A 230,686-nucleotide genomic window follows, 5' to 3' on the forward strand; every position below is an offset into this window, starting at 1 on the left:
GGGATCATTCGTGATCTGCTGGCAGGAAGAAAGCCGTTAGTACTGCGCGATGAAATTTATGCTGTTTGGGCTATAACAGCTGGTTTCGCCATAGGTATGGGATGGTTTACAACGAACGCTGGACTGTTAATATGCTTCGCCGCAGTTGTGTTCTTCCGGATGTGCTCTGTTCATTATAAATGGAAGCTGCCACGTCGTTCACTGGTACAAACGGAGAGTGTAAAACCTCAGACAGCACCAGCGCCACTTAACCGCACCTTGAGTAAGGGGGAATAACATGATTAACGTTTTGTTTGTATGTTTGGGCAATATATGCCGCTCGCCGATGGCTGAGGCTGTCCTCCGTCATAAAGTGAGTGAAAGAGGACTTGATCAGCAAATTTCAGTGGACTCCGCAGGTACAGGTGACTGGCATGTTGGCAAACCTCCGCATGAGGGGACTAGAACATTGCTGGATTCCTATAAAATTTCTTATGCCAATATGGCGGCAAGACAATTTGCGAGTGCGGACTTCACACATTTTGATTACATTATATGCATGGATGATTCCAACGCAGCTAACGTAAGAAGTGTAACAGGTGGTGCCGATGCGGAAATTATCAAGATGATGGATCTGCTGCCGGACGAGACGCTCCGTGAAGTACCTGATCCGTATTATACGGGGAATTTTGAAGAAGTGTACAGGCTGGTTGATGCAGGTTGTGACGTGTTGCTGGATCGGATTGAAAAGGAACATTCTTTGATATAACATCGGTTACATTTGCTTGGAATGACAAGTGAGATACAACAGAAGAAGCCGGGCGGACAAGCAGGAGAACCTGCTTCTTTTTTGAGTGTTGATGTAAGCGGTATCATGCGATTGCAAAACAAAAGCGGCATTTCAGCCGCCCTGTTCAATGATCGAATTAATTTTCCTGAAAAAAGTAAAGCAATGCTTCCGGCAGCTCGTTCTGCCAGAATCCCCATTGGTGATGCCCGTCTTTCTCCTGATAGGAGACAAGCGCACCTCGTTTTTCAAGCAAATCACGGGTATCCCGGTTCAATTGAACAAAGTCATACGTGCCGGTGTCTGCTTCAAAGGCAGTCTCCTGCAAACCAACAATCATCCAGATCGACAACCAGGACAAGTCTTCAGCTGCAGCGTAGATTTCCTGGGAAGCGGAGTAGAACGCTCCGGACATGCTGATGACACGTGTGAACAGGTCAGGATAGAGTAGAGCAAGATGAAGCGAAACGCTGCCACCCAATGAGTCGCCGGCAAGAACACGTTCCTGCGGAGAGCGGCGCACAGGATATTTCTCTTCTACATAGGGAATAATCTCTTCAGCGAAGCATGAGGTATACGCCTTGAACCGATCGCCGAAAGGGGCGTATTCCTGAGTTCTTACTGACACGTCAACCTGAACTCCTACTATAATGAAAGGTTCGGCTCCCTCGTCCAGAATGATACGGTTGGCAGTGGTGGCGATACGTCCAAAGTTGAAAAATTCTTCACCGTCCTGACAATAAACGACAGGGTAGGATAACAATTCGTTATAACCTGGGGGAAGATAAATTCGTAGTGTTCGCTTCTCTCCGAGATAGCGGCTCTCAATCTCTTCCTTCACAATCGTGCGTTTCAAATAGCGGGAATCCGTCATAAAACGTCACCTTTCTCGGTTAATTTTTGCATTCGACCGCGCAATACGGTAAGATTAACCTTGTGCGGGGATAGGTCAAATACGCAAACATGTATTATGCTGTTATACCAATATTAAGCCCCTGTTATACATACAATCCGGAAGGAAACATAAAAAAGTTACGGATATCTTTGACGTATGCAGTGAAACAGGTGTATAATAATATTATAACAGCGGAACTTGATATTCAAATTTTTTGTTGAGGTGAAGAAAAAAATGAGCAAGGTTCCTTATGAAGTATATACGGAGGATGTAGAAGCTCTGTCCGTGCTGTCTCCTGACGGCGAAATCGTTAACAAAGACATGATGCCTAAACTTTCCGACGATCAATTAAAAGAAATTATGTACCGCATGGTATTTACCCGTACTTGGGATGACCGTGCAGTAAACCTGGGCCGTCAAGGTCGTCTTGGTTTCTATGCTCCAGTATCTGGTCAAGAAGCTACAATGGTTGGTAGTGAATTTGCAATTGAAAAAGAAGACTTTGTATGTCCTGGCTATCGCGACATTCCGCAACTCGTGTGGCATGGACTTCCTCTTTATCAAGCGTTCCTGTACTCCCGTGGACACCAACATGGTGGACAAATCCCGGATGGCGTTAATGTGTTGATGCCGCAAATCATCATTGGTGCACAAATCCTGCACGCAATGGGTATTGCTATGGGTTACAAATTGAAGAAACAAAAACAAGTTGTAATTACGTACACAGGTGATGGTGGTTCTTCAGAAGGTGACTTCTACGAAGGTCTGAACTACGCTGGTGTTTACAAATTGCCTGTTATTTTCTTCGTACAAAACAATGGTTATGCCATCACAACTCCTTTTGCAAAACAAACGGCAGCTCTGTCCATCGCTCACAAAGCGGTAGCAGCGGGTATCAAAGGTGTTAAAGTTGACGGTATGGACATCTTCGCAGTTATCAAAGCGGTTCAGGAAGCTGCTGAACGTGGTCGTAACGGCGAAGGCGCAACTCTGATCGAAGCAGTAACTTACCGTTTCCGTCCTCACTCCCTTTCTGACGATGCTTCCAAGTATCGTACGAAAGAAGAAGAGGCTGAGTGGAGCGTAAAAGATCCAATCGCGCGTTTTGCTAAATATCTGGAGAAAAAAGGTCTGTGGACTGAAGAAGATACAGCACGTGTGAAAGAAGAAGCAAAAGCAAAAGTGAACGAAGAGATCAAAAAAGCGGAAAAAACCGAGAAAATGACGATTTCAGGCTTGATCGACAGCATGTTCGAACAAACGCCTAAGCACTTGGAAGAGCAAAAAGCTGATTTCCAATAAGTTTTTTCCGATAAAGCATAAACATCCGGGACGGGTTCCGGTGTCCCGGTATACATGTATGAATTCAAATGTGAACTGTCAATGTTTAAGGAGGAAATGAAGCAAATGGCACAAATGAACATGAAAGAAGCAATCCGTGATGCGCTTCGCGTTGAGTTGAAACGTGATCCTAACGTTCTGCTTTTCGGTGAAGACGTAGGTAATGTAGGCGGCGTTTTCCGTGTAACGGAAGGTCTGCAAAAAGAGTTTGGCGAAGAGCGTGTATTTGATACTCCACTCGCTGAGTCCGCTATTGGCGGTCTGGCTGTAGGTTTGGGTGTTCAAGGCTTCCGTCCGGTTGCCGAGATCCAATTCGTTGGTTTTATCTTCGAAGCCCTTGACCAAATGGTAGTTCAAGCAGCTCGTATGCGTTTCCGCTCCGGCGGTAAATACAATTCTCCAATCGTATTCCGTACACCATTCGGTGGCGGTGTAAAAGCGGCAGAATTGCATACAGATTCCCTTGAAGGTTTGCTTACACAAACTCCGGGGATCAAAGTGGTAGTTCCTTCTAACCCTTACGATGCAAAAGGTCTGATGATCGCTTCTATTCGCGACAACGACCCTGTATTCTTCATGGAGCACTTGAACTTGTACCATGCATTCCGTGCAGAAGTACCTGAAGAAGATTACACTGTTGAGCTGGGCAAAGCGAACGTTGTTCGTGAAGGTTCTGATGTAACGATCATTACTTACGGTATGATGGTTCACACTTCTGTGAAAGCAGCAGAAGAGCTCGAAAAACAAGGAATCAAAGTTGAAGTTATCGACCTTCGTACGGTTAGCCCGATCGACATCGATACGATCGTTGCTTCCATTAAGAAAACAAATCGTGCAATTGTTGTACAGGAAGCTCAAAAGAGCGCAGGTGTTGCAGCTGAAGTCATTGCCCAAATCAATGAAAAAGCAATCCTGCACTTGGAAGCACCGGTTCTGCGTGTAGCTGGTCCGGATACTGTATATCCATTTGCACAAATTGAAGATACATGGCTTCCTAACCCAGCGCGTATCGTTGCTGCGGTTAACAAAGTCGTAAATTTCTAATTTAATCATCTGACATGCCGCAAGGCGCAGTATGGTGATCCACACCGCAGCGCAAGCTGCACTGTAAACAGCCATTAGCCCCTTGAGTAACAGTTTATTGCACTAGCAGTAACGGTTGTTTCTTGGAGTTAAGGGTTTTTTTCAGGATTGAGACATAATCAAGGAGGTTTTTCAGTTGGCTAAATTTGAATACAAATTCCCTGAACTGGGCGAAGGCCTTCACGAAGGCGAAATCATCAAGATGCACATCAAAGTCGGTGATAAAGTAACTGACGACGATATCATCATGGAAGTACAGAATGACAAAGCGGTCGTTGAAGTACCTTGTCCGGTTAACGGCACAGTAACAGAAGTATTCGCAAAAGATGGCCAAGTTTGCCACGTTGGCGAAGTTGTTGCAATCATCGACGCTGAAGGCGAGCTTCCTGAGCAAGACGACGCTCCTGCAGGCGAGCAAGAAAAAGATGCAGCTCAAGGTGGAGCTGACACAAGCGGTTCTTCCGCAGCAGCTTCCAGCTCGGATGCAGCAAAAGAAGGCGGAAACAACAGCGTTCCGGCAGTACCTGCCAAAGACGTTCTGGCAACACCAAGCGTGCGCAAATTTGCCCGCGAACAAGGCGTAGACATCGCTCAGGTTAACGGTACTGGCAACAACGGTAAAGTTACCAAAGAAGATGTTGAATCCTTCAAAAACGGTGGCGGTTCTTCCGCAGCGGCATCTTCCGCAGCTCCGGCTCAAGAAGAGAAAAAATCCGCAGCACCAGCAGCAGCTGCAGCTGATCAACGTGTGGAAGAAGAGCGCGTACCATTCAAAGGTATCCGTAAAGCAATTGCCAATGCGATGGTTAAATCGGCTTACACAGCACCTCACGTTACAATCATGGACGAAGTGGACGTAACTGAGCTGGTTGCTTTCCGTACTCGCATGAAACCTATTGCTGAGAAAAAAGGTACAAAAGTTACTTATCTGCCATTCATCGTTAAAGCTCTGGTTGCAGCTTCCCGTGAGTTCCCAGCATTGAACGCTATGATTGATGAAGAAGCTAATGAAATTGTATACAAAAAATACTACAACATCGGTATCGCTACAGATACAGACAACGGCCTGATCGTTCCTGTTATCAAAGATGCTGATCGTAAATCCATCTGGATGATCGCTGATTCCATTCGTGATCTGGCAGCTCGTGGCCGCGATGGCAAATTGAGCGCGAACGAAATGAGAGGAAGCACAATCTCCATCAGTAACATCGGTTCTGCTGGCGGTATGTTCTTCACTCCGATCATCAACTTCCCTGAAGTTGCAATTCTCGGAACTGGACGCATCAGCGAAAAAGCCGTTATCAAAAATGGCGAAGTTGTTGCAGCACCTGTAATGGCTCTTTCCCTGAGCTTCGACCACCGTATCATCGATGGCGCAACAGCACAAAACTTTATGAATTACATTAAACAGCTGCTCGCTAACCCTGAGCTGCTTGTTATGGAGGTGTAAGATATGGTAGTAGGCGACGCTTCTCTCAATATCGACACATTAGTAATTGGTGCGGGTCCTGGTGGCTATGTAGCTGCCATCCGTGCTGCTCAACTGGGCCAAAGCGTATTGATCGTAGACAAATCCGAACTGGGTGGCGTTTGTTTGAACCGTGGATGTATTCCATCCAAAGCCCTGATCTCGGCTGCACACCAATATGAGTCTGCATTGCACGGCGAAGCTTTTGGTATCTCTGCTGAGAACGTAAAAGTGGACTTCAGCAAAACTCAAGAATTCAAAAACGGCGTTGTTAAGAAAATGACTGGCGGCGTAGCTGGTTTGCTCAAAGGCAACAAAGTTGAAGTTTTCAACGGTGAGTGCATGTTCATCAACGAAAACGAAGCCCGTGTATTCAATGATCACGAGTCTCCGCGTTACAAATTCAAAAATGCAATCATTGCAACAGGTTCCCGTCCAATCGAGCTGAAACCTTTCCCGTTTGGCGGACGCATTCTGTCTTCGACAGAAGCTCTGAACTTGCCTGAAGTTCCAAAAAGCATGATCGTTATCGGTGGCGGTTATATCGGTGCTGAGCTTGGTCAAATGTACTCCAAATTCGGTGCAAAAGTAACAATCATCGAAGGTTTGGATACGGTACTGCCAGGTTTCGATAAAGACATGACTAGCCTCGTAGCTAAAAACATGAAGAAAACAGGCATCGAAATCGTAACGGGTGCAAAAGCTGAAAGTGCTGAGCAAACGGATAAAGATGTAACTGTTAAATATTCTGTAAACGGTGAATCCAAAGAAGTAACTGCAGATTACCTGCTCGTTACTGTTGGACGTCGTCCTAACACAGACGGAGAGCTTGGTCTGGACCTGATTGGCGTAGACGTTGACGAGCGTGGATTCGTTAAAGTTGATCACCAAGGCCGCACTAGCATTCCTCACATCTTTGCAATCGGTGATATCGTATCCGGTCTGGCACTTGCCCACAAAGCTTCTTATGAAGGTAAAGTGGCTGCTGAAGCGATCGCAGGACAACCATCTGTAGTTGACTACAAATGTATGCCGGCAGTTGTGTTCACAGATCCTGAGTGCTCCAGCGTAGGTTACACTGAGAAAGAAGCTAAAGAAAAAGGCTACAAAGTAAAAGCTGGCAAATTCCCTTATGCGGGTAATGGCCGTGCTGTATCTTTGAACCACGCTGAAGGCTTCGTGAAAATCGTTGCTGACGAAGAAAGCGGCCTCGTGTTGGGTTGCCAAATCGTAGGTCTGGAAGCTTCCAACCTGATTGCTGAGCTTGGTCTCGCAATCGAAATGGGTGCTACTCTGGAAGATTTGGCGCTGACTATTCACGCTCACCCAACTTTGGGCGAAATCGTGATGGAAGCTGCGGAACTGGTTATGGGTCACCCGATCCACATCATTTCCCGCTAATATCGTCTAAGCTTCGGATTCGTCCGGCATTATACGTAAATCAGAAGAGACGAATGACGTTAACGCGTTGTTCGTCTCTTTTTTCTGAGCAAAAGCCGAGAAATTCAAGATACCAGTGTATATGATATGATGAAAAGTTACACACTCAAAAGGTTTAGTGAATTGATTTTATCCAACAACTCAATTGTGGTACACTGTAGTAATGATCAGTTATGATGTGGCTCCAAGCCAATCACGGTCTATATATTTAGTATTTAAGTTAGTTAAACTAACCTTTTACACGAGAACGTAGAGGACAGAAAAAACCTGAAGAAGCGGAGCTAAAAGCTTTCTGAAGGAAAGCTGCATCGGAAGCATACGCTTCGCCTTTATCCCCGGATTTTATACTTTTGGAAAAGGAAATCAAAAAAATCTGGTGATAACAGCGATCGGAAGGTTGTTCTGTCATCGGAGTGGTAAGTGTAAATATTCTTTAGTTTAGTATGAAAAAAAAGTGCGAGGGGAATATAATTTGAAAAACTATCTCGATTTATTACAGGATATCTTGGATACAGGTGTGCATAAAGGAGATCGCACCGGAACTGGAACACAGTCGGTATTTGGCAGACAGCTCCGTTATGATTTGTCCGAAGGGTTCCCGCTGGTAACAACCAAACGAATCCATCTGAAATCAGTCATTCATGAGTTGTTGTGGTTTTTGAGTGGGGATACGAACATAGCCTATCTGAAGGAAAACGGTGTGAAGATCTGGGACGATTGGGCCGACGAGAATGGCGACCTGGGTCCGGTATATGGATCACAATGGCGTACTTGGGAAGCACCTAACGGAGAGAAGATCGATCAGATTGCTGCTGTTATTGATTCGATCAAAAATAATCCGGATTCACGGCGTCACCTCGTTAGCGCCTGGAATGTGGCGGAGATTAACCACATGAAACTGCCTCCTTGTCATTTCGCGTTTCAGTTCTACGTGGCTGAGGGTAAACTATCATGTATGCTTACCATGCGTTCTGTAGATACGTTCCTCGGACTGCCATTTAACATTGCCAGCTATGCGCTGCTGACACATATGATTGCACAGCAGTGTGATCTTGAAGTGGGAGAGTTCATCTGGTCCGGTGGGGACGTTCATATCTACTCAAACCATGTGGAACAAGTGAAAACTCAGCTGGAGCGTGAGCCATTTGCGCTGCCTAAGTTGGTAATCAAGCGCAAGCCGGATTCCATTTTCGATTATACGTTTGATGATTTTGAGTTTGAGAACTATCAGCATCATCCGGGTATTAAAGCTCCGATTGCAGTATAAGTGCGTGATTTGGAGCAATCTCTAAACAGACACGGATTGAAGGAGTGTGTAATCTTTGAGCATTGAACTTGTATGGGCGATGGGCGAGAATGGTGTCATTGGTTTGAATAATTCCATTCCGTGGCGTTTGCCTAAAGATATGGCCTTTTTCAAGCAACGTACGTTAAACAAAACAATTATTATGGGACGCAATACATGGGAGTCCTTTGGGGGAAAACCGCTTCCGCAACGCCGGAATATTGTCGTAACCAGAGATCTGAACTACAAAGCAAATCAGGCTGAAGTGGTGCATTCGATTGAAGAGGGTCTGGAAGTTACAAAAGGCGAAGAGCTTTGCGTTATTGGCGGCTCCCAGGTCTATCGTGAGTTTTTGCCGCTCGCAGATCGTCTGGTGGTGACCAAAATTCATGAGGATTTTGAGGGGGATACCTTTTTCCCGGAAGTGGATTGGTCGGAGTGGGAGCTAACAGAACAGATCGAAGGCGAGCAAGATGAAAAAAATGTTTATGCGTATACGTTTGAGTTCTATGAACGAAAACAGTAAAAGGGACATAAAATGAAGTAGAAGAGCCCCAACATGCGCTATTTACGAAATAGAAGGGCGCTGATTTGCGAAACATTCGTGAACAGCGTTTTTTCTTTTAAAAATTAAATGAAATAATTATGAAATGACATATAAATAACATAAAGGTGACGCTGTATTAACAGAAGTATGAATATAATACATAGCCTCTAAAACACTCTGTGGTAAAAAAGTATAAAAAATGTAGGATTTCACCGTTGTAAAGTCCTAAAATGAGATATTATTCGGATTTTCTGGCGTAAAATAGCATAAACTGTTGTTTTTAATGACAAATTACCTCACATTCAAATGACGTTTCGATCGTTTTTCCTTTAAATAAACGCCTAATTTCAAATAGCCATACCTTAGAAATAACCATTTTAAGGGTATTGACCATGGGTAGACTTGGACGATATGATGTATAAAATACAAATAATTATTCGGATAATCCATTTAATATTCAGCATGCAAAGTGCTACTATAATTGAAATATCTTCGAGAAGATTTTGTGATACAATATACAAAAACTCAAACATGAGTAATCCATTTCATATAGAACCATGCAGATGAAGGGATTAAGACAAGAACGGATGGGGGAAAACGTAAGATGTCTACACCTACTGGATTTATGGAATACAAACGGCAGCTGCCTGCGGACCGCCAACCAGCGGAGCGGGTTAAGGATTGGGAAGAGTTTCATAAACATATGGCTGAAGAAGAGCTCAGAACACAAGGTGCACGATGCATGGATTGTGGTACCCCGTATTGCCATACAGGTATAGATATGACTGGCGGAACGTCGGGCTGCCCTGTGCATAACCTGATTCCAGAATGGAATAATCTGGTGTATCGTGGTTTGTGGAGAGAAGCGCTTGACCGTCTGCACAAAACGAATAATTTCCCTGAGTTTACAGGTCGTGTCTGTCCTGCTCCTTGTGAAGGGTCATGTACAGTGGGACTGATCGGTGAACCTGTAACCATCAAAACGATTGAAGAAGCGATTATTGAAAAGGGTTTTGAAGAAGGATGGGTGGTTCCCCAGCCTCCGGAGAAACGTACGGGTAAACGTGTAGCAGTTGTAGGTTCAGGTCCTGCGGGACTGGCTACTGCAGCTCAGTTGAACAAAGCGGGTCACTCAGTGACGGTATACGAGCGCTCTGACCGTGTCGGCGGTTTGCTGATGTATGGTATCCCTACCATGAAATTGGACAAAAACGTCGTTCAGCGTCGTGTTGATTTATTGGAAGCAGAAGGCATTCAATTTGTAACTAACACGGAGATCGGTAAAGATATTGCTGCGCAGCAACTGGTGGATGATTATGATGCGGTTGTTCTGTGTGGCGGTGCAACCAAACCACGTGAGTTCAACATTGAAGGCAGTGACTTGAAAGGCGTACACTACGCGATGGATTTCCTGAATGGCAGTATCAAAAGTTACCTGGACTCCAATCTGGAGGATGGAAACTATCTGTCCGCACAGGACAAGGATGTTATCGTCATCGGTGGCGGGGATACTGGTTCCGACTGTGTAGCTACATCGCTTCGCCATGGTTGTCGAAGCATTACACAATTTGGTACACATACTCAGGCTCCTATGGAACGTGATCGCATTAATAACCCTTGGCCGCAATTCCCGAACGTATATACTCTTGATTATGCACAGGAAGAAGCGAAAGCATTGTTCGGTGACGATCCGCGTGAGTTCTCCATCATGACAACCAAATTTGTGGGTGACGATGAGGGTAACCTCAAAGAACTTCACACCGTTCAAATTGAACGTATTGTAGATGAGACAGGACGTAAAATCTATCAGCCTATTCCGGGTACAGAGCGCGTCTTCCCAGCTCAAATGGCCATGATTGCTATCGGTTTTGACGGACCGGAACAGACTTTGGTGGAACAACTTGGACTTGCAACAGACCGTCGTACCAACGTTAAGGCACGTTACGGCAAATACAATACCAATGTGGATAAAGTATTTGCAGCAGGTGACATGCGTCGTGGTCAAAGTCTGGTTGTATGGGCAATTAATGAAGGTCGTGAAGCTGCCCGTGAAGTGGACAAATACTTGATGGGTTCTACAGTTCTCGTATAATGAGTTAATGAGCGACAAGTGGATATGTATTTGCAATTATGAATAGAATATATAACTGATACAACAAAACTCTCGCAATTAGCGGGGGTTTTTTGTTGTTTTATGAGATCCAGAGACGTTCAGCAACAATTATTTTAGACAACTGTGAGGTATAGCATTGCTTTTTATCTCATAAAGATTTATTATTACATTATAATTATTATAAATAAGAAATGTAATGACACTTCATTGAAAACTACACGAATTGTGAAATTATAATATCCGGAGGTGCAATCTTTATGGCAAGTAACCGGGACAAATCCATTTCAGAACAGATTAATGACATTAAAAAACAGTTGGTTGCAAAAGGTTATAAGCTGACGCAGCAACGAGAAGTTACGGTACGTGTGCTACTTGAGCATGAGAAGGATCATTTTAGCGCAGAGGAAGTATTTCTGCTGGTCAAGGAACAATTCCCCGAGATTGGCTTGGCTACAGTATATCGTACGCTTGAACTGCTTAGTGATCTTCAGGTCGTAGAAAAGATAAACTTTGGGGACGGTGCTGCGCGCTTCGACTTGCGAAGTACGGATGGCTCACACCACCATCATCACTTGATTTGCACAGAGTGTGGCACTGTAGAAGAGATTATGGAGGATGGCTTGCTTCGTTTGGAACAACAAATTGAGCGGCAGTACGGATTTGCGGTTACAGACCATCGGCTTGATTTTCAGGGCGTATGCAAAGAGTGCAGAGCAAAGCAGGCTTTGAATGAACAGGCAGCAGGGTAAATCCAATTGGGGAGGATGCTCCCGCAACCAAAATCTGATATAATAAGTTTCAGAAGCAAGGGGCTTCCGTGGGCGGAAGGCCCCTTTTTGCCGTCATGTGGACGGTGAAGGAGGAGAGATGGACGGATGAAGACACTGGTTATTGCGGAAAAGCCCGACATGGGCCGAACCATTGCCGCCGTCATAGAACCAAGAGCCAAGAACAATCGCAATTATTTGGAAGGTGAGCATTACATTATCACCTGGGCGATTGGCCATCTATTGGGACTTGCTGAACCGGATGCCTATGATTCAAAGTACAAGCGCTGGAATATCGGCGATCTGCCGATCATTCCGGATCAGTTCAAGATTGTACCCAACCCCAGAACGAAAGATCAACTGAAAATGATCGGAGAACTTGCGAAAAGAGCCTCGGCCATCGTTAATGCTTGTGATGCAGGGCGAGAGGGACAGTATATTTTTGCCTTAATTCAACAGCAGTTGAAGCTGCCTCAGCCTGTCAAACGTCTCTGGATATCGGATCTGACCGCAGAGAGTATTAAACGTGGTTTTGACGGTTTGAAAGACGCCTCGGAATTTGAGAATTTGACCCATGCTGCCCGGGCTCGTAGTGAAGCGGATTGGTTGATTGGCATGAATGCGTCCCGGGCTTTCACTACACGACATAATGCCTTGCTCTCTGTAGGCCGGGTGCAGACCCCGGTACTGGCCTTGATCTATGATCGGGAAATGGAGATTGAAGCGTTCCAGTCCCAGACCTTTTATGAAGTAGCCGCATGGTTTCGTCAGGAAGGAGTGGAGTACAGGGGATTACGTCAAGGAGACAAGCTGACCGACCCCGCCGTGGCTGAATCGATTGCGACCAGTGTGAAGGGGAAGAAGGGACAGATTACCAAGTACGAAGCAAAACAGACCAAGGAGTATCCATACCGGTTGTATGATCTGACCCTTTTGCAGCGTGAAGCAAATGCCAAGTATGGATATGGGGCGAAGAAAACGTTGGATATTGCACAGGCGCTTTATGAGAAACATAAGGTGATCTCTTATCCACGGACAAATTCAAACTACGTTACGGAACAGAATATTGAAGGGATGCACAAAACGCTGAATTTGCTTAAAAACGGACCTTATAGTGAGCTGGCGCAAGGAGCGAAACCTGAACTTGTTCATAAAGGAAACAAAGGTGTATGTAACCCGTCCAGAGTTGAGGATCACCATGCGATCCTGCCTACATTGAAACGACCGGGTACGTTATCCAAGGATGAGCAGAATATCTATGATCTGATCGTAAGACGTTTCTTATCCCATTTCTATCCGCCAGCAGAGTACAAGCAGCATACCGTGCTCACTGACGTTGAGAAGCACCAGTTCAAGACCTCTGTGAAAGAACTGCTGTCACTGGGGTGGAAGGTGGTACTGGGATCTTCAGATCAGGAGCAGACAGGCAAGAAAAAAACAAAGAAAAATAGCAACGAAGAAGAGGAAGCAGAGGAATGGACGGATAAGGCTTTTGCCGTTCAACCTGAGTTGCCTGTTCAATGTACCAAAAGTGAATTCAAGGAGAAGGCGACCCAGCCTCCCAAAAGTTACACTGAGGGAACGTTGCTGAAAGCAATGGAGAGTGCAGGGAAACAGATCGAGAATGAAGAGCTGCGTGATGCGATGAAAGACAGTGGACTGGGTACACCTGCGACACGTGCGGCAACGATAGAACGACTTAAAAACGTGGGTTACATTACGATGCAGGGTAAAAAGATGCAACTGACGTTGAAGGGCCGGACAGCCATTGAATTGATCCGCAAGGCAGGCGTAGATCTGTTAACCTCGCCTGAAATGACAGGTCAGTGGGAAAGAAGATTGTATCAAATTTCCAAAGGTGAAGCGGGCCAGGACAAGTTTATGGAGAACGTCAAGAAATTTACGATGTCCATTATTGATAAAGTACGTGTGCAGGCACCGGCACCAGCGGATGCTTTTGGTGAAGATACACGTGGAGGACGGGGGAAAGGCAAGGGAGCCAAAACCCAGAAAACCAGCAACAGAACAACTTCCACCAAGACATCAGGTACTGGCTCAAGTACCCGTGCAGGTTCGAAGACTTCACGTCAAACGTCGGAAACGTCATCCAGAACTGGCAGTGTCGCGAACGCGACGGCACAAACTCGATCTTCGACTTCCAGTCAACCGGGCGTTCGTGAAACGCTGGCATCTTGTCCATCACCGGGTTGCACCGGTCAGATTATTGAAGGCAAGAAAGGTTATGGCTGTACACGCTTTAAGGAAGGCTGCGGGTTTGTCATTTGGAAAGAGTACGTCGGCAAAAAAATCACCAGTACGATGTTGAAAGCGTTGATTGAAAAGGGGAGTACTCAGGTACTGGCTTTTAAACGAAAAGACGGAAGTACGGTGAAGGCTCGTATTATTTTGCAGGATAAGGCAACAGGCAAACTATCTGCGGAAAAGCAGGATGCATAAGGCTTTGGATGTAAAAGCAGAAAGAAAAACGTGCAGCCTGATATACCAGTGCAAATTCAAATATTATTAAACCAATAAGAAAAGGACCCTTACCCAAGGGTCCTTTTCTGTTGCTGCTGTTGTATATTTTCATGGATGACCTTCGGTACCTCTTCCAGGGCCGTGATGGTATACATCGATGTCTCGGGATTAGGTTGAAGCTCCACCATATTGTATTGCCATTCGTTAGGCTGCTTGATATATATGCTATGGATACCAGCCGTCACTGCTGGCATGATATCTGTGCGCAGTGAGTTACCAATCATCCACGTTGCACGACGATCAAACGGGCCATTTGAGAGAATCCCTTCCAGCGCTTCAATGTTCTTATGCTGCCGAATGTAGATCCGGTCATCGAAATAAGCCGAGAGCTTCATCTGGTCAATCTTCCGCTGCTGAATTACGGTTTCTCCTCCTGTGTACAGATACAGGGCATGTCCAGCTGACTTAAGATTCTCCAGCGTTTCGACCATATGCGGATAAGGCTCAACCTCTTGGTCATATACACTCATTCCTAATTTGGTGAGGTAAGACTCTTCTTGATGAGAGGTTGGCTTTGAGAACTTCTGGGAGAAGTAACGGTAAGTATCAATAAGGGATTGCGGGAAATGGTGACTTGCAAATCCCAGTTTGTTAACCCCGGTTACATCGATCTCCAGCTGCTTTTCCCTAATTTGTTGAACCGTTAGGGCATGTCCGTCAAACCACTCCTGCATGTTCTCGAAGAATTCACCAAGCACCAGGTTGAAATATTTATTGCAGTACACGAGTGTATCATCGAGATCAAACAAAATATGTTGTTTTATTATTTTCATATCCAATTCACTCCTTGCAGCAGCAGCACAGTTGTTCATATTTTTATATGCGAATATAGGATTCCAGGAACATGTTCAATTCAGATACGCCATCCGGTCGAATACTGTATTTCTCTTTCCGATTACTGCCGAGCAGATGGGTTCGCAGCAGTCCAGCGATGCGCAGTGCCATAACCTGATCTTTAACCATATCCTCGTCTTTGCCCAACTCTTCACACATTTCGGCGAGCGACTTCGGTTCACCTGACACGTAGCGGAGCAGACGGAGTCTTTCCGGATCAGCCAGGGCATGTGTGAAACGAAGCAGACAGGTCGGTGGTTGGTCTTCATCCTCTTCCGGTGCGTCTACAGGATACTGCATGATCATCATGCCCTCATAGAAGCAGTACATATTAATAGGACGGTTGTGGACGGTTGGAAACAGGATAACTTCATCCAGTCCAGGCATCGGTTCAACCAGAACACCCGCAGTAGCGTATTCAATAAGGAGTTCAGGCCCCATTTTATCAAGCAGTACGCGTTTCTCTTCAGCGTCTTCCTCGAGCCAGGTACGATAATCCTCACTCATATTCTGGCAGTAATGCTGATCCCAGAGTCGTAAAAGTGGCACATAGCTATCCCGAATACGTGTAGATTCTTCTATTGTAAGATGGGGAAGCAGAACAGATACGCGTGCGAACAGCTCTTCGGCTGTCAGTCCAGCAAGCATATCCAGAAAATCAATATTCTCATTAGAAGTGTTCCGATAGGCCGCCCATGCAAATAATACATCAAAGTCATCAAAAGGCCAGGTGGCAGCAGGTGCGAGCGCTGCTCGAACATTGGAACTTAGTTTGCCTTCCACCTCAATGATCCATTCGGGGCCAACATCCAGATGTTGAATCCATTTCTTCGTTACATAGACCAAAAAGCTGTTGAGCATTTCATATATCGGTGAAACATCGATTTTAACGTGATAAGCCATATGATGCAGAATCCTCCCGTCACATCTAAATGTACGCAGCGACTTAAGTACTATTATGGCTTGTTTTGCAGGGCGTTGTCCACTATAATGTTCAAGTCCGGGGCAAAACCCCAGGCTTAACCATGCATGATCAATAGAATAGATATAACATCTGAAAGGTCGTCAGTGATGGCGATTTTTCTTTGTATGCTTGCAGGAGGAATGATTTTTGTGTCATCTATAACCACCCCCAAATTATCACATTCTACATCAAACTATCTCATTCTGATTACCGTTATTGTTGTGGCGGGGATCAGTCAGGGCCTTTTATTACCGGTGCTCTCGATTTTTTTGGAGCAAAAGGGAGTCTCACCGGGTTTAAACGGATTGAATGCAGCCGCACTGTACGTTGGCTCTTTTGCCATGACCTTGGTGGCCGAACGATTGCTGGGAGCTATTGGTTTCAAAAAGCTGATTATCGGCGGACTGTTATTTGTCATGATTCCCCTGATTCTGTTTCCTTATTTTCCGGATATCAAAATTTGGTTCATATTGCGTCTCGTCGTCGGAATCGGGGATAGTGCACTCCATTATTCTGCCCAATTATGGGTACTACTGGTGACCGCACCCGAAAAACGCGGACGTTACATCTCTTTATATGGAATGTCTTATGGTTTAGGATTCAGTATTGGCCCATTGGGAATCAAACTGCTTGGGTTTGGAGATGCCGTTCCATTCTGGGTATTATTCGTGTGTATGGCTGCTGTGCTTATCCTTGTATTAATGAAGCTTCCCGATACGAAGCCGGAAAAGGCTGAACATGGACAACTGCCTGAACGCCGTTTCCGTCGGAGCCTGGGTTGGGCGTGGTATGCGCTGTTGCCTGCGTTATTGTACGGGTACATGGAAGCCGGGATGAACAGCAATTTTCCGGTATACGGACTGCGTATTGGTCTGGATGCCAATCAGATATCGTCCTTGCTGCCTTTTGTCGGAATTGGTGGTCTGTTCCTGCAATTACCGCTAGGCATGTTGAGTGACCGTTATGGACGTAAGCAAACATTAATGTTTGCTGGTATTACTGGGGGGATCATCTTCATGCTGGTTCCTGTTGCGGGCACACATTTCTGGTGGACACTTGTGCTGTTGACCATAGCAGGAGGTCTGGTAGGTTCATTTTTCTCGCTTGGCCTGGCTTATGCCGCAGATATTTTGCCAAAAGCGCTGCTGCCTGCAGCGAACGTGGTGGCCTCATTTCATTTTACAATTGGAAGCATCATTGGACCGAATCTGGGTGGGCAAGTGATCAACTGGATTTCACCAGGAAGCATGTTTATTTTGCTTGGATTCATGTATCTTCTTTTTGGTGCAGCAGGTGTATTATTTCGTCGTAAACCTATGCTCGAATCTGTGGTAAAATAGAAGCTGGTGTTCGCATGGAAATTGATGTCCATTTCCGAGTACACTAGTAGTAGGGAAAAACATGGACAAGAGGAGACATCGCGATGATCAGAGTTGAGGGTTTAAGCAAATCCGTTGGAGCGGACCGGGTTCCGGTTCTGCGGGATATACGGTTCGATATGCAACAGGGAGAAATGATCGGTGTAGTAGGCTCGAGTGGCAGCGGGAAAAGCATGCTGCTTAAATGCCTTGCTATGATGGAAAAATGGGATAGTGGTCAATTTACGGTGGACGGCGCCGAGATTATAAAAGAAGGTTGGTCCGGAAAACGGAAAATTAAACGGGAATGGGCATACTTGGAACAGAATCCGCAATTGTATCCGAGACGTACAGCTTTGAAAAATGTATTGATCGGTCGGTCTGGTCAAACCCCTTTGTGGAGAATGGTAACAGGTATGGTTCGTTCGGATGATTATATGGGTGCGATGGATTATCTGGAAGGGCTCGGATTGCTGGATAAAGCACACCAGACGGCAGAGAAGCTCAGTGGTGGCGAGAAGCAGCGTGTTGCAATTGCCAGAGCGCTCGCGCATGGTGCCAAAGTTGTTTTGGCAGATGAGCCTGTCATCGGACTTGATCCTCATACCGCAGATACGGTGCTGGAAACGCTGCGCAAATTGTGCGAAGAGGAACGAGCTACCGTGATAGCAGTATTGCCGATTGAAATGGCAGAGAAACATGCGACCCGCATCTGGGGTCTTGCGGAAGGCAAAATTGCTTTTGATATACGTGGACGTCGCTTGACACAACAAGAAAAAAATATGATTTAAACTATTGAAAAGAGTGATGAATTTGCTTAATTCACGGTGGGGGCGCCTGTTAGCGGGGGGAGCAGCTATAATTGTACTCGGCTCCGTTCTTAGCGGATGCACTGTCCTGAGTGATCCCAAGCTTTTAATGAAACAACCGATGATGTCGATGGACAAGGAGAGACTTCTTACTATTGTACAGAAAGAACAACCCCCTGAAAGCCAATTAATTCGGCCCAAAGACTTGAACAACACAAGCATGATACGGGTGGCAGATTTGGATGGGGATGGAACCCGAGAAGCCATTGTTTTCTACGAAACTCCGAGCGAAAATGTGCGGATTCACGGCATGCTTCTCGAAGAACAGGGTGATACCTGGGTGAAAAAACTTACTTTTGATGTTCCAGGAAATACCTTGCAATCGTTTAAACTGCTGGACATCACAAACGATGGCAATCCTGATATTGTTCTTGGAGTGAGCCTTGAAGCGCAGAAAGCCTTAATGGCCTATTCCTATAAAGGAGGGGCCCTTGAACAGGTGATGGGCGGTGTACCTTATAATGAATTAATTATTGATGATTTGCAAGGGAATCCTTTGGATCTGAACGGGGACAAAAAAAATGATTTTGCAATCGTTTCGCTCAATACTAGCGGATTTGCCTCCATTGCTCTATATCAATATGATGATGGCAGCTTCAAGGAAGTAGACCGAATACAAACAGACTATACAGTAAAAGAATTTTATAATGCACTTGGTGGTCAAATTGCCAAAGATAAAGTGGGCTTTCTATTGGATGCTGAATTGGACGACCGAAGTACGTTTACACAGATTGTGTATGTAAAAGACAACAAACTGGTGTATGCATTCAATTCCCCTGATCAAACTTATAGAGATGACAAAATTTTAAGCGGTGATTTTAATAATGATGGTATTATTGAATTTGGATTGAAGGAAACACCCAGAGGCTGGGAACATTACGTATTTGATGCTCGGATGTGGTTCTATACTTTCTATCAATGGAATGGTAAGGATGGTAAAGATTTCGTATCCTTCCAGTATCGTGATGATGCGAATGCATTCCATCTTAACCTGAAAACGGATTGGTACGGAAAAGTTACGATAGATACCAAATCAGAAAAGGGGAAATATATTCGTTTCAAAATGATTGATACGGATGAAACGGTGGGTGAAATTAAATATTTCACACTTACGCAGTGGGAACAAGACAAGGGTAAAGGGTGGAAAGAAATTACCAAATCAAATGATCGAGTGATTGCCTATCGTAGCGCACAATCTGCGAATAACGATGGTGGATTACTGGACAATATGTCGCATCTGAACAGAAAGGACGAACTTAATGAGTAAAGTACTTATTCTTGAGGATGAAGAATCCATCCGCAGTTTTATTGTTATCAATTTGAAGAGAAACGGGTTCGAAGTGCTTGAAGCGGGGGACGGACATGAAGCGCTTCGTATTTTACAATCCGTACCAGATATTGACTTGGCTTTGCTGGATGTCATGGTTCCTGGAATTGACGGTTTTGAAGTGTGTCGACGAATCCGTGAAACGAATGAACGTCTAGGAATTATTTTCCTGACAGCCAAAGTGCAAGAGCAGGACAAGGTATATGCGCTATCCGTTGGGGCAGATGATCACGTAAGTAAGCCGTTTAGTCCAACCGAGCTTATTGCACGTATACAATCTTTGCTTCGCCGGGTCAATGTTCACCGGGAGACAGCTGCAAAGGTAACGTTCCAATCAGGGCCGTTCTCGCTCGATCTGATCTCCAAGCAATTCAAGAAACAAAATGAATTAATTGAGTTAACACCAACTGAATTTTCCTTGATTCAATTTTTCCTAGAAAAAGAAAACACACCACTCAGTCGTGATGTGCTGCTGGATCATGTGTGGGGCAAAGAGTATATGGGTGATCCCAAAATCGTGGACGTAAACATTCGCCGCTTGCGTCAGAAAATTGAAAACAATCCTTCCGAACCTGAGTACCTGCAGACTGTATGGGGACACGGGTACAAATGGAAGGGCCGGGATCAATGATCAAAAAAGGCATCACACGGCAGATCGTACTACATTACTTTATTGTAGTTTTTCTGGCTCTGCTGTTGGTCGAATTCGTATTTTTGATTGCAGTGCAAAGGTATTATTACGAGAGTATTTATAATACGATTAATCAGCAGATTACTTCGACGAATGATTTTAAAGAGACGTTATCTCGTACGGACGAGGCTAATAATTTATCGTATTTGCTCGCCAATTTACAATTGGGTAGTACCGAGCTGCAAATCCTTGATATGGATGGCCGAGTCTTAGCTAGTTCAACTGCTTTTGAGTCCGAGCATGCCGTTCTTCAAACGAGTGATATATCACAGGCCATGAACGGAAGCATAGGCCGTTGGGTGGGTAGACAACCCCTTACGGGTGAGCAAGTCATGGCTGTATCCCACAAGCTAGATTTGGGTGGCGAAAATACGTATATTGTGAGGTATCTCACCTCGCTGGATATGGTTAATTCCAAGCTTCTGGTTATGGGACTGCTTGCCGTTGCTGTAGGCGTGGCTGTACTAGTCATTGTTTTAATTATCAGTATCGGAATGGCGAATTCAATTGTGCGACCCCTCAATAACATTACAGCCGTTTCGGCTCAAATGGCCCGGGGACGTCTGGATGTCAGAGTTAAAGGGAATTACAAGCACGAGCTTGGTGAACTTGCATCTACATTGAATTTCATGGCACATGAGATTGTACGCAGTAACCAGATTAAAGACGATTTTATTTCATCTATTTCGCATGAATTGCGGACACCTCTGACCAGTATCAAAGGGTGGAGCGAAACCCTGGATTCAGGCGGGTATGATCCCGATGAAACGAGAATTGGAATGAGTATTATATCCAAAGAAACCGAGCGATTGATCGGTCTTGTTGAAGAAATGCTCGATTTCTCCAAATTGCAGCAAAATCAGATGAAGCTTGTAAAAGGCTCGGTCAGCATTCGAGAAATTGTTCAGGAAACGATGTTGAACGTCTGGGCCAAAGCGGAGCAAAAGCAAGTACATCTCAAGCTGGACACAGATGAGACGCGTGCGTTTAACGTATTTGGGGATGGCAATAGGCTGAAACAGGTCTTTCTTAATCTGGTTGACAACGCGATTAAATTTTCTCATGAGAATTCGTGGATTTTCCTTTCTGTCAAAGAAGAGAAGGGTCAGATCATAGCTGCTGTTCAGGATACGGGTATTGGTATCAGTGAAGAACATTTAATCAAGGTACGTGACCGGTTCTTCCAGGTAAATCACCAAAACGGGGGGACTGGGCTGGGGCTTGCCATTACGCAGGAACTTGTGGAACTGCATGACGGCACAATCACGATTCAGAGTGAGCTTGGGTCGGGAACTACAGTTACCGTTTCTTTACCAGCATTACCTGAAGAAGAGGCTGTGGTGAGTGAAGCTCATAAGCATAACAATGACTCTGAAGAAGTTCAGGAGACACAGGCCCAGCAGACAGAGTCCGATAAGGAAGAAACATAATCTTTTGTTGGCAACATTAAGGCTGCGTATTATTGCTTGAAATAATGTTGGGATTTACCGTACCAAAAAGGCGAGCCATATGGCTCGCCTTTTCTTTATGCTTTATGAAGAAAGTTCACCAGCGCGCAAACGCCCGCTTTTTTCATAAACATCTTTCAGTATACGCACAGGTTGCGTGCGCACAGCCGGTTTGGCGGAAACAATCTCATTCGGTCCAACAACCACGATTTCATCCGCCGTGCCTTTGACAATGGCGCCGTCTTTGATGATGGCACCTTCACCAATGATGGCGCGTTCGATGTGAACACCGCGACCTACCCGTGCATTTGGCATAATCACGCTATCTTTAACCTCAGAACCTTTACCAACCTCGGCTCCGCAGAAAATAACAGAACGTTCCGCACGGCCATCAATAGCGCAGGATTCATGGATCATGGAGTGCAGGAGCTCAGCGCGTGTATGACGTGCTTTGAATGCACTCGGTTTAGTTCTCCAGTCACGAGTAAACATCGGCCAATCTTCTTTTTGCAGGCTCCAGTCTTCATCGTTATGAAGCAGATCCATGTGCGCATCCCATAAACTCTTCACGGTACCCACGTCTTTCCAATAACCATTGAAGTTATATACGAAGAGAGGGGTATTTTCATTCAACATTTGAGGAATCACATCTTTACCGAAGTCATGGCTGGATTCCGGATTTGCGGCATCTTCGATTAAGTGGCGCTTCAGGTATTCCCATTTGAACATGTAAATGCCCATGGAAGCCAGATTGCTTTTTGGTTCGGCCGGTTTCTCGGCAAACTCAGTCACTCTCAGATTCTCATCCGCGGCCATAATGCCGAAGCGATGGGCTTCCTCCCAAGGAACCTCCATAACGGAAATGGTCGCTACCGCTTCATTGGCTGTATGAGCTTCCAGCATTTCACGATAATTCATATGATAAATATGGTCGCCCGACAAAATTAGAACATTTTCGGGGTTTTGTTGGTCAATATAGTCCATATTTTTATAAATAGCATCCGCGGTTCCCAAGTATTCGTCATTTCCTGTATGATAAGATGGAAGTAAGGAAATTCCTGCCTCACTTGAAGTACCATGTCCCCAAGGTTCTCCTCCACCAATGTGATCATGTAATGAATCAGCTTGATACTGCGTCAGAACACCTACGGTGTCGATTCCTGAGTTTACGCAGTTGCTGAGAGGAAAATCGATAATCCGGTAGTGCCCGCCAAACGGTACAGCGGGTTTTGCGATACTTGAGGTTAAAGGGGCTAATCGCTTCCCTTCTCCTCCCGCCAACAGCATAGCGATGCAATCTTTATTAAACATAATCGTTTCCCTCCCAAGATATTTGTCCAGTGTAGTACATACATAAACGCAATGCGGAGCTATTGAAACGATGTATACTGTAAAAATCCTGAAAAATTACAACATTTTTTTACACACCGCATTTTTCTTTTCAACTTGGCTAGAATGGGGTAATGGTTAATGTTATATCTATTTTCTGGAGAAGAAGGTGATCTCTTGGCCATTCAACCGTTAACAAACCCGGAAATTTCGCCGGAGCACATTTATTTGTTTCATGAAGGAAACCTTCATCACAGTTATCGAATAATGGGCGCACAGCCTGCGATCGAAGATCATCGTCAGGGGTACCGTTTTACTGTGTGGGCTCCGAATGCCACAGAAGTAGGACTGGCTTTAGATCGTAATGGATGGAAAGGTGAACAGGAACCTTTATATAAGATACCCGATTCTGGATTTTGGAGTCGTTTTATTCCGGAAATCAGTGAAGGAACTTTATACAAATTCCGTATATTAACGGAAGATGGTACCGAATTGCTGAAAGCTGACCCTTATGCTTTCCAGGCGGAAGTACGTCCGCGTACGGCATCCGTCACCAGCTCCATTGAAGGTTACAAATGGAATGATGGCGCGTGGAGACGCAAACAACGAGGCGTGTATAACAAACCTCTACATATTTATGAAATGCATGCTGGAACCTGGAAACGGAAAGAAGACGGAACTCTGTACAGTTATCGTGAACTTGCAGACTTGCTTGTTCCTTATTTATTGGAGATGAAATATACCCATGTTGAGATGATGCCCCTGAGTGAACATCCTTACGATCTTTCGTGGGGGTATCAAAATACAGGATTTTATGCGCCAACCAGCCGTTATGGGCAACCTAAAGATCTGATGTATCTGATTGATACGCTACATCAGGCAGGAATAGGCGTATTGCTCGATTGGGTCCCTGCACATTTTGCCAAGGATGCTCATGGCTTGCGTTTGTTTGATGGAACGCCTTTGTATGAATATGCAGACCCACTGTTAGCAGAGAGACCAGGCTGGGGCACCCTCAGCTTTGACTACTCTAAACCAGAGATTCGTTCGTTCTTGATCTCTAATGCGTTGTACTGGATGGAGATGTACCATTTCGACGGACTGCGGGTTGACGCCGTAACCAGCATGCTTAAGTTGGATTTCGAAAAGCGGCCAGGACAATACCGAACGAATAACGAAGGTGGCCTGGAGAACAAGGAAGCTGTTGCTTTTTTGCAGCAGTTGAATGAAACGGTCTTCAAGTACTTTCCCTATGCACTGATGATGGCAGAAGAATCCAGTGCATGGCCGATGGTTACTTCGCCAGTAGATCAGGGTGGGTTAGGGTTTAACTACAAATGGAACATGGGTTGGATGAACGATACCCTTGACTACATGGAATCGGATTTTCACGAGCGTCCTTCCAAACATCATTTGCTGACATTCCCGGTCGTATACTCCTTTGCAGAAAATTACGTGCTTCCTCTGTCGCATGACGAGGTCGTTCATGGCAAAAAGTCGCTCCTAGACAAGATGCCAGGAACATACGAGCAGAAGTTTGCCGGCATGCGTGCCTTTATGGGGTACTTTATGACCTTCCCAGGCAAAAAACTGCTGTTTATGGGTGGAGAATTCGGCCAGTTTATCGAATGGAAAGACGAGGATCAACTGGACTGGTTTTTGCTGAACTACGACAGTCACCGTAAACTCCACAAGTTTGAACGGGATCTGTCCGAGCTATACTTGGGCGAAAAAGCTTTGTGGGAGCTTGATCATTCCTTTGACGGTTATGAATGGATCACTCCGGATGATCAGGACCAAAGTGTCATTTCATATGTGCGCAAAGGAAAAAAACCTGCGGATACACTCCTTGTGCTCATTAACTTTCAGCCAGTCAAGCGGGAGCGTTACCGGATTGGTGTCATGCGTCCCGGTATGTATACCGAAGTTCTGAACAGTGATCATTCCGATTACGGCGGATCAGGCATTATCAATGATATGCAGCTTACTACTGAAAAGATTCCTTTTCATGGGCAACCACATAGTCTGGAAGTTGTTTTGCCACCGCTAAGCGTAGTTATTTTAAAAAAGAACACACGTCGGAAAACGGATGCATTGCCCCTTGAAGTTCAATCCGTCAGAGAAAAAGCCAGTACCACTAAAACCAGTAAAACAAAAGATAGCACTACAGTTAAACCCAAAAGGAGGACGAAGGCATGAATATTCTATTTGCTGCTGCTGAAGTACATCCATTTATCAAAACAGGAGGCCTTGCTGACGTCATCGGCGCATTACCACAGGCATTAAAGAAAAGTGGGGCAGATGTTCGTGTTATTTTACCCAAATACAAGGGCATTGCGGGTGAGTATAAAGAAGCGATGGAGCCTGTCATCACAACAGATGTTCCTCTGGGTTGGCGCAGACCTTATTGTGGAATCGAGATGCTGGTTCATGACGGAATTCCTGTCTACTTTGTAGACAATGAATACTATTTTGGACGAGATGGCGTGTATGGGTATATGGATGACGGGGAGCGTTTTGCCTTCTTCAATCGTGCTGTTCTCGAGGTGCTGCCGCAAATTGAATTCAAGCCGGATGTGCTGCACAGTCACGATTGGCATGCAGGCATGATTCCTTTATTACTGGAGGCTCATTATGCGCATGATTCCTTCTACAGTGACATGAAAACCGTTTTTACGATACATAACCTGTTATATCAAGGTGTGTTTCCACATGATTTATTCAGTGATCTGCTTGAGCTGGATGATCGGTATTTCACGGTGGATGGGGCAGAATATTATGGCAATGTCAATTTTCTCAAAGCAGGAATCGTTTTTGCGGATCATGTAACAACTGTCAGCCCTACCTACGCCAAGGAAGTGCAAACTTCCTATTATGGCTATGGTCTGGATGGGTTGCTCAGCTCATTGGGCGATCGTTTCAGTGGGATTGTGAACGGTATTGATACCAAGAGTTACAACCCCGCAACGGATCATAAAATTGCGGTTAAATACAGAACCAGCCTGTCCAAGAAAATCGAGAACAAGATCGAGCTGCAAAAGGAATTAGGATTGCCTGTACGTCCGGATGCTCCACTAATGGTGATGGTTACAAGGCTTGTGGATTCCAAAGGGTTGGATCTGGTGTGTCGTGTATTGGATGAATTATTGTATTATGACGACATTCAGTTCGCAGTATTGGGTACTGGGGATCCGGCTTATGAGCACTGGTTCCGTGAGGCAGCTAATCGTTATCCGCTAAAAATGTCTGCTCAGATTACGTTTAATGATGGGTTATCCCGCCGTTTTTATGCAGGCAGTGATCTGTTCCTGATGCCATCGAGGTTCGAGCCATGTGGCATTAGCCAGCTGCTTGCACTCCGTTATGGCAGTGTACCGCTTGTCCGGGAAACAGGGGGTCTGAACGATACGGTGCAGGCATACAATGAATTCAGCGGAGAGGGGAATGGATTCTCCTTCACCAGCTTTAACGCACATGATATGATGAACACCATTCGCCGTGCTGAAGAATTTTACCGTCAGCCCGAGCACTGGAAAAAAATCGTGAAAAATGCAATGAGCGGAGATTATAGCTGGAACGTCTCAGCAGAAGAGTATATGGATATTTATCGCCGCATAATGCTTGAATCTGTGAAATAGATTTGCACAAATCAGCCGCAGTATATTCGTACTGTGGCTTTTTTGTACGATCATAAGGAGGAGGCGAATTTAAAATGAACAACTACATTAATTTTACCTCTACTTACAATCCTAATTTGCAGGCTTTAAGCAGTGCCGACGGGTATGATTCCGTCAAAATGAATGAAATGTTTGGCCAGATCATGGGTAATATCGCCTCTGTACAATCCACGCTGACAGGTAGCCATATTGATGTAAGGAATTTTGCTCCCGGAGATGGAAGCGATCAGACAGCTCAGATCAAAGCTTTTTTTGACTCGGCACAGGAAGGTGACGTTTTATTATTTACATCAGGGCACTATAAAGTTGTTAAGACGGGCTGGTTTTATACGTTTAGCGGCAGATCCGTCATCATCAAGGCACTGCCAGGTGCAATATTGGAGGTCTCGGATCAAGGACTCCGAATTGAAGGAAGCAATCATGTAGAAATTAGTGGTTTAACCTTGGTTCGCACGACTCAAGCAGGTTGGAGTAAAAACAAGACAGGGCTTAACATCGAGAATTCGAGCAATGTACTATTGCAGCATAATGATATTAGTAAATTTACCGATGGCATTGGAGTGAATGGTTCCAGCAGTCAAGACAATCCCGCCCGAAATGTCGTCATAAGAAACAATAAGCTTCATCACTTGGGAGAAGAGCCGATTGCAGTTCGGAGTCATTTGGTTTTTGTGGTGATTCGTGAGAATGACTGTTACCGCTATCTGGGGGATGGCATCCTGGTCAAGGGAACATGGCATGTTTCGATCACCGACAACTTTCTGCACACTCCTGTATTATCCAGTGATTCAGATTTTGCTTCTTTTTCAGGCGGACAACAGGTAAATAATATGCCTACAGTCGGTGGTGGGATTACCTGTAACAATGAGGGAGGAGAGACTGGAGCCAAAAACCTGCACATACATGGCAATAGCCTGATTGGAACAGCATTTGGTGTGGGGCTTATCGGTTTTGAAGGCGCATTTGTAACCTCCAATGTCTTTAAGGATATCAAAATCACGTCTGTTATTTCAGTATCTTTCCTTCCCTCCCAATATAATCCTAATGACTTAAGCAACCATCTGTTTGTAATCCAGGGTAACCTGATCGACACCATCTCCAGGTCAAGTGCTACTGCTGCCATAGAAGCGAAAACCAGTACGGGTCCAGAAGGCATGGACATCGGAGTTATATCAGACAACATTATTATTCCTAGAGGTAAACACTGGGGAATTGTGGCGGATGGTCATATTATCGTAAAAGGCAATTATATTGCCCAAGCGGGCATTGCCATGGATATCGCTAATGGAGTGATTGCATCAAGCAACATCATTGAGCCTGGCTTTGAAACGACCAATCCTGACCGGATGGTCAGTCTGCATAATGATTGTACCTTTTCTCATAATTCAGTTGCAGGAAAAGGTACATGTATTCAATTACGTGGCTCCAACAATATCATTACTGGAAATCGCTTAAAATATGAGGGAACATGGTGGGCAGTGCATCTGGACATGGTTAATAACACGGTGGAGGGCAATATCATAACAGATAACATGCTGATGGTTGCGGCAAGTGCGGCGGGACGTTATCTCTTTGGCGCAAGTCCCTTCACAAACGGGAAAAACATAGTTGTAGATCTAGTTAAGGATAATAATGGAACGTTATATCAATTCGTAAATGAAATGGTCATGCAGGGTCCGAATTCTACGCGGTGGAGAATCACCATAGATGCGAAAGGGGATTTGAAAACGACGAAGTTATAGCTTCAGTAAAGTCTTCGTCAGAAAACTCCTGAAGCATCTAATGATCCATTAAAGGGTCGTTCCATATTTCAGGAGTTTTCTGGCAAGTATTAGCTCGGTTCCAATTGTCTATACAAAATGCGGTATCCATAAGGATCAAGTTTAATATTCATCATGCCATTGGTGGGAACAACAGCATCTTCGGTTAAGGCATCTTTCCAGTCCATGGTTTCCATTGGATGTGACAGGGTACGTTCTTGCGGAGTATTGTTCATCCACACCGTAAAGTGGAGAGTGTCATCCATACGTTCATATATGATGCATGGATCGTTGTGATCGGCCTTCAGAAAACGGAAGCGGCCTTTGCGCAGAGACTCATTACTTTTCCGCAAATCAATCATCAGACGGTAGAAGTCATAAAGCTCCTGATCTTGCTTGGCAGGATCCCATTGCATGCATTTACGACAATCCGGATCACCTTCTCCACGTATACCCACCTCATCCCCATAGAATATACAGGGCGTACCAATATAAGTGAAAAGAAACACAACCGACAATTTTAATCTGCGTTTGTCTTCTCCAGCTCGGGTAAGCAGACGTGGGGTGTCATGACTGCACAGCATGTTGAAGATGACTTCATTCGTCTGTTGCGGGTAACGCATAATGAGTGATCCCATCTCGTTAGCGAAGTTATACCCATCCATCGAACCACAGAAGAACTCAAGCACCTTGTCAGCAAAAGGGTAGTTCATTACGGAATCAAATTGATCTCCCATGAGCCAGGTGAGGGAATCACTCCATACTTCGCCTACAATATAGGCTTCCGGATTGGCGGTTTTGACCACTTTGCGGAAATCGCGCCAGAAATGGTTATCCACTTCATTCGCAACATCGAGTCGCCAACCGTCGAGTTTAATCTCCTTGATCCAGTATTCAGCCACATCAAGCAAATAGTCTTTTACTTCGGGATTAGCAGTGTTGAACTTGGGCATATTGCCATAAAATCCAAATGTATCGTAGGTTGGGATACCATCCTTGATCTGCACCGGATATTCATTGATATGGAACCAGTCTGCATATTTGGAATTTTTGCCGTTCTTCAGTACATCCTGAAAAGGAGGGAAGTCTTCGCTGCAATGGTTAAAAACCGCGTCAAGCATGACCCGGATTCCACGGCGATGACATTGTTCCGCCACTTCTTTGAGTAGCTCATTATCCCCGAAATGAGGATCTACTTTTTTATAATCAACGGTATCGTATTTATGGTAGGAGTTTGCTTGAAACAGCGGGGTAAAGTAAATGGCATTAACACCGAGCTTAGTCAGATCATCCAGGTGATTGAGCACCCCCTGCAGGTCTCCGCCAAAGTAGTTATCCAGTTCAGGTCGGCCACCCCATTCCTGGGTTCCTTCAGGGTTCAGGTCGGGATTGCCATTGGCAAACCTTTCGGTCATGATTTGGTAGAACACGGCTTCTTTGGCCCATTCGGGAACCTTAAACACATCGATTTCATGAATATAGGAAAATTCATAATATCCTCCGGTAGGATATGGCTGAGCATAATGAATTCCGTTATCAGCCAGATAAATATTTTCGGTACCAGCGGTAATGCGGAAGATGTATGTCAGGCGCTTGAATTTGGGCTTAACTGCAGTTTCCCAGTAATCAAACATACTGTCGGAAGCCGCTTTCTCCAGTTGAATTTCTTTATAGGTTCCATTCCAATCATATTTATCACCAGTCAGTGCAGTCACATATTGCACATCGTTTCTCTTCGTTCGTACACGCAGGTGAATCGTCGAGGGATTATAAGCATAGGCCCATTTATCGCGGGGAACGTGATACATCGCTTCGAGCAGCATGACAACACCTCCTGAACTCAAGATACAGTTATAGCTATAAATAACCAAGTTAGAGAGCATATGAACCATAAGTGCGGTCGCTAAATGTAAGAATTTCAACATTTTTCAATGTTTTCTTTTCACAGCATCTCCACCTTGTGTCCGTATATACGTACTTTTCAAAACAAAAAAAGGTGCCCCTTAAGACCTGAAATGCAGGTCATGGGGAACACCCTAGGTTAATATACAACAGTTCACGAAAAACTTAGCGACTCGCTTGCTTAAACTCTGTTTGAATGGTTTGCAGCAGCTCAGGCTGTGTAAGAACATCATAAGCAGTTGCAGCAATTGCCTTGGCTCCAAGGATCATACCATCCAGGGCCCGTTCCTGAAGCGCCAGATCACGGAATTCAATGGAATGAAGCGTATGAACTTCGTCCACAACACGGATATACGGATGGATTGCAGGACAACGCAAGGATACGTTACCGATATCCATGGAACCATGGTCGTTGCCACTGACGATCTCTTCTTGAGAAATGCCGAGTTCAAGCAGATTAGCACTGAATGCAGCAGATAACGATTCATTCGTGACCATCTCATCATAGGATGTCTCGTAATTGGATGTCACAAGCCGGCATCCGGTTTGCAGAGCAGAACCTTCCGCAATCTGAATTACACGTTGAGTGAGAATATTCAACTCTTTTCTCGTTGAGGCACGTACATAGAATTGAGCAGAAGCGTAGTCAGGAATGATGTTGGCTGCCTGTCCTCCGCTGTTGATAACCCCGTGGATACGAACCGTACTTTTCACTTGTTGACGGAACGCATTAATGCCATTAAACGTCTGGATAACCGCATCCAGGGCATTGATGCCTTCATGTGGACTTGCAGCAGCATGCGAAGATTTCCCATGGAATTCAAATTGTACGGCATCAATAGCCAGGGAGCTGCCAGATTTCTCATACGCGTAATAAGGATGCGCCATCAGTGCGATATCACAGTCATCGAATAAACCCGCTTCAGCCATAGGCACTTTGGCCCCACGTGTTTCTTCCGCTGGTGTACCGAACACTTTCAATGTTCCGCCCACTTCATCCAGTATGGACTTCAGACCTACCGCAGCTCCGAGGCTCATCATGCAGATCAGATGGTGCCCACAAGCATGACCGATTTCCGGTAGTGCGTCGTATTCACATAACAGGGCAATGGTCGGACCTGGCTTGGATGCAGCATACGTACCGATGAATGCGGTGTCCAAGCCCAGGACAGGAGCTTCTACGGAAAAACCATGGTATGCAAGCTCTTCTTTTAACCGGGCAGAGGCGAGGTATTCTTCATTCCCAAGTTCGGGATTCGCACCAATGTATGATGAAATCTCTTTAAAACGGGAAGCATATTGATCAATTACAGTGAAAATTTGTGTTTTGGTATGTGTCATGCTGGACTCCTTAAGCAAAAATGAAAATAATTCAATAATTATATCATAGTTGCGGTTATTTTTCAGAAACTAGTCAGGATTTGTAATGTCGAAATGCATTGCATAATCATGCATTCTACTTTATAATGACTCAGGCATCAACAACAGAAAGCATACAAAGTATTATAAGGGGAGAACAGGGTTGAAATTGATTAGTCGTTACACCATGATGCTGCTAGCTCTTGTGGTCTTGTTAACTACGGTTGCACCTGTTGCGTCGGCAACGGGAACTACAGGCAATTCAGGCAGTAAAAAGCTGGTGCTCGGTACAAGTGCCGATTTTGCACCATATGAATTCCATAAAGTGATTGATGGTAAAGACCAAATCGTCGGATTTGATATTTCGATTGCTAAAGAAATTGCTGCGGATCTAGGCGCAGAGCTTGTAATAGAGGATATGGGTTTTGACGGACTTCTTCCTGCGTTACAGAGTGGTCGTGTGGATATGGTCATCTCTGGAATGACGCCAACGGATGAGCGTAGACAAAGCATTGACTTCTCCGATACCTATTATAAATCCAAGCAAGTCATCATGATTCGCAATGCGGATAAAGATAAATATCCAACCATGGCTGATCTGGAAAATGAAAAAATTGGTGTCCAAAAGGGCTCCATTCAGGAAACGATTGGCCAGGGAATCCCCGGCGCAAAACTGACAGCACTTGATAAAATATCTGATATCGTACTGCAATTGCAGACCAATCGTGTAAATGCTGCAATCGTTGAGGATACGGTAGCTGCCGGTTACCTGGATGATGTGATTGGACTAGCTCCGGCTATTCCGGATGAAGAGCAGGCCGAAGCGGCAATCGGGATTCGTAAGGGCAATACGGAATTGCTGAATGCAGTGAACGGAACGCTCGAACGTCTGAAAAGCGAAAATAAAATCGATCAGATGGTCACTGAAGCAAGCCAGTTGATGGCAGACAAGGTGAAAAAAGATCAAAACATTTTTCAAGTGTTCTGGCAATACAAAAGCTTTTATGCAACAGGTGTGGGTTACACCCTATTACTGTCTGCACTCGGTGTAATATTCGGGGTAATTATCGGTTTGATCATCTGTCTGTTACGTCTGCATGACGTCTCAATTCTGCGTTGGATTGGAACAGCTTACGTTGAAGTTATTCGTGGTACACCAATGCTGGTTCAATTGATGATTATCTATTACGGGCTTGCCTTGACGTTCGGTATTACATTTTCGCCGCTTCAGGCGGGGATTATCACACTATCCATTAATAGTGGTGCCTATCTTGCGGAGATTTTCCGTGCTGGTATACAGGGTGTGGATCGCGGCCAACTGGAAGCAGCTCGTTCCCTAGGAATGGGCAGAGGTGCGGCCATGCGCTTCATCGTGCTCCCACAAGCGTTCAAAGCGGTGTTGCCGGCGATCGGTAATGAGTTCGTGACCATTATCAAGGAATCCTCCATTATCTCGGTTATCGGTATGGTGGACATTATGTACCAGGCAAGTGTGGTCAAAAATATTACGTATCAAGGGATGAATCCATTCCTGATTGCGGCAGCCATCTACTTTGTGCTGACGTTCATTTTGTCCAAACTGCTGGGTCGACTGGAAAGGAAGTTGGGTGCAAGTGATAGACGTTAGACAATTATATAAATCCTATGATAAGAACGAAGTGCTTAAAGGCATTAACGTAACGATTGGCAAAGGCGAGGTTGTCGTGGTCATCGGTCCGTCCGGATCGGGGAAAAGTACCTTTTTGCGTTGTCTGAACTTACTGGAGAAACCTACTTCCGGTGAGATTAACTTTGAGGGAGTTTCGATCACTGACCCGAAACACAACATTAATGCAACTCGTGAAAAAATGGGGATGGTATTCCAGCATTTCAATCTGTTTCCGCACAAAACGGTGCAGCAGAACATTACGATTGCTCCCATTAAAGTGAAGAAACAGCCTGCACATGAAGCGGAACAAATCTGTGCAGATTTGCTCAAGACGGTGGGCCTCTCTGACAAAAAAGACGCCTATCCAAATCAGCTGTCCGGTGGACAGAAACAACGGATAGCTATTGCAAGAGCGCTCGCGATGCAGCCGCATGTCATGCTCTTTGACGAGCCAACGTCTGCACTGGACCCTGAAATGGTGGGTGAAGTCCTGGATGTTATGAAGCGGCTTGCAGAGGGCGGCATGACCATGGTTATTGTGACGCATGAGATGGGCTTCGCACGCGAAGTGGGTGACCGCATCCTGTTTATGGATGGCGGGGTAATTGTAGAAGAAGGAACGCCTGCTGAAGTGTTCGGTGAGCCCAAGCATGCACGTACACGTGACTTCCTTGCTAAAGTGCTCTAATACATCCAAGTTATTCAGGATGAAGATCAGGATGAAATTGCAAAATCTATACTTTGGATGAGAATTTCATCCCCTCATACATCCCTGTCGACGACCCGTCGGCAGGGATTGTTTTGTTATGTAAGGAAACGCACGGATTAACATAAAAAGTAACGTTTCTGTCATCAGCGATATAAGCTCAAATAGACATTTTTTTGAAAAAAACCGCTTAGATTCAGCCATGATGTTGAAGTGAATTAGACAGATGGTAACATTTACTACGACTCTTGGTTACAAAATTGTGATATATTTGTTCCTGCCGAAACTTCCGGAGTTGGGAGTGCGGGGGATGTAACGATGCAGAGTGTGCTTGGGGAAGAATCATTTGCACACGGCTTGGGGTGAATTAGGGCTACATATATTTGAATGTAATTGAACCTATAGGGTGGTTTCCTCCATCCGAATCCGACAACTAACTTCGCAGGCATAATGAGGGAGGAAGACCATGATTAACAAGAAACGTATAGCCAAAACAGCAACAGCTTTGCTGACAGCAGCAATGCTCATTCAGGCCGTTCCGGCTCATGCTGATTCAGTTCATGTGGCCAAAGAAGGGGATACCTTCTACACCTTATCCAAACAATATGGAGTTGGACTTAACGCTCTGATCAAAGCGAACAATGACATTTCAGCTTACAACATTTATGGTGGTTTGAAAATTACGATTCCTGGTAAAACAGTGAACACAGCTTCGGCTGCAGCAGCTAAAACAATCACTACTGCAAGTCTTGACGTTAACGCGGATAGTAAAGTTGTACAAGCCTGGGGAAAAACGTTTGATTACAGCAAAGCGGTCGACGTAAAAGCAACAGCATACTCCTCGGATGCTTCCGAAAATGGAGGATGGGGTGCTGTGGACTACTTCGGTAACCCGCTCGAATTGGGCACTATTGCAGTAGACCCAAGCATTATTCCATTGGGAACTAAGGTACTGGTGACAGGTCATACACACCCAGGACTGCCCAAACAGGCATTTGTTGCTACCGCTCGTGATGTGGGCAGCGCCATTAAAGGCCATAAGATCGATATCTTTATTCCTGGCAGCAAACAATCCGTGAGCACATTTGGTATTCAGGATGTTGAACTTTACATTTTGAAATAAAAATCAAAGCGTAGCTGCACATCATCATATGTGATTCCAACTAAATCTAAATTAAACAGTAAAGGGTGTCCCTTAATCACGAGAATGTGATTGAAGGGCACCCTTTTGAATATCCGACTTCTGGATTCTTTGACCTATTTGCCCTTTGGCAGTTCCAGCATTTCGTCCAAAGTCACCAGCTCGTACCCGCGGTTACGCAATTCCTCGATAACTTCAGGCAACGCCTCGATGGAACCACTCAGCTTCGATCCGACACCGCCTCCTGCATGCTGAAGAACAATGGAACCCGGTTTGACGGCGGACAGGATGTTTTTTTTGACTTCCTCTTTGGAGAGGCCCTTCCAGTCCAGGGAATCGACATTCCAGTTCACAATGCTGTAATGCTGTTTGGCTGCCCATTGCAGCTGCTGTTCGTTAATGTCGCCATAAGGTGGACGTATCATTTTGGGTGTGTACCCCACCAGATCCCGAATAATATCCCCGGTATGTAAGATTTGTTTGCGAAATGCATTCATGGTCAGCTTACTGAACTCCGGGTGATTGTAGCTGTGATTGCCAACAATATGCCCTTCCTTCACCATGCGTTTCACTAAATCCGGATGTTTCTCGGCGCGATGTCCCACAATGAAAAACGTAGCCCGCACCTTGTATTTCTTTAGAATATCCAACACCTTCGGGGTGAACCGTGGATCAGGTACGTCATCGAAAGTCAGCGCGACCTTTTTTGTCGAAGGGCCATTCGTTTTGAATGTATCCGCATATTTCTGTCTGAGCTGTCCCAGCGTCAGCTGCTCCTCTTCGGAAGAATTAGACTTCGAAGCAGGTTCGGTTTGCGGGCTTGAAGAAGCCCATAACTGAGCAGGAGCGTAACTTCCTCCCAGAAGAATGACCATGATGGATAACATGATGAGGCGTATACGCATGTTAGTGCCTCCTTTTCCCAAATTGCGCTCTCTTTGGTATGCCCGGGGCCATCCGTATTTATGCATGTTGTGAGATGTTTCATTGCTGATTCAGAAAATCAAAGCCATAATTCCACCATATATATAGAAAAGGACAGGTGGAGCAGGATGAATACATACGACTTAAATTCCGTTCGGTTACAGGTGATCGAAGCAGGAGAAGATAAGGTTTTTATAGTAACAGGAGGCAGATCACACATTGGAGCAGTAGCGACTTTTTATCCAGATCGTGAACGGGTGAGTGGAGCTACGGTGCATATTCCAGGACATAAAGAACAAGAACTGTGTGAAAGACTGGCACGTAAGGCTGCCCTGCATTTAAAGGTAACCGTCACTGTGATTATGGGGATTCACTTTGACGCCATTACGCGGATGCAGATTGATGAGATTGTGCAGACTGCAGAGAAGCTGCTTGATGAGGAGCTGTGCCAAACGGGTCGACTAATTCAATAGTTCGATGTAAGCAAAATAGGCTAAAATCGTTTTTTATGATTTTTTTTGTTAAAATTGAAACGAGTAGAACATTGCCACGTATGTATGATTATATACAAGGATGAACTATCGACTAGGAGGAATACCATAATGTCCATTTTCAAACGATTACGCGATTTAACCATGTCTAACATTAACTCTATTATTGACAAGGCAGAAGATCCGATCAAGATGACGGATCAATATATCCGGGATATGCAGGAAGATCTTGAAGATGCGGAGAAAGCTGTTGCTGCACAGATTGCCATTGAGAAGAAATTCAAGCAGCTGTTCGAAGAACAAGAAGCTCTCGTGAAGAAACGTGAGGAACAAGCACATACAGCAGCACGTGCACAGAATATGGATTTGGCCCGTCGGGCACTGGAAGAGAAAAAAGTCGCTGAAGAGAAGATGGCCGAATACAAAACAAGCTATGATCAAAACAAGGCTTCTGCCGATAACCTTCGTGGCAAGCTGGACGAAATGCGCAAACAATTGACTCAAATGAAAAATAAACGCGAAACATTGGTTGCACGCTACAACGCGGCAAAAGCTCAAACCGAAATCAACAAGGCGCTGAACGGATTTAGCTCCGATACTGCAAGTGCCGGCATGAAGCGTATGGAAGAAAAAATGATGCAGATGGAAGCTCAGGCTGAAGCCAGCAATGAGATGTCGTCCAAAGGTAAATCGCTGGACGATGAGTTCGAGAAGCTGGGTAAGGATCAGGCTGTTGAGGATGAACTGGCAGCATTGATGAAGCAATACGAAAATAAGAACTAAACCTTGTAAGCAAGCAGGGGCACCAGCGGAGGAGAGACCAGCGTTTCTCCTTCGCTTTTAATTGCGGTTCATGTTGAAATGTGGGGGCTATGTAAATGGATTTGAACATTTTGGCAATGCTGGTCTGGACGTTATCGGGTTCGGTTTTGCTGTTTGTCTTGATGTATGTGGATTCTTTGTTCACGAAGTATAAGGATTTTGCCGAAGTGAAGGCCGGCAATATGGCCGTTACGACACGTATGGTTATGAAGCTGTTTGCTCAGGGATACGTACTCGCCACCTCCATTTCGACAGCGGGTCATCTTGGAGAAGCGTTGCTTGTATCCGTTGTTTCCTTTGTCATTTTGCTGATTCTGGAGAGTGTGGTTCACTTTATGATTCGGAGATGGGCCAACCTGGATCTGGATACGGGAATACAGCAGGGCAAGACAGGTTACGGTTTGTTCTCGGGTGCCCTACATATCGTGGGCGCATTAATTATTGCAGCTTGTTTATAAGATAAAGAACAGGAGTAATGGGCATGAGTGTGTGGAAACGGATTAAAGGGATAATAGCCAAACCTGAACCGCCTAAGGCAGAGAAAACTATGCTTCAGCTGGCACCTGGTGATATCTGTGAGGTTTCGCTGGTCACCTATGAAGTTGTTGGGCGGGTACATCATCGAGCACGGAATGCGGCTGTCCTCACGTTGCAGGATGGTACGGCAATCCGACATTTGCATATTGAAGAACGGGAAATGACCCGGTATGCCCTCTATACACCCATTGATGGACGTCTCGATGCACCGGATGAGGTGCCTACATTGCTGGATCTGGATGGACGTGCGTATCATCTGGAGGAAGAATACGGAGGAATGGTAACCACTGCAGGCAGGACACCCTATGGTCAGGCGGGGGAACAATTAGTATGGCAATATCAGTCTGATGATAACATGCTTTTGCGTGTGGAGTGGCAAGACAGAAGATTTACACTGTATGAGGGTGAGTCCATTCTTCCTGCGGATATCAAAGTGATTCGTTCGAGCTAGGAGAGGTTCCAATGAAAAAGCGCTTGGCACATGGATTAAAATTAATGCTGGTCCTCAGCCTTGTGATGTCGCTGCTGTCCGCGTGCGGAGCACCTTCCGTTCAGGACACATATCCGCTTGAATCGGTCAGCGGCAGTGGTAACACGACATCCTATGTGTACCGAGCTGCCGAACGTACCGTTCCAGAGGTCGCTCAGGAATTATCTGAACAGCGGAAGCCGGATCAGATCTCGGCGGAAAATACAGAGCGGATGTTCCTGGTGTATCAGGACCAGTATTATCATTTGCAGCAAGACCCGAATAAAGTGGAAGACACCTTGGTTGAGGTGGATTCCAAGGAATATGTTCGGCAGAATTATGATTCGTCCTTTTTGCAAGGCTACTTAACCGCAACATTAATCGGTAATTTGTTTGATTCGTTCGGGGGTAGAGGGTCCGGTACGTATCGGGGTTATACGAACAAGGACACGTACAAGCCAAGAGAAGGCTCCTATCGGACACCGACGAGCAGCGATAAAAAGGTGGCTCCACCGATTACCGTTGACCGAAAAGGGTCAATTACCCGGCGTGGCAGCGATAAGGATTCGAGCGTAGGGTCCGGTGGAGGATTATTCAGCCGAAATAAGGAACAAAGCAAAGGCACAATTGATCGTAATAAGAGCAGTGGCGGCCTTGGAGGATTGTTTGATTCACCGAAGAGCTCTTATAAAAAGCCCAAAACGAGGGTTGGCGGTGGCCGAATCATGAGGCGTAGGTAGCACTTCTCATGAAAGGGACCCGCAATATTAAATCATTCGCAGAAGAACAGTGAAAAGGTAAGGTGGAGCGAGCTATGCCACTGAACATGACCTTGGACGCTGTTCTTTTTGTTTTACGATTTGCGGACATGATGAGACTTTCGAACACGAGGAATGGTTGTGGCAGGTTGTTTGCGAATCCAGCGGATATAAGGAGCGATGCGCTCATCTTGCCTTAGTGCCTGTATTCCAGTTAAACCTAAGGTCATAATATCACGATTGGTATATAGGGAATGAATTTGTTTGTGGCAAGAGATACAAAGATCGGCAGTAGGCATGTGCGTTCCGCCCATTTCTTTTGGTGTCAGGTGATGGACGGTTGTCTCGACAGGCTCCCTTCCACATAATTCGCATCGTTGGTTCACATACGTCAGCTCCTTTTCTCTTACATATTATGGTCTGTCCATTCGTCTTTCATGTGAATGGGTTGTTGGAGAGTACTTGTCATGACCTGGCTTTCGGGCTACACTTTTTAAGATGAACAAATGACCCAGGGAGGTTCTATCGCCATTGAAAATAAATTCACATTCAACGGATATGACGACTTCGAAATTTATCCGTAAAGCTATACAAGTACCGGATGCGCAGGCGAAAGTTGCTGCTCATGTCAGTTCGGGTTCAATAGAAAAGGTAACACTTGAGCAAGCACATGGTCGAACGCTTGCTGAGACAATTCATGCTCCCCATCCTTACCCATTCTTTCGTCGTTCCGGAATGGATGGATTTGCGATTCTAAGTTCGGATACGATTGAAGCATCCAGCGAGCAGCAGATTTGGTTCCGTATCATTGATGAAATTCCATGCGGGTATATATCGGATCTTACGATTACATCGGGTACAGCTGCTCGGATCATGACAGGAGCTCAGGTACCGGAAGGTGCAGATGCTGTTGTTATGATGGAGATGACTGAAAGTAAAGAAGAGCATGGGGAACAATGGATTGGCCTGAAGCGCCATATTCAGCCGGAAGCCAACATTACGCCGATTGGATTGGAGGTATATGAGGGGCAATTGCTGCTTGAAGCAGGAACGATTATTCAGGCAGGTGAACAATCCGTGCTGGCGACATTCGGCGTAGGTCAAGTGCCTGTATACAAACGCCCCAAGGTAGCCATTTTTGCAACAGGTTCAGAATTATTGGAAGTGGACGAGCCGCTGCAACCCGGGCGTATTCGGAACAGTAACAGCTATATGCTTCGTTCTCTGGTCGTTGAAGCGGGGGGCGAGCCGGTTATGTATGGTTCGATTGCTGATGACGTAGATACTGCACGTACGAAGCTTGCAGAAGCGCTTGAACATAATGATATGGTGGTCACAACAGGTGGGGTATCGGTTGGAGATTATGATATTATGGGGGATTTGGTTCGGGAAGGGAATATGGAGATGCTGTTTAATAAAGTGACCATGCGTCCCGGCAGTGTTACGACGGCTGCTGTGATTAATGACAAGCTGCTCTTTGCGCTTTCGGGCAATCCGGGAGCTTGTTTTGTTGGCTTTGAGTTATTTGTTCGGCCAACGATCCGTATGATTCAGGCCGATGCTCATCCATATTTGGAAGAATGGACAGCCATTTTGGATGATGACTATACCAAGGTGAACAATTTTACGCGATTTGTACGCGGACGGACTGAGATACGTAACGGAATGGTGTATGCTAAACCTTCTGCCGCGCGTGTGGATGAATCCAGTGTCATGATTACCATTAAAGACAGCGATTGCCTGATCGTTGTTCCGCCCGAGAAAAAAGGCATTCCTGCTGGTGAACAGGTTCGAATTCTCAGACTTCCTACGGGTCATGTCAGGTAGGTCATACATGGCTGAAACAAGCATCACTTCACCACATATCATGCAGATTGTTGGATATAAAAACACAGGCAAAAGCACTTTAATTGCTGCGCTTACCAGGTCCCTTACCTTTGCTGGACGAAAAGTGGCTGTAATTAAACATGATGGACATGATCATTTTGAGATGGATCACGAAGGAACCGATTCCTACAGCTTTGCTCAGGCAGGGGCTGATGCAGTCGTTGTTTTGTCAGAGAAACGTACCGCACTCATTGAAAGACAAGCAACGTCGTTGGAAGACATGATAAACTATCTGTCAAGGTATGACTGGATTCTAATTGAGGGATACAAACAAGCTCCTTACCCCAAATTGGTCATGGTCCGTGAAGAGAAAGATCTCTCTCTAATGGAGACGTTACAGGATGCAGTCGGGATTGTTTCATGGCTGACGGATGACAAGAGGGAATGTGTGGAGAAAAGTGGGGATCTCGTTTGGCATTCTGTTCATGAGGCAGAGGATATAGCAAGATGGCTGGTTTCGCTTGAATGTCATGAAGAGAAAAGAAGATTATGACGAAATAATTATTATGTAAACTGAATGGCATGAAATGTAAGGAAAAGAGTATGTTTTCATTAATTTTGTGAATGAATTAAAATGGAAAAAGCGATCCTTGCAGGACATTTTCCTGAAAGAATCGCTTTTTTTAAGTTACCATGTAATGGATCTAATGAATCGGCATGCTGAGCAGCATAAATAGGCTACATCCCATCATCTGTGCGACGTTCAATGGCTTCAGACATCGTTTTATCCGTGAGGTGCGCGTAAATTTCGGTTGTTTCCGTAGAAGCGTGTCCAAGCTGTTCCTTCGTTTTATAGATATCATTTTGCAAATAATAGTCTGTGGCAAAAGAATGGCGCAATTTATGAACAGTCAGATACGGCTTGCCGAATTGTTTGGCGTACTTCATGATCATAGCCTGTATGGCCCGTTTGGTCATCCGACTTCCTTCTGAATCTCCATTGCGAAGAGCGATAAACAGCCCTTTTTCCCGTTTGGGTGTACGGTAACGTGATTGGCGCAGATTGATATAAGTTGCGAGTTCATCCTTGGCTTGTTCTCTAAAATACACGGGCGTCTTAAACGTCTCATCATTATTACCTTTGCGATATACATACAGCAGCTTATTGTTGAGATCCAGATCATCCACGTTCAGGTTCACCACTTCAGATACACGCAAACCCGAATTCAGAATGAGACTGGCGATACAGGCATCTCGTTCTTTGTTTAGCTCATGTGAGTAAATTGCCTGTTTGTTCTTTTCCATATCTACGGCATATCCTTCAAGGATGTATCCGATAAATTCCAGTAACTCTTCTTCCTCCAGAAGTTTACCCTTTAGTTTGGCTGCTGTATCTTTGGGTTTATGGGTGCGTTTGATCTCAATCTTCGCCATAATGTTTCGTTTCAGCAGGGGGTAGAAATCTTCATCTTCTGCAATCTGACTCAAATAATGAAAGAGCGAACGAAGGGAAGAAAGCTTGCGGGATACCGTGATTCTGGAGTTGGCTCCTTCACGCTTGGTGGCCAGAAATAATCGATAAGATGTTACTGATTCCATTCGAAGGACTTCCAGCTCAGTCAATGTAACTTCCTTATTGGAGCTTGCCTCGGATAATCCTTCCGCACGCAACCAGCCAAAGAAAGCTTCGTAATCCCTTAAATATTCAAGCAGCGTAGAAGGAGATAAGTCGGGTAATTTATAGTCAATGAATTGCTGAACGAACCACGGCATGGAAGGCAGTTTGTCATCCAGCTTGCGTCGGTCGATCTCTTTTTGCACATTGGTCAAGTTCGGCACCCCCATGTTAAAATAATTTCTAAAATATGCTATATCCTAGTTTACCATATTTAGATCGTCACAGCCTGATCACGGAACCGGAATAATCCAATTCATGCTTCCTTGCCCTTGGCGGTGTAAAGCTTTAAAGTATGAGTTATAAGTAGAGCAGAGGAGGTGAACCGGATGAATATAAAAATAGAGCTGGTTCCCCGGGAACGCAGTCAGGTGATTCGGCACTTAATGCAATTTTATCTGTATGATTTTACTAAATATTTGAATATTGATGTGGATAGTAACGGTATTTTCCCGGAGTATCCCGGATTGGACGCTTTTTGGTCAGAGGAAGACCGCAAGTTTCCTTTTTTGATTACAAGTGATGAGGCACCAGCAGGGTTTGCATTAGTAGAGCGTTGTGAACCTGGCAGCAAAGATAATGACTACTACTTGACCGAGTTTTTTGTAATGCAGAAATACCGGCGTAGTGGAGTGGGTACCCGGGCCGCTTATGAGCTGTTTGAACGTTTTCCTGGAAGGTGGAAAGTAACCCAGGTGCGGAACAATGTCATTGCTCAGGCATTCTGGCGAAAAATCATTGGAGAATACACGGGAGGCCGCTTTCGTGAGAAATTTCATCCTGAACTGGGGAACCCGAGTCAGTTCTTCGTAACCTGATTTAACGGATGTACCGAGTTGGAGGAAATAAAGTAGGACAACAAGTGGGTGTAATACCCAACATAAGGGTAATACATACCGAAAACTATTTTGTACTATATGAACTTTCATTATCTGTAACCAAATTCACAAGGCTTGGAGGAAATGATCCATGGAACTGCGTAATTACGGAAACACTGGCATGAAAGTAAGTACACTTGGGTTTGGTGGAGCGGAGATCGGAAAGGACGTATCCAAAGCAGATGTAGAAATATTGCTAAACAGTGCGTTGGATGCAGGGTTAAACGTCATTGACACGGCTGAATGTTATGGGGATAGTGAAGAGTTAATTGGAGATGTGCTATCACATCGCAGAGATGATTATTATTTGTTTACCAAATGTGGACATGCCGCCGGGATCGATGGCCCGGATTGGGACGCCAAAGTACTAGAGCAAACGATTGACCGTAGCCTTAGAAGACTAAAAACGGAATACGTGGATGTCATCCACCTTCATAGTTGCTCTGAAGAAGTACTTCGGCAAGGAGCGGTTATAGAAGTGCTGCAGCGAGCCAAGGAAGCTGGGAAAACAAGGTTTATTGGATATAGCGGCGATACAACGGATGCCCTTTATGCCATTCAGACAGGTGTGTTCGACAGCTTGGAAACCTCGCTGAACATTGCAGATCAGGAAGCTATCGAACTGACGTTGCCTGAGGCAAGAAAGAGAAATATGGGTGTTATCGCCAAACGTCCCATTGCCAATGCGGCATGGACGTATGACTCGCTTTCAGAAGAAGCGTATCCCTATGTATACTGGAAACGCTTAACTGAACTTGGTTATGGTTTTCTGGGTGAAGATGCACAAACAGCCGTTGAAACGGCTTTACGTTTTACGCTCAGTACAAAAGGGGTAGACACGGCAATTGTGGGTACAGCTAAACCTAACCGTTGGCAGCAAAATGCGGATCTCGTCGCCAAAGGAGCTCTGAGTAAGGAGTTATATGACGAGATTAGAGAACGTTGGAAAGAAATAGCGGGAGCTGACTGGATTGGACGAACTTGATTCTATCAGCTATAAAAATAGCATGATAATTACAAAGTCGCCTTAAAGGCGGCTTTTTTTATTGGCAACAACCTTATATTTTCACTATATGAAAAATTCACAATAACAAAAGCGTACTTGCTATGTCCACAGGGAGGGGGTGCTTCCGCCAGATTTTTACCCAAGAATTAAGGGAGAATTTAAACGTATAGCTACAAATGTTAACTCACGGCAGCTTGCCTTCGCACACTATATTATTATTTCAATATATGAAAAATTCACAATAGTAAGATTAATTTACGCTCCCCAGTTCATACCTGCATCCCTACTACACCATCCCACCAACTCGTTATAACGAACTGCCTTATCCTCGGCTTCATGTCAACACTGATTTGGAATTAATAGTGCAAGATTTAGAGGTTAAATGAGATGGCCGAAATAAAATGTAAAACCAATCTACGGATAAGCAGAAAGAAATCCCTATGCGGGGCTGTGCGCCCCGCGTAGGGATTTGGTAGGGTCATATGCTTAGAGCGATGTATAGTCACGAATAATGAAATCTATGACACGCTTTCCCCAATTCGAGGTTTCCGATCCTTGTTCATTCCAATCGTAGGAGATGAGTGCTTTCCACAAAGCCCAACCACGGGCACGATCAACCGTATCTTGGTCAACATTCATGCAGTTTAAGAATATATTACGACTTACATCATCAAAAAAGTTCCATGCCATTACAAGATCACTTGAAGGATCGCCCACGCCCATAGTTCCAAAATCAATGACTCCGCATAGTCGTCCATCTTGCACGAGCAGATTGCCTACTGCAACATCACCATGGAGCCATAACGGGGACGCCTGATAATTCGTTGCCAGCGCAAGCTCCCATATTTCAGTGATGAGCTTTGAATCGTATTGGCCGGATACCTTTTCAATGACGGTCCTTGTATCTGTATCGTAGACCGATAAGTTTCCGCCGCGATGAAAATTTTGAATGCCTGCGGGTATACCGTAACTAGCATCAATGGCTTGGAGTTCCCTTAGAAATGTAGCGAGGTCTTCGGCAAATACGCTGAGATCGAGTACGTTAGTATGCGAGACGGTCTCGCCTGCGATCCATTGGTTGATTGACCAGGGAAGGGGATATTCGTCCGAGGGCTCACCTTTGGCAATGGGAGCTGGAATGGGCAAGGACAGTTGAGGTTGGAAAACTGGAAGCCACTTCAGTTCTTTTTCTACAGCAGAGGCGTAACGTTCGTGACTCGGTAAACGAATCGTCATTTCGTCTCCCAATCGATAGGTGCGGTTATCGTGCCCGCTTTTTTCTACAGGTGTTATCGTTAAACCCTTCCACTTCGGAAATTGACTATCGACTAATTGACGAACCAGTTCATTCGTAATTTCAATCATGTTCTCGCCTCATTTTCTATTAAATGGGTGGCTTTAAACGCTAGTACATAAATTTTAACAATTTGTCTTGATCTTATCAAAGGGAGAAAATCGTCCAAAACAAAATGAGGAAGTTCGACCCTGTGAGGCCGCTAAAATAGCGGTTTTTTAGTGGCTAGAAGCCTTGTTGGTGAGGGCGAAATCACAGGTTTTTATCCCTTGACATAAAATGTCATTATAAAGATAATAATTGTAACTTTGGAAGAGGGAGGAGAAATCAACACCAAGCTCAGGTTTGATTTGAATGGTATGTAAGCGTAATAATTTCGGTTGTACCCTCACACAATGATCACTTTAAAGGAGTGTAGTCATGTACGATAAAATCGTAGATATTTTGTGCGCTATCAAAGAAGACCAACCGGAACTACGCCAATCCCTGTCCCCAGCAACGGATCTGAATAACGATATTGGTCTCGATTCTCTGCAAATGATCCAGTTTATGCTCAAAGTCGAGGATCAATTGAACGTAATTATTGACTATGACGAATTCGATTATGAACATCTTCAGTCGATCGACACATTTATAACCTTTCTGAAAAGCTGCCAGTCGCAAGAGCAATTATTGTACGAAGATGTCCAGAATTGAGGCCGCGGTGATTCCAAGAATTGTTATGGGCACGTTTGACCCTGAAACGCGATGGAGGGATCCGGACTTAGCCAAGTTACCTGCTATGCCTGACAAGGACAGGGAATCCATTGTCTTATGTATGGACGAGCTGTTGTTTCCATTTTGCGGGCCAGACGATATCCTCTACACCCGCTGCAAAATCGATCAAAAGCTGTACGAATATCTAAACGGGTTAGGTTTTTCCTTTCGCAGCCGTTATCACTTTGATTTGAACGATGAGAAGAGGACCCTGCCCGAACCGGACATTTTCAAGCAGTGCATGTTCAGTCTTGCTTCAGACAATCAACAGCGTGAAGAGATCTTGACCCACAACGAAAAACAGCTCTCTCCTTATGCCATTACGGCTGATACGGAGGAGTACCTGCGTGCCGAAGGATCGTTGGGTTCTTTGCCCGACCTTGAGACGGTTAAACGTGTAAATTCCAAATTCTACTCTAACCGACTGGTGAACAGAATCGGAGAGAAGTGTTATGGCACGGAAGTGAACAGTGTAGTAGAAGTGCAGGCTGTCGGAAATACGCTGCTGAAGCGAGGGGCGTATTTGCTGAAAGATCCATTCGGTGTTTCCGGCAAGGGCAATATGCTCATTGAAAATGAAGCCATGCAGCGAAGGATAGCAGAGCATCTGGACAAGCAGGAGAGAAGAGGATTGCGCTCGCAATTCCTGCTGGAACCACTGCTGAGAAAAGAGATTGATTTCAGCTCACACTGGTTCATTCGTAAGAGCGGGGAGAGAGATTTCATTTCCGTTCAGCGAATGATAAATCAGCAGCAGAATTACGGCGGTTCTATTAGAGCAGATGAGACTTTGCTTCTTCTGCTGGAGAGCGCGGGTTATTTTGATACGATGGAAAAGGCACTTCGGGTATTATTCGAGGATGGATACCATGGCTTCGTGTGCTTCGACTCCATGATTCTGGAGGATGGCGATATCGTACCCATTGTTGAGATTAACGCCCGCAAGTCCATGGGTCTTATTAATGCTTATCTCGATAAAGGCTGGAAAACGTACGGCCATAGCGGCCTTCTTACCTTCCTCTCTCTCGGTCTACCTGAAGGCTTCACGTTCGGAAAGTTGCTCGACGCCTTGCATGTATCCGGTCTTCTATTCAAAGGGCAAGGTGAGTACGGAATTATGCCTATTTCATCTAACACCGTAATGGTGAATGATATTCTGACCTCACGGCGTATAGCCGAGGGAATCCAGAGTCATCGTGGTATGCCGAAGGGACGATTGTATATCTCGGTGGTGGGCCGTGATGACGAACATCGCAATGAACTGATCGTAAGTCTGAGACAGGTACTCGCTGACTTGTCTATTAAAGTGTACAACTAATTCTGGAATGCGGAGGCTGCGCATGAATTCATCTTCGGTTACCCTGCTTGCGTCGGGCAATTCGCTTGGTGCATACATTCCGGCTATGCATCTGAACACTTACCTGCAAGATAGAGGTGTTCGAACGGACGTTTACGTTCTGGAGAACCTGTATCATGAAGGAATCAGAGGCAAGATTAATTCCACCAAAAAAGCATTTCATGCCGATTTCTCTGTTGCCCTTATGGGGCATAAACTGGCCAAGCCTGTAGACTCTTCCCTGAACGAAGCGGAAGTCCAGTTGCTGTTGGATGGATGGATACGTGATGGGGTATCTCATTTTGCTGTGTTTACCGGTTTTTGGCTCCCGGTCCTGGAGAGGTACAAAGCCATTGCACCTTCGTCTCTGGATATTCAACTGATTCGTTTGGATGTGTGCGATACGCCCTCGTTTAAAGTACACAGGTCCTTGTATCCGGACTACGATAATGTCTGGCTTTACGAGCCTTCAAGGTTGTATCCAGATTATTATATTGCCTCCAATGAAAAGGAAGTCCTGCCTTATGCACAGCGAGACGGACGCATTCTGGTCCATGGCGGCGGCTGGGGCATAGGAACGTACGCGTCAACGATTGCAGAGCTTCGTCAATGTAATTACTTGCTGGATGTGATCGTCTATGATCCTTCCGAGGTCGAGGAAGACGATGGTAGCACACGTTACTTCGGAACTGAGGCTTCATGGAACCCGTGGAGTCGGGATGCCCAAGGGCGGCATTCGTTTCCGCCAATGAACCAATATGTACGTGAAGATGGCATTCTTCGGGCAATTCCGCTCCGTGATTACTCTGCTTACACGCATCTGATGCGCAATTGTGCTGCCATTATCAGCAAGCCAGGAGGAGCGACGCTTAACGATTCGTTGTCCTGCGGAATACCTTTTGTCATGTTAGAGCCGTTTGGCGACCATGAGCTTCAGAATTCAAACTATTGGGAATCCTGTGGTTTCGGTATTCGATTCGCGGAATGGAAAGCCCTGGATTACTCGGAACAACATCTCGAAGAAATGTACGGACATTTGCTGGAGCAGCGATCAAAAATCAATCATTTGGGGAGGAAAACGCATGCAGCCGAAAACAGCAGTTACGTTTGATAAGCTGACATTCCAAAATATGAAAAGAACCCTCGTTCCGCTCGCCGAAACGGGAAGGAAACGCCGGGAGGACCCGACATATGCCGCACCCGTGCCTTATGAGATCGGAATCAAGCTTAATAACGGCTGTAACCTTCGCTGCAAACATTGCTTTGAATGGAATCCAGATGGCTTCCATCACGGCTTTGCCAGTGAAGTGAAAAGAGACGAAATCGAGATTCCCGTCGTGGAGAAACTGCTCGCCGAAACGAGAGAACGCAAATCACGTGTGTTCCTGTGGGGCGGAGAACCGCTATTCTACTCCAAGTTCGATGAACTGGCAGAACTGCTGGCTAAGGAAGACCGGCATACAACCATTTGTACAAACGCAATTCTCATTGAACAAAAGCTGGATTCCATTTTGAAAATGTCTAAGAATTTAGTCATGCTGGTCAGCCTGGAAGGATTCGAGAAGGAGAATGACGCGATTCGGGGCAAAGGCACGTTCAAAAAAGTGATTCACGCCATACAGCTGCTGTTGGATCTGCAAAAGCAGGGCTTGTACAAAGGCAAAGTGTCCGTAGCTCTGACCGTAAATGACCAGATGGTTGATCAGTTGTATAGCTTGATGGAATTCTTTGAAGAGTTGGGTGTTGATTCCGTGTACTTCTGCTTCCCATGGTACATCCCTTCCGATACGGCGGAAAAAATGGACACCTACTTTGATGCGCACTTTCCGCACCTGGCCTCCCGCTTTGCGAGCGACCACAAGAACAGCTGGCACTCTTTCACGTTTCACATCTCACCGGATCGTTACGACACATTAATCGAGGAATTTAAACGAGTTAATTCACGAGTGTGGAATGTACGTATCCGCTATCAGCCTGCGCTGGAGCCCGAAGAGGTAGAAGATTTTATTCGGGGTAGCGAAAAGCCGGCCATGAATCGGACCAAGTGTTTTTCGATCTCCAATCGGATGGACGTGATGCCAGACGGTAAGGTCAATCCATGCAAATTTTTTCCGGAATTCAGTGTCGGTAATTTATATGAAGAAAGTGTGACCGATATTTTCCACGGTGAGGATCTGCGAAAACAACGCGAGGTTCTGGCCTGCGGCCTGACACCGATTTGCTCCAAATGCGTGCTTTTGTATAACAACGGAGTTTAATCGCTTTAACTTTAAGCCGCCAATATGGAAAAACATGCAATCATTCAGGAGGAGCGGGGATGGACTTTATCCGTGTACGAGAACTGCACAAATCGTTCGTATATTACCGGAAAGAAGCAGGACTCAAACATTCACTGAAAAACCTGTTTGCTCGCAAATCACTTGTGAAGGAAGCGGTTAAATCCGTTTCCTTTGATATCGGCCCCGGAGAGTGCGTTGGATTTCTGGGACCGAACGGAGCAGGTAAAACCACAACGCTCAAAATGTTGTCGGGCATTCTATATCCGACAAGCGGAGAAGCCGACGTACTGGGATATGTGCCTTGGGAGCGAAAGAACGAGTTCAAACGGCTGTTCTCCATTGTAATGGGTCAGAAAAATCAACTTTGGTGGGACCTTCCCGCCAGCGATTCGATTTATTTGAACAAATGTATATATGACGTCGAGGATGATGTCTATCGTCGAATTCTTGCCGAACTGTCAGAGATGCTTGATGTGCAAGATCTGCTGGATGTACAGGTTCGCAGACTGTCCTTGGGTGAACGTATGAAAATGGAGCTAATCGCTGCTCTGATCCACCGACCGAAGCTGCTGTATCTCGACGAGCCGACGATCGGCCTGGATTTCCCCTCTCAGAAGAGGGTGCGGGAATTTCTGAAATACTATAATGAGCAGTTTGGCGCCACGATCCTGCTAACGAGCCACTACATGAAGGACGTGGAGGACCTGTGCAAGCGAACAATTATCATTAATGAAGGAACTCTTCTGTATGACGGAGATCTTCATAAGATTAACGATCTGTTTGGCGAGCACAAAATTGTAAAGCTGCAGTTCTCGGAGCCGGTTGCCGAGCAGCGGCTGGCCAAATTCGGAAAAATAATCAGCGCAGACGACTACAGTGTTGTTCTGGAGCTGCCCAAGCACCGACTAAAAGAAGTGTCACGTGCTATGCTCGATTCGTTTCCGATTGTTGACTGGACGATTGAGGACGTGCCGATCGAGGAGAGTATCTCCATGCTCTACCAAAAGGAATCCGTCGGATGAGTGGACGCAGATTGTATACGGCTGTATTTTCGATGGGTGTGCAGCAATCGATGGAATACCGATTTCACTTCTTTCTCGGTCTTCTCGGCTCCGCGTTTCCGATTCTTGTTCAGTATTTTATATGGACAGCGGTGTACCAGCACTCCGGGGAAACGGCATTATTCTCGTATTCATATCATCAGATCATTTTGTATACGATCTTGGCGGGTTTGGTCTCCAAGCTGATCGCTACCCAGTTCGAGCACCAGATTGTCGATGATATCAAGAACGGCGGTCTCAATAAGTATTTGATCAAACCGGTCAGCTACTTCGGATATCGGCTGGTATCCTTTTTCGGACAGAAGGCGATCTATTACGGTGTTACAGCGGTGCTTCTTGTCGGGATTATCTGGATCTCATCTGCGGGTGGTGTGCTTGAGTTCCAGGTCATACGGCTGATCTTGTTCGTCGTTACGTTGTCGGGGGCGCTTTTGCTCAATTTCTTGATCTCCTACTGTATCTGTGCAAGTGCTTTTTATCTAAATGAAATCTCTTATTTTTTCGTTATTACGAGTCTGCTTGTGAATATTCTGAGCGGAGGTATGTTCCCATTAGAGATTTTCGGGGATTCGATCGTGGAGGCACTTCAGTACACGCCGTTTCCATATACCATTTATTTTCCAGTCAATGTGCTCAGCGGCAAAACGGAGGTGGCGGCGATGTATCAAGGATTGCTCATCCAGTTCGGCTGGATACTCCTGTTCTTCTGGCTATCCCGTCTAACGTGGCGCATATCCATGAAGAAATATTCAGCGGTTGGGGGGTAGCGTAGATCCCATATGTTTAGAGCCATGAGAAAATACGCACATTTGTATGGCATGTTCATTAAAAATTGTCTCATTGCCCAGATGGAGTTTCGAGGCAATTTCATGATGAGCCTGCTCGTGGAATCCGTCTACCTGCTCGCCAAACTGTTATATGTACTCGTTGTGTTCCGTACCGATCTTCACGTCGATGGCATACCACCGGAAGGGCTGCTTCTATTTATAGGCATGCACACCGTGGTGACAGGCATGTATGTCGGGCTGTTTTTTACCAATTTTACGAAAATTCCGGAATATATTAAGGACGGCTCGCTTGATCTAATGCTAACGAAGCCGGTTTCTCTTCAATTTATGGCTTCTTTGCGTTATGTCGATCTGGCGCTGCCAATCCCCGATATTTTAGTTGGTTTCGTCATGATTGGCATTGGCTGGCATGCGATGGACATCCCCCTGACGTTTCTCCAGCTAGTCGGGTTTATGCTGCTGTTATTCGTCTCCGTTATCATCACATACTGTCTAATGATTATCCCTGCATTGCTGTCATTTCGGTTCGTTCAGACGGGCTCTGCATCGGAGATCGCTCATTCCGCTTGGGACGCCAACAATTTTCCAATGGCGATATACCCAACTTGGGTCCGGCGGATCGGTACCTTTGTCATTCCGCTGTTCCTGATTACCAACTTCGGACCGCTGTTCCTGCTAGGACAGCTCAGCTGGCTCTATACAGGACTGGCGCTGGTCGCTTCGCTGATACTCTTCACAGTTATACGATTGCTCTGGAAACAGGCTGTGAAGGGATATAGCAGTGCAAGCAGTTAAGGGGGAGAAAAATGAATGCTCTTCAGCTGCCCGTGTTAAATCCGCCGCTTAAAGGATTTCTGCGGTGGGCTTACACGCTTTCGATTACCAGTGCACATGAGGAAACGATTCCTTGGTATTACAGCAATTTCATTCAGTTGTCCTGCAAGAAAACCTTTCTGGAGGATGGCAGACAGTTTTATATCGATTTTTTTCGGGGCCAACCCAACGAACTGAATTTCAATAATCCATTTCTACTCACATGCTCTGTGAATTACACAATTCTGGAGCATTTGGCGCTGGACGCCTGGCCCCAATTTTTCACCGATCAGATTCGCAACGGCTATTATTGTGTCGTGTTTTTGGACGAAGCGAAGCTAACGCCAGCGGCGGCCTATCAGCAGGAACCGTTTCCGCATCATCTTTTTCTGTACGGTTTTGATTGGGACAATCGTTTTTTTGATGCTTCCATGTTCGACCATACGGGAGTTTACCGCAATGTACAGATTCCGTTCAAGGAGTTCCTGGATGCTATCCATTCCATGAGACATCTGCTCAGAGAGGGACTCACCGCGGATCATCACACTTATTTTTACAAATACGAGCCGCATTCTCCTTATCCTTTCGATAGAATCGTAGCGCTCGACCAACTGCATGATTACCTGAACGGAGAGACTCATCTGAATCGTATTAATTACAATCCTGATAACGAACAGGCTTTTGGAATTAACGTCTACGACTATTTGCAAATGTACTATGATGCGGTAGAGAGCAACGATCCTCGTCTCGGTGACCGTAACGATGTGAGGCATCTTCATGTGCTCTGGGAGCACAAAAAAATGATGAGTGAACGGATTGCCTACTTGATCGAGGAGGGGATGATCCCTTACGACGAAGAACTTGTGAACGGTTATCAGGATATAACCACAAGGGCAATGAAGCTAAGAGATCAATACATCCGTCATGAAATTCGTGAAGACAAGGCTGTGTTTGCGAGGATAAAACTCCGGTTGGAACAATTCCGCAAGGAAGAGCCGGTTCTGCTGCAAAGACTGATTTCATGGCTGGAAAAGTAAATAAAGAAGGCCATTCCTCTGGGAGGAACAGCCTTCTTTATTTATATTCATAGGTTATACGTTAGCCCTATTATAATTCTTTATCACTTATTCAAATTTGAAATCATCATCCGTCAGAGGTTCTACATTCAGAGTACGAATATACCCGTTGCCTTTTTTAGAGAAAAAGTCATGCTGTTTGGTATGTGTACTGATTCCATTTAATACAATCGGGTTGACTTCCTCGTCTTCAAATAATGGCTCAAAACCGAGGTTCATCATCGCTTTGTTAGCGTTATAACGAAGGAATGCTTCGACTTCTTCGGTCAAATGAATAGGGGTATATAATTCCTTCGTATATTTCAACTCATTTTGATGAAGAAGCTGTACTAGATCAACCAAACCTTGATACACATCGTTCCGCTGCGTTTCATCAAAGCTTGCGTATATTTCCTGGGCCAGCACGCCCACATATACACCGTGAATACTTTCATCCCTTAGAATCAGATCAATGATCTCACCACTGCATGTGAGTTTGCCTTGTCCAGCTAAATAGAGTGGATAGAAAAATCCGCTGTAAAACAAATAACTTTCCAAAAGAACGGAGGCCGCCATAGCCATATACAGATCTTTTGAAGTTTCAATATTCATGTAATACTGACGTATAATCGTCGCTTTGGTTTGCAGATATGGATTTTCTTCCACCCATTTAAATACACTGTCAATTTCTTCGGTTGATGCCAACGTGGTAAAAATACTGCTGTATGATTTCGCATGAATTTGTTCCATCATCGCCATAAAACTAAGTACAGCTTTGCGTTGCAGTCCATCGACATGCTCCATAATCTGCGGCATACCTACACCGCCCTGGATTGTATCCAGAAGGGTTAAGCCTCCCAAAACTTTCATATAAGCGTCTTTTTCTACATCACTGAGCATGCCCCAGGTCATTTTATCATCGGATAAAGGAATCTCGTCATCGGTCCAAAATTGCATAATATTCTGATTCCAGAACATCAGGGTGAAATCATCATCCGCCCGATTCCAGTTCACAGCTTGAATTGCCGGCATGGTATATCAAACTCCAATCGTAATACCCTAAAGGGAAATTTGTTTATATTGAACAAGCAATGCATTCTTCCATCGTCAGCTTGTTGGTTCTTGTGTAATACAAAGATTTCAACCCTTTATGAGCAGCATACAGATAGCAGCGAGCCAACTCTCGCGTGGTTACATCACTGTTTACATGCAGAATGGTTGAGATGCCTTGGTCCACATGCGGCTGAATCTCCGCAATCAAATCAATCACCTTGAATTGATCCATTTGATACGCTGATTTGTAATAGAAGACGTTATCCTTTTGCAAATAGGGCATTGGATAATACGTGGTTGAATTGGCATAGGTCCGTGTCTCAATCTGTTCTACGATCGGCATGACACTGGATGTTGCGTTTTGGATATAAGAGATGCTGGCCGTTGGAGCAATAGCCATGCGATAGGCATGGTAGAGACCATTTTTCATCACTTTAGACTTAAGCTGGTTCCAATCCTCGGGAGACGGAACAGCAATGCCGGTAAACAATTCTTGTACTTTCGATGTGGTGGGACGGTAATCCGTAGTCACATAACGATCAAAATATACGCCAGTCGCATAATCCGACTGCTCAAATCCATAGAACCGTTGACCCGTTTGAACTGCAAACTCCATACTTTTCTCCAGAGAATGATAATTCATGGTCATAAAGAAGGTACGTACAAAATCCTTGGCCTCCGAGCTTTCATAAGCAATCCTGTTTTTGGCTAAGTAACCGTGCAGGTTCATGGCTCCCAAGCCAACGGAATGCATCTCGGAATTGGCTTTAGCCACACCGGGAGCATTGGCAACATGCGTCATGTCGCTGACGGAGGTCAGTGCAATCATGCCCTCATGCACGGATTCCTTGATCTTGCCACTCTCCATAACATTAACAATATTGAGGGAGGCCAGGTTGCAGCTGATATCTTTGCGGATAATATCCGGTTGACCATAGTCTGTAATTTCAGAAGTCTCCTGGAGCTGGAAGATCTCTGTGCAGAGGTTGGACATTTTGACTTGTCCTACGTTTTTCAAGGCATGTGCTTGATTGGCATTGGTTTTATTAATGATGTAGGGATAGCCGGATTCAAGTTGAGTCATCGCTATTTTGGTCAGCATATCCCGTGCGCTGAGCGATTTTTTCTTCTTCACCCGGTCGTCAGCCAGCAAGGTATCATACATTACGTCCAGATCCATATCATCCAAATGTGTTCCATACGCCTTATAAACACTATAAGGTGCGAAGAGATACAGAGGCTCATTATCTTGAGCCAGCTTATAGAAACGATTAGGAACAATAAGTCCGATAGAGAGAGTTTTCAGCCGGATTTTCTCATCCGCATTGATTTTTTTGCTATCCAGCAGTTCCATAACGTCCCAACCGAAAATATTATAGTATGCTGCACCAGAACCTTTACGTTGACCCATCTGATCGGCGTAGGAGAAGCCGTCTTCCATCAGCTTGAGAACAGGCGTGATGCCTTTAGCAGCACCTTCAACTCCTTTAATGACTTCACCACGAGCACGCAACTTCGACAGATTGACAGCAACGCCACCACCGATTTTGGATAACTGCATACACGTGTTTAGGACATAGTTTATGGAGTTCAGTGAATCATCCATTTCAAGCAGGAAGCAAGAAACCAGTTCACCGCGCCGACTTTTTCCCGCATTCAGGAAAGTGGGGGTTGCCGGTTGAATACGCTGCTCCATCATCGAACGGGACAGCAAACAAGCCGTATCAAAGTGTCCACGACCCAGATGAAGTGCAGCGGCGGCTACCCGATCTGCATATTGCTCAAGGTATGTTTTGCGGTCATATGTTCTCAACGCATAATCAGTATAGAATTTGGACGCTGCCATATAGGAAGGAAAGGTATACTGATAGCCACGCGTAATTTCAAATACGGTTCTAACTTCGTCAGCTGTATAGGAAGCATAGAAATCCTCGTAATAATCATGATCAATCATGAATTTGACCTGATCATCAATGTTGGCAAATGCCATACTTTTATCTTTAATTTCTTTCATAAACTCCTCTACAGCCTCTTTATCCTTATGTAACTGGAAGAAGCCATCAGAGTTGCGTTTTAGCAGCATGTTATTTAATTCAATATGACGCAATGCGGCTCACCTCCTGTTTAAAATACTCCACGTCTTTCTTGGAACCTGATAATTCAAATTTACTAATAACCGGGACGTTATAAGATGCAGAGATCAAATCTGCACTTTTGGCAAAACGCTCACCCCAGTTACGATTACCGCTGGCGGCCACGCCAATCAGGTATTCAGAGTTTTTTTGTAAAAAAGAAGACACCTTATCAGGTATCTGCCCAAAACCTGTTGTATATGTCACAAGTACGTACGGTTCATCAATCGTCATTTGATTTTGAATCTGTACTGCTGGCAGTTGAAGCTTGGAAATAAACCTCTTAACATTCCCGGTTATCGAATCATACACAATTAGCACGATCATTATCCTCCTTGACAAATGAACGGTGATCAGAAATAAACACTATATATAGATTATATTTTCAATTTTATATCAATATATAGAATTGTCAATTGCATATCGGTATCGATTTTGTGAAAAAACCTCATGAATGGGCTCTATTACTAGGCTTAAAAAATTTGTGGCTTAGTAGATATCCATATTCGAATGCACGATATTTGGTGCATGCGAGAATTATGATTGACAGCCGTCACAGGAGAGAAATCAACCTGAACATCATCGTTCATACATTGTCTACAATTCAGAGATAGATTATCAAAAGGCATGGCTCTATGGAGTCATGCCTTTTGAGTACGTTGAAGGTATGCTGATTACATCAAGTTCACTCACTGGCTTGAGGCTTTATGAAGAGAAACTAAGAAAATGATCTAATATCGCAAAGATTTGGAGGTAAGACATGAACGGGACCCTGCAGCAAAATAGAATATTGATTGTAGATGATGATAAACGGGTCCGTGGACTTCTTCGCATGTATTTGGAGAAAGAACAATTTATCGTTGAGGAGGCTTCGCTGGGCTGGCAAGCCTTAAGCAAGCTTCATCATGACTCGTATGCCATGATCATTCTGGATTGGATTCTCCCCGATATTAAGGGGATTGAAATATGCCAATATCTACGGACCAACTTAAGCATACCCGTCATGTTTCTGACAGCCAAGTCAGAAGAGGGGAATCGGCTTGAAGCTTTCAAAGCCGGGGCGGATGACTTTGTCATGAAACCGTTCAGTCCGAGGGAAGTTGTGCTGCGCATCAAAACCATGATGGCTCGTTATAACGGATTAATCAAACCTGCGTCAAAAGACCATTCAGCAAGCGAGGTGTTGATCTCCTCTATTTTAATCAATCCTACTTCCCGAAGAGTCACAGTAGAAGACGAGGAGATTCATATGACTCCCAAAGAATTTGATTTGCTTTATCATCTGGCGACACACGCGGAAATCGCATTCTCCAGGCAGGATTTGCTGAGAATTGTTTGGAAAGTGGAGCATGAGGAAGATCTGGATTATCGAACCGTAGATACCCATGTAAAACGGTTGCGGGACAAACTCTCCGAACATGTGCCGAATCGGGAAGATCTGATTCAAACCCTGTGGGGGTTCGGTTATATTCTTCGTCTGCCTCACTGATGCTTATCTTGAAGTTCAGGAGGGGAACATGTCTTATAAACAAATCAAGTGGATGATCTTGCTGATTCCCACCTTAACCGTTGCTCTCTGGGAATATGTACGACATCGGTTTCTACTCCCTTATATATCAATGGATTTGGGCAACTGGCTAACACCTGTCATTGTGTATGTAGTGAGTATAACGTTGTTAACTCGGTTGTTTCTTATCCTGGAACGAATTCAAAAAGAGCTGGAGCATGAGCGTGAAGCCAAAGCCGCATTTGAATCTCGGGAAAAGATGGCCAAGGAACTTCATGATGGAATCGCCCAATCCCTTTTTTTATTATCGGTGAAAGTAGGGCGTTTGGAGGAACAAGCCAAGCAGGATCAACAGCTGGACGATGTGTATTCGATTAAAAAAACGGTTCATGAAGTCAATCGTTATGTACGCCAGGCCATTGCCGATTTACGTTATGATCCTAACGTTGACAACACCTTCACTATGAACGAATCGATTACACTACTTGGTCAAGTTCGAAGAATTGTCAAAGATATCCCCGTCCGAATCGAACTGGATTGGAACATCCCGGATGATACATTTACGGACAAAGAGAAAGTAGAACTGCTCGCTTGTATTCGGGAAGCCCTCTTTAATATTCAAAAGCATGCATCAGCTTCCCAAGGATGGATTCAGGGAAACGGGTACAAGAATTGCTGGAATATCACGATTCGAGATAATGGAAAAGGATTTGAGATGAACCCCTTTGAACGAAAGGATCGATATGGACTGAAAATTATGAGAGAGCGGATGAATGAACTGAACTTTAACATGCAATTCCGAAGGGAGCAGCAGCTTACTGTTGTCGAATTTTCAAAGGATGGTGAGATGTTATGAGCCATACTCGCGTACTTGTTGTAGACGACCACGCTCATGCGAGAGAAGCCATATGTGAAATTTTATCCATGGATCCCGGCTTCGAAGTGATTGGCGTCGTATCGGACGGTCAACAGGCGATTGACTATACAGAACAATGGCTTCCCGACTTAATCCTCATGGACATTCAGATGCCCATTATGAACGGTCTTGAAGCAACACAGCGGATCAAATTAGCCTTTCCTTATGTGAAAATTGTCATGATTACCGTCTCGGATGATGTACTCCACCTTCTGGAAGCGTTGAAGCGGGGAGCTCAGGGTTACTTGCTCAAAAATCTGGAACCGTCCATGTGGCTGGCATATCTTCATTCCATTGTTACAGAAGAAGCTCCATTGAGCCGCGAGGTGGCTTACCAAATCCTGAAGGATGTCTCACTCACGGAGAAAAAAGAACCTGACGTTCCACTAACGACAAGGGAAAAGGATATTCTGTATGGCGTGGCTGCAGGGTGGACGAACAAAGAAATCGCTGTGAATTATACGATTTCAGAATATACGGTCAAGAATCATTTGAAAAACATTTTGCAAAAGCTGCAGGTTCAAAATCGTGTTCAACTGACACGTTACGCATTGGAGCAAGGGCTTATTACAGACCACAATCGTCTGTAGTAAGCTTTTTTTACTAGATCGGAGCGTTCTTTCGGTTTCTATGTATAAGTGGATGTCACTTTCTCTGCTTTTCACCACCATGACCTCACAAATTGGACACAAAACGTCCAGCTCTATAGCCAGATTGAGCTATATGGTAAAAATTTGTTTTTATGTACACTATGAGCAGTGTGCTTCATGAAGGAGGTTATGATGTTAAACGGACGGATTGTCCTGGGCTTGTTGCTGCTTGTGGGTATACTGGCGATCCCGTTATCTTACTCACTTGACTCTGCGAACGCTGCTTCTGATACCAAAGACGCTATTCCACTCCAGCCAATCATTGATGGTTCTAAACCTGGAGAAGTGCTTGTGCTTGAGCCGGGTATTTATTCTGGTCCCGTAAGTATAGACAAGAATATATCCATTCGAGGAGATTCATCGGTAACGGTATTGAATATGGAAGCTGATTCCACGATTACCATTCGTTCAGATGGAGTGACTTTGCAGGGGTTCACGGTTCAACATTTAACGAACGAACCCACTGCTGCGATTCTGGTTGAAGGAGATCGTGTAGAGATCACGGGCCTGGATATTCAGAGTCAAAGTTTTGGAATCGTGCTGCGGGGTTCCGTCGACGGGCTCATACAAGGCAATACCATTTCATGGGCTGGACCGGAGTCTGCTTCCAGTGGTCAAAAGGGGAATGGCATTGATCTGTACAATTCCCATCGCACCCACATCGAAGACAACCAAATTACGGGTATGCGGGACGGGATCTACCTGGAGAATAGTCGCAATCTTACGGTTAAGGCTAATACGCTGTTACATACCAGATATGGCATTCATTGTATGTATATTGATGGTTCTTCTGTTATGGACAATGTGGGGGAGAACAACAGTACCGGAGCCATGGTCATGGGTGTCAAGAATACGGTTGTATCGGGAAATTCCTTTCGCAAACAGAACGAAAATGTGCATTCACAAGGGATTTTGTTGTATGACGTACAGCAATCTTCGGTTCATAACAATGTCGTGGAAGGTAATCGTGTTGGCATGAACATTGCTGAATCCTCAGGAAATGAAATTCGCGGCAATGCGGTGCTCCGGAATTTCATCGGAATTCAGCTCGTTCTTGCGGAGGATAATCAGTTTACCAGAAACCAATTTGTTTCGAATGTGATTGAAGCTTCAGCGATGGACAGCCGGAACAATGAGATGAAGGAAAATTATTGGGATTCCTTTCAGGGTCTTGACCTGAACAATGATGGAATTAGTGAACTGTCTTATGGGATTAATCCATTTTATGAGCAAGTGGTCAACCGAAATTCGGCCTATCAACTTTTCTTTCAATCTCCAGGCATGATCTTTATGAGCAGCTTGTTTACGGAAGGCAAGGCAGAGTGGACAAGCGACAGATCGCCGTTAATGAGTATGGAAGCGCAATCAAAGACGACGAAGACAGGTACAAAAGCAGTCAAAGAGACAACTGCGGTTTGGATCATTGGATGCATTCTACTGGGCCTAGCTACTTTTATTATGATCAAAATGGGGGTATTACGAAAATGAGAATGAAAACACATTGGAAAACAGTGATGGTGCTTCTCTTTGGGGTGCTGTTATTAACAGCTTGCGGAAAAAAATACGAGGCATTGCCTATTAATGAAGACGTGGATATCTGTGCCATTTGCAAAATGCAGGTGAAAGATGATGCCTATGCCACGCAGCTTACCACAAAAGACGGTAAAAATTATAAATTTGATGACATTGGTTGTATGCATCAGTGGAAAGAAGAGAACGGAACAGATAATATCGGGATGGATTTTGTTCGTGATTATAATGACAAGGAATGGATTGAGTACAGCAAAGCCACTTATGTATATGATGCTTCACTGCGTACACCCATGGCTTACGGCATCCTCAATTTCAAGGATAAAGCCTCCGCGGAAGCTTTTGTAGCTGAGCAGGGTGTAGGAACGATCATGACCGCTGAAGACCTCGCTTCTCACGACTGGAAACAGAATACCGAAATGATGGATATGATGGGTGAGGGTGAGCACGGGCATTCCGAAGAGGGAATGGGTGAAGGTATGCATGAAGAAACGCATGGGGAAAGTGAATCAACGGAAGAATCAGGCCACAAGTAATGAACAATGAAGATGGTGATGCATGATGGGAGATATGTTCCAAGTCGTTCGACGAGAAATGAAAATGGGCTTTCGCAACCCCTGGTCATATTCATTTTTGATTCTTTTCTGCGTGTTTAGCCTGAGTTTGTTAATCATTAATTCTCAGAATTTTGTAGCAGGCTACTCTGGCACGACAGGTTCCATGTTAAATCTCATTCTTTATCTGTTGCCGCTGATGACCCTCTTTCTGGGCTCGTTCTCGTTGACTTCTGAAAAAGAAGAGGGCAGCTGGCAGCTGTTGTCCACTTACCCCATCGGTACGATGTCTTTTATTGTTGGCAAATATCTCGGTCTGTCCGTTGTATTAATAACGATAGTTACATTTGGTTATGGCCTGATGGGAATTCTCAGCGGATGGATGGACAGCCCTTTAAATGTCATGACATACCTTTTATTTCTGGTATTCTCCTGTGGACTGGTGCTGCTATTTTTGACGATTGCACTGTTTATCGGTTCGTTATCCAAAAATCGCTGGCAAGCGTTAACGATATCCGTATCCGTTTGGTTTTTTGCGGTGATCGGATGGCCTACGCTTCTAATCTCCGTGTTGGGTCTCATGCCTTATCAGTGGGTAAAACCTTTACTCACTGTTCTAACCTTCATCAATCCGGCTGAGCTGGTACGTTTGTTTGTGGTGATTAAACTTGGCGGGGGCTCTATTCTGGGACCTGAATATTATCAGTGGGTAGATTGGTTACAGCCATCGAGCGGGAGCTGGATTTTTATGGGGATATGCCTGCTGTGGATTGCATGTTCGATCGTGGCAGTATACGGGATATGGGAAAGGGGGCGTTCCCATGGATAACGTGGAAGCAGAGATTGTTGGACTGTGTAAATCCATAAAAAAACAACAGATTGTTGAGGATATATCCTTTCGCGTTTCTTCCGGTCATGTGCTTGCCTTATGCGGAGGAAATGGGGCCGGAAAAAGCACCGTTCTGCGTATGCTCGCAGGTATTCTTCAACCTACCTCGGGTGAAATCATTGTAAACAAGATGCGCTGGTCCAAAGAACGAAAGCGATATTCGGAACAGATCGGATATATGCCGGATGATTATCATTTCAACCAGGGTCTGACGGCAGAGGAAGTGCTTCAGTTCTGGGCAGCGTTTAGGAAAGTGCCCAAAGAGCGAGTAACGGAAGTGCTAACCATGGTAGGCTTGGCCGATCAAAAAAAGAAACGAGTCACGACCTTTTCCAAAGGTATGCGGCAGCGTGTGTTATTTGCCCAGGCTCTGCTGGCCAAGCCTCCGCTGCTGATCATGGATGAGCCGACGAATGGACTAGACCCTTTCTGGATGCAGGAGTTTGCAAATCTGATAAAACAGATCAAGGAGGAGGGGCATATGGTTGTGTTCTCCACCCACCAGCTTGAGATTGCAGATGATATTGCAGATCACATTGTTTTTATGAATCAGGGACGTAATGTGGGAGATGGCTCTACTGAGAAGTTTCGAGAGCAGTTTGGGTCGCTTCATGCTGCTTTTCATCATAGTCTTGGCTTAAAATGAAGGTGAATCGATTGGAAATAAAGAGTAGAAAAATGAGTGCGAAAATGAGACGTTTGCTTACTATCCTGATTGGAATGGCTGCTGTGCTGGTCGCGGCGTGGGCCATTTATCAGGGGACTTCATCATCCGAGTCCAAAAGGACCAGTGCTATTGAAGCAGGCGTAATTGCCCCCGAATTCACTGCGGTTAACTCAGCAGGAGAACAGGTGAAGCTCTCCGATTATCGGGGCAAAGTCGTCATGATTAACTTCTGGGCTTCATGGTGCACGCCCTGTGTGAGGGAAATGCCAATGATTAATCAGATCGCTCAGACATATCAAAACGATGTAGAGACCCTGTTTGTCAACGTGGGGGAAGCGAAGGGCACCATTCGTGAATTTATGGAGAAACAGCAATTCGATTTCCCTGTTATCATTGATGTGACCGGAAAGGTCTCCGGTCTATATCGGATCACCGGGTTGCCAGCGACCATGATCATAGATCAGGAAGGTATATTCAGTCACATTCTGCTCGGTGAGTTGACCAAGGATATTCCCTTGCAGCAATGGCTGGAGCAGACGGTACAGCAAAAGAATTGAGCTTTGCAAGATGTATGCTTATGTACAAAACAAGTCGAGAAGTCGCTATAGGAGCGGCTTTTTTTGTTTTATTTGTAAGCTGCAATGAGAATCCAGGCAAACGTGAACGGTTTTTCCGAACATCTTGCATGCATAGTAGAATGGAAAATCGCAATACCACGGTTGTGCCTGATGAATCAATAGCCCCTTTGGGTGCTTTTAATGCTTTTCACCGAGTTGTCAGAAAGAGTTGATCCTTTCTTGAACATTTAGGGACGAAGACGTGTCAGTGATTGAATTGCTAATTCACAAAGATATAATAATTTTAACTATTAGGTCCCGTTAAGTACTTTGGCCCTTCAGTATCAGGTAAAACACAGCTCGCCAACCCATGCTCAGTCCAGTTACTATGTGGCAATACACAATGATGGTGTGGTAAAGCTTCCTTCGTCTCTTACTTTGTGAAAAAATTCTCTTTGTACATACAACGATGGAGGAATGGTTTGTAGATAAACTCTGAATCAGTCTAGTGGGCTTCTATCAACCTGATATAGAACGCAGTCCGAGGGCTGACTGACCTAATAAGTAAAAGATTCAAATCAGTACAAATATCGAACAGAGTTTGAAAGGAGGCAGTAAAGTATGGCAATCGATACGGTGATGTGGAGCAAGCTGGTGACAGGTATGACACTGGGCTTCCACGCTATTTTTGCGACACTTGGCGTCGGTATACCCCTAATGATCGCAATTGCTGAGTTCATGGGGATTCGCAAGAAGGATCCTCATTACACACTGATGGCAAAGAGGTGGTCAAGAGGGTTTGTCATTTCTGTGGCGGTTGGTGTGGTGACCGGTACTGCGATTTCACTGCAGCTGGCCCTGGTGTGGCCGAATTTTATGAAACTGGCAGGTAATGTCATTGCACTTCCGTTATTTATGGAAGTATTCGCGTTCTTTTTTGAAGCCATCTTCCTGGGCATTTATTTGTATACGTGGGATCGATTCAAAAATCCATACATCCACTGGCTGCTGACGATTCCCATTGTCACCGGTGCAGGGATGTCGGCTGTGTTTATTACGACGGTGAACGGCTTCATGAACCAGCCTGGAGGCTTTGTGATGGAAGCAGGCCAATTCACAGCGGTTAACCCGGTGCAGGCGATGCTGAATACGGCGACGTTCTCCAAGGTGTTTCATGTATTAAGCTCGGCCTATTTGACAGGAGCTGCTCTGTTGGCCGGAATTGCAGCCTTTGCAATGCTGAGAAAAGGGGCGTCTGCCTACCACAAAAAAGCCTTGAATCTCATGATGGCGGTGGTTCTGCTATTCGGCTTACTAAACACGTTAGCGGGAGATGTGTCCGCCAAGTTTCTGGCTGAGCATCAGCCGGAGAAACTTGCAGCAGCAGAATGGCATTTTGAGACGGAAAGTGGCGCAGATTTGATTTTATTGGGATGGCTGAATGCGGAGCATGAAATTATAGGGGCTCTTCACCTGCCGAAACTGCTCAGCTTCCTGGCCTTTAGTGACTTTAATGCCGAAGTAACTGGACTGGAGGAGTTTCCGAAGGACGAATGGCCGCCGCTGCTCGTTCACTACCTGTTTGATTTAATGGCGGGAATCGGATTTACGCTGCTGGTTATCTCGGTTCTGTATTTCCTGTTTGTGTTCTGGAAAAAGCGCAATGAGCTGAACAAGTGGCTGCTTGGGATTATAGCGCTAGGCGCACCGATGGCTTTTCTCGGGGTTGAGCTGGGCTGGTTCTATGCTGAACTTGGACGACAGCCGTGGATTATCCGGGGATATATGCGTGTAGAGGAAGCCGCTACTTCATCACCCAACATCAGAATGATCTTTTTCTTCTTCCTGCTTCTTTACATTGTTCTGGGAGTGATGTGTGTTCTCGTACTAAGACGTTTGTTCAACAATAATCCGGCAGAAGTCGAGATGGAGAAATGGATGAAGGAGAAGCGCAATCCGTCTACAGAAAAGGGTGAGCGTACATGAGTTACGAACTGATTGGCATCTCGGTGCTCTGGCTGTTCTTGTATGGCTATTTAATAGTAGCCTCTATTGATTTCGGGGCGGGTTTCTTTGCCTTTTATGCACGCCTGACGAAACAGGATCACCTGATTAATCGTCTGATCTCCCGTTATTTATCACCGGTATGGGAGATTACGAATGTATTTTTTGTCTTTTTCTACATTGGCATCGTTGGATTCTTTCCCGACACGGCTTATTATTACGGATCAGCGCTGCTCGTACCGGGCAGTATTGCTGTCATTTTGCTCGCCATTCGTGGGTCGTTTTATGCCTTTGAGAACTATGGTTCCAAAAATAATATCGTGTACCTGTTTCTATATGGAGCTTCGGGATTGCTTATTCCCGCTTCGCTATCAGTGGCGCTAACGCTGTCTGAAGGTGGTTTTATCGTGAAGCAGGGTTCGACGGTTTCGCTGGATTACTGGACGCTGTTTACCAATCCGTTATCCTGGAGCATCGTTGGACTGGCGATTGTGTCTGTATTATTTATTAGCAGCTCGTTTCTGGCCTTCTATGCGTCGCGGGCAGAGGATCACGCTGCATTGAAGCTGGTACGGACCTATGCCCTGTTCTGGAGCACACCGACGATTATCATCGCACTGACTGCATTTATTTATTTGGGACAGCACAATGAGCGACATTTTCAAAATATGATGGATTTATGGTGGCTGCTTGCACTTTCCGTTGCCTTCTTCATGATAGCGATGTGGCTGATCTATAACGGACGCCGCTACGGATTAGCGTTTATATGCATCATGCTGCAATTTTTCTGTGCCTTTTTCGCTTACGGAATTGGTCAATATCCTTATATCCTTGATCCGTTCATTACAATTCAAAACAGTGTAACCTCACCAGCAATGGGCTTCGCACTGGTTGTTGTCTTTATCGGTGGCATGTGTATGTTGATTCCTTCCTTGATTCTGGTTTTCAGACTGTTTCTGTTTGATGCGGACTATGTTAAGGGAAAAAAATAAATTGAATTCATTATGCGATGTAAGGGAGTAATCTCACAGGTTCATAGAAAGGAGGAAAGTGAACATGAAGAGGAAAACAAGCCTGATCTCTCAACAAATGTCTGGCCAGCGAAAACGTCTTTCGCTCCTCGCGGTCATTTCACTTGGGCTGGGTGCAGCGATTGTAAGTCAGGCTGCGCTGCTTGCTGAAGCTGTGCAACGGATTTTCGTGGAGAAGGCTTCCCTTTCGTCGGTCGTCATGCTGCTCGGGATACTTCTGGCTGTCATGGTCATACGTACAGGATTGTCTTATGGGAACGGAAAAGTTGGTTTGCATATGGCTGCCAGTGCGAAGACGAATATGCGGGCAGCCGTTCTGGAACATTTGACCCATGCGTCGATGCCATCAACCCTTCATGGCCAAACAGGCGGAAAGGTCAGTGTTGCTCTGGATGCTGTGGATGAGGCTGACAGTTATTTCAGTCAGTATATGCCGCGTATGATGGAGGCTGCCATCATTCCGATTCTGATTTTGGTGGTAACGTTTATGCAGCATGCCAACGCAGGCTTCATTATGCTGTTTACGGCCCCGTTTATCCCCTTGTTCATGATTTTGGTGGGACTGAAGACGAAAAATAAATCAGAGGAGAAATATGCGCAGCTGGCTGAGTTCTCCGGTACGTTTCTGGATTCTCTTCAAGGGCTCGTTTCGTTGAAAATATTTGGACGCGTTCACCGTCAGCAGCAGGAGATTGAGCGCACCAGCCTGGGTTACCGGGATGCCACGATGGGCATTTTGCGGATTGCGTTTACCAATACGTTTATGCTGGAATCGATCGTCATGCTAAGTATCGGTATCGTCGCTCTCGAACTGGCAATCCAGCTGCTTGTATTCAAATCGATGTCGTTCCACACCGCGTTTCTCGTGCTGCTGCTTGTTCCCGAGTTTTACAGTTTGTTGAAAAATACGGGGACGGCTTTTCACAGCGGGCGCACAAGTATGGGAGCGGTTCGTAAGGTAGAGCAGATGCTTGAGGAAACGGCTGGAGAGAACAAATCGTCAGATGGCAAAGAAGGATCAGGCACATCCGATGGGATTGACGAGGTTGATAACACGGATCGGATGGAAAGGGAGAACGGGATAGGGACATTGCAAATGGACCGTTCCAATGACAGTTCCATGCCGCCATCCATCATTTTGAACCATCTCCGTTTTCGATATTCGCCTGAATCATTCGAACTTGAAACTGGCCGGGTCCAGCTTAATCCGGGAGAACACATTGCTATTGTCGGCAAAAGCGGCTCAGGGAAAACGACATTGCTGCATCTCATTACGGGTTTGCTGAAGCCAGCATCAGGAGAAGTTCTGGTAAATGGACAGCCGTTATCCAAATATGATGAGGCTGTATGGTTCGAACAGGTTAGCTACATTACACAGCATCCGTATATTTTTGCAGGTACATTTGCTGAGAACATTGCGATCGGAGCGGGTCGGACCGTGTCCAGGACGGAAATTGAGCAGGCGGCAGAGGATGCCGGGCTTGCCGAACTTGCTGCCCAGTTGGAGCATGGCTTCGATACCTTGGTTGGAGAAGGGGGACGAGGTCTGTCTGGCGGGGAAAAGCAGCGACTTGCCTTGGCACGTGCTTTCTTGAAGCGTCCATCCATCATATTGTTTGATGAACCCACGGTGGGACTGGATCTGCGCACGGAGCAGATATTGCAACGTTCGATTGCCAGATTGGCTGACAAGGCGACGATGATTACAGTGGCTCACCGGTTATATACCATTCAACATGCCGATTGTATATTGTTTATGGACAACGGTGTGCTAGTGGATTCGGGACGGCATGAAGAGCTTATGGCGCGCCTACCCCAGTATGCCGAGATGATTGAGGTTCAACGAAAGGGGGGCTTAGCATGAATGAACTAGCGATTTTGTCCAAAGCCATGATTCAGGAGCGCAAGGATATCATCTTTTCCATTCTAGGTGGGTTTATTGCAGGGATTGCAGGAGTAGCCCTCTTCTCTGCGAGCGGATATCTGATTTCACAAACGGTCTTTGCGCCACCGCTGTATACCTTAATTGTACTCACCTCGCTGGTCAAGTTGCTTGGACTGCTTCGGGCAGCGAGTCGTTACGGGGAGCGTTTGTATTCCCACCGGGCTACCTTCTCTATGCTTAGCCGTTTGCGTACCTCCTTTTTTGCGAAGCTCATTCCTTTAACGCCGGGAATATTGAACAAAAAGCGAAGCGGGGACCTGCTAGCCCGCATTGTTGGGGATGTGGAGAGCCTGCAACATTATTTTTTGCGAGTTGCTTATCCACCGATCATTGTTGTCATGGTTTTTTTGGCGACAGTGTTGTTTACTTCTGCCTTTTCATTCTGGATTGCGGTTTTGTTTGTAGTAGGTATGCTCACAACGGCATTGGTTGTACCGGGAATAGTTTTGCTTGGACAGCGAAAAATGCATGGTCGTGTTCGCGAGCAACGGGCGCTGCTTTCCACGGAAGTCACCGAAGTATTGTATGGATTCCGGGATTTGAAAGTGTACGGACAACTGGCTCAGCGAGAGCAGCAGCTGCAGCAGGCTTCTGCTGCGTTGACGGACCAGCAGCAAAGGGCTGCCGGACACCTCCTGCGCGGGCAATCCATGCATGCTTTGGTTACGTTCCTTATTTCCTGGGGCGTGCTGACACTTGGTGCTTATCTGATTATTGATGGAGCGCTGGCTGGCGTGTTTCTTGCAATGCTGGTCATGGCCTCACTAACCGTATTCGAAGAAGCTGCGGCAATGGCGACATTACCTTTGTATAAGCAGGATAGCGAACACGCAGCCACGCGACTGACGGAAACGATACAGACCTCCGACAGGCAGCGTGTGTCTACGCAGCCAAAAGGGGCGTTATCTGACAATCAGGCTATTTCGCTTGATCTGTGCGATGTTACGTTTCAATATGAAGGGGAGTGGAGACCGGCGTTAAAGGACATTTCGCTGCATATTGTACCCGGCTCCAAAACGGCGATTGTTGGACCGAGCGGATCAGGCAAATCAACGATGATTGAATTGCTGCTTAAACTGCGAACACCTACGACTGGGGAGATCCGATTAAATGACATTTCGGTGAAGGAATTGGAGGAGGCGAGCATTTGGCAGACGGCAAATGTCGTGTTGCAGCAAAGTCATTTCTTCCGGGGAACGATCCGGGAAAACCTGCTGTTGAATGATGATGAACATTCGGATGAGCAACTGTTGGATGTGCTGGCGAAAGTGCAGCTGCCCAATACATCATTGACCGATGTAGTATATGAAAAAGGGGAAAACCTGTCGGACGGCGAAAAGCAGAGGCTGGCTCTGGCACGGGTCATGCTTCGCAAGGGACGGTTATGGCTTCTCGACGAACCAACTTCCTCCATGGATTACGTTACAGAAGAACGAGTGATGAAACATCTCTATGCACAAGCAGCCGAGGATACGCTTCTCTTGATCTGTCATCGGCTTACCGGTCTGGAAGAGATGGATCGGATTGTGGTTATGGAACAGGGAACGATAGTGGAAACAGGCTCCTATACGGAGTTAATGGAGCAAAAAGGTTATTTTTATGAGATGAAGAAGATCGAGCGGCAAATGATCGGAGAAGCCGAAGGGTAAGAGAATAAGGTATACACGGATGTGAATGAGAGTCATGGCAGTTTAAACATTCGCCATACCAAAAAATACACTCGCACACGTTTACACTGTGTGAGTGTATTTTTAGTTTCAAACCCGAAAATGAATGAGGACAAGCATCAATCAAATGAAGCTTTGATTAAACAACTTGTGCTCCAGTACAACAGACCTTAATGGCCTCCTGTATTGGAAGCCCAGACAGGATACCAGCCTGCACTCGGTGTTTCTGTATTGTAAAGCACCAAATTGCCGTCATTTTGAACGATGAGCACGTTACCTCTGAGGTTGGGTGGCACATTGTCGGCTCCATAGTACGATGTAGACCATGCCTTGTTGTCTGACGTCCAGTAAGGTGTGTTTTGGGGATCCTGAAGTACTAGTTTTCCACTCCAATAATCAATCTTGAAATGATTTATTCTCGTGTCACTGGTCTTGGTGTTCCATAACATCGTGCGTGTGCGGTTATCCCAGAGCTGTAGGTCGCCGTAGACGCTGTATTGCAGTGAAAACCTGACGTTGTTGGATACGAGTGGAATCGAGTTGTTATACATGATGTCGTAAATGAGGCGGTCTCCAGCCGCAGACGCTGAAGGAGCGATGGGGAGCAAAAACATGAAAATTGCAGCAAATAGCAAAACGGCTTTTTTCATAAGATCCTCTTTTCTGGGATATATTTTAAATTACATACCAAATATATCATATCTACCTATCAAAATTGTATAAAATTTCAAGTGAGCTGAAAATATTTTTGGATGCGTATTTATGTGAAAATAATTCATTTAACAACTAGTTTTAAACCTATTAACATGATAGGATCATCTAAATCCCCAGGTTAGCCACATCTATCAAATCGATGTCAGATTCACGAGCTTTCTTCAAGCTCATGTAAAGATTTGCCCCAGCAATCAGGGGTGTCGGAGAGCGATATGTGGGTTCCAAAATAATGAATTAAATAAATTTTTAAAGATCACTTGATTTTTTGCAATGTATCTGATATTGTAAGACCTGTGATTTTGGAAAGCAGATATATCAACGTAAATCAGGTCTTTCCAGCAGATAATTTTTGACCACTTCTCTTAAGGAAGTTAAGGCCATACGGACAGCCGGGTCAAACGCCGATTGGCAACTTATGTTGCCTTATTGATTGAGTTAAAAGCTCAAATTTTATAAGTTGGTTACTTTACAACCAGTGCATCTGCACATCAACTTGTGAAACGGTCAATAAGAGTGGTAAAGGCGAATTATTTGCTATATAGACTCTGATCTGATATTGATATACATGAAGAAGCTTTCCGCTAGAGGAGTTCTCTTGAACTTTTTTAGTTATGGGAACTTTGCGTCTTTTTAATGATGTATATCGACAAGCAAGTGTGATGATGCGCGTTTGGGGCATTTTTCACCTTGCTTTTTTTGTTGGTTCAGAACGGGCGAAAAGTTGAAAAATGAGAAAAATAATGAAGTTAAAATTTAAAAAAATTCATATTGGGTTAGGAGAATGGAAAATGGGAAAAGCACTAATCATCGGCGCCGGCGGCGTAGCTTCAGTAGCAGTTCATAAATGCGTTCAAAACAGCGAAGTATTTGAGGAAATCTGTATCGCAAGTCGTACGAAATCCAAATGTGACGATCTTAAAGCCAAGCTGGACGGCGGTAAAACAAAAATTACGACAGCTCAAGTGGATGCCGACAACGTTGACGAACTGATCGCCCTCATCAACGAAGTTAAACCGGATATTGTCATGAACCTGGCCTTGCCTTACCAAGACCTGACAATCATGGATGCTTGCCTTGCAACGAAAACGAACTACATGGATACAGCGAACTATGAGCCGGAAGATACGGCAAAATTTGAATACAAATGGCAATGGGATTACAAAGAGCGTTTTGAAAAAGCAGGAATTACAGCTCTGCTCGGCAGCGGATTTGACCCAGGTGTTACGGGTGTATTCTCTGCTTATGCCCTGAAGCATTACTTTGACGAGATCGAATATATTGACATTCTGGACTGCAACGGTGGGGATCACGGCTACCCGTTCGCAACAAACTTCAACCCTGAAATCAACATCCGCGAAGTTTCGGCTAACGGAAGATATTGGGAAAAAGGCGAATGGATCGAAACAAAACCAATGGAAATTAAACGTGTCTATGACTTCAAAGAAGTTGGCGAGAAAGACATGTATCTGCTTTATCATGAAGAGCTGGAGTCCCTGGCTAAAAACATGCCTGGTCTGAAACGTATCCGTTTCTTCATGACATTTGGTCAAAGCTACCTTACGCACTTGAAAGCACTTGAAAATGTGGGCATGACTTCGATCGAACCTATCGAATACGAAGGCAAACAAATTATTCCTTTGCAATTCCTGAAGGCGGTATTGCCAGATCCGGCGTCCCTTGGACCACGTACTGTGGGTAAAACGAACATCGGCTGCATTTTCAAAGGTAAAAAAGACGGCAAAGACAAAACGTACTACGTGTACAACATTTGCGATCACCAAGAATGCTACAAAGAAGTTGGTTCCCAAGCCATCTCTTACACAACAGGTGTTCCAGCGATGATTGGTGCAGCAATGGTGATGACGGGCAAATGGAACAAACCAGGCGTATACAACGTGGAAGAGTTCAATCCAGATCCATTCATGGAAGAGTTGAACAAATGGGGTCTCCCATGGGTTGAAGACTTCAACCCGGTACTCGTTGACGAACTGCCAGAAGAAGTCAAAGAATCGGAGCTCGTTCGTTAAGATGCGGTTTGAGCAATTACCGACACCATGTTTTGTTGTTGACGAAGGACTTATCGAAAGAAATCTCAAAATCCTGAACGGTGTTATGCAGCGTACAGGAGCCAAAATCGTGCTGGCTCAGAAAGCATTTTCCATGACCACGATGTATCCGCTCATTGGAGAATATCTGAGCGGTGCAACGGCAAGCGGGCTGTATGAAGCCCGCCTGGGCCATGAGGAGATGGGCAAAGAGAACCACGTCTTTGCCCCGGCCTATCGCGAAGATGAGATTGATGAAATCCTTTCGATTACCGATCATATTATCTTCAATTCATTCTCCCAACTGGAGAAGTTCAAGGGCAAAGCGCTTCAGGCTGGTCGAAAAGTAGGCCTGCGTATTAACCCTGAATGCTCGACTCAGGAGGGGCATGAGATTTACGATCCATGTTCTCCTGGTTCAAGGTTCGGCGCAAAGCATGAAGATTTCCGTGCGGAGCTGCTGGAAGGAGTCTCCGGACTGCATTTCCATACCTTGTGCCAGCAAAATTCAGACGATCTGGAAACGACGCTGAATGCGGTAGAAGAGAAGTTTGGACAATGGCTGCCACAAATGGAATGGATCAACTTCGGCGGTGGACACCATATCACACGCGAGGATTACGACATTCCAAGACTGGAAGCCTGCATCAAACGCATGCAGGAAAAATATGGTCTGGAGGTATATCTGGAGCCGGGCGAAGCAGTTGCGCTGAACGCGGGCTTCCTGGTGACTTCCGTTCTCGATTTCCACAAGAACGGTATGGACATTGCTATTCTGGATACCTCGGCCACATGCCACATGCCGGACGTGCTGGAAATGCCGTATCGCCCACCGCTTATCGGTTCGGGAGAAGCAGGAGAAAAACCTCACCTGTATCGTCTGGGTGGACAAACTTGTCTGTCGGGTGATGTGATCGGCGATTATTCGTTTGATCAACCGCTCAAAACGGGTGACAGATTGGTATTTGAAGACATGGCGATCTACTCCATGGTCAAAACCAATACATTTAACGGCATGCCGTTACCAGCCATCGCAGTAAAAAGAAAAGATGGTGATTGCGAAGTGGTTCGCGAGTTCGGCTATCAGGATTTCAAAATGAGATTGGCTTAATACTTTTTACAGATATAGCAAAAGCAAAAGGGAACCTGACCACAGGTTCCCTTTTGACGTTTACCATAGGATGGGTAAACGGTTGGTATTTATGATTCATCGTTGGGTTTCGAGGCTGCTCTCGCGGCATACGGAAAAATCGGTTCTTTCAATTCGAACTCATAGGTTAATCCATTTACAATACCGACGACGCTTTCGCTGTCATATAACTCAAGCAAAAATCCAGCCATTTGTTCTGCTGTATGGAATTGGGGAACACGGCCCTCATATTCGAACTGGTCCAGATCAAAAGCACGTTCCGCAAATTCCGTTTCCGTTGCCGCAGGCGCAAGTACTTTGGCTTGCATTGCTGCACGCTTTCCTTTTAATTCCTGTGCGAGCCCTTCCGTAAAGGCACTTACATAGAACTTTGTTGCACAGTAGGTTACTGCATCCGCCACGATCGTATATCCACCTCCAGAGGAGATGTTAATAATCTGTGTGCCCTCAACCTCTGCATAATCACGTACATAGAGGGAAGAAAGAATGGTTAATGCTTCTATATTCAGATGAAGCATCTGTTCGATTTTAGGTAGATGCTGTTCACCAACCGAAGCAAAATTTCCGAACCCTGCGTTGTTAATCCATGTCTCGATTGAGTACTGATGGAGACTTTCATAAAATGCATGGACATTGGCAGCGATGGACAGATCCACCGTGCGAATGACGATGTCCAAATCAGAATCAATTTCAGTTACTTTCGATTTTAACTTCTCCAGTTCGTCGGTTCTGCGTGCAGCCAGGATCAAATGTTTGCCGCGAGCCGCAAAAGCCAAAGCTGCTTCATAGCCAATGCCCGAACTGGCACCGGTAATCACTGTATACTTCATGGATATTCCTCCTGGATTCGGTTCATTATTTATTGTGATATGACTACGAGTTGATTATACTGATTAGAGCTTACTCTAAGTCAAGCGGAATATAGAAGGAGGATCACTATGCATACAATCGGTGAAGTGGCTGAACTACTCGGTATCAGTACCCACACATTGCGTTATTATGAGAAGGAGCAGATTATCATACCGCTCCGTGATGCTAGTGGAGATAGACGATACAACGAATCACATCTGAATTGGTTGCAATTTGTAATCAAACTAAAAGAGACTCAAATGCCCATCGCTATCATCAAAAAGTACGCATCCTTATATCAGGAAGGTGAGCATACGGCTGCAGAGCGTTTGAAGTTGCTGGAAGAGCACAAAGAGGCGATTCAACAGCAGATGCACACACTTCACGCAGCAGATCAGATGCTGGAGAATAAAATTACGGCATATCGAGTATCAATCGGGAAATAATGTAATCTGATCGAGGAAACGAGCAGAGCGAATTCAGTGGTTGCCTATGTGACGATATATTGCCAAAATAGTGAATTTTGTTATAGACTATTTTTTATGTTTGTTCATCAAGGGGGAAAAGGAATGAATCAAAGGAACGTGCAAAAGTCTAACAAACTGAAAATTATCTCCAAAGTGTTATTGATTATGATCGGGGCTTTTATTACCTCGTATGGTCTGGAAGCTGTATTAATTCCAAATAATGTATCAGACGGTGGTGTGACAGGTCTTAGTATCGTGGGTTCACAACTGTTTGGTTTACCGTTAGGGATGCTGATTGGTATCATCAACATTCCATTTGTATGGTTAGGCTACAAACAAATAGGTAAGAGCTTTGCTATTTACTCCATTATCGGTATTGCCTCGCTAGCTGTGGGTACAAGCCTTATGCACCATGTACCAACGATTATTCAAGGGGATACACTGTTAATTACCGTTGTAGGCGGGATTATTATCGGTTTTGGTATGGGTTTGGCGCTGCGTAATGGTGGGGCATTGGATGGAATCGATATGTTGGCTGTCCTGCTTTCACGAAAATTACCTTTTGGAACCAGTGATCTAATCTTATTCTTGAACATGTTTGTCTTTATTGTCGTATCAACTGTATTTGGTCTGCAAGGGGCGATCCTGTCCGCACTTGCTTATTACATCGCTTCCAAAGTGATACATATTGTTGAGGAAGGTTTGAGCGGCTCCAAAACCTTTAAAATTATTACCAATCAACCGGAGATCATGGTCGAAACCATTCGTGACCGATTAGGTCGTGGAGCAACGTATACCGATGCTTACGGCGGGTATACCAATGAACAATTCAAAGAGATTACCTGCGTAATCAACCGTATGGAGGAAAGCAAAATCAAGGATATCATTCACGAAATTGATCCCAATGCTTTTATTGTAGTATATGACGTAGCCGAAGTGAAGGGCGGCAATTTCAAAAAGAAAGATATTCACTAATCACTACAATGAGCAGGAGTTAATGTCGGGGAGTACAGATGTAACATACATAAAAGTCGCTAATATAGCGGCTTTTTTTGTTTTAAGTGTAGAAGCTATGGCATCAAGTCGTCTCCAATAACTTTTACCCTTTGAAGTTCATCATGCTTTGGCAATCCGCAGCTGTATTTCGGTCAGAAATTGCTCGGTAATGATCGTATCACGATTATCAATTTCATAAATTTCAAAAGGATCACCCATTGCACGGAATCCATTGTCATTCGCATAAGCAACGACCTCAAGCATTTTTTCATAACTTTGACGGTAGTTACCCCGATAAAAGAGGGACAGATACTCACCAGCTGGCAGCATGTAATCATAATTGATCGTTCTGGCTTCGTCAGGATTAAAAATAAAGAAGACGGAGTTAAAGACATCCCTTACGCCATGCTTTAATTCCTCAAGGGACACGGATGCACCATATAATTGGTTGCCGAAGTCCGGAATGTGACTTTTATGCTTTTGATGCAGTTTCTTAATGGCGTAATCCATCTCCTCATCCCTCGTTATACGTGTATTGAGCTGAAGACACGGCCGGTCAGGATACGTTTTGATGGAGAAAACTCCTGTCTGAATTTTGCTGGCATCAGTTAACACCTTTATTCTGCCCTGAATCATACGCTGCGTGGTTTCGAGTTTGGCTATTTGTTTCTTAATTAGTTCCTGTTCAGTGAACAACAATTGAAGCGTATTTTCGACACTTTGCTCATCCAAATACGCCTTGATCTGTTGCATCGTAAAATCCAACTGGCGCAGGTCCCGGATGATATTCAGCTTATACATATCCTGAAGGCTATACAGACGATACCCGTTTCCGTCTCGCCGAGGCTCCAGCAGCCCTAATTTCTCGTAATAACGCAGTGCATCAACACCTATTCCGTAAAGCTTCGAGATTTCATTGATTTTATAATCATTTTTCATCGGTTTTCTTCCTCATTTATACTCAGCTAATATATGCGTGTGCGTATGCCGAAGGCGCGCCATACACTTCCTTATACAGTAATTCTCTCACCATTTCAAATTGTGTCGGGGTCAACTTTGTCGGATAACTCATGATCTGTAAAGGTAAGGTTTGCTGCCTGACAGCCCGAAGGGGCGGCTGAACATAAGAATGATCCCCCAGGCAGAATCCCAGGCGCTCATAAAATCCGATTCTTCTCCGCTTTAGCTCATCTTCTGGTAATTCAACTTCCAATATAACCGGCTTGGCTGACTGGTTCATGAAACGCTCCATTAACCACTTGCCAATGCCGCCTCCACGAATGTTCGGGGAAACAGCCAAATGCTCAACATATCTGAACGACTCGAACTCCCAGCCTGCGAGAAAACCAATCACGTCATTCTGCTCATTTTCCTCTGTAAGAAGGCGATAGCATGAATGGGACAACAGTTTCTTCTGTTCTGAATATTCCCGGTATTCGGCTTCGGGAAATGATTGCTTCATAATTTCAAACACGTGGTCAAACTGTTTTTGCAACAGCATCTTTATCCACTCCTGATTCGTAAAGCCATATTTGATATACAACACGATAAACCCTGGTACGATACCAGAGTCAAGCTATATGGCGGAGTCACAATATCTAAAAGTTTACTTATCGCAACTTTTTTTGGCCGAGGTCAAACTCTTTCGTTGTACAGACATTGTTTTACTTGGTTCAAAACGTTTCTCTAGACCCACACAACATCGTGATGATACCATCGTACAAGTGCTAGAAAACAGTTGGAATCAGGGGGATTACGTTTCGTGGAGCAAATAAAGTACGACAACTTAAAATTGGGTGAAAAGGGAGCAATCATCAGTATTATTGCTTATATTGGTTTGACTGCAATTAAAATGATGATCGGTTATATGTCTAATTCAGAAGCTTTAAAAGCCGATGGGTTAAACAATGCTACCGATATTATTGCTTCGATCGCGGTTCTTATCGGTCTGAGACTTGCTCAACGACCTGCTGATCAAGATCATACATACGGACATTGGAAAGCTGAGACTGTTGCCTCACTGGTTGCGTCTTTCATAATGATGGTAGTTGGGTTACAAGTGCTTTACGGAGCGATTACATCCGTATTCGAGGGGAAAAGCGAATCTCCGGACCTCATCGCAGCCTGGACAGGCATTTTCTGTGCCGCTGTGATGTATCTGGTTTACAGATATAACAAAAGACTTGCTTTGAAGATCAAGAGCCAGGCGGTTATGGCAGCTGCAAAAGACAATATCTCGGATGCCTGGGTTAGTATAGGGATAGTTGTAGGGATTATTGGTTCCCAATTCGGCCTGCCATGGCTCGACCCATTAACAGCAGTAGCGGTGGGCATCCTAATATGTAAAACCGCCTGGGACATTTTTCGGGAAGCTACACACCATCTTACAGATGGATTTGACGAAGAGCTAATCAAGGAATACAGGAGTACAATTGCCAATGTGGACGGGGTAGAGGCAGTTAAGGATTTAAGAGCACGGAATTATGGTAATAATGCCGTTGTCGATGTGGTCATTCTGGTACGATCGGATTTGGATCTGCAGAAAGCTCATGATATTTCAACAAATGTAGAAGACGAGCTGTTAAAAGAGCATGAGGTGTACACTGTTCATGTTCACGTTGAACCAGACTCTGACGAAGCCTCTAACGAAGTACTTATATTATAAAATAGGAGCGGCACATATGAGAACGTTCCAGTAAATATGAATGTAGTCTCTTCTTGACGTAAGACAGAACAGGTAGCCCTTCGGCTACCTGTTTTTTAGTTGGAAGGGTCACCAAACATGTCCTTTTGATTTCTTTTGCGGAAACTTCTCGGAGATTCACCGACCGTTTTGGTAAATAGAATCGTAAAGTAGTTTGGGTTCTCGTAACCCACCAACTTGGAGATTTCCCATACTTTTTTCTTGGTCGAAACCAACAATCGGGTCGCTTCTCCCATTCTTCGCTGAATGAGGTAATGATAGGGGGAGATGCCGTAGCAATTTTTATACATATGAATCAAGTAGTAGAAATCGATATGGAATTGGTCAGCCAAGTCCTTGAGCTTAATATGTTGACGGTAGTTTGTATCCAAATAATCTTTGATGCTTTCAGCGAGGGTGTTGCTGCGAACGATCTCATTGGCTGCGCGCTGGTGCTGAGACATGCGATCGATAATCAGCAGAACGGCATTCAGCAGATGATGAGAGATAGAGTTGTATCCTTCTTCCCGGATTGAAAATTCATTGAACATGGTCTGCATTAACGACCGAATCTCTTCCGAATAACGATTGGCACGAACAACAGGATCACTACCAGGAGGAACAACCCAATCGTTGTTGGCACGGGCACCCTCTTTGAAACGAAAGCCGCAATAAAAGGTGGATAAAGGGAATTCCGGGTCCGATCGTTCCTCGTGAAGCGTTCCTTTGTTATATACAAGAACATCTCCCTTTTGAGCGGAGTGCTTTGTACCATCAATCGTGAACGAGCCCTGACCCTCATTCACATAAATAATCTCATGCAAATCGTCATGCTTATGGGTCGGAAAACTCCAATGGGGATTGTCTGCCAACTTCCCTACATAAATAATAAGGCAATCTTGATCTTCATGCAGTCGATCGGACTCATGGTGTGTATTCATTAATGTCTTCCCTTCAGGATTCTGTGGTGAAATGACAACATACATAATGTTTTGGATGAAGATCACAACAACCTTGATTGTCGCGTAGCATGTCTGACAGTACAATTTCACTATTCAATAATATGTACTATATATCGGATGGAAGGGATGTGAAAGCAAAATTTGTTAAGAATGGAATCCGTTTAAGAAAATGAAACGCTTGCAACATTAGAGAGAATTGTGAGGGCTTATTCTTGACTAGAAAAAGAGAAAATTTACTTATTTTAACACTTACACTGGTTAGCTTTGTATTGGGAACAACCGAATACGTAATTGTAGGCGTATTAAAGGAAATCGAAACCTATCTGAAAGTATCGCTGGCTGCCGCAGGCGCGCTCGTATCCGGCTTTGCGATTGCCTATGCGATCGGGACACCGTTTGCCGTTGCGTTCTTGGCCAAAATCCCCCGAAGAAACTCCATTTTAATCGGGTTTGCAGTCGTGCTGGTCTTGAACGTACTTACCATTTTCTCAACGACATTCTATTCCTTGATGGTTATTCGGATCATTTCAGCCGTAGCATGTGGACTTACGATATCCCTTTCGATCTCAATTGCAAGCGATGCAGTCAACCGGGAACGAAGAGGGGAAGCGATCGCCTGGATACTGGGCGGCTTTTCCATTGCCAATGTGCTTGGCGTTCCGCTTGGCACCTTCATCGGACAGCATCTGAACTGGTCCATGACGTTTGTTGTTACGGCATGCATCGGGGCCGTGCCATTCCTATTCATGTTTCGGATACTTCCAAGGCAAACAACGACCATTGCCGGTTCATTCAGTGATCAGATGGCGCTATTTATGAAGCCGCGCATATTGCTGGCCTGCTTGATTCCGGTTCTTGGAAACAGTTGTATTTTTGTAATCTTTACGTATATTACTCCGCTGCTGGGGCAGTCCATGGGTATACCTGCACGCTGGATTAGCGCTGTACTCCTCATTTACGGTGCCTGCAGCATACTAAGCAATTGGATCGGTGCCAAAATAGCCAAAGGCGATTTCTTGCCCAAGCTCAAGTGGCTTTTCGTCATTCAGGCAGTCATCTTTCTTGGACTCAGCTTCACCGTGTCTCACCAGTGGCTGGGCTTGGCGTTCCTGTTCCTGATCGGTTGCCTGTCATCATCCATGAGCGCGGCGTCCCAGCTCTATCTGTTCGACGTCTCTGGAGCAATCGCGCCGAATTCCAGACCGTTCGCATCCACGCTGCTGCCCGTGGCGGCAAACGTGGGGATAGCCCTCGGCTCCGGAGTTGGCGGGCTTGCTGTCAATTTAGGTGGTGTGAAGTGGGTGCCACCAGTAGCTGTGATACTAGCTCTGATGGCTTTTGTGATCACAGCGATCTGCCAGCGATCCATTCAATTGAAGCCAGAGGGAGCCACCGCTCCTAAAGTAGACTACTCGATTCCAAGTACCAATTAGTAACCCCTGAAGTCTGCTTCTTTGGTCAAGAAGTGTGACTTTTCATTTAGTAACCTAATTGTAACGACATAATCATACATGTTCGAGCACGGAAAGCCGCTAATGTAGCGGCTTTTTTTGTTTTTCAGATACATTTCTTTAACAAAAATTACAGTGTAAATAAGCTAAACAGCGTCTTTCTTCCATGGATCACTTTTTTGTTCAAAAACAGAAGTGAAAAGGAAGCATTCGAAAAAAACGGTTGACGAAGGAAGATATCCTGTATAGAATGAAGCCGTGATTTAGTAAATTAGTAATTTAGTAAATTACTAAATAAAAAGTTGGAGAATAGGAGGAATAAAAATGAAAGAAGCAGTTGCTTTATGATGAAATGAATAGTGAACGGATGCGTACGTTAGCAAAAATCTTAAAGGATATGGGGTATTAACATGTTTGCCAATCCATATGTTCGAACAATTATCCTTTCCCGGGTACTCTTGCAGCTCGGAATTTGGATCCGGAATTATGCCGTTCTTCTTTATGTTTCCGAATTGACGCATAATAACCCGGTTGATATATCACTGATTTCGGTAGCGGAATTTTCACCGATCTTTATATTTGGGTTGATTGGTGGTACTTTTGCCGATCGATGGCGACCGAAAAAAACAATGGTATGGAGCGATTTATTATCAGGTTTGTCCGTTGGTATTGTACTGCTAGCGGTCATGAATGGTGGATGGATTGCACTTCTAATTGGATCTTTCGTTTCTGCCAGCTTGTCACAGTTTTCTCAGCCTTCGGCGATGAAACTGTACAAACGCCATGTACCAGCCGAACAATTACAGGGCGTCATGGCCATGTCCCAAACGCTTGTTGCTGTCTTTATGGTTTTGGGGCCAGTCATCGGCACGTTTATTTTCATTAAGTTTGGCATTAGCGTATCCCTCATCCTGACAGCGGTCATGTTTCTGGGCTCTTCGCTTGTATTATTATCGCTTCCCCGAGATGTAGAGGAGGAGAAATCAGGGAATAGTGGCGGCTTCGTTAAAGAGCTCACGGATGGCCTGCGTTATATCGGGGCGAATAAATCCTTGAGAACACTTGGATTAACTTTCTCGGCAGTTGGTTTGGCATCAGGACTGACTCAGCCGCTTCAGCTCTTTCTTGTCATTGAAAATTTGGGCCAGGATAAAGAGTTCTTGCAATGGCTGGTGATGGCGAATGGGGCAGCCATGTTGGTCGGAGGTGCTGTGATCATGGCGATCGCTAAAAAAGTCAAGCCACAGGTATTGCTTTTAGTCGGCTTACTTGTTAATGCAATCTGTACGGTTGGAATGGGTGCATCAACACAAATTTGGTTAACCATTATTCTGCTCGTAATCAGCGGTTTGTTCTTCCCGTGTATCCAAGGTGGAATTCAGACGCTTCTTGTGCGGAATACGGAAGGGGCATTTATTGGCCGGGTATCCGGAGCGATCATGCCGATTTTTATGGGAATGATGGTAATTGGCATGCTTACCTCCGGATATCTCAAGGATATGTTTTCCTTGCTTAGTGTATTTATAGCGAGTGGTTTTTTTGTGATAATCGGTGCGTTATTATTGCTACCTATTGTCATTGAAAGAAGAAATAAAGCCGAGGAAACTCCATCATCATGACGGAAAGGGAAATGAAACGATAAGGAGAGAGACACATGGATATGAATAAGCGCAGGGAGCTGCTGGAGGAGTACAAACAGATCAAGACATATATGGGCGTAGCCCAAATTAAAAACAAAATTAACGGTAAGATCTATATCGACAGCTATCCCAACTTGAAAAACAAATGGTTTACTCTGCAGATGCAGCTGGATCAAGGACGATTTGCGAATGCCGAGTTACAAAAAGAATGGAGAGAATTTGGAGAAGAGGCATTCACTTATGAGGTTCTGGAACAGAAGGACATCGATAAGGTGATGGATATGCGTTGGGAACAAAAACAAATCCTGAAGCCGTGGCTTCAGAAGTTACAGCCTTACGGAGACAAGGGCTATAATAGACCTCCAAAGAATTAAATCATCTAAGAGGAAACTGATTTGACTAACGCTTAAAATCAAGATAAGATGAAACCGTGGTTTAGTAAATTAGTAAAAAGGTAAACGGAATGAGGGAATGAAATTGAAAATACCTACAACGTTAAAACATAAACCTGTTGTCGTATCGGATAATTATGAAAAGGTTGACGGCCGGATGGCCGGGAACACCGACGCCAAAGGTCTTTCCCTGGGATTGGCCCAGTGGAACGATAGAGGAAAGGTTGATATTTCAGCCAAGGTATGGAGATACACCGGAGAAAAGTGGTCCAGACAATCCGAGGAACTACCTCTCCATCGCGTGCTGGATTTGTCCATTCTGATCTGTCGGTCTTTGGAACATTTTCGCGAGGCTTATAGATATGAAAATTTATATGACCCAGAGCAGCCTGTCATCGATCGTGTTGGACTGCAAGGGGACGCAATGTCCGTGGAAATCTGTACGGACAATGAGAGAATAAATGAAGATATTAAGCTGTTCAGCCAAGCTCTGAGTGATGACGATGAAATGATCGGCGAGCGTTTGCGTACATTATCCAAGATATTAAAGGATATGGGTTATTAAAAAGGAAACGTCATCCTCAAGTGGATGGAGTAAAAAGAGCCTAGACGTCTACAGATGTCTAGGCTTTTTGTTATGAGTCGAATACAACGCGTAATTAGTTAGCAATGAAATTACCCATTCGATTGCTTTTATGAATCTCTTCCGTTCCAGCATCGAGAGCAGTCCTGTAATAAGCACGTTTATGTTCAATGACTTCCATAGTTTTTCTAAGTTCTTCCATCTGCGCTTCTACACTCGCCTTGCGTTCTGTAAACATGTCATATCGCTCCTGCAAAGTAGAATCCCCCTCGGAACACCATGCAATAAAATCTTTGATATCCTTAATCGGCATCCCGGTAGATTTCAGACATTGAATGATCTTTAAAAAATCGATGTCCGATTCTTTGAAGTTTCGAGCTCCGCCAGGGGTACGTTCTACAAAAGGCATGAGTCCTTCCTTGTCGTAGTAACGCAAGGTATATACGGTTAGATTCAATTCTTTAGCAACTTCGCTAATTGAATATGTCATTTATTTTCCCCTTTTCTTACTAGTATAGACTTCGAGCTAACTCTAGGATTATCTTTTGGGATTTTACCACGCAGTTTGCAGGATGTCAAAGTTTCTAAAAAGGGTTGACTTAGAGTTAACTAGAGGGATTAAGATCGTTTTGCAAGAGAAAAGGAAGAATGACAATCTTAGGAGGTTTTATGATGATAACTGCTAAAGCACGAGCTGTTGATGGTCCGGACCAATCGTTCCGGGCAGCTGAGATTAAACGACGCGATCTTGATTTGCACGATGTCCTGATCGAGATTAAATATGCCGGCATCTGCCACTCTGACATCCATACTGCTCACGGCGAATGGGGTCCCGTAAACTATCCGCTCGTACCTGGCCATGAAATCGCAGGAATTGTTACCGATGTAGGAGCCGAGGTTTCAAAGTATAAAGTTGGTGACCGAGTAGGGGTTGGATGCATGGTTGACTCCTGTGGCGAATGTGAGAACTGCCGCCAAGGAGAAGAGCAGTACTGTCTCAAAGGAAATGTTCCCACCTACGCGGGTGTTGATAAATACGGCGAACCTACTCAAGGTGGGTACTCCACTCACATCGTCGTAACCGAGGAGTTCATCGTTCGTATTCCGGACAACATTGAGCTGGATGTCGCTGCACCACTCCTATGTGCAGGTATTACAACATACTCGCCGTTAAATCATTGGGGAGCTGGACCAGGTAAAAAAATAGCGATTGTAGGTATGGGTGGTCTAGGTCACATGGCTGTTAAAATTGCACATGCCATGGGCGCAGAAGTAACTGTCCTGTCACAATCATTGAAGAAAAAAGAGGATGGTTTGCAATTCGGTGCAGATCATTATTATGCCACAAGCGAACCAGAAACGTTTGCCAAACTCGCCGGGTCGTTTGATCTGATTATTAACACGGTCAGTGCAAATATCGACATCAATGCTTACTTCTCACTGCTCACTCTGGATGGCACACTGGTTAATGTAGGTGCTCCTGGGGAGCCGTTGGCAGTAAACGTAATGTCCCTCATCGGTCACCGTCGTTCATTTGCAGGTTCAATGATCGGTGGCATCCGTGAGACTCAGGAAATGCTTGATTTCTGTGCAGAACATAATATTGTTCCTATGATCGAAGTCATTTCAGCTGACCAAATTGACGAGGCATACCAACGTGTATTAGCTTCAGATGTGAAGTACAGATTCGTAATCGACACGAGCACAATTTAAGTTGTTTTTAAGTAGTCTGTAAAGACCTTTACCATGTGATCTATCTATAATTAGAAAATAGAAAATCCAATCGCTAATAACATGCGATTGGATTTTTCTTCTTTATGACGAAGGAGACGGTAAGAAACCATTTGAAAAATGAGCTGTTGTATTAATCTGAAACGACTAATCCATCAAAGTTCTCAGGGCCTACACGGATCGTACCCAGCAAGTTGGAGCTTACGAATGCAGTGTATGTCAATTGAGGGGTAATTGGCGGATTGAAATCGTCAGCAGAGAACGTAATGATTTGAGGAGCCAAAATACTCAAATCAAATGTGGAAGTTGCTGAGTAAATTACAGGATCAGTTGACAAGGTACCTCTTACAATAGTAATCGTAATTCCGACAAGAGCTAATGGTAATTGTACAGAAATGGTTCCTTTAAATTGAACTCTAGGGTTAGTACCTGCACCTGCGGTTTGAAGACCAATTTGACCAAACAATTGTGGCGTGTTGATTACCAGGATCGGAATAGCAATTGAGTTGGCCAAACTTGCATTTTGCGATGTTCTCGCATCAAGAAACGTTGTCATTGAATCTACCTCCTAGTCAGTGGGATAGGATAGTATATTCGAAGGTTACTAGTATGCTTGGACTTCTGAATATAATCAAAAAAAAGGCATCTTATTCAACTAACGGGCAGAATCGGTTGAAGTGTGGTAATGTAATGAACATATAATGTGACTTAGTTGAGGAGGATTGGAAATGAAAGATTCGGTTCTAAAGTTCTATGATGAGATTGCAGAAGACTATCATCTTATTTTTGCGGATTGGGATCAATCCATTGCACAGCAAGCGCGGATTCTCGACCAAGTCATCCAATCCAAGTTCACTTTTTCTGCTACAAATACCGTTTCACTTTTGGATTGCTCCTGTGGTATAGGAACACAAGCAATTGGACTGGCGAAATACGAGTATAACGTGAGTGCGACTGACGTAAGTCCTGATTCGGTAAAAAGAGCTGAGAAAGAAGCCGCAGCCCGCGGGGTTAACATAAACTTTGGCGTAGCCGATTTTCGCTCGTTGGATACAGATGTATGGGGAGCTTTTGATATCGTTCTATCCGCAGACAATGCTATTCCTCATCTACTTACAGACGGAGATTTACATAAGGCATTTCAAAATATATATGCAAAGCTTAATCGGAATGGTTTGTTCATAGCTACCATAAGAGATTACGATGCATTGGTAAAAGAGAAGCCATCAACCACGCAGCCGCGTGTTCTAGATGAGGGGAAGAGGATTGTTTTTCAGGTATGGGATTGGGCCGCAGACGGGAAAACGTATACAACTAACCAGTTTATTGTGCAAGAAATGAACGGTGAATGGAAAACAAAACATAATAGCACGCCATACAGAGCATTGTTGCGAGAAGAGATGAACAACGTATTAAGTTCGACTGGTTTTACGGATGTAGAGTGGCATTTCCTTGCGGACACGGGCTATTACCAGCCTATGGTGACAGCTCGGAAATTGTAAGATTCATATGTAAAAAGGAACGAAGCAGCCTCGAAAAGAAGCTTGCATTCGTTCCTTTTTTGAGTAAATTAATACCATTAACCGACTTGAACCGTTGGGCGAATGATCATTTCGTTAATTGCTACATCCGATGGTTGCTCAATTGCAAATGCGATTGCACGTGCGATGTTATCTTCATCAATAGCGGATTTGTAGAACTCATCTAAGCCTGCTTTGGACTAAGGATCACTTGTCGTTTCCAGTAACTCGCTGCTGACAGCGCCTGGAGAAATATTGGTGTAAGAATTACAACTTTACCCGCAATATTAGACATATTCAGCTTCATTCCTTTCTTTTAAATCTCTCTGCCTCAGAGCGCATTGTACCACTCATCATTCACAGGTTCTAACCATTCCGTCTGTCCAGGTGTCATAGCCAGATGCACAAACCAGCTATCGGCTGTTGCCCCATGCCAGTGCTTCACGTTAGGAGGAATATTTACAATATCTCCGGTTTTAAGCAATCGTGCGGGTTTACCTTCTTCTTGGTACCAGCCTTCACCACCTGTAATGAGTAATACTTGACCTACAACGTGTGAATGCCAATTATTGCGTGCTCCCGGCGCGAAAGTGACATTTCCAATGCTAGTGTTAAGTGGAGTTTCATCTGTAAAGACCATCTCCAGATATGCGTCTCCAATAAAATTGGCTTCTACTTTTTTTCCCAGCGGGAAGATAGTGCTGTTACTCAAATGTTCGTTTGTCATAATGGTTACCTGCTTTCTATTTTATTTATAAATGTCTTTTGCAATATTGAACGCAGACCATGCCTTAGGCCAGCCCACATAGAAGGAAAGGTGAGTAATCATTTCAGCCACTTCATGACGAGCTATTCCATTTTCCTTTGCTTTATGAAGGTGGGGGGTTAATTGTTCAAAATTTCCGCCGGCAATAAGTGCAGAGAGGGTAATCATACTGCGATCACGACTGGATAATTGTTCTACTCTTGACCATACCTCGCCAAACAGAATATCGTCATTCAACTCTGCAAATTTGGGGGCGAATTCACCCAATATATCTCGTCCAGCAGTTTGTTTTTTTTCCATAGCTACGTGATCCTCCATTCGCTATTCGTTTGAGAATTCTTTAGAATTTCCTTCTACTCGATAAGTCATCCGCAATCCGTTATGTTCCATTTGTTCGACTCTTATCCATTCAAAATGAACGGAGGTGCGAGATAAGCATCGGGCACTATTAATTTACATTCATACAATAATGAACATATATCTATTATTATATAAGAGAGAAGCGTATAATCAATTGTTGGATTCATTGAATTTTTTCATTAATAAACAGAGAGGTATGTGTTGTAAATAAACGTTAAGAGAGCATGAACAAAAAACGCTTTGGGAGTTGAATCCCCAAAAGCGCCCTAAGTTTATTTCTATTTAAATACCAATGGTCATCCTTTGACTGCTCCCGCAGTAAGTCCGCTAACGATATATTTCTGTCCAAACAAGTAGAGGATAAACACAGGAAGTGAAGTCAGTACAAGATTCGCAAAAATCAAATTCCAATCTCGGCTGTATTTGCCGTAAAAATTATAGATCGAAAGCGGCATCGTCCACGTTGAGCTATTCGTAAGGAAGTACACCGGAATCGTAATATCATTCCATACCGACATAAACACCATGATGGCTACCGTTGCGTTAACGGGCAGAATAAGCGGTGTAACGATACGGAAAAACACGCCGAATACGCTGGCACCTTCCAGAAATGCAACCTCGTCCAGTGCTTTCGGAATGGTTTTGATAAATCCACTGTACAAAAATACGCTAAAAGCGGTATTAAGCGCCGCGTAGATCAGGATGACACTTGATATGCTGCCGTAAAACCCCAATCCCTGCACAACCCGAATCGTCGTAATGATCGACATTGGTGCAATCAATCCCATGAAGAAATACATATAGATTGTGTTTGAAAGTTTGGTGTCCCGGCGTGCCAGAATGAAGGACGCTGCTGAAGAAGCGACAATGTTGATGATGGACGATATTCCCGTAATCCAGATGCTGTTCAGGAATGCTCTGGACAGACCGCCTTCTTCAAATACCCGGACATAGTTTGAGAACTGCCATTTATCCGGCAAACTTAAGGAGAAGCTGAGCACTTCAGCACTTGTTTTGAATGAACCCAGAATTAGAATTACCAGCGGCAACAGAATGAGCAGAGAGGCCAGCAGCAGAAATCCTTCAACAACATAGTTGCGAATAGCGAGTTTGCGAGTATATCCCATGTTATTCCGTAACCTCCTTACGCCGCATGAAGATCAATAGCGGTATAGCAATAATCGTAACGACCACAAACAGAAGTGTGTTAACTGCGGTGCCCAGACCCCAGTTTCCTTCACCGAAAGAACGGAGAATGATGGTACCCACAACTTGTGAAGCGTTGCCTGGGCCACCGCCGGTCATGACATACACTTCCGAGAATACTTTAAGCCCGCCAATCAGTGTCAACATCAGATTAATATTGATGGCTGGCAGCAGCAGAGGCAGCGTAATTTTGAAAAAACTTTTCCAGGAGCTTGCTCCGTCAATCTTAGCGGCTTCATAATATTCTTGAGAAATAGATTGCAAACCAGCCAGATAGATGGCCATTTGGAATCCGGCGCTTTGCCAGATGGATACGATCGCAATCGTCCAGATGACAAGGGAAGGATTGGTCAACCAAGCCTGGCTTAATGAATGTAATCCGACTGCTTCCAATACTCGATTGATCGTACCTTCTGTACGCAGCATTGGTGTGAACAGGATGCTGATGACCAGAATGCTCAGTATGGAAGGGGAGTAGAAAATCGCGCGCAGCAGGTTCTTCGTTTTTAATCTCATGTTTAGCGCCACGGCAAGCAGCAAACCAATAATGTTTTTGCCAGCAACCGTAACAACGGCAAAAATGGCTGTATTTTTAAGCGCCAAAATAAGCGTTTTGTCCGAGAAAATTTTCTCAAAATTATCCCATCCAATAAACTTCAGATCAATCCGATCCAGCCGCCAATCCGTAAAAGAGTAATAGAAAGCAGCAATCGCTGGAACGACAAAAAAGATGGAGTAGATAAGCAGTGCCGGAAATACCATGTAATACGAATATAAATTTTTAGCCCTTTTCATGTCTCACACTCCGTTATGGCTAGGCAGCACATCATTCAGGAATGACATACTGCCCTGTATTTCAATTCTTAGAAACCGGAAACGCCTTTATCCTGCATCAGTTGACTGAACTTCTCATCCCAGGATTTTAATACTTCCTCCGGTGTCAAACCGCCAGCGAATTGATCCTGTAACAGCCTATACAGCTCACTGCGATCAACCAGCATGTAAGCATCGGTGGTTAATACGGTTTTCTTAGGGAGAATGTAATTGTCAACGATATCCTGTTTGTAAGCAGGCAACTCCGGTGTAGTAACATCGCTAAAATTAGATACATATCCTTTGGCATCAACGATCTGTTGTGCAATTTCCTTGGAGGCGATAAAGTCCAGGAACTGTTTGGCTTCGTCCAAATGCTTAGCCTTTTTCGGAATGAACAGCTGTCCTCCAAGAGGACTTGCACCCAGTTTGGCATCATCGGAAGACGGAATCGGGAATACGCCGAGTTCCATGCTTGGATCCTGCTCTGCTACGCCTTCGATTAACCAATCTCCCATAAACATCATGGCGACTTCCTTGTTCAGGAATTTGCCAACGGCCATGTCATAGCTGTCGCTAAGCACATCCGTATTGGTATATCCTTTGGTGTACACTTCATATTGCTGCTCCAAAAACGTTTTAAACTCAGGAATATCGGACCATTTTTTCTTGTTGCTGTTGAGCTCATCGAAAAAAGAAGGATCGTTTTTGGCTACAAAATCGGCAAATGCTGCTGCAGGCCAGATGTTCGCAGCCCAAGCATCTTTATAGGGCATGAATACCGGAGTAATGCCGCCAGCTTTAATTTTTTCACAAATAGCCAAAAATTGTTCGTAACTTGTAGGGATGGACAGACCCAGGTCAGCAAAAATCTGTTTGTTGTAAACAACACCTTGCATGCCCGTGTCCTGGCTGACATGGAAGCTGTAGATATGGCCGGCAGCGGAGAGCACATCTTTGTTTACAATTCTGCTGGCCCAGGACTCGTTATCCAGAATTTCAAAATTTCGCTCAAGATTCAGATCCGTAATCGCACTGGCCAAATTGTATTGAATGATGTCGGGTGTTTCATCGACAGCCAGCTTGGTTTGCAGCACGGTCGTTGTTTGCTCAGCCGGAATGAGCTGCAGATTGACAGAAATATTTGTCTGCTTTTCAAACTCATCGAGAATATCCTGCTGGATAAAGGCAGAATCCTGTGAACTCTTCGAAATCGCTAATTCCAGTGTGACCTTGCTGTTCTTATTGCCATTGCTTGCGGACGTGACGGAATCAGTGCCACCTGATCCGCAAGCGGTCAGTGAAATGGACAACAAGCTTGCCAGTACCATGGATGCTGCTTTTTTTCTTTTATGCATTTTCAACGCAAATCCCCCTCTGAAACATGTAATGAATCCGTTTACAAGTCCAATTATAAAATCCACTTCTTCTCCGGTACATGTCTGTGCTTGAATATTTATGTGTAAAATCCTGAACTTGAAATCGCTATCATTTCATTCAAACCCATGCTACATTAAGACATGATCCAGACGAGTTGTACGGCATGACAAGACAGGAGGCTTCGCGAAGCATGGCTAAACTTATACATAGAGCCACACAATTCAGCTTGCAGACAAAAGTATTTTTGACATTTCTGGCCCTTCTTTTATTCGTGCTGGGCTGTTTTATCGTTTACGTGAACCTGGTCGTTATCCGCCCGCTTACACAAAAAACGGAGGAGGATACACTGATCACGGCCACCAAGGTACGAGAACAGGTTGACCTGTACGTAGAGCAGCAAAACCAGATGTCCCAGCGCATATTGTCCAATAAGGACATCTTCACAACGATGGACAAGAGCTCTTCAGCCCCAAGCAATTATGAACGACTGAACCAGATTCGGAAACTAAAAGATATCATGTTTCAAGCCATTGGCCCCAGCATGAACATCAAGGACATGTCCATTTATGATAAACAAGGTGTGCTGCTCACATCGTATCTGGGTTCAGGGCATCCTCCAACGATCCTGAGTACCCTGACGGAAAAAAGCAGGAGTGGACGAGAGTGGACCGGGAACGGTTTTATCCTGCTTCGAGAGGCAGACACGATCTCATTTCTCCGTACGGTCAACGATCAGAATGGCAAGCTATATGGATATCTTAGTATTCAAATGGATCAAGCTTACATTCAAAACCTTACGGAAGGAATTACAGCAGGAGATGTATTCATTTTGAACAAGCAAGGTGAGCAAATGACTGGCTCGGAAGCGAGAAAGAACGCTTTGACATGGAAAGAGCCATTATCCGATGAAGGACTGGCAGTTGATGAACAAAATAATTACGTTACGCATTCTACATCTCACCAGACGGGTTGGATTACTTTTATAATAACGCCGAAAGATTCGGTTTTAGGCTCGATCCGTTCCGTTCAAAGCATGTCCATTTTGCTGATTACTGCCTTAATGCTTATTTCTTTCGTGTACATTTTCTTCTCTACACGCAACCTGTTGCTTCCTATTCGCAAGCTTCGCAGCCAGATTTGGCGCATTAACTACAGCAATATGAAACTGAAAGTCGATGATCGGCCTAAAAATAACGACCTGCTGCTGTTGAATGAAGCTTTTCAGGACTTGATGGAGCGTTTACAGCAGTCCATTGACCGTGAGAAGAAGGCATTACATGAAGAAGTCACTGCACGGAATTCCGCATTACAAGCTCAGATTGCTCCCCATTTTCTTCATAACGTCCTTTATTTGATCAGTATTGCTGCTCAAGAGGGAAGAACCCGGGTCGTGTCTGATATGTGCAAACATCTGTCAGACAGTTTACGTTATATTGTTTCATCCCCTTATGCACATGTGACGATGACGGAGGAGCTTGAGCATACGAGACATTATTTGTCGTTGGTACAGCAAAAGTATGAAGAGGATTTGGAATGGAGCATCCATGCTGATGATCTGACGAGTGAAATCCGGCTGCCGCGGCTGGTTATTCAGCCTTTCGTTGAAAATTGCATTGAGCATGCTTTCTTCAATACTACGCCTCCCTGGCGTATCCAAATTACCGTAAAGCAGTATAACGGATTATGGGCTCTGGAGATTAAAGACAACGGAGAAGGCTTCCCGCCAAATAAAATAGAAGAGATTTTGTCCAATATTCAGAAGTCCGGCTCCGGAATGAATCAATCCTCCGATCGTCAGACAGCTCTTGGCAACATGGGGATCGTTAATAGCGTCAATCGGCTTAAACTGATGTATAGCAATCGACTTTTATTTAATATGTACAACAGTCATTCTGACGAGGAAAAAGGAGCAACCATTCAAATCATCGGATCGATGACGAGCGATTTTTACTGAGCACAGGAGGGATAGACCATGTACAAAATCATGATTGTTGAGGATAGCAAACCTATATTGCGCAATATTAAAATGCTGTTGGATAAGCTGAACTTTCCCGTTCACGTGGCAGTTACAGCCACGAATGGGGAAGAGGCGCTGGAAGCACTTCGGAAGCAGCCAATCGATCTTTTGTTGACAGACATACGAATGCCCAAGATGGATGGTTTATCACTAATTGAGCAGGCAAAGCTTGCCCAGCCGGAGTTGAAGGTTATTCTAATTAGCGGGTATAGCGATTTTGAATATACACGAAAAGCATTGAATTTGCAGGTGTTCGACTATTTGCTGAAGCCCGTCGAACCTGATGCTCTGGAGGAAGTCATGGGCAGAGTTATTAAACATCTCGATCAATCGAGGTCCAGAAACTTTCATGAGCTGCAGGAGATCGTTGATCCCCATAGTTATGCTGAACTTAAGCCAGGAGAACATGCTGCTTTTCTGGCCCCAATGATGATTATTCTGCGCAGACAGCCCTTCACCTCGGAACGGGAACGATGGGGACAAAAGACGTTACAGGCTTCTTTAGAAGAGTTTTTTGCTCCTCGTCCATTTAAAGTGTTTCTAAGTCAAACTCCGCAGCAATTCATCGTTTTTGTAAACAGAGGAATTCTTGATTTGTATTCTTCTGTACATGAATGTCTCGAATCGTTGCGGCGTCATTTGGTTGCACAAGGTATGGACACAACCATTGGTGGGCAGCTGCTATGGTCGGAATCTGTTAATCTGTCGGAGCTTTATCACCACATATCGTCCATTTTATCGATGCATCAGCGATTGAATAATGGATTGGTGCTGGATAGCGGAAATCCCGTCTCCATAGCAAGAACTGAGTCAGGTTGCCTGGATGCTGCATTGGAATCTGCTTTTGTCCACATGATACAAGCTCATCAGAAGGAACAGTTTGTCCTTAAGCTGTCCGAATTGATGAATCAATGGTCAGAGGAAAACGTGCATGTAAAAGAATTGGAACGTTTTATCGGACTAATAGTGGATACATTTGCACATTTGGTTGAAGAGCAGGGGGCGGGAATTCGGCTTGGGCTGGAGCTTAGAGCAAAAAAACTAAGGGATGAAGAGACATATGGCGATTTTTGCCGTGAATTAACGGAATGGATTGGACAATGTTTTGATATGCTGCAATCCTATGGTCGGAAAAGCAGAGAAGATCTGTTTGAGCAAATAGATGAGTATATCCAACGGAACAAGTATACCCAGATATCCATCAATGACATTGCAATGAAGTTTCATGTCAGCCCCTCTTACGTTAGCAGAGTCATTAAAAACGCAACACAAGTTACGTTTGTTCAGTATTATACAAACCTTAGAATTAAGGAAGCCTGCAGACTGATGGAATGCCAACCCGAGATGAAGTTTAAGGAGTTATCGGATGTGCTATCATTCAGTGATCAGCATTATTTCTCCAAGGTATTTAAGGAATACACGGGATTCAGTCCCACAGAATACAAAGAAAAATTGCTTAAATAGTCCATTCAAAGAAAAGCACATTAAAATTTCGAAAACGTTTGCTATGTATTTTGATCTGCTTGGTCTCACTATTTTATGTTGCAAACGATACAAATTAGGAGTAGATTAAGATTATAAATTATGTTGTATTTGCGACAAAAAAATATAAATATGTTGTGGATTCATAGAAGGAGAGATACATCACAATGACAGTTGAAATACGAGCTTGCCGTCGCGAGGATTTACAAAAACTGCAAGAAATAGGTATAGAAACATTCAATGATACATTTAAGGATCAGAATTCCCCTGACAATATGAGAGCTTATCTGGAAAAAGCATTTAACGCTAAACAATTGGAAGATGAACTGTCTAATAGCTGTTCAGACTTCTTTTTCGTCTACTACAATGATGAACTTGCCGGATATCTAAAAGTGAACAGAGATGGCGCCCAATCCGAAAAAATGAGTGATGCTTCACTAGAAATTGAGAGAATTTATATCAGGAAACCATTTCAAAAAAATGGACTGGGTAAATATCTGTTAAATAAAGCCATGGAGACCGCTTTGGAGCACAACAAGAAGCAGGTCTGGCTAGGAGTATGGGAAAAGAATGACAATGCGATTGATTTTTACAGGAAGATGGGGTTTGTTCAAACGGGCTCTCACTCTTTTTATATGGGGGACGAGGAACAATTCGATTTTATCATGATCAAAACCCTGTAGTAATCGTACCGATCCTAAAAAAATTGTATGAATTGTTTAAAGTTGCTTTCTATTAGATATGGTCAATGCATGTGAATGGTCGTATATTAATACTATGTGGGTTATGTGCATAAACACAGATTCACGATGTGCAATGATAAACGATTCTACATTAAAGGACGGGGAAATATGGACTTTAAACCGCTTGCTTCATTTATTGACCGCATCACATCATGGAGAATTCCGTGGGCAGAGGTCCTTGTGATGCATCAAAATGATACCGTTTTCCGTTACCGCAATGGTTACGCCAATCTGGAGGAGCAAACGCCCATTGGTGATGGGGCGATCTTCAATCTCTACTCCATGACGAAAATTATGACCTGTGTGGCAGCGCTTCAACTTGTAGAGAGAGGGCAAATGCTGCTGAGCGATCCGTTGTCCGACTATCTGCCGGAGTATGCCGAGATGACGGTAAAGAAAACATTATCGAACGGCGAGGTCAGACTGGAAAAAGCGACAAGGGCGATTACGGTACGCGACTTGTTTACGATGACTGCCGGGTTCTCCTATGACATTGGCTCGCCAAGCATTCAGGAAGCTGTGCAAAGCACTAACGGTACATTACCGACGAGAGACTTTGCGAAAGCGCTCGCCAAGGAACCCCTTTTGTTTGAGCCAGGTACGCATTGGAACTATAGCATGTGTCATGATGTGCTCGGAGCTTTGGTGGAGGTTGTGAGTGGCAGACGATTTGGTACATATCTGCAAGAAGAAATTACCGGACCGCTAGGTATGAACGATACGGCTTTCGATCTGAACGAGGAACAGAAGACGCGTCTGATTCCACAGTATGCTTACAATGATGAGCTTGAAAAAGCCGTACGCATGGACGGAAACGGGTTCCGGGTAGGCACGGATTTGGAGAGCGGCGGTGCCGGGCTGTTGTCTACCGTTAGCGATTATGCACTGTTCCTAAATGCGCTGACTGGACGCGGGACGAGTCCGCAAGGCGTGCGCATTCTGTCACAGGCTTCAGTGGAGCTTATGCGCACTGACCATCTGAACGATCTGACCCGTGGTGATTACTCATGGGATCATATGGGCGGGTATGGTTACGGGCTGGGTGTACGTACGCATGTCTCCAAGGCGGGCAGCGGTTCGTTAAGCCCGCTTGGTGAATTTGGATGGAGTGGGGCTGCCGGCTGCATGGCCATTATTGATCCAGATTCCGAACTCACTGTCATGTATGCGCAGCATTTGCTCAACAGTCAGGAGCCTTACATTCAGCGCCGTTTGCGTAATGTTGTTTACTCCTGCTTGTAAGACGGAAGTGGAATCTGACGAGTATTCGTACAATAGGAAACAAACAGGGACGCGACCAATGTCGCGCCCCTGTTATTATTTTTTTATTTTTTTTAAACTACGATTCGAGGGTATTTGAGAACTTTCGAGAGCTTACGCGATTAACCATATAAATGCCGATGGACACGAACAGCAATGCGATTAGGTTTTTGAGTTCCATAATCGTTTCTCCCAAAAACAACGCCGATAGCAATGCACCAAACACTGGGATAAGGAAGTTATAGACAGATACTTTTCCCACTTTGTTATATTTCAGAAGCAGATTCCACAAGCAAAATGCAGCTGATGAAAGTAAAACTAAGTAAATCAAGATGCCTGTTGATTCAAGTGTAAAATGCGTAACCCGACCGCCAAGCAGAAGTCCAAGTATGGTGAGTGCCAGTCCGCCGACAAACAGGCTAATTCCGGTAATAACGAGGACGTCGATGGAGCCTGTTAAGTGCTTTGCATAGATGGCCGTAATGGAAAAAATAAGAGCCGCAATAATAACGAAACCTTCACCTGAGAGAGAGAAAGAGAATTCCAGCAGATTGGAGTGAAAATTAACAATAACTACGCCAATGAATCCTAGCAAACAGCCGACTACTTTATTTTTGCTGAGTTTATCATTTTTATATAAAAAATGAGCTAGAACCACACTGAAAAAAGTCGTTGTCGCATTCATGATCGAACCTTTGACACCTGTTGTATTGGCTACACCCACATAAAAAAACATATACTGCAGACCCGTTTGGAACACGCCAAGCAAGATTAAACTTGAAAATTGTTTTCCAGACAGATTAAACTTCCGTTTACTCATGACACGAAACAGGAATAGGAGCAGTAATCCTGCTAAAATAAATCGATAACCCGCAAATACAAATTTTGATGGAATATCTTCCGCCAGGATGTCAAAAGCACTATATCCAAGCTTAATAAACGGGTAGGCACTTCCCCATAACAAGCAACAAATACTTGCAACTAAAGTTACAAATAAAGGATCGCTAAATTTGATCGGTTTCTCCATAGCTTTTATCTCATTCACTTTCAATCTTCTCCTCGCATGATATGTATATGTGTACGGGCTGATTGCACCTCACTGACCATATCACAAACTGCTAGTAGCTGTAACAAAAAAATGTAAAGACTATTTCTACAGAAAAGAGGCCTTAATCTTTTCAGTCATTGCTACATTGCGGTTCGTATTTTAACGTCATGAAAAAATGCCAATAGAAAAGAAACCCAACCTCATTTAAGGGTAGGCTGCTTTTCTATTGGCTTTCTACATCTATGACATAGAAGAGGCTTTCACGATAGTATCTAGTGGATCAAAAAAAGAACCGAGGTAATGTTCCTCGGTTCTTTGATATTGTATATGAACAAATACAATGATATAATCAAAACACACTTTTTTAATGTTGTTATTCATAATTATCTCATCTTATATTTAAATCTTATCATGGCGGTAAACTCTTTGTCAAATGTTTTTTTCTCAATTTACTGGTTAGGGGAGATACCGAATGAGTTCCTGGGTTATCGGATTACAGGAAACGGAAAAATTGCAGCTTGCGCTCGCTGGTGGAAAAGGATTCAATCTAGCGAAGTTATCAAAGGTGGAAGGGGTAAAGGTTCCCGATGGATTTTGTGTTACAACCGTCGGATATCAAAAAGCCGTTGAACAAAACGAAACGTATCAAACTTTGCTGGATCAACTATCCTTGTTAAAAGCTGAAGAACGAGAGAAGATTAGTGAAATCAGCAGGAAGATCAGGGAACTTATAATAGGCGCAGACATTCCTGCCGATGTTGAACATGAAGTTGCTCATTATCTTTCCACATTTGGAGAGGGTCATGCGTATGCAGTACGATCCAGTGCGACCGCTGAAGATTTACCACATGCTTCTTTTGCGGGTCAACAAGATACCTACTTAAATATCATCGGGAAAGAAGCAATCATGCACCATATCAGCAAATGTTGGGCTTCCCTGTTTACCGATCGGGCGGTAATCTACCGTATGCAAAATGGATTTGACCATGGTCAGGTTTACTTGTCCGTTATCATTCAAAAGATGATATTCCCAACGGCCTCAGGGATTTTATTTACGGCTGATCCGGTCACATCCAACCGGAAACTGTTATCTATCGACGCAAGTTTTGGACTTGGTGAGGCGCTGGTGTCCGGCCTGGTATCTGCTGATTGTTATAAAGTACGGGAAGGTGAAATTGTCGACAAGACGATAGCCCTCAAAACGTTGGCTATGTATGGACAGAAAGATGGTGGAACGTATACACATCAGATCGATCCCGTGCTGCAAAAGACGCAAACACTTACCGATCAACAAATTATGGAACTGGCACGCATAGGAAGACAGATCGAAGCTCATTTTGGTTTCCCGCAAGATATAGAATGGTGTTTGGCGGATGATACGTTTTATATAGTCCAAAGTCGGCCAATTACAACGTTATACCCGATTCCTGAAGCAAATGACCAGGAAAATCATGTGTACCTCTCTGTTGGTCACCAACAAATGATGACTGATCCTATGAAACCGCTGGGCTTATCCTTCTTTCTGTTAACAACTCCGGCACCCATGCGTATAGCTGGTGGAAGATTGTTTGTTGATATTACGCCTAGGCTGGCTTCGCCTGTCATGAGAGAAAACTTCATAAATACCATGGGACAATCCGATCCGCTCCTTAAGGACGCACTTACAACTGTAGTCAAGCGCCAGAATTTCATAAAATCGATACCAGTTGATCATCCTGCACCAACTCCACCTAATAACAATGAACAGAGCGCGTCTAATGGTTTTCAAGCACATATTGAAAATGAATCAACCATCGTCTCTGATTTGATTAAGAGCAATCAAGCCTCAGTAGAAGAGCTAAAACGTAACATCCAAAACAAGTCTGGATTGGATTTGTTTGATTTTATCCTTGAAGATCTGCAAGAATTGAAGAGATTTCTATCTGACCCACGAAGTTCAAATGTATTTATGACTGCCATGAAGGCTTCAGCATGGATCAATGAAAACATGAAAGAGTGGTTGGGTGAGAACAATGCAGCGGATACGCTGTCTCAATCGGTACCTAACAATATCACTTCCGAAATGGGTCTCGCATTACTGGATGTTGCAGATGTGATTCGTCCTTATCCGGAAGTCATTGCTTATTTACAGCATGTGAAAGAGGATGACTTTATGGATGAACTGGCTAAGGTTGAGGGTGGACAGGAAGCAAGGGACGCTATCCAGGATTATCTGGACAAATACGGCATGAGATGTGCCGGAGAAATCGATCTGACCAGAACCCGTTGGATTGAAAAACCCATTACACTTGTGCCATTGATTCTGGGTAACATCAAAAACTTTGAGCCTAATGCAAGCAAACGGAAATTTGAGCAGGGAAGACAGGAAGCGTTGAAGAAAGAACAAGAAATATTAGATCGGTTGAAGTTATTGCCTGACGGTGAACAAAAAGCCAAGGAAACGAAACGAATGATTGACTTGGTTCGCAACTTCATCGGGTATCGGGAATATCCCAAATACGGCATGATCAATCGTTACTTCGTCTATAAACAGGCTTTATTGAAAGAAGCCGAACGACTTGCACAAGCGGGTGTTATTGCCGAAAAAGAAGATATATATTTTCTCACTTTTGAAGAACTTCGTGAAGTTGTACACACCAATAATCTGGATGAGAAGATCATTACTCAACGAAAAGGTGATTACAAAATCTATGATAAGCTAACGCCACCTCGTGTGCTCACGTCTGATGGTGAAATCATTACAGGTGAGTATAAGCGTGAAAATCTGCCAGCCGATGCTATTATGGGGCTGCCTGTTTCTTCCGGGGTGATCGAGGGCCGAGCACGTGTCATTTTCAATATTGAAGATGCTGATCTGGAAGATGGAGATATACTAGTGACTCCGTATACGGATCCGAGCTGGACACCATTATTTGTTTCTATAAAAGGCCTAGTTACCGAAGTGGGTGGACTGATGACCCATGGAGCTGTAATTGCGCGTGAATATGGCTTGCCAGCGATTGTTGGAGTGGAGAAGGCAACCCATCGAATAAAAGATGGGCAGCGAATTCGGGTACATGGAACCGAAGGATATATCGAAATATTGTGAATAAACGACCGTTGCCTGGTATATACATTGCCGGGTGACGGTCGCTGTGTAAAATGACTTATATGTGAATTCAATTACGAATCAGAGCACTTAATTCTGCCTGAAAAACCTTCTCATTATTTTGGTTAAAAGTAGTGAGCAGCACGGTGACAATTCCACCACTACTCCTTCTTGGAGCCAATTCCATCACTTCAGCTAGAACTCTAATTTCATCATCTGGAAACACAGGTTTGATAAACTTTATATTATTCATACCTGTTCCTGCGACAACCTCTTCACCATATATCCCGAGTTCCACCCATAGCTTGAAGGACGTGCTCATCGTCTGCATACCCGAAGCAATGAGGCTGCCGAAGCGGCCTTCTTTGGCTTTGGCCTCATCTATATGCATATATTGAGGATCATAGATTTTTGCAAAATCAATAATATCCTTCTTTGACAATTGAATAGAATTGGTTCTATAGGACTTGCCTATAACATACTCGTTAAATTTCAATGATGTACACCTCCGTATATCTACTCTAATGGATAGGTCGAATGTAAAGCAAGCAGTGCTCAACTTGAACATGTATCTTAATGTTCTATTATAACCATTCCGCGCATTGATTTAGTATCGATGTTTCAGTTCACCCTCGAAGGAAGTTGTTTAATTTTGATTGAATATATAGATTGGTTCAAGGTGACGCTATGGCATAGTGTTACTGCGTTAAGTAGGTCTTTATCTGATGACTAGGATAAATTTCCAGTCATAAAAGGATTGTCAAACTGAAATAAATATGATATTTTCATATCTGTAACCGGTTACACATAGGAGTGAACGTTCATGACAACAATAAAAGATGTAGCTAACTTGGCTGGCGTTTCGGTAGCCACCGTATCCAGGGTCATTAATGAAAGAGGTTATGTTCATGCGGACACTCGCAAGAAAGTGGAGGAAGCGGTTAAGCAACTTAACTTCTCTCCCAATGAGGTGGCCCGCTCTTTATACAAGCGCAAGTCCAAATTGATTGGCCTGCTGTTACCCGATATTGCAAACCCTTACTTTCCGCAGCTTGCACGCGGTGTAGAGGACCGGATGCAGGAGCAGGAATTCAGACTGATTTTCGGAAATAGTGATGAGGATGAACAGAAGGAAAAGGATTACATCCAGACTTTTATCCAGAATAATGTAGTCGGCGTAATCTCTTCAACGAATTACCCTCACTCTTCAATATATGAGAACTTGAAGATCCCCGTGGTGTTTCTTGACAGAACACCTCTGGACAGTCCCTCCGTATATGCGGATGGCAGAGAGGGTGGACGTCTGGCTGCACGGGAGATTATCAAGCGCGGAAGCCGCCGAATTACGGTTATGCAGGGGCCGGCAAATATCAAACCCGCGCAGGACCGTTTTGAAGGCGCAATCGAGAGCATACGTCAGGCCGGCCTGGATTACCGTGTAATCCAAACGACATCCTTTTCCTTTAACGATGTTGGGTTATGGGCGGACGAGCTTTTTAGCAAGTACGGCGATACAGACGGAGTCATTGCCAGTAATGACATCGCAGCTATGGCGGTACTGCACGAGGCATTGCGCATCGGTAAAAAAGTTCCGGAGGACATGCAGATTATCGGCTTCGACGATATTCCGATGAGCAGCCTGCTATCACCGGCATTGTCGACCATTCGCCAACCGGCATACGAGATGGGAAGAGAAGCTGCCGGTTTGCTTATCAAACTGGTGGAACAAGCTCCAATCGAAAACAAACACATACAGCTTCCGGTCAGTTTCATTGAACGGGGCACAACAAGAAAGGTGAATTCAGATGGCTAAAATATGCGTTATTGGCAGCAGCTCCATGGATCTGGTTGTTACTTCCTCAAGACGGCCTGGGGCGGGTGAAACCGTCCTTGGCGACAGCTTCAAAACAGTTCCTGGCGGCAAAGGAGCAAATCAGGCAGTCGCTGCCGCAAGACTGGGGGCCGACGTTTCCATGATCGGCAGAGTGGGTGATGATGCTTTTGGTACAGCCATTTTAAATAATTTCAAAGCAAATGGTGTAAATACGCAGAATGTGAAACCGGTTACACATATGGAGAGCGGCACAGCTCATATCGTGCTGGCTGAAGGTGATAATAGTATCGTGGTGGTTGAAGCGGCAAATCGCGAAGTTACACCAGCCTATGTTGATGAAGCGGCAGAAGTGATCCAACGTGCAGATATTGTACTGATTCAGCAGGAAATTCCGGAGGAAACCGTTGTTCGTGTCAGCGAGATTTGCGCTCAAAGCGGAACTCCACTGTTATTGAATCCTGCACCTGCAAGGAAAGTACCGGATGAGGTCATTGACAAAGCTGCTTATATCACGCCGAACGAGCATGAGGCCGAGATATTGTTTCAGGGCATGACTCCGGCTGAGGCGCTGCGCAAATATCCAAACAAGTTGTTTATTACGGAGGGCAGCAACGGGGTTCGATATTTTGACGGCGAACAGGAGATCGTTGTACCTACTTATAAAGTGGAACCAGTGGATACAACCGGAGCGGGTGATACGTTCAACGCCGCATTTGCAGTCGCTCTAGCGGAAGGGAAACCGTTACAAGACAGCATTAGATTCGCCAACCGGGCTGCATCGCTATCCGTGACCAAGTTCGGCGCACAAGGAGGCATGCCAACACGGGGTGAAGTGGAGGCAAGCCTGAAATGAAGAAGCAGGGAATATTGAACAGTCACATCTCCAAGGTGTTATCTGATCTGGGTCATACGGACATGATTGTCATCGCGGATGCTGGCCTTCCGGTTCCAGACGGTGTACTCAAAATCGATTTGTCCCTGAAACTGGGGACACCCAGTTTTCAAGAGGTCGTGGAGCTTATTGCGGACGATATGGTCGTTGAGAAAGTGATTCTGGCAGCAGAGATCCAAGCAGGGAATCCAGAAGCTTTGCAATTTATGACCGAGAAATTTGGCGATGGAGCCATTGACGTTTCCATCAATCATGAACAATTCAAGGCGTTGACCCGGAATGCCAAAGTCGTCATTCGTACGGGCGAAGCTACGCCGTATGCCAATTGCATCTTACAATCGGGCGTCATTTTCGGTTAAAAGGGGGACGGTATCATGCTTATTCAGATGCAAGACATATATAAAGCGTTTGGCACCAACCAAGTGCTAAGCGGGGTAGATTTCGAACTGAAAGAAGGCGAGGTTCATGCCTTGATGGGAGAGAACGGGGCCGGCAAATCCACGTTAATGAACATTTTGATTGGTCTTCACGGGCGTGATCAGGGAACCATTTCTATTGACGGTAAAGAAACCTATTTTGCCAATCCGAAGGAAGCCGAGAAGATGGGACTTGCTTTTATCCACCAAGAGTTGAACGTTTGGCCGGAAATGACGGTGCTTGATAATCTCTTCATCGGTAAGGAAATAACTTCATCTATAGGGTTGCTAAATACAAGACAAATGAAAGCGCTTGCCACCGAGCAGTTTGCCAAGCTTTCCGTGCAGATCCCGCTGGATCGTCCTGCCGGGGAATGTTCTGTCGGACAGCAGCAAATGATTGAAATTGCCAAGGCACTCATGACCGATGCTAAAGTCATCATTATGGATGAGCCCACGGCGGCGCTTACGGAGCGGGAGATTCAGAAGTTGTTCGGCGTGATCACTTCGCTTAAGAAAAATGGTGTTTCCATCGTATATATCTCGCACCGGATGGAGGAGATTTTCACCATTTGCGACCGGATTACAATCATGCGTGACGGCAAAACGGTAGACACCAAGACGATTCCGGAGACCAGTTTTGACGAAGTGGTGCGGAAGATGGTTGGACGGGAACTCACGGAACGATATCCGGCACGAAATCCTTCGTACGGTGAAGTAGTCCTTGAAGTACGGGACGCAAGCAGCAAAGGATTGTTCCAGAATATCAGCTTTACGGTGAGAGCAGGCGAGATTCTCGGGTTCTCCGGATTGATGGGTTCGGGACGGACAGAGATCATGCGGGCAATCTTCGGTCTGGAATCTCTGGATGGTGGCGAGATCATGATTCGAGGCAAAAAGGTTCATATTCGGAAGCCAGCGGATGCGGTTAAACATGGAATTGGATTTATTACGGAAGACCGCAAGGATGAAGGCTTGGTGCTTGATTTCTCCATTCGTGAGAATATGGCTTTACCCAATCTGTTCAGCTTCTCAAGTAAAGGGTTCATCTCGACTCAGAAAGAACAGGAATTTGTGGATACGCTCATCAAACGTTTGCAAATCAAGACACAATCCTCTGAGACGGCAGCACGAAACCTGTCAGGGGGCAACCAGCAGAAGGTGGTTATCGCCAAATGGGTCGGCATTGGCCCAAGTGTACTTATCCTGGATGAGCCAACACGAGGCGTGGACGTTGGAGCCAAACGAGAAATTTATCAGTTGATGAACGAGCTGACTGACCGCGGGGTTGCCATCATTATGGTATCTTCCGAGCTGCCTGAAGTGCTCGGCATGAGCGATCGAATCGCGGTAGTGCATGAGGGACACATTAGCGGTGAACTGGCAAAAGAAGAGGCAACACAGGAAAACATTATGACATTGGCTACAGGGGGACAATGATATGACAACTTTGCAGGAAAACCAACCCGCCAAAAGCGGCTTCCGTCTAACGAATCTGACACAGAAATTAGGTCCGTTGCTCGGACTGATCATTTTGATTATCATCGTATCGGTATTGAATCCAAGCTTTTTGGAACCGCTTAACATCTTGAATCTATTGCGTCAGGTTTCGATTAACGCGTTGATTGCTTTTGGCATGACATTTGTCATTCTGACTGGCGGCATCGACTTGTCGGTTGGCTCCATTCTGGCGTTATCTAGCGCCTTTGTAGCCAATATGATGCTGTCCGGCCTGGACCCGATTCTGTCAATCATTATTGGTGTTGCGCTCGGCGGAGTCATGGGTATGGTGAACGGGCTGATGATAACGAAGGGCAAGATGGCTCCGTTTATTGCTACATTAGCAACGATGACGGTGTTCCGGGGATTAACGCTGGTATATACAAACGGTAATCCGATAACCGGATTGGGCGATAGCCTGCTGTTCCAACTGTTCGGTCGTGGTTATATGCTAGGCATACCGGTTCCAGCAATCACAATGCTCATTACATTCGTAATATTGTGGACGATTTTGCATAAAACAGCTTTCGGTCGTAAAACGTACGCACTTGGGGGCAATGAGAAAGCGTCCATTATCTCAGGTATTAAAGTGCATCGCGTAAAAATCATGATTTATTCCCTGGTAGGTATGCTGTCAGCGCTGGCAGGCGCAATCCTGACCTCCCGTCTGAATTCTGCGCAGCCTACGGCAGGGACTTCATATGAACTGGACGCCATCGCAGCTGTTGTTCTGGGTGGAACAAGCCTGTCAGGTGGTAGAGGACGGATCGTCGGCACACTGATTGGGGTCCTGATTATCGGCGTGCTGAACAATGGTTTGAACCTGCTCGGAGTAAACTCGTTTTATCAAATGGTTGTAAAAGGTGTCGTTATTGCCATCGCTGTCCTGCTGGACCGCAAGAAAACGGCTTAAGGAGAGAAGCGAACATGAAAAAACTAACCATATTGCTTGTAAGCGTAATGATGATCGTTCTGGCAGGATGCTCTCTGGAGCCTCCGGGTTGGGCTAAGCCCGACTCTGCCGGAAGCAATGGACAGAAAAAAATCGGCCTGTCGGTCTCCACGTTGAATAATCCATTCTTTGTTTCCCTTAAGGACGGAGTCGTTGCAGAAGCCAAAAAACAAGGAATTCAGGTCATTGTGGTTGATGCTCAAAATGATTCAGCCAAACAAACGAATGATGTGGACGACCTGATTCAACAGGGCGTGGATGCCCTTCTGATTAACCCTGCGGATTCCGCGGCAATCTCTACGGCTGTACAATCGGCTAATAGTGTGGGTATTCCTGTGATTACACTTGACCGTTCGGCCGACAAAGGCGACGTGGCCGCATTGGTCGCATCCGATAACGTCAAAGGTGGGCAAATGGCGGCGGAATATTTCGTAGAACATCTTGGCGAAGGAGCAAAGGTGATCGAACTTGAGGGTGTACCCGGAGCCTCTGCAACAAGAGAGCGGGGGAAAGGTTTTCACGAGATTGCTGATCAAAAACTGAATGTGGTTGCAAAGCAGTCTGCCGATTTCGATCGTTCCAAAGGTTTGAATGTCATGGAGAATCTGCTGCAGGGCAATCCTGATGTACAGGCGGTATTTGCCCATAACGACGAGATGGCGCTGGGCGCGATTGAAGCAATTCAAAGTTCTGGTAAAGACATTCCCGTAATTGGATTTGACGGCAACGATGATGCGATCAAATCCATTAAAGACGGAAAGCTGACGGCAACAGTCGCTCAACAGCCAGTACTAATTGGCCAGCTGGCGGTGCAAGCTGCTTTGGATGTGCTGGATGGCAAGCAGGTAGAGAAATCAATTCCGGCTGAATTGAAGCTGGTGACCAAGGAAAACGCGAACAATTAATTTAACCAATACATCCCGTTCTGGACATTATGTCTAGGGCGGGATTTTCATTTTATCCATCTGCTATGGTGGAGAAGACAGTTAACATTGAAACCTGCATTAGTTTGTGCCCGTTATAATATTGATCACATCTCGCGGGGCATGTAAATTAGTTTTATGCATGAGAAAAGGAGAGGTAGCGCTACATGGAAAATGTATCAGAAGAAGAAAAATTGCTATCCATTCAAGCTTTCCAATCGACCATACGCAAATCCGAAAACGCCTTGACTAATTTGACTCAGAAAGGGAATAACACTACTTTATTAAATAAACGACTCAATGCCTTAAACATTGGTTTGGCAATGCTGGAAACGGTTTGGAATCAAGAAGCTCATCAGTACACCAAGGAAGAGTTAGCAGAAGCTCGAAATGTTCTGAATGGTTTATTCCCGTCACTTGAGAACAGTTATAGTAAGTCGAGAGCGGGCAGCCCTCAAAAGACGCTTTTAAGAAGAAGAATTAAAGCATTCGAATTAGCTGTTCAGGCCATGGATGATCATCTTGCGAATAAATAAAAAAAATCTTCTTTTGCACATGTCATCCCTGTAATCTGTCCACTTGTTCAATTCCAGTTTGCCGATGGTTCACTTCATTGTATAATGATTATTCGAGGTGATGAGGATGGCAAGATCCAAAGAATTTGAAGTTAATGAAGTATTAGATAAAGCAATACAATTGTTCTGGACCCAAGGATATGAGAAAACATCAATGCAAGATTTGGTTGGATATATGGGCATTCACCGCAGAAGTATCTATGATACATTCGGGGATAAGCATGCTCTCTTTATGAAAGCTCTTGAACGATATGAAACGAAGCAGACCAACAAAATGAGGTTTCTAATTGGTACCCAAAAACCAATCAAAGAGATTATTCGGGCATTGTTTGAGTCAACAATAAGAAATGAAGGACAACCTCTAGGCTGTTTTCTTGTAAACTCAGGCGTGGAACTGGGCGTGTTGGATCCTGAAGTTGCATCCTTGGTTAATGAGAGTTACTTGCGAACAGAGGAATTCTTGAGAAACCTTATTCTGGAAGGCCAGCAAAAGGGTGAAATCAAGGCTGACGTTGACCCTGTAGTTATTTCTCATTATTTGATGAATGCATGGGTGGGGATACGTACGTTGGTTAAGACCACTACGGATCAGCAAAAGTTAAAAAATATTGTGGATATGACACTATCCGTTTTAGATTGAACGCGGAGTTCCAACATGGAAGGCAAAGAGGGCGTTGCCTCCATGGAGGCTGGTTTGTTTTAGTGATACAGGTTCTTGTCCAGTTACGTTATGGAGAACTTGTATCGCATGTCTGGCAAAACTCATAGTTCCCTGTTCCAACATCATGATATAGTCGTCAGAAAATAATTCTTTACTGTTCGTTCTAGAAATGCTATTCTAAATAGCAAGTTAGATCTAACTGTTTTTTTGTAATATTGAGAATGATCGTTCTAAAATGTTTTTTGAAAGCTTATCTATACTAAAATACATGTTGAGAAGGAGAAAATAGGATGAAGTATACAGTTATTACAGGTGCAAGTTCAGGAATTGGATATGAGACTGCATTGGCGTTTGCTGCACGAGGCAAAAATTTAATCTTGGTCGCTAGAAGATTGGACAAATTAGAAGAACTCAAATTAGCCATTCAGAAAATTGATGCTACAGTACATGTTATTGTGCATACAAGTGATCTATCGGATACAACTCAGGCATACACACTTTATAACACGCTGAAGGAATACCATATTGAGACTTGGATTAACAATGCGGGGCTCGGTGAAGGTTCTTTTGTAGCAGAACAGAATCTGGAGAAAGTTGAAACGATGCTGCGTGTGAACATAGAGTCCCTGACGATCCTTTCTACACTCTATGTGCGAGATTATGCAGACGTTGAGGGAACTCAGTTAATTAACGTTGCATCCGCACTTGGATATGCCATTGCTGTTGGAAGTGTTGCGTATTCGGCATCGAAATATTACGTTAGTGCTTTCACAGAAGGGCTTGCCAAAGAACTTGAAATAAAAGGTGCAAAACTAAAAGCAAAAGTACTGGCTCCAGCTATTACGGAAACGGAATTTGTGAAGAAATCATTAGATACAGAAGATTTTGATTACAAAGCTAACATGTCTAAATACCACACCGCCAAAGAAATGGCAGGCTTCATGTTAGATCTATATGATAATAACGAAGTCGTAGGGATTGTAGACCTGAACTACAATTTTAATCTGAGAAGCCCAATCTATCCAATCATAGGAGATTTGCATTAATATGCCATAATGGTGGTGAGCATAATGTAACGGAACCCTTCAGGGATTCAGCTTCCATTTATGAATGAAAATAATTGATAAATGACATCATAAAGAAGTAGTATAATTCTAATTTTCCAGAGGAGGTAATCTTTTATGGCTCGCCAGAAAAAAAGGCAGGAAGCTGCTTGGAAGTCACGAAAGCAAGAACAGCATCCTCATGGTAAAATCAAATCGCTTAAGCAATTATCAAGCGAATATGATGAGAAACATACTACGATTTAAACAAATGACTGCCTGTGAAGTTTGCGGGCAGTTGTCACTACAACTGCCGCACATATTACCATATAAAGTCGCTAATTTAGCGGCTATTTTTATTTTAATTTATAATCAATCCAACTTGTTCCCCACATAATGAAAAGATTGAATGTGTGTTTTAGACAGTTCGATCACATTATAGATAAACGCCTCCCGTGATTCACGAAATCCGCTTAATATCCAATTGTTCAATAATCCAAAAAAGCCGTACGCTGTATAGTACTTAAAATACTCCATGTTAACAGGCATATCGTTGATCGTCTCGAAAATAAACTGCTCCTCATAGATTTTCAGGATTGTCTGTGGGAAACCTGTATGCAGACCTGGTAACGTGTCATCATATCGAATCAGTTCGAAGAAGTCTCGGTTTTCATAGACATAATCGACAATTTGAAAGGATTCCGAATTTAGCTTGGTGGTGTAGACCTTTTGACCGTGAGAATAAGGCTTGCCTACGGCGAACCTCAGACCTTCGAGCTTCGTATTCAACAATTCTTCGGCGAGCACGAATTTATCTTGATAGTGTAAATAAAAGGTACTGCGATTGTAACACGCCTGATCAACGATATCTTTGACAGAGACGGCATGATAGCCTTTTTTCTTAATGAGCTGGATCAGGGCGGTTTTAAGATGCTCCTCGGTTCGATTACGCTGTTGAGATTTCAAAAATTGTTCATCATTCATTCATAAAAACTCCTATTAAAATAGACATTAATTCACTAAGTGTCTATGTAGTAAACACATCATTAAATCTTAATGATTGGATTGTTACAATTTTAAGCATACAATTATATTTGTAAACGTCATATAGCACATATGCGAATAGGTGCTATTCAAAATAGTATACTGGAGGATTTAATCATGGGCAAACTTCAAGACAAAGTGGCAGTTATTACGGGAGGGGCATCCGGAATCGGCGCAGCGACAGCACGCTTATTCGTTTCCGAAGGAGCCAAAGTGGTCTTGGTAGACCTGAATGAAGAAAAAGGAAAGGCGTTTGAGCAAGAACTGAAAGCGCTTAAAGCTGATGCTCTGTTTTTTAAAGCAAACATTACGAGTGAACAAGAGGTTGCTGAGATTTTCAAAAAAACCGTAGAGGTTTTCGGTAAAGTGGATATCGTATTTAACAATGCAGGAATCGGACGTGTTCATCCTTCGCATGAGCTTGAATATGCTGAATGGCGCAATACGGTGAATGTAGATCTGGATGGCGTATTCTTGGTCGCACGTGAAGCGATCCGAGAAATGCTCAAAATTGGCGGTGGGACTATCGTCAACACGGCTTCCATGTACGGATGGGTTGGTTCACCTGGTTCTGCAGCCTACAATGCAGCAAAAGGTGGCGTTGTGAACCTGACTCGTTCGCTCGCGCTGGAGTATGCTGAGGAAAATATTCGGGTGAACGCACTTTGCCCTGGTTTCATCGATACACCGATTATTCCAGAAGAGAGCAAGCAGGCCCTTTCTGCGGCAACACCAATGAAGCGGCTCGGTCAAGCAGATGAAATGGCCAAAGCCGTACTGTTCCTAGCTAGCGACGATTCATCCTATATGACAGGAAATAGCCTGATCGTGGATGGAGGATACACAGCCCAATAAGAGGGTTAAATTTTCTCGAAAATCAATGGATTCGCATATGGATTAACAGATTGAAAGCCGCAAAATTGCGGCTTTTTTTCGTCCATATATTTGCAAAAATTGATACATATGCTATGTTTACAATGAAAGCGCCATCATGAGTAAACAGAGGAATCATTCTTTATCATATTTTAACATGGGAAGGAAGATGATGATGATTTTGCTCAAAAAGACAGGCGTATTAATGCTGGCATTGACTCTGCTTCTTGGAATGATGACAGTACCCGTTCATGCAGATTCACCGCTTTTCACGATCGAAAGCGAAAACGCTTTACTTTCCTCTGATCTTCAAGTAACAACAGAAATTTACGGACAACCCAAGCCTGGATTTTCTGGAAGTGGATTTGTCTGGATGCAGAATTCCGGCACGATAACCTTCACTGTGACTGTCCCGGAAACGGGCATGTATGCAATTTCCACCCGATACATGCAGGAGCTAAGTGCTGACGGCCGACTTCAATATCTATCCGTTAATGGCGTTACCAAAGGCTCGTATATGCTGCCATATACAACAACTTGGTCTGATTTTAATTTTGGTTACCACAAGCTGAACCAGGGAACTAACACGATACAGTTAAAGGCTGGTTGGGGATTCGCTTATTTTGACACCTTCACTGTGGATTATGCCAATCTTGATCCCCTGGATGTTCAGCCTGTCCTTACTGACTCCCAAGCCACACCGGAAACACAGCTTCTGATGAATTATTTAACGGAGGTTTATGGCAATCATATTATCTCTGGCCAGCAGGAGATATACGGTGGTGGAAACGATGGCAATACGGAGCTGGAGTTTGATTGGATTCATAATTTAACCGGGAAGTATCCAGCTATCCGAGGATTTGATTTTATGAACTATAATCCACTCTACGGATGGGAAGACGGTACGACCGATCGAATGATCGATTGGGTGAATAACCGCAATGGAATTGCGACAGCTTCCTGGCATATCAACGTGCCCCGAAATTTCACGACCTACCAGCTTGGGGATCATGTAGATTGGAAGGAGGCTACGTATAAACCAACAGAAACCAATTTTAATACAGCTAACGCCGTAATTCCTGGTACAAAAGAATATCAATACGTAATGAGTACGATTGATGATCTGGCGGAACAACTGCTGATTCTGCAAGATAACAATGTGCCCGTTCTTTTCCGGCCTTATCATGAGGCGGAGGGCAACGGCGGTCTGAATGGGGAAGGCGCCTGGTTCTGGTGGGCTTCCGCAGGTGCAGATGTGTACAAACAGCTGTGGGATATGCTTTACACTGAACTTACAGAGACGTACGGTTTGCACAACTTGATTTGGACTTACAACAGCTACGTATATAACACTTCTCCTGCATGGTATCCTGGCGACGATCAGGTGGATATTGTCGGTTATGATAAATACAATACGATCTACAACCGCAATGACGGTTTGTCCGGCGTACCGAATGAGGATGCCATTACCTCGATCTTCTATCAACTGGTTGATTTAACGGACGGCAAGAAAATGGTGGCCATGACAGAGAATGACACCGTCCCAAGTGTACAGAATCTGACAGAGGAAAAATCGGGATGGCTCTACTTCTGCCCATGGTATGGCGAGCATCTCATGAGTTCAGCCTTTAATTATCCAGCAACTCTGAAAACGCTTTATCAAAGCGATTATGTCATTACGCTGGATGAACTGCCTAATTTGAAGGTTAACAATCCTACATCCAACGCGTCCCTCACACCTACAACCGTTGAATTTGACAAACACATGCCCAATCCAAGCGACAAGGCCATAACCGTGAACTTTAACGGTAATACGTTAACCGGTCTACGGATAGGTATCTCACCATTGACTGCAAATCAGGATTATACGTTAAGCGGAAGCACGTTGCTGCTGAAAAAAGAATTTTTGGCCGGACTATCGGTCGGCGAACATTCCATCGTTTTTGATTTTAATCAAGGGCAGGATCCTGTATTAAAAGTTAAAATTGTTGATTCAACACCAAGCACAAGTGCTATGATTTCGCCCGTGAATGCAGCATTTGATAAAGCAGCGAATCTAGCGCAGGATATTTCCTTAACGCTTACCTTAAACGGAAAACAGCTTACAAGCATAACGAATGGGAATTATACTCTTGTATCGGGCCAGGACTATACGGCATCAAGCACTGCCATCGTTCTGCACAAATCCTATCTCTCCACGCTGCCGCTGAGTCAGAATACGATAACATTTCATTTTAACGGAGGAAATAACGCTGTTCTTACGGTAAACGTAGTGGACAGCAGTGTTACTGCACCCTCTGGGGCTTTGACAATCCAAGCCTTTAACGGCAATACAAGTACGTCTACCAACGGAATCTCACCTAAATTCAAAGTGGTCAATACCGGTAATTCGGCGATTCAGTTGAGTGATGTAAAGCTCCGGTATTACTATACGATTGACGGGGAAGAAGCGCAGAGTTTCTGGTCTGACTGGGCCAGTATCGGGAGTGCAAATGTAACCAGCAAATTCGTTAAATTGGCAACGCCGGTTGCGGGAGCGGATTATGTTTTGGAAATTGGTTTTACGAATTCTGCCGGAACGCTTAATGCCGGACAAAGCGCTGAAATTCAAGCACGGTTCTCCAAAAATAACTGGTCCAATTACAACCAGGCTAACGATTACTCGTTTAAGGCGTCCAGTACTCAGTTCGCAAACCATGAACAGGTTACCGGGTATATCAATGGTCAACTGGCGTGGGGGATTGAGCCGTAAGAATGCAATCATAATAAAGGTTGGAGCTGGGATCATCCCTGCTCCAACCTTTTTGTGTTGAGATGGCCGAAAGCCGTGAGAAACGAATATAAAGAGGAGTATACAGAAGGAACATGTTATGATAGGGAGGATGCTAATTTTTCAGAAGGAGATCAAAATCAATGGTTGTAAAAAAATGGTTAGGTGCTTTACTTTTTATTCTGGCAACCCTCCTGTTTACAGGCTGCTCACTCGATACGGTTTCATTAAACGGCTCATCTCAAGAGAATGCAACTCTAACGCAATTTGATGAAGTAGCCAAGTATATTTCGGAGCATAATGAACTTCCGGAAAATTATATAACCAAGAAAGAAGCTAGAGAATTAGGATGGGAGCCTAGTAAAGGTAATTTGGAAAAAGTGGCTCCAGGCAAAAGCATTGGCGGTGACGTATTTCAAAATCGAGAAGGGCTGTTGCCCAAGAAAAAGGGAAGAACTTGGTACGAAGCAGATATTAACTATTCGGGAGGAACACGGGGGAGTGATCGGATTTTATATTCCAATGATGGATTAATCTATAAAACAACCGATCATTACCGTACGTTTGAGCAAATTGAATAGGGGAAGGGTGATCATATGAAAACAGTAGTCATCAATGGAAAGGACATTCATGGAAAAGAACAATTACATGACGTCCTTCAGACCAGTCTTGAATTAGGTCAAACGTATGGGCGGAATTTGGACGCATTATGGGATTGCCTGACTGGATTTGTCCCGATGCCACTTACCATTCAGTGGATTAATTTTGATGCAAGCCGAAATTTGCTTGGAGAGTACGCAGATCAGTTGCTGGACCTGATGCATGAAGCGGAAGAAGAGCTGGGAGGATTTACATTGGAATTAAGAGATTGAACAATTTCTGAATCGGATCATGGTTTGTGACGAATGAACACAACAAAAGCGTGATTGAAAAATGAAATTTTAAGCAATTAAGCATTTAAGCATTTAACCATTTAACTTTTAAAAGTTAAATGGTTTTTTTTATTTGTTTAAGAAAATTTCACAGAAGCACTTGCAAAAGAACGAAGATGATCTAGGTTGTTGCCAGCATTATTCTGAAGCAATTGGTAAATAATATAATTAAAACTAAGGGAGAATAACCGGCATGCATCGTAAGCAAAATTTAAAGATGAAAAAGGTTGATTTATCACATTTAGAACAATATAGTCAGCTGTTACGTTATGTATTTCAGGTTACTCATAATGATCTTCACAAACATGGCTGGAAAGAAAGCGAAATTCTCCATGAAAAGTCACCTGTCCTACAACAAGCAGATGTTCTTGGATGGTTCGATGGCGAAAAACTGATTTCTCAGGTATCCATATATCCATTTGAGGTTCGAATATTTAACCAAACATACGCTATGGGGGGGGTCACTGGTGTGGGGACTTTTCCGGAATATTCGGGTCAAGGCTTAATGAATAAACTGCTGCTGCAAGCTCTCACCAATATGCGTGCAAAGAAACAATCCATTTCGTACTTGTATCCTTATTCCATACCGTATTATCGCCGTAAAGGATGGGAAATCATTTCTGATAAAATCGTGTTTGAGGTTCAAGACTTCCAATTACCCAAAAACAAACCTGTTCCTGGCGATGTGGCACGTGTAGAACCGGACAGCGAAGATGTGAAGGTGGCTTATGAACGCTTTTCAATGCAAACCCATGGAGCCATGCTGCGGAAAGAACTGGCGTGGAGTGAGTACTGGCGGTGGGATTCAGATGATTTAACTGCAGCTGTCTATTATGGTGAAGACGGACAACCGGATGGCTACATTTTATATTGGATTGAAGAAGAAGTGTTCCACGTCAAAGATATGATCTTCATTCACGAAGAAGCACGAAGTGGACTATGGAATTTCATTAGTGCGCATTTTTCAATGATATCTAAAGTGGTAGGCAATATTCATACCGATGAACAGCTTGCTTTTTTGCTGGAAGATGCGGATATTAAGGAAACCATTTCACCTTACTTTATGGCACGGATCGTGGACATTGAGCAATTTATTTCAAAATATCCGTTCAAACCCGCAGCGATGGATAGAGAGTGGACCTTTACTTTGCAAGATCCTTTGCTGTCATGGAATCAAGGCACATTTACTCTAAACATTGAACCGAATGGAAGCGGAAGAGTAATTCGGAGCCAAAATCGACGTAGTGAAGACAGCATAAATATCCAAACCATGACGACCATGTTGTTAGGCTATAAACGTCCTGAGTATTTGCATAAGATTGGCCGGATTAAATGTGATCCAGAAACGCTTGATTTGTTAGAAGATGCTATTGAGCAGCAGGCACCATACTTTTCGGATTACTTTTAATATTCAATGTAGTGATCGGCATCCCCTGATGAATGGTGAATTTGCTGTATCTAGTTCTAAAATGCGGAGATCTGTGTTTAAAATTAAAACAACCAGTATCGATGTATCGATACTGGTTGTTTTTTTATTTCCAGTCGATGATGTCTCAAATTATCAGACTGGATGTATTCATAAATCGTAGCCAGATATGTGCTTGTTTAAGAAGGTACGACCATCTCTGCGAGTGTATTCGCCAACCTTTGTTTTGCTTGTTCCGATGCGGCAGTCAGCGGCAGACGCAGTTTTGCAGAGGCAATCAGCTGTTGCTGAGCAAGCCACCATTTGATCGAGGCTGGAGCAGGTTCTGCAAACACGTCACTAATCAGCGGCTGCAGCTGCATAAAGCTGTCTCTTGATGCATTCACGTCACCAGATACAAAGCGTTGATACACATCCACATACCGCTGGGTATGAATATTAGCAGATGCTACCATCCCGCCTGCAGCACCTTGACATAACATCGCATGGAAATACGCATCCTCACCGCAAAGTACAGGCTTCGTCTCATATTGGGTTAGCGCCAGCAGCAGATCCAAACCGCCAGTGCTGTCCTTCAGCCCAATAACCCCATCCAGATCCATGACTTTTCTCATCGTATCCAAGGTCATGCGACTACCGGTTCGAGCCGGAATCTCATAGACTAGAATCGGCAATCCGGTCCGGGACGCGTTGGAAAAATGCTCTAGAATCCCTCTTTGCGTCGGTCTGTTGTAGTAGGGAGTGACCACCAGAGCAGCATCTGCACCTAATTCAGCGGCCATTTCGGTCCGATGAACCGTCGAATAGGTATCATTTGTTCCTGTTCCCACGACGAGAGGGATGGTTTTGTTCAGACTTGTCAAAATCTCTTTCGTTACTTCCACCATCTGCTTTACTTCATCCCAGGAGACAGTTGGAGATTCTCCAGTCGTGCCGTTTACGACCAATCCCTGAATGTCGTGTTTGGCAAGATGAGTAACATATTTGCGATACGATTCAATGTCGAGCTTGCTATCATCCGAAAAAGGGGCAATTACCGGTATATAAATTCCTTGAACATGTTGTTCATTCATCATAATCAACTACCTCTTCCCGTTATATTGAAACTAATGTAACATAGGAATCAGCATCACAGTTACCTATAACAAATGATAGTTGTCATCAATATTTTCGATGAGGTGAGCAAGTTGGATTTAATCTATCTTCAGACGTTCAGAGAAGTCGCAATTCGTGAGAGCTTCACCAGAGCCGCAGAGGTGCTGGGTTATGCACAATCCAGTGTGACTACGCAAATTCAGAAGCTGGAAAAAGCATATCAGGTCAAACTGTTTGAACGCTACAGCAATAACAAGATTCGTCTGACTTCTGCCGGGGAAGAGCTGTTCAAGCTTGCCGGACAGATGTTGGAATTGTTTGAGCAGTCCAAGGAAAAAATGGCGAAGCAGGGTGGCGGCTCCTTAACAATCGGTACGATGGACTCTATCGCTTCTTACTTTTTACCTCCATATATGCAAGCCACCCGTAAGGAATACCCGGAACTGAACATACGATTGCATACGAATCGTGAGGGGTTGATTTTGCATCAGGTTAGGGAGGGTGAAGCCGATATCGGGCTTATTCTCGCAGATGATTCGAGCGATCCGGCATTGCAGTGGATTACTATTCGCCAAGAACCGCTTTTGCTGATCGTGCATCCACAGCATCCGCTGATCGCCAAAACGCAGATTGAATTGAATGATCTAAAGGATATGGAATGGATCATGCCTGAAGATACCTGTAATTACAGGCAGCTGCTTGAAAGAGTGCTTCGCGCAAATTCAATTCCTTATCGAATCGGTCTGGAACTTGGCAATCCGGAAGCGATCAAAAGAAGTATTAAGTCAGGTGAGGGCATTTCGATTCTGCCGCAAATGGCTGTAATGGAGGAAATCGAGCGGGGGGAGCTGAAAGCCCTACCCCTTGAACATGCAGAGCTTCAACTTGAAATTCAGCTCGTTCTTCATCCGAAGAAATGGGTATCCAACGCACTGCACGATTTTATGGAAAGCTTGAAGAAGTAAAGCACTAACTATATGGACCCGGTTAAGAAAAGGAGGGATTATGTTGCAGCAGCTCTTTAACGCTCTGATTAAGCAGGATGTAAAGCCGTTTCTTTCCAATTACGGTTATACAAAGAAGGGTTTGAATTTCAGTAGAAAAGCAGAGGAGCTTATCTACATGTTCAATTTCCAAAAATCCTCTGGAAATTCGGCAGACAATGTCATGTTTTATGTGAACTGTGGCATTTATTCAGCGGAGTTGGCGCAAATCCAGTCGAAAGAGATTTTGACTGCACCCCATGAATCCGAGTGTCATTTCAGAGCAAGAATCGGGGAAATTGCCCGGGCCGTTCCGGATCGATTCGCTGTTACTCCCGATACAAATAGGGATGATTTAATAAAAATGCTGCTACCCGGGTTGGAAGATGTGATTCACTTATATGATACGATGACCAGTGCCAGATCCATTGTGGATTATTACATATCGGGCCCATTTTTGCATCTGGGTGAAGAGAGTTTTCATCTACTTCTGAAATCCGGGGATGTAACAGCCGCTAACCATTATTTGAAGGCTTTGCATGGAAAGTATGGAGCAGAACATCGATGGACCATATTTGAAAATAAATACAAGGCCATATTCGATACATATGGAGTGAAATTCGATATGTTATAAGCTTGGACATGAAGGACTGCATGGAATCATTTTTTTAACGGAAAATAAACAAAACGAAAGCCCATTGACCGAACTGGTCAACGGGCTTTTTTGTACGATCTTTAACACTTGACGATGTTGAATGCAAGCGAAGCTTATTAATTACATTCCAGATCAAGACTTGGAGTTGGAATGATCTTTAGCATTAAGTGTAGCAATCAGTTTCTCGCCCTCAACGTCCAGATTTGGTAGAATGCGATCCAGCCATTTTGGAAGTGACCAAGCCTTGTCACCGAAAATAGCCATGATGGCAGGAACCAATCCCATCCGAATAATGAAAGCATCAATCAGAATGCCTACAGCTAATGTGAAACCAATCTGTTTGATCATGACGTCATCTGTGAAGATAAACCCAGCAAATACCGAAACCATGATCACCGCTGCGGCAACAACCACGCGACTTACCTGGTTATAACCATGAACAACAGACTCAGTTCCTCTATGACCGTGTACGTATGATTCCCGCATCGAGCTGACAAGGAAGACCTGATAGTCCATTGCCAAGCCATACAGGATACCTGTCACGATGATCGGCATAAAGCTCAGCAGCGGGCCACCGGTGTCGAAACCAAAGAGCGAATGGAGCCAGCCCCACTGGAATACAGCAGTAGTGATCCCGAACGTTGCCAGAATGCTAAGAAGGAAGCCGATCGTTGCTTTAATTGGAACAATAATCGAACGAAATACCAAAAGCAGGATGATCAGCGACAGCAGGATAATAATTCCCACATAGATCGGGAATACCTGTGCCAATTTGGATGACATATCAATGTTAACGGCGGTGAGTCCGGTAACACCAATCTTAACGTCATTCATCTTTGCCACGCTTGATTCAGCAGATCGCAGCTCAGTCACCAGATCCTTGGTGATTTTATCGTTGGGACCCGTTTCAGGAATAAGACTAAAGATAGCCAGATCTTCTGTCATGCCTAGTGGTGTCACCTGTGCAACGTTATTTTGGCTTTGAAGTTCCTTCATGAGATTGCCCAAGAGTTCCGGAGTCACCTGAGCGGAAGAGTTATTAGGTTCTGCGACCAGAATAAGTGGTCCGTTAAATCCTTCTCCGAAGCCTTCGGATATGGCGTCATAACTTTGTCTTGCTGTGGTGTCCAGATTTGCTGAAGAAGCTCCCGGGATGCCCATTTCCATTTTTGTTATAGGTGTGGCCGCTGCCCCAAGAAGTACGACAATGGCAATAATTGTGATCCAACGATACTTGATAACGAATTTAACCCATCTGTGAGCGATCCCACGGTCAGCCGCTTTAGGATGTTTTGTGCTTTTCTCGCGTGCTTTAGGGGAACAGATGCGTTCACCCACCAATCCAAGTAAAGCGGGCAATAGAGTAAGGGCAACAAATACATTAATAAGAACGGTAGCTGCGGCAACTAAAGCCATCGTAGATAAGAATGTGAGACCGATGACAAGCATACCGCACAGTGCAATAATGACGGTTAATCCTGCAAAAAATACTGCGCTGCCCGAAGTTCCAATGGCTCTTGCTGTCGCCTCTTGTGCGCTCAAACGTTGATCAATAATCATTCGCCGCTGGCGATTGACAATGAATAGAGCATAATCGATTCCGACGGCCAGACCAACCATTAGAGCCAGAACGGAAGTGACACTTGGCATTTCTATAAACTTGGAGATTGAGAACGCTCCACCTACTCCAATGGCAACGCCGAGGAGTGCAGTGACCAGAGGCAGACCTGCCGCAACGACGGAACCCAGGGTGATTAGCAAAACAATAACAGCAATGATCAGTCCGATAATCTCTGCCGATCCGACACCGATCGCTACCGTTTTGAGCGTTTCGCCTGGTAGCACGGTGATGTTGGTTCCTTGCTGGGCAGTCATCACAGAGTCAATTACAGAATCAAATACATCTTGAGTAATTGCAGACTGCTCAATGGTGAACTGAAATTGGAACAGAGCAATTTTGCCGTCAGAAGAGAGAAGGACACCAGGTACAGGAACGCCATCCACCATAAGAGGACCATAGGGGGGAGGAGAGGCTGTAGTGGATTGCTGCATATTGGCAGCCTGAGCCATGTCGGCAGATGCACCCGAACTGCTAGCTTCAGCTGCATAATCCGCAGGATTAAGCACATCGTTCAATCCGTAAACTTCACTGACAGCTTTCATTATTGCAGTCAAACGTTCAGGTGTATCCAAACGCTCGCTGTCAGGTGCTTTGAACACAACACTTCCTTGGCCGCCGGAGGCCGCTGGTAATTCTTTAGCTAATTGATCCAAGACTTTCTGTGATTCAGTGCCTTCAATTTTCATTTCAGAACTGATATGAACACCATTGATACTGATCATAGAAACGACAATACCCAGAATCAATACCCAACCAATGATGAAATACCCGGGTTTGCGAAAAGCGGTTTTCCCCACTCTGTATAATAATGTAGACATATATCTATTTTACACTCCCTCTATGGTGAATATAAATTGCTTAGCTCATCAGAATCCTTTGCGCAAATAACTAAACATAGTTTCTAAAAACTCATCGAATGCTACCGCTTCAGTGCTTGGATGGTCATTCTTCTTTTGTCCCGGGAGCAGCACATTAAGTCTTCCGTCAATTAAAGGAAGAATGATCCCGTAAACTGCGTTTATAAGAAGATAAGTATATACCTCGTCATCATTTCCGTTAGACAAGTCTAACAATGTTTCTTGAGCTTTCGTCTGCATCTGGTGCACTACCCCGAGGAAATGCGGTTCCAAGACAGGATATTTTTGGGAAAGCAACAAAAGTTCACGCAATCTTCCTATGAGATCCGCTGTAAGCTGCATCTGGATGAGTTGATACAGAACGTCAAGCAATGAGGTATTTGGGGGAATCTGGGTGAGCAAATTCTCGAACTCAGTCGTGTTATGAACAGCTGTAGCTCCCCTCGCAACTGCTTCTTCCTTGCATGTGAAATAGTTTGCGAAAGTTCTTCTGGAGTAACCGGCTTTTTGCACGATATCTTCAACAACAAAGCCGTCCAGACCGTGTTCAAGTGCAAGTTCAAATGCTGCAATCGCTAGAGATTGCTCTGTCGCTTCTTTTTTTAAATGTCGCAAAGTTGGTTTGGTCATCATTTTCCGCTATGCGTACACCTCCAACATGGTTGTTACTTGGGGAAGCAATCGTAATTTGTTGACTTCATTTTGGGTTCACACGACTCCTCTCTCAGGATCATCTTAACTTAAATTTGCCCTTTAGGCAAATTTGCTCAAAGGGAAATTTTATGCCTGCACCATATACGTAAAAACGTCGACCTTTGTTCAGGTTGAAGGTCCTAGTTTCGAAATGTATTATGGAATGACAGAGCATTAAATCAGCGTGCTGCATCAAACAGGCTCGCTTATTAGAAAGCCAAATAAAGGAGGTGCCGCATGAGTTCCATTCTAAACGTTATAGAAAAGCTAAAGTTGAACGTTTTGAATATTGAAGATGTTCCCGAATCATTTAGTTCGGATGTATATAAACTTGGTCTTGCTAGTGGAGAAGACGTTTATGTAAAGATTCCATTTAACAAGGATAAGCTTTTTCGTGAATTTCAGATGCTTGAAACATTGAAGGATGTCTTACCTGTTCCTAAGGTATTGGACATTTGGTATGGGGATGAAATTACTACGGGGGCGTTGCTTCTTTCGGCAATTCAAGGTGTGCCTTGTACAGAAAATATGGATGAAAAGCTGTATTTTCAAATGGGTGTTTATCATGCAATGCTTCATGAGGTAAAAACGCCAGGAAAAGTGGAAAGAGCCCTGCAAAGAGCTCCTCGATCCAGCATTGTATGAACGATGCATTCTTCATTTTGACGGCGTTTTCTCTGCTTTACCTGATCCTGACGGACCCTGTTTTGTACATATGGATTTTCGACCTGGAAATATATTGGTGAATAGCAACAAGGTCGTTGGTATTATTGATTTCGAAAGTGCTCGTGGTGGTTCCTCTGAAATAGATTTCACTAAAATCAATAGATATATTTGGGAAGTTAACCCGAGAACAAAATCCCCGTACGTTGAAGGTTATCAAACCATTCGGACCATGTTAAATCTCGAAATCGTATTGCCATTCTATAATTTTTATGATGCTTTTAGCGCCGTGGTTTGGTGTAAAAACAGAGGCGTTGAAAAAAATCAATCGTTCCTTCAGGAAAATATAGAAGTTTTGAAGAAATCAGTAGGTCATTGAATAAACGTTCAACAGGTTTGGCCGGTTTTCCTAAACGGAAAGAATCCATTCTGCAATGTCATGTATCACTTTTTTATCTACATGTTGTGCAACTTTGTACTCTTTTTTCATTTTTAATATCTCTCCATAAACAGCTGGCATGAATAAATGATTTAAGTTGGGGTAAAGTTTAAACGTTACATGTGGCTTTTCACCCAATAAGTCTTTGTAAGCCTGAAAATCTTTGTCTACGGATACATGAAAATCTTGATCTCCTTGCAAAATGAGCACGGGTTTATCTAATACGTTAAGGTAATTAATGGAGGGATGTTCTCCCATCTCTTTGAAGTAGAAGGCTCTAGAATATTTCCCCAAAATCACAGTTGATTTCGCTTCTTCATCACTTAATGTATAAATTTTATCAAATTTAGCTGATAGCGCTCCTATTTGTTTCTTCGCAATCATTTTCAAAAACATATTCAATGAGTCTAAAACATCGTTGTTTTGATCCATCAGAATCTCTTCTAACTTCCGTGGAGACCCACCCATAATAATGATGCCAGCAAAATGTCCACCTTCTGCATCAATTCGTGGAGCTAACATCCCGCCTAAACTATGACCTATAATGAATATTTGGTTGGTATCAATACGTGGGTCATTGCGTAATAAATCTGCTGCGAGGATAGCATCTTCAATCGTTTCTTCTTTAACGGATAATCCGGTATCGTATTCCCAAAACCTCCGATCAGCATGTTTATTCTATAAACCTATTCATTTTTTGAACTAGTCGTTGATATTCGGGTAATTCATGTAACGAATCGAACGCTGGATTCAGCAGAACATCCCTCATCATGCTATTCTTGATAACTTGCTCGCTGCGTGGGGCGGAGACGTCGAAATCTTTCAGCCACGGATCAATCAGGTCAAAAAAGGGATCACCACGAAGCTCAAAAGGGAAGAATCCTTCCACGCAGGTATCCACATATTTTTCAAGAAATTCAATTGATTTCTCAGGGAATTTGTTCACGCAATATAGATGAGCCCCTAGTGCGTAAAGCAAGACGACATTGTTCGGATTTAGCCGCTCCATATTAAAGATTCATGCAAAATCGGACGCTCTCATAAAAGCTGCTTCGGCTTTTTCGACATTATTAATATTTAATTGAAGGACGTTCAGCAGCCCTTGAAAGACTGCCATACTGTGCTGATACAGTTCAGCCTGCAAGGTTTCTTTGGCTTTGTCGATGTTGCCCATAAGCTGATATGCCTGTGAAATTAACTGGCCCTTTGGCATCATAGGCCGAACAGTCTCCCCAAGCAAATCTAACGCCCGCTGCGGGTCCCTTAGTGCCAGACAACAAATCGACTGGTACAAAACCGCCTCGTTGGAAAGCTGCATATCGCCACTTTCGCCCTGAATCCGTTCACACAGGGTCACGGTTTCGTTAAGAAGAGTCTCTTTTTGCTCTTGTGTTGTCGCCAGCATGAAGTGATTGGTGTACAGCTTAACCATTTGCAATAAAAGCGGAAAGCAGGCGTAATATTTTTTGATGACCGCCCTACATTCAGTGATTACTTCTTCAAAAGGGAAGGCTGCAAAATTATTGGCCAGTCGGGTGTACAGCTTTGCGATGTCCGACTGCTCCATTTGCGGCGAATAACCCATCAATTCATCAATGCTAATGTTAAAATAGGTCGCAAGCCGTGGCAGAAAAGTGATGTCAGGATAGCTTTGTCCCGTTTCCCACTTGGAAACGGACGCTTTGGAAACACCGATAAATGCAGCAACTGCATCCTGTGTTAATCCTTTTTCTCTGCGTTTTGCTACAAGAATCGATGCAAGATTAATTTCGTTCATCAACGTCACCTCTGCTTATGATTATACGGTTTATAAAATCAACTCCCAAGCGACTTGTCGTTGACTTATGTTAAAAAAATCAACTATTGGGAAACTTGATAGGAGAAGGGTCAAATCTCGCTAAGGAGCAGAACATATGAGGAAAGTATCCAACATCTTTGTTCGTTGTATTGTTTTTTGTATTCTAATGCTAAATCTAAGCGGTCTAGCCTATGCAGAACCTGACACAGTGAATGAGGAGCAATTTAAACCTTTATCTTTAACGTTACTTAATCCGTCCATACAGCTGGCGATTACTAAGTATTATCAAGAAATTCAGAAGCCGCAGCCAAGTTATGGTTTGTATGATATGAAGGTTCTGGAACTACAAAGGAAATCGCCTGGAGGTTATGCCTTTCGAGTGGTTGTTGAAGTCAGCACTTACTATGGTCCACACAATCCTCCAAATGCGAAGGAGTTCATTACATTCGATATCGATACGGGTAAAGTTAAGTTAATTCAATATATCCATAGGAGCGACTAACTTTTGATCATGAGATGGTTCGAAGTAATTATATTTATGCTATACTGGCAACGTAAAAGGGAGGTGCTTTACTGATGGAGAATCTGTTAAGATTGTCTGTGACTCGCTTCACTTGTGCAAAGCCAGTATTGGAGAAGCGTTACTTTGCATGGGGTTAAATCTTTTCTAACGCTAAATAAGCTTATCTAATATTGTGGCTTTGCACCTTATTTTCAAAAATAAGGAGTGAAGCAGAGTGAAATATACAAACGCTAAAAAAATATTGCCCGAAAAGTTAATAATAATGATTCAAGAGTATGTCCAGGGAGAAGTGATTTACATTCCGAAACAGGAAAAGGAATATAACCATTGGGGAAGCTTGAGTGGCGGAAGGCAGTGGTTAGATCACCGAAATGCCAATATTAGACAAGCTTTTAAGAAAAATAGCAGCATTGAACAGCTTGCTAAGGACTACTTTCTCTCTATCGAAACCATTAAGAAAATTGTTTATTCCAAAAATAAGTAGTACACGGCACTGATGAAGAAACTCATCAGTGCTTTTTTAGGTCAAAAACGATTCTAACTTATTGTTTTCATTTAAATAGCTTATTGCGTTCTTTACAATAGGATTAGGCAGAAGAGGAGTCGATTAAGAGAGCGAGGAAACGGTGAATATGAATGAACCAAAAAGCAGAAGCAGACATCTGATCGATCAGGAGATAATAGATGCGATTGAATTAATTCCAACCACCGATCTTTCCGCTGCCACACTAATGGAAGCACGGAAAAGTCAAACAAAAATGATGCCGCAAATCGATGTAACACAGTTGTTTCCGGTCACATTCGAAGAATGGGCAGTACCAAGTTATTTTGGTGGTCCTGATATTCGTATAGAAATTATTAAACCCCGCCAACCAAAGTACAGTAAGATGCCGTTATATTATTCGATTCACGGTGGGGGAATGGTTATGGGCAGTCCAGTCGGTGAACGCCAAAGCAATGCGGCACTGGCTGTGCAACATGGTTTTTGCTGTGTATCGGTTTACTATCGGCTAGCGCCAGAACATATCCAGCCAAGTCAATTACAGGATTGTTATTCAGGCTTGAAATGGTGTATTGAACATGCCGAGGAATTAGGGATAGATACTAAGAAAGTTGCACTTGCTGGCAGCAGTGCTGGTGGTGGTTTAGCGGCGGGGTTAGCCCTGTACATTCGCGACCAGAAGGAATTCGACATCCATCATCTAAGATTGCGCAGCCCAATGCTTGATGACCGTACAAGTATTTTGCCAGACCATCCTTATGCCGGCGAGTTTGTTTGGACCAAAAAAAGCAATTATTTCGGCTGGAAATCAGTCTTAGGTCACGAACCCGGACAAAAGGAAACAAATGAGTATTACGTGCCAGCGCGTGCCAAATCTCTTGCCGGTTTACCACCCACTTATATGAGCATAGGCAGCGTTGATCTGTTCATAGACGAAACCTTATTATTTGCCAAACAACTAGCTTTTGACGGTGTATTGATCGAATTGCAAGTACTTCCTGGATATCATCATTTGGCTCCAATGTTTCCGAATGCACATTTTTCTCAAATAGGTGCCACCTCTAGTGAGTATGCCTTGTTGAAAGCTCTGGAGTTACTTTGATTATAAGACTAATTTAGAAGTAGCTTCGAGTGTAGAGACAACAGGGCGGCAAAAAGTACAGATGACATGAGTTAGCGTGTTGAACGATAAAAAGTCGCATTGATGCGGCTTTTTTTTGATTTGTCGTGAGGCACGGACCTAACCTTTAGCCGTCCAACCATAGTTTAGATAATTGTGCATTCAGATTTGTAACTTGTGTATTTAAATTTAATTCCCTCAATAGTGCGAGTGTTCTGGCTGTCCGTTTGGCTTCAGAGTATTTCCTGAAAATGGCTGAACATCATTAATACTCAAAAAGGCAGGCCGATTTCCGGTTTGCCATTTTGCTATGCAAACGTATAATGAAAGCTTGAAGGGAGCGGACTGCCATGACCATCGAAGCCAGCTTTCGCCGGGCCAATCACATATGCAATCGTTATATTACTAAGGTAGAGCAAACAGGGCTTTCATTGTCCATTTTGTATTGGGGATTCATGCCCGACCATTTTGATAATGCCTTCCATCGACATTCCTTTTTTGAGGCTTGTTATGTGGTAGACGGTGAAGGAAGCTACATAGAACAAAACCAGCATTATGCTTTAAATAAAGGAACAGCATTTCTATCTCTTCCAGGCGTATGGCATCAAATTCGCAGTCAGACCGGACTGACACTTTCTTATGTGGCTTTCGAACTGGATGAGGCCAATACAGATGTTTATTATACTGAATCCTTCCGTCGTCTTGCTGAGCTTGGGCAAAGCGTAGCCCAGCAAGCGAACCTTACGCCGACTGGCCATTTATGGCAAGCGCTCATTACTTCTTTCGACAAGCCTGGGGCAACTCTTCCTCTTGCTGTAAAGCAAATTTCCGCTTCTCTGCTATTATCGATAGCAGATTTGCACGTTCCGACTCGAACAGACTCGGCCGACACGGTAGAGCAGCCCGTGGAACCAAATACGTTGTTCCGCCAGGCCAAACGGTACATTGATGATAATTTGATCAATGAGCTTACACTTATGACGGTGTCAAGGCACCTCCACATTTCGTCCCGCCATCTGACCCGGTTGTTCCAGGAAAATTTGGGGCAGTCCTTTGTCCACTACATTCAGGAACGACGTGTTCAGCAAGCCACTGGGCTCCTGTTAAATGAACAGACACCAATTAAAGACATCGCACTCCAGTGCGGGTTCCAATCCGTACATTATTTTACCCGGATATTCACCCGTGAGCTTGGTGTTTCCCCGGCCAAATTCCGACGCAATCAGTTTGCCGAAGGCCGCTCTGGAAAAATGCACTACCCACCCCGAATGTCCTGATCGTACAAAAACACAGCTTGATCGTTTAAAGACAGCACCTCCAACTCCCTATACAATGATGAACATAAATCGATATAGAGTTGGAGGTTTTAAATATGCCCCGAATAACCCCTTTGGCCTTTCAAAACAACCCCGTTAATTTCATCCGGATTCAGCCCGACCAAGAGATCGAATCGGGGATCTGGAATGGATATGAAGAATGGCTTGATCAAATTTGGCCCGAATGTGTACAGAATGATATGCTTCCTTTTTATATGGTCATTGACGGTACGCATGGCGCCGCATTCAGCGAATGTCTGGAATTACTTCGGTCGCGCTGCCAGCTAGAGAGCAGGGTTTTAATTGAAATAGACAGCGCTGATTATTTAAAGTCTTCTGCAGATTTGCTTCAGCAGTTTCACCCTTATCTGACGGATAACCGTGCTTTTGGCGTTGTGGCCTCGGACGTCAGCGTTAAGGATTATTTCCGGCCACATGCACAGTCGGTCTGGCTCAGTGATGTAGACGATCAACTTCGATTTTATCATTCCGCTGAACATGCAGAGGCCCAGTCGCCAAACGTAGAGCAGTTAGCTCCCATCGTTGTGACCTATGGGCCAGGCTCTGGCTTCCTTTCTACAGCATCAGGTTTAGCGAACGTTTCTCTGTTTTGCGACTTATCCAGAGAGGCACAGCAGAAACTGCATCAGCAGGGGATGGGTTCTTTGGGGTTAGGCCCTTGCCGGGATACGGTCGAAACCTATAAACAGGCCTTGTTTCTGGAGTGGCCCGTCTGGGAGGAATATCGCAAACGTCACTTGTATGACTTTGACTACTACGTGGATGCGAACAACCGGGAACGACCCGTTTTGGTCACCGTCCGCATGCTGCGCCTACTATTGGCTTCAGCAGCCCGGCAGCCTTTTCGAGTAAAGCCCTTTTTTGCACCGGGGATTTGGGGCGGACAGTATTTAAAAGAACTATGCGACCTGCCTAAGGATTGGAATAACTGCGCATGGGGGTTTGAACCTATCGCACCGGAGAACACGCTATTAATCGGTTATCGGGATTTTATAGTGGAGCTTCCTTTCCCGCTGCTGCTGTCCGCTCATCCAGAAGCAATTATGGGCGAGCGCAATGTGCAGCTGTTTGGCGACTATTTTCCAATCCGGTTTGATTATCTCGATACGATCGACGGGGATCATCTGTCTTTGCAGGTCCACCCCCAGCAGGCTTACATCGAGCAGACCTTTAACGAGACGATGACGCAGCAGGAATCCTATTACATTATGGAGCAGAAGGAAGGCGCTAAACCTTTTGTGGGATTAGGCTTCACGGAGGGAACAACCGGAGAGGAGATGCTTCAGGCGGTTGAATTCGCCCATACTACGGGAAAACCGCTGAAGATCCCAGAATTTGTGAACATTTGGAATGCGAATAAGGGTGATCTGTTTCTGATCCCGCCAGGAGCCGTACATTTTTCGGGCAAAAACAATCTGGTGCTGGAGATCTCTTCGACAACCTGGTGGTTTACCTTCAAAATATACGACCATTTGCGGCTGGATAGAGACGGGCGGCCGCGTCCGATCAACGGTGATCATGCCAGAGCCAACATGCAGGAACTGTTTGACACGGATTACGTTCAGAAGCATTTGATAGCGGTTCCAAAAGAAAGCCGTGTACAGGGAGACAGCAGGGAAGAGCTGCTGGGCGAACGGGAGGATCTGCTTTTTCAGATCAAAAGATTAAAGCTGGACGGAGAGTGGATCGACGATACGGCTGGAGAGTTTGTTATGTTCAACCTCGTAGAAGGTGATCGTGTGCGTCTGACCCCGCTGGATGATGAGGCAGCGGCTGTGGAGTGGGGGTATGCCGAGGCGTATATCGTTCCTGCTTCCGTCGGAGGTTTCCGCCTGGAGTCTCTGGGTGAACGATCGTGCACTCTGATCCGGGCACAGGTATCGCCAGACTGGAGCATGCCTCTGCTTCCGCATCACTGGAAATCTGGTGAGCATCTATGAAACCTGACGTCACGATTGCTATTGATGCCGGGGGGACCTTTTTGAAGGGTGCCGTTGTACTAAGTGACGGGAATCTTCTGCCACAACTTTATGTCAAAAGGTCATCGCACTCCGACAGTAGCGCGTATGAAATTGCCTCCAATCTGGCTGGCGTGATCCAGGAGCTTGCTGCTGCATACGTCGCCTACATGGAGAGGCTAAGTACCGATAAAGGGACCCGGGTCACTTTTGCCAATTTTCACATCGGTTTTGCTTTCCCCGGCCCTTTTGAATACGACACAGGTGTTTCCCGTATCCAGGGATTGAATAAATACGGGCAGCTTTATGAATTCAATCTAAAAACACTGCTGCGGTGTGAATTAACGGCGCTTGCAGCGGAGCCCACTGCTCCTACATGGATGACCCGGCTTGCTGCCGCAGATATTCGTTTTGGCAATGATGCTGCCTTGTTCGCTCTGGGGGTCAGCAGGCTTTATCCTCAGGAAAGATTGCTTTGCCTTACATTGGGAACGGGCCTCGGCTCCGCTTTTGTTGAGAATCGGTCTATTGTCAGCGGAAAATGGGGAATTCCCGACTCAGGCATGTTGTATGCCGAGCAATATAACGGAGGAACCGTGGATGATCTGTTCGGAAGCCGAGGCATTTTGGCCTTGGCAGATAGCCATGCTGCTCGAAGGCAGGGAGAGGATGTGTACCAACTGGCGATAGCGGCTAGACAGGGGATTTCCTCCGCCATCCGTGTATGGCAGCTTTACGGCCAGCGGCTTGGGGAAATGCTGCGTCCGTACGTGGCAGAGTTTCGCCCCGCTCGTCTGATCCTGGGGGGACAAATTGCCGAAACCCTTGATTTATTTGGCGGCGCGCTTTCGGAAGCGCTCTTGCCCGAGAGGATCGCTCAGCATAATGAGAAACATTTGCAGGAGCATGTGTTCCACGGGATTTTCCAGCTCGTAAAAGGTACCTAATCCACCAACAAAGGAGAAAATAACGATGACACTCGAACAACAAATTAAACAGGCCGCCATCCCGACGCTTGATCGGAAATGGAAAATATACGTCATTCACCATTCCCATACTGACATTGGTTATACCGACCGGCAGGAGAAGATTGAACAATATCATATCGATTTTATCCGTCAGGCGCTGCGTATTGTTAATGATGCTCATAACGGTGTAAGCCCCGAGTGGAAAGGGTTCCGTTGGACCTGTGAGACCTTCTGGGCTGTGGAGCAATTCCTGAAGCAGGCTCAAGACGAGGAAAAAGTTGCATTTGCCGATGCCGTGCGGCGTGGCGATATCGAGCTCTCCGGCACATATTTGAATATGACCGAGCTGCCCGACCTACAGCTGCTGAACAAAATACACAGCAAGGCTCAGACATATGCCGAATCTATCGGTCACCCAATAGACAGTGCGATGACAGCGGATATCAACGGCTACAGCTGGGGATATGCCGATAGCCTGCTGAATAACGGAATCGGACATTTATTCAGCTGTATACATACTCATCACGGCATGTATGCGTTGGGCCGCAAGCAGTCCCCTTTCTGGTGGGAAGCTCCAAGTGGGGAACGCCTGCTGGTCTGGAATGGAGACCACTACATGCTTGGCAACGAGCTTGGCTTCTGCCCTGGTGCGCTTGGCAAATACATGATTCGTGATGAATTCGGCCACAGACTTGTGGAACCGGGGAACATTCATGATCAAATTGCCAATATTCGTATCCACCGATACTTGGCCCAGCTTGAGGCCGAGCAGTATCCGTATGATTTCGTGCCAATGATGCTGTCCGGATTGCCCACAGACAACGGATCGCCCAATAGCGCAATCATGGAATGGATTGAGGCGTGGAACCGTCAAAACGGTGAGGAAATTTCCGTGGAGATGAGTACGTTGAGCGGCTTTTTTGCCCGCTTGAAGGAGGAAGGGACGGATGATCTGCCTGTGCATAAAGGGGATTGGCCGGACTGGTGGTCGGACGGTGTAAGCTCCACACCGATGCACACCCAGATTTACCGTGATGCACAGCGGACACTTCGCAAGGTGGAAAAGCTCGACCCTGAACAGAAAAGTGTTAGTCTCCAGGAAATCGAGGCTGTAGAGCAGGCGCTTACTCTTTATGCCGAACACACTTGGGGGTATCACTCCTCTGTGTATGAACCGTGGCACAAAAATGTACAGATGCTTGAGGTTCGCAAGACAGCTCACGCTGCAGAGGCAAGCAGGCTTGCTTACCGCGCGCTGGATCAGGTGCTGCTTGCCGATAATGCCGCCACCTTGTACCCGGGGCGTCCTTATCGCTTCAAGGTTACGAACGTGTCGGAGCGGGAGGTAACGGAGTTGGTTCAGTTGAAGCTTGAAGGATGGGAACCGGATGAGCTATTGAACGGAGTAGAAGTAATCCGGGAGGACACAGGACAGGTGCTGATCCAGCAGTCAAGTCACCCGCAGACGATTATTGCAGAGCTTAAGCTCCAAGGCATGGAGAGCTGCATACTGATCCTGCGCCCACTCCTGGCAGCCCAGAATACTCTTCTTTCCTTAACGTCAACCTCCAATTCGAAGCTGATCGGCGCTGACCAGGTGTACGATATGGAGGGTATGTATTCCTTAACGACAGGCGGACAGCAAGCGCCGATCTCCGTTTGCCAAACGGGGCTGGAGTCACCTTATGTACGCTTGACTTGGTCGAAAGAGCGCGGCATCGTGTCGTGGATCGATAAGGAGACAGGACGCGAACTGCTGAAAGCGGATGATCTGTATGGGGCGTTTACACCCATCTATGAGGTGACCAATCCAGCGAATCCTGCGAATGCTTCTCAGGTATGGAGCGTCCGTTCCAAAATGGGACGCAACCGTAAAGGCCTTAACGTGGAGCGTTCGGTTGGTCAGCTCATCTCTGTGCGCACGGTGGATAATGGACCGTTGTATGCTACCGTTGAGCTTGGTTATCAGCTCAAGGGCATCGCCTATTTTTCACTGCATTTGCAGATCTATACCCGTCAAAACCGGATGGATATTTCGGCGCGGTTCCATAAAGAGAGCATCTGGAATCCGGAGAACGTTTATCTGGCCCTGCCGTTCACCGCGGGAGGCACCGGGCCAGTTACCCTGTTTGCCGACAAGCCAGGAGGCCTCGTTCGCCCTTGGAAGGATCAGATTCCGGGAACTTGCCTGGATTATTCCGCTGTACAGTCGGGCATTGCCTGGCAGGATCATGACCGCAGCCTGCTGCTTGCCGTCCCGGATACGCCGCTTATGCAATGGGGGACGCTGGATTACGGAACAAGAAAGGTCCACACCCAGCAAGCACCTGACGCCCAACCAGAAGTCTATGCCTGGCTGATGACGAATTATTGGGAAACGAATTTCAAAGCGACCTTGGGCGGCTTCTATGAGTTTCAATATCATATTTCGGCGGGTGGCAGACTTCCGGTTGAAGATATGGCCGCAGCTCTGCATGCGTTGAACGAACCATTTGTGGTTACCCGGGTTAATGAAAAATAAAGATAACACATAGCAGATATAAACTTATGGTCGATAAAACAACAACCAGCAGGCTTCCACATGGAGGCTTGCTGGTTGTTGGCGTTTCGGTCTTTTAGTTCGCGTAAGATTACGTGTTTTTGCTTAATGATGTTGTTAAAGCTGAAATGTATTTAAACCTACTCTTGAGCTGCCTCCAGCTCAGCAATTTGCGCTTTGTATTGCTTCAGAAGGTCGGCAAGGGAAGTCTTGATTGCAGCTTCATCCTTAGCTGTTACGGCCTTATTCAAATTCGCTTGGGCTGAGAAGAATGCACTGGCAGCTGTAGTACCGCTAAATTGAAGACTTTGAGCATCCGCTATAACCGCGCTAGTTGTTCCGGTTGTTTTTTCGGCTTTTACTCCCTCAACTAAGGTAAGTTTGCCTTCCTCAACCTTCAAGGCCTGCATTTCTTTGATCTCACCTGGTTTGGCGTTTTCGGAAACTTTCTTCCATTCGTCAGAGTCTACGTCAACAGCAACCAAAGTGGCCATTACTTGGGATATAGAGTTTTGTGAAAGCAGTTTATTGTAACGGGCCAACGTTTTTTTCCATTCGCTTACTGTTTCTGGCGCGTACTTTTTGGCGAGCTCCACTGGATTAGCCAATGTAAAGGCTGCAATGGCGGATTTTGCTTCTTTCAAGGTAGCTGTTCCGTTTGTAACAGCATTTGCGTTAGCGGCACTGTCGGCATTCGCGACAATCGGTGCGGAGATCGCAGTGAGCAGCAGGGCGGACAGGGCAACATTTCTGAATTTGAAACTGTAGTTCATTTCGTAACACTCCTTATGATTTGGTTTGTCTTACAGTTATCAATTTACCGAAGGAGTGTGGCACAATATTGGTGTAATTGTGGAAAAACAATGGCAAAGCTCTTCCCATATAAATACCTTTGGTATACTCACTATAGAGAAAAGTACAGGAGGCCCCGTTCATGAATAACGATTACCTCATCGCGGTTGTAGACGATGACGAGAATATACGTACGCTGATTCAAGCTTATTTGCACAAGGAGAACTATCGAACGATAGGCCTCGCTAATGCCGAGGATGCCTGGTCTTTATATAGAATAAGTCCACCGAGCATGTGGGTGATGGATATTATGCTGCCCGGAATGGATGGCTATGAATTGTGCAAACGCATCCGTAGTGAAGGAGAGGTTCCCATTATTATGATCTCGGCGAAGGATAATGAAGTGGACAAAATACTTGGCCTTGAGCTGGGCAGTGACGATTATCTAGTGAAGCCGTTCAGCCCACGTGAGCTGGTGGCCCGCATCAAGCGGCAGCTGGAACGTTGGATTAGACTTACCGGTGCGGAAGAAAGAGCTGTTGTAAGCGAAGCTGTGACGCCACGAATCGATACCGGAGAGCTTCAATTAATGTTGGAAGAGAGGCGGGCCATATGGCGAGGGGAAGAAGTGGACCTGACCAGCAAAGAGTTCACCATGCTCAAGGTACTGGCTGAACATCCGAATCGAGCGTTTACGAGGGACGAGCTGCTCAGTTTTGTCTGGGGAGAAGATTATTTTGGCAGTGACCGTGCCGTGGATCATTTGATTAAGCGGATTCGCAAAAAGATGGAGGAACTTCCCGTCGAATCGGTATGGGGACACGGGTATCGCATGCGTACAGATCGGAGTGAAGTTTAATATGAAACTAGTCCATCAGATTAACCTTGCGTTCGGATTGTCACTGATTCTGATCCTCTCCGTCACGGCCGTTTTACTTCATTATGTGCTTCTGGATCATTTCATTGGAACAGAGAAGAATGATCTCAAGACGTTAAGTACAGCAATGTCCGCTTCAATAACGACGGGGGATATCAAAATGAGTCCTGTACTTACCACTGGATCTGCTGTCACGATGCCTAATTCGAATATGACGGGTATGCAGTCTGTCCAGTTGGTAACAGGAGAAGTTACGAGTGCTCCTTCAACACTCATTCCTGCGGATGTTGAAGCCTTTGTCACTGATTTTAACGGAAATGTGCTGTCAGGGACATTGTCTGTGAGTGGTACAACCGGAATGGCGAGCAGTAACACATTGACTGAAGCCGTACCAGCAAACTTGTCGAAATACACAGCGGTCACTTCGTCCAGCATCAAGGACCTGTGGAAGGGAACGGATGGGCGCTATGTGATGGACGTCAGCCCCATCCCCCAAGGAACTCTGACTCTGCTGACTCCCATGAGCAAGATCAAAGCAATCGAACAGGCGCTTCTGGGTCGTCTCATCCTGGTGATCTGTATCGTTGGGGCCATGATGTTCCTGCTTAGTCTGTTTATTACGAAAAGGCTAATTCAGCCCTTGATGAATCTGAAGCAGGAACTTAAGAAGGTCAAACAACGTCATTTCACGGATGTACAGCGGGTCAAGGCCGGCGGTGAGATTGGAGCTGTCGCACAGGCGGTATATGAGATGGCGGGTGAACTGAACAGGTTCAATGAGGTGCAGAAGCAGTTTTTCCAGAATGCATCCCATGAGCTGAAGACGCCTCTGATGTCCATTGCAGGTTATGCGGAGGGCATTCGGGATGGAATCTTTGAAGGTGAGAACGTTCGTAAAGGGCTGGACGTGATTCTTGGGGAGAGCGGCAGATTAGGAAAGATTGTTACCGAAATGACGCTGCTTGCGAAGCTGGATAGTGAAGAGGATATCTTCAAACCTTCTAAGGTCAGTCTGAACGAATTGTTGACGGAAACGTCTGAACGTGTCAATCCGCTGCTTGTAAAGAAAGGACTTACACTCCATATCGCATGCCCGGAGAATAAGGAGCTGTTCATCATGGCTGATCAGGATAAACTGCTGCAGGCACTGCTCAACGTCGTGACGAATGCTGCAAGGTACGCCAAAGAAGAAATTCACATCACTGCGAACTTGGAAAAAGGGAAGATCACGCTATCCGTCACGGATGACGGTCCCGGCTTTCCGCAGGAGCTGCTGCCCACCTTATTCCACCGTTTTGTCAAAGGAAAAGACGGTGAGTCCGGACTGGGCCTGGCGATTGCCCGGGCCATTGTGGAACGCTGCGGCGGGCTGATTCAGGCCACCAACCGTAAGGAGGGAGGAGCTGTAATCTCGTTCGGCTTCCCTGCGGCTCAGCGTGTCTGAAAGAAAAGGACAGCAACTATGCCCTTCTAGTTACACCAAACCTCGAAGTGAGAGAAATAGTGGAAATGCACAAAGGGAAGGGGTTCGTGTCGCCAATCGCCAATATAAATACTCCGCTTAAGTTGCTTTGTGTATACCCTGCTCTCCCTGCATATAGGGGGAGCTTTTTTGTGTTTTGGTTACGGATCAGATGGCACGCTTGTATATCATCACATGAATGCTATGCTTTGAATTCCCTACGGCAGCAGCGATTCCTTATTCATTGTCGCGTTTTTACGGAAATCTAGCGGAGCTTGATTATAGTATTTTTTGAACTGATGGTAGAAGTGGCTGACGTTCTCAAATCCCGCTTCCAGTGCAATCTCAAGCACACGAAGCTCAGTTGTGAGCAGCAAGTTTTTGGCTACATTCAGCCGAAGCTGATTAATATACTCTGTTGGTGTCTGATTCAGATATTGACGAAAGGCACGGTTCACATGACCAACGCTTCGACCTGACAATTCATAGAGGGCATGAAGACCACGAATCATGTTTTCTTTCAGCTGCATTTTGGAGATCGCATGCTCAAGCCACAGCGGGAGAATGGGTTGTTCAATGGTTTCCAATTCAAAGAAATGCTGCGTAAAAATCTGAATAATCAACCCTTTTGCGTATACGCGAGCCTTCTTCTTATCCACTGTGGAGAGCATCATAATCCGTTCAAAGCTTCGAACCATCTCTGTCATTTCTAACTGAGATAACATGGCAATCTGGGGAACGGGAGCCTGCAAGAGTCCTTGCGCATACTTCTGTTCATTCAAGTAGGCCAAAGCTTCTTCTATTACTGCGGATCGACACGGGCTATTCAGAAAACGGCAGTCCTGAGTGCCTTCCGGTTCATAACGGTGAATATCATGCGGTCGAATAAAGACAAGGCAGCCCGGCCTTAAATGCTGGGTTGTTCCATTGACGATATGTTGGCACTGCCCTTCACTTAGAATGAAGAACTCGTAAAAGTCATGGGTATGCTCGGGTGACACTTTCGATAAGGAATCGACCCAGAACGGATCTACGAGCAGGTCGGGATGGATGTGAGTAGACGCTGTGTATTTGATCATGGCTCGAACCTCTCCAATTATTGTTAATGTCAAAATAGCACACGAATTCCGTGAACACAACATAAGAAAGTATGGAGACCTCTTGATAGAATGAAATAGATTACAAAGACATCAGGAGGTATCACAAATGTTGCTTATCGATCTCAATGGCAGGTGGCAAATGAAGAGAGTGGATCATGCCGAATGGCTTCCGGCGACGGTTCCAGGTTCGGTCTTTAATGATTTGCTTCAAGCTGGACAAATGGAAGACCCTTACTACCGCGAGCAAGAGCAGGCGGCACTTGAACTGTGCAATTATGATTATGAATACAAACACTCTTTTGAAGTGAGCGCAGCGGATCTTAAGCATGACCGGATCATCCTGTTATGTGAAGGGTTGGATACGATTGGCGAATTGTTTCTAAATGAAATGAATATCGCAAATGTAAGTAACATGCACAGTACTTATGAAATCGATATTACCTCCTTTATCAAACAAGGTGAAAATACCATACACATTATTCTTCGTTCCCCTGTGGAGTATGTACTGCGTAAACAAGCCGAGCGCCCGTTGATTAACTGCAGTGATGCAGTGGAAGGAATCTCCCATTTGCGTAAAGCACACTCCATGTTCGGTTGGGATTGGGGTCCACAATTACCTGATTTGGGAATCTGGCGAAATATCTCCATTCAAGGCTATGATCATGCCCGTTTGGAAGATGTCTACATTACACAGATGCATAGCGAAGGAAAGGTAACCTTAGATGTTCGCGTAAGGGCATCTGGTTGGGTCCAAGAAGAGCGGGAGATCACGGTCACATTAGATACTCCTTCCGGGGAGACATTGAAAGGATGCACGTCTGTCGTGAATGATGCGAATCATCATATCTGGATTGAAGTGGACCATCCCGAGTTATGGTGGCCGAATGGTCTGGGCAAACAGCCATTGTATCAGCTGAGCATTGCGCTTATGGAACAAGGCGTGGAGTTGGATCGTGATGTTAAGCGCATTGGACTGAGAACATTAACTGTGAAGCAAGAGCAGGATCAGTGGGGGGAGTCCTTCGAATTCGAAGTGAACGGTGTATCTTTTTTCTCGATGGGTGCTGACTATATTCCGGAAGATAACATCTTGCCTCGCTGTAGCCCAGATCGGACAGAACGATTGATCAAGAGCTGTGCGCAAGCCCATTTCAATACAATTCGTGTCTGGGGTGGCGGACATTATCCGGAGAATTACTTTTATGATTTGTGCGACGAATACGGCTTGATTGTATGGCAGGACTTGATGTATGCCTGCGGTGTATATGAACTGACTGAGGAATTCAAGAAATCAATTACAAAAGAGACCATCGATAACATGAAACGCTTGCGTCATTATGCCTCATTGGGAATCTGGTGTGGAAACAATGAGCAGGAGATGGCTTGGGTTGAATGGGACTGGGCGAAGAAAACATCCTTACAGTTACAAGCAGACTATATTAAGCAATATGAAGTATTACTTCCGGCTATTGCGAAGGAATATGATCCGAACACGTTCTACTGGTTAGCTTCACCTTCATCCAAAGGCAGCTTTGACAATCCAAACGATGAAAATTACGGAGACATGCATTACTGGGATGTGTGGCATGGCAAGAAACCTTTTACCGAATTCCGCACATTGTTCCCGCGCTACATGTCCGAATTCGGATTGCAATCCTTTCCGAATCACAAGACCATAGAGACGTTTACGTTGCAGGAAGACCGCAATATCTTCTCTCCGGTCATGGAATCTCATCAGAAGAATGGTACGGGCAATGAGAAAATTCTGTATTACATCGGGGAGACGTATCGCTTGCCAAAAGATTTCAATTCCCTGTTATACGCTTCACAGCTCATTCAGGCTGAAGGTATCTCATGTGGGGTAGAGCATTGGCGCAGACATCGTGGACGCTGTATGGGAGCACTGTACTGGCAGTTGAATGATTGCTGGCCTGTTGCTTCCTGGTCCAGTATCGATTACTTTGGTCGCTGGAAAGCACTGCATTATGCAGCCAAACGCTTTTTCGCGCCTGTTCTTGTATCGGCTCGGGAAGATGGTTCAAAGGTAGAACTTCACGTATCGAATGAGAGTAGGAGTGCTGTAAAAGGAGAATTGAAATGGAGGCTCATGGATTCGCAATCCAATGAAATCGTAGCTTCTTCAAAAGTGATTGATTTGAAAGCGTTATCAACCTCATTATTCGAACAGCTTGATTTCACTGAGATGCTCAATACAACTGCCAAGAAACGGAATACGTATTTACAGTTTTCCTTTGAGGTGGGTGGTGAAGTTGTCAGCGAAGGTACAGTGTTATTTGTGAAGCCAAAGCATTTTGATTTTATTGATCCTGCAATTGAGACCACGATGACGGAAGAAAAGGATCGTTTTGTTATTACGGTTGATTCGAAAGCCTTTGCACGGTTTGTGGAGCTGGATTTCAGTGAATTAGACGGTATTTTCAGTAACAATTATTTTGACTTGTTAGCAGGTGAAAGAAAGACCATTTCTCTGAGGAAAGATGATCTCAACAAACTGGCATCCCTTGAAGAACTGCAATCACAGCTAATCGTACGCAGCGTATTTGATTTGTAAGTTGTTCCTTCGCTTTTTTTCTGATATTGCCAATCCAATCGCTAGAAATCCGATCGTTGTTGTATGTTACCGCTTTCAATTTATCTCTATACTGATGGCAGAGGTGGTTAAATGATTGAACGACTGGCAAAATACCGTTGGCAATATGTAATGATCCTCCCTGGTGCGATTCTGCTGCTTCTCTTCAGCTACATTCCGATGGTGGGCATCCAGGTGGCATTCAAGGATTTTCACATCGGCAGCACGATGTGGAGTAGTGAATGGGTTGGTTTGGAAAACTTCTCATTCTTGCAAGATGAACAGTTCTGGATTGTGGTGAAGAATACAATTTACATCGCGATTCTCAAGTTTGTGTTTGGATTTCCAGCTCCTATTATTTTGGCATTGCTTATCAATGAGGTGAAAAACAACAAATACAAGCGGTTTGTCCAATCCGTTAGTTATCTTCCGCATTTCTTTTCGTGGATCGTGGTGGCTTACATTCTGCAATCCCTGCTGACGTTGGACGGCGGATTGGTCAATCAGTTGATAGAGAAGCTCGGGGGAGATTCAATCTTTTTCTTGGGATCCACGGAGTGGTTCCGGCCCATGATCGTAGTGAGCGGTTTATGGAAGGAGATTGGCTGGAATACGATCTTGTATCTGGCGGCAATTACAACGATTGACCCGCAGCTCTATGAAGCCGCTAGGGTGGAAGGAGCAGGACGGCTCGCACAAATTCGCAACATAACCCTGCCGGGTATCATGCCGACCATCTCCATCGTGTTGATTCTCAGTATGCCTGGACTGATTGCAGTAGGCATGGATCAAATCTATCCTCTGATGAATCCGGCCAATCAGCCAGTCGCGGATGTGCTAGACACATATATTTTACGCAACGGCTTGCAGCAAGGTTATTTTGGAATGGCCACTGCAGTGGGTCTCCTTTCTTCGGTCATCAGTCTGGTGTTGGTACTGTGCACCAATCAGATGGCGCGAAAGTTCAACGGAGAGGGGCTTTGGTAATATGAGAACTTCTATGAGGGAACGGGTGGGCCAGACAATTATTGTGTTTCTATTGGCCCTTCTCTGTATCTCGGTAATCTATCCATTCACGTATATGCTCGCCGTTTCCTTGAACGTTGGCAGCGATGCGGCAAAGGGTGGTGTCTATCTGTGGCCTAGAGAGTTTACTTTGTACAATTACGAGGTTGTGCTTGGGAATTCGGTTATTCAACATGCCTACTTAATTACGATATCCCGTACAATCGTAGGCACTTTTGTCGGCTTACTCATCACACTTCTTGCGGCTTATGGCTTGTCCTACCGGCAGCTTCCTTTCAGGAAATCCCTCCTGGGATACGTGCTGATTACGATGCTGTTTAGTGGGGGATTAATCCCTTTGTATATCCAGCTTAATCACTTGTCATTATTAAACTCATTCTGGGTGTATATCATTCCGTCCGCGTTTTCGGCGTGGAATATGTTTGTGATGATGAAATTCATCCAGGGGATTCCGGAAGCACTGATCGAATCGGCTGAGATGGATGGTGCCAATCCTGTCCGCATTCTCTTCGTTATTATTATGCCGCTTTCGAAACCCATGCTTGCAGCCATTGGCCTTTTTACTGCAGTGGCGCACTGGAATGACTGGTTTTCTGGCGCATTTTATGTTTCAGATCAGAATCTGATTCCGGTTCAAACGTTTTTGCAACAATTGCTGTCTGCCCAGGATATCTCGACTGTCCTCGGGTCCAACAATAATCAGGAAGCGCTTGCCCGGGGCACCATGCTCTCTAACGTTACACTGATGTCCATCAAAATGGCGACAGTTATGGTAAGCGCGCTTCCGATCCTGTGTGTGTACCCATTCCTGCAAAAGTATTTTGTAAAAGGTGTGCTTATCGGCTCAGTAAAAGGATAACCCAATGAAAAATGAAAAATGAAGCAACAGAATGGGTTTTCTAATCCTACAATTTCAAAATAACCGAGGGGGACGTATGTGATGAGTTTACGTCAACAAAAGGGAAGAAAACTGGCGCTATTATCCTTGGCTCTACTGATGTTTGGGATAACGGCATGCTCAAGCAGCAGCACAGAGAGTGGCAGCAGTTCTGCAAATTCATTTAAGCTATGGCTGGGCTGGAATGCAACAATTAATAACCAAAGTATGGTCCAAATGTATTGGAAAGAAAAGGAGCCGGGCATAGACGTTCGGCTGGAGGCTACGCAGGGCGATGTAATGACAGAGCTGAACCTGAAATTGAATACCGGTGGCTTTGATGATGCAGCTCTGTTCTCACGTAGTGATGTCGTGACCACTGCGATGACGCGTTCGGGCAGCGTTCTTCCGCTGGAACAATACTTCGATATGCCGGATAAATATCCCGGGTTGGCTTCCATTCCGAAAATCTATCTCGATCAAATGAAAGCTTCGGACGGACATATCTATTCCATTCCGACATGGTTTGATCAAAATCCCGATGATCCTTGGCCCGGTTGGGCTTCCTACGGCTGGTTTGTCCGTACAGATGTACTGGAGAAAACCGGCATGACGATGGATGATTTGAAATCGTTGGAAGGTATAGAGAAATATTTGAGATTGTCTGCTGAGCAGAAGGATGAAAACGGGAAACCATTGATTCCTCTTAGTTTTCTGTCTGACGCAAGCGATGAAAATGTCATCCTGAGTACATTTGGCGTTACGGTCAGCACAGCGGGCGGCGTCATTCCAGTAGAGAAGCAAGGCAATGATTATCAGTTTATCTATGACAATCCACAATATAAAGCGGCTTACCAATGGATGAACCACATGTTCCGGGAAGGGCTTCTGGATCACGAAGCGATTACAGACAAGAAGGAGCGTTACAAAGAGAAAAACAAATCCGGACGTGTAGCCATGAATGCAGGTGGTTTCTTTAATATGGACGCCCAGTTATGGGAGGTTCTCGATGGGCCAACCGATCCGGCATGGTACTATGATGTCATTCCCTATCCGAAAGTGGATGGCGTGAGTGAGATTGGCGCTAATCAGATTATCAATCCTTATCCTGCCAATGACGTTTTTATCAATAAAAATACTAAAAATCTCGATTCCATTCTTGCTTTCTTCGATTACACACTACAGCCAAAGCCCGAACAGCAGCAGGTCGTGAATGAAGGTCCGCCAGGAGTGTTCTGGGATTGGGTGGATAAACCGTTAGGAAAATGGGTGTACACGGACGAGAAATATAAAGCTTTGCATGACTCTGGAGATCAAGCGAAGAAGGCAAGCACGACGCCAGAGCTTTACGCGGCTTCTTCCTATAGTAACGACTGGTATCCATGGTGGAATTATGGGGTTACTGAACCAAAAGGAAGATTCAAAACGATCGAATTCACCGAAAAGATTGGCAAAATGGGTGGGACCCGGGTTGCTGAAAACTACGATATGGTGAAAGCCAAACCGGGTGGCTTATGGGAGAAGTATTTGCCTGAACTCGATAATGTGCGAAAAGAGTACAAAGCCAAGCTGATTATGGCTAAGGATGACTCACAATTTGAACAGGCTTGGAATGATTTCCAGGCTGCACTGGAAAAACGAGCACATTGGAGTGAGCTCAAACAGGAATGGCATGAGGAGCTTTAAGGCAAGCAGTAATTAGGAGACGGGGACTGTCGAACGTGGCAGTTCCCTTTTGGTATAAAAAAGTATACAATATCACAAATGCTATCCTACAGAACAAAAGTGTCTGAAGTGGCTCCATATTTCCAGGCGTTATCTAATAAATAGGTGCAATGTATGCATTTCGGTGCTAGACTACCAGTAAGAATCATTGTAAAGAAGGAGAGGAAAAGGATGATTAAACATTTAGGTCGCATTAATGAATTGGCGAAAAAAGAGCGTGAAGAAGGCTTAACCAATGCGGAACGAGTTGAACAACAAGTATTACGAGAAGATTATTTACGGGAAATTCGTGGGCAAGTTCTAAACACTTTTTCAGTGCTTACCATACTTGATCCAGATGGAAATGATGTAACACCGGACAAAGTACGAAACGAAAAGGGAATCAGTTTGTAAGGAAAATAAAGGTTGTTGGAAGAACGAAAAGCCTCCGAGTATTCATTGACAGAAATGGTGTGGATAAATACACTTGCTTTGTAGTTGATTTCGTAGGATGCTTTTTATACACTTTATAAATATTCATTATAAAGGTATTGTATAAAGTGTGTTTTATTATTAATCTTAGCAGTTTGATTGATTTCATGTATCGAAGTATCTATAACAGGAGTTGATAACATGACTGAAGAAGAACGAATTTTTGATGGGATCTTATTTAGCCCCGGCCATCCTGACCTTAAGGCGATTAAGCTGCGCTCTCACAATCTTAGCAGTCAATACAGTCGTACTTTTGAGGATCAGACGGAGGAGCGCGAAGCATTACTCATGCAGATTCTGGGTCGAAAAGGAGAGCGTTGTTTTATACAAGGTCCCATTTTCTTTCATTATGGCGTTCACACAGAAATCGGCAACCATTTTTTTGCGAACTACAATTTGACCGTTCAGGATGATGCTAAGGTTACTATTGGTGATCATGTCAGCTTTGGACCTAATGTGACCATTGTTACACCGGTTCACCCTTTCATAGCTTCAGAACGTCGACAAATGCTCGACCAAAACGGGGAACCCAAGTCGCTCTGTTATGCTAAACCTGTCACCATCGGAAATGATGTTTGGATTTCGGCTAACGTCACCGTATGCGGCGGTGTTACCATCGGTGACGGATGTGTCATTGGTGCAGGAAGCGTAGTGACCCAAGATATCCCTGAGGGTTCTTTTGCAGCGGGTGTACCCTGCAGAGTCATTCGTCCCATCACAGAATCGGACAGCATGCGTTATAAACCGGAAGTCCTGGCTGATTGCAGCGTAATTGAATAAAAAGTGCTTAACGGTTTGTTTGTTTTTAGTTGGAAAAAGCAGTTCGTATGATGTGTCCCACTATCTTGGATATAAAATTTTCCCATTAAAAGTCGCTAATATAGCGGCTTTTTTGTTTTAACATTGTAAGTTCTTGTTTCATTCCAGGATAAGTCCTTGTAACGATTAACGATTCGGAGTATTCACTCAGTGACAGGGTATAGAAATATGTGGTAAAATGTGACTACGGAGAATTGATTTGAGTAACCTAATTCAATGGAGTTGATATAAGATGGAGGACAAACAATTTAAGATTGGTCTATCTAAGAAAGACGGTCAGCTCGGCTTCGTTTTTACCCGTGGAGGGCCGCGTGAGGGTGCAGGAAGAAAGGGTATCGGCGTGACAAAGAAGGTTTCCTTAACTCTAACTGAAGAGATTTGGGAAGAAGTTGATCGTGAGTGTCAAGATCTAGAGATCTCTCGGTCTTCCTTTTTAAGGAATTTGATTGAGGCCTATTATGACGCTAATAAAAAAGGCAGGTGAATAAGTTGTTAGTACACTTATCAAGAGATTTATTAGCTAAGTCTATTCAGCATGTCTTTAAGGCTTTATCGAATAATAATCAGGGAGTCTTGTCCGGGTTGTACATATATGCAGGAAGCAAAGAGGTCGTTTTTAGCGGTAGTAATGCCAGTCTAACGGTTCAGCATAGGGCTTGTATTACTGATAATAACAAGATTCATATTGTTAAGGAGGGGAGCATTGTCTGCCCAGCCAAGTATCTATATGAAATCATTCGTAAATTGAATGATGGAAATGTGGTCTTGGAGGTGAACGAGCAACTTTTACTAAGTATTACTTCTGGGAACACACGTGTTTGCCTGAGCGGAATGTCGCCTATTGACTCCCCATTTATTCCTACAACATATCATCAATACACAGGTAAAAGCATAGATGTATCGTCCAGCTTATTAAAGTCTTTGATCAAACAGGTAGTCGTGGCAGTTTCAACATCTGAGGCGAAACCGATTTTGACGGGAGTATCGCTGGAGGTTCAAGGAAATCAGCTTACTATGGTCGCTACAGACGGGGTTATTAGAATGGCCTCACGGTCAATCTGTATTGAGAACAGAAGAGAATTTTTCGGAAGTGCTGTAATTCCTGGTGTTAACTTAATGGAGATCGTCAAACTGTTGGACGATGAAGGCGACGGAATGGTAACCATACAACTAAGCCATCATGAGATCAGGTTTATAGCGCAAAATCAGATTATTGAATCGGTGTTAATCGAAGGTTTATACCCATCAACCAGAAATCTTGTTCCAACTACTTATGTCTCCGAGATTATCTTGAATGTCAAATCATTTAGGCAAGTAATTGACCGCGTATTTGTGTTGGCTGATCATCATTTAATTACAATACATGTTTCAGAGAAGAGGATGGAGCTTATATCAAGTACGTCTGAGATTGGTGATGTAAGAGATGAGCTTCTTTTGGAAGATAAGAACGGAGAAAATTTTATTATTACGATTAATGCGAAGTATCTTCTAAGTACGTTACGGTGTATTGAATCAGATAGCATACGAATACGGTATGCTGGTAAAAAAAGTCCCCTTGTTTTGCTTCCAGCTTTGGACAATAGCACATGGCTGTTCTTGTTGAACCCTGTTATGACAAGGATAAACGACAGATTTTAAAATGTTATTTAAGTGATCATTCAAAGACCGCATTGTCTTCTAGAGATTGTACTAGACAGAAACGTTTTAGAAGTAAATGAATTGAAGTATGTAGAAGAAGGGGAGATAAATAATCATATAGCTGCGGTCTAAGACCGCCATTCATAATATAGAAAACGCCCAATTTTTTTAGAAAGATTGGGCGTTTTATTTTAATTTATAAATAACTAATACCGGGCGGTTAAGCCTGTGAGCAGCGTTCTAAAGTAAACTCTGTGACGTTACGTGTTATTTTTTAAATATTTTCTAATGCACTAGATTCTCTAAATCTGGCTGCAATTTGTTACGAAGAATATACAGCATGATAGCTCCAACAAGAAACGCGACGACATCCGCAATGACAAGTGACCATACAACCCCGTGGAAGCCGTTAAGCTGGTTGGCGATATAGAGTACAGGAATCAGCGTAATTCCTTGAATGACTGACATAACAAACGCGGCGGTTCCTTGCGCTGTTGCTTGGAAGATCCCCACAAACAACGAAGTCATTCCTGTAATGAACAAGGATAGGAACGTCACATGCAGAATGTAGCTACCCATTTCAATTAATTGCGGGTCATTCGTAAATAAACCAATTAAGTGGTCGGAAATCAAATAGACGACAACGCCGAACACAACAGCTAACGCCAAAATCGCTTTGATCGTAAATCCAATGGTATGTTTCATACGTAATTTATTCGCTGTAAAAGAGAAGGCAATCAACGGCACAACCCCCTCGCATAAGCCCATCAGTATAAACTCAGGAAATTGCAACAAACGTGATGAAATTCCGTACCCCGCTACGGCCTGATCTCCATACTCGACAAGAAAATGGTTCAAAATGAGCGACATTGCACCCAAGAAGATACTCATGATAAAGACGGGAACACCGATTTTGAACACATTACTCATAATTTCCTTGGAAGCCTTGAACCATTTTACGGAGACAGTCAAGAATTGGCTTTTATATCCCATATGGAATGCGTAAAAAACACTGGCAACCAAGTTAGAAATGACTGTTGCAGAAGCAACGCCGATTACACCCCAATGGAAGATGAAGATGACGATCGCATCAATAATAATATTTACAACCACACTGAGAATCATACCGATCATGGATGTGATTGCTGCACCCTCCGAGCGCACGATATTCTCCAGCGTGAAGAATAATATGACGAATGGTGAACCGATAAGCATAATCGTGACATAGTCTTTTGTAAATCCAAAGGATTCAGGCGTTGCACCCAGACTATGAACAATGGGATTGATCAGCGGGAGGCCGACGGCCATTACGATAAGACCAAGAACTAAACTGCTGTAAAAGGCGAATGAAGAAACATGTTTTATATCCTCATATCTTTTTTCTCCTAACAAACGGGAGATGAATGTACCGCTGCCCATACCAATCAAGTTGCCGAGCGCCATAATCACGGCGAATAACGGCAAGGTTAGCGCGAGTGCGGTTAACATGGCAGTATTGCCTAATGTACCAAGGAAATAGGCGTTTAGGATAGAATAAATGACACTCATTGACGTACCTAACATCATCGGTACAGCGAAGTGAGCTACGGCTTTTGCGATCGGTGCTTTTTCAAAATAATGGAGGTTTTCTGCATCCATGTGGAGTCACTACTTTCTTTGTTTATTTTTTGAAATGAATTGGAATGCGAATGATATTCCAATTTCCAATCTAACAGTGTTAGTTTGTGCCTTACAGTGTTAGATGGTATCATGAACTTATGAACCTGTAAAGCATAATCTTACACTGTTAGATAAAAGGGCGGATACGGATGAAAAAACAACAGCCTCAGATTTCGGAGGATAAGATTTTGGAAGCCTCTTGGGAGCTTCTTGGAGATGAAGGTATTGAGAAATTCAGTATGAGGCGATTGGCTGATCGGCTGGGTATTCAGGCTCCTTCTCTGTACTGGTACTTTAAGAGCAAGCAGCATCTCTACCAGCATCTGGCCAACCAGATATCGAAAATGATCCTGAACGAATTCCAATCCGATGGGGACTGGAAGGTGCAAATGGAGGGCCTTGCGATATCGATACGGAGTGTACTCCGCCGTTATCCCTGCTCCACGCAGCTTATGATGCAGACGCTGCCCCATGAGCCGGACATGATTCGCTTCACCAACCGTATGCTGCTCTGCATGGAATCGACGCCACTTGAGCAAGAGCAGAAATTGCAAGCCGTTCTTACGCTTGTGAACTATGTGTTCTTCTTCGTTCTGGATAATTATGAGCATCAGCGCACGGTCTCCGTCATGATTAAGAATCAGGGAGAGCTTCCGGGCGTGGAGATGATCCAGCTACTCGACTCCATGAGCGAGACGGAAGCAGGACTGTTCCGGAGAATGCACAAGGGCGGGTTGTTTGAGATGATGGGGAGCGATGGAGCGTTTGAGTTCGGCTTGAAGCTGATTTTGTCGGGAATTGAACAGGTGATTAAGGAACAAGGGAATTAGAATGTAAACAAAACCGTACATCCGGAAATCGGATGTGCGGTTTTTGATACGGCATATTGTTAATGTTATCTTGCACCGTTGCTGTCAAAATCGACTTGATGATGCGGGACTGCTCAGCAACAATCCTTTTGAGGAAAATCGTTTATAAACATATTCTTTTGAATTATTATTAATTAGGATCTATAGAGAAAGAACAGAAGGAATTTTTACATGAATTTGGCTGAAATCGGTTACAGAAATATATTGAATGCAACACATATAAGGAGGACAGCTAGCGTACATGAGTTTATATCTGGAAATCCCTGAACTTGACAAACGGCTCCCATTTCGAAGCTTTATTCATACAGGGGATGTGCTCTGTTATCCTCACTGGCATAAGGAAATTGAAATTATTTATGTTACCCAGGGAAGCCTGGATTTGGGATTGAATGACAAGGTAATCCGTCTGAAGCAGGGGGAAGTCCAATTCATTAATGGCGGTGACGTCCACTTTTTTTTGTCATCCCCTGATAGTGAGCGAATTGTTATTCAATTTGACTTGAGTCTGTTCCAAGACGTATCCACACTAATTTACGATGATCGGTCGCTTCGTGACATTTTTACTCAAATAGAGCAATCCAGCAGGAACTGGCCTCGTGAAACGGCAACCAAGCTTCTTCCTCTTCTGCAAGACATAAGCACAGAAGATTACGAGCGCAAAGAAGGTTATGCATATATGATCAAGGCCAAACTTTATGAAATGTTGACTTTTATTCTAAGAGAAGTACCAAGGGGGAGTGAGAAACATCGACCCCAAATCTCGGAAAATATCCTGATTCCGACCAAAGAAATGCTATTTAAGCTGGAACGAATTTTTGAATATGTAGAAAGCCATTACCAAGAATCAATTATACTAAAAGACGTAGCCGACTATATAGGGTTCAGTCCTTATTATTTCACTAAGTTTTTCAAGAAAAATACAGGTATGACCTTTGTAACATTTCTAAATGAATATCGACTTAATAAAGCGAAATGGATTTTGCTCAATGAAAATTATTCGATTACCGAAATAGCAGAGCAAGCCGGATTCAATAGCGTTAAGACGTTTCATCACTTCTTCAAGGAAGCGACGGGCACATCGCCTTTAAAGTATCGCATGACAATATCCGGGAATAAAACAGCAAGAAAATAGGAAGATAGTCTTTTATGAGACTTGTATGATAAGGGTATTAAATTAAGTTGAGGTGCTATACATCTTGCATACATCAAGGTCGCAGCCACTCATCTTTTTTACATAAAGTTTGCTGTGAGAGTTCTATCATATTGGCATATTCCAAAAAGGAAGGACGATGAAGATGAATAACCGAATTTATAATATAGCAATTGTTGGCTTTGGGGGGATGGGCAGTTATCATTGCCAGTTAATTGAGCCTGTATCACAGATTTCCGTCATCGGGGTATACGATACGGTTGAATATCGGATGGAATTGGGAAAGGAAGCCGGCTATAAAACATACGCAAGTCTGGATGCTGTTCTGACAGATGAGCTGGTGGATATCGTTTTAATTGCTACACCTAATGATGTTCACAAAGAAATAGCCATTCAAGCTCTGCAGGCGGGTAAACATGTCATTTGCGAAAAACCGGTTACAATAACCAGCAAGGATTTTAATGATATCGTCAAGGTAGCGAACGAGGAGAGCCGTGTATTTACAGTCCATCAAAATCGCCGCTGGGATGAAGATTTCCTGACGGCCAAGGACATCATCGATAAAAAGACTTTGGGCGAGCTCTTCCATTTGGAATCCCGAGTTCAAGGAGCCAACGGCATTCCTGGCGACTGGCGCCAGCTGAAAGATTACGGTGGAGGTATGCTGCTGGATTGGGGCGTGCATTTGCTGGACCAATTGCTGCAGATTACAGATAGCCAAATTGAAAGTGTGACCGCTAATTTAAGTTATATTTTGGGAACCGAAGTGGATGATGGTTTTACGAGTTATATAACGTTTAAAGATGGCCTTACGGCACTTATTGAAGTGGGAACAACCAATTACGTGAAGTTACCGAGATGGTATCTCAAAGGAACGGAAGGTACAGCAGTGATTAGGGACTGGGATTTAAGTGGAGAGATTATCACTCGGAATCCGGATGTTGCTCATATAGAGCCGAAACCGATCCAAGCGGGGCAGGGATTGACCAAAACGATGGCACCGCCGTCCGAACTGTCTACACTAAAGTTTGCGATTGAAAAGCCGGAATTGAAGGAGCAAAGCTTCTATGAAAATTTCGTCTCTGTACTCGAAGGGAAATCTGAGATTGCAATTAAGAATGATGAAGTTCACAGAGTGCTTGTACTGATTGAGACTATTTTTGAGGCAGCCGAGACCAAAAGTGTGATCCATAGAAGTATTTAACATACTTTCAGTTGCTGTATATATTATTGATGCTTTAAAACGTGTAAGCCGTCATCATGACGGCCTTTTGTCTGTCTACATTTTCCGGTAAGTTTAATTGTTGTCAAAAGAAGCTCCGCTCTATGATGAATCCCAATCGCATTTTAATTGTCAAAGTCGCTATTTTAGCGGCTTTTTATTATTTTATCGTACAAATCCATATCCGTCCTTGAGAGCAAGAGGTTGGTCGGTCATCCGTTAGAAAATTATCTAAATTTAAAATTTACAACAAAATGTGACCAAATGCCGTCCTTGAGAGTGTTAGAGATATAAAGGAGGGCAGAACAACCATGCAGCGATCAATGCCCCAACGGGGAGATCATATGATGAAAGTCTATGAAACTTACGCGGATACGCTGTTCCGGATCGCGATGGTGCATCTTGGCAGGCGAGAGGACGCGGAGGAAGCCACTCAGGATACCTTCATCAAGTTAATGGAAAAAGCCCCTACGTTCAACGATGCAGAACATCAGAAAGCATGGTTGATCCGGGTCATCACCAATCATTGTAAATCCTTATTAGGCAAAGGCTGGCGCAAACGGGAGGTCAAGCTGGAGGGAGCAGATTCCCTTACGACAGACAACCCCGAAGATCAGGCACTGATTGAACTCGTGCTGTCACTGCCCGTCAAGTATAGATCGGTGGTTCATTTGTACTATTACGAAGATTATCCGATCCGGGAAATCGGCGAGATCCTGCAGATCAGCGAGTCTGCGGTGAAGATGCGATTGAAGCGGGGAAGACAGCTGTTAAAACTGGAGCTGGAAGGAGCAGAACCCCAATGAACGAGGAACAATTTAAACGTAACTATAAGAAAGCGGTGGACCATATGAGAACAAACGACCAAATGAAAAAACGGATAGAAGAAACATTGAACACACAACGCCATGAACAAAAGCACCAGCGAAAAACGCTATATATTGCAGCAAGCGTCGTCATCGCTGCCAGTGTTGGACTTGCGGCGCCAAGCATATGGCAGCAAGTGAATGGACCGACTGCGCCAGCGACGCAGGTGGCACAGGTCACTCCGGGCGCGTCATTCGACCCGGTGGTGATTCCGAAGACAGAGCTGCCGGATTCCAAGGATGGCGTGAAGGCCGATATGCTTCAACTGGTGGTTTATCAGGGCAACGTCTATACACAGTCTGCTACATCGCTTGACGGTACGGATGCTCTTGCTCTGCGAGGCGAGAAGCTGGGTACTACGACTGGCGGCATTCATGAGCTGAGTGGAAAGGATGAGTACAGAGAACTTGCCTCCAACATAGGAGAAGCGGACATCTATGCGGTCAATGGCTACGACACGAATTTCCGCATCATGTCTTACACCGAGATCGATGGTCAGGGGCATGCCCAACTGTTTGACCAGAGCAACGGCATCACTATCGGCAGCGGCGAAGACCTGATCGGCAAGCTTCACCTCGAGGGCAACGTCGCTTCGGCGCAGTGGGAGACCTTCGCCAGCTGGAACAATGGCTTGCAGCAGCTGCAGCCGCTCGCAGCAGACAAAGCGCTGAACAGCTTTATCTCAGCGCTATACGCTGCCAAACCGGTAGCAACAAGCCCTGAACTGGAAGAGCGTCTTTACGGGCAGGAAGATCGCAAGATCATCTACCTGACGCTCGAAGATAAGACGCAGGTCCAATTAGTCCTATTTGGGGAAGGTCTGGTGCGTTATGGCAATGTACCGGTATTCTTCGAAATCAAGAAAGCTGCCTTCCAAGCGTTCTGGAACAACTTGGGTGAGTAATAATCATGGGGTTTGACTCAACAAATCCAATAAAGCAACTCCACCAATCGGATTTTTTTGACTGATGAAATTTCTAATGATAATTGAAATATTTAAATTCCGATTTCGATTAATATTACTTTCTATCATGAAACACCTCACCTTGAATATTCAAGGTGAGGTGTTTTGGTAGTATAGGCGTCCATTGTCATTCCAATTGCCATACATTTTATTTTGTTTGGTGTTTGTTATAAATTTATCTAATCTTTTGTTAAATAACTCAGGTTGAGTTTTATAGCTTTGGATGGTGTCGATTCGAATTCTTTTATAAATATCTGGAAATGCAGAGAAATTCTGATACACTTTCGTGTCCTCTTTCAACCTCTGCAAAATTATAGGGTCGATTTTAAATGATTCGTAACTGAGAGCAGGGAGAGCCTTTCGACCTTCATCTGTCATTAATCCCAGCGTTTCAAGGCGACGTGCCCGTTCTTTATTCAATTCAGTCCACGAACTTTTTTTGCTTCGAGGAGATAACCTTTGAGCTAATTGAGTCTCGGAAATTTTCTTTTTTTGCCCATCAATCCATCCAAAACACAAGGCTTCTTCAACAGCATCCAGATACAGCAACGTACCTGGTGTTGATTTCATACTCACCACGACCCAGCAAGAATTTTCAGTCAGGCAATGTTCTTGAAACCAAGATCTCAATTCGCTTTTTGACTTTGCTGGCAGCAGTTCATTAAGTAGCATTAGCAATTACGCTATCCAGGAATGTGTTAGCGTCGCTATTAAACTTCCAAACGATACCAAATTTATCCACCAACATTCCGAAGCAGGATGACCAAGGCATCTCTGATAATGGCATGATCACATAGCCGCCTTCAGACAAATTAGTAAAGTAGTTTTTCATTGCCTGTTTATCATCAATAATGATACTAATGATTACATTGTTGCCTTTAACCAGCTCACCCGTTACATTCTTCATCGAAGGAAGAAGATCCGACATCATTATTTTTCCACCAGCGAATTCTAACGATGACTCCATAATCATGTTCAACTCATTTTCTGGCAAAGGGTAGTTTGGATCTTGTGAAAAATCCTTGAATTTCACTTTTTTTACCTCACTTGCGTTTAAAGCTTCCGAATAAAACGCGATGACCTGCTCGGTGTTCCCATCAAAATTTAAATATGCAATAACGGACATGATAAAACCTCCTTCTTGTAATACATGAAGTGTAAGCTATAATAGGTGACAGCTAGATTGTCACCTATTAGCTTTGTTCAAAAATTATATTTTAAAGAGGACTATCGTGAATAAAATTGAACGATTAATATCCATCATTATGATCTTGCTGCAAAAGAATGTAGTATCAGCTACCGAATTCGCAAAATTATTCAATGTGTCCAAAAGAACGATTCTACGTGATATGGAAACACTTGGATTATCTAACATTCCCATTTATGCTATAAATGGAGTGAACGGCGGATACGGGATTATGGATGAATACAAAATAGACAAACGACTTTTAAGCAGCAAAGATTTAGAAAATATACTAACTGCACTGGGCGGATTGGGAAAAATTCTATTTAGTGACGAAGTAGAATCAACGCTTAAAAAGATTGAATCAATGATAGGTTCAACGACTTTGGGAGGTACCATTCAACTGTCTTTTTATAATTGGGATGGTCGTCCTGAAATTGTGCAAATCTTAAAGACTTGTCAGGAAACAATAGAGCAAGAAAGGTTACTTACATTCGATTATATAGATCAAAGTGGGGCCAAGTCGCAGAGACGGGTCGAGCCATACCAGCTTCATTTTAGTGAAATGAGTTGGTATTTGAAGGGGTTTTGTTTAGATCGAATGGAGTATCGAACGTTTAAATTGTCCAGAACGGATAATCTGAATATCGATATTAATACATTTGTTGCTAGGGATTTTATGACTGAACAGAAAACAGAGCAATATTATCAACCGAATCTAATTACAATTAAAGTATTGATCTCGCATCGAATAAAAGATCAATTTATTGAAAGATACGGTCAAAAAAGGATTGAAGCTTACAATTCTGAACTCCTTATAGCCGAAATAGATTTGCCGCAAAACCACTTTGGATTTCGGTTTTTAGCTAGTTTCGGGACGGATTTGCAAATCATAGAACCTAAAGCATATGTTGAAGAGTTCCGAGAGTTCCTAAATGCTATGATAAATAAATATTCCTAAGAGCTCATTCTTATTTATGTTTAGTGTTTCTGCTTTGTATAGGGTTGTTTCTTTTTATGAAAAGAAGGAGGTACTTCGTTATGGAAAAAGCGATCTACTTAATTACAGGCGTAATGGCTTCTGGTAAGTCAACAGTGTCGGAGCTGCTGGCTTCCAAGCTGGGAAAAGCCGTGCATCTGCGTGGTGATATATTCCGTCGCATGATTGTATCCGGCCGCGAAGACATGTCCGCTGAACCGTCGGATGAAGCAGTCCGTCAATTATATTTGCGTTATCGGTTAGCCGCAAATGCCGCAAAAACCTATTATGAGAATGATTTTTCTGTAGTTTTGCAGGATAATTACTATGGTGCGGAATTAGTCTATATGATGGAGCAGTTAAAGGATCACCCGGTTCGGTTAGTTGTGCTGTGTCCGAAGGTAGAGGTAGTAAAAGAACGTGAAAAATCAAGAGGAAAGGTCGGGTACACTGCCTTTACGGTAGAGAATTTGTATTCAGACTTTTTGAAGGAAACGCCTCAAATCGGATTTTGGCTGGACAGTTCGGAGCAGTCCCCTGAGCAAACAGTAAATGAAATTTTACAGCACTATAGATGAGAACCAATGATGAATTTGAAGGCGCAAAAAGTCACAGAATGCTCCGTATATGTAATTTTTCAAACTTTGTACAATGCAGAATAATCATTAAAATAGGCAATAATAAAGTCCCGGAAATTTCTGGCCGAAGAAGATAAATATCTATCCTTCACCCAAGATAGTCCTACTGGATAGGTAGGATTAATATCCGCGATTCTGACGTAATTCAAATCCAACGTTCTACAGACTGAAATAGGGAGTAGCGCGATACCCTGGTTGACCTTAATAATTTCCGCCAGTAAATGAGAATCCACCTCGAAAATAATTTTGGGAGTGAATCCTGCTTTTTTGCAAAGCTCGGTTGTAAAAAAGCTATATTCCTCATTATTAGCAAGGGCAATAAAAGATTCATCGGCCACTTTACTTAACGAAATTTCAGATTTTGTCGCAAACTTGTGAGTGAATGGTAAAACCAGCACGATATCTTCATTAATAAGGACACAACTTTCAATCTCATCGTCCGCCATAGGTGGACCTGCGATCCCCAAATCAATATCCCCTTTTTTTAAGCTTGCAAGGATGTCATTTCTAGCTCCGAGTCCCTGTTGAATATTGGTATCCGGCCACTGGGTAATGTACCTGCTGATCAATCCGGATAGGAATCTGGGATTTGAAATCGATATTTTGATGGTATGGTCAATTGCCATATCCTTCGTCTGTATTTCCATTCTTGCATTTTCAATTTCGGTGAAAATCCTGTTGACATGGTTCAAGAGGATTTTTCCGGATGCATTCAATTGTATATTTCTCCCTTTCCGATCAAATAAGGTTGTACCCAACTCATCCTCAAGTCTCTTTATCGTCAAGCTTAAAGAAGGCTGAGCAATATTTAATTGTTCGGCAGCCTTAGAAATATGCTCTGTATAAGCGACGGTCTGAAAGTATTTCAATTGAAGCAGCTCCACTATAGTGCACCCCATATATTTATTATAATAAATGAGTTTATATATTATCATGTATTAGATTAAATGTAAAATGAGATGTAAAATGGATTCTGTAATCATTCATTTCGATATAAATCAGACAACAAAATGAAGAAATTAGAGATCGGAAGGTGTCGTTCAGATGAGAAAGGAAGAAGTGGTTAAGCAATTTACAACTCCGCTGGATGCAGGAGCATATCCTTTGGGACCTTATCGTTTTTATAATCGCGAATACCTGAACATTTTATATAGAACTGATCTGGAACGCTTAAGAAAAATCGTTCCGGAGCCATTGGAGGTTACCTCTCCGCTTGTAAGGTTTGAGATTATGAAAATGCCGGATGTAACAGGCCTTGGTTCCTATACAGAGTGTGGTCAAGTGATACCTGTGAGCTATGATGGGGAGGAAGGAGATTATCTCCACGCAATGTACGTAGACAGTTTTCCTGCAATCGCATCAGGCAGGGAAATAGGTGCCTTTCCTAAAAAAATGGGCAAACCCAGTTTGTATGTAGATTCCGACACATTGGTTGGACTTATGGATTATGGCTCTTTGAGAGTGGCTACCGCGACTATGGGATATAAGCATTTTCCGCTTGATCATTCGGAGGCGCTGCAAGAGATTGTTAAACCAAATTATATGCTGAAAAAGATGCCTGGTTATGACGGATATCCAAGAATCTGTGAATTGGTACGGAGCCAAATTACGGATATTAAAATACAGGGTGCCTGGTCAGGCCCTGCAAGACTGGAGCTATTCGCTCATGCTCTTGCGCCGATGGCAGATTTGCCAGTACTTGAGGTTGTTTCGGCTTCCCATATCATCACAGAGCTTTCGCTGCCTTCTCCAACAGTTATATATGATTATTTAGCTGATGAAAAATAAACGTCATTAAAAGCATTCAAAAAAAGCATTCAAACAGAAAAGGTAGGGGAATTCCATATGAGAATTGCAATTTTAGGAGCAGGTTCCTTAGGAACCATCGCTGGTGCATATATTGCTGCCGGCGGACAAGATGTAGAGTTGATCGATGTCTATCAAGCACATGTGGACGCATTAAACCAGACAGGGGCCCAAATTACTGGCACTACGGATTTTCAGGCAAAGGTGAAGGCCATTACTCCTGACGAGATGTCAGGAACTTATGATTTAGTCTTGCTTCTAACTAAACAGCTATATAACGAGTCTGTTCTAAAAGACCTGTTGCCGTATTTAGATGACCAAAGTGTTGTGCTTTCCTTGCAAAACGGTATCCCTGAAGAAAAAGTAGCTTCCATTGTTGGCCGTGAACGGGTCATTGCCGGATCTGTTGAATTTGGTGCTACGTTTATTGAACCGGGAGTATCAAGACTTACAACAGAGTTCAATCGCTTTAAGCAGTACGCTTTTCAAATTGGCGAATTAAATGGGGAAACAACCGAAAGAATTCAACAGATCCAATCTATACTAGACCTTGTGGGTGGAACACATATTTCCGATAACCTGGTGGGCACGAAGTGGTCTAAATTGCTTATTAACAATGCATTTAGCGGCCTATCTGCAGCACTAAACGTGGAGTATGGCGTTGTGCTTGATCATGATATTAGTATTGTAAGTGCCGTTCATATTGCCGATGAAACGATCAAAGTTGGACACGCCAATGGTGTGAAATTTGCCACGATGGGTGGCTTTGATATTGAATCTTTGGAAATACAGAGTGATAAGGATCTCCCGGAACGAATTAAAACACTTCGGGTTCTCATGGAGTCCTCCAGACTGTTAAAAGCAAGCATGCTACAGGATCTCGAAAAGCAGCGGAAGACCGAAATTGATTATATCAATGGAGTAGTTCCACGGTCAGCTTTAGGCAAACAAATCTCAACACCTTATAATGATATGGTTGTAAGATTAGTTAAACAAGCGGAAGAATCTCAAACTGTGCCCGATTTCGAGACTAATATTAAGTTCTTTGAAGAGCTTAACAATAACAGATGATATAAGCGATTTGTAGATCGCCAGAAAACGTGTTGAGGAGATCATTCCTCAATGCGTTTTTTTATCGTTAAACGATACCTTATAGTTCAGGAGAATTGGGATAATGTTCCATAGTAGATCTCAGTAGAAACAGCAGATAATAAAAGCATGATCTAAGTTCAAAGTTATTTGGTTTTAACTATCCAATACTTAAGGGCAAAATAAGCTTAATCTCTCTTGTACACCTGCTGCAATTTCTTCTGGCATCTCCTTAACCTGGATATCTCCACCCAAGAAAAGCAACCAATTGGTTATTTCGGTTAATTCTTCTGCATGATGAACGTTGATAAACGTCTTTATAACGGCTGTAGTTTGGTAAGGGTTCGTATAAGAAAGTGAAAGCTTTAAAGGATGATACTTCTTGAACTGTGCAATCGCCTTTGGACCAAGTTCGAGGACAAGGTTGATCACTTCTTCCTGCTTACTTAATTTTTCTAAAATCTTTTTCTTGCTTACCTTTTTCTTCGTAGGAAAGGGTTCAATATGGGTGACATTGTCGACAGATAGAATCCGTCTCTTTTCTTCCTCTAAGTCGAAGCCTTCAATGATCCACAGGCTTTTTTCACGATAAAGGTGTAGAAGATAAATGGGATACGAATTTATTTCCCTTTCTTCCTGGACGGTAACCAACAAATGGCTCTCTATAAGAAGAAGCTGGATGAGTTTTTCCAACATAGGGTGGGGCAGGTCTGACAGATCAAGCAAGTCGGGATTATGGGGGTTGGTCCCTTCAAAAAGCAATATTTGATTCAAAAGAACAAGGTCATCTTGCTGATTTTCGGAGATAAGGCCCAGTAACTTTTCGGTTAAAGACTGACGGCTCTTTAGATAAGGGAGTTGTTGATTTCTAGTTGCCATAAAGGCGAGAAAAAGAGCTTTGATCTCATTATCGGTAAAGCGGACCGTGGGCAGGACAGAGTTGTTCATGACAAAATAACCCCCATCCCTCCCAACTTCAGCGACAAGTGGCATGCCCATAGCTTCAATTTCTCGGATATCGCGAATAGCGGTCGAACGAGAGATGTTAAATTCCCGCATGAGTTCAGAAATGGTAAAGTGTGCGCGGTTGTTGATATACCTCATAATGATATTAATTCGTTCAACTTTTTTCATCGGGTCCCCCTAAACAGTATCATAATTTGACATGATTTAAGGTTATTATAAACCCATCAAGTGAAAAGACAAATGCATTGATAAATTTAAAGAGGATGGTGTTACGAATGAGTAATTATAATTTTGAGGAAAAAGACAGTTTTATCGTTTTGGGTATTGGAACTGAGCTTAAGAGCAATTACACAGACTTTGCTGGGATTAACAAAGAAAAGGCGGATTTTTGGTCGGCTGTGAAAGAAGATGGAAGCCTGGATGCTTTAAAAGCTATAGCGACCAATGACTATATTTTTGCCGTGAACGAAGCGGTGAATAACAAGATGATGCATTATGCTGGTGTCATGACAGAAGAAACACTGCCAGAAGCAACCAGAGTGATCCAATTCCCTAAAGGAGAATACTTGATCGTTAAGGGGGAAGGAGCAACATCTGATGAGTTAAATAATAACCTTACTGGCGTTGCTTTTGGTCAAGTTCTACCAGCGGAAACGAATTATGCTTATGTTGGTGGACCAAATACTACGGTTGAGATGGGGCAACGAAACGGCTTGGTATTTGGTGAAATATGGATTCCTGTTGTTAAGAAATAAGGTGAAGGAGAGATCGGCATGTCGTATATCGTTGATTTTAAAAATGTGTCTACGGTCGGATTAGAGTCCTCACCAGTAGCAGCAGCGCTTGCAGGTTTGCGTGCGAATGAAGCTCGTTATTTTATGAACAAATACAAGCATGAATTTACGGTTGTTCCTGCTAGCGAAAGTCAGGACACCCTTGATTATGTAACACGAATTTTGAAGGAAGAACGTGATATTGAATTTGCGGCCAAGCCTTTGGAGACGTCGGCTTTTCAAGTGGAAAACATTCGAATTTCCTACGTCTTTTATGAAGATGGTCTTGGACTCAATGTCATGTATACGGTGGATGACCCTAAGAAGCGGGCCGTGGGTTTTAAGCTTTCCGAGGGGATGGAAGTTCCAGCGGAGTTGGAAGGCAAGTTTAAGTTTGCCAGACAGAAATCCAAGTTAGCTGGAACCATTCGGGGATCATTTTTTGTAATTAAGAAAGAGTATTGATATTGAAGTGGGCAAAAGCGCATGTGAAAGAAGCAGAACATAGCCCCATTGAAAGTCGCTGATTAGCGGCTTTTTTTGTTTTATTTTATCGGTGCAGCTAGCTTTGGAGAATTTCTTTCTTAGTTTCATCTAAAAAAGCAGATAGTGCCGGTGTTATGAGGGTGTTTGAATGAAAATCTCCAGCAAGTGAATATCCAAGTTGACCCTCCTTTAGAACACAATCTATCTGAAATCATGATATGTAACATCTGATTTACGGATTATACAAGATGGATAAACTCGATGTAAACTATAAAGAATGGAATCCGAATTTGATGGGGAGGGAACCTTAGATGCCTATTCAATTAAACAATAAGCTCTGTGAAAGCTTAAATATTCGTTACCCAATCGTTCTGGCGGGGATGGCCGGTATTGCAAACATGGCACCCCTAGTGGCTGCGGTTTCTAATGCAGGTGGGTTAGGGACGTTAGGCGCTGCGTATATGAGTCCTGAGGAACTAAGAGGCGCTATACACGAGATCAAAAAACGGACGCAAGCACCGTTTGCCGTGAATATTTTTGCTCATGTTGGACCGGATCACTATACGAATTTTGATGCGGTAAACGAAGAGTTGAACCCAATTCGGGAGTCTTTAGGTGTGAAGCAGCGTGCTCAAGATGAGCTACGTACACCCAATCATTTTGAAGAGCAGTTTGACATCCTGCTGGACGAAAAAGTTCCGATGATTAGTACAACGTTTGGACTACTTTCTGAGCACCATATGCAGAAGGCAATATCGTTAGGCATCAAAATCATGAGTATGGTCACAACGGTAGAGGAAGCGATTCAAGCGGAGAAGCGTGGATGTGATGTCATTGTTGCACAAGGTAGTGAAGCAGGAGGGCATCGAGGAACTTTTGATGTATCATCTCAGCCCAGTGGAGCAAACATCGGAACCATGGCACTTGTCCCACAAATTGTAGATCACGTCCATATTCCAGTCATTGCTGCCGGCGGTATTATGGATGGCAGAGGACTTGTGGCTTCACTCGCTTTGGGAGCGCAAGGGGTGCAAATGGGGACGCGTTTCTTGACATCGGTAGAGTCTGGCGCACATGAGGTATATAAACGTGCATTGCTTGATAGCACAGAGGAAAGTACTGTAATTACAAATGCCTTTTCTGGACGGCCAGCGCGTGGCATCAAGAACGACTTTATACAACATTGGGAAGCATCCAGCATTAAGCCGCTGACCTTTCCTACCCAAAATACATTAACTCGCGAGATTAGAAATGCTTCTGCTAAGCAAAATAATCCGGAATATATGGCCCTTTGGGCAGGTCAGGGAACGAGAATGTTAACAGATAACCAATCTGCAGGCGATATCATTATTCAAATTGTAGAAGAAGCCAGAACTATCCTTCAGTTGTAATTATAGGGTTATATCCAGTGAATATCGATCACGAAGTACCAACAAATGGTGAAGCTCATGTCCAACCAAAATATAGGCGATTGATCGAGCCGAAGCAGGGTTATCACTGACGATCCCTCTGCAGAGCCAAGCTTCCGGCGTGAGATGACGGAGCATAAGAATGGTTGAGCGGCGTGTGACGGCATATTCTTCGTTCAAATCGGCTACCGTATACGTATTGAAGGGTTGGCTCTGCATAAGCACGTCCTGATCGTAGCCAGGATGATTCGCTTTGTCGCCTCTGGCGATGCGGAGCAATCGGCCGCTCATGATACGTTCGTTATCCAGTAGGTGACCGATGACCTCCTTCACGCTCCATTTGCCTTCGGAGTAGCGATAATTTGCTTGCTCCTCTGTTAATGAAGAAAGCAAAGTTTGTACGATGTGGGCCTGCTGCTCTAACCGTTCAATGATATTCCCTTCAGGAACAAGCCGGATGTACCCTTCATAAAAAGCTGCATATTCCTCTGTAGTTGGTCTTTCAACCATATAAATACCTCCTTTGAGATTCATATTTCTGGATTATATTCTAGCATATATCTTACTTCAAGCATTGAAATTGATCCTTCCGCTATATGGGCCGAAGGGCCTTTTGATGTGATTGGAGCAGTTATATGATTTGGTTGTTCCACTTTCAATCCGTACGTCGTATCCCTTTTTGTTGAGCAAATTTCTCCAAAATCGAAAAATCCTCTGTCACTTCTTTGAATGGGAGCGTGTCCAGCACCTGTTGCCGGTAACTCTTTTTTGCCGCTGCGCTGAGACGGGAGTCTAGTATGCTGAGTATGCCTAGATCCGTTTCACTACGAATCAAGCGTCCCGTTCCTTGCCGTAACCGGAGAAGCATATCCGGGACAAACACCTCCATGAACGGATTTTCCGATACAGATGCCTTATATTCATAAATTGGATCGGAAGGGACAGGGAAGGGCAGACGGAAAATAATGACCTGCGAAAGATCGGGCCCCTCGATATTCACACCTTCCCAGAATACCCCGGTACCCAGGAGCACACCTTTGCTTTTCCTGAATTCGGTGATGACACTGTCCTGGGAAGATCCTTCTTTCTGAACATGAACTGCCCATGTGTATTCATCAGGACTTGAAATCAGCTTCTTATGAATGTACTTCATGTCTTCCTTTGCTGAAAAAAGGACAATGGTTCTGCCTTGTGTTAAATTACAGAGCTGAACCAATTCGTTGTAGGCCGCTTCAAGATAGTTTTCGCGCTGTTCATGCTGGTAATAGGGAACGTTGTTCGAGATGTACATCATGGCATGATTGGTGTAGTCAAAAGGGGAGGATTTGCGATCCATAAAATCACCCTTATAACCGAGGGACTGCGTCAAATAAGAGTATTGTTCCTCCAGTGTCTCCCCGCCTTGGCACAGCGTTGCCGACGTTAAGATAACAGGCGCCTTGCCGTTAAATAAAGCGTACTTCAGAAATTGGCTTATATCTTTGGGACAGATGCTGATCGTGGCTACTCCCAAGGGACTGCTTGCCCATATGAGATAGTTATCCTCTAATTCAGCCAAGACACGGATGAGAGTTATAAGCGCGTTTATAGCTTCAAAAGCGTCATCAATCTCCCGCTCGTGACGAGAGGTCAAAATGGAAAGGCGAAGACTGAGATCTTTCAAATCGTTCGAGATTTGGTTTAACGGTATTCCTTTGATCTCCGACACTTTTATACGGTCGCTATCCTGCTTGGCATGGTGGAGCAGATCTGCATTTACCTGTTTGAAGATGCGTTCAATACATTTTTTTATAAACTTGGTTTGTGAGAAGATACTTTTATCCCCGGACTGCTTCGTGAGAAGCTGCACAGTGTTATCCAGAGTGCGGCAAACTCCCCGATAAGTAAACTCAAGCGTTCTGGCATCTCGAACTTTCGCTTCCAGATTATGCGCTTCATCAATGACGATCAGAGCCGGCTGTTCCGAGATGATGCTTTTGGTTCCTTCTTTTTTCTTCATCAAATCCCGTATGAGCAGGTCCTGGTTCACAATAATAAAATCAATCTCATGAGCCTTTGCATTTAATTTAGCTCTCATATCGTAAAACAAGCACGCATTTTTATGATGGCAACGTTCAAATTTGCAATCATTTACGGAAAAGTTGGACCAATCCGCATCACTAATTCCAGCTTTAATATCCGCTCTTTCATCAATTTCATAATCTAATATGCGCTGGGCAAGGGTAGACAGTGAGGTGTTCGGATCATCAGGCCTGATCCATTCCGCTGCCCTGCTTCGGCAGGCATACTGGCCCATTCCTTTCCCAACGACAGAGCGAACCGTTGTGAAGCCCAGCCGACTACCAATGACTCTTAAATCTTTATGTATCTGTTCCGAAAGCTGAATGGAGGATGTAGCTATAATGACCGGTTTCTGGGACATTTGATTCATGAGCAGGCTTGGGATCAGGTAGCCAAAAGACTTGCCAATTCCGACACCAGCTTCAATCATGGCGTTATACCCATGGATATAAGCATCGGCTATATCAAGAGACATCTCTTGCTGCCCGATTCGCTCTCTAAGGCCAATTCGAGGAAACCGATCATAGATTCGGAAGATGGCGTTAACCAAAGATCGTTCGATTTCCTTTTCCGATTCCCGTTTATTGATCTTATAGAGATCATTTAACCAGTTAATAACGAGCGCCCCCTTCCAAATGAAAGATCCTGTTGTAGGAATTTTTTAGTCAAACTGTAATTATCTTAGATGGTGAGATAACAGTCAAGTCTTCATCGGGGTTAATTATGTACCCAAGCGATAATAACAGCGACTCAACGCAACAAAACGTATATCCATAGCGTCTATTCATCTTACAAAGAACATCAACAGGAGTGGAATAGATGCAACTAAAAATGATGGCGATATTCGGTGCTGTTCTCGGCTCTATGCTCATATGGGCAGGAAGTGTAGATGCGGAAGAACGTTTTACCGATCTGCAGCATTCGAAGTGGGCAGAAGACGGTATCGAGTATATGGCTGAACGAGGAACAGTCGCAGGATATGGAAATGGAATATTTAAGCCCCAAGGGCTGGTAACAAGGGCGCAAGCCGTCACGTTTATGGTGCGGGAGCTGTATCCTCAACAGCTGGAGAAACCGGTGGAAGGTACAACGACTTATTCGGATGTTCCGGCAACTCACCCCTTTTATCAGGAAATCGCGTTAGCATCAAAAAATGGACTTGCCAGCGGATTTCCTGGTGGCTCCTTCCGTCCGGATGCACCGCTTAGCCGCGCCGAAACTGCAGCATTCCTTACGCGTGCGTATTCACTCTTGGAAGGCAAGCAACCTGCCAATTGGTCAGATACGAAACAACATTGGGCTGAGGCACCCATTCAGATCTTGAGCTCCAACGGCTTGGTCGGCGGATATTCGGATGGTACTTATCGTCCGAATCAAACGGTCACGCGAGCGGAATATGCTGTATTTATGTCACGTGTGATTCGATTCGAACGGGAAGCAGCCATTCGTACACAAGATTGGGACAAGCTGATATCCTATATGACCGTAAGCGAGCAAGTCGGCCAGATGCTTATGCCTGACATTAGGCAATGGAACGGTAAAGTGACCACGATCGTTCATGAGGGATTGAAAAGCACCATTCATGATCAAGATTTGGGCGGGCTTATTCTTTTTGACAAAAATATTGTGGATATCAGGCAGCTTACAACGTTCACACATGACATGCAAAGAGAAGCCGGCGACATTCCTTTATTTCTTAGCATCGACCAAGAAGGGGGCGTCGTTAAGCGGATACCGGGCGGGACGAATCTGCCGGGACAGATGGCGCTTGGCGCAACGGGAGACACGGCACTGGCCGAAGCGGCTGGTCAGCTGACAGGGGAGGAGCTGAAGGCACTGGGGATACAGATCAACTTTGCGCCAGTGCTCGACATTAACAGCAATCCAGACAATCCAATCATTGGCATACGATCGTTTGGCTCAGACGCGGATTTGGTGACGCGGCTTGGTCTCGCAACGATAAAGGGTCTACAGCAATCCGGGGTGATCGCGGCAGTCAAACATTTCCCAGGGCACGGGGATACAACCGTAGACTCCCATCTCGGTATGCCTGTGCTAACACATAACCGCGCACGACTTGATGCGGTAGAATTAAAACCATTTCGGGATGCGATTGAAAACGGGGTCGAGATGATCATGACTGCACACATTGCTTTCCCGGCCATTGATAACGAGCATGTTACTTCACTCAAAGACGGAAAGAGTGTGCCCATACCTGCCACCTTATCCAAAAAGGTGCTGACCGGACTGCTTCGGGGGGAGCTGGGATATGAAGGTCTGATCATTTCTGACGCCTTTACCATGAATGCGATCGCGGAGCATTTTGGGGAGAATAAAGCCGTGGAACGTGCTGTTTCCGCAGGTGTTGATATCATCCTTATGCCAAAAGATCCGGCTGCTGCCCATCAAACGTTGGTGAACGCAGTGAAGAGCGGGAAGATCCCGGACGAAACCATTCATGCTTCAGTAAAGCGAATTTTGGAGCTGAAAGCCAAATATGGTTTGTTTGAACGCAGCCAGACTCTAGCGCAAAAGCTAAATGCGCTTAACGGTGTCATTGGATCAAAGCAGCATCGGGCGGTGGAGCAGGAAATTGCCGAGCGAGCGGTCACCGTATTGGCCGGCCGTGAGGGTGGACTTCCGGATCAAATTCAACAAGGCGACCGGGTCGTTATTCTCGCAGCCGAACAGGAACAGGCAAAGCAGCTTGAACAGCAACTGATACAAGCTACAGGTAACCTATCCTTAAAGACAGAAATTTCTCTTATTGGACAAGGGAAGATGAATGAAGCCCTTCAGGCGATTGGACAGGCGGACTACGTCATTCTTGCTTCTTACCAGTTCCGCAACGTGGCCAGTGAGTTCGGATGGTCTGATTATCAAACCTTGATTGATACGATGAACAGGCGTAATCAGCGTTACTCCCTATTGTCGCTTGGCAACCCGTACGAGATGATTTATTTGCAGAATGTGCGATCAGGGCTTGCTGTGTATGGAAAGCAGGAGCCCAATACGTTAGCAGGGATCAAAGTGCTGGTTGGTCAACGGAAAGCTGAGGGCAAGTTACCTGTGAGAACGGAGTAAAGCACGATTAATGCTGTTGAAAAAGACTGATTCCAAATACGGAATCAGTCTTTTTGTATTTTGATCTTTGATCCCGCCGGTCACGTTATGCCTCATGTAATTCCTTGCTACCTACAAAATAAGGAGTAGAGTTATAATTAACTTAATCTGGAGGTGGTAAAGCGTGAGATTAGAAGAATTGTTCACGGTACATGTGAACATTGGGAAATCAATTGAATTACATAACAGCGTGGATGAATCGGTTGTCATGATTACATTTACAGGGAACGTGACCGGAAAGTATTTTGAGGGATTGGTGCTTGATGGAGGAGTGGATACTCAGATTATCAGGGAACAGGGGAATTACCACACGCTATCAGCAAGGTACATGCTCCAAGGAACGGACTACACAGGACAGACCTGCCAAATTTATATCGAAAACAACGGAAACATGGATAAAACGCTGAAAACTGCATTATTTCGTACTGCTCCCAAAATGGTTACAAACAGTAAGGCCTTATCTTTTCTCAACAATGATACGCTCGTTAGTGAAGGTTATTCAACGGCGACAGGTGTGGATATAAAAATATACAGGAAACTGTTATAACTCCGATCATATAAAATCCAAATGGATAGCAACCAGACCAGAATCGGAAGAAGGACGCTATGGTAAGGAAGGACGCAAGATTATTTGAAATTCTTGTAATAAACCAAATGGTCTGTCCACTCATCGTTTTCGTATATAAATCCTTTGCGAACACATTCAAATTCCATGCCTACACGTTCTGCAAGTTTTATAGAAGGGGTATTATCCAAATTAATATGGGCTTCTATACGATGGAATTTCAAATGTTCAAATGCAATATGAAGAGCTTCATTCACGGCTTCTTTGCCGTAGCCTGTTCTCCAATACTGATTATGGATGGTATATCCGAAGCTTGCCCATTGAAAATCCGCTCTTGCTAAAGTCGCAATATCAATCATACCCAGATGTGTACCATCTTCCTTTCTAAATACACCAAATACATAAACGGCATCTGTACACGCTAACTTTTGGTGTCGATCTACGAGTTGATGAAACCAATCCGGTGTACATTCGCTCATATCCATTTTCCCTTGATCGTGGCGGTGTTGGGAAGGGAGACGGTTTTCAAATGCATTTAACCAATTTTCATAATCGTCTTTCTTTAAAGGTCTTATTATTAATCGTTCTGTCTCTGAAATATAATCAAATTGTTCTGCATTCAATACCAAGTGACATCTCCTCTGAATTATCTTTTTTCATTAACATAATTAAGCAATCCAAGTTTATCATAGGATGCATCTGTTGAGAACAGGAACGAAAGGGACATCCATCTGATTAGAAATCATAATTCAAAGGGCGGCTAGACATCTTTGCAATAATTGGATTAATGGTAAAATAGTGAAAATGGTCATGTTGGAGGAAGGATGCTCATGTATAAACTGATGATCGTAGAGGATGAACTGCTCATGCGGGTTGGAATTCGTTCCATGCTGAATTGGGAAGAGTATAATTTCTATGTTGCTGGTGAAGCGGGGAACGGGAAGGAAGCGTTGGAACTTGCGCTAGAAGTGACCCCTGATCTAATTATTACCGATATCAAGATGCCGATTATGGATGGGTTAGAGCTCATACAAGAGGCATCTTGTTTACTGAAAAGCTGCAAATATGTCATCCTGAGTAATTTTGATGAATTTCATTATGCAAAAGAGGCATTGAAGCTTGGGGCTGTAGACTACTTGATTAAAAGTGAGATTACAGAAACCTCTTTAGTTGATTTGCTTTCCACCATTGAAGAAAAACTAAAAAGGGAACGTGGCACGCAGACCAACATACCATTTATGACACATGACCATTCCAAGAGCCTGAGACATCTCAAAGATAGCTTCTTTCAAGATGTTGTAAGCGGATTCATAGATGAAAAAGATATGGCTGCCAAAGCTGAAGAAATGCATTTACGTATACGATCAGACAAGTTGGTGGTCATCCAGTTTGTTGTGAATTATTACGAGGAGGCGAAGAGGAAATATGTCGAGAAGGGAGAAAAACTACTTCGATTCTCTATTCTGAATATTATGGAAGAGATCATTCCATCCAAATGGGAGAAAGAGATTTTTGTGGAAAGCTCATCTGAATATTGGGTTATTGTCAATGTTCTTCCTGGGAGTGAGTCTGTACAAGCCGATCTAAACAAACTATGTAATAAGCTTCAGTCTTCAATCAAGGATTTTATGAATCTGTCGCTCTCAGCGGGTGTAAGTACAATCGTTTCCGGTTTCCATGGCATAAGAAAGGCGTGTCGAGAAGCGGAATTCGCTCTAAGGCAAAGTTTCTTTAAAGGCAGTAACCAGATACTGTATTACGCGGACGTGATTCAAGCTCCAGTTCGGAAAGAAGTGAATGGAATGCTCAGTCCGGAGCAAGAACGAAATTTCCTCAAATTATGGGTGAGTAAAGATAACCAAAAGGCGGAGGAATTCCTTGAAGAAATTCGCTCTAACCTGGAGGTGCAAGAAGCAGATGAGAGCAGTATTCGCAAGCAATATATCAGGGTGATGGAGACCATACACTCCCATCTCTCACGAGCTATTGAACGAGGCAGGCCTTCCTTTACCGAGAGATCGCCTTACGAAATCGTTTTAAAGGGAGAGTATTGGGAGGATATTCACCAGGATATGCTGGCTCATATTGCGTATTACTTTAAAACCGATTCCCTGATTATGCAGGAGCGTTCTTACACAGACCTCGCCATTGAGTTAATGGACAAGTATTATGCCGAGGATATTTCGTTGCAAAGTATCGCTAGCCAGATCCGTGTCAATCCTTCGTATCTCAGCCGATTGTTTAAGCAGGAAAAAGGAGAGAATTTTATCACGTACCTGACACGAGTTCGGATTGAACATGCCAAGGCTTATCTATTGAGCAGGGAAATGAGAGTATATGAAATTGCCCACAAGGTGGGCTACCATAATTACACGTACTTCAGTAAGATTTTCAAAAAATCGGTAGGATTCACTCCTGAGGAATATCGAGAACGACAGCAGGAATTCATGTAATCCGTGAATAGAGGTGCAGCATATGAGGCATTCCGGGCTCTTCCCAATCAAGTACAAAATCATGGTGATATGCATTACAGTCATCATTCTTCCCGTACTTGTGATGACGATCAATTCGTATTATTCCTCTGAGCGATTATTGGCACAGAATTATACCAATCTGCTCACCGATCTGGCCAAGCAGACGAATATTCGCATTGATGAGTTCCTAAAGGAGATTGAGAAAATCACACTGCTTGCCAGCAATGGACTGAGCGACAATTTATCTGCAACCCATGAAGGAAGCTTTCCGATCCAGGATTTCCTGCGAGAGGGTGATGAACAAAATGAGATTGCCGCATACAATATTTTGATGAATTATATCATGATGAAGGATCGCGTATTTTCCATTTACCTCTATAATTTGAATGGGGGACAAGATCTGTTCGTCAGTCCTAACCAGCCTATTGACCCGGACTTCAAAGTGGCGAACGAATTGTGGTTTAAAAAATTCATGCATGATAATGATCGAACCATCACATTGACCACCCGAATCGATGAGCAATTGGAGAATAAAATTCTGGCAGTGTCACACGCTCGTAAAATTCATGATGTGGCTAGCGGGGAACTGCTCGGCGTCATTGTCGTCAGCATTGATATAAAGTTCATCGAAATCGTTAATCGTAACTTGCAGGAAGGGCTGCGTTCCAGATTCATGATCGTTGATGAGAATGACAAAATCGTATATAACGTGAATGAACGATTAATCGGTACATTGTTCCGGGACAACGTTCGTCCTCCCGAATCATTAAATGTTGTGGTGACCAGTCCACTTAGTCAGCAGAAATGGACTACTTATTTATACATGCCTTTGGATGAGCTTACTGCCGACGGCAAAATATTAGGGCATAATCTGGTGACACTGTCCATTGTCCTGGTTCTTTTTGCTGCCATTATTTCGATTTTTCTATCTCATGTCATCACCACCCCTATCAAGAAGCTGCTCAGCAATATCTCTTTGGTCGAGAAGGGGCAGTTTGAACAAGTTGAACATATTCGTTCTCGCGATGAGATTGGGCATTTATCGGTTCGATTTAACAAGATGTCACATGAATTGAAGCGTATGGTTGAGCGGATGCAGCAGGAAGAGATAGAGAAAGCAAAGGCCGAGATGCGTGCGCTTCATGATCAGATCAAGCCTCATTTTCTGTATAATACTTTGGGTTCAGTGAAATGGATCGCCTCCATGCAGCAGGCTGACAAAATCGTGGAAATGACTGATGCATTAATCTCGATGCTTCGTTATGCCACAAGATCCGATGGAACACTTGTGACGATTCGTGAGGAAATCGATAATATTGCGAATTACGTGACGATTCAGAATGTCAGGTACTACGACTGTATTCAGATGAAATATGAGATTGAGGATAGACTGCTCGATTATCATATGCCCAAAATGATTCTGCAGCCCATTGTGGAGAATGCGATCTTTCACGGTCTGGCCGAGCTTGAAGAAGACGGAGTCATTACCATTCGGATTCAACCACGTGGCAGTGATATTGTGATCGAAGTCTGCGATAATGGCATTGGTATGGATCAACATACGATCCAGAACTTTATGGAAGACAAGCTCGAACCAGATAAAGGAACAGGAATCGGCCTGCATAATGTGCAGCGGCGTATTCAACTTCATTTTGGCAAGCCTTATGGAATGCAGGTGGCAAGTCAGATTGGAGAAGGTACGACTTTTACCATTCTGCTACCTGCTATCACCGAAACAACGTAGTCATAGAAGTAATCATGCATATGTTGACAATCCTAGAACGATTTTAAGTATGTATCAGAGGGTAAACACACCGAAAGGGGATGTCCCATAAGTCATGAATATGACAGGAACACCCCTTGTTCGTGTTATTTTGTGTTAATGAACCTGAGACACGCTATTCGCTTCCATTGGCCCAGATCTGAGATCTTAGGAATGACAGAGACGTTATTTCGTCGATTCGGTTGATTTTTCAGGTTTTGACAACGTTTTATGACGAAATAGCTTTACGGAGGTTCGTTAAATCTTGCAAGCGCTGATGATCCGCCTTTTAAGGTGTGGTAGGTTCGTTAGCGCTTGGAGCAAGCCGGAATTCCTTTTGAGACAGCCCTTTCTATTATCCTTTGACGCTACCGAGTACCAAACCCTTGGTAAAGTATTTTTGCAAGAACGGATAAACGAGCAAAATCGGAATGGCACCTAAGAACATTTGAGCGGCGCGCCCAGTTCTGGCGTTCATCATCGATAACAATTGAGTATAGTCTGATCCAGATTTCAGCATGATTTGCTCAAAGCTCTGCAGCAGGGTCTGCAGGTAGCTTTGTAGTGGATAATTGGCTGGATTGTTCATATAGATAATGCCATCGAACCATGAATTCCAATGGCCGACGATACTGAACAAACCGACCGTTGCGAGAGCGGGCTTGAGGAGCGGCAATAGAATACGAAGCAATACCTGCACAGGCCCGGCACCGTCGATGATCGCTGATTCTTCAATCTCCTCTGGCAAACCTCTAATGAAATTCATAAGAATAATCATACTAAACACGGGCAGAGCTCCGGGCAGAATCAGAGACCAAATCGAATCAATCAATCCCATTTTGACGACCACCAGATAGGTAGGAATCAATCCTCCGCTAAATAACATGGTCACAATGAAAAATCCTATATAGATATTACGGCCCATCAATTTTTGTTTGGATTTGGATAATGGATAGGCGGTGAGCACGATCAGCACCAGATTTACCAACGTTCCGAGAACGGTTCGTTGGATCGCCACCCAGAGAGAGGAGAAAAATGACCCTCCAGTTAATGCAAATTCATAAGCCTTAGTCGTGAATTCGACGGGCCAGAACGTAACACTTCCCGCGGATACAGCGGAACTGCTGCTGAATGAAACAGCCAACAGGTTGATAAATGGGAGGATACAGAGTAGGGAAATTAGAAGCAATATCGTGTAGTTTAGGATATGGAACACAAGCCTGCTCATACTTTTATCATAGATCATAATGAACGTTCCTCCTTAGAAGATGCGATAGCCGGCTACCCTGTAGGCCAGGAAGTACGATACGGCAACGAGAACACTGGAAATGATGGATTTAAATAATCCGACAGCGGTACCAATCGAATATTGTGCCTGCTGAATTCCCAGACGGTATACATAGGTATCAATAATATCTCCCGTCTGATACACGACAGGGGAATACAGGTTATAGATTTGATCAAATCCGGCATTGAGGACGTTACCCAGTGACAACACAGTCATTAAAACAATCGTTGGCATGAGAAGGGGTAATGTGATGTAGATGGTCTGTTTCCATCGTTTGGCTCCATCAATTACCGCGGCCTCATATAGACCAGGGTCAATACTGGTTAGGGCTGCTAGATATACAACCGTGCCGAATCCAAAGCCTTTCCAGATATCACTCACGATCATAGTCCAAGGGAATATGGACGGTGTGCCCAGAAAAGAGATCGGTGCAATCCCCAATACGCCTAGAAATGTATTGATGATGCCATCGGAGCTAAGTATATCCAGCATGATGCCAGCCATAATGACCCAAGAGAGGAAGTTCGGAATGTATACGAGTGTTTGAAATGTACGTTTGATTCCACTGTGCAGTACCTCGTTAAGCAGTAATGCAAAAATAACAGGCACGATAATGCCGCCGATAATCTTGAAGACGGACATATACAGCGTATTCCAGATGGTTCTTACGAAGTTCGGCTGACTAAATACATGTGAAAAATTGTCCCATCCAACCCATGGAGAGTTAAAGCCGAGACCCGGATTGTATTTTTGAAATGCAATAATAAGCCCATAAAAAGGGATATAGCTAAAGATGAAGACCAAGACCAGGCTCGGGATCAACATAAGATGGTAGGGACTCTGCTGCTTCCATTTTCTCAGCATTCATATTCCTCCGTTCTTGGTGTACCACATTTGTAACCGTTATCAAGAAAGGACGAGAACACTCCCGTCCATTCTTGGAAACGGCACTTTTATTTGCCGTAGGCATCATTAACTGCCTGAGTTGCTTCATCGCCTCCGGCTGCTCGCCAATTCTGGACGACAACATCGAAATAATCGATACGTTCACTACCCATGATAATCTTGGTGAAGCCTTCTGTCAGGATATCATCCAGCGTTGTACCATAGCTTGACAGCACCTCCGGTGAAACACCCCATAGTGCCGTCTTAATGTAGTTCTCGCTATCGAGTACTTTCTTAGCCAGACCATACGCATTCTTTGGAGCACCTTGTTGCAAATAATCACCGACTGCTCCCGGTGTTGCATTCTTCATAAACTCAACACTGTTGTTATATTTCTGCCACATTCCCGAAGTAGTGAGTCCACTGGTATCCTCGGATTGAAGGGCTGCTGATACAGCCTCGAACTGCTCGTAATCTGAATTCGGATTAAGCACACGGAACGCCCCGACCACATGGGCAATATCATTGTCTAGCAAAGCAGAGAGTGTTTCTTTGGACTCCTTGCCATTTCCTTCATCAACGATATAAGCATAGTCATTCAAAATCTTGATCACTTCTTGAGGGCTCTTGAATCCTTTTTTCATGACAATATAATTGTTGTTGGCGAAGAAGATGGATTGTTTCGCTTCCTTTCCATCAATGGTAGGGATGATATACGGATAAAAGATCGCGTCCTTACCCAGATTGGCTACTGTATCAACACCAGGATTATAACCCCACCACTGGTAATAAGGCTGTACGCCCACTTTGCCGGCTACGATATCCGCGTTCATCGCATTAAAGTCTTTGATTGCAAATTCCGGATCAATAATGCCTTGCTTGTACCATTCCGACCACTCAGCCAGTGCATTCTTCATCTCAGGCTGGACTGAGCCATATACTAATTTCCCGCTGGCATCTTCCATCCACATATCTGGATGTGCATTCCAAGCAATGGCGAGCAGGTTGAGGTAATCGAGCGATTGATCTACTGCTATGCCATATCCGCCGTGCTTTTCTATAAATTTCAGTGCAATGTTCTTGATGTCTTCCACCGATTTCGGATCTTGGAGACCCAGTTCTTCTTTCCAATCGTTCCGAATCCAGATGAAATCTGGTTGATCAATTAATCCCCAGTGCATCTGCGGTATCCCGTACAGCTTGCCGTCCTTCTTACCAGACTCATAGCTGTCCGCGTCCGTTTCCATGTAGCCTTTGAGACGTTCTGAAGCGTGTTGTTCAAAGACATCGGTAAGGTCCATTACCATGTCTGCTTCGACTAGCTGCCTTAATTGTGATGGATTAACCCTAAACACGTCGGGGAGATCATTCGATGCTATAGCCAAATTCAATTTGGTATCATACTCATCGCTGACCCAGTCTGTTTTGACATCGATATTAAACTGCTCTTTGTATCGCTTGATCCACACATTGTTTGTAATATCATCGCCCTTTGGATATTTGGCAGAAGAATATTCTGACGTCACGGTGTGAATGGTTGTTATTCCGCCCTCGTTGGCATCCGAATCGGTATTGGATGTACTTTTCTCGGTGCTGCTTCCATTCGTACAGGCGGCGACCAATAGGATCGACAGGCATAAAGACAACAGTAAAGTCTTGGTTTTCTTGTTCATTTCCTTTCCCCCTTAAGCGTCATATGTGAATACGTTTTCTTGAAAATAGTCTAAACGAGAAAGGGAGAACAGGATATAAAGGTTATTGACGAGAATTCGCATGTTTTTTTACTTTTGGGTTAAAGCGGAGAAATGATCAAAGTGGTTTGTGCACTTTTTTTACTTTTCACCCAATCATTTTTTACTCATGGCCCAAAGACGACGACCCAGATATTTTGATTCGGTATTATTACGTGGCAGCGGTATTAACAAAAACAATAGAATAATCTGGAATTTTAGGATAAGATATATACATCTGAACAAAAAGGAGCGAATTTCAATGACTAACAAGGTGATTGTGCTTTAGGTTCACAGAAGGATATTTGCGGCATGGGAATTCCTTTTGTGGACATTGCAATGCGGGAGATCGTCCCGACAATGTTTACTGGAGGAGATCATTATTAACTTTAACGAAGCTGTTAACATCAGCAATACGCACGTACTGGAATGGGTATCCGAGCTGTTTCATCTGGAGGGTTACAACATTCAGCTTATTCCACCTCATGAGGGTGGGCGGAATGTCGTTTACACCTGTGAGCAAGAGGGGTGTGAATCGCTAATTCTCCGAGTGTCTTTTTTGCCTGACAGAAACCGCGAAGATTATATTGCGGAACTGGAATATGTCCAGTATCTGTTTGATCATGGAGCCAGCGTTTCGAATGTGGTGAGTTCCAAGAAAGGCAATCTGTTGGAAGAGATCACTTATGAAGAGCATACGTTTTTTGTCAGCCTGTTTCACAAGGCCAAGGGAAAGTTGCTGGTAGAAAATAATTATCAGTACCGGGAAGGTGTTCCAATTACCGAGTACTACTATAATTGCGGTAAAGTCCTGGGCAAAATGCATCAGCTATCCAAAAGCTATGTTCCCGTTCATCGCAGGCATCATTTTTTTGACAATTACAAAGTTGAATATATCGAGAGGTTGGTCCCTGAATCTTTCTCTCTGCTTAAGGAGAAGATGGTTGAGCTCCTGAATACCTTAAAAGGTTTGAATACAAATCAGGAAACATTCGGGATGATCCATTTCGATTATAACGATGGGAATTACTCGATCGATTTTGATACCGGCCACATCACGGTGTATGATTTCGATAATTCATGCTTTGGCTGGTATATGTATGACCTGGCAGATCTATGGACACACGGTGTGGGCTGGATACAATTCGAACCTGACGCCGGGAAACGTAATGCGTTCATGAATGATTATTTTGAAACCGCCCTCGCTGGTTATACTTCCGAAACCAAGATCGAAGATTCGATGTTGGAGAAGCTGCCTTTATTTATTCAAGTCACCCTCTTGGAGAATATCCTAGGTCAATTGGAGGAAATGCAGCATACTGGCGAAGAACCGGAAGATAACGAAGAAGTGTTGTATCTCATTAAATGTCTGGAAGAGGGTATACCGTACAGGGGATTTTTCCATGACATGTATTCGAGTGAAGCACCCTTTACGTTATGAGGACCGCTGAAGTGACATACAACTGAAGCATGAATAACCATTGATTCAAAGAGGCAGCCGGCATAGACCGGTTGCCTCTTTGTTTAGCTACGACACTCTATTCAAATTTGGAAGGAGGCACGTTGTAAAATTTTTTAAATGCCTTGGAAAAGGTGAAGGGATCGGGATAGCCCAGAAATCCGGCAATTTGCTGAATCGTATATTTTTTCTCGTACAGATAGTCACGTGCCCGGTTCATCTTGATTTGATTGATATACTGTCCCGGCGTAATACCCAGAATTTTCTTGAACAAAGAAATAAAATATTTCTCTGAGATACCTGCAATGGCCGCAAGCTCGTTAACTCGGATGACACGATGCAGATTCGCATCCACGTATGGGAATACGTTCTGCAGAACCTCCAGACTTCCTTCCGTTTTCCGCGGTTTTCGGTCTTTTAGAAATTCACCGTTATATAGACCTTGCCCATGAAGCTCCAAAATTTTGGCAATCACCAGAAGCAGAGAAGCCTTCAAGTAGAGTGGACTTCCGGCAGCTCCGCTGTTCTGCTTGAACCTTCGATAGGACGAGGTGAACAGCGTTGATTCCTCCCGAATAAGGTTGCCTGGTACGATGCCCGGCAGTTGAAACTCGCCCAGAATTCGCTTTTGCTCAGCAATGCTGAAATCAAAGTGCATGTATATGAATCGGCACTCTCCAGTCGTGGAAGCAAGATAGGGCATATCTGGATAAAAAAATACAACGTCACCCGGATCCGCCATATGTTCGATCCCATCGATGGTAATCTTGACGGAGCCTGCTGTAATGAACCACAGATCATAATCGGAATGTGACTTGTGCTCAATCCAATGGCTGTCATGAGTTTGTTCCAAATAAGAGCTCATGCGAAGTGTGATATACTCCGAAAGTTCATCGATTATACTCATATTTACAGTCCCTGTATGCATTGGATTCAATTCATTCCTCTCTACTTTATGACATCCTTCGATTTATAACTAATATAACCAAGGCTTTATCTCATGCTAATCATCGTACCATATGACATGTATTGAAAACTATCACACATTCCGATCTCAGGCCACTCCCCTATAATGAACTTATATCGTGAAGAGGAGGGGTTCGTAATGAATGGTACAAACATACAGCACCCAAAGGTAGTCGTAATTGGAGCAGGCAGCCTGTTTTTCGGTCGTCAATCCATCTGGCAGATGGTTCACTCACCATACTTGAACCAGGGAACTTTGGCCTTAGTGGATACGGACGAGGAACGGCTCTCGAAAATGGTAACACTAGCAGAGATGGTCGCCCGGGAGAACAACGTATCCTTAAAGATTGAGGGCTCGGTGGACCGAAGACAAGTGCTGCCGGGAGCTGACTTCGTTGTGCTTAGCTTTGCAGAGCAATCAGTCAAATACCGGGGAATTGACTGCCAAGTCTCTCTAAAATACGGCATTCGTATGTGTTCTGGCGATACGATTGGACCGGGTGGAATCTTTCGCGCGATGAGGGAACTGCCAGTTATTATGGAATGCGCCAAAGATATTGAGGAGCTGTGTCCTGATGCCTGGGTGATTAATTATATTAACCCGTCTACCGTTCATGGCATCGCGTTACATCGCTATGCGCCGAAGCTCAAATCGTTTGCGCTATGCGATAGTCATCATATGCCGCATAAGAAAGCCTATTATGCTGTAAGAGCCGGAATCATCGAAAAGACAGATGAGTTCACCCGTGAGATTGACCGGAAATTCGATTTCCGCATCGCTGGTGTCAATCATTTTACTTGGCTGCTTAAAGCGGAATTCGAAGGAAAAAATGTGATGCCCCTAATCGCGGAAGCTATGCGCAAAATGGCAGGTGATGAAAACAACGGCGGTGATCGCGGCGCAAAAGCTATTTTTAACGATGCGATTACCTATGAACTGTATGATATTTTTGGAATTATCCCCACTTGCACAGCGCATACGAAGGAATATGTTCGGTATTGGCAAGGTCTCGGCAAGACTACAGACACAATCCCGCCATTATCCATCTGGGAGACAGAGGACAGGTATCAGCGTCACGATGAAATGTGGAGTCAGGTCGATGACTTTCTTACGGGAACTATCCCGATTGCCGATTACATGAGCACCTTTGGCCCGGATCATGCGACGGATATCATTGAGAACATGGTAGGAAATTTGGGGAAGAAATTTTTCATCAATACGCTTAATCAAGGCGCGGTAACCAATATGAATGCCGATTCGTTCCTGGAAGTGCTGTGCGACGTGGGCATGGATGGGGTAAAGCCAGTTCATGTAGGCGAGATGCCGCGCGGTGTAAGAGGTATGCAAGAACTTGTACTGGATACACATGAGCTGACGGTCGAAGCAGTTCTGGAACAGAGCTACGAGAAGCTGAGAAGGGCGATGCTCACCGATCCACTCGTGAATTCCATCAGTGACGCGGACAAAATCATTCATGAATTGTTGGAACTGGAGCGTGATATGATTCCCGACGTCTGGTACAAGGACAGACTGCAGTATAGCTAATAAATAGATAACGATATAAGACCACGTAGTTTCCTTCAGAAGGATTAGCGTGGTCTTTGGTTTTATTATGAAATCCTATTTCATTTAAAAGATAAAGAAGAATAAAAAAAGCTTATTGTAGCAGCGATTTATAACCATTGGATAATAATGACATTGACATGTGCGGCTTTTTCTAAAATAATAAACGTAATTGAATACTGGTACCTTTAATTCAGTCCAGAGAGGCTGGCAAGGGCAGCGGATTTTATAATCACGCGGGAATCAGGGCATATCCCCTCAGGGATGCTCTGCGTCTTCGCGCGGATTATGATGCAAAAAGAGGCTACTTGTCAGCACGTAACTTGACGAGTAGCCTCTTTTTTCTGCTTTTTTTGGTATCAGATACACTTTAAGCTGGAGGTATTCTGATGAGTAAACAAGATCAAGAGTTTTCATGGCAAGAGGTGCCAAAATCGCAGAGAAACCAATTTTGGAAGACGTTGTCCGTCATGCTGGGTTTCACCTTCTTCTCGGCAAGCATGCTGGCAGGGGGAACGCTTGGAGTCAGCTTGACGTTCATCGAGTTCATTGGCATCGTGCTGGCCGGCAATCTGGTGCTCGGCATCTATACAGGAGCACTGGCGCATATCGCTGCCAAGACGGGCCTTTCCACACATTTACTTGCTAAATATGCGTTCGGTGCGAAAGGATCGTACCTGCCATCGTTCCTGCTGGGCTTTACACAGGTCGGATGGTTCGGGGTAGGCGTGGCCATGTTCGCAATTCCGGTTGCTAAAGCGATGGATTGGAACGTGTACCTGCTGATCTTACTGTTTGGTTTTGCTATGACGGCGTCAGCCATCTTCGGTATGAAGTCGCTTGTCATCTTGGGTTATATTGCGGTTCCGGCAATTGCTATTCTCGGCGGTTACTCCATGTTCGAAGGGGCAGGATCGCTGGGAGGTTTACAAGGGTTGCTTGATTACACGCCGACAGAGACACTCACCGCGGCAGCAGCATTAACCATTTGTATCGGATCATTCATTAGTGGCGGAACGCTGACGCCCGATTTTGCCCGGTTTGCCCAGACGTCCAAGCAGGCGGTTACCGCAACGGTGATTGCCTTCTTCCTGGGTAACTCGCTAATGTTCCTGTTCGGGGCAGTTGGTGCAATGGCTTATAACCTGGCTGATATCTCGGAGGTTATGTTCCTGCAAGGCTTGCTCATTCCCGCAATCATCGTTCTTGGACTCAATATCTGGACAACCAACGATAATGCCTTGTACGCCTCCGGATTAGGTTTTGCCAACATCACTAAAATTTCGAAAAAGTTCTTCGTCATCGTAAACGGTATTGTGGGTACTGTATTTGCCATGTGGATGTACAACAATTTCGTCAGCTTCCTGAATGTGCTGGGTGCAGCGGTACCGTCCATTGGGGCGATCATCATCGCGGACTACTTCTTCGTGAAGCGCAGAAACTATAAACCGTTTGCCGAGATGAGTTTCAAAACGGTAAACTGGGTAGCGATGGTGGCTTGGGCCATCGGCGTTGCGTTTGCCCAGCTGGCTCCAGGAGTAACACCACTGAATGCACTGCTCGGTACGGCGGTGGCCTACATCGTGTTGATGCTGATCGTTCCTAACAAAGAATCCAACCTAGAAAAGGGGAAAATAAATGATTATAACGAACGCAAAATTGCGGGGTAAAGAAGGTCTATGGAATATCGTCGTGAAGGACGGGAAATTCGAACAAATTACGCGTGAGCAGCAGGCTACTGCAAATGAGGAAGTACTTGACGTCAACGGTTCACTTGTACTGCCGCCATTCATTGAGCCTCACATCCATCTGGATACAACGTTAACGGCTGGCGAGCCGGAGTGGAATTTGAGCGGAACGCTGTTTGAAGGCATTCAGCGCTGGTCGGAACGCAAAGCATTCTTGACGCATGAAGATGTTAAAACCCGCTCCAAAACAGCACTGAAATGGCAAATGGCGCAAGGAATCCAACATGTGCGGACACATGTGGACGTTACAGATCCAAGCTTGACGGCAGTCAAAGCGATGCTTGAAGTAAAAGAAGAGATGGCACCTTACATCGACATCCAGCTTGTGGCTTTCCCGCAGGAAGGTATTCATTCCTACCCGAACGGTGCAGAACTGCTGGAAGAGTCACTGAAAATGGGCGTTGACGTGGTCGGCGGCATTCCGCACTTCGAATTCACAAGAGAATACGGCGTCGATTCGATGAAGGTTGCCTTTGACCTTGCTGAAAAATACGACCGTCTAATCGACATCCATTGCGACGAGATCGATGACGAGCAATCCCGCTTTGTGGAAGTTGTTGCGAAGGAAGCCTACGAGCGCGGACTGGGCTCTCGCACAACGGCAAGTCACACGACGGCGATGGGGTCTTATAATGACGCATATACGTACAAATTGTTCAGATTGCTGAAGATGGCTGACCTCAATTTCGTCTCTAATCCGCTGGTCAACATTCACCTGCAAGGACGCTTCGACACGTATCCAAAAAGAAGAGGTCTGACTCGCGTCAAAGAACTTCAGGAAGCTGGTCTTAACGTGTGTTTTGGTCATGATGACATTTTTGATCCATGGTATCCGCTAGGAACGGGCAACATGCTCCAAGTACTGCACATGGGTATTCATGCTTCGCAGTTGCTGGGTTATGATCAAATCGTGAATTCAGTTGATCTCATAACAAAAAACAGCGCAAGAACGTTGCACATCGAGGATGTATACGGCATTGAAGAAGGAAAGCCTGCCAACTTCATCGTTCTTGAAGCAGAGAACGAATATGAGGCTGTTCGCAAACAGGCTGGTGTACTCTACTCGTACAGAGGTGGACGCAAAATCGCGGAAACAAAACCGCGAGATATGTCCATCATTTTGGAGAGCGGTACAGAGAAGGTTACTTTCAATAAATAATGAAGAAAATATTACCCATTAAAAGTCGCTATTTTAGCGGCTTTTTTAGTTTAGAAGATGAGGTGTAATTAGAGGGAAATCAAATGGAGGACATGGTACAAACTGGGATGGCTTCGAATTGAAAGTATTGGAGTTCGTGACAGAGTTATAGTTGAAATTTTGGAAAGATTTAACGTATATTTAGGATTGATCTTTATGCTATAGACAGAGGTGATTGATTGAGCACATCAAAAAAGCGCATCCAATTAATTGATGGACTGCGCGGATTCAGTCTGGCCGGTATCGTGCTGGCGAATATGCTGGCTTTCCAATACGGAATGTTCGGCCAGAGTAAGCCCCAACTATTCGGAATCGGTGGTGTAGACCAGGCATTTCTCTCGTTTCTGCAGATCACTGTGGTAGGTAGTTTTATGCCGATCTTTGCCTTCATGTTCGGCTTCGGTATGATCAAACTGTCAGAAAGCCTTCAATCGCGAGATTTACGACCAAAGTGTCATCTTGCCCGGCGTTTTCTACTACTGTTTGGTATCGGATTGCTGCACATAACCTATCTTTGGGAAGGGGACATTTTATCGTTTTACGGTGTACTCGGTTTCTTTCTGCTGATGTTCCTGAATCGAAAGCCAAAAACGCTGCTCATTTGGGCGGTACTGCTACTTGTCGGAGCAGGGCTGCTAGGTTTGCCGGCATCCAATCCAATGAATCCGCTATCTATTGAATCCATTCATATGGAGAACTACATCATTCAAAGTCAGGATGTATACGGTAATGGCAACTACGAGGAGATCAGGGATTTCAGCAATAACGGCGATCCATTCGGTGGGGATTTGGATGTGTCATTTGCCTTGTTGGCCCTGGTATTAGCCCCGCTAATGACGGTACCGATGTTTTTGCTTGGTATGCACGCTGCCAGAAAGGGCACGTTTAGCAATCCTCAGGCAATGAGGCATATGTATTTACGTCGTGCCTCGTTCTTGATTCCAGTTGGTTTGATACTCAAAGCATACGGTGTGTTGGCGCCACAATTTGGTGCGGAAGGATGGCCCGGAATCGGAATCGGCGGGACGCTCGGGGGAATGTTGCTTGCACTCGGATACATTTACGCATTTGCAATGTTATACGCAGGTAGTCGCCGTTATAGCCTGATGCGCAGGTTTGAGGCGGTCGGCCGTCTCTCACTGACGAATTACCTGATGCAGAGTGTCATCTGTACGACTATTTTTTATGGTTACGGTCTAGGTCTGTTTGGGCGTGCTGGAGTAATCATTGGAGCAATTATTGCACTTGCTGTCTATGGTACTCAATTATGGCTCAGTCCGTTATATCTTATGAAATTTAGCAGTGGGCCAGTAGAGTATCTCCTTCGGATCTGGACATATCTATCTTGGAAAGGACAGCCAAGAAAGAAGAAAAGATCGAACACGAATTTGCAAGATAGTGCTCCTAGAGTGCACTGAGCATAAAACGTTGATACAAATGCACAAAGAAGGCCTTTCTGTTAAAAGAAGGGTACCTTTGTGCCGCAGCAATCATCGACCAAAGCATGAACCCTAAAGTATGTCTCAACAACGCTCTAAAAAGCGATACATCCCGATATAGTGTCTCAGGTTCCTTAGATTTCTGACATCTTGACCGCACGTGAACCACACATTTTGCACATTCAGAATGTAGCGAGTCTAATACATAAGCTAACTATTATAGTGCGGGCAGCGTTAAGGTATACGAAATGAAAGATGCAGCGTATACATCCGACTGTTTCCACTCGGACTTGAAAGGATCGTTATGGTGCTAAAAATAATTAATTTTCTTCTGTTATTGCTGATCATTTGGGTAGCAATCCTATATCCTTTTCGTTTTGCTTGGTTTGAAGGCTTAAAACAGATTCCTGAAGATCTTCATGGTGTTTATTTACTTTTCTTGTTCTTTGGATATCTTATATGTTCATCTGGTATGGGACTTTTAGTTGGGAAGATGTGTTTTAAACGAAAAGAACAGTAAACCATTTGAGGGCATCTTTTGTATTCAGCTAGGAGGGCAATGGTTGTAACATAGTGAGTCATGCCCGACTAGCTGAAGTTGGAGGGAGGGGCAGAGGTCCTTTTGGCAGATGCCTCTCCAATTCGGAAAACTTGAAAAGCTCGACAATGCTCCTTCTAACAAATGATGATCTTCTTGTACTGCATTTTTGAAACGAGGTTCCTTACAATGCAGCTGTGACAGCATTTTTTAATTTGGATACGCCTGCCTGTAATTGAACATCTGACAAATGTGCAAATGATAAATAGATACCATACTTCGTACCGTCAGACGTTGAACTGCTGACCTCTGAGTATATAACCCCTTCCGATCTAGCCGCTGCCCGAAAGACTTCATAAGTGGATGCATCACCTCGCCACCAGCCAAACACGTGCAGACCGGCTTCATTTTCCACCCAGTCAAACCATGTTGAGAGTTGTTGGTTCAAAAGTTTGAGTAACAGATGAAATTTGCGGCTGTACAAACGATTCATCCTACGCAGATGACGCTCATATTGGCCGCTTGTCATAAATGCAGCTAATGCGCGCTGCTCGATCAGATTGACGGGTCTAGGCTCGTATAATGCCTGTGCTTTTCGAAAGGTGTCTGCCAAAGTGGGAGGAAGAACCACATAGCCAAGCCTTACTTCTAAAGGCAAGGTTTTGGTGAAGCTGCCCAGGTAGATTACGCGCCCCGCTTTATCCAGTGTTTTTAGCGGTTCAACATGCATTCCACGATATCGGAATTCACTATCATAATCATCCTCGACAATCATGGCATCCTGACGATGTGCCCAGTCCAGCAAGGTTTGTCTGCGTTCAAGGCTGAGCATCTCGCCAGTAGGAAATTGTCGTGACGGCGTCACAAACAACATACGTGCTTCCCAGTTTTGAGGAACAACGCCTTGACCGTCGAGATTGGCTTCAATCAACTTTGCACCCGCAGCCACAATGGCTTTAGAAATCCCGATATAACAAGGACTTTCGGTCACGACATGATCCCCGGGATCTGCAAGTAATTGAGTGAGTAGAGCTATAGCTTGCATAGAACCGGCAGTCACTGCAATATGATCTGCATCGACTTGAATCCCCCGCATTCTCCGAAGGTAGGCCGCAATGGCTTCTCTCAATTTCGGATCTCCGGTTGAACTAACAAAAGCAGAGGTTGTTTTCGTGTGATGCTCGCGATTTCGGATCTCTGCATACAATCGATTGTTCCATTCATCGTAAGGGAATTTGGATAAATCAGGCTGGTATTTGCTAAAGTCAATCACGTCGTCGATTTCTTTTCTGGAATCACTTGCTTGTGCATTGGTTTGTGAATTCCTTTGAGTGGTCTGCTGTTCAAACTGCTGAATACGATTCCCCCAGGCTGATAAGTGATGAGTGCATGCTTTCTCGGTGGACGCATCATTGCTTAAATCCAACTGATAAGCAACAAAGGTTCCTCTCCCATGCTCGGAATGAATATAACCTTGAGCAGTCAACGTATCATACACCTGATTCACTGTTCCGCGGGAAATGTGATACGTCGCAGCTAACTCTCGTGTAGATGGTAACTTCTCGCCATGCACCAGGTTACCTTCTTGAATAGCATCACGAATTGCTTGATAAAGAGCCTTCATCTTGGTATATTTTCGGTTCAAATATGAAGTGTAAGCTACATGAAATTGCATATGCCCTCCAGAGGTTATTTGATAAGTGGTACAATAAAAACCGAAAATATTGGATCTTTTTACTTGTCCATTCTCATTTTATACTAAATCATAGGTTGAAGTGAAACAATAAAGTTAAATAGGAGGAATACAATCATGCAAACAGGTACAGATCGTGTAAAAAGAGGAATGGCTGAGATGCAAAAAGGCGGCGTCATCATGGACGTCATGAATGCAGAGCAAGCTAAAATCGCTGAAGCAGCGGGCGCAACAGCTGTTATGGCTCTTGAACGGGTTCCCTCCGATATTCGCGCAGCTGGCGGTGTAGCTCGCATGGCAGATCCAACCATCGTGGAAGAGGTTATGAAGGTTGTGTCTATTCCGGTTATGGCCAAGGCTCGTATCGGTCATTACATAGAGGCCAAGGTGCTTGAATCTCTGGGTGTGGATTACCTTGACGAAAGTGAAGTTCTTACGCCTGCAGACGAAGTGTTCCACATCGATAAACAGGAGTTCACTGTACCCTTTGTATGTGGAGCCAAAGATTTGGGAGAGGCGCTGCGTCGTATTGGCGAAGGCGCATCGATGATTCGTACCAAAGGTGAGCCTGGAACGGGCAACATCGTTGAGGCAGTTCGTCATATGCGTCTGATTAACAGCCAGATCCGCAAAGTGCAAAACATGTCCAAGGATGAGTTATACGCTGAAGCAAAAAATCTGGGCGTAGCTTATGAATTACTGCGTGATGTACATGAAAATGGAAAACTTCCTGTCGTTAACTTTGCAGCAGGCGGTGTAGCCACTCCGGCAGACGCAGCACTAATGATGCATCTGGGAGCAGACGGTGTGTTTGTAGGGTCCGGTATTTTCAAATCAGATAGCCCTGAGAAATTCGCTCGTGCAATCGTTGAAGCTACAACACATTATACGGATTACAAACTGATTGCTGAAGTATCCAAAAACTTGGGCGCCCCTATGAAAGGCATTGAAATTTCTAAATTGTCTCCAGAGGAGCGCATGTCCAACCGCGGTTGGTAAGTGTGAATAGAACAGCGGATGTAAAGTAGTGTTATGATGCTGCACAGCGCTGTAGATGAGTATTGAGATTGATAAACAGAAATAAGTGCTCGATAACTATTGAACAGTTAGACCGTTAATCTGAAAAGGTTAACGGTTTTTTTGTGCATTTTAGGGTCTGAATCATGCGTTTCATCTCAATACAGCCCTTAAACCTGTGATAAAATAGTATATTTGAGAGTGAAATTCAGCGTCGATGTCAAGAAAGGCGGATGTTCAAACATGTTCCATGTTGCAATCTGTGATGACGAGGAGAACCAAAGAGAACTTGTGAAAACGATGCTTATCTCCTTATCTCTAAAAACGAATATTGATTTTCAAATTACATTATTTGCATCAGGTGAGCAGCTCGTCTCACATTATAAAAACGTTGGGGACACGTTTCATATCCTCATTATGGATGTGGAGATGAGCGGAATGAACGGAATCCAGACAGCCAAAGAAATCAGGAAGATGAAGTATCTGGACGTGCAAATCATGTTTCTGACCAGCTATCCCGAGTATATGGTGGAGAGCTTTGATGTGGTTACTTTTCAATATCTGATCAAACCAATCCTGCCGCAGATCTTCGAGGAGAAAATGATCAAGCTGTGCCAATATTTCAAAGCGTTGGACAAAAAGTATGTACTGATTAAGTCAGACTATGAAGAGCTTCTGTTGAAATACGATGATATTCTCTGGATTGAGGTTATGAAGAGTTTGACGATCAAGAACAAATTAAAATTTGTGACTCAGGAAAATGCGTATGAGAGCAAAGGCATCCTATCCGGTTACGCTGCCGCTTTGAAAGATCATGGTTTCTTGCAAATTCATCGATCGATTATCATCAACCTGCTGCATGTTCAGAAGTTTGCCGGTACCCAGGTCATCATGTTAAATGGTACGGAATTGCCCATAGGCCGCTCCAAAGTCAAGGAAGTCAAGGATGCTTATACCAAATATATGATCATGAGGATTCAGTGATATGGATATGTACGTAAACTTGTCTGTCTTCGTCGTTCCTTTACTTATGGCATTCCAGGTGAATTTTTATTTCAATTCCGTGCTGGGCAAGTCCAGACAAAAGCCATACAGAGTAATTTATTTCATTATATTTGTTGTACTGGGATATTTCTATTGGGTATCTTCATTTTCACCTGTCGTATCGTCCGCTTTTGCTTTGTTACTCATCTTCAGCCTGGCACAATCCTATGAGGTGGAATTCATCATAAAACTGGCTTTTACCATCCTCTATGCTGTACTGCTCACAACGGTAAATTACATTGCCGTATATATTATGAGTGCGATCGATTCTACGGATTATAGTATATGGGATCATTTCAACGTGGATTATCATTGGGTGTTCTCCAAAGTAGTATTGCTTGGTTGCAGTATTATGTTCATTGTTATTCAGATTGTGCGTTTGATTGCCAAACGGAGAAGTTTCGCTATGCATTATCGTTATTATCTCTTGTTTCTGATCGTTCCCACCATTACGATCTATCAGATCAATGTAGCCTCGACTTATAGTGAAAAAAACATATACTATGTCGTTTCCGTGCTGGGCTCCCTTTTTCTAAATGTGTTCATTGTTTATGTATTCGATAATATGGTGGAAAAGGTTCAGCTCGCGAATGAAAATGCTCAATTACAGCGTCAGATGGATTACCAGGATGCCAACTATGAGAAAACAGTGCACAGTTTCAAAAATGTAAAAAACATCATCCATGATATCAATCAGCAGTTCCTGTACATTGAGGAGTGTATTAAGCAAAACAAGCTTGATGCGGCAGGCGATCATATTAAACTCACGCTGAATAAGATTGAAGGAGCGTACCAACGGGTAAATTCCGGCAATCTTGTTATTGATGCTCTTGTTACGAATACGATTGCATTGGGGCAGGCCAACGGGATCAAAATCGACACCCGTATTCAACTTCATTCACAACATATCCATATTGACCGTTATGATCTGTGTGTTGTGCTCGGCAATATGTTGGATAATGCGATCGAAGCTTCCAAGAAAGTCAGACATGCCGAAGACCGATACATCCTGGTCGCAATTCACTCCACGGCGTCTGCACTTGTAATCCAGATTCTGAATCAGGTGGAGCAGAAAGTGACTCACCTCAAGAGTGAGAAGCCCAACCCGGAGTATCATGGGATCGGCCTAACCAACATTTCGAGAATGTGCGAAAAGTATGGTGGACATATGAGTATTGAGAATCAACATCGGACGTTTAATAACATGGTCGTGCTTCCTTTTGACATGAGAAGTCACTGAACATACCGTTCGGGGATTGTTTTTTTCCATTCAGGGTTCGTTATCGCTCTATATGCTTCGTCCCCGATATGATGAATGCAATCATATGCACAGTATCATAAGGGAGGAAGTTATTATTATGAAGAAACTAATCAGTATGTTATGTACGGCTGTACTTGTTGTCATGCCGATGACAGATGTCAGGGCAGAGGGAAACAAGATGGGAGCGATTGAGGATCAGGCTGGGCGACTTGCCACAGAGATGGTGCAGAATTATGGTGTCACAGGTATGCAGTATGCGATCATGGATGAAGGGAAGATCATTTTGTCCGATAGTGTTGGATTCCAGGACAAGGCATCCCAGAAACCAGTCGACAAGGATACCATGTTTGGAATAGGCTCGGTTAGCAAAATGGTTGTCACAGCTGCCACCATGATGTTGGTCGATTCCGGTAAAGTGGATCTGGACCAGCCCCTCACTTCGTATATTAAAGATTTTGAAATGGCGGATGACCGATATACCCAAATAACGCCACGCATGCTTATGAATCATTCTTCCGGGCTCTATGGTACCCATTATGGAAACAGTATGTTATTTGACGATAATGATACCCGCAATCATGATGAATTACTGCTCAAACTAAAGTCAGAAAAATTAAAATCAAACCCTGGAGCTTATTCCGTATACTGTAATGATGGCTTTCAGTTGCTTGAGATACTGGTTGAACGGGTGAGTGGATTAAGCTACAGCGAATTTATTGCCAAGTTCATCAGCAATCCGTTACAGTTGCATGCAACCAAGACACCACTTGATTCTTTTGATAGAAAACAATTATCTGAAACCTATTGGCCTACGATTAAAACGAAACTGCCTGTTGAAAATGCCAATATCATTGGTACAGGTGGAATCTACTCGACCGCAGAAGAATTAAGTCGATTCGCTGAAGTATTGATAGGAAACAAACCGGATATTCTGTCCAAAACCTCAGTAGAGTCCATGCAAAATCATGAATATCGTCGAGGAATATGGGTGTCAGAAGAGCGAAATACCTTCAACTATGGTCTTGGATGGGATGCGGTAGCACTTGCACCGTTCAGCGATTATGGCATTACCGCACTTACCAAAGGTGGAGACACCATGTTGTTTCATGCCTCGTTAATCACTATACCGGAACATGATATATCGATGGCGGTTCTTTCTTCGGGCGGGTCTTCTGTCTATAATCAGCTGTTTGCCACTAAAGTTCTGCTGGAGGTTCTTGAGGAACAAGGCATCATCGACGAGATAGAGCCTGATGAGACATTCTCACCACCTGTCAAAACGAAGATGCCTTCGGAATTGACGGCGTATTCCGGTCTCTATGGTACGGTAGGTGCAACCCTTGATATAGAGATTAAGAATGGCGAACTCTCACTTCCGGCTATGCAGGGAGGACTTATCCCGGAGCAGAATTACGTGTACACGGGTGGAGGGGAGTTTACGAGTAACGACGGAAGCGTGAAGATCAGCTTCGAGAAAGAAAGCAATGACAAGGTATATCTTAAAGTTCAGGCGCATATCACGCTGCCCGGATTAGGCCAAACCGTGATGAACACTTATGATTATCAAAAATTGGAAAATAATTCGCTGGATACAGCATCGAAAGAGAGATGGAAGGCTAGAAACGGTTCGAAATATTATGCGTTGGATGAAAAGATAACGTCGATCTTCTATCTGCTCCCAACGATGCTGATCAAAAACCTGTCCGTAGATGTGGAAAGCGGATATGCGAATGGTACCCGAGTTGTTGATCCGGATAATGCAGAGAATGTCGTTCAGATTCCTGTTATGAACGGAAGAGATGCATTCGATCTGCATTTCCGCACGAAGAACGAAGCGGAGTACTTAACTCAGGATGGACAGGAGTATATTGCGGAGGAGGCCATTACACCAATCTTTGGTGGCAAAACAGGCATCACCACCATTCCGGCAAACGGTCAAGCTCGGTGGTATGCCATCGATTCCCGCTCGGCGAACAAAACGTTAACGGTGGATACTCCGGAGAGCGGAGGTTATGCCGTATATAACGCTGAAGGTGAAGTGGTTCAATTTTCGAAAGCAACGAATCAAGAATCAACGGTGCTTCCCAAAGGTGGTTTTATCGTCTTTGGTGGTGAAGCGGGAGATGTCTTCAAGATTCAACTAAAATGATTGCATAAGGAAAAAGGATTCCATTTGAAAATATCGGGTTCTGAGCGTAGGTTGCTCGTGATCCGATATTTTTCTTTTTTTATACGCCCAAACACAACCAGATTCTCCTTCATAGGCTATATGGAATCAGCCTAATTTGTTATTGGAAAATACATGTTTTAATGACTAAGGAGTTGGATAAATACGTGATTTCAAAAGTGAAGCTTACAGGGCGAGTGGTGTTTAAAGGTGACCCTGGTTATGAAGTGGCTCGGAAGAACTGGGACCCGCATACGGACAGATTCCCTAAAGTGTTTGTGTTCGCTCAAAAAACACAGGATGTAGCCAATGCGATAAGATGGGCGCGCCAAAATAAGGTGCCTATTCGTCCGAGAAGTGGGAGGCACGCATTAGAGTCCAACCTTTCACAAGTCAATGGTGGTATAGTCATCGACGTTAGCGAAATGAAGAGAATCAAGTTAAACAAAAAAAGCGGAACGGCCGTCGTTGAGACAGGTAATCGGGTAGGAAGAATCGTGGATACGTTGGCTCGACAAGGATATATGTCCCCATTTGGTGACAGTCCAACGGTTGGAATTGGTGGAATAACACCTGGTGGCGGAATTGGTCCACTGCAAAGAACAACGGGTCTCATCTGTGATAATCTAATCGAGCTCGAAATGGTTGACGCTAAAGGGCGGATTATTCGGGCGAACAAAAAGCAAAATTCCGATCTTCTCTGGGCTACACGTGGCGGCGGAGGCGGTAACTTCGGTGTATACACTAAATATAAATTCAAGGTGCGGCGCTCTCCAGCCAAAGCTACTGTATTTAGTATCACATGGCCATGGGATCAGTTCGAAAAAGTCGTGAAGAAATGGCAAGTATGGGCACCTAAAGCCAGTACCAAGCTGGGAAGTGAATTAAGTGTTGGTCCCAAAAAAGGCGGAAATGTTAGCATGCTTGGGGTATACCTCGGTTCAAAGAGTGAAGCCCTCCGTCAGTTGGAACCCATTCTTAGCGTAGGAACACCTACCAAAAAAAGCATTCTGTACCTGCCATACAGGGCAGCCACGAAGTTTTTGCTGGCCCCGGATCCTGTGCTCACCCAAAAATACAGCAACCAGTTTTCCAGTGGCTTCGGCAGACGCCCGTTCCCGGATAAAGCCTTCAAAGTCATGCGTGAGTTTCTGGAAAATGCAGAGGGAGGTACACCAGCCGGTTTCTATTTCCTTAACTGGGGTGGTGCTGTAAGTCGAGTTGCTCCTCAAGCCACTGCGTTTTACTGGCGAAAAGCTGAATTTTATGTGGAATGGAACAGCTCATGGGTGAAGCCATCGCATGCAGCTAAAAATATTGCTTTGACTCGGAACACGAGAACGAAATTGCAGCCTTATATTGTAGGGGCCTACATTAACGTACCAGACCAAGGTATTAAAAATCCAGGGCCGACCTATTATGGCAAGAACTACGCCAGATTAAGAAAAGTAAAAGCGAAATACGATCCGAAAAATGTATTTAATAACCCGCAAAGTATTCCACCAGCTAGATTAAAATAGGGTACGATTTCAAACCGTTAATTCTGAGAAGAGTTAACGGTTTTTTGACCTTTCTAATCGTTGTATTTACTATTTGTTGTATTTATTATTTATTGTAGAGTAAGATGTAAAAAAATAATATTCATACTGAATCGGGGTTCAGGCAATGTATTTCAAGGGGGTAAAAGATGGATTACACTTCGTCAATTGAAGCGGCATTAAAGGCGGAGCGCCCTAAATATACCGCCATAGCGGCGGGGCGACGTCATACCATTGGTCTTAGATCGGACGGAACGGTAACGGCAGTGGGGGATCATAAAGTTGGCCAATGTGATGTAAGCAGCTGGCGCGATATTGTGGCGATAGCGGCTGGTAATGTTCATATGGCGACGAACACAGGTAATGCGCATACCATCGGCCTAACGTCTCACGGCACGGTAGTGGCGGTGGGCTGGAATAAACATGAGCAATGCGAGGTAAGCGATTGGCGCAATATTGTAGCAATTGCTGCGGGGTGGCGTCGTACCGTCGGGCTGAAATCGGATGGCACGGTGATTGCTGTGGGACGAAATAATGAAGGCGAATGCGATGTAAGCAGCTGGCGTGATATGGTTGCGGTAGCCGCGGGAGACTGGCATACCGCCGGGCTTAAATCAGATGGTACTGTGACGATTGTGGGCAATAATCAATATGGCCAATGTGATGTAAGCGGTTGGAGCGACATCGTGGAGGTAGCGGCAGGGTACCTCCATACCGTGGGGCTTACATCGGGTGGCACTGTGGTTGCCGTGGGTGGAAATAAACATGGCCAATGCGAAGTAAGCAACTGGCGTGGTATTACGGCGATAGCGGCAGGCAGTAATCATACCATTGGCCTTCAATCGGACGGTACGGTGGTGGCCGTGGGATGGAATAAGTACGATCAATGCAATGTAGGTAACTGGAGTGACATTGTGGCGATAGCTGCGGGTTGTGCTCATACTCTTGGCATTAAATCAGACGGCACGGTGGTGGTTGTGGGTGATAATGAATATGGTCAATGTGATGTAAGAGGTTGGTGTGGTTAATTGCACCGGCTTTTTTTGTTTTATACGGATTTGCTGCTAGAAACGACTGGCCTGGAGGGAATGAATAGTGGACAGGCAGTTAAAATGTCACAATGGAATGTGATTAACGATAATTCGCAACCTTTTAATATGATAATAGTTATCATTCTCATTTACGTCATTCGACATTTGCTGTATACTGACAATGACTATGATACATAATGGCCAAAGTGAAAAAGGAAAGGGAGAGATTTTGAATGTTTTTATCCGTAAAAAAAGGAGCAATTCTATGTTTAATGACTGCACTTGTTCTTGTGCTTGCAGCTTGCTCCAGTAGTAATGGCAGCAGCAAAGCTGCAAACACTAGCTCACAGGAAGCAGTGACGGATAGCGATACGAATGCTTCAACAGATGGGCAAAAAACGGATGCGGATGCTACAGGCGCAGCTCAAACAATATACCCAATCGTTGTTTCAAACTATACAACTGAAAACGGCACCTGGGTGGCAAAGGAACAAACCTTCGATAAAGCACCTGAACGAGTGGTTGCCAATACACAAGGTGCAGCGGAGTTATTAATTCGTCTTGGTTTAACTGACAAGATTGTTGGCGTAGCAGCGCTGTTTGGCAATGTGCCTGAGGATATTGCTGAAGATTTCAAAAAAATTCCTGTGCTATCTGAAGGTTATGTAGGTAAAGAAGTAACCATTGGTGCTTCGCCTGATCTGGTTATGGGGCGCGGGGGATTGTTTGAAGATGCAGATTGGGGCGTTGGCACTGTAAACAGTCTGAATGAGATGAATATCAAAACCTTTGTACAAAGTACCAGTGTTACTGATGCAAAATTAGATAATCTATACAAGGATATCACTGAGCTAGGTGAAATATTTAATGTACAAGCGAATGCAGCGTCTTATATCGAACAGCTCAAAGCACGTGAGAAAGCATTAGCGGCTCGAGCAAGCGCTGAAACGATCAACTATGCATCTTTTTTTGATAATGGTGATGGAACCATTGGAGTGTACAACGGAAATGGAGATACATTTATTGAAAGTGCCATGTCATTAATCAATATGCATAATATGCTGATTAACGAAGAAGGCACGCTCAGTTTGGAGAAGCTAATCGAGATCAATCCAGATGCCATGATTATTTCTAAATATGCTGGCGGTATTGATCCGGAACAAACGATTGAAAAGCTGCTAACCAACAAGCAATTGCAAAGCATTAACGCGATTAAAAACAAGAAAATTTACGTTATTGATTTCAATAACTTCTGGGGTTACGGGGATTCTATCTTCACAGGAGTTGAAGCACTCGCAGATGATCTGAACTTGTAAGAGCAGATGCGCTTGCTTGATCACCATGCATGCAATTAATATCATGTTTATTTTAACGGCAGAACAGTAATTTACTGGGCTGTCGTTTTCTTTTTAATAGGATCAAAGCATTGAAACAGGAAAAGCCCATCCTCTTCATATTCGGGAAGAGAAGGGCTTGGCCGCATTCATGATTATGCTAGATGTTTTAGCAGAGGATCCCGATCATAGCGTTTCATCTTTCATATCGGCTACTTTTATCACGGGATAGGTTTGAACTGCACGGTCCAACGTTTGTTTCTCCATCAGTTTTCCATCCAAGATAACCGCGGATATGCTTGTTGTATTTCGAATATCCTCTAACGGATTTTTATCAAGAATTACGAGATCAGCAAGTTTTCCTTTTTCTACGGTGCCCAGTTCCTGCTCTCTTTCCAAATATCGTGCCGGATTCAACGTTGCTGACTGCAAGGCCTGAAGTGGGGTGAGGCCGCTTTTAACTAGCCATTCAAGTTCATCATGCAAGGAAATGCCGTATATAAAGTTAGTCATTTCGTAACTGGAATCGGTGCCTGCAAGCATGGGCACGCCGGCATCATTTAATTTTTTGACCATGCCCGGCGTTAGGGAATTGATGGCCTCCATTAATTCAGTTTGTTCCGGAGGGGTGGCGCGAATCACTTCGGCCCATTGCTTCTGCACGGCCGTAGGTACGTATTTGGACCGCGGATCGATTTCGGTTTTGGCCATATTCAAATAGGTAACCATGGTCGGTACAGGCCAGACACCTTTTTCTTTGAATTTGCGGAACAGCTTGCTGGCCTTGACGGAGTCATAGGCTTGGGAAGCCTCGATCTCTGCCAGCGAATAACCAAGCAAATCACTCATGTCGGCATTTTTGAAAAGTTCGTCCTCGATGCTCGAAGTGGCAATAAATAAGCCGTGTAGGTGTTCTATGCTCTTAAATCCTAGCTGAACGGCTTCGCTGGCCCGAACCTCTACCGGTAAATGACCGACAACTGGCAAACCGTACTTATTCGCTTCGTCCATAACCTCCAGAAACAGAGGACGCGGCAACCAAGAGTATACTTTGATATGATCCGCGCCTTTTGCCACATTCAGACGTACGGCTTCCCGCGCTTGTTCCTCTGTGCTCAAGTAGAACATGTGCGGAGCCTCGTCAGCCGGACCTCCATTTAGAGTCGAACCCGCATAGACAAGACGTGGGGCAGGCATTCCCGCTTGAATACTCGTTTTCCATATATCGACGTTCTTTAAAGCCGCCCCCATCTCCCGTACTCCGGTCACTCCATTAGCCAGAAAGAGAGGGAAAGCATTTTTATAGTTATCTTCCAGATGGACATGCATGTCCCACAAACCAGGAATGACGTATTGGCCCTTAGCATCACGTACCTGTGCGTAATCGGGGATGGCCGTTTGACTGCTGTTTCCAATGTGACTGATCTTGTTATCCTTAATGATAATGGTCTGATCGCTGGTTAACTTTCCGGACCTTACGTCTACAATCGTCGCATGCTCAAGTGCTAACGTCAGCCTTGTCGCAGGTTCAATGCTTGCATAACCGGTACCTGTACCGCATACTAACACAATCCATAATGCCATGAACCCAACTATGTACTTCTTGAAGCTGCCCAATTCTCTCGTTAAACTCATTGTTGTCCTCCTCATAGATATGAATGATATCAATCGATAACTTCATTGTAGAGTGTGAATCCTGATTTTTTATTAATTCATTCTTACAAAAAGCTTACATTTGAAAGGGAGGAGGATTTGTTATATAAAGGTCAACAAAAGCAATCCAAATAGGGAGCGTAGTGTCATGATTAACTGACACTACGCTCCCTAAATCGACTAACTACGATGGGCAATTCATCTGGAAGGGGGAAAGTTCGCTTATACCACGGTGATCGTTCCATAATACATGTACATGCCACAATTAAAGTTGTAAGTTCCAGGTTTCAAATCTTTTAGGGTAACGAAGTTATCTCCTTTTTCAAGATACACATCTATCCCTAAATCTTTGGACTGAACACTTCTTATACATGTATAACCCGAATGTTTTATGAAATTTATTTTTGTCGGAACTCCTGCTTTTACTTCAATATTCTCTTGACTAAAACCATCTGATTTTATGTCGACTGATACAATCTGAACTCCTGAATTTTCTTGAAGAGAATTAGCTTGCTCACTCTGCGACTCTTGTGATTTGGTGGCCGATGTTTCATTCGGTTGATATTGGTAAAATAACGTTGCACCTACAGATACAACTCCAAAAGTGACCGTTAGTATTCCTGCAATAAACGGCATCCCTATACCACTTTTATTTGTTTTATCGTTAGTATCCGTTTCTTGATTCGCCAATTGAAGAGCAACGCTCAAAATAAAAACAAATAGAATGTCAACAAAGATCATCATGATATAAGAAGGACCAACCATTGCCCCGAGCATTGCGCCCATCATGCCACCCATAATTCCTGCCAACATGCCATCCAAAGTTGCCAATAGACTGATAGGTTTGCCTGTGAAGTACCCGGCTGCCAAGCCAAACAATATAGCGGTAATGGATGGGACTGTTAAATCACGTGGAAACACAATGCCTAATTGTACACCAAGTGCAAGGCTTGACATCATGCCAACGGTCATAGCGATCATCATGCCAGGCATACCCGCAAGTTTTTCTTTACGCTTATATGCTTTTAGAACAATGAATGCTGAAAATAGTACAACCATAACCATACTTAATATCGCTAATACCACAATCTTATCCTCCCAATATCCTTACATACAGTAATGATGTGTAGTTATCTACTCATTGACATTACGATCAAGAACATTCATCTCATGTACTAATATATCAGAATTATCATAACATCATGACAATTGTCACAGACAAGTTCAATGGATTGTCGCAATAGTATGAAGATAATTTGACATTTTGCTGATGCCTCTTTCTATAAATTAATTTATAGTTAAAATTTTAGACATTAAAATTTTAATTCGATATTATTGGATGGATTGAGAAGCAGTAAGGGAAGAAGATTACCATAAGCGGAGAGCAACATGGGTGTATGCAGTCTGAATCGTCCAAAAGTACAGGTAGCCGAGCAAACAAATGATTGTAGTTCATCTTGTTCCAATTAACCTGGAATAGGTCTGATTAACATGAAATTCTTGGAACAAATGTAAACCAATAGTTTTATGTTCACTTTGAATTAAAATTGACAAGAAGACTTGTGCATTATAATATAAGCATGTGCTTATGTATAGAAAAGGAGGTAAGTGATATGAATTCTATTCAAGAAGCATCAGATAAGTTAAAATTGCTTGGGGATAAGACTCGTCTGACGATACTTACACTCCTCAAAGAACGTGAATGGTGTGTGTGTGAGTTTGTAGACATACTGGACATGTCACAACCTGGGATCAGTCAGCATTTGCGCAAGTTAAAGGATCAAGGCTTGGTCAGAGAGAATAAACGTGGACAATGGGTATACTACTCTTTGAATGTTGAGGATACACCTTATATTAAATCTGTGTTGGAATTTATGCCAGATTCTGCAGCCATTCTTAAGGCATTGAATAAAGAGAACATTTCATCCGTATGTAATTAATTTTTAAGCAATATATAAGTATATTGTTATATGATTATGCGATGGAATTCATTTGATCGGAGGCGTACATGATTGTTTTCTACTTTTCTAGCTTGCATTATCTTTTTAATAACGTTAGTGCTCGTCATCTGGCAGCCTAAAAACCTGTCCATAGGGTGGTCTGCTTGCGGCGGAGCAATTCTGGCGTTACTTGTAGGCGTAGTTCATTTCCAGGATGTTTGGGATGTTACGCAAATGGTATGGAACGCCACGCTTGCTTTTGTGGCCATTATTATCATCTCATTGGTTTTGGACCGTATCGGTTTCTTTGAATGGGCAGCTTTACATATGGCGAAGGCAGCTCATGGCAGAGGTGTTCGGATGTTTGTATACGTCTCCCTCTTAGGAGCTGTAGTTTCTGCTTTCTTTGCCAATGACGGAGGAGCATTGATTCTGACCCCAATTGTTCTGGCTATGGTCCGCGCACTGAATTTTGATGAGAAAAAAGTGTTTCCCTTCATTATTGCCAGCGGATTTATTGCGGATACAACTTCATTGCCATTGGTTGTAAGTAACCTAGTAAACATCGTATCTGCCGATTTCTTCGGTATTACGTTCATGGAGTATGTAGGCAGAATGTTTATTCCGAATCTGTTTTCACTGGCTGCAAGTATCGGTGTGTTATATCTCTTTTTCAGGAAAAGCATTCCCAAACGGTTTGATGCAAGTGAATTGAAAGCACCTGTAACAGCGATCAAAGATCTGAAGATGTTCAGGTTGTCATGGATTGTACTTGGCATCCTGCTCGTCGGTTACTTTGGCAGTGAATTAGTCGGTGTGCCTGTATCTATTGTGGCAGGAGTCGTGGCTATATTCTTCCTGATTATGGCTTCTCGTAGCTCTGCTGTACCGACTAAAGTAGTCGTTAAGGAAGCGCCTTGGGCAATCGTATTCTTCTCTATCGGTATGTATGTCGTGGTCTATGGCTTGCGTAACGTGGGTCTGACGGATCTGCTGGCCGTAGCCATCCAGGCCGTGGCAGATCAAGGATTGTTTGTCGCAACGATTGGTATGGGCTTTATTGCTGCGATCATTTCATCTCTGATGAACAATATGCCTACGGTTTTGATTGACGCACTCGCCATTGACGCAACAACGGCTACGGGGACCGTTCGGGAGGCGTTGATCTACGCCAATATTATTGGTTCCGATCTAGGTCCCAAGATTACACCGATTGGTTCACTGGCAACACTGCTCTGGCTTCATGTGCTTAGCACCAAAGGCGTCAAGATTTCATGGGGCACCTACTTTAAGACAGGTATCATTATCACAGTTCCTACTCTACTTATTACGCTAGTGGGTCTCTATCTGTGGTTAAGCATTCTATAAATTCAAACAACGAGGAGAAGATGATGAACATGAGCAAGAAAACACTTTACTTCCTATGCACAGGCAACTCGTGTCGGAGCCAAATGGCTGAAGGTTGGGCCAAGAAATATCTGAGTGAGGACTGGAACATCTATAGTGCAGGAATCGAAGCTCACGGTTTGAATCCAAAAGCAGTAGAAGCGATGAACGAAGTAGGTATCGATATTTCAAGCCAGACATCGGACATTATTGACTCCGAGTTACTGAACAGTGCAGATTTCGTCGTCACATTATGCGGGGATGCGGCAGATAAATGTCCAATGACCCCTCCACAAGTGAAGCGAGAACACTGGGGATTCGATGATCCCGCGAAAGCGCAAGGTACAGAAGAGGAGAAATGGGCTGTATTCCAAAAGGTTCGTGACCAGATTGGGGAGCGCATAAAGACGTTTGGTGAAACTGGAAAATAACATGAAAAGCCGGGAGTAACTTTACCCGGCTTTTCGAATTTGAAAGGATATTTTAAATGAAACTTCAATGGATCTACTCAATATCATATTTCTTGAGCAAGTTTTGTTGAGATAGATTTACCTGATCATCGTAAAGCGTATTCCCTACAATTTCACTGAGATGAATATATACCCGGTCGATTAGATTGAAATTATACCTAACATGTAAGTTTAGAGGAGAGAAAAAATGGAGCCTGCTATCTTAAAGATAGTAGGCTCCATTTATATTATATATTCTTTAATTTTGTCAGTATTGTTTTTGATCAAATGGTTTTCATTAATTTACTGCGGGTTTTGTTTTAGGTTTACCCTGATGATTTTTTAGAGCCTCGACAGGTTCATCTTTGACTTCCGCACGTTTAATGAAGAAAACTAATATTAAGGCGACAATATTAATGCCAAGTGCGATATAGAAGGAATATTGAATTCCGGCGAGCAACGCTTCCTGGGTTAACAAAGCTTTATTGGCTGCTGTCAAGGTTGTTGGGTCAACACCCGTCATTAAATCTTCCGCTTTTGTTTTGGTCACCGAATTCATGATCGTAATCAGAATAGCCGTACCAATCGAACCGGACACTTGCTGAGCAGTATTGTTGACAGCTGTACCATGTGGATTTAAGCGTGTTGGCAATTGATTCAGGCCGTTAGTCATAATAGGCATCATCACCATGGCCATACCAAACATACGCAGAGTGTACACAAGGATAATATAAGTGTGCGTAGAGTCAATTTGCAGGTTTGCCAGCATGTACGTTGATATCGCTGTAATCGTAAGTCCAATTACGCCGAGAACCCGTGGACCATATTTATCAAATAGTCTACCTGTAATAGGTGACATAATCCCCATGATGATTGCACCTGGCAGCATCATTAAACCTGAATCAAGTGGTGTGATACCTCTTACGTTTTGTACGTATGCCGGTGTTAAAATCATTCCGGAGAACATCGCTACTGCGTTTACAATCGCAATAACAGAGCCAAGGGCAAACATCGGATACTTGTAAACCCGTAAATCCAACAAGGGTGTTTCCATTTTCAATTGACGCACAACGAAGGCGATCAGGGAAATAGCTCCAACGATTAAAGTGATTAAGACGACTTGATCAGTCCAGCCATCTGAACTTGCAGAGCTGAAACCATATAACAAACCACCAAAACCGATGGAAGATAATATGATCGAGAAATAGTCCAGTGTTGCATTTTTGTTTTGCTGCATTACATTTTTGGATTTCCAAATCCCTAATAATAAGCTAATGACGGCTAACGGTAAAATCATTTCGAAAAGTAAACGCCAGTCATAATATTCTACAATGAAACCTGATAATGTGGGCCCGATTGCTGGGGCGGTAATCATAACTAATCCGAAAATACCCATTGCTGTTCCGCGTTTTTCTCGTGGGAAACTTACCAGCATAATATTCATTAACAGGGGTCCCATTACTGAAGAGCCTGCTGCTTGAACCATTCTTCCTGTAAGTAATAAACCAAAGTTTGGTGCAACGGCTGCTATGGCCGTACCTAAAGTGAAAATGGTCATGGAAGTAATGAACAAACTTCTATTGGAGAAACGTGTTAATAAAAATGCTGACGCCGGAATTAATATACCACTGACCAGCATATAGCCAGTAGATAGCCACTGAATCGTGGAATAGTCTTTAATGTTCAAATCCACCATAATGGATGGCAGCGCTACATTTAAGAGCGAGTTATTTAGAAATGAAACAAATGCACCAATAAAAAGAATGGCAATCATTAAATAGGGTGGTTTTTTTTCCTGTAAAGCTGAATCCATATATTTGTTTTCTCCTTTTTTGACACTTCATTTGATCCCTTAGCTCGTTTAAATATATGTGTATAAATATATCTATCTATTAAATTTTTTTAAATCCTCTTTTTAGCAGTTCCATCTGCTCACCATAATTTTTTAAAGCTTCTTCATAGGTCAAATCCTTTACGAACACTTGAATCAGGTTATCAAAGGTTACAGCTATAATGATTTTTAAAATATGCTGCAATTCTCGTTCACCTTGTATATTTAAAGTTTCCGTGTTCATTAACTCAATGATAGGTAAAAGCTGATTTTCCCGGTTTTCTTCATAAATATTATTTGTAAATGTTTTCTCTGTTTTATAATTCATGTTTAAAAAAGCATTTCTAAAAAAGTTTTTGTGTTCTTGATTAGTGTGATTCTGAATCATAAATTGAAATGAATCGATAAAAGCTTCGAATACATCTCCGTTGTTCTCTTTTAAAGCTGCAATAAATCGGTCATTATTTTTCTGCGAGGACTGGTTCAACAGATAATAATACAGATCCTCTTTTTCCTCGAAATACTGATAAAAACTTCCTCTGGAGATTCCCGCGTCTTTGATAATATTGGCGATGGACGCTTCGTGTAATGGAACTCGTGAAAATTCCCTTTTGGCACATTGAATTAACGTGTCCTGTTTTTCTTTCGATAAGTGAAAAAATGTTTTTTTGGGCAAATATGATCCTCCAATCTTAATGAGTGACACTGTGTCACAATTGATGATTAATGAATTATATATGACACCAATGTTATACGTCAACAATAAAAGTGACACCGTGTCATATGTGGGGAAAAGGTGCATTCGAACAAAAGACCGCCAACCACTTAAGGTTGACGGTCTTCGTATCTCAACAGAAAAATGTTCTAGAACAAACAGGCTTTAGTGATAATGACCAGAAGAATAAACAGAACCAAAATTGCTCCGGTAGAAGTCCATCCAGGGTATCCGCATCCACCTACTCCAACTCCACCAACATTTTCTCCGCATCCATAGCCCATCTTTAATTCCTCCTTTAAATTAAGGTACAGCATAAGATATGCAGATTAATATGTTGAGCGTGGGTATTATGGAACTGAAGTAATAAAAGGATCAGGAATATGTTGCACTTGCCTGCTATATTTGCCCGGAGAGACTCCGGTAATTTTGGTAAAGGTTCGAATAAAATTGGCATAATCGCGAAACCCCGATTGGAAGCAGGCCTCCGTTATACTCATCCCCCCGGACAGGTAATATCTGGCCAGTTCAATACGACGGTTCAATATGTAAGAGCGGATCGTTAGTCCGGTATGCTTTTTAAACTGGCGGCTGATATACGTGCTGTTCAGATAAAAAGCCTCGGCAAGCTTGCGAAGCGTTATTTCCTGGGAGATGTGCGCTTCAATATATTCCATTGTTTTGCGTACCATCTCTGGCATGATATCGACGGGTATAGAGGTTTTATTGTGGAACGAATGGTTAATCAACACCAACAACTGTGCAATAACTGCGTTGGTCTTAACATCTGCTCCATATACATCTGAGTCAAGCAATTCCTCCAGCTCGCTAGTTAAATGCAAAATCTGCTTCATGTGATATTCATCTAGGTGAACGATGTTTTCTTGTCCCTTTGGACGATTATCAAAACATGCGGATAGGTTGGTTGATAATGTCGACAACTGACACAGATACGTTTTTTTTAGATTTATCGTAATTCGTTCATATTCGGTTTCATCCAAAATAAAGGCACGGTGCATTTCCTCAGGAGACATGATAAGCAAATCCCCCGGCTCCAGATGATAACATCGGTTCTCCACATAAAAGTTGACATTGCCGCGAATAAACAGGTAGATCTCGTATGCATCATGGCGATGATAGATTGTTTCCAATGGATACGTAGTTACGCGATGCAGATATAAAAGCTCGGACTGGATGGGATCGTAAAAATATTCAGTGGATCCGTTCATGTAGCACCTCCTTGTCCTTTCGCGCAATAAATAGAGCGGAATACGCAATGAAAATGTATTCAGCTTTACCTTAAAATGTAATCATCCTAACATAAATGCGTCTTCTACTGCAAGCGTTTTCCTGCGTATTGGGACTGGATCAGGAAAATCGCAGAGCGGGGAAAAGATGTACATCCAACCTAAATGGAGGAACGATTGATGAACTACAATTCTGCTTCAAATGCGAGTGAACAAACGGAACAGAGTCATCCATCTCCAGCTGCTGTGAAGTTCAGTAAGGCCATAGGGAAACTTCCACCCAATAACAATCCTTTGGTTGCCCATAAATTTGGAGCCGATCCGTATGCTCTGGTGTTCGAGGGTCGTGTCTATCTGTACATGACGAGTGATAAGCTGGAATATGATTCGGAGGGCAATCCGCAGAAAAACAGTTTTCACTCGATCAATCGCATAACAGTCATCTCTTCAGACGACTTGGTTAACTGGACCGATCATGGGGAGATTCATGTGGCAGGGCCTCAAGGCGCAGCCACATGGGCCATTCAATCCTGGGCACCAGCCGCTGCACATCAGATCATCGACGGGCAGGATCGATTTTTTCTTTATTTTTCTAACAATGCCAGCGGCATCGGTGTATTGTCCGCCCCGAGTCCGGTCGGGCCTTGGTTAGATCCTATTGGAAAAGCGCTCATTACCAGAGATACTCCGGGTGTTGAAGATGTAACGTGGCTGTTCGATCCGGCCGTGCTGGTAGACGATGATCACAGAGCTTATATCTATTTTGGAGGAGGTATACCGGAAGGGAGAGCGGAGAGGCCGGATACCGCAAGAGTTATGCCGTTGGGTGAAGATATGACCAGTGTGGTTGGACGCGCGAGGGTTATCCCCGCTCCGTACATGTTTGAGGATGCGGGGATTCACAAATTCAACAATATTTATTACTTTACCTACTGTTCTAACTTTGACGAGGGTATTCGTCCGGAGGGCAGTCCGCCACCCGGTGAAATTGCTTACATGACGAGCAGCCAGCCCATGGGTCCATGGACCTACAGAGGAACAATCCTGCGCAATCCGGGACACTTTTTTGGCGTTGGCGGCAACAACCATCATGCCATTTTTCAATTTTTGGAGCACTGGTACATTGCTTATCATGCCCAGACGTTATCGCAGGCGATGGAAGTTCCTGATGGTTATCGTTCCACACATCTGAACCGGATTAGCTTCAGCGAAGTTGATGACCGCATTAACGAGGTGGCCGCAGATTATGAAGGTGTTGAACAGATCAAGCTGTTCAATCCTTATCAGCGGGTAGCTGCTGCCACAATGGGATGGAGTGCAGGGGTGAAGACGGAGCGATTATGTACACGGGACACTGCGGATGCTGCCGTTTCTGACGTTGTCGTTACCGTGATGGAAAGAGGCAGCTGGATTGCGTTATCGAAGGTTGATTTTGGCAATGAAGGGGCAGCATGTTTTACAGCTTCAATCTTCAATGAAGGCGAGGGGGCGGTGCTGGAGCTTCATCTGGATCGCCCCGACGGACTGCTGATTGGCCAGCTTGTGATTCCGGCATCGGGTGGATCACCTGGATCGGACATATCAGCTCGATGGAAAGAGCATTCTACTGGAATTACAGATGCACAGGGAGTTCATGACATTTATATGGTGGTTGGGGGAGCATCCGGCAAGCAAGGCATCAGTATCAGGGAATGGAGTTTTGAATAAGCAAGTGTAAAACTGGACCCGAAGTCCCGTTTGCCCCATCAAAGCGTCGGGAAGCAATATTGAATACAATCCATACGATATTGTTTTGTCTGATGACCGTTTTTATTGTCCTTCAGCCGGAGGGCATTCTGGAATAGGAAATAATCGGGACACATATGATCATGAACCTGTTTAAAAGTGCAGGAATCAAGGATGTGAAGTGCTAATCATCTCCCGCAGGCCCGGCACGAGATGCAGAATAAGCTTAACCGCGAGGAAGCGACCTCGGATCTCATCGGCTGGATTACCAAGCATCAATAAAGCAGGCAGGAAGCGTGGATAAAGCAGGAAGCGTCGTAAAGACTCGTATAAAGTCTCGTAAATGCTTTATCGCAAATTTTTCGTCTGATTCAGACGATCATGAATTAGATGTCTAGATCAGCCAGAAGAGCTCCAGTCTGGCTGATCTTTTCTGTTGAATGCCTCCTGTTGAACGCCTTATGAACGGCGGATTGCATATGCGTGCATGTCCTATAATCGGGAAGCGGATTTGCGATATGCACGCGGTGTGCAGCCTGTAATTTGTCTGAATTGTCTGGAGAAATGCTCCACATTTCGATATCCGCAAAGCTCGCTGATGTCTGAAATTCTGGATCGGCCGTGGATGAGCCTTTCTTTGGCGAGGCGTATTCTGGACTGAATGACATCGTCCATGCAGGAGATGCCGAATACAGCTTTGTATAACGACTGAAGGTAGCCTGAACTTAGATGAACATAATCGGCCATTGCCGAAACCGTCCATTCGTGGCCTGGATGGTGATTGATGGCTTTGCGCAAATTCAGCAGATTTTGATAATGCGGTGTATTTCCTGCCGATTGCGAGGCTTCGACCAGCTTGTTGAACATGATGCGAAACAAATAGTCAATGGACAGCTCACGGTAATCGCAATGAAGAAAGTTTTCCGTAGCCAGCAATTGGAATAGCTGATGACAATAGCCGGGGTCAGGAAGCGGGATCGGAATGCCTAGAGGAAGCGTTGTTTCCAGTATATATGATTCCTCAGAACGGAATCGCACCCAATCATTGACGTATTGATCCGAGCAGGCACGATACATCACTTTTTGATGGGGTGGATACAGCACGGCACAATTGGCAGGGTAGGCTTTGATCTCTCCATGGACCCAGAACTCCGCAGGGGTCTGTGTGAGAATAAGCAGCCAGAAATCATGCCCTTCCGGTATGTCATAGATGAAATCATTCGGGTGAGCGGCGTCATAGCCGACATAGAAAATGGTAGTCATCGCTATCTCCAATCTTGGAATAGATCAAATTTGCGTCAGCATATATCATTCTTTGAGGCGTCTTTCTATTTTATAATTTCATAATAATAAGCGTTAAGAATGCGCTATCAAAACATGATATTATTTGCCGCCGATAGTTGTTCCGTCTTTGAATTGATCAATAAGGCAGCTTCTAAAGTCATGATATCAGAAAAGTGCAGGAAATATAATACAGACAGGGGCGAACAGGCAGATGCATGCAAATCCAATTATTTGGGCCGATTATCCGGATCTCGATGTGATTCGGGTTGAAGACACATATTATATGGTCAGCACAACGATGCATATGATGCCAGGCTGCGTCATCCTGCGTTCCTATGACCTAACCCATTGGGAAGTGGCTACGCATGTGTACGACAGACTTGACGATACACCCGCGCAGCGGCTGGAGCAAGGCAGGCAGATTTACAGCAAAGGCATGTGGGCAGCATCGCTTCGATATCACAAGCATAAGTTCTATGTCATTTTTGTGGCAAACGATACCCATAAGACATATCTGTACACGTCCGATACGATCTCGGGTCCCTGGACCAAGCAGTATGTGGAAGGCTTTTATCATGATTGCTCCCTGTTTTTCGACGAAGATGACCGAATTTACCTGGTGCACGGCAATGCCGAGATTCATTTGACCGAGTTAAGCTCTGATCTGTCCGGACCCAAGCCCGGTGGAGCACAGCGCATGATCGTAAAAGACAAAGAGCCTTATTTCCTTGGTTACGAAGGGGCTCATTTCTACAAAATCAACGGCAAGTATTATGTATTTCTGATCCACATATCCAAGGCTTCCGGCCGGAGAACACAGGCATGTTATATGGCGGATTCCCTGGAAGACGCATTTGTTGGCGGGGAAGTGTTTAACGATGATATGGGCTACTTTAATTCAGGTGTTGCCCAGGGGGGAATCGTCGATACGCCGGATGGCGACTGGTATGCCATGCTGTTTCAGGATCACGGGGCGGTTGGGCGCGTCCCTGTGCTGGTCCCCCTGCACTTTGAGAACGATATCCCGGTGTTCGCCAGGGAAGCGCCAAAAGAGATCGCAGTGCCAAGCACGAGACCGGATCACGTCTACAAACCTTTGGTTGACAGCGATGATTTTCACTACGAAGTGAATGAAGAGGGGAAAGTACAGCTCAAGGATGTTTGGCAATGGAACCATACCCCGAATGATGCGCTCTGGTCCGTGACGGACCAGCCTGGCGTGTATCGGATTCAAACCGCGCACATCAGCCCCAATCTGACCTTTGCGGTTAATACGCTGACGCAGCGTGCGATGGGCCCCGCCTGTGAAGCAATGGTTACACTGGATGGCAGCCGGCTGAAGGAGGGTGATTATGCAGGTTTGTGTTTTCTGATCGGTACATACGGTTTAATTGCGCTGACGAAGAACGAAGGGCGATTTTACCTGGTCATGCTGGCAAGAGAAAGTGAGGATTCATCGATATTTGGCAATCTGATTGATGCGGAACCTGCCACCGAGCATGCACGGATACCTGTTTCAGGATCAGTGGTTACGCTCAAGGCTTTTGGCAACTTCGTGGACAATCAGGACGAGTGTACGTTCTCCTATCTGGAGGGGGCAGAGTGGAGGCAGCTTGGCATTTCACACAAGATGATTTATAAGCTGGATCATTTTATGGGCTGCCGAATCGGATTGTTTTTATATTCGACGAGAGTGACCGGGGGTATCGCTGATTTTTCGAATTTTAAATATGATGTGATCGTGTCGGAGGACGAGAACAAACCTGTATAGAAGTCGCCGAGCCGGCGGCTTTTTTTATGATATCAGAACGGTTGATCTTCGAAGCTTTCGTTTCCTGATATTCCAAGAAGAACTTCTGCTAAATACGGTCCGACTTCTCTGAAGGACTTCGCTAGATGTTTTTCTTGCAATAGAACAGGTATTTCTGCTTCAACTGGAGCTTTTTATTGTACAATTATAAAAAGATTCCAATATTGGAAATGATATTTTACAGACGAATCGGGGTGCATGATGTGCGTATTGCTGCTTTAACCAAAACAAAGTGGGTCGTCATTCTTTTGCTCAGTGCATGTATACCAACAGACCATACGAGCGGATATTCGGTACAACGCCTGGCAGTCGTGGATGAGCAGCCATCCGGGAATCATTCCATTTTCGAAAAATACAGTTCTCCTGTAGAAGTATCTTTTGTCAGGGAGGCCGGGGATGATCTGGAGCGGATGATCAGCCAGCTGCCGGGAGAGACACTGCTGGACAATCGCTGGACCCGGTTATATGAGCAAGATCTGGGGATTAAACTTCGCTATGACTGGATTGCCAAAGGAGACGTGTACGGTCAGAAGCTGGGTGTTTCCCTTGCTTCCGGACGCATTCCGGACGTTGTTAAGGTGAATCCGTACCAATTAAGGCAGCTGAGCAATGCGGGGCTGATCCAGGATCTGTCCGAGGTGTACACAACGTATGCATCGCCGTTTGCGAAGAGCATATTGGAGGCAGAAGGAAGCGGACCGTTTGATGCCGCTACCATTGATGGCAAGCTGATGGCGATACCGGAAACGGCCTCCTCCATCGAGACAGCCCAGTACTTGTGGGTCAGAACCGATTGGCTTGAACGTCTGGGACTTCAACCACCCGAGACGATGGAGGACGTGCTTGATATTTCGAAAGCGTTTACAATAGAGGACCCTGACGGCAACGGTGAACCTGACACCTACGGCCTTGCGCTAACCAATCATCTGTGGGACCCGGTGATGGGGGTTGCCGGTCTGATGGCCGGATATGGGGCATACCCGAATATATGGATCAAAGATGCAGATGGCAAGCTCGTTTATGGCGGCATCCAGCCTGAAGTCCGGGAAGCGCTTCAGGTTCTGCAAACGATGTACCTGGAGGGACAGCTTGATCCCGAATTTAGCTATAAAAAGGGTACGCAAGCCGTTCGTCTGATCAAAGATGGGAAAATCGGCATGCTGTACGGAGAACAGTGGACACCCTTCATGATCCAGTCGAGCCGAGAGGACGATGCAGAAGCGGATTGGCAAGCATACCCCATAGTAGCCGAATCTGGCAGGCAAATTAAAGTACCACTTCGCACCAATGCTTGGCAATATTTCGCCGTCAGGAAGGGTTACGCTCATCCTGAAGTGGTGATGAAGCTCATGAATCTTCATTTGCAGACGAACTGGGGCGAGCAGGCGCAGTACGAAACGTACTACAATGACGATTCCAAGGCGGTGTGGATGCTTTCGCCGGTGACTCCCTTTCCGGGCACCAAAAATCTCGACGCTTATCGGCAAATTCGGGAGGGTCAGCGATCCGGCAATCTTGCTGTTCTTCAGGATGAAGCATCCGCTATTCAAAAAAGAATCGAAGCCTATGTGACTCAAGATGTCGAAAGCGGCTGGGGCTGGAATCAAACCTACGGTCCAACAGGCGCTTTCAGCATAGCCGATGGCTACGAGCGTAACGGACAGCTTTTATACGACCAATTCACGGGGGGAATTACCGAAACGATGATCGATCGGCAGATGATTCTTAATGATCTTCAGCTTGAAGCATACATGAACATTATTCTGGGAAGACCGATTGAAGAGTTCGACCAGTTTGTGAAGAATTGGCTCAAATTAGGCGGAGAACAGATCACAACGGAGGTTAATACGTGGCTCAAAACCAAAACAGCACTGGAACGCTGACCGTTCCTCAAGGGTGTATTCATTTGCAAAATGTGCAAACGAACCATCCGGCCTGTTGCGATGGAGGGGGATGTGTTGCTTAAATTCCCTGCCCAATCCTGGCGCAGCAGCATTTTTGCCCGGCTGGTTGTAACCTATCTGATCTTTGTTCTTCCGCTGATTCTGCTGGGCCTGTATCTGTACAACTGGAGCTATGACAACGCTAGTCAGGAAATATCCTCTTCAACAGAAAGACGGCTTGCCCGATATCTGGATGATTTGAATCGGGAAATCGAATGGCTGGAGCTGCAGCAGTTCGATATCGTTGAGGACAGGAAACTGAACAGGCTCGCCATTCTGTGGGGCATGATGGATCAGGTAGAGCGCCGCGATACTTTGAACTATTTGTCCGAGCGGCTGGCTACGTTCAAGAACAGCAGTGCTTACATCAAGAACGTTCATGTGCATATCCGCACGATTGGCAAGAGCATCTCGGCCACCCATGGCATCGATGATTATGACAAAGCTTCCTATGAATACTTCAGCTCCGGCAAGCAGGGAAAAGGCACTCGCTTTACGGTGAAGGAGGGCACCATGAACCTAAGTGCCGTGCGCCTGACTGGCAAAAAGGGAGAGGAACCGCTGTTTGCCGTCCAGGTCGAGCTGGATACAGAGCAATTTCAAAATGCACTAACCCAGCTTAATCTGTACCCGGACAGCGGCTCTTTTCTTATTGAGGAAAAGACGGGTCATATTATCACAGACCGATCGAAGCGTGATTTTATCCTTCCGTACTATCGTGATCACATTGTCGAGCGCAATCCTGGCGGCTTTCAGGTAAAGGTGGAGGGTACACGCTATTATGTGAGCCAGAGCGATATGAGTTCATTGGGCTTGTCGGTAGCAACGTACTTGCCGGAGGAAAGTGTGAAGAGGCCCTTAAGCAAGTTCTATCATTGGGCCTGGCTGTTTGCAGTGACATCTTTCGTCGCGATATCGGCTTATCTCTATTCCAGCTACAGGCTCATTCATATTCCACTGCTGCTGCTCGTCAAAAGATTTAAAAAAATGGAGACCGGTGTGCTGGATATCCCCATCGTGCACAAGCGCAAGGATGAGTTTGGCTTCCTGTACACCCGGTTCAATCAGATGCTTGAGAAGCTTCAGCTGCTGATTGATCGGGATTTCAAAAAGACAATGATGATGCAGCGCGCCGAATTGAAGCAGCTTCAGTCGCAGATTAATCCTCACTTTTTGTACAACAGCTTTTTCATTATCAATTCGCTCGCAAGAACGGGGGATACAGCGCGCATTGAGCAATTTGCCAACATGCTTGGCGAGTATTTCAGGTTCATTACGCGAAACGAAACAGATCATGTAAGTCTTGATGAGGAAGCTGCCCATTCGCGCGTGTATACGGAAATTCAGAAGCTGCGTTTTTCCAGACGAATACAGGCCGACTTTGGGGAGCTGCCACCGGATATGAAGCGCATTTGTGTTCCAAGGTTAATCATACAACCTATCATTGAGAATGCGTATGAGCACAGTCTTGAGAAAAAGACGGATCAGGGCATGCTTCGAGTCCGGTTCAGCATGAAGGAGCATATCGCAGAAATCATTGTGGAGGACAATGGGCACGAGTTGAAGGATCAACAGATTCATGCGCTTCAGCAGCGCTTGCTTGAAGACGGCAGTTCGGATGAAATGACCGGACTCATGAATATTCATCGGCGCCTGGTGCTGACATTCGGTGAAGGAAGCGGCCTGTTTTTGACCAGAAGCGAGCAGATGCAGGGGTTGAAGGTCACGATCCGAATTCAAATGGAAGGAAGGGAAGACGGATGTATCGACTTTTGATTGTGGATGATGAGGAAATTATTACAGACAGTCTCTACGAAACCTTTGTAAGCCATATGCCCGAACGGCTTGATGTATGCAAGGCTTATTCAGCCAAGGAGGCTTTAACATGGATGGAACGCTCAAGGATCGATATCGTGTTGACAGACATTCGTATGCCTGGCATGAGCGGTCTTGAACTGACAGAGCAGATCCAGGCGTACTGGTCACACTGCCGCGTTATTTTCCTCACTGGATACAGCGACTTTAATTATGCCTACAAGGCATTTCAAATGCCGAATGTACGTTATTTGCTCAAAACCGAAGGGTATGACAAGATCATGGCTGTGGTTGAGGAAGTGATGCAAGAGATTCGGCAGAGTCACCGCATGCACGAATTGCTGCAGCAGTCCCATGAGGTCACCTGTCAGCTGGCGGAGCTCCAGCAGGAAGAGTATCTGCGGAACCTGCTTCAGAACTGCACAGCATATACAGCGGGATCAAGTGAGATTCAGGATGAATGGACCAGGCGTGACATTGGTTTGCATTCCTCGGCCCCTGTGTACGTTGTGCTGGGCCGATTGGATTATAAGGATAAACCTCTGCATGCGGAGCGCGCTCAGATTCAGGCATCAGCACGAAAGATCGGTTCTTCCCTGTTGGATGAGCACACCTATCATGCCAGCGTGGCAGACCATTATGGAGATGTGGTGTGGCTGATTCAATCCAAACAGCCAGAAGCGGAGCCAGCCCATTCCCTGGTCCGATATCTGGAGGGCACACTCGAATTGGTACAGGAAGCCTGCATGGCTTCGCTTGGCATATCTGTGGCTTTTGCGTTAAGCGGGAAAAGCTGCAACTGGTCTGACATTACCCGGCAATACGAGCGATTAAGGCAGCTGCATTGGATGAAGATCGGAGACGGCATTTCCATGGTGCTCACCGATCATGAAGATGCTTTGCCGAATCCGGACCATAGGGAGCTTACACGGGTCAGCAGCCGAATTGAGGTGATGTCAGGGTATTTGGAAACCGGGCGAATCCAGCAATTTTACGAAGTGTTTGAAGAGCTGGTCAATGAACTGCTTCAACAGGATGTGACGATGGAGAGGGCAATGGAAACCTATTATAATCTAGCGCTGCACCTGTATTCGACCATCAATCGATGGGGACTGCATCAGGATATTCCCGATCAGCGCAGATTGCTTCGTCTGAGCGAGTATGCGTCTATGAAGGACGCGGTGCAGGTGCTGTATCAGGCAACTGACCAGCTCGTGCGCTTCAAGGGCTTGGATGAGCAGGAGCGAGCAAATGCGGTCATTCATTCCCTGTGTACTTACATCAAGGAACATCTGGAAGAAGACCTTTCCCTGGTGAGACTGGCGGAGCTTCATCATTTCAATCCATCCTATCTCTCCCGTTTCTTCAAACAGGAGATGGGGATCAACCTCTCTGAATTTATTGACGAGTTGAAAGTTCGAAGGTCAAAGGAGCTGCTGCGGAATAGCGATCTCATGGTTCGGGAGGTTGCACTCCAGGTTGGTTATGAGGCAGCGCATTCCTTCACCCGCTTTTTCAAAAAAGTGACAGGCATGACTCCCCAGGAATTTAGGGAATCTCTTTTGGTTCGTTAAAATAGAAGTGAATATGAACAGAAGCAAGACCTCAGGTGAGATGAACCTGTGGTCTTGCTTCTGTTTTTGTTATCCGAATCGTAAAAGGGGCTGCTCCAAAACTATGCGGTGAACGTTTGTTGCTTTCGATAGACATTGGGGCTTTCCCCGGTATATGCTCTGAATTTTTTATAAAACCAGTCTGTATCCGTATATCCAACCTCGCTGGCAATTTCGTAAATCCGCAAATTGGTGGATATCAACAGAAGCTTGGCTTTTTCCATCCGCTGCTGCATTAAATAATGATTAAAGGATATGTTCTCTTCCATTTTGAATTTTTGACCAAGATAGGCACAATTGAAATGAAGCATGTCGGAAATCTTCTTCAGTGTAATGTCACTGCTCAGATGATCACGTACATATGCTTTTACAATCTTGATCACCTGGCCGGAATGCAGATGTTTACCTTCCAGATGAATAGGTGATTTGAAGGTGGATGGAAATCTCTTCGCGGGCTCCGCGTCCAGCCTGAGCTTGAGCTGATCCAGACTGTTGAGGAGGGCGGAGGCCCGGACGGGGCCTGGCAAATAATCGCTGACCTGATACGCCAAAGCTTTGCGTACAAGCCTGAAATGATCCACTCCGCCCATGAAAAGGATCGGAATCTGGCTTTTCTTTCGAATATAGTGGCATACCCACAAACCTGCAGCAGCACATCCTCCCGTGTTCACGAGTACGACAGAAAATTCCCGCTCTGCCAAAGCCAGCAAAGCGGCTTGCGCAGAGACTACACAATCTCCGATGGCATAATCGGATCTGTAGCGCCCCAGCAGCTTCTGTAATTCTCCGCAAGCATGGCGGTTGAAATCCACAAGCAAGATGTTATGCATGAAGGAAACCTCACTTTCGCTTGATTTGAATCCCTCTGAGCCTCAAACCCTCTCGAAACCAGTATGACTCATGTCTTTATTTCATTATGGGAATAAAAGAAAGCGCATACAATGTGCATTTCTTTGCAGATGGTCCATTTGTTTACCAATTAATGTTGAAAATACGCTAACTTGGATTCAAATTGCCAAAACCTATATTTTGACAGGGTAAACACCTTTACTTTAACAGGTTGTTAACGCTTTCATTCAAGAGCTACACTTTTGATGGAAAACGGTAAGCCATATTCAAGGGGGGACAACGATGAGAAAAAATACGTTCATGATGATTAGCCTTGTTCTTGTAATGTTTCTGTTGATTACCGCGTGCAGTACCGGCTCCAGCGCACAGACAGAGCCAGAAACGAAAGCACCGCAGGAGGAGCAGACTACGAACGAAACAGAACCCAAGAATGAGACATCAACGCCGGAGATGGATTTTGACATGGGGGGAAGAACGATTAAGGTGGTTGCCTGGTGGAACATGGAAATGACCGATAGCAACCCGGACAACATTCAGCGCATCGAGAATCTGGAAGCACTCAAGAAAAAGCACAACTTTAACATCGAATACATTTCGATCGATTTTGGCGAGTACCAGGAGAAGGTCGTGGCCTCCCTGATGGCGGGAGAACCGCTAGGGGACATTGTTCGGCTGGGCAAAAGCTACGCTATCCCGGCATTGACCAAGCAAGATCTGTTATGGCCAGTGGATGAGTATACCAAGAACGATAAAGTGTTTAACCAGAAAACGACCAACCAATACATGCAGTATGAAGGCAGGGGTTATGGATTTACCGAGGATCAATCTTCATTTATCAGTGGTATTTTTTATAATCGCACACTTATGCAGGAACTCGGCATGAAGCCGCTGCAGGAATATGTGGACGAAGATCAGTGGAACTGGGATACGTTTATTGAAGTAGCCAAAAAGGCAAACAAGGACCGCAATAACGACGGCAAGCTCGATACCTGGGGATTAGCCCAAAGGGGACTGCTTGAACCGGTGCTGTATTCCAACGAAGCCTCACTGACCAATGGTGACAAGCAAAATCTGGATGATCCAAAAACAAAAGAAGCACTGAGCTTTGTTTCCAGAATGGCTACCGAGCAAGTCGGCAGAGCCTCGGAAGGCGGGGATTGGACTGAACCTGCCACGTTTTTCCGTCAGGGCAATACGTTGATGTATTCGGGCGCCATGTACGAGATCGAAGGTATCAAAACAGATATGCAGGACTATGATATCGGCTTCCTGCCTTTCCCGAAAGGACCAAGTGCAACCGCGTACCACTCTGGCGAGTCGCAATATCAGGCACTGACGATTCCGAAAGCAGTTGAGCATCCAGAGCAGTTAATGTATATCTGGGAAAAAATCAACGAGATCGATTCAATTTACGATTACCCCGGACAATCAACCCTGGAGACCCACTTGGCGGACGAAGCTGACATCGAAAATGCCAGAACAGTTGCCGAAGGCATGCTGGTGCTTGATCACAATACGTTCCCGTCACTTCCTTTCTGGGATTTCAACGGTGAGCTGGTCGATGGTGTTTCCGTTTCAACCGTCATTGAAAAATACAAGGCGCCGTTCCAGGCTGCTATCGATGAGGTATACAAACCAAAGAAATGATGCGGTTCTCTCCGGAACGGATGCAAGGCCCTATACGCACTGTCCCGGAGAGTGATACAGCTTAGCCATGCTCCACGCCAGAAGGAAGGGGGACATTTTGGAACATGCGGTCACGAAAGAAAAAAGGACTGATCCTGCTGCTCGTCATTGCGTTGATCTTCTCCATATGGAGCATTTACCCTGCGCGGGATCGCGGTCCGGGTATAGCTCAGGCGCGCGAGGATTTTGAAGCCGTATCAGGTACAGACGACCCACGCAGCTATGAGCATTACCTTTCCAATTACACAGATGCAGCCAAGCCGGAGCAGGCTGTGCGAATCGAAGGAGAATCCTTCATTCACGCTGCCGACGGTGAGTTCGAGACTGTCGATGGATATGCCGGACTGGACGGGAAAGCGGTCATCACCCCGGAAGCTGGCACTATCAGCTGGGAAGTCCCTGTACAGGCGAGCGGTTTATACCAGATCCGCATTCATTATTATTCTGTCACGGGCAAAAGCTCCGGCATTGAACGGAAGCTGACCCTTAACGGTGAGGTTCCTTTCAGGGGAGCCGATGTGCTGTTATTTGACAGGGCATGGGGGAACCGGGAAGACAGCGTGCGAAGGGATGATCGCGGCAATGATCTCAGGCCACGGCAGGTGGAGAAGCCCGTTTGGCAGCTTGCCGCCTTCAAGGACAGCGCCGGTTACTTCGAGGAGCCGTACCAGTTTTATTTTGAAAAGGGAAAACAAAAGCTGTCACTGACCTCGCTGCGCGAAAGCATGGCGATCGATTATATCGAGCTGTACCAGGAAGAGAACATTCCGTCTTACGCAGAGCTGCAGACCGCTTATGCATCGGCCGGATTGAAGCCGGCTGAAGCTGTCATGCTCAAGGTACAGGGAGAACAGGCGGTGAGTAAATCGTCACCAACCCTTGCACCGATCTCGGATCGGTCGAGTCCTTCCCTCGAGCCCTACGATGTATCCAAAATCCGGATCAATGCTATTGGAGGCACCAACTGGAAGCTGCCCGGCGAATGGATCGAATGGGATGTAGACGTGCCGGAGGATGGCCTGTACCAGATTGCGCTCAAGGTGAAGCAGGACCAGCTTCGCGGTGTGTATGCGACACGAAGCCTGATGATTGACGGCAAGGTTCCATTTAAGGAAGTGGAACGTATTCGCTTTACCTACAGCCCCGAATGGCAGACACGGGTACTGGGCGAAAGCGAGCCTTACCTGTTCCGGCTCTCAAAAGGAACACATCGCTTGCGAATGACGGTTACGTTGGGGGATATCGCTCCGCTGCTGCGAACGGTGGAATCCAGCGTGCTGGATCTTAATGAAATGTACCGCAAAATTTTGATGATTACATCCAACAAGCCTGATCCTTTGAGGGATTACCAGCTTGAACAGCGCATTCCCGAGATGACCGAGGTATTCAAGCGGCAGGCAGGCATCCTCCGTTCGGTTGCCAACTATTTGGAGCAGGCGACAGGTGAGCAAAGCGACAAGGTAGCCGTACTGCATGCGATGGTCGTTCAGCTGGAGGATATGGCGGCAAGACCGGAAACGGTGCCCAAACGTCTGGATACCTTCAAGATCAATGTGGGCGGGTTGGGAACATGGATTCTATCCGTTCGTGAACAGCCTATTGCACTGGATTACCTCCTGGTGTCCTCACCGGATCAGAAGCTGCCAGAGGCCGGGGCTACTCTGCTGCAGCAAATGAAGCACGAAGTGGGTGCCTACGTCGCTTCCTATACCGAGGATTATGACAGCATCGGCAACACGGAGCTGAAAAAGGATTCCATCACGGTATGGATTACGACCGGACGTGACCAGGCTCAGGTGCTGAAAGGTCTGATTGATGAATCTTTCACACCGGAAACGGATATTTCCGTGCAGCTGCGACTTGTTCCGCCCAATATCCTGCTGCCTGCGACGCTGGCTGGAGAAGGCCCGGATGTAGCGATGCAGATGGGCGAGGATATTCCGGTCAATTACGCGATGCGTAATGCGGCAGCCGACCTGAGCGGATTCCCGGACTTTGAGCAGGTTGCAAGCCGATTTCGGGAGAGTGGACTGACGCCTTACCGCTATAACAATGGGGTCTATGCTCTTCCAGAGCAGCAGCATTTTCCAATGCTGTTCTATCGCAAGGATGTCCTGAACGAGCTTGGCCTCGAGCCGCCCAAAACATGGCAGGACGTGTATAATGCCATCTCGGTGCTGCAAAAGCACAATATGGAGTTCTATTTGCCAATCGAGGATACAACAAACAATGCCAACATGATACCCAACGCAACCTTCGCCATGCTCTTATATCAGAACGATGGCGAGTTCTATTCGGAAGATCAAAAGGAGAGCGCGCTGGATTCGGAAATTTCCATGGATGCGTTCAAGCGGTGGACGCAATTTTATACCAATTACAAATTTCCGCTTAAAGCTGATTTTCCAAACCGTTTCCGTACCGGGGAGATGCCGCTTGGCATTGCAGATTACACAACCTACAACATGTTGACCGTTATGGCTCCCGAGATCCGCAATCTGTGGGATTTCACCATCGTTCCGGGCACGCAGCTGGCGGACGGTTCTGTAAGACATGAGGTTGCAAGCACGACAAGTGCGGTCATGATGCTGGAAAACGCGAAGAACAAGGAGGCTGCATGGTCGTTCATGAAATGGTGGACCGACAAGCAGACCCAGATTGAATATGGCAGGGAAATGGAGGGACTGATGGGGGCCGCGGCGCGTTATCCAACCGCTAATATCGAAGCATTGGAGCAGCTGCCCTGGCCGGTCAAGGATTATCAAAACCTGGAGCAGCAGTGGGAATGGGTAAAGGGCATTCCCCAGGTACCCGGCGGATATTTTACGGGCCGGCATCTCGACAACGCGTTCCGCAAGGTGGTCAATGCGAACGAAAATCCGCGCGAAGCCTTGTCTGACTACGTCCTGTACATTGACGATGAAATCGAGCTCAAGCGCAAGGAATTCAATCTGAAGTAGAAGGAAGGGAGGGTAACGGTTGCAAGCAGAAACCACCAAGGCACCCGCTGCGCCTGCCATTAACGCCAGGCAGGCGAGCAGGTGGTCCCTTTTGAAAAGGGATTTGTACCTAAGCAGACATTATTACGTACTGATGGCACCGTTTATGCTGATCTTTTTCTTGTTTACGGTCATTCCGGTCGGCCTCTCGCTTGGCCTCAGTTTTTTTCATTTCAACATGCTGGAGCTGCCCCGATTTGTCGGCTGGCAAAATTATTCGCGGCTGTTCCTGAACGACGATGTTTTTTTGATCGCTCTTAAAAATACGCTGCTGTTTGCCGTTATTACGGGTCCTGTCAGCTATATTGCCTGCTTTTTGTTTGCGTGGATCATCAACGAGTTGTCGCCCAAAATTCGGGCCGTCATGACACTTGTGTTCTATGCGCCTTCCATTTCAGGCAACGTTTTTTTCATCTGGCTGATCATTTTTTCGGGAGACAGCTATGGATATATGAACGGTTTTCTGATGCGCCTCGGCGTTATTCTGGAGCCGATCCTATGGCTTGCAAACGAGAAGTACGTGCTGGCGATCGTCATCCTCGTACAGCTGTGGCTCAGCCTTGGCACGAGCTTCCTCGCCTTCATTGCGGGCCTCCAGACGATCGACCGATCGCTGGTTGAAGCGGGTACTGTGGATGGTATCAAGAACCGCTGGCAGGAGCTATGGTACATTACACTGCCTTCTATGAGACCGCAGCTTATGTTCGGCGCCGTTATGCAGATTACGGCCTCGTTCGCCGTAGCCGAAATCTCCATCGCGCTGGCTGGTTTTCCCAGCGTCAATTATGCGGCACATACCGTCGTAACACATCTGATGGATTATGGCACCATTCGGTTTGAGATGGGATATGCGTCCGCCATTGCGACCGTTTTGTTCGCCATGATGCTCGGAACGAACATTTTGACACAAAAAATGCTGAGAAAGATAGGTGAATGACAATGACCAGCAAGGTACGCGCCGTCTTCGGCATGTCCAGAAAACTGAATCGGTCATTTACCGTCAGCCTGATGCTGTTTGCACTGCTGGCTCTGTTCGGGTCATTCATGGTATTGCCGTTGATCTATACGGTTAACAACGCCTTTAAACCACTAGATGAGCTGTTTATTTTTCCGCCGCGCTTCTGGGTGAACAATCCGACGATGGAAAATTTCGCGGACCTGATCAATCTGATGGGCAACTCCTGGGTTCCTCTATCCAGATACATTGCCAATACGCTGATTATTACGCTGCTTGGAACGGCAGGCCATATCCTGCTGGCTTCCGCAGCAGCGTACCCGCTGGCCAAATACCGGTTTCCCGGTTCAAAGGTGCTGTTTACCATCGTCATCCTGTCCCTGATGTTCTCACCACACGTCACGGCGATTCCGAACTACATGGTGATGTCCTGGCTAGGATGGATCAACACACATGCCTCCATTATTGTGCCTTCACTCGCTTTTTCCCTGGGACTCTTCCTGATGAAGCAGTTCATGGAGCAAATACCGGATGCGCTGCTGGAGGCCGCAAAAATCGACGGGGCCAACGAATACCGGATATTCTGGAGTATCGTAATGCCTAACGTGAAGCCAGCCTGGCTCACGCTTATGATTTTGCAGTTTCCGGCGCTGTGGGGGACCGATGGCGGAAGCTTCATTTACAGTGAAAATCTGAAAACGCTGCATTATGCGCTCAGTCAGATTACCCAGGGAGGAATTGCCCGTGCAGGTGTCGGCGCTGCGGTAGCGCTTCTGCTCATGATCGTGCCGATCGTCCTGTTCATCATCTCCCAGAGCAGTGTCATGCAGACGATGGCAACTTCCGGTATGAAAGAGTAGAAGGGGGGCAGCGACATATTGAAAAACATGTGGAAAAAATGCGGATGGCTCACGATGGGTCTTGCCTGCCTCCTGTGTTTGGGAAATGCAGCGGCAACGGCATTTGCCGATGGTCAGACGGATGCGTACAACTACTCCTACTGGGGAGAGGCGGTTAGCTCTCCTGCTGCGTATGAGGCAACCCGAATAGTGTCGGGCACCGAGCTGAAGATTGGCACATTCAAAGAACCAAACGACATGCATGTCACAGCCGATGAGCGGGTTTATGTGCTGGATTCAGGCAACAGCCGAATTGTCGAGCTGGATCGGGAATTGAAGCTGATACGGGTTATCGATTCATTTGATCATGATGGAAAGAAGGATTATTTCAAAAATCCTCAGGGATTGTACGTATCCGTTGATGGGCAGCTGCTCGTTGCGGATTCGGATCATCAGCGGGTGGTTCATCTGGATAAGCAGGGGCAGTTGATTAAAATTGTGGATCAGCCGCAATCTGACCTGCTGAAAGCGGACTTTCAATTCAAGCCGCTCCGGGTTGTTATGGATCAAGGCGAACGGATTTACGTCATGGCAGAAGGTGTTTTTGACGGCTTCATGGAGTTTAATTCCGACGGCTCCTTTGCCTCCTTTATCGGAGCCAACAGAGTCTCAGTTGACCCGGTGGAGTATCTCTGGAAACGATTCGCAACCCGTCAGCAGCGCAGCCAGATGGTCATGTTCACGCCGACCGAATTCACCAATATGGACATTGACGAAGAAGGTTTCATTTATGCAACGAGCGGGGACTTGAAGGGATTGCCGATCAAGAAACTGAATGCGCAGGGTGCGGACATCCTGAGAAGGGAAGGTTACTATCCGCCGCAGGGGGATTTGCTGTACACGAATGAGAAAGGTCCTTCCCGGCTGGTTGATGTGGACGTAGGGGACAGCGATATGTATTCCGTGCTTGATGCCAAGATGGGGCGGGTGTTTACCTATAACGGAGATGGATATCTGCTCCACATGTTCGGAGGTATCGGGAACCGGTTGGGCCAATTCAACACCCCAGTTTCGCTGGAGCGTGCGGGAGACCGAATGCTAGTGTTGGACAAAGCACTAGGCGAGATTACCGTGTTTCAAACGACAGAATACGGACGCACACTGCATGAAGCGGTTCGAAGTTATTTTAATGGAGACGAGGAAGGCTCAGCGGCAAGTTTTGCAAAGGCTGCAGATATGAATGCCAATCTTGAGTATGCCTATGCTGGCATCGGAAAGGCGCTGCTGCGCCAGAAGGATTATGCGCAATCTGCGCAATATTTTAAGCGAAGCATGGAGCGGGAAGGGTATTCCAAAGCGTTTCTCCTGTTTCGCAAAGAGCTGCTCCGCGAGCATTTCTCATGGATCATGTCCGGACTGTTTCTGATTGTTGCCGTGCTGGTAACCGTGACCATCGTTCGCAGACAGAGAAGGGGGACAACAAATGCAGGCATCAAGTAGACAGCTGATCCAATATCCGCTGCATCTCATATTTCATCCGTTTGACGGGTATTGGGAGCTGAAATACGAGCGAAATCAGAGAACAACGCTCATGATCGCTTTGGCTATTTTGGGCTTGTTAACGGTAACAACGATCCTTCAGGCCCAGTACAGCGGATTCCTAGTCAATTTTAACAACCCGAAACGATTGAACAGCCTGCTGGAAATCGTCTATGTCATTGTTCCGGTGCTGTTCTGGTGTACAGCAAACTGGTCACTGACCACGCTGATGGATGGAGAGGGCAAATTCTCGGAAATTTTCATGTCCACATGTTTTGCACTGGTTCCACTGATTTTGATTCAGTTTCCATGGATTTGGCTCAGCCTGATCATTTCCGGGCAGGAAACCGCCTTTTATTATTTCTTTAACATGGCTGCCACGGCCTGGACGGTATACCTGTTATTTGTCGGCAATATGACGGTGCATCAATATACACCCGCCAAAACGGTGCTGACCATGCTTCTGACGCTGGTTGCCATGGCCTTCATGGCATTTCTCTGCCTGCTGTTCTTCAGTCTGGTGCAGCAGATTGTGTCCTTTGCAGCCACCATCTATCAGGAACTTGTACTCCGGGGCTAAGGAAGGAGAATGGAGATGAATTTGTACGTCGCTAAAAAAATGATCGCGATCCTGCTCGTATTCGGCCTGCTTCTTGGCGGGTGTCAGACCGCTTCCATGCCTGAAGCCAGGATGTCTGCGAACTCGGATGAACCAGCGGAAGTGCCTGCGCTGCCGCCCGGGGAGAAGTTGGCCTCATCCTTCAACGATACACGTCTGCCTGGCATGATCGGGCTTGCCCAGAATGAAGCGCTGCAGCTGTTCATCCAGGAAGAGACAGCCGAGATTGCGGTAATTCACAAGCAAAGCGGGCAGATCTGGCGCAGCAATCCGGAAGAGCGCAATCTGGATACGCTTGCGGCGGGAATCAACAAGGACCTGCTGTCTTCGCAGGCCAAGCTCAGCTTTTATAACAGTCTGGGACAGAACAGCTCGGTTAACTCCTATACGGATAGTGTTGCCCACCAGCAGATCAGCTACGAAGCATTGCCAAACGGCGTAAGGGTGAACTACCAGTTTGGCAGCAATGAGAGCTCCATAGAGGATCTGCCTGTGAAAATCAGCAAGGAACGCTTCGAGCAGAAGCTGCTTGCCGCGCTCGATAAGGCCGGGCAGCGTGCCTTGAAGGTCGGCTATGCGGAGGACAAGGACGAAGGCATCTATGTCCGAATCGACAAGGCGATGCAGGGACTTCAGCTAACGCGTGCACTCAAGGCTTTCGAGACAGCTGGTTACACGCCCGAGGACCTTCAACTGGACAATGCCGAGCATGGCATTGAGCAGGAAAAAAGTGGACCACGCATGTTTATGTTATCCATCGAATACGGGCTGGATGACGAAGCACTGGTTGTACGCGTGCCGGCATCCGGCATTCATTTTCCGGAACAATACCCAATCAACAGCATATCCGTGCTGGATTATTTCGGTGCTGGTGCAGCGGAGGATGAAGGCTCCCTGTTTGTACCCGATGGTTCAGGAGCGCTCATTCATTTCAATAATGGCAAGGTTCAATATCCCGCCTATCAGCAGGACGTGTATGGACCGGACCTGACGATGAAACTACGTGAAGTGGACTCGACTGAGGAAAAGGCCAGGATGCCGGTCTTCGGACTGATTCGCAAGGGCGGTGCGTTCCTGGGCATCATCGAGGAAGGTGCAGCTACAGCGGTGGTTAATGCGGATATCAGCGGCAAGCTGAACAGCTACAACAATGTGTATCCGAGCTTTTACGTTGTGAACAAAAGCGATGTGACGCTTCAGGCGAGCGACATGGTACGGACATTGCCCAAGTTTCAAAAGAAGCCAACGGTATCCGATTTTGTCGTTCGTTACGCCTTTGCGGGAGCAGAGCAGGCCTCCTATTCCGGTCTTGCCTCCCTGTATCGGGACTATTTAACCCGGACAGACGGCCTTCCTGCGAAGCAAACGGCTGAGGGAGAAAAGGGCATTCCGTTTTACCTGAAGCTTGTCGGCAGTATGACCACCAAAAAACACCTGATGGGTATACCTTACGAATCGAATGAGGCGTTGACCACGTTTGACGAGGCACAGCAAATCTTGTCCGAGCTCCAGGAAAAACAAGTATCCAACATTCAGGTGCGCTACGCGGGCTGGTTCAACGGAGGACTCCTTCATCGGCTGCCGGATTCCATCAAGGTGGACGGAGCGGTGGGAGGACGAAAAGGCATGCAGGCGTTTAGCGACTATGCCCGTGAGGCCGGGATCGGCTTTTATCCTGATGTAGCGGTCCTGAACGTGCATGCGAAGAACGGCTTCAAGCCTTCTTCCGAAGCTTCCCGATCGCTCACGCAGGAGCCAGCGGTTCTATATCCGATGGACCCGGCAAGACAGCGGCGTGACCGGAATCGACAACCGGCATATATCCTTTCTCCGAACCTGCTGGGTAACGTAACAGAAGACATGCTAAAAGCGATCAAGCCATATAAGGCAGGCGGATTGTCCCTGCGTGATCTGGCGGAGCAGCTGAACAGCGATATGAATCCGAAAAAGCTGCTGGATCGCACCGGAGCACAAGCAGCTGTCACGGAGGCATTGAAGCAGATTAATCAGCAGGGGATGCCAGTGGTCGCCGAAGGCGGTAATGCGTATGCGCTGCCGTACGTGACGGGTCTCACAGATGCGCCGATGTCCAGCAGCCGCTTCAAGCTGGAGGATGAAGAGATTCCGTTCTTCCAGCTGGTTGTTCACGGTGGCATCAGCTACACCGGAGCTGCCTACAATCTGTCAACGTATACTGATGCGAGACAATATGTTCTGAAGCTTGTTGAGTATGGAGCAAGTCCCTATTTCACTTGGTTCAACGCGCCGAACCATATCGTGAAGGAAACGGATTACGATGATCTGTATGCCGCCCATTATGAGCAGTGGTTGGACCTGGCAGCCGAGATGTATGAAGAGGTTAATGAGGCCAATCGTCGATTCGCCGGGCTGAACATGGTAGCACA

202 protein-coding genes, 1 pseudogene and 1 riboswitch (2 of these 204 running past the window's edge) are annotated in these 230,686 nt (G+C 44.8%); of the genes and pseudogenes, 146 read left to right on the forward strand and 57 right to left on the reverse strand.

The window, feature by feature from the left end; genetic code table 11:
• Both HW560_RS19085 and HW560_RS19090 read left to right on the forward strand, forming a co-directional pair.
• Nucleotides 1-276, forward strand: partial view of a trimeric intracellular cation channel family protein gene (locus HW560_RS19085; RefSeq protein WP_090902466.1) — the 3' end only. It extends 393 nt beyond the left edge of the window; only the last 276 of its 669 coding nucleotides appear in the window; the start codon falls outside the window, past its left edge; its stop codon occupies nucleotides 274-276.
• Nucleotide 277: 1 nt separating this feature from the next.
• A complete protein-coding gene (locus HW560_RS19090) occupies nucleotides 278-748 on the forward strand; it encodes a low molecular weight protein-tyrosine-phosphatase (protein ID WP_090899844.1) in 471 nt (156 codons plus the stop codon).
• A gap of 157 nt (nucleotides 749-905) precedes the next feature.
• Here the strand turns inward: HW560_RS19090 and HW560_RS19095 are convergent, their stop codons facing one another.
• Nucleotides 906-1,640, reverse strand: coding sequence for an alpha/beta hydrolase (locus tag HW560_RS19095; RefSeq protein WP_090899841.1), 735 nt, complete (start codon nucleotides 1,638-1,640; stop codon nucleotides 906-908).
• A gap of 255 nt (nucleotides 1,641-1,895) precedes the next feature.
• Here HW560_RS19095 and pdhA point away from each other — a divergent pair, with 255 nt between their 5' ends.
• From pdhA to HW560_RS19140, 9 genes are all read left to right on the forward strand, one after another.
• Nucleotides 1,896-2,963, forward strand: coding sequence for a pyruvate dehydrogenase (acetyl-transferring) E1 component subunit alpha (pdhA, locus tag HW560_RS19100; protein WP_056690070.1), 1,068 nt, complete (start codon nucleotides 1,896-1,898; stop codon nucleotides 2,961-2,963).
• Between the two features lie 105 nt (nucleotides 2,964-3,068).
• Complete coding sequence (locus HW560_RS19105; protein WP_062325380.1) at nucleotides 3,069-4,046, forward strand: alpha-ketoacid dehydrogenase subunit beta; 978 nt, start codon at nucleotides 3,069-3,071, stop codon at nucleotides 4,044-4,046.
• 175 nt (nucleotides 4,047-4,221) lie between these two features.
• Nucleotides 4,222-5,535 carry a dihydrolipoamide acetyltransferase family protein gene (locus HW560_RS19110; protein ID WP_090899838.1) on the forward strand — a complete coding sequence of 438 codons (1,314 nt, stop codon included), beginning with the start codon at nucleotides 4,222-4,224 and terminating at the stop codon, nucleotides 5,533-5,535.
• Nucleotides 5,536-5,538: 3 nt separating this feature from the next.
• A complete protein-coding gene (gene lpdA, locus HW560_RS19115) occupies nucleotides 5,539-6,954 on the forward strand; it encodes a dihydrolipoyl dehydrogenase (protein WP_024630356.1) in 1,416 nt (471 codons plus the stop codon).
• Nucleotides 6,955-7,465: 511 nt separating this feature from the next.
• Nucleotides 7,466-8,260: a thymidylate synthase gene (thyA, locus tag HW560_RS19120; protein ID WP_090899835.1), complete on the forward strand. Its 795-nt coding sequence runs from the start codon at nucleotides 7,466-7,468 to the stop codon at nucleotides 8,258-8,260.
• A 55-nt stretch (nucleotides 8,261-8,315) separates the two neighbouring features.
• A complete protein-coding gene (locus HW560_RS19125; protein ID WP_090899832.1) occupies nucleotides 8,316-8,804 on the forward strand; it encodes a dihydrofolate reductase in 489 nt (162 codons plus the stop codon).
• A gap of 625 nt (nucleotides 8,805-9,429) precedes the next feature.
• A complete protein-coding gene (locus HW560_RS19130) occupies nucleotides 9,430-10,917 on the forward strand; it encodes a glutamate synthase subunit beta (RefSeq protein WP_110001192.1) in 1,488 nt (495 codons plus the stop codon).
• Nucleotides 10,918-11,219: 302 nt separating this feature from the next.
• A complete protein-coding gene (locus HW560_RS19135) occupies nucleotides 11,220-11,687 on the forward strand; it encodes a ferric iron uptake transcriptional regulator (protein WP_179265850.1) in 468 nt (155 codons plus the stop codon).
• Nucleotides 11,688-11,813: 126 nt separating this feature from the next.
• Nucleotides 11,814-14,162, forward strand: coding sequence for a type IA DNA topoisomerase (locus HW560_RS19140; protein ID WP_179264252.1), 2,349 nt, complete (start codon nucleotides 11,814-11,816; stop codon nucleotides 14,160-14,162).
• 89 nt (nucleotides 14,163-14,251) lie between these two features.
• Here HW560_RS19140 and HW560_RS19145 read toward each other — a convergent pair whose 3' ends face one another.
• Both HW560_RS19145 and HW560_RS19150 read right to left on the reverse strand, forming a co-directional pair.
• A complete protein-coding gene (locus tag HW560_RS19145; RefSeq protein WP_090899823.1) occupies nucleotides 14,252-15,016 on the reverse strand; it encodes an HAD family hydrolase in 765 nt (254 codons plus the stop codon).
• Nucleotides 15,017-15,059: 43 nt separating this feature from the next.
• On the reverse strand, nucleotides 15,060-15,980 hold the full coding sequence (locus HW560_RS19150) for an ArsR/SmtB family transcription factor (protein WP_090899820.1): 921 nt from the start codon (nucleotides 15,978-15,980) through the stop codon (nucleotides 15,060-15,062).
• A gap of 201 nt (nucleotides 15,981-16,181) precedes the next feature.
• Between HW560_RS19150 and HW560_RS19155 the strand changes: the two genes are divergently transcribed.
• The 5 genes from HW560_RS19155 to HW560_RS19175 all read left to right on the forward strand — a co-directional run bounded on the left by HW560_RS19155 (nucleotide 16,182) and on the right by HW560_RS19175 (nucleotide 21,716).
• Nucleotides 16,182-17,381, forward strand: a complete 1,200-nt coding sequence (locus HW560_RS19155) for an MFS transporter (protein WP_090899817.1) — start codon at nucleotides 16,182-16,184, stop codon at nucleotides 17,379-17,381.
• 83 nt (nucleotides 17,382-17,464) lie between these two features.
• Nucleotides 17,465-18,190 carry a phosphonate ABC transporter ATP-binding protein gene (locus tag HW560_RS19160; RefSeq protein ID WP_076289134.1) on the forward strand — a complete coding sequence of 242 codons (726 nt, stop codon included), beginning with the start codon at nucleotides 17,465-17,467 and terminating at the stop codon, nucleotides 18,188-18,190.
• Nucleotides 18,191-18,212: 22 nt separating this feature from the next.
• Nucleotides 18,213-19,535 (forward strand): hypothetical protein, encoded by a 1,323-nt coding sequence (locus tag HW560_RS19165; RefSeq protein ID WP_143067035.1) that lies wholly within the window; start codon nucleotides 18,213-18,215, stop codon nucleotides 19,533-19,535.
• The gene (locus HW560_RS19170) at nucleotides 19,528-20,226 is read left to right on the forward strand and encodes a response regulator transcription factor (protein WP_063562821.1); all 699 of its coding nucleotides are present in this window, start codon (nucleotides 19,528-19,530) and stop codon (nucleotides 20,224-20,226) included. Before HW560_RS19165 ends, HW560_RS19170 begins: the two co-directional genes overlap by 8 nt.
• Nucleotides 20,223-21,716, forward strand: a complete 1,494-nt coding sequence (locus HW560_RS19175) for a sensor histidine kinase (RefSeq protein ID WP_090899811.1) — start codon at nucleotides 20,223-20,225, stop codon at nucleotides 21,714-21,716. Before HW560_RS19170 ends, HW560_RS19175 begins: the two co-directional genes overlap by 4 nt.
• 102 nt (nucleotides 21,717-21,818) lie before the next feature.
• Here the strand turns inward: HW560_RS19175 and HW560_RS19180 are convergent, their stop codons facing one another.
• Entirely contained in the window at nucleotides 21,819-23,045 is a 1,227-nt protein-coding gene (locus HW560_RS19180) for a glucose-1-phosphate adenylyltransferase (protein ID WP_090899808.1), read from the reverse strand.
• 159 nt (nucleotides 23,046-23,204) lie between these two features.
• Between HW560_RS19180 and glgB the strand changes: the two genes are divergently transcribed.
• The 3 genes from glgB (at nucleotide 23,205) to HW560_RS19195 (ending at nucleotide 28,482) form a co-directional block, all read left to right on the forward strand.
• A complete protein-coding gene (gene glgB, locus HW560_RS19185; RefSeq protein WP_256222122.1) occupies nucleotides 23,205-25,262 on the forward strand; it encodes a 1,4-alpha-glucan branching protein GlgB in 2,058 nt (685 codons plus the stop codon).
• Entirely contained in the window at nucleotides 25,259-26,701 is a 1,443-nt protein-coding gene (gene glgA / locus HW560_RS19190) for a glycogen synthase GlgA (RefSeq protein ID WP_090899805.1), read from the forward strand. Before glgB ends, glgA begins: the two co-directional genes overlap by 4 nt.
• Nucleotides 26,702-26,775: 74 nt before the next feature.
• The gene (locus HW560_RS19195; protein WP_179264254.1) at nucleotides 26,776-28,482 is read left to right on the forward strand and encodes a right-handed parallel beta-helix repeat-containing protein; all 1,707 of its coding nucleotides are present in this window, start codon (nucleotides 26,776-26,778) and stop codon (nucleotides 28,480-28,482) included.
• A gap of 89 nt (nucleotides 28,483-28,571) precedes the next feature.
• On the opposite strand, the gene HW560_RS19200 is transcribed toward HW560_RS19195, so the two are convergent.
• Nucleotides 28,572-30,323, reverse strand: a complete 1,752-nt coding sequence (locus tag HW560_RS19200; RefSeq protein ID WP_179264256.1) for an alpha-glycosidase — start codon at nucleotides 30,321-30,323, stop codon at nucleotides 28,572-28,574.
• 244 nt (nucleotides 30,324-30,567) lie between these two features.
• Entirely contained in the window at nucleotides 30,568-31,743 is a 1,176-nt protein-coding gene (locus HW560_RS19205; protein ID WP_090899796.1) for a M20 family metallopeptidase, read from the reverse strand.
• A 181-nt stretch (nucleotides 31,744-31,924) separates the two neighbouring features.
• Between HW560_RS19205 and HW560_RS19210 the strand changes: the two genes are divergently transcribed.
• From HW560_RS19210 to HW560_RS19220, 3 genes are all read left to right on the forward strand, one after another.
• Nucleotides 31,925-33,388: an ABC transporter substrate-binding protein/permease gene (locus tag HW560_RS19210; RefSeq protein ID WP_090899794.1), complete on the forward strand. Its 1,464-nt coding sequence runs from the start codon at nucleotides 31,925-31,927 to the stop codon at nucleotides 33,386-33,388.
• Nucleotides 33,375-34,097 carry an amino acid ABC transporter ATP-binding protein gene (locus HW560_RS19215; RefSeq protein ID WP_090899791.1) on the forward strand — a complete coding sequence of 241 codons (723 nt, stop codon included), beginning with the start codon at nucleotides 33,375-33,377 and terminating at the stop codon, nucleotides 34,095-34,097. The genes HW560_RS19210 and HW560_RS19215 overlap by 14 nt, the downstream gene beginning before the upstream one ends.
• Before the next feature lie 286 nt (nucleotides 34,098-34,383).
• A riboswitch (cyclic di-AMP (ydaO/yuaA leader) is annotated at nucleotides 34,384-34,579 on the forward strand.
• A gap of 2 nt (nucleotides 34,580-34,581) precedes the next feature.
• Nucleotides 34,582-35,238, forward strand: coding sequence for a 3D domain-containing protein (locus tag HW560_RS19220; RefSeq protein ID WP_179264258.1), 657 nt, complete (start codon nucleotides 34,582-34,584; stop codon nucleotides 35,236-35,238).
• Nucleotides 35,239-35,372: 134 nt separating this feature from the next.
• Here HW560_RS19220 and HW560_RS19225 read toward each other — a convergent pair whose 3' ends face one another.
• Entirely contained in the window at nucleotides 35,373-36,161 is a 789-nt protein-coding gene (locus HW560_RS19225) for a polysaccharide deacetylase family protein (protein ID WP_111619566.1), read from the reverse strand.
• A 147-nt stretch (nucleotides 36,162-36,308) separates the two neighbouring features.
• On the opposite strand from HW560_RS19225, the gene HW560_RS19230 reads away from it, so the two are divergent.
• The 5 genes from HW560_RS19230 to HW560_RS19250 all read left to right on the forward strand — a co-directional run bounded on the left by HW560_RS19230 (nucleotide 36,309) and on the right by HW560_RS19250 (nucleotide 39,239).
• A complete protein-coding gene (locus HW560_RS19230; RefSeq protein ID WP_179264261.1) occupies nucleotides 36,309-36,653 on the forward strand; it encodes a prenylated flavin chaperone LpdD in 345 nt (114 codons plus the stop codon).
• Nucleotides 36,654-36,782: 129 nt separating this feature from the next.
• Entirely contained in the window at nucleotides 36,783-37,454 is a 672-nt protein-coding gene (locus HW560_RS19235; RefSeq protein WP_090899779.1) for a PspA/IM30 family protein, read from the forward strand.
• A 95-nt stretch (nucleotides 37,455-37,549) separates the two neighbouring features.
• On the forward strand, nucleotides 37,550-37,951 hold the full coding sequence (locus tag HW560_RS19240) for a DUF350 domain-containing protein (protein ID WP_090899776.1): 402 nt from the start codon (nucleotides 37,550-37,552) through the stop codon (nucleotides 37,949-37,951).
• A 23-nt stretch (nucleotides 37,952-37,974) separates the two neighbouring features.
• On the forward strand, nucleotides 37,975-38,481 hold the full coding sequence (locus HW560_RS19245) for a DUF4178 domain-containing protein (RefSeq protein WP_063562808.1): 507 nt from the start codon (nucleotides 37,975-37,977) through the stop codon (nucleotides 38,479-38,481).
• An 11-nt stretch (nucleotides 38,482-38,492) separates the two neighbouring features.
• Nucleotides 38,493-39,239 carry a DUF4247 domain-containing protein gene (locus tag HW560_RS19250; protein WP_179264263.1) on the forward strand — a complete coding sequence of 249 codons (747 nt, stop codon included), beginning with the start codon at nucleotides 38,493-38,495 and terminating at the stop codon, nucleotides 39,237-39,239.
• Between the two features lie 113 nt (nucleotides 39,240-39,352).
• Here the strand turns inward: HW560_RS19250 and HW560_RS19255 are convergent, their stop codons facing one another.
• Nucleotides 39,353-39,643 carry an HNH endonuclease gene (locus HW560_RS19255; protein ID WP_179264265.1) on the reverse strand — a complete coding sequence of 97 codons (291 nt, stop codon included), beginning with the start codon at nucleotides 39,641-39,643 and terminating at the stop codon, nucleotides 39,353-39,355.
• 172 nt (nucleotides 39,644-39,815) lie between these two features.
• On the opposite strand from HW560_RS19255, the gene glp reads away from it, so the two are divergent.
• Nucleotides 39,816-41,084, forward strand: coding sequence for a molybdopterin molybdotransferase MoeA (gene glp, locus HW560_RS19260; RefSeq protein WP_179265851.1), 1,269 nt, complete (start codon nucleotides 39,816-39,818; stop codon nucleotides 41,082-41,084).
• Nucleotides 41,085-41,091: 7 nt separating this feature from the next.
• A complete protein-coding gene (gene mobB, locus HW560_RS19265; RefSeq protein WP_177185740.1) occupies nucleotides 41,092-41,637 on the forward strand; it encodes a molybdopterin-guanine dinucleotide biosynthesis protein B in 546 nt (181 codons plus the stop codon).
• 185 nt (nucleotides 41,638-41,822) lie between these two features.
• Here mobB and xerS read toward each other — a convergent pair whose 3' ends face one another.
• Nucleotides 41,823-42,914: a tyrosine recombinase XerS gene (xerS, locus tag HW560_RS19270; protein WP_257031372.1), complete on the reverse strand. Its 1,092-nt coding sequence runs from the start codon at nucleotides 42,912-42,914 to the stop codon at nucleotides 41,823-41,825.
• 174 nt (nucleotides 42,915-43,088) lie between these two features.
• Here xerS and HW560_RS19275 point away from each other — a divergent pair, with 174 nt between their 5' ends.
• Together HW560_RS19275 and HW560_RS19280 are read left to right on the forward strand one after the other, a co-directional pair.
• On the forward strand, nucleotides 43,089-43,577 hold the full coding sequence (locus HW560_RS19275; protein ID WP_076289151.1) for a GNAT family N-acetyltransferase: 489 nt from the start codon (nucleotides 43,089-43,091) through the stop codon (nucleotides 43,575-43,577).
• 151 nt (nucleotides 43,578-43,728) lie between these two features.
• A complete protein-coding gene (locus tag HW560_RS19280; RefSeq protein WP_179264267.1) occupies nucleotides 43,729-44,622 on the forward strand; it encodes an aldo/keto reductase in 894 nt (297 codons plus the stop codon).
• A gap of 507 nt (nucleotides 44,623-45,129) precedes the next feature.
• On the opposite strand, the gene HW560_RS19285 is transcribed toward HW560_RS19280, so the two are convergent.
• Entirely contained in the window at nucleotides 45,130-46,008 is an 879-nt protein-coding gene (locus tag HW560_RS19285; RefSeq protein WP_179264269.1) for an aminoglycoside phosphotransferase family protein, read from the reverse strand.
• A gap of 349 nt (nucleotides 46,009-46,357) precedes the next feature.
• Between HW560_RS19285 and HW560_RS19290 the strand changes: the two genes are divergently transcribed.
• The 8 genes from HW560_RS19290 to HW560_RS19325 are packed head-to-tail and all read left to right on the forward strand — an operon-like array spanning nucleotide 46,358 to nucleotide 54,007.
• A complete protein-coding gene (locus HW560_RS19290; protein WP_090899757.1) occupies nucleotides 46,358-46,633 on the forward strand; it encodes an acyl carrier protein in 276 nt (91 codons plus the stop codon).
• A complete protein-coding gene (locus HW560_RS19295; protein WP_090899754.1) occupies nucleotides 46,620-48,011 on the forward strand; it encodes a hypothetical protein in 1,392 nt (463 codons plus the stop codon). Before HW560_RS19290 ends, HW560_RS19295 begins: the two co-directional genes overlap by 14 nt.
• 22 nt (nucleotides 48,012-48,033) lie before the next feature.
• Nucleotides 48,034-49,140: a glycosyltransferase family protein gene (locus tag HW560_RS19300; protein WP_179264271.1), complete on the forward strand. Its 1,107-nt coding sequence runs from the start codon at nucleotides 48,034-48,036 to the stop codon at nucleotides 49,138-49,140.
• The gene (locus HW560_RS19305) at nucleotides 49,112-50,287 is read left to right on the forward strand and encodes a radical SAM protein (protein WP_090899750.1); all 1,176 of its coding nucleotides are present in this window, start codon (nucleotides 49,112-49,114) and stop codon (nucleotides 50,285-50,287) included. Before HW560_RS19300 ends, HW560_RS19305 begins: the two co-directional genes overlap by 29 nt.
• 59 nt (nucleotides 50,288-50,346) lie before the next feature.
• Entirely contained in the window at nucleotides 50,347-51,330 is a 984-nt protein-coding gene (locus HW560_RS19310; RefSeq protein ID WP_090899747.1) for an ABC transporter ATP-binding protein, read from the forward strand.
• On the forward strand, nucleotides 51,327-52,136 hold the full coding sequence (locus HW560_RS19315; RefSeq protein ID WP_090899744.1) for an ABC transporter permease: 810 nt from the start codon (nucleotides 51,327-51,329) through the stop codon (nucleotides 52,134-52,136). Before HW560_RS19310 ends, HW560_RS19315 begins: the two co-directional genes overlap by 4 nt.
• Nucleotides 52,137-52,148: 12 nt before the next feature.
• Nucleotides 52,149-52,952: an ABC transporter permease gene (locus HW560_RS19320; protein ID WP_179264273.1), complete on the forward strand. Its 804-nt coding sequence runs from the start codon at nucleotides 52,149-52,151 to the stop codon at nucleotides 52,950-52,952.
• An 11-nt stretch (nucleotides 52,953-52,963) separates the two neighbouring features.
• Nucleotides 52,964-54,007 (forward strand): hypothetical protein, encoded by a 1,044-nt coding sequence (locus HW560_RS19325; RefSeq protein WP_179264275.1) that lies wholly within the window; start codon nucleotides 52,964-52,966, stop codon nucleotides 54,005-54,007.
• Between the two features lie 87 nt (nucleotides 54,008-54,094).
• On the opposite strand, the gene nrdF is transcribed toward HW560_RS19325, so the two are convergent.
• From nrdF to nrdI, 3 genes are read right to left on the reverse strand one after another with little or no spacing between them, the layout of a single operon-like run.
• On the reverse strand, nucleotides 54,095-55,057 hold the full coding sequence (gene nrdF / locus HW560_RS19330) for a class 1b ribonucleoside-diphosphate reductase subunit beta (protein ID WP_179264277.1): 963 nt from the start codon (nucleotides 55,055-55,057) through the stop codon (nucleotides 54,095-54,097).
• Between the two features lie 43 nt (nucleotides 55,058-55,100).
• The gene (gene nrdE / locus HW560_RS19335) at nucleotides 55,101-57,185 is read right to left on the reverse strand and encodes a class 1b ribonucleoside-diphosphate reductase subunit alpha (RefSeq protein WP_179264279.1); all 2,085 of its coding nucleotides are present in this window, start codon (nucleotides 57,183-57,185) and stop codon (nucleotides 55,101-55,103) included.
• Nucleotides 57,172-57,531, reverse strand: coding sequence for a class Ib ribonucleoside-diphosphate reductase assembly flavoprotein NrdI (gene nrdI, locus HW560_RS19340; protein WP_179264281.1), 360 nt, complete (start codon nucleotides 57,529-57,531; stop codon nucleotides 57,172-57,174). The genes nrdE and nrdI overlap by 14 nt, the downstream gene beginning before the upstream one ends.
• Nucleotides 57,532-57,970: 439 nt before the next feature.
• Between nrdI and HW560_RS19345 the strand changes: the two genes are divergently transcribed.
• The 12 genes from HW560_RS19345 to cydC all read left to right on the forward strand — a co-directional run bounded on the left by HW560_RS19345 (nucleotide 57,971) and on the right by cydC (nucleotide 71,109).
• Nucleotides 57,971-58,699 (forward strand): response regulator transcription factor, encoded by a 729-nt coding sequence (locus tag HW560_RS19345; RefSeq protein WP_179264283.1) that lies wholly within the window; start codon nucleotides 57,971-57,973, stop codon nucleotides 58,697-58,699.
• A gap of 28 nt (nucleotides 58,700-58,727) precedes the next feature.
• Nucleotides 58,728-59,573 (forward strand): sensor histidine kinase, encoded by an 846-nt coding sequence (locus tag HW560_RS19350; protein ID WP_090899725.1) that lies wholly within the window; start codon nucleotides 58,728-58,730, stop codon nucleotides 59,571-59,573.
• Nucleotides 59,570-60,223, forward strand: coding sequence for a response regulator (locus HW560_RS19355; protein ID WP_090899722.1), 654 nt, complete (start codon nucleotides 59,570-59,572; stop codon nucleotides 60,221-60,223). The genes HW560_RS19350 and HW560_RS19355 overlap by 4 nt, the downstream gene beginning before the upstream one ends.
• A 177-nt stretch (nucleotides 60,224-60,400) precedes the next feature.
• Nucleotides 60,401-61,771, forward strand: coding sequence for a right-handed parallel beta-helix repeat-containing protein (locus HW560_RS19360; protein WP_257031373.1), 1,371 nt, complete (start codon nucleotides 60,401-60,403; stop codon nucleotides 61,769-61,771).
• Between the two features lie 2 nt (nucleotides 61,772-61,773).
• Nucleotides 61,774-62,349: a nitrous oxide reductase accessory protein NosL gene (locus HW560_RS19365; RefSeq protein WP_111619761.1), complete on the forward strand. Its 576-nt coding sequence runs from the start codon at nucleotides 61,774-61,776 to the stop codon at nucleotides 62,347-62,349.
• Nucleotides 62,350-62,374: 25 nt separating this feature from the next.
• Nucleotides 62,375-63,196 carry an ABC transporter permease gene (locus HW560_RS19370; RefSeq protein ID WP_179265853.1) on the forward strand — a complete coding sequence of 274 codons (822 nt, stop codon included), beginning with the start codon at nucleotides 62,375-62,377 and terminating at the stop codon, nucleotides 63,194-63,196.
• On the forward strand, nucleotides 63,189-63,902 hold the full coding sequence (gene ccmA / locus HW560_RS19375) for a heme ABC exporter ATP-binding protein CcmA (RefSeq protein WP_179264285.1): 714 nt from the start codon (nucleotides 63,189-63,191) through the stop codon (nucleotides 63,900-63,902). The genes HW560_RS19370 and ccmA overlap by 8 nt, the downstream gene beginning before the upstream one ends.
• Before the next feature lie 32 nt (nucleotides 63,903-63,934).
• Nucleotides 63,935-64,480 carry a TlpA family protein disulfide reductase gene (locus HW560_RS19380; protein ID WP_257031375.1) on the forward strand — a complete coding sequence of 182 codons (546 nt, stop codon included), beginning with the start codon at nucleotides 63,935-63,937 and terminating at the stop codon, nucleotides 64,478-64,480.
• A gap of 621 nt (nucleotides 64,481-65,101) precedes the next feature.
• Nucleotides 65,102-66,466 carry a cytochrome ubiquinol oxidase subunit I gene (locus HW560_RS19385; RefSeq protein ID WP_110001228.1) on the forward strand — a complete coding sequence of 455 codons (1,365 nt, stop codon included), beginning with the start codon at nucleotides 65,102-65,104 and terminating at the stop codon, nucleotides 66,464-66,466.
• Nucleotides 66,463-67,476, forward strand: a complete 1,014-nt coding sequence (locus HW560_RS19390) for a cytochrome d ubiquinol oxidase subunit II (protein ID WP_179264289.1) — start codon at nucleotides 66,463-66,465, stop codon at nucleotides 67,474-67,476. The genes HW560_RS19385 and HW560_RS19390 overlap by 4 nt, the downstream gene beginning before the upstream one ends.
• Nucleotides 67,477-67,540: 64 nt before the next feature.
• Nucleotides 67,541-69,379, forward strand: coding sequence for a thiol reductant ABC exporter subunit CydD (cydD, locus tag HW560_RS19395; protein WP_179264291.1), 1,839 nt, complete (start codon nucleotides 67,541-67,543; stop codon nucleotides 69,377-69,379).
• Nucleotides 69,376-71,109, forward strand: coding sequence for a thiol reductant ABC exporter subunit CydC (gene cydC / locus HW560_RS19400; protein WP_179264293.1), 1,734 nt, complete (start codon nucleotides 69,376-69,378; stop codon nucleotides 71,107-71,109). The genes cydD and cydC overlap by 4 nt, the downstream gene beginning before the upstream one ends.
• A 188-nt stretch (nucleotides 71,110-71,297) precedes the next feature.
• Here cydC and HW560_RS19405 read toward each other — a convergent pair whose 3' ends face one another.
• A complete protein-coding gene (locus HW560_RS19405) occupies nucleotides 71,298-71,777 on the reverse strand; it encodes an immunoglobulin domain-containing protein (RefSeq protein ID WP_179264295.1) in 480 nt (159 codons plus the stop codon).
• Between the two features lie 852 nt (nucleotides 71,778-72,629).
• On the opposite strand from HW560_RS19405, the gene HW560_RS19410 reads away from it, so the two are divergent.
• On the forward strand, nucleotides 72,630-73,868 hold the full coding sequence (locus HW560_RS19410; protein WP_091001908.1) for a saccharopine dehydrogenase family protein: 1,239 nt from the start codon (nucleotides 72,630-72,632) through the stop codon (nucleotides 73,866-73,868).
• 1 nt (nucleotide 73,869) lies between these two features.
• Nucleotides 73,870-74,997 carry a carboxynorspermidine decarboxylase gene (nspC, locus tag HW560_RS19415; RefSeq protein WP_090899689.1) on the forward strand — a complete coding sequence of 376 codons (1,128 nt, stop codon included), beginning with the start codon at nucleotides 73,870-73,872 and terminating at the stop codon, nucleotides 74,995-74,997.
• Nucleotides 74,998-75,086: 89 nt separating this feature from the next.
• On the opposite strand, the gene HW560_RS19420 is transcribed toward nspC, so the two are convergent.
• On the reverse strand, nucleotides 75,087-75,866 hold the full coding sequence (locus tag HW560_RS19420; protein ID WP_090899686.1) for an SDR family NAD(P)-dependent oxidoreductase: 780 nt from the start codon (nucleotides 75,864-75,866) through the stop codon (nucleotides 75,087-75,089).
• Nucleotides 75,867-75,974: 108 nt separating this feature from the next.
• On the opposite strand from HW560_RS19420, the gene HW560_RS19425 reads away from it, so the two are divergent.
• Both HW560_RS19425 and HW560_RS19430 read left to right on the forward strand, forming a co-directional pair.
• Nucleotides 75,975-76,331: a MerR family transcriptional regulator gene (locus tag HW560_RS19425; protein WP_090899683.1), complete on the forward strand. Its 357-nt coding sequence runs from the start codon at nucleotides 75,975-75,977 to the stop codon at nucleotides 76,329-76,331.
• A 123-nt stretch (nucleotides 76,332-76,454) separates the two neighbouring features.
• Nucleotides 76,455-77,327 carry a YitT family protein gene (locus tag HW560_RS19430; protein WP_063562775.1) on the forward strand — a complete coding sequence of 291 codons (873 nt, stop codon included), beginning with the start codon at nucleotides 76,455-76,457 and terminating at the stop codon, nucleotides 77,325-77,327.
• A gap of 141 nt (nucleotides 77,328-77,468) precedes the next feature.
• Here the strand turns inward: HW560_RS19430 and HW560_RS19435 are convergent, their stop codons facing one another.
• Both HW560_RS19435 and HW560_RS19440 read right to left on the reverse strand, forming a co-directional pair.
• Complete coding sequence (locus tag HW560_RS19435) at nucleotides 77,469-78,287, reverse strand: MerR family transcriptional regulator (protein ID WP_179264297.1); 819 nt, start codon at nucleotides 78,285-78,287, stop codon at nucleotides 77,469-77,471.
• A gap of 22 nt (nucleotides 78,288-78,309) precedes the next feature.
• Nucleotides 78,310-78,849: a GNAT family N-acetyltransferase gene (locus HW560_RS19440; RefSeq protein WP_179264299.1), complete on the reverse strand. Its 540-nt coding sequence runs from the start codon at nucleotides 78,847-78,849 to the stop codon at nucleotides 78,310-78,312.
• A 261-nt stretch (nucleotides 78,850-79,110) separates the two neighbouring features.
• Between HW560_RS19440 and HW560_RS19445 the strand changes: the two genes are divergently transcribed.
• Nucleotides 79,111-80,013, forward strand: a complete 903-nt coding sequence (locus HW560_RS19445; protein WP_110001235.1) for a cation diffusion facilitator family transporter — start codon at nucleotides 79,111-79,113, stop codon at nucleotides 80,011-80,013.
• Between the two features lie 95 nt (nucleotides 80,014-80,108).
• Here HW560_RS19445 and HW560_RS19450 read toward each other — a convergent pair whose 3' ends face one another.
• Entirely contained in the window at nucleotides 80,109-80,972 is an 864-nt protein-coding gene (locus HW560_RS19450; RefSeq protein ID WP_179264302.1) for a helix-turn-helix domain-containing protein, read from the reverse strand.
• 233 nt (nucleotides 80,973-81,205) lie between these two features.
• Between HW560_RS19450 and HW560_RS19455 the strand changes: the two genes are divergently transcribed.
• From HW560_RS19455 to HW560_RS19470, 4 genes are all read left to right on the forward strand, one after another.
• The gene (locus HW560_RS19455) at nucleotides 81,206-82,426 is read left to right on the forward strand and encodes an MFS transporter (RefSeq protein ID WP_179264304.1); all 1,221 of its coding nucleotides are present in this window, start codon (nucleotides 81,206-81,208) and stop codon (nucleotides 82,424-82,426) included.
• 428 nt (nucleotides 82,427-82,854) lie between these two features.
• A complete protein-coding gene (locus HW560_RS19460; RefSeq protein WP_179264306.1) occupies nucleotides 82,855-84,063 on the forward strand; it encodes an MFS transporter in 1,209 nt (402 codons plus the stop codon).
• Between the two features lie 35 nt (nucleotides 84,064-84,098).
• The gene (locus HW560_RS19465; RefSeq protein WP_090899662.1) at nucleotides 84,099-84,458 is read left to right on the forward strand and encodes a GIY-YIG nuclease family protein; all 360 of its coding nucleotides are present in this window, start codon (nucleotides 84,099-84,101) and stop codon (nucleotides 84,456-84,458) included.
• 103 nt (nucleotides 84,459-84,561) lie between these two features.
• Nucleotides 84,562-85,041, forward strand: coding sequence for a DUF6530 family protein (locus tag HW560_RS19470; RefSeq protein WP_076289188.1), 480 nt, complete (start codon nucleotides 84,562-84,564; stop codon nucleotides 85,039-85,041).
• Nucleotides 85,042-85,135: 94 nt separating this feature from the next.
• Here HW560_RS19470 and HW560_RS19475 read toward each other — a convergent pair whose 3' ends face one another.
• On the reverse strand, nucleotides 85,136-85,549 hold the full coding sequence (locus tag HW560_RS19475) for a MerR family transcriptional regulator (RefSeq protein WP_076289189.1): 414 nt from the start codon (nucleotides 85,547-85,549) through the stop codon (nucleotides 85,136-85,138).
• Nucleotides 85,550-85,731: 182 nt separating this feature from the next.
• On the opposite strand from HW560_RS19475, the gene HW560_RS19480 reads away from it, so the two are divergent.
• Complete coding sequence (locus tag HW560_RS19480; RefSeq protein WP_090899660.1) at nucleotides 85,732-86,772, forward strand: NAD(P)-dependent alcohol dehydrogenase; 1,041 nt, start codon at nucleotides 85,732-85,734, stop codon at nucleotides 86,770-86,772.
• 151 nt (nucleotides 86,773-86,923) lie between these two features.
• On the opposite strand, the gene HW560_RS19485 is transcribed toward HW560_RS19480, so the two are convergent.
• Complete coding sequence (locus tag HW560_RS19485) at nucleotides 86,924-87,346, reverse strand: hypothetical protein (RefSeq protein WP_179264308.1); 423 nt, start codon at nucleotides 87,344-87,346, stop codon at nucleotides 86,924-86,926.
• A 172-nt stretch (nucleotides 87,347-87,518) separates the two neighbouring features.
• Between HW560_RS19485 and HW560_RS19490 the strand changes: the two genes are divergently transcribed.
• Entirely contained in the window at nucleotides 87,519-88,292 is a 774-nt protein-coding gene (locus HW560_RS19490) for a class I SAM-dependent DNA methyltransferase (RefSeq protein WP_179264310.1), read from the forward strand.
• A 349-nt stretch (nucleotides 88,293-88,641) separates the two neighbouring features.
• Here HW560_RS19490 and HW560_RS33970 read toward each other — a convergent pair whose 3' ends face one another.
• The 5 genes from HW560_RS33970 to HW560_RS19515 all read right to left on the reverse strand — a co-directional run bounded on the left by HW560_RS33970 (nucleotide 88,642) and on the right by HW560_RS19515 (nucleotide 92,813).
• Nucleotides 88,642-89,037: a cupin domain-containing protein gene (locus HW560_RS33970; RefSeq protein WP_179264312.1), complete on the reverse strand. Its 396-nt coding sequence runs from the start codon at nucleotides 89,035-89,037 to the stop codon at nucleotides 88,642-88,644.
• Between the two features lie 21 nt (nucleotides 89,038-89,058).
• Nucleotides 89,059-89,376 (reverse strand): carboxymuconolactone decarboxylase family protein, encoded by a 318-nt coding sequence (locus HW560_RS33975; RefSeq protein WP_179264314.1) that lies wholly within the window; start codon nucleotides 89,374-89,376, stop codon nucleotides 89,059-89,061.
• Between the two features lie 356 nt (nucleotides 89,377-89,732).
• A complete protein-coding gene (locus HW560_RS19505; RefSeq protein WP_076289194.1) occupies nucleotides 89,733-90,563 on the reverse strand; it encodes a carbohydrate ABC transporter permease in 831 nt (276 codons plus the stop codon).
• Nucleotide 90,564: 1 nt separating this feature from the next.
• Entirely contained in the window at nucleotides 90,565-91,437 is an 873-nt protein-coding gene (locus tag HW560_RS19510; RefSeq protein WP_111619590.1) for a carbohydrate ABC transporter permease, read from the reverse strand.
• A gap of 68 nt (nucleotides 91,438-91,505) precedes the next feature.
• Nucleotides 91,506-92,813: an ABC transporter substrate-binding protein gene (locus HW560_RS19515; protein ID WP_179265854.1), complete on the reverse strand. Its 1,308-nt coding sequence runs from the start codon at nucleotides 92,811-92,813 to the stop codon at nucleotides 91,506-91,508.
• Nucleotides 92,814-93,025: 212 nt separating this feature from the next.
• Between HW560_RS19515 and HW560_RS19520 the strand changes: the two genes are divergently transcribed.
• The 4 genes from HW560_RS19520 to HW560_RS19535 all read left to right on the forward strand — a co-directional run bounded on the left by HW560_RS19520 (nucleotide 93,026) and on the right by HW560_RS19535 (nucleotide 98,319).
• Nucleotides 93,026-94,789 carry a cache domain-containing sensor histidine kinase gene (locus HW560_RS19520; protein WP_110001245.1) on the forward strand — a complete coding sequence of 588 codons (1,764 nt, stop codon included), beginning with the start codon at nucleotides 93,026-93,028 and terminating at the stop codon, nucleotides 94,787-94,789.
• An 18-nt stretch (nucleotides 94,790-94,807) separates the two neighbouring features.
• On the forward strand, nucleotides 94,808-96,316 hold the full coding sequence (locus HW560_RS19525; protein ID WP_179264316.1) for a response regulator transcription factor: 1,509 nt from the start codon (nucleotides 94,808-94,810) through the stop codon (nucleotides 96,314-96,316).
• A gap of 185 nt (nucleotides 96,317-96,501) precedes the next feature.
• On the forward strand, nucleotides 96,502-97,017 hold the full coding sequence (locus tag HW560_RS19530) for a spermidine/spermine N(1)-acetyltransferase (protein ID WP_179264318.1): 516 nt from the start codon (nucleotides 96,502-96,504) through the stop codon (nucleotides 97,015-97,017).
• 168 nt (nucleotides 97,018-97,185) lie between these two features.
• Entirely contained in the window at nucleotides 97,186-98,319 is a 1,134-nt protein-coding gene (locus HW560_RS19535) for a serine hydrolase domain-containing protein (RefSeq protein WP_090899636.1), read from the forward strand.
• A 97-nt stretch (nucleotides 98,320-98,416) separates the two neighbouring features.
• On the opposite strand, the gene HW560_RS19540 is transcribed toward HW560_RS19535, so the two are convergent.
• Complete coding sequence (locus HW560_RS19540; protein ID WP_256222112.1) at nucleotides 98,417-99,382, reverse strand: DMT family transporter; 966 nt, start codon at nucleotides 99,380-99,382, stop codon at nucleotides 98,417-98,419.
• Nucleotides 99,383-99,857: 475 nt separating this feature from the next.
• Here HW560_RS19540 and ppsA point away from each other — a divergent pair, with 475 nt between their 5' ends.
• Complete coding sequence (gene ppsA / locus HW560_RS19545; protein ID WP_179264320.1) at nucleotides 99,858-102,473, forward strand: phosphoenolpyruvate synthase; 2,616 nt, start codon at nucleotides 99,858-99,860, stop codon at nucleotides 102,471-102,473.
• A gap of 70 nt (nucleotides 102,474-102,543) precedes the next feature.
• Here the strand turns inward: ppsA and HW560_RS19550 are convergent, their stop codons facing one another.
• The gene (locus HW560_RS19550; RefSeq protein ID WP_090899631.1) at nucleotides 102,544-102,969 is read right to left on the reverse strand and encodes a MaoC family dehydratase; all 426 of its coding nucleotides are present in this window, start codon (nucleotides 102,967-102,969) and stop codon (nucleotides 102,544-102,546) included.
• Between the two features lie 327 nt (nucleotides 102,970-103,296).
• On the opposite strand from HW560_RS19550, the gene HW560_RS19555 reads away from it, so the two are divergent.
• From HW560_RS19555 to HW560_RS33980, 10 genes are all read left to right on the forward strand, one after another.
• Nucleotides 103,297-104,286: a LacI family DNA-binding transcriptional regulator gene (locus tag HW560_RS19555; RefSeq protein ID WP_179264322.1), complete on the forward strand. Its 990-nt coding sequence runs from the start codon at nucleotides 103,297-103,299 to the stop codon at nucleotides 104,284-104,286.
• On the forward strand, nucleotides 104,279-105,160 hold the full coding sequence (rbsK, locus tag HW560_RS19560) for a ribokinase (RefSeq protein ID WP_090899625.1): 882 nt from the start codon (nucleotides 104,279-104,281) through the stop codon (nucleotides 105,158-105,160). Before HW560_RS19555 ends, rbsK begins: the two co-directional genes overlap by 8 nt.
• Entirely contained in the window at nucleotides 105,157-105,558 is a 402-nt protein-coding gene (gene rbsD, locus HW560_RS19565; protein WP_179264324.1) for a D-ribose pyranase, read from the forward strand. The genes rbsK and rbsD overlap by 4 nt, the downstream gene beginning before the upstream one ends.
• Nucleotides 105,559-105,573: 15 nt before the next feature.
• The gene (locus tag HW560_RS19570; protein WP_090899618.1) at nucleotides 105,574-107,055 is read left to right on the forward strand and encodes a sugar ABC transporter ATP-binding protein; all 1,482 of its coding nucleotides are present in this window, start codon (nucleotides 105,574-105,576) and stop codon (nucleotides 107,053-107,055) included.
• Nucleotide 107,056: 1 nt separating this feature from the next.
• Nucleotides 107,057-108,028 carry an ABC transporter permease subunit gene (gene rbsC, locus HW560_RS19575; RefSeq protein WP_090899615.1) on the forward strand — a complete coding sequence of 324 codons (972 nt, stop codon included), beginning with the start codon at nucleotides 107,057-107,059 and terminating at the stop codon, nucleotides 108,026-108,028.
• Between the two features lie 14 nt (nucleotides 108,029-108,042).
• Nucleotides 108,043-108,972 (forward strand): ribose ABC transporter substrate-binding protein RbsB, encoded by a 930-nt coding sequence (rbsB, locus tag HW560_RS19580; protein ID WP_090899612.1) that lies wholly within the window; start codon nucleotides 108,043-108,045, stop codon nucleotides 108,970-108,972.
• 185 nt (nucleotides 108,973-109,157) lie between these two features.
• A complete protein-coding gene (locus HW560_RS19585) occupies nucleotides 109,158-109,526 on the forward strand; it encodes a hypothetical protein (protein ID WP_090899609.1) in 369 nt (122 codons plus the stop codon).
• 106 nt (nucleotides 109,527-109,632) lie between these two features.
• Nucleotides 109,633-110,205 (forward strand): TetR/AcrR family transcriptional regulator, encoded by a 573-nt coding sequence (locus tag HW560_RS19590; protein WP_179264326.1) that lies wholly within the window; start codon nucleotides 109,633-109,635, stop codon nucleotides 110,203-110,205.
• Nucleotides 110,206-110,516: 311 nt separating this feature from the next.
• Nucleotides 110,517-111,272, forward strand: coding sequence for an SDR family NAD(P)-dependent oxidoreductase (locus tag HW560_RS19595; protein WP_090899603.1), 756 nt, complete (start codon nucleotides 110,517-110,519; stop codon nucleotides 111,270-111,272).
• A 135-nt stretch (nucleotides 111,273-111,407) separates the two neighbouring features.
• The gene (locus HW560_RS33980; RefSeq protein WP_240343196.1) at nucleotides 111,408-111,536 is read left to right on the forward strand and encodes a DUF6254 family protein; all 129 of its coding nucleotides are present in this window, start codon (nucleotides 111,408-111,410) and stop codon (nucleotides 111,534-111,536) included.
• Between the two features lie 105 nt (nucleotides 111,537-111,641).
• Here HW560_RS33980 and HW560_RS19600 read toward each other — a convergent pair whose 3' ends face one another.
• Nucleotides 111,642-112,253 (reverse strand): TetR/AcrR family transcriptional regulator, encoded by a 612-nt coding sequence (locus tag HW560_RS19600; protein ID WP_179264328.1) that lies wholly within the window; start codon nucleotides 112,251-112,253, stop codon nucleotides 111,642-111,644.
• A gap of 177 nt (nucleotides 112,254-112,430) precedes the next feature.
• Between HW560_RS19600 and HW560_RS19605 the strand changes: the two genes are divergently transcribed.
• The 5 genes from HW560_RS19605 to eis all read left to right on the forward strand — a co-directional run bounded on the left by HW560_RS19605 (nucleotide 112,431) and on the right by eis (nucleotide 118,296).
• Entirely contained in the window at nucleotides 112,431-113,168 is a 738-nt protein-coding gene (locus tag HW560_RS19605) for an SDR family NAD(P)-dependent oxidoreductase (RefSeq protein WP_179264330.1), read from the forward strand.
• A 190-nt stretch (nucleotides 113,169-113,358) separates the two neighbouring features.
• Nucleotides 113,359-115,938, forward strand: coding sequence for a glycosyl hydrolase (locus HW560_RS19610; protein WP_179265855.1), 2,580 nt, complete (start codon nucleotides 113,359-113,361; stop codon nucleotides 115,936-115,938).
• Between the two features lie 161 nt (nucleotides 115,939-116,099).
• Complete coding sequence (locus tag HW560_RS19615) at nucleotides 116,100-116,537, forward strand: ribonuclease (RefSeq protein ID WP_090899590.1); 438 nt, start codon at nucleotides 116,100-116,102, stop codon at nucleotides 116,535-116,537.
• A gap of 15 nt (nucleotides 116,538-116,552) precedes the next feature.
• Nucleotides 116,553-116,828: a barstar family protein gene (locus HW560_RS19620; protein WP_090899587.1), complete on the forward strand. Its 276-nt coding sequence runs from the start codon at nucleotides 116,553-116,555 to the stop codon at nucleotides 116,826-116,828.
• Nucleotides 116,829-117,081: 253 nt separating this feature from the next.
• A complete protein-coding gene (gene eis / locus HW560_RS19625) occupies nucleotides 117,082-118,296 on the forward strand; it encodes a GNAT family N-acetyltransferase (protein WP_179264332.1) in 1,215 nt (404 codons plus the stop codon).
• Nucleotides 118,297-118,493: 197 nt separating this feature from the next.
• Here the strand turns inward: eis and dapA are convergent, their stop codons facing one another.
• The gene (gene dapA, locus HW560_RS19630) at nucleotides 118,494-119,390 is read right to left on the reverse strand and encodes a 4-hydroxy-tetrahydrodipicolinate synthase (RefSeq protein ID WP_179264334.1); all 897 of its coding nucleotides are present in this window, start codon (nucleotides 119,388-119,390) and stop codon (nucleotides 118,494-118,496) included.
• Between the two features lie 111 nt (nucleotides 119,391-119,501).
• Here dapA and HW560_RS19635 point away from each other — a divergent pair, with 111 nt between their 5' ends.
• On the forward strand, nucleotides 119,502-120,374 hold the full coding sequence (locus HW560_RS19635) for a LysR family transcriptional regulator (protein ID WP_090902440.1): 873 nt from the start codon (nucleotides 119,502-119,504) through the stop codon (nucleotides 120,372-120,374).
• Nucleotides 120,375-120,414: 40 nt separating this feature from the next.
• Nucleotides 120,415-121,026: a DUF4304 domain-containing protein gene (locus HW560_RS19640; protein WP_090899578.1), complete on the forward strand. Its 612-nt coding sequence runs from the start codon at nucleotides 120,415-120,417 to the stop codon at nucleotides 121,024-121,026.
• Nucleotides 121,027-121,179: 153 nt separating this feature from the next.
• On the opposite strand, the gene HW560_RS19645 is transcribed toward HW560_RS19640, so the two are convergent.
• Both HW560_RS19645 and HW560_RS19650 read right to left on the reverse strand, forming a co-directional pair.
• Entirely contained in the window at nucleotides 121,180-123,486 is a 2,307-nt protein-coding gene (locus HW560_RS19645; RefSeq protein WP_179264336.1) for an MMPL family transporter, read from the reverse strand.
• Nucleotides 123,487-123,534: 48 nt separating this feature from the next.
• A complete protein-coding gene (locus HW560_RS19650) occupies nucleotides 123,535-124,158 on the reverse strand; it encodes a TetR/AcrR family transcriptional regulator (protein ID WP_090899572.1) in 624 nt (207 codons plus the stop codon).
• 297 nt (nucleotides 124,159-124,455) lie between these two features.
• Between HW560_RS19650 and HW560_RS34280 the strand changes: the two genes are divergently transcribed.
• Together HW560_RS34280 and HW560_RS34285 are read left to right on the forward strand one after the other, a co-directional pair.
• Nucleotides 124,456-124,863 carry a protein kinase family protein gene (locus HW560_RS34280; protein WP_306459207.1) on the forward strand — a complete coding sequence of 136 codons (408 nt, stop codon included), beginning with the start codon at nucleotides 124,456-124,458 and terminating at the stop codon, nucleotides 124,861-124,863.
• The gene (locus tag HW560_RS34285) at nucleotides 124,856-125,260 is read left to right on the forward strand and encodes a phosphotransferase family protein (RefSeq protein ID WP_306459208.1); all 405 of its coding nucleotides are present in this window, start codon (nucleotides 124,856-124,858) and stop codon (nucleotides 125,258-125,260) included. Before HW560_RS34280 ends, HW560_RS34285 begins: the two co-directional genes overlap by 8 nt.
• Nucleotides 125,261-125,290: 30 nt before the next feature.
• On the opposite strand, the pseudogene HW560_RS19660 reads toward HW560_RS34285, so the two are convergent.
• From HW560_RS19660 to HW560_RS19665, 3 genes and pseudogenes are all read right to left on the reverse strand, one after another.
• Nucleotides 125,291-125,941, reverse strand: a pseudogene (locus tag HW560_RS19660) (alpha/beta hydrolase family protein); the annotation flags it as partial.
• A 52-nt stretch (nucleotides 125,942-125,993) separates the two neighbouring features.
• Complete coding sequence (locus HW560_RS33985; protein ID WP_257031376.1) at nucleotides 125,994-126,266, reverse strand: hypothetical protein; 273 nt, start codon at nucleotides 126,264-126,266, stop codon at nucleotides 125,994-125,996.
• Between the two features lie 72 nt (nucleotides 126,267-126,338).
• A complete protein-coding gene (locus HW560_RS19665; protein WP_256222110.1) occupies nucleotides 126,339-127,097 on the reverse strand; it encodes a helix-turn-helix domain-containing protein in 759 nt (252 codons plus the stop codon).
• A gap of 136 nt (nucleotides 127,098-127,233) precedes the next feature.
• Between HW560_RS19665 and HW560_RS19670 the strand changes: the two genes are divergently transcribed.
• The 7 genes from HW560_RS19670 (at nucleotide 127,234) to HW560_RS19700 (ending at nucleotide 136,047) form a co-directional block, all read left to right on the forward strand.
• Complete coding sequence (locus tag HW560_RS19670; protein ID WP_090899569.1) at nucleotides 127,234-127,620, forward strand: DUF3888 domain-containing protein; 387 nt, start codon at nucleotides 127,234-127,236, stop codon at nucleotides 127,618-127,620.
• Between the two features lie 235 nt (nucleotides 127,621-127,855).
• Entirely contained in the window at nucleotides 127,856-128,125 is a 270-nt protein-coding gene (locus tag HW560_RS19675) for a CD3324 family protein (protein ID WP_090899566.1), read from the forward strand.
• A gap of 148 nt (nucleotides 128,126-128,273) precedes the next feature.
• Nucleotides 128,274-129,245, forward strand: a complete 972-nt coding sequence (locus HW560_RS19680) for an alpha/beta hydrolase fold domain-containing protein (RefSeq protein WP_090899563.1) — start codon at nucleotides 128,274-128,276, stop codon at nucleotides 129,243-129,245.
• Between the two features lie 368 nt (nucleotides 129,246-129,613).
• Nucleotides 129,614-130,540, forward strand: coding sequence for a helix-turn-helix domain-containing protein (locus HW560_RS19685; protein WP_179264338.1), 927 nt, complete (start codon nucleotides 129,614-129,616; stop codon nucleotides 130,538-130,540).
• Between the two features lie 95 nt (nucleotides 130,541-130,635).
• Nucleotides 130,636-132,540, forward strand: a complete 1,905-nt coding sequence (locus HW560_RS19690; RefSeq protein WP_090899557.1) for a class I mannose-6-phosphate isomerase — start codon at nucleotides 130,636-130,638, stop codon at nucleotides 132,538-132,540.
• Complete coding sequence (locus HW560_RS19695; protein ID WP_090899554.1) at nucleotides 132,537-133,505, forward strand: ROK family protein; 969 nt, start codon at nucleotides 132,537-132,539, stop codon at nucleotides 133,503-133,505. Before HW560_RS19690 ends, HW560_RS19695 begins: the two co-directional genes overlap by 4 nt.
• A 25-nt stretch (nucleotides 133,506-133,530) precedes the next feature.
• Nucleotides 133,531-136,047 (forward strand): glycoside hydrolase family 38 N-terminal domain-containing protein, encoded by a 2,517-nt coding sequence (locus HW560_RS19700; RefSeq protein WP_179264340.1) that lies wholly within the window; start codon nucleotides 133,531-133,533, stop codon nucleotides 136,045-136,047.
• Nucleotides 136,048-136,205: 158 nt separating this feature from the next.
• Here HW560_RS19700 and HW560_RS19705 read toward each other — a convergent pair whose 3' ends face one another.
• Nucleotides 136,206-136,838 (reverse strand): hypothetical protein, encoded by a 633-nt coding sequence (locus HW560_RS19705; RefSeq protein ID WP_179264342.1) that lies wholly within the window; start codon nucleotides 136,836-136,838, stop codon nucleotides 136,206-136,208.
• Nucleotides 136,839-136,999: 161 nt separating this feature from the next.
• On the opposite strand from HW560_RS19705, the gene HW560_RS19710 reads away from it, so the two are divergent.
• Nucleotides 137,000-137,716, forward strand: a complete 717-nt coding sequence (locus tag HW560_RS19710) for a response regulator transcription factor (protein ID WP_179264344.1) — start codon at nucleotides 137,000-137,002, stop codon at nucleotides 137,714-137,716.
• A gap of 1 nt (nucleotide 137,717) precedes the next feature.
• Nucleotides 137,718-139,178, forward strand: coding sequence for a sensor histidine kinase (locus tag HW560_RS19715; RefSeq protein ID WP_090899542.1), 1,461 nt, complete (start codon nucleotides 137,718-137,720; stop codon nucleotides 139,176-139,178).
• 236 nt (nucleotides 139,179-139,414) lie between these two features.
• Here the strand turns inward: HW560_RS19715 and HW560_RS19720 are convergent, their stop codons facing one another.
• Nucleotides 139,415-140,275, reverse strand: coding sequence for an AraC family transcriptional regulator (locus tag HW560_RS19720; protein ID WP_163760625.1), 861 nt, complete (start codon nucleotides 140,273-140,275; stop codon nucleotides 139,415-139,417).
• Nucleotides 140,276-140,402: 127 nt separating this feature from the next.
• Between HW560_RS19720 and HW560_RS19725 the strand changes: the two genes are divergently transcribed.
• The 8 genes from HW560_RS19725 (at nucleotide 140,403) to dnaN (ending at nucleotide 149,442) form a co-directional block, all read left to right on the forward strand.
• Complete coding sequence (locus HW560_RS19725) at nucleotides 140,403-142,868, forward strand: beta-mannosidase (protein WP_179264346.1); 2,466 nt, start codon at nucleotides 140,403-140,405, stop codon at nucleotides 142,866-142,868.
• Between the two features lie 111 nt (nucleotides 142,869-142,979).
• Nucleotides 142,980-143,873, forward strand: coding sequence for an ABC transporter permease (locus tag HW560_RS19730; protein ID WP_179264348.1), 894 nt, complete (start codon nucleotides 142,980-142,982; stop codon nucleotides 143,871-143,873).
• A 1-nt stretch (nucleotide 143,874) separates the two neighbouring features.
• Nucleotides 143,875-144,771: a carbohydrate ABC transporter permease gene (locus HW560_RS19735; protein WP_090899530.1), complete on the forward strand. Its 897-nt coding sequence runs from the start codon at nucleotides 143,875-143,877 to the stop codon at nucleotides 144,769-144,771.
• An 81-nt stretch (nucleotides 144,772-144,852) separates the two neighbouring features.
• Nucleotides 144,853-146,475 (forward strand): type 2 periplasmic-binding domain-containing protein, encoded by a 1,623-nt coding sequence (locus HW560_RS19740; RefSeq protein WP_179264350.1) that lies wholly within the window; start codon nucleotides 144,853-144,855, stop codon nucleotides 146,473-146,475.
• Nucleotides 146,476-146,685: 210 nt separating this feature from the next.
• Nucleotides 146,686-146,907 carry a DUF896 domain-containing protein gene (locus HW560_RS19745; RefSeq protein WP_076289250.1) on the forward strand — a complete coding sequence of 74 codons (222 nt, stop codon included), beginning with the start codon at nucleotides 146,686-146,688 and terminating at the stop codon, nucleotides 146,905-146,907.
• 219 nt (nucleotides 146,908-147,126) lie between these two features.
• The gene (locus HW560_RS19750) at nucleotides 147,127-147,765 is read left to right on the forward strand and encodes a sugar O-acetyltransferase (RefSeq protein ID WP_179264352.1); all 639 of its coding nucleotides are present in this window, start codon (nucleotides 147,127-147,129) and stop codon (nucleotides 147,763-147,765) included.
• Nucleotides 147,766-148,036: 271 nt separating this feature from the next.
• Entirely contained in the window at nucleotides 148,037-148,288 is a 252-nt protein-coding gene (locus tag HW560_RS19755; protein WP_090899521.1) for a ribbon-helix-helix domain-containing protein, read from the forward strand.
• Between the two features lie 5 nt (nucleotides 148,289-148,293).
• Nucleotides 148,294-149,442, forward strand: coding sequence for a DNA polymerase III subunit beta (gene dnaN / locus HW560_RS19760; RefSeq protein ID WP_177185738.1), 1,149 nt, complete (start codon nucleotides 148,294-148,296; stop codon nucleotides 149,440-149,442).
• Between the two features lie 285 nt (nucleotides 149,443-149,727).
• Here the strand turns inward: dnaN and HW560_RS19765 are convergent, their stop codons facing one another.
• Nucleotides 149,728-151,080: an MATE family efflux transporter gene (locus HW560_RS19765; protein ID WP_179264354.1), complete on the reverse strand. Its 1,353-nt coding sequence runs from the start codon at nucleotides 151,078-151,080 to the stop codon at nucleotides 149,728-149,730.
• A gap of 170 nt (nucleotides 151,081-151,250) precedes the next feature.
• Between HW560_RS19765 and HW560_RS19770 the strand changes: the two genes are divergently transcribed.
• The 5 genes from HW560_RS19770 to HW560_RS19790 all read left to right on the forward strand — a co-directional run bounded on the left by HW560_RS19770 (nucleotide 151,251) and on the right by HW560_RS19790 (nucleotide 156,113).
• Complete coding sequence (locus tag HW560_RS19770; RefSeq protein WP_090899511.1) at nucleotides 151,251-151,931, forward strand: TetR/AcrR family transcriptional regulator; 681 nt, start codon at nucleotides 151,251-151,253, stop codon at nucleotides 151,929-151,931.
• Between the two features lie 280 nt (nucleotides 151,932-152,211).
• Complete coding sequence (locus HW560_RS19775) at nucleotides 152,212-153,102, forward strand: AraC family transcriptional regulator (RefSeq protein ID WP_090899508.1); 891 nt, start codon at nucleotides 152,212-152,214, stop codon at nucleotides 153,100-153,102.
• Nucleotides 153,103-153,259: 157 nt separating this feature from the next.
• Nucleotides 153,260-154,324, forward strand: coding sequence for a Gfo/Idh/MocA family protein (locus HW560_RS19780; RefSeq protein WP_090899505.1), 1,065 nt, complete (start codon nucleotides 153,260-153,262; stop codon nucleotides 154,322-154,324).
• A gap of 329 nt (nucleotides 154,325-154,653) precedes the next feature.
• On the forward strand, nucleotides 154,654-155,148 hold the full coding sequence (locus tag HW560_RS19785; protein WP_090899501.1) for an RNA polymerase sigma factor: 495 nt from the start codon (nucleotides 154,654-154,656) through the stop codon (nucleotides 155,146-155,148).
• Entirely contained in the window at nucleotides 155,145-156,113 is a 969-nt protein-coding gene (locus HW560_RS19790) for a hypothetical protein (RefSeq protein ID WP_090899498.1), read from the forward strand. The genes HW560_RS19785 and HW560_RS19790 overlap by 4 nt, the downstream gene beginning before the upstream one ends.
• Before the next feature lie 150 nt (nucleotides 156,114-156,263).
• Here the strand turns inward: HW560_RS19790 and HW560_RS19795 are convergent, their stop codons facing one another.
• On the reverse strand, nucleotides 156,264-156,845 hold the full coding sequence (locus HW560_RS19795) for a YdeI/OmpD-associated family protein (protein WP_090899496.1): 582 nt from the start codon (nucleotides 156,843-156,845) through the stop codon (nucleotides 156,264-156,266).
• Nucleotides 156,835-157,299: a VOC family protein gene (locus HW560_RS19800; protein WP_090899493.1), complete on the reverse strand. Its 465-nt coding sequence runs from the start codon at nucleotides 157,297-157,299 to the stop codon at nucleotides 156,835-156,837. Before HW560_RS19800 ends, HW560_RS19795 begins: the two co-directional genes overlap by 11 nt.
• 106 nt (nucleotides 157,300-157,405) lie before the next feature.
• Here HW560_RS19800 and HW560_RS19805 point away from each other — a divergent pair, with 106 nt between their 5' ends.
• The gene (locus HW560_RS19805) at nucleotides 157,406-158,317 is read left to right on the forward strand and encodes a helix-turn-helix transcriptional regulator (RefSeq protein ID WP_179264356.1); all 912 of its coding nucleotides are present in this window, start codon (nucleotides 157,406-157,408) and stop codon (nucleotides 158,315-158,317) included.
• An 80-nt stretch (nucleotides 158,318-158,397) separates the two neighbouring features.
• On the forward strand, nucleotides 158,398-158,913 hold the full coding sequence (locus tag HW560_RS19810) for an AAA family ATPase (protein WP_179264359.1): 516 nt from the start codon (nucleotides 158,398-158,400) through the stop codon (nucleotides 158,911-158,913).
• Nucleotides 158,914-158,972: 59 nt separating this feature from the next.
• On the opposite strand, the gene HW560_RS19815 is transcribed toward HW560_RS19810, so the two are convergent.
• Nucleotides 158,973-159,857, reverse strand: coding sequence for a LysR family transcriptional regulator (locus tag HW560_RS19815; RefSeq protein ID WP_090899485.1), 885 nt, complete (start codon nucleotides 159,855-159,857; stop codon nucleotides 158,973-158,975).
• Between the two features lie 160 nt (nucleotides 159,858-160,017).
• Between HW560_RS19815 and HW560_RS19820 the strand changes: the two genes are divergently transcribed.
• Nucleotides 160,018-160,761 (forward strand): acetoacetate decarboxylase, encoded by a 744-nt coding sequence (locus tag HW560_RS19820; RefSeq protein ID WP_111619627.1) that lies wholly within the window; start codon nucleotides 160,018-160,020, stop codon nucleotides 160,759-160,761.
• A 57-nt stretch (nucleotides 160,762-160,818) separates the two neighbouring features.
• Nucleotides 160,819-161,850 carry a ketopantoate reductase family protein gene (locus tag HW560_RS19825; protein ID WP_179264361.1) on the forward strand — a complete coding sequence of 344 codons (1,032 nt, stop codon included), beginning with the start codon at nucleotides 160,819-160,821 and terminating at the stop codon, nucleotides 161,848-161,850.
• A gap of 189 nt (nucleotides 161,851-162,039) precedes the next feature.
• Here the strand turns inward: HW560_RS19825 and HW560_RS19830 are convergent, their stop codons facing one another.
• Nucleotides 162,040-163,002 carry a helix-turn-helix transcriptional regulator gene (locus HW560_RS19830; RefSeq protein ID WP_090899477.1) on the reverse strand — a complete coding sequence of 321 codons (963 nt, stop codon included), beginning with the start codon at nucleotides 163,000-163,002 and terminating at the stop codon, nucleotides 162,040-162,042.
• 107 nt (nucleotides 163,003-163,109) lie between these two features.
• Between HW560_RS19830 and HW560_RS19835 the strand changes: the two genes are divergently transcribed.
• The 3 genes from HW560_RS19835 to HW560_RS19845 all read left to right on the forward strand — a co-directional run bounded on the left by HW560_RS19835 (nucleotide 163,110) and on the right by HW560_RS19845 (nucleotide 165,484).
• On the forward strand, nucleotides 163,110-163,589 hold the full coding sequence (locus tag HW560_RS19835) for a GyrI-like domain-containing protein (protein WP_179264363.1): 480 nt from the start codon (nucleotides 163,110-163,112) through the stop codon (nucleotides 163,587-163,589).
• 18 nt (nucleotides 163,590-163,607) lie between these two features.
• The gene (locus HW560_RS19840) at nucleotides 163,608-164,072 is read left to right on the forward strand and encodes a phage tail protein (RefSeq protein ID WP_090899471.1); all 465 of its coding nucleotides are present in this window, start codon (nucleotides 163,608-163,610) and stop codon (nucleotides 164,070-164,072) included.
• Between the two features lie 332 nt (nucleotides 164,073-164,404).
• On the forward strand, nucleotides 164,405-165,484 hold the full coding sequence (locus HW560_RS19845; RefSeq protein ID WP_179264364.1) for an NAD(P)H-dependent flavin oxidoreductase: 1,080 nt from the start codon (nucleotides 164,405-164,407) through the stop codon (nucleotides 165,482-165,484).
• On the opposite strand, the gene HW560_RS19850 is transcribed toward HW560_RS19845, so the two are convergent.
• A complete protein-coding gene (locus HW560_RS19850; RefSeq protein WP_179264366.1) occupies nucleotides 165,485-166,012 on the reverse strand; it encodes a DinB family protein in 528 nt (175 codons plus the stop codon).
• Nucleotides 166,013-166,157: 145 nt separating this feature from the next.
• Complete coding sequence (locus HW560_RS19855; RefSeq protein WP_257031377.1) at nucleotides 166,158-168,113, reverse strand: ATP-dependent DNA helicase; 1,956 nt, start codon at nucleotides 168,111-168,113, stop codon at nucleotides 166,158-166,160.
• Between the two features lie 269 nt (nucleotides 168,114-168,382).
• Between HW560_RS19855 and HW560_RS19860 the strand changes: the two genes are divergently transcribed.
• Together HW560_RS19860 and HW560_RS19865 are read left to right on the forward strand one after the other, a co-directional pair.
• Nucleotides 168,383-170,647 carry a glycoside hydrolase family 3 N-terminal domain-containing protein gene (locus HW560_RS19860; protein ID WP_179264368.1) on the forward strand — a complete coding sequence of 755 codons (2,265 nt, stop codon included), beginning with the start codon at nucleotides 168,383-168,385 and terminating at the stop codon, nucleotides 170,645-170,647.
• A 163-nt stretch (nucleotides 170,648-170,810) separates the two neighbouring features.
• Nucleotides 170,811-171,233: a DUF3237 family protein gene (locus tag HW560_RS19865; RefSeq protein WP_179264370.1), complete on the forward strand. Its 423-nt coding sequence runs from the start codon at nucleotides 170,811-170,813 to the stop codon at nucleotides 171,231-171,233.
• Between the two features lie 80 nt (nucleotides 171,234-171,313).
• On the opposite strand, the gene HW560_RS19870 is transcribed toward HW560_RS19865, so the two are convergent.
• Nucleotides 171,314-171,874: a GNAT family N-acetyltransferase gene (locus HW560_RS19870; RefSeq protein WP_371129137.1), complete on the reverse strand. Its 561-nt coding sequence runs from the start codon at nucleotides 171,872-171,874 to the stop codon at nucleotides 171,314-171,316.
• Nucleotides 171,875-172,081: 207 nt separating this feature from the next.
• Between HW560_RS19870 and HW560_RS19875 the strand changes: the two genes are divergently transcribed.
• A complete protein-coding gene (locus HW560_RS19875; RefSeq protein WP_179264372.1) occupies nucleotides 172,082-173,704 on the forward strand; it encodes a helix-turn-helix domain-containing protein in 1,623 nt (540 codons plus the stop codon).
• 22 nt (nucleotides 173,705-173,726) lie between these two features.
• Entirely contained in the window at nucleotides 173,727-175,469 is a 1,743-nt protein-coding gene (locus HW560_RS19880; RefSeq protein ID WP_179264374.1) for a cache domain-containing sensor histidine kinase, read from the forward strand.
• A gap of 373 nt (nucleotides 175,470-175,842) precedes the next feature.
• Here the strand turns inward: HW560_RS19880 and HW560_RS19885 are convergent, their stop codons facing one another.
• From HW560_RS19885 to HW560_RS19895, 3 genes are all read right to left on the reverse strand, one after another.
• Nucleotides 175,843-176,733 carry a carbohydrate ABC transporter permease gene (locus tag HW560_RS19885; protein ID WP_179264376.1) on the reverse strand — a complete coding sequence of 297 codons (891 nt, stop codon included), beginning with the start codon at nucleotides 176,731-176,733 and terminating at the stop codon, nucleotides 175,843-175,845.
• Between the two features lie 15 nt (nucleotides 176,734-176,748).
• Nucleotides 176,749-177,639, reverse strand: coding sequence for an ABC transporter permease (locus HW560_RS19890; RefSeq protein WP_179264378.1), 891 nt, complete (start codon nucleotides 177,637-177,639; stop codon nucleotides 176,749-176,751).
• 89 nt (nucleotides 177,640-177,728) lie between these two features.
• Nucleotides 177,729-179,333: a type 2 periplasmic-binding domain-containing protein gene (locus tag HW560_RS19895; protein ID WP_179264380.1), complete on the reverse strand. Its 1,605-nt coding sequence runs from the start codon at nucleotides 179,331-179,333 to the stop codon at nucleotides 177,729-177,731.
• A gap of 382 nt (nucleotides 179,334-179,715) precedes the next feature.
• Here HW560_RS19895 and HW560_RS19900 point away from each other — a divergent pair, with 382 nt between their 5' ends.
• A complete protein-coding gene (locus tag HW560_RS19900; RefSeq protein ID WP_257031378.1) occupies nucleotides 179,716-180,831 on the forward strand; it encodes a phosphotransferase enzyme family protein in 1,116 nt (371 codons plus the stop codon).
• A gap of 97 nt (nucleotides 180,832-180,928) precedes the next feature.
• On the opposite strand, the gene HW560_RS19905 is transcribed toward HW560_RS19900, so the two are convergent.
• Nucleotides 180,929-181,777, reverse strand: a complete 849-nt coding sequence (locus HW560_RS19905; protein ID WP_179265858.1) for a helix-turn-helix transcriptional regulator — start codon at nucleotides 181,775-181,777, stop codon at nucleotides 180,929-180,931.
• A gap of 177 nt (nucleotides 181,778-181,954) precedes the next feature.
• Here HW560_RS19905 and HW560_RS19910 point away from each other — a divergent pair, with 177 nt between their 5' ends.
• The 4 genes from HW560_RS19910 to HW560_RS19925 all read left to right on the forward strand — a co-directional run bounded on the left by HW560_RS19910 (nucleotide 181,955) and on the right by HW560_RS19925 (nucleotide 187,743).
• Nucleotides 181,955-183,361: a family 4 glycosyl hydrolase gene (locus HW560_RS19910; protein ID WP_179264382.1), complete on the forward strand. Its 1,407-nt coding sequence runs from the start codon at nucleotides 181,955-181,957 to the stop codon at nucleotides 183,359-183,361.
• Nucleotides 183,362-183,768: 407 nt separating this feature from the next.
• Complete coding sequence (codB, locus tag HW560_RS19915; protein ID WP_179264384.1) at nucleotides 183,769-185,049, forward strand: cytosine permease; 1,281 nt, start codon at nucleotides 183,769-183,771, stop codon at nucleotides 185,047-185,049.
• Nucleotides 185,018-186,286, forward strand: coding sequence for a cytosine deaminase (locus HW560_RS19920; RefSeq protein ID WP_179264386.1), 1,269 nt, complete (start codon nucleotides 185,018-185,020; stop codon nucleotides 186,284-186,286). The genes codB and HW560_RS19920 overlap by 32 nt, the downstream gene beginning before the upstream one ends.
• Before the next feature lie 218 nt (nucleotides 186,287-186,504).
• A complete protein-coding gene (locus HW560_RS19925; protein WP_179264388.1) occupies nucleotides 186,505-187,743 on the forward strand; it encodes a DUF418 domain-containing protein in 1,239 nt (412 codons plus the stop codon).
• A gap of 743 nt (nucleotides 187,744-188,486) precedes the next feature.
• Here the strand turns inward: HW560_RS19925 and HW560_RS19930 are convergent.
• Complete coding sequence (locus HW560_RS19930; protein ID WP_179264390.1) at nucleotides 188,487-189,977, reverse strand: MocR-like pyridoxine biosynthesis transcription factor PdxR; 1,491 nt, start codon at nucleotides 189,975-189,977, stop codon at nucleotides 188,487-188,489.
• 132 nt (nucleotides 189,978-190,109) lie between these two features.
• Here HW560_RS19930 and pdxS point away from each other — a divergent pair, with 132 nt between their 5' ends.
• The 7 genes from pdxS (at nucleotide 190,110) to HW560_RS19965 (ending at nucleotide 199,369) form a co-directional block, all read left to right on the forward strand.
• Nucleotides 190,110-190,994: a pyridoxal 5'-phosphate synthase lyase subunit PdxS gene (pdxS, locus tag HW560_RS19935; RefSeq protein WP_218834999.1), complete on the forward strand. Its 885-nt coding sequence runs from the start codon at nucleotides 190,110-190,112 to the stop codon at nucleotides 190,992-190,994.
• Between the two features lie 261 nt (nucleotides 190,995-191,255).
• Entirely contained in the window at nucleotides 191,256-191,996 is a 741-nt protein-coding gene (locus HW560_RS19940) for a LytR/AlgR family response regulator transcription factor (protein ID WP_179264394.1), read from the forward strand.
• Nucleotide 191,997: 1 nt separating this feature from the next.
• Nucleotides 191,998-193,296 carry a GHKL domain-containing protein gene (locus HW560_RS19945; protein ID WP_179264396.1) on the forward strand — a complete coding sequence of 433 codons (1,299 nt, stop codon included), beginning with the start codon at nucleotides 191,998-192,000 and terminating at the stop codon, nucleotides 193,294-193,296.
• 118 nt (nucleotides 193,297-193,414) lie between these two features.
• Nucleotides 193,415-195,466 carry a serine hydrolase domain-containing protein gene (locus HW560_RS19950; protein ID WP_179264398.1) on the forward strand — a complete coding sequence of 684 codons (2,052 nt, stop codon included), beginning with the start codon at nucleotides 193,415-193,417 and terminating at the stop codon, nucleotides 195,464-195,466.
• A gap of 188 nt (nucleotides 195,467-195,654) precedes the next feature.
• On the forward strand, nucleotides 195,655-197,004 hold the full coding sequence (locus HW560_RS19955; protein ID WP_373565005.1) for an FAD-binding oxidoreductase: 1,350 nt from the start codon (nucleotides 195,655-195,657) through the stop codon (nucleotides 197,002-197,004).
• A gap of 167 nt (nucleotides 197,005-197,171) precedes the next feature.
• Nucleotides 197,172-198,050 (forward strand): RCC1 domain-containing protein, encoded by an 879-nt coding sequence (locus tag HW560_RS19960; RefSeq protein ID WP_179264402.1) that lies wholly within the window; start codon nucleotides 197,172-197,174, stop codon nucleotides 198,048-198,050.
• A 236-nt stretch (nucleotides 198,051-198,286) separates the two neighbouring features.
• On the forward strand, nucleotides 198,287-199,369 hold the full coding sequence (locus tag HW560_RS19965; RefSeq protein WP_179264404.1) for an ABC transporter substrate-binding protein: 1,083 nt from the start codon (nucleotides 198,287-198,289) through the stop codon (nucleotides 199,367-199,369).
• A 204-nt stretch (nucleotides 199,370-199,573) separates the two neighbouring features.
• Here HW560_RS19965 and HW560_RS19970 read toward each other — a convergent pair whose 3' ends face one another.
• Together HW560_RS19970 and HW560_RS33990 are read right to left on the reverse strand one after the other, a co-directional pair.
• Nucleotides 199,574-201,022: an amidohydrolase family protein gene (locus HW560_RS19970; protein WP_179264406.1), complete on the reverse strand. Its 1,449-nt coding sequence runs from the start codon at nucleotides 201,020-201,022 to the stop codon at nucleotides 199,574-199,576.
• 240 nt (nucleotides 201,023-201,262) lie between these two features.
• Nucleotides 201,263-202,126 carry a cupredoxin domain-containing protein gene (locus HW560_RS33990; RefSeq protein ID WP_257031380.1) on the reverse strand — a complete coding sequence of 288 codons (864 nt, stop codon included), beginning with the start codon at nucleotides 202,124-202,126 and terminating at the stop codon, nucleotides 201,263-201,265.
• 527 nt (nucleotides 202,127-202,653) lie between these two features.
• On the opposite strand from HW560_RS33990, the gene HW560_RS19980 reads away from it, so the two are divergent.
• The 3 genes from HW560_RS19980 to arsC all read left to right on the forward strand — a co-directional run bounded on the left by HW560_RS19980 (nucleotide 202,654) and on the right by arsC (nucleotide 204,797).
• Entirely contained in the window at nucleotides 202,654-202,980 is a 327-nt protein-coding gene (locus tag HW560_RS19980; protein ID WP_179264408.1) for an ArsR/SmtB family transcription factor, read from the forward strand.
• A 72-nt stretch (nucleotides 202,981-203,052) separates the two neighbouring features.
• Nucleotides 203,053-204,348: an arsenic transporter gene (locus tag HW560_RS19985; RefSeq protein ID WP_179264410.1), complete on the forward strand. Its 1,296-nt coding sequence runs from the start codon at nucleotides 203,053-203,055 to the stop codon at nucleotides 204,346-204,348.
• 29 nt (nucleotides 204,349-204,377) lie between these two features.
• Nucleotides 204,378-204,797, forward strand: a complete 420-nt coding sequence (gene arsC, locus HW560_RS19990) for an arsenate reductase (thioredoxin) (protein WP_090902429.1) — start codon at nucleotides 204,378-204,380, stop codon at nucleotides 204,795-204,797.
• A 316-nt stretch (nucleotides 204,798-205,113) separates the two neighbouring features.
• Here arsC and HW560_RS19995 read toward each other — a convergent pair whose 3' ends face one another.
• From HW560_RS19995 to HW560_RS20005, 4 genes are all read right to left on the reverse strand, one after another.
• On the reverse strand, nucleotides 205,114-206,628 hold the full coding sequence (locus HW560_RS19995) for a DHA2 family efflux MFS transporter permease subunit (RefSeq protein ID WP_179264412.1): 1,515 nt from the start codon (nucleotides 206,626-206,628) through the stop codon (nucleotides 205,114-205,116).
• A gap of 79 nt (nucleotides 206,629-206,707) precedes the next feature.
• A complete protein-coding gene (locus HW560_RS20000) occupies nucleotides 206,708-207,322 on the reverse strand; it encodes a TetR/AcrR family transcriptional regulator (protein WP_090899387.1) in 615 nt (204 codons plus the stop codon).
• A 188-nt stretch (nucleotides 207,323-207,510) separates the two neighbouring features.
• Nucleotides 207,511-207,645, reverse strand: coding sequence for a YjcZ family sporulation protein (locus HW560_RS33515; protein ID WP_208642753.1), 135 nt, complete (start codon nucleotides 207,643-207,645; stop codon nucleotides 207,511-207,513).
• Between the two features lie 66 nt (nucleotides 207,646-207,711).
• The gene (locus tag HW560_RS20005; RefSeq protein WP_090899385.1) at nucleotides 207,712-208,590 is read right to left on the reverse strand and encodes an AraC family transcriptional regulator; all 879 of its coding nucleotides are present in this window, start codon (nucleotides 208,588-208,590) and stop codon (nucleotides 207,712-207,714) included.
• Between the two features lie 198 nt (nucleotides 208,591-208,788).
• Here HW560_RS20005 and HW560_RS20010 point away from each other — a divergent pair, with 198 nt between their 5' ends.
• The gene (locus tag HW560_RS20010; RefSeq protein ID WP_257031381.1) at nucleotides 208,789-210,315 is read left to right on the forward strand and encodes a glycoside hydrolase family 43 protein; all 1,527 of its coding nucleotides are present in this window, start codon (nucleotides 208,789-208,791) and stop codon (nucleotides 210,313-210,315) included.
• 510 nt (nucleotides 210,316-210,825) lie between these two features.
• Here the strand turns inward: HW560_RS20010 and HW560_RS20015 are convergent.
• Nucleotides 210,826-211,596, reverse strand: a complete 771-nt coding sequence (locus HW560_RS20015; protein WP_090899376.1) for a helix-turn-helix transcriptional regulator — start codon at nucleotides 211,594-211,596, stop codon at nucleotides 210,826-210,828.
• 232 nt (nucleotides 211,597-211,828) lie between these two features.
• Between HW560_RS20015 and HW560_RS20020 the strand changes: the two genes are divergently transcribed.
• The 4 genes from HW560_RS20020 to HW560_RS20035 all read left to right on the forward strand — a co-directional run bounded on the left by HW560_RS20020 (nucleotide 211,829) and on the right by HW560_RS20035 (nucleotide 218,759).
• Nucleotides 211,829-213,388, forward strand: coding sequence for a glycoside hydrolase family 43 protein (locus HW560_RS20020; protein WP_090899373.1), 1,560 nt, complete (start codon nucleotides 211,829-211,831; stop codon nucleotides 213,386-213,388).
• A 209-nt stretch (nucleotides 213,389-213,597) separates the two neighbouring features.
• Entirely contained in the window at nucleotides 213,598-215,310 is a 1,713-nt protein-coding gene (locus HW560_RS20025) for an extracellular solute-binding protein (RefSeq protein WP_179265860.1), read from the forward strand.
• 72 nt (nucleotides 215,311-215,382) lie between these two features.
• Nucleotides 215,383-217,146: a sensor histidine kinase gene (locus HW560_RS20030; protein WP_306459210.1), complete on the forward strand. Its 1,764-nt coding sequence runs from the start codon at nucleotides 215,383-215,385 to the stop codon at nucleotides 217,144-217,146.
• A complete protein-coding gene (locus HW560_RS20035) occupies nucleotides 217,131-218,759 on the forward strand; it encodes a response regulator transcription factor (protein ID WP_090899367.1) in 1,629 nt (542 codons plus the stop codon). The genes HW560_RS20030 and HW560_RS20035 overlap by 16 nt, the downstream gene beginning before the upstream one ends.
• Before the next feature lie 101 nt (nucleotides 218,760-218,860).
• Here the strand turns inward: HW560_RS20035 and HW560_RS20040 are convergent, their stop codons facing one another.
• The gene (locus tag HW560_RS20040; protein ID WP_179264418.1) at nucleotides 218,861-219,628 is read right to left on the reverse strand and encodes a helix-turn-helix domain-containing protein; all 768 of its coding nucleotides are present in this window, start codon (nucleotides 219,626-219,628) and stop codon (nucleotides 218,861-218,863) included.
• A 301-nt stretch (nucleotides 219,629-219,929) separates the two neighbouring features.
• Between HW560_RS20040 and HW560_RS20045 the strand changes: the two genes are divergently transcribed.
• The 7 genes from HW560_RS20045 to HW560_RS20075 all read left to right on the forward strand — a co-directional run.
• A complete protein-coding gene (locus tag HW560_RS20045; RefSeq protein WP_179264420.1) occupies nucleotides 219,930-221,294 on the forward strand; it encodes an extracellular solute-binding protein in 1,365 nt (454 codons plus the stop codon).
• Nucleotides 221,295-221,398: 104 nt separating this feature from the next.
• Nucleotides 221,399-224,290: an extracellular solute-binding protein gene (locus tag HW560_RS20050; protein WP_179264422.1), complete on the forward strand. Its 2,892-nt coding sequence runs from the start codon at nucleotides 221,399-221,401 to the stop codon at nucleotides 224,288-224,290.
• A gap of 19 nt (nucleotides 224,291-224,309) precedes the next feature.
• Nucleotides 224,310-225,266 (forward strand): carbohydrate ABC transporter permease, encoded by a 957-nt coding sequence (locus tag HW560_RS20055; protein WP_090899355.1) that lies wholly within the window; start codon nucleotides 224,310-224,312, stop codon nucleotides 225,264-225,266.
• Nucleotides 225,267-225,268: 2 nt separating this feature from the next.
• A complete protein-coding gene (locus HW560_RS20060) occupies nucleotides 225,269-226,144 on the forward strand; it encodes a carbohydrate ABC transporter permease (protein WP_090899353.1) in 876 nt (291 codons plus the stop codon).
• 27 nt (nucleotides 226,145-226,171) lie between these two features.
• A complete protein-coding gene (locus HW560_RS20065) occupies nucleotides 226,172-227,623 on the forward strand; it encodes an NHL repeat-containing protein (protein WP_179265861.1) in 1,452 nt (483 codons plus the stop codon).
• Entirely contained in the window at nucleotides 227,607-228,242 is a 636-nt protein-coding gene (locus HW560_RS20070) for a Yip1 family protein (RefSeq protein WP_090899347.1), read from the forward strand. The genes HW560_RS20065 and HW560_RS20070 overlap by 17 nt, the downstream gene beginning before the upstream one ends.
• Before the next feature lie 15 nt (nucleotides 228,243-228,257).
• On the forward strand, nucleotides 228,258-230,686 hold the 5' portion of the coding sequence (locus HW560_RS20075; RefSeq protein WP_179264424.1) for a DUF5696 domain-containing protein. 142 nt of this gene lie beyond the right edge of the window; only the first 2,429 of its 2,571 coding nucleotides appear in the window; it begins with the start codon at nucleotides 228,258-228,260; its stop codon lies off the right edge, out of view.

This window comes from Paenibacillus sp. E222 (assembly GCF_013401555.1).
Classification (GTDB): Bacteria; Bacillota; Bacilli; order Paenibacillales; family Paenibacillaceae; genus Paenibacillus.

Bases quoted from the DNA above. Each gene is read 5' to 3' on its own strand.
- HW560_RS19090 (WP_090899844.1), top strand. From the start codon at position 278: ATGATTAACGTTTTGTTTGTATGTTTGGGCAATATATGCCGCTCGCCG.
- HW560_RS19095 (WP_090899841.1), bottom strand. From the start codon at position 1,640: ATGACGGATTCCCGCTATTTGAAACGCACGATTGTGAAGGAAGAGATT.
- pdhA (WP_056690070.1), top strand. From the start codon at position 1,896: ATGAGCAAGGTTCCTTATGAAGTATATACGGAGGATGTAGAAGCTCTG.
- HW560_RS19105 (WP_062325380.1), top strand. From the start codon at position 3,069: ATGGCACAAATGAACATGAAAGAAGCAATCCGTGATGCGCTTCGCGTT.
- lpdA (WP_024630356.1), top strand. From the start codon at position 5,539: ATGGTAGTAGGCGACGCTTCTCTCAATATCGACACATTAGTAATTGGT.
- HW560_RS19130 (WP_110001192.1), top strand. From the start codon at position 9,430: ATGTCTACACCTACTGGATTTATGGAATACAAACGGCAGCTGCCTGCG.
- HW560_RS19140 (WP_179264252.1), top strand. From the start codon at position 11,814: ATGAAGACACTGGTTATTGCGGAAAAGCCCGACATGGGCCGAACCATT.
- HW560_RS19145 (WP_090899823.1), bottom strand. From the start codon at position 15,016: ATGAAAATAATAAAACAACATATTTTGTTTGATCTCGATGATACACTC.
- HW560_RS19150 (WP_090899820.1), bottom strand. From the start codon at position 15,980: ATGGCTTATCACGTTAAAATCGATGTTTCACCGATATATGAAATGCTC.
- HW560_RS19155 (WP_090899817.1), top strand. From the start codon at position 16,182: ATGATTTTTGTGTCATCTATAACCACCCCCAAATTATCACATTCTACA.
- HW560_RS19160 (WP_076289134.1), top strand. From the start codon at position 17,465: ATGATCAGAGTTGAGGGTTTAAGCAAATCCGTTGGAGCGGACCGGGTT.
- HW560_RS19170 (WP_063562821.1), top strand. From the start codon at position 19,528: ATGAGTAAAGTACTTATTCTTGAGGATGAAGAATCCATCCGCAGTTTT.
- HW560_RS19175 (WP_090899811.1), top strand. From the start codon at position 20,223: ATGATCAAAAAAGGCATCACACGGCAGATCGTACTACATTACTTTATT.
- HW560_RS19180 (WP_090899808.1), bottom strand. From the start codon at position 23,045: ATGTTTAATAAAGATTGCATCGCTATGCTGTTGGCGGGAGGAGAAGGG.
- glgB (WP_256222122.1), top strand. From the start codon at position 23,205: ATGTTATATCTATTTTCTGGAGAAGAAGGTGATCTCTTGGCCATTCAA.
- glgA (WP_090899805.1), top strand. From the start codon at position 25,259: ATGAATATTCTATTTGCTGCTGCTGAAGTACATCCATTTATCAAAACA.
- HW560_RS19195 (WP_179264254.1), top strand. From the start codon at position 26,776: ATGAACAACTACATTAATTTTACCTCTACTTACAATCCTAATTTGCAG.
- HW560_RS19200 (WP_179264256.1), bottom strand. From the start codon at position 30,323: ATGCTGCTCGAAGCGATGTATCACGTTCCCCGCGATAAATGGGCCTAT.
- HW560_RS19205 (WP_090899796.1), bottom strand. From the start codon at position 31,743: ATGACACATACCAAAACACAAATTTTCACTGTAATTGATCAATATGCT.
- HW560_RS19220 (WP_179264258.1), top strand. From the start codon at position 34,582: ATGATTAACAAGAAACGTATAGCCAAAACAGCAACAGCTTTGCTGACA.
- HW560_RS19225 (WP_111619566.1), bottom strand. From the start codon at position 36,161: ATGCGTATACGCCTCATCATGTTATCCATCATGGTCATTCTTCTGGGA.
- HW560_RS19230 (WP_179264261.1), top strand. From the start codon at position 36,309: ATGAATACATACGACTTAAATTCCGTTCGGTTACAGGTGATCGAAGCA.
- HW560_RS19235 (WP_090899779.1), top strand. From the start codon at position 36,783: ATGTCCATTTTCAAACGATTACGCGATTTAACCATGTCTAACATTAAC.
- HW560_RS19240 (WP_090899776.1), top strand. From the start codon at position 37,550: ATGGATTTGAACATTTTGGCAATGCTGGTCTGGACGTTATCGGGTTCG.
- HW560_RS19245 (WP_063562808.1), top strand. From the start codon at position 37,975: ATGAGTGTGTGGAAACGGATTAAAGGGATAATAGCCAAACCTGAACCG.
- HW560_RS19250 (WP_179264263.1), top strand. From the start codon at position 38,493: ATGAAAAAGCGCTTGGCACATGGATTAAAATTAATGCTGGTCCTCAGC.
- glp (WP_179265851.1), top strand. From the start codon at position 39,816: ATGACGACTTCGAAATTTATCCGTAAAGCTATACAAGTACCGGATGCG.
- mobB (WP_177185740.1), top strand. From the start codon at position 41,092: ATGGCTGAAACAAGCATCACTTCACCACATATCATGCAGATTGTTGGA.
- HW560_RS19275 (WP_076289151.1), top strand. From the start codon at position 43,089: ATGAATATAAAAATAGAGCTGGTTCCCCGGGAACGCAGTCAGGTGATT.
- HW560_RS19280 (WP_179264267.1), top strand. From the start codon at position 43,729: ATGGAACTGCGTAATTACGGAAACACTGGCATGAAAGTAAGTACACTT.
- HW560_RS19285 (WP_179264269.1), bottom strand. From the start codon at position 46,008: ATGATTGAAATTACGAATGAACTGGTTCGTCAATTAGTCGATAGTCAA.
- HW560_RS19290 (WP_090899757.1), top strand. From the start codon at position 46,358: ATGTACGATAAAATCGTAGATATTTTGTGCGCTATCAAAGAAGACCAA.
- HW560_RS19295 (WP_090899754.1), top strand. From the start codon at position 46,620: ATGTCCAGAATTGAGGCCGCGGTGATTCCAAGAATTGTTATGGGCACG.
- HW560_RS19300 (WP_179264271.1), top strand. From the start codon at position 48,034: ATGAATTCATCTTCGGTTACCCTGCTTGCGTCGGGCAATTCGCTTGGT.
- HW560_RS19305 (WP_090899750.1), top strand. From the start codon at position 49,112: ATGCAGCCGAAAACAGCAGTTACGTTTGATAAGCTGACATTCCAAAAT.
- HW560_RS19310 (WP_090899747.1), top strand. From the start codon at position 50,347: ATGGACTTTATCCGTGTACGAGAACTGCACAAATCGTTCGTATATTAC.
- HW560_RS19315 (WP_090899744.1), top strand. From the start codon at position 51,327: ATGAGTGGACGCAGATTGTATACGGCTGTATTTTCGATGGGTGTGCAG.
- HW560_RS19320 (WP_179264273.1), top strand. From the start codon at position 52,149: ATGTTTAGAGCCATGAGAAAATACGCACATTTGTATGGCATGTTCATT.
- HW560_RS19325 (WP_179264275.1), top strand. From the start codon at position 52,964: ATGAATGCTCTTCAGCTGCCCGTGTTAAATCCGCCGCTTAAAGGATTT.
- nrdF (WP_179264277.1), bottom strand. From the start codon at position 55,057: ATGCCGGCAATTCAAGCTGTGAACTGGAATCGGGCGGATGATGATTTC.
- HW560_RS19345 (WP_179264283.1), top strand. From the start codon at position 57,971: ATGAACGGGACCCTGCAGCAAAATAGAATATTGATTGTAGATGATGAT.
- HW560_RS19350 (WP_090899725.1), top strand. From the start codon at position 58,728: ATGTCTTATAAACAAATCAAGTGGATGATCTTGCTGATTCCCACCTTA.
- HW560_RS19355 (WP_090899722.1), top strand. From the start codon at position 59,570: ATGAGCCATACTCGCGTACTTGTTGTAGACGACCACGCTCATGCGAGA.
- HW560_RS19360 (WP_257031373.1), top strand. From the start codon at position 60,401: ATGAAGGAGGTTATGATGTTAAACGGACGGATTGTCCTGGGCTTGTTG.
- HW560_RS19365 (WP_111619761.1), top strand. From the start codon at position 61,774: ATGAAAACACATTGGAAAACAGTGATGGTGCTTCTCTTTGGGGTGCTG.
- HW560_RS19370 (WP_179265853.1), top strand. From the start codon at position 62,375: ATGGGAGATATGTTCCAAGTCGTTCGACGAGAAATGAAAATGGGCTTT.
- ccmA (WP_179264285.1), top strand. From the start codon at position 63,189: ATGGATAACGTGGAAGCAGAGATTGTTGGACTGTGTAAATCCATAAAA.
- HW560_RS19380 (WP_257031375.1), top strand. From the start codon at position 63,935: ATGAGTGCGAAAATGAGACGTTTGCTTACTATCCTGATTGGAATGGCT.
- HW560_RS19385 (WP_110001228.1), top strand. From the start codon at position 65,102: ATGGCAATCGATACGGTGATGTGGAGCAAGCTGGTGACAGGTATGACA.
- HW560_RS19390 (WP_179264289.1), top strand. From the start codon at position 66,463: ATGAGTTACGAACTGATTGGCATCTCGGTGCTCTGGCTGTTCTTGTAT.
- cydD (WP_179264291.1), top strand. From the start codon at position 67,541: ATGAAGAGGAAAACAAGCCTGATCTCTCAACAAATGTCTGGCCAGCGA.
- cydC (WP_179264293.1), top strand. From the start codon at position 69,376: ATGAATGAACTAGCGATTTTGTCCAAAGCCATGATTCAGGAGCGCAAG.
- HW560_RS19405 (WP_179264295.1), bottom strand. From the start codon at position 71,777: ATGAAAAAAGCCGTTTTGCTATTTGCTGCAATTTTCATGTTTTTGCTC.
- HW560_RS19410 (WP_091001908.1), top strand. From the start codon at position 72,630: ATGGGAAAAGCACTAATCATCGGCGCCGGCGGCGTAGCTTCAGTAGCA.
- nspC (WP_090899689.1), top strand. From the start codon at position 73,870: ATGCGGTTTGAGCAATTACCGACACCATGTTTTGTTGTTGACGAAGGA.
- HW560_RS19420 (WP_090899686.1), bottom strand. From the start codon at position 75,866: ATGAAGTATACAGTGATTACCGGTGCCAGTTCGGGCATTGGCTATGAA.
- HW560_RS19425 (WP_090899683.1), top strand. From the start codon at position 75,975: ATGCATACAATCGGTGAAGTGGCTGAACTACTCGGTATCAGTACCCAC.
- HW560_RS19430 (WP_063562775.1), top strand. From the start codon at position 76,455: ATGAATCAAAGGAACGTGCAAAAGTCTAACAAACTGAAAATTATCTCC.
- HW560_RS19435 (WP_179264297.1), bottom strand. From the start codon at position 78,287: ATGAAAAATGATTATAAAATCAATGAAATCTCGAAGCTTTACGGAATA.
- HW560_RS19440 (WP_179264299.1), bottom strand. From the start codon at position 78,849: ATGCTGTTGCAAAAACAGTTTGACCACGTGTTTGAAATTATGAAGCAA.
- HW560_RS19450 (WP_179264302.1), bottom strand. From the start codon at position 80,972: ATGAATACACACCATGAGTCCGATCGACTGCATGAAGATCAAGATTGC.
- HW560_RS19460 (WP_179264306.1), top strand. From the start codon at position 82,855: ATGTTTGCCAATCCATATGTTCGAACAATTATCCTTTCCCGGGTACTC.
- HW560_RS19465 (WP_090899662.1), top strand. From the start codon at position 84,099: ATGGATATGAATAAGCGCAGGGAGCTGCTGGAGGAGTACAAACAGATC.
- HW560_RS19475 (WP_076289189.1), bottom strand. From the start codon at position 85,549: ATGACATATTCAATTAGCGAAGTTGCTAAAGAATTGAATCTAACCGTA.
- HW560_RS19480 (WP_090899660.1), top strand. From the start codon at position 85,732: ATGATAACTGCTAAAGCACGAGCTGTTGATGGTCCGGACCAATCGTTC.
- HW560_RS19485 (WP_179264308.1), bottom strand. From the start codon at position 87,346: ATGACAACGTTTCTTGATGCGAGAACATCGCAAAATGCAAGTTTGGCC.
- HW560_RS19490 (WP_179264310.1), top strand. From the start codon at position 87,519: ATGAAAGATTCGGTTCTAAAGTTCTATGATGAGATTGCAGAAGACTAT.
- HW560_RS33970 (WP_179264312.1), bottom strand. From the start codon at position 89,037: ATGACAAACGAACATTTGAGTAACAGCACTATCTTCCCGCTGGGAAAA.
- HW560_RS33975 (WP_179264314.1), bottom strand. From the start codon at position 89,376: ATGGAAAAAAAACAAACTGCTGGACGAGATATATTGGGTGAATTCGCC.
- HW560_RS19505 (WP_076289194.1), bottom strand. From the start codon at position 90,563: ATGGGATATACTCGCAAACTCGCTATTCGCAACTATGTTGTTGAAGGA.
- HW560_RS19510 (WP_111619590.1), bottom strand. From the start codon at position 91,437: ATGAAAAGGGCTAAAAATTTATATTCGTATTACATGGTATTTCCGGCA.
- HW560_RS19515 (WP_179265854.1), bottom strand. From the start codon at position 92,813: ATGCATAAAAGAAAAAAAGCAGCATCCATGGTACTGGCAAGCTTGTTG.
- HW560_RS19520 (WP_110001245.1), top strand. From the start codon at position 93,026: ATGGCTAAACTTATACATAGAGCCACACAATTCAGCTTGCAGACAAAA.
- HW560_RS19525 (WP_179264316.1), top strand. From the start codon at position 94,808: ATGTACAAAATCATGATTGTTGAGGATAGCAAACCTATATTGCGCAAT.
- HW560_RS19530 (WP_179264318.1), top strand. From the start codon at position 96,502: ATGACAGTTGAAATACGAGCTTGCCGTCGCGAGGATTTACAAAAACTG.
- HW560_RS19535 (WP_090899636.1), top strand. From the start codon at position 97,186: ATGGACTTTAAACCGCTTGCTTCATTTATTGACCGCATCACATCATGG.
- ppsA (WP_179264320.1), top strand. From the start codon at position 99,858: ATGAGTTCCTGGGTTATCGGATTACAGGAAACGGAAAAATTGCAGCTT.
- HW560_RS19555 (WP_179264322.1), top strand. From the start codon at position 103,297: ATGACAACAATAAAAGATGTAGCTAACTTGGCTGGCGTTTCGGTAGCC.
- rbsK (WP_090899625.1), top strand. From the start codon at position 104,279: ATGGCTAAAATATGCGTTATTGGCAGCAGCTCCATGGATCTGGTTGTT.
- rbsD (WP_179264324.1), top strand. From the start codon at position 105,157: ATGAAGAAGCAGGGAATATTGAACAGTCACATCTCCAAGGTGTTATCT.
- HW560_RS19570 (WP_090899618.1), top strand. From the start codon at position 105,574: ATGCTTATTCAGATGCAAGACATATATAAAGCGTTTGGCACCAACCAA.
- rbsC (WP_090899615.1), top strand. From the start codon at position 107,057: ATGACAACTTTGCAGGAAAACCAACCCGCCAAAAGCGGCTTCCGTCTA.
- rbsB (WP_090899612.1), top strand. From the start codon at position 108,043: ATGAAAAAACTAACCATATTGCTTGTAAGCGTAATGATGATCGTTCTG.
- HW560_RS19585 (WP_090899609.1), top strand. From the start codon at position 109,158: ATGGAAAATGTATCAGAAGAAGAAAAATTGCTATCCATTCAAGCTTTC.
- HW560_RS19590 (WP_179264326.1), top strand. From the start codon at position 109,633: ATGGCAAGATCCAAAGAATTTGAAGTTAATGAAGTATTAGATAAAGCA.
- HW560_RS19595 (WP_090899603.1), top strand. From the start codon at position 110,517: ATGAAGTATACAGTTATTACAGGTGCAAGTTCAGGAATTGGATATGAG.
- HW560_RS33980 (WP_240343196.1), top strand. From the start codon at position 111,408: ATGGCTCGCCAGAAAAAAAGGCAGGAAGCTGCTTGGAAGTCACGAAAG.
- HW560_RS19600 (WP_179264328.1), bottom strand. From the start codon at position 112,253: ATGAATGATGAACAATTTTTGAAATCTCAACAGCGTAATCGAACCGAG.
- HW560_RS19605 (WP_179264330.1), top strand. From the start codon at position 112,431: ATGGGCAAACTTCAAGACAAAGTGGCAGTTATTACGGGAGGGGCATCC.
- HW560_RS19610 (WP_179265855.1), top strand. From the start codon at position 113,359: ATGATGATTTTGCTCAAAAAGACAGGCGTATTAATGCTGGCATTGACT.
- HW560_RS19615 (WP_090899590.1), top strand. From the start codon at position 116,100: ATGGTTGTAAAAAAATGGTTAGGTGCTTTACTTTTTATTCTGGCAACC.
- HW560_RS19620 (WP_090899587.1), top strand. From the start codon at position 116,553: ATGAAAACAGTAGTCATCAATGGAAAGGACATTCATGGAAAAGAACAA.
- eis (WP_179264332.1), top strand. From the start codon at position 117,082: ATGCATCGTAAGCAAAATTTAAAGATGAAAAAGGTTGATTTATCACAT.
- dapA (WP_179264334.1), bottom strand. From the start codon at position 119,390: ATGATGAATGAACAACATGTTCAAGGAATTTATATACCGGTAATTGCC.
- HW560_RS19640 (WP_090899578.1), top strand. From the start codon at position 120,415: ATGTTGCAGCAGCTCTTTAACGCTCTGATTAAGCAGGATGTAAAGCCG.
- HW560_RS19645 (WP_179264336.1), bottom strand. From the start codon at position 123,486: ATGTCTACATTATTATACAGAGTGGGGAAAACCGCTTTTCGCAAACCC.
- HW560_RS19650 (WP_090899572.1), bottom strand. From the start codon at position 124,158: ATGATGACCAAACCAACTTTGCGACATTTAAAAAAAGAAGCGACAGAG.
- HW560_RS34280 (WP_306459207.1), top strand. From the start codon at position 124,456: ATGAGTTCCATTCTAAACGTTATAGAAAAGCTAAAGTTGAACGTTTTG.
- HW560_RS19665 (WP_256222110.1), bottom strand. From the start codon at position 127,097: ATGAACGAAATTAATCTTGCATCGATTCTTGTAGCAAAACGCAGAGAA.
- HW560_RS19670 (WP_090899569.1), top strand. From the start codon at position 127,234: ATGAGGAAAGTATCCAACATCTTTGTTCGTTGTATTGTTTTTTGTATT.
- HW560_RS19680 (WP_090899563.1), top strand. From the start codon at position 128,274: ATGAATGAACCAAAAAGCAGAAGCAGACATCTGATCGATCAGGAGATA.
- HW560_RS19685 (WP_179264338.1), top strand. From the start codon at position 129,614: ATGACCATCGAAGCCAGCTTTCGCCGGGCCAATCACATATGCAATCGT.
- HW560_RS19690 (WP_090899557.1), top strand. From the start codon at position 130,636: ATGCCCCGAATAACCCCTTTGGCCTTTCAAAACAACCCCGTTAATTTC.
- HW560_RS19695 (WP_090899554.1), top strand. From the start codon at position 132,537: ATGAAACCTGACGTCACGATTGCTATTGATGCCGGGGGGACCTTTTTG.
- HW560_RS19700 (WP_179264340.1), top strand. From the start codon at position 133,531: ATGACACTCGAACAACAAATTAAACAGGCCGCCATCCCGACGCTTGAT.
- HW560_RS19705 (WP_179264342.1), bottom strand. From the start codon at position 136,838: ATGAACTACAGTTTCAAATTCAGAAATGTTGCCCTGTCCGCCCTGCTG.
- HW560_RS19710 (WP_179264344.1), top strand. From the start codon at position 137,000: ATGAATAACGATTACCTCATCGCGGTTGTAGACGATGACGAGAATATA.
- HW560_RS19715 (WP_090899542.1), top strand. From the start codon at position 137,718: ATGAAACTAGTCCATCAGATTAACCTTGCGTTCGGATTGTCACTGATT.
- HW560_RS19720 (WP_163760625.1), bottom strand. From the start codon at position 140,275: ATGATCAAATACACAGCGTCTACTCACATCCATCCCGACCTGCTCGTA.
- HW560_RS19725 (WP_179264346.1), top strand. From the start codon at position 140,403: ATGTTGCTTATCGATCTCAATGGCAGGTGGCAAATGAAGAGAGTGGAT.
- HW560_RS19730 (WP_179264348.1), top strand. From the start codon at position 142,980: ATGATTGAACGACTGGCAAAATACCGTTGGCAATATGTAATGATCCTC.
- HW560_RS19735 (WP_090899530.1), top strand. From the start codon at position 143,875: ATGAGAACTTCTATGAGGGAACGGGTGGGCCAGACAATTATTGTGTTT.
- HW560_RS19740 (WP_179264350.1), top strand. From the start codon at position 144,853: ATGAGTTTACGTCAACAAAAGGGAAGAAAACTGGCGCTATTATCCTTG.
- HW560_RS19745 (WP_076289250.1), top strand. From the start codon at position 146,686: ATGATTAAACATTTAGGTCGCATTAATGAATTGGCGAAAAAAGAGCGT.
- HW560_RS19750 (WP_179264352.1), top strand. From the start codon at position 147,127: ATGACTGAAGAAGAACGAATTTTTGATGGGATCTTATTTAGCCCCGGC.
- HW560_RS19755 (WP_090899521.1), top strand. From the start codon at position 148,037: ATGGAGGACAAACAATTTAAGATTGGTCTATCTAAGAAAGACGGTCAG.
- HW560_RS19765 (WP_179264354.1), bottom strand. From the start codon at position 151,080: ATGGATGCAGAAAACCTCCATTATTTTGAAAAAGCACCGATCGCAAAA.
- HW560_RS19770 (WP_090899511.1), top strand. From the start codon at position 151,251: ATGAAAAAACAACAGCCTCAGATTTCGGAGGATAAGATTTTGGAAGCC.
- HW560_RS19775 (WP_090899508.1), top strand. From the start codon at position 152,212: ATGAGTTTATATCTGGAAATCCCTGAACTTGACAAACGGCTCCCATTT.
- HW560_RS19780 (WP_090899505.1), top strand. From the start codon at position 153,260: ATGAAGATGAATAACCGAATTTATAATATAGCAATTGTTGGCTTTGGG.
- HW560_RS19785 (WP_090899501.1), top strand. From the start codon at position 154,654: ATGCAGCGATCAATGCCCCAACGGGGAGATCATATGATGAAAGTCTAT.
- HW560_RS19790 (WP_090899498.1), top strand. From the start codon at position 155,145: ATGAACGAGGAACAATTTAAACGTAACTATAAGAAAGCGGTGGACCAT.
- HW560_RS19795 (WP_090899496.1), bottom strand. From the start codon at position 156,845: ATGCTACTTAATGAACTGCTGCCAGCAAAGTCAAAAAGCGAATTGAGA.
- HW560_RS19800 (WP_090899493.1), bottom strand. From the start codon at position 157,299: ATGTCCGTTATTGCATATTTAAATTTTGATGGGAACACCGAGCAGGTC.
- HW560_RS19810 (WP_179264359.1), top strand. From the start codon at position 158,398: ATGGAAAAAGCGATCTACTTAATTACAGGCGTAATGGCTTCTGGTAAG.
- HW560_RS19820 (WP_111619627.1), top strand. From the start codon at position 160,018: ATGAGAAAGGAAGAAGTGGTTAAGCAATTTACAACTCCGCTGGATGCA.
- HW560_RS19825 (WP_179264361.1), top strand. From the start codon at position 160,819: ATGAGAATTGCAATTTTAGGAGCAGGTTCCTTAGGAACCATCGCTGGT.
- HW560_RS19830 (WP_090899477.1), bottom strand. From the start codon at position 163,002: ATGAAAAAAGTTGAACGAATTAATATCATTATGAGGTATATCAACAAC.
- HW560_RS19835 (WP_179264363.1), top strand. From the start codon at position 163,110: ATGAGTAATTATAATTTTGAGGAAAAAGACAGTTTTATCGTTTTGGGT.
- HW560_RS19840 (WP_090899471.1), top strand. From the start codon at position 163,608: ATGTCGTATATCGTTGATTTTAAAAATGTGTCTACGGTCGGATTAGAG.
- HW560_RS19845 (WP_179264364.1), top strand. From the start codon at position 164,405: ATGCCTATTCAATTAAACAATAAGCTCTGTGAAAGCTTAAATATTCGT.
- HW560_RS19850 (WP_179264366.1), bottom strand. From the start codon at position 166,012: ATGGTTGAAAGACCAACTACAGAGGAATATGCAGCTTTTTATGAAGGG.
- HW560_RS19860 (WP_179264368.1), top strand. From the start codon at position 168,383: ATGCAACTAAAAATGATGGCGATATTCGGTGCTGTTCTCGGCTCTATG.
- HW560_RS19875 (WP_179264372.1), top strand. From the start codon at position 172,082: ATGTATAAACTGATGATCGTAGAGGATGAACTGCTCATGCGGGTTGGA.
- HW560_RS19880 (WP_179264374.1), top strand. From the start codon at position 173,727: ATGAGGCATTCCGGGCTCTTCCCAATCAAGTACAAAATCATGGTGATA.
- HW560_RS19885 (WP_179264376.1), bottom strand. From the start codon at position 176,733: ATGATCTATGATAAAAGTATGAGCAGGCTTGTGTTCCATATCCTAAAC.
- HW560_RS19890 (WP_179264378.1), bottom strand. From the start codon at position 177,639: ATGCTGAGAAAATGGAAGCAGCAGAGTCCCTACCATCTTATGTTGATC.
- HW560_RS19895 (WP_179264380.1), bottom strand. From the start codon at position 179,333: ATGAACAAGAAAACCAAGACTTTACTGTTGTCTTTATGCCTGTCGATC.
- HW560_RS19905 (WP_179265858.1), bottom strand. From the start codon at position 181,777: ATGCATACAGGGACTGTAAATATGAGTATAATCGATGAACTTTCGGAG.
- HW560_RS19910 (WP_179264382.1), top strand. From the start codon at position 181,955: ATGAATGGTACAAACATACAGCACCCAAAGGTAGTCGTAATTGGAGCA.
- codB (WP_179264384.1), top strand. From the start codon at position 183,769: ATGAGTAAACAAGATCAAGAGTTTTCATGGCAAGAGGTGCCAAAATCG.
- HW560_RS19920 (WP_179264386.1), top strand. From the start codon at position 185,018: ATGATTATAACGAACGCAAAATTGCGGGGTAAAGAAGGTCTATGGAAT.
- HW560_RS19930 (WP_179264390.1), bottom strand. From the start codon at position 189,977: ATGCAATTTCATGTAGCTTACACTTCATATTTGAACCGAAAATATACC.
- HW560_RS19940 (WP_179264394.1), top strand. From the start codon at position 191,256: ATGTTCCATGTTGCAATCTGTGATGACGAGGAGAACCAAAGAGAACTT.
- HW560_RS19945 (WP_179264396.1), top strand. From the start codon at position 191,998: ATGGATATGTACGTAAACTTGTCTGTCTTCGTCGTTCCTTTACTTATG.
- HW560_RS19950 (WP_179264398.1), top strand. From the start codon at position 193,415: ATGAAGAAACTAATCAGTATGTTATGTACGGCTGTACTTGTTGTCATG.
- HW560_RS19960 (WP_179264402.1), top strand. From the start codon at position 197,172: ATGGATTACACTTCGTCAATTGAAGCGGCATTAAAGGCGGAGCGCCCT.
- HW560_RS19965 (WP_179264404.1), top strand. From the start codon at position 198,287: ATGTTTTTATCCGTAAAAAAAGGAGCAATTCTATGTTTAATGACTGCA.
- HW560_RS19970 (WP_179264406.1), bottom strand. From the start codon at position 201,022: ATGAGTTTAACGAGAGAATTGGGCAGCTTCAAGAAGTACATAGTTGGG.
- HW560_RS19980 (WP_179264408.1), top strand. From the start codon at position 202,654: ATGAATTCTATTCAAGAAGCATCAGATAAGTTAAAATTGCTTGGGGAT.
- arsC (WP_090902429.1), top strand. From the start codon at position 204,378: ATGAGCAAGAAAACACTTTACTTCCTATGCACAGGCAACTCGTGTCGG.
- HW560_RS19995 (WP_179264412.1), bottom strand. From the start codon at position 206,628: ATGGATTCAGCTTTACAGGAAAAAAAACCACCCTATTTAATGATTGCC.
- HW560_RS33515 (WP_208642753.1), bottom strand. From the start codon at position 207,645: ATGGGCTATGGATGCGGAGAAAATGTTGGTGGAGTTGGAGTAGGTGGA.
- HW560_RS20005 (WP_090899385.1), bottom strand. From the start codon at position 208,590: ATGAACGGATCCACTGAATATTTTTACGATCCCATCCAGTCCGAGCTT.
- HW560_RS20010 (WP_257031381.1), top strand. From the start codon at position 208,789: ATGAACTACAATTCTGCTTCAAATGCGAGTGAACAAACGGAACAGAGT.
- HW560_RS20015 (WP_090899376.1), bottom strand. From the start codon at position 211,596: ATGACTACCATTTTCTATGTCGGCTATGACGCCGCTCACCCGAATGAT.
- HW560_RS20020 (WP_090899373.1), top strand. From the start codon at position 211,829: ATGCATGCAAATCCAATTATTTGGGCCGATTATCCGGATCTCGATGTG.
- HW560_RS20025 (WP_179265860.1), top strand. From the start codon at position 213,598: ATGATATTTTACAGACGAATCGGGGTGCATGATGTGCGTATTGCTGCT.
- HW560_RS20035 (WP_090899367.1), top strand. From the start codon at position 217,131: ATGTATCGACTTTTGATTGTGGATGATGAGGAAATTATTACAGACAGT.
- HW560_RS20040 (WP_179264418.1), bottom strand. From the start codon at position 219,628: ATGCATAACATCTTGCTTGTGGATTTCAACCGCCATGCTTGCGGAGAA.
- HW560_RS20045 (WP_179264420.1), top strand. From the start codon at position 219,930: ATGAGAAAAAATACGTTCATGATGATTAGCCTTGTTCTTGTAATGTTT.
- HW560_RS20050 (WP_179264422.1), top strand. From the start codon at position 221,399: ATGCGGTCACGAAAGAAAAAAGGACTGATCCTGCTGCTCGTCATTGCG.
- HW560_RS20060 (WP_090899353.1), top strand. From the start codon at position 225,269: ATGACCAGCAAGGTACGCGCCGTCTTCGGCATGTCCAGAAAACTGAAT.
- HW560_RS20065 (WP_179265861.1), top strand. From the start codon at position 226,172: ATGTGGAAAAAATGCGGATGGCTCACGATGGGTCTTGCCTGCCTCCTG.
- HW560_RS20070 (WP_090899347.1), top strand. From the start codon at position 227,607: ATGCAGGCATCAAGTAGACAGCTGATCCAATATCCGCTGCATCTCATA.